The organism is Cellulosimicrobium sp. G4 BAM 1002, from assembly GCF_057126935.1.
Window position 1 is genome coordinate 337,165 of sequence record NZ_CP182109.1, and the last position, 229,988, is coordinate 567,152.

Below are 229,988 nucleotides of genomic sequence, written 5' to 3' on the forward strand. Positions count from 1 at the left end.
CTGCTCGCCGCGGCGTACGGGCTGCGTGACGCGTTCGTCCGCAACGAGCACGTCATCGGGCTGCTGCCTCCCGACGCGGAGCGCGTGATGGTGGACGCGTACCGCGGGGCGGACGCCGGCGGCGCGGACCAGGTCTCCCGCGACGCGGCGACGGCGTGGGTGCGCGAGGCGTACTTCCGCGGTCTCCCGCTGGCTGCCGAGGCCGCCGCCCGCGTGGACCGGCTCGCCGAGGACGACCCCGACGGGAGCGCCCACGTGCTGCGCGGGTGGATGCGCTACAACGGGTACGGGTTCGCGCAGGACCCTGCGGCCGCCGTCGCCGACCACGAGGAGGCGGCGCGGCGCGGGAACGCCGACGCGCTCTTCGAGCTCTCGGTGCTCACCGCGACGGGGCAGGGCACGCCGGTCGACGAGGCCCTCTCGCGCGAGCTCCTCGAGCGCGCGGCCGACGCCGGGCACCCTCGTGCGCTGTACAACCTCGCGGCCGAGCACGCGACCGGTCGGGGGCGCCCGCGGGATGCGGCGCGCGCGCTCGAGCTCTACCTCCGGGCAGCGGAGCAGGGCAACGGACGCGCCGCCTTCACGGCGGGCGTCATGATCCTCACGGGCGACGGCGCGGCGCCCGACCCGGCGCGCGCGGCACGCGCCCTCCAGGACGCCGAGCACCTCGGTCTCGACGTGCGCGAGGCGGCGGCCCAGCTCCCGCCGCAGCTCGCGGAGGTGGTCGTGAGCCTGCTCGGCGGCGCATGATCGCACCGCTGCGGGAACTTCGCACGCCGTGGCGTTACGGAGACGGCTCTCGGCGTCGTAGGGTCGGCGCGTGAACGTCTACGTGGTGCTCTCCCGCAGTCGTACGGTCCTGTCCCGCACGATCGCGCTCGCGACGCGCGACGAGTTCACGCACTCCGCCCTGGCGCTGGACCCGGGGCTGGACCTCATGTTCAGCTTCGGGCGCCGGCGCGCGGGCAACCCGTTCGTCGGGTGCTTCCGGCGCGAGCGGTTCGACGACGGCCTGTACCGCGGCATGGACGTCGTCCCCGGGGTCGTCCTGGAGGTTCCGGTGACGCCCGAGCAGCACGAGGCGATCCGGGTGCGCATCACCGAGTTCCTGCTGGACTCGCACGCCTTCTCCTACAACGTGCGCGGCCTCGTGGGCGCCCGGTTCGGCCGGGGGCACGAGGTGGAGGACCGGTTCTTCTGCTCGGAGTTCGTCTACCACGTGCTGCACGGGGCCGGCGTCTGCGACCTCGGGATCGAGCGGTGGCAGGTGCGTCCGCAGACCCTGCTCGACCTCCCCGGGCGGGTCGTCTTCCGCGGCGACCTCAAGGACTACGTCGCCGCGCACGGGTCGCTCGGCACGATGCCGTCGCTGACGATCGACCGCCCGCGGGAACGCGTGCTGGGCTGAGTCCCCGACGGCGCCGGCCCGTCACCCGACCCGCAGCGCCGCGACGATGTCCTCGACCCGCTGCTTCGCGTCCCCGAACAGCATCCCCGTGTTCTCGCGGAAGAACAGCGGGTTCTGCACCCCGGCGTACCCGGCGGCCATCGACCGCTTGAAGACGACGACCCGGTCCGCCTCCCAGACGCGCAGCACAGGCATGCCCGCGATGGGCGACCCGGGGTCGTCGAGCGCGGCGGGGTTGACGGTGTCGTTCGCGCCGATGACGAGCACGACGTCGGTCTTCGCCAGGTCGTCGTTGATCTCGTCCATCTCGAGGACGATGTCGTAGGGGACGCGCGCCTCGGCGAGCAGGACGTTCATGTGCCCCGGGAGGCGGCCCGCGACCGGGTGCACGCCGAACCGGACGTCCGCGCCGCCGTCGCGCAGGATCTCCACGAGCTCGGCCACCGGGTACTGGGCCTTGGCCACGGCCATGCCGTAGCCCGGGGTGATGACGACGCTGCGTGCGTCGCGCAGGAGGGCCGCGACGTCGTCGGCACCCACCTCGTGGTGCTCGCCGTGCTCGGACGTCCCGGCGCCGGGCGCAGAGCCCTCCTCGGTGCCGAACCCGCCGAGGATCACGGAGACGAACGAGCGGTTCATGGCCCGGCACATGATGTAGGAGAGGATCGCACCGGACGACCCGACGAGCGCGCCGGTGACGATGAGCAGGTCGTTGCCGAGCATGAACCCCGCGGCGGCGGCGGCCCAGCCCGAGTACGAGTTGAGCATCGACACGACGACGGGCATGTCGCCCCCGCCGATCGACGCGACGAGGTGCCAGCCGAGCGCGAGCGAGACCACGGTGAGCAGGAGCAGCGGCCAGACCGACGGCACGACGACGAACCACGCCACGAGCACCACGCTCACCAGGAGCATCGCGAGGTTGAGCAGGTTGCGGCCCGGGAGCTGCAGGGGCGCCGAGCGCGCGCGGCCGGACAGCTTGAGGAACGCGACGACCGAGCCCGTGAACGTCACGGCGCCCACGAGCACGCCGAGCGAGACCTCGACGAGGTGCGCGACGTCGTCGGCCCCGGCGGCATGGGCCGTGAGGTACGAGTTGAAGCCCACGAGCACGGCCGCGGCGCCGACGAAGCTGTGCAGGATCGCGATGAGCTCGGGCATCTGCGTCATCTCGACGCGCCGCGCGCGCCACGTCCCGACCGCCGCACCGACGAGGAGCACGAGCGCGACGAGGATCGCCGTGACGAGCACCGGCCGGGCGCTCGTGTCGAGCGCGAGCACGATCGTCGCGGCGAGCGCGAGGGCCATGCCGACCATGCCGAGCACGTTGCCGCGGCGCGCGGACTCCTGCTTCGACAGCCCCGCCAGGCTGAGGACGAACAGCACGGCCGCGAGGACGTAGACCGCCTGCGCGACGGACGTGGCGGTCATCGGGCCACCCCCTGCACGGGGCGGGCCGGCACGTCCTTCCGGAACATGCGGATCATGCGGTTGGCGACGAGGAAGCCGCCGAAGACGTTGATGCTCGCCACCGTCGCGGCGAGCACCGCGAGCGTGGTGACGACCCAGTCGTCGGAGCCGATCTGCAGCAGCGCGCCGACGAGGATGATCCCGGAGATCGCGTTCGTCTGGGCCATGAGCGGTGTGTGCAGCGAGTGCGTGACGTGCGAGATGACGTAGTACCCGACGATCACCGCGAGCGCGAACACCGTGACGTGCCCGACGAGCGACGGCGGCGCGAACGACAGCCCGAGCGTCACGAGCACCGCGGCGAGGGCGGCGCCCACGGTGCGACGGCGACGCCGCAGCGCGGCGGCGTCCGCCTCGGCGGCGAGCGCCCGCTGCCGGTCGGCGGCCTCCTGCACGGGGTCCGACGGCGGTGGCGCACCTGATCCTGCGCCCGGCGGTGGCGCGGCGCTCACGGCGACGGGCGGCGGTGGCCACAGGACCTCGCCGTCGCGCGCGACGGTCATGCCGCGCTGCACGGGGTCGTCGAGGTCGAGCACGACCTGGCCGTCCTTGCCTGGCGTGAGCAGCTCGAGCAGGTGCACGACGTTCGTCCCGAGGAGCTGCGACGTGTGCTGCGGCAGGCGTCCGGCGAGGTCGGTCCAGCCGACGACGACGACCCCGCCCGGCGTGACGACCCGCTCGCCCGGCACGGTGAGCTCGCAGTTCCCACCACCCGACGCCGCGAGGTCCACCACCACGGCGCCCGGGTGCATCCCCGCGACCGCCGCGGCGGTGAGGGTGCGCGGCGCGCGGCCGCGCACGAGCGCCGTCGTGATGACGACGTCCGCCTCGGCGGCCTCGCGCGCGTACACCGCGAGCGCGGCACGCTCCTGCTCGGGCGTGAGCGGCTTCGCGTACCCGTCGGCGGACATACCCTGCTGCGCCTCCGGGGCGCGGACGGCCGTGCCGCCCATGGACTCGATCTGCTCGGCGGCCTCGGTGCGCACGTCGAACGCGCGCACCTGCGCCCCGAGGCTCGCCGCCGCGCCGACCGCGGCGAGGCCCGCGACCCCGCCGCCGATGACGAAGACCTTCGCGGGCGGCGTCTTGCCCGCGGCCGTGACCTGACCGGCGAACATGCCGCCGTACTCGGCCGCCGCCTCGACGACGGCGCGGTACCCGGCGACGTTCGACAGCGTGCTCAGCACGTCGAGCGCCTGGGCGCGCGAGATGCGCGGGACGGCGTCGAGCGCGAGGGCGGTCACACCGCGCTCTGCGAGGTGCTGGACGAGCGCAGGGTCGTTCGCGGGGCCGAGCATCGCGACGAGCGTCGCGCCGGGACGCAGCAGCGCGACCTGGGCGTCCGTCGGCGCGTTCACCGCGGTCACGACGTCGGCGCCCCACACGGTCGCGGCGTCCGCGACGGCCGCGCCCGCGGCCTCGTACGCGTCGTCCGCGAACGTCGCCGCCGCCCCGGCGTCGTGCTCGACCACGACCTCGAACCCGAGCGCACGCAGGCGCTCCACCGTGCGCGGGGTCGCGGCCACGAGCCGCTCCCCGTCCCTCACCTCGCGGGGGACTCCGATCCTCACGTGCGGGCTCCTCACGTCGTCCAGCATCACGGGCCGCCCGAACGGCGTCATCGCCGACGGGTGCGCGGCGAGCCTATCGGTGGCCGCCCCCGCCCGTCCCGGGCCGAACGTCCCCGCGGCGGGCCGGGGAGTTCTCACCATCGTGCGAGGTGGCGCCCGCAGCCCGCGGTCCGCCAGGATCGGGCGGACATCCGACCCAGACCCAGGGGGAACCATGCACCGCTCCACCGTCCGCTCGATCGCCCTCGTCCCCGCCGCCGCGCTGGTGGTCGTCGCGCTCACCGCGTGCAGCGTGAACGCCAACCTCACCGTGCCGGCCTCCAAGATCGCCCAGGACGCCGAGGGTGCGCTCGCCGAGATCGGCGAGGCGGACGTCGACTGCGGGGAGGAGTCCGTCGACCTCGTGGACGGCGAGGTCGTCGAGTGCGAGCTCACCGACCCGGCTTCGGGCAACGTGTACGACACGACCGTCACGCTGTCGGAGGTCGACGGGACCGACTACCACGTGGACGTCAAGGTCGCCGAGACGCCGAAGGGCTGACGCCCGGCGCTAGAGGTCGCCCTTCTTCTGCAGGTGGCGCATCGCGACCCAGCCGATCGGGATGCGGGCCCAGTAGGTGGCGACGCGGAACAGGAGCGTCGCGGAGGTCGCGAGGGCGACCGGCACGCCCGCGGCGGTGAGCCCACCGGTCAGCGCGAGCTCGATGGTGCCGAGGCCACCCGGGGTGGGGACGGCCGCGCCGGCCGCGTTGCCGATGAGGTAGATGACGGCGACGTCGATGAGGGAGAGCTCCTGGCCGAACGCCGCGAGCGCGGCGTCGAACGCGAGGACGTACCCGAGCGTCATGACGATGTTGCCGCCGAACCCGATCGCGAGCCGTCCGGGCTGCCCGAGCATCGCGGACAGGCGCGGCCACACCTGCTGGACCGTGGGCCGGATCTTCGCCATGACCCAGTTCCGCACCGCAGGGACGAGGAGCGTCGCGAGCACGGCGAGCGCGACGCCACCGATGGCGAGGAGCACCGTCGTGGAGGGAAGCTCCACGAGGCCGCCGTCGCCGGTGAAGACCGACAGCAGCACCAGGATGAGGATCGTCACGAGGAACTGCGACACCTGCACGAGCGCGACGGTCGCGACGGCCATCGGGGTCGACACGCCGCGCTTCGTGAGCAGGCGCAGGTTGAGCGCGGCCGGCCCGATGCCGGCCGGGGCGGCGAGGGCGACGTACGACCCGGCGGCCTGCGTCAGGGTGACGCGCCAGAAGGGCAGCCTGGTGGGGGAGAACGCGGCGAGCGTGAGGGCCGCGCCGACCCACGTGAGGATGCCGAGCGCGAAGGACAGGACCGCCCACCAGGGGTTCGCCTCGGTGACCGCCTCGGCGATCTGCTCGAAGTTGAACGACGTGACGAGCGCCGTCACGGCGGCGATGACGAGGACGAGGGTCAGGATCGTGCGCGCCCCGAAGCGGGTGATGCGCTGCGGCTCGACGTCGGCCTCGGGCAGGCGGTCGACGAGGGCCGCGCGCAGCTCCTTGAGCAGCTCCTTGTCCTGCCGCATCTCGTCGCGCGTGCTCGGCGGCAGGGCGACCGACTGCAGCAGGGGCCCGATCGCGGCGATGTCCTCGTCGGGCAGGACGCTCACCGCGGACTCGACCGCCCGACGTGCGCCGACGCGCAGCGCGAGGAGCGCGACCATCTGGGCGAGGTCGAGCCGGCGCGCGAGCTCGGACGACGCGATGTCGCCCTGCTCCCAGCCCGTGAGCCAGACCTCGGGCGCCCCGGTCGCGCGCTCGCGCGACACGAGCATGACGTCCGACGTGAGCGCGCGGTGCGCGATCCCGGCCGAGTGCGCGAGCCGGAGCTGGCGCCACGCCTCGTTGAGCACGGAGTCGGTGAGGTCCTCGACCGGCAGGTCGCGCAGCGACACGGCGCCCGCGGCGTGCTCCTGGACGAGGATCATCGAGTCCGCCGCCTCGCCGACGCCGAGGAGCCGCGGGGTGCGCACGCCCGCGGCGCGCGCGGCGTAGGAGAGCAGGGCAGTGCGCTCGGCGGCCGCGCGCAGGGAGATCGCGGCACGCCCTTCGGTCCCGCGCAGACGCAGCGAGCGCCAGAACCGGGTGAGGAAGCCGACGACCTGCCGGTCGCCGTCGAGCGCGACGACGTCCCGGCGCACCCCGTCCTCGGCGAGCATCGCGTAGACGCGGTTGTCGCCCGCGCGGGTGAGCGCGATGGCCGCGGGGTCCGACGGCGCGTCCTGCGCCGGGGTGGGGGACCCGTTCGCCGCGCCCGCGGGCTCGGGGTCGCTCGTCGGGCCGGCGCCCCCCAGGTGCTGGTGCGCGAGGGCCGCGTCCGCCGTGAGGACGGTGCCGGCGTCGTGCTCCGCGCCCGGCGCGTGCAGGACGCCGACGTGGACCTCGGCCGTGATGTGCCCCTCGGCGTCGACCTCGGTGATGGGGTCGTCGGCGGCCTCGGCGAGCTCCTCGTCGTCCGTGACGTCGCGCACGCGCACGAGCGCGGTCGGGGAGAAGCCGGCGCGTCGTACGCCCTCGACGAGGTCGGGACCGTACGCGCGCTCGCTGCGGACGCCCGAGACGTACCGGACCGCCATGCCGGCGATCCGCCCCAGCAGGAGCGTGATGACGATCCCGGGCAGGGAGACCTGTCCGGTGATCAGCACCACGCCGATCGCCACGAACAGGAGGTTCCAGGACCAGGCGACCGTGCGTCGCCGCGTGCGCGTCCCCGCGGCGGTGAGCAGACCCGCGATGGCGGCGACGTAGAGGTAGTCGGGGATGGTGAGCTGCCACGACCCGTCGACGAAGACGGACAGGCCGCGGACGAGCTCGTCGGAGCCCCAGGCGCTGATGGCGAGGGAGACCAGCACCCCGAGCAGGAGGCCCAGGCACGCGGCGACGATCGCCTCCACGACCTGGCGTCCGAGCCGGCGGACACCGAGCTCGATGAGGACCGCCGTCGGCACGAAGAGCGTCACGAGCCCCTCGAGCACGGCCACGGGGAACACGAGGATTCGCGCGAGCAGGTCCGAGAAGCCCTGGACGTCCTCCGCGACGCCCTCGGTCGTGCCGTGCGCGAAGACCGCCATGAGCATGACGACCGCGACACCGACCGCGCACAGCACGAGGTTGACGAGGTCGCTGGGGTGGCGCACCCGCTGCTCGGCGGTGTCGACGACGCGGACCGTGCCGGCGCCGCCCCGACCCGGCCGGGTCAGCAGCGCCTCCAGCGCACCGGTCTGCGGACGCGGCTCGACCCCCGTGGGCCCCGCGAGGCTGCCGACCTCGACCACGGAACCCGCCGTGCGCGCGGGGCGCGCGGGCGGCTCGGTCGCGGAGGCTGACATGCCAGCGAGTCTAGGCGGGAGGGTCCGGCGAGGCGCGGGATTTGGCCGATTCCTCCGGGTGATTCGCCCGCTTCCTCCCCGCACGGCGTGGTGCTGGGCATCCCATGAGTGCTGGATATTTGTCGCTCCAAAAGGTCTTTGGGTGCAAATGTCCAGCACTCAGCGGTGGTCGGCTGGTGCGGTGCGTGCGGGTGTCGGCGGGCGAGTGTGACGTCGCTCTCCCTAGCATGAGAGGAGCGACGGACCGGGAGGTCGGCATGGCGGGGGAGACGACGGCGCACGACGGGCCGGGCAGGGCGGCCGGGTCTGCGGAAGCGGCCGAGGAGCGGAACCCGTTCCGCAAGGTGTGGTGGTTGCCCGTCGTCCGGGGCGTCCTCCTCGTGGTGCTCGGTCTGCTGCTCATGATCGAGCCGCTCGAGGAGCTCGGCACGCTGCGTCTCGTGCTCGGTGCGTTCCTCGTGGCCGACGGCGTGCTGGTCGCCGTGCAGGGGTTCGTGCACCGGCGGCAGGTCGGGTCCGCGTGGTGGCTCGCCCAGGCGGGGGTCAACGTCGTGTTCGGTGCCGTGGTGGCGCTGTGGCCGGACCTGACCCCGACCGCCCTCTACTACGTGCTGGCCGTGTGGGTGCTGGTCCTCGGCATCACGACGATCGCCGGTGCGGCCGCGCTCGCGCGCAACCGGGACCTCGGGTGGGCGTGGATGCTCGCGTTCGGGATCGTCTCGGTGCTGTTCGGCATCCTGCTCGTCACCCGGCCGCTCGACGCGTTCGACGTGCTCCGGCTCGTCACGGTCGTGTTCGCCCTGTACGCGTTCGTCTCGGGGTCGATCCACGTCGTGTCCGGGTTCGCCGTCCGCGCCGTGGCCGGAGAGCTCGCGGAGCTGCGGGCGCAGGCCGTCGCGGCGGGCGTCGTCGTGACGGGAGGCTCCGTGCTCGGGGCCGCAGCGGCGAGGCCGGACGTCGCGCCGCCGACGGCTCAGCCCGGGGCCAGCCGGACCCCGGACGAGCCGCGGCGCGACGACGACGACGCCTCGCCCGCCTCGTCGTCGGTGCCGGGTGGGGAGGAGCCGGGGACGGCCTCCACGCCGGAGTCGCCGACCCCCTGAGGGGGGCGGAACTGTACACCCGGTGCCGCACGGGCGCGGGTGTGTCTCAGGTCACGATCGTTGCCCAGGGCTCAGTGTTACGACCGGGTAACAACGCTGCCGATTTCAACGGCTTTGCGCCGTTCCTGACCCATGCTCGACACATCGGCGTGCTAGAAATCACGCACTCCGACGACAGGCCGGGGTCCTGGTGCGTGCAGCGTCGCGCGACCGGTGTCTCGTACCCCGAGAACTCCGAGAAAGAGGTAGATCCATGACAGCGGTGTCCAGGAAGCGGCTCCTCGCCGTGGCTGCCGGCATCACGGCGGTGACGCTGACCCTCACGGCGTGCGGTGGCGGTTCGAACGACGGCGACGAGGGTGACGGCGGCGGCGGCGCGGCGGGCGGCTCGCTCTTCATCGGCACGACCGACAAGGTCACCGTGCTCGACCCGGCGGGCTCGTACGACAACGGGTCCTTCGCCGTGATGAACCAGGTGTTCCCGTTCCTCATGAACACCCCGTACGGCAGCCCCGACGTCGAGCCGGACATCGCCGAGTCGGCCGAGTTCACCGCGCCCACCGAGTACACCGTGAAGCTCAAGCCGGGTCTCAAGTGGGCCAACGGCAACGACCTCACGTCGTCCGACGTGAAGTTCACGTTCGACCGCCAGGTCGCGATCAACGACCCCAACGGCCCGGCGTCGCTCCTGTACAACCTCGAGAGCGTCGAGGCGCCCGACGACACGACGGTCGTCTTCCACCTCAAGAGCGAGAACGACCAGGTCTTCCCGCAGATCCTGTCGAGCCCCGTCGGGCCGATCGTCGACGAGGACGTCTTCGCGGCGGACGCGGTGACGCCCGACCAGGAGATCGTCGACGGCAACGCGTTCGCCGGCCAGTACACGATCACCAGCTACGACTTCAACAACCTCGTCACGTACGAGGCGTACGACGGCTACCAGGGCCTGCTCGGCGCGGCGAAGACCGACGAGGTCGCGGTCTCGTACTACGCCGACGCGTCGAACCTCAAGCTCGCCATCCAGGAGGGCGAGATCGACGTGGCCTGGCGCAGCCTGTCCGCCACGGACATCGAGGACCTGCGCGGCAACGACGACGTCAAGGTCGTCGACGGCCCCGGCGGCGAGATCCGCTACATCACGTTCAACTTCGACACGCAGCCGTTCGGCGCCAAGACGCCCGAGGCCGACCCGGCGAAGGCGCTCGCCGTGCGCCAGGCCGCCGCGTCGCTCATCGACCGCGACGAGCTGTCGGAGCAGGTCTACAAGGGCACGTACACCCCGCTCTACTCGTACGTCCCCGCCGGGCTGACCGGTGCCATCGAGCCGCTCAAGGAGATGTACGGCGACGGTGCGGGTGCTCCGGACGCCGCGGCGGCCGAGAAGCTCCTCACCGACGCCGGCGTGCAGACGCCCGTCACGCTCAACCTGCAGTACTCGAACGACCACTACGGCCCGTCGTCGGCCGACGAGTACGCGCTCATCAAGGACCAGCTGGAGAAGGACGGCCTCTTCACCGTCAACCTCCAGACCACCGAGTGGGTCACGTACGCCGAGGAGCGCACGAGCGACGTCTACCCGGCCTACCAGCTCGGCTGGTTCCCGGACTACTCCGACGCGGACAACTACCTCACGCCGTTCTTCCTCACGGAGAACTTCCTGGTGAACCACTACGCCAACCAGGAGGTCAACGACCTCATCCTCCAGCAGGCCGTGACGACCGACCACGACGAGCGCACCGCGCTCATCGAGGAGATCCAGACGAAGGTCGCGGGCGACCTGTCGACCCTGCCGTACCTCCAGGGTGCGCAGGTCGCGGTCGTCGGGGCCGACGTCGAGGGCACCGAGGACACGCTCGACCCGTCCTTCAAGTTCCGGTACGCGGCTCTGTCCAAGGGCTGAACGCCCGCGCCCGGCCCTGCCGCCACCGCGCGGCAGGGCCGGGCGCCCGTACGTCCCGAGCGACCCGCCCCGGACTCCTGACGAAGAGACGACATGACGACCACCACCTCGGAACCCCAGGTCGACGAGGGCCGCGCGGCCACACCGCGCACCGCCCGGCGTCGCACCGGCGGGGGCGGCCTCGGGAGCTACATCCTGGTCCGCGCCCTGCTCATCATCCCGACCGTCTTCATCCTCGTGACCACCGTCTTCGTGGTCATGCGCGCGACGGGCGACCCCATCACCGCGGCGCTCGGCGGCCGTCTCACGCCCGACCAGCTCGCCGAGCGCATCCACGAGGCCGGCTACGACCGGCCGGTCGTCGTGCAGTACCTCGAGTACCTCGGCGGGATCCTGCGCGGCGACTTCGGCACGACCATCAGCGACAACCGGCCCGTGACCGAGGTGCTCGCGACCTACGGCGCGGCGACGCTCGAGCTCGCGACGTACGCGCTCCTCGTCGCGTTCGTGCTCGGCATCCCGTTCGGCATGCTCGCCGGGTACTTCCGCGACCGCGTGCCCGACGCCGTGCTGCGGATCCTCGCGATCCTCGCCTACGCGACGCCCGTCTTCTTCGCCGGCCTCATGCTCAAGCTGATCTTCTCCGTGGGCCTCGGCTGGCTCCCGGTCTCCGGCCGCGCGTCGACCCGGGCGGAGATCCAGATGCAGATGCTCGACGATCCGTCGGGCTTCTACCTGATCGACGCGTTCCGCACGGGCGACCCCGACGTCGTCGTCGACGTGCTCCAGCACGCCGTCCTGCCCGCCGTCGCGCTCGGCCTGCTCACCGCGGGCGTGTTCCTGCGGCTCGTCCGGACCAACGTCATCGGGACGCTCAGCACGGACTACGTCGTCGCCGCCCGGTCGCGCGGCGTGCGGGAGTCGCGCCTCGTGCGCACCCACGCGTGGCGTCCCGCGCTCATCCCGATCATCACCGTCATCGGTCTGCAGGTCGCGATGCTCCTCGCGGGCGCCGTCCTCACCGAGACGACGTTCGAGTGGAAGGGGCTCGGGTTCCAGCTCGCCGAGTACCTGCAGGCGCGCGACTTCGTCGCCGTGCAGGGGATCGTCGTGCTCATGGCCGTCATCGTCGCCGTGACGAACTTCCTCGTCGACGTGATCGCCGCGCTGATCGACCCGAGGGTGAGGTACTGAGATGGTCGCCGAGAGCACCCTGACACCCGGGACGAGCGTCCTGCCGCCCGCGGCGCTCCCGTCCCGCGGCAGCCGTTGGAAGCGGCTGCCCGTCGTGCACCAGCTCCGCCAGAGCGTCGGGCTGCAGCGCGGGATGCTGGTGGGCGGGCTCGTCATCACCGCGCTCTTCATCCTGACAGCCGCGCTCGCGCCGTGGCTCGCGCCCTACGGGTACAGCCAGCTCCGTACCGCCGACGGCGCGTTCGGCGCCCAGCAGCCGCCGTCGGCCGAGCACCTGCTCGGCACGACCGTCGGCGGGTACGACGTGCTGTCGCGCGTCATCTGGGGCGCGCAGACCGCGCTCCTCGTCATCGTCGTCGCGATCCTCGCGTCGATCGTCCTCGGCGTGCTGCTCGGCCTCGTGTCGGGCTACTTCGGCGGGTGGCTCGACCGGCTCCTCGTCGTGCTCGCCGACGCGATCTACGCGTTCCCCTCGCTCCTGCTCGCCATCCTCATGGCGATCGTCATCTCGGGCGGCCAGTCGAGCATGTGGGGCGGCATCCTCGCCGCCGCGCTGTCGATCACCGTGGTGTTCGTGCCGCAGTACTTCCGCGTCACGCGCGCCGAGGTCGTGCGGATCAAGGGCGAGGCGTTCGTCGACTCCGCCCGTGTGCTCGGCACGCCGCACCGGCGCATCATGTTCCGCCACGTGCTGCGCAACGCGACCCGCACGCTCCCGCTCATCGTCACGCTCAACGCGTCCGAGGCGATCCTCACGCTCGCCGGGCTCGGCTTCCTCGGGTTCGGCATCGAGCCGACCAAGGCCGCCGAGTGGGGCTACGACCTCAACAAGGCCGTGTCCGACGTGACCAGCGGCATCTGGTGGACCGCGCTGTTCCCCGGGATCGCGATCGTGCTCGTCGTCCTCGGCATCACGCTCGTGGGGGAGAGCCTCAACGACCTCGCCGACCCGCGCCTGCGCTCGCGCCGCGCGGCCGCCGAGGTGTCCGGCGACGTCGCAGAGACCTCGGTCGTCCCGGGCGGCACGCTCGTCGCCGGGCCCGGTGGGGTCGAGGGGATCGAGGGCGGTTCCGTCCGCTCGGACGTGCTCTCCGACGAACCAGCGGCGTCCGACCCCGACGCGCTCGTGTGGGACGGCGAGCCCGGTGCCGGACCGGGCGGCCCACCCGGCGACAGCACCCCGGACGGGCGCGGCGACGCGCCCACGGACGAGACGGAGGACCGGCGATGAGCGCCGTGACGGACGAGACGACTGCCCGCGCCGTGGACGCGGCACCGCGCCCGGTCGTGACCATCCGCGACCTCGCGGTGTCGTTCGCGACCGACGCCGGGTCCGTGCGCGCGGTCGACGGTGTCGACCTCGAGGTCGCGCCGGGGGAGGTGCTCGCCGTCGTCGGCGAGTCCGGCTCCGGCAAGACCGTGACCGCCAAGACGATCCTCGGCCTGCTGCCGTCGACCGCGACCGCGCGCGGCGCCGTCGTGCTGACGAGCAAGGACGGCACGGCCGAGCACGACGTCGTCGCGCTCGGCCGCGACCGGCTGCGCCAGGTGCGCGGCACCGACGTGGCGATGGTCTTCCAGGAGCCGTCCGCGGCGCTCAACCCCGTGTTCACGGTGGGGTGGCAGATCGCGGAAGGCATCCGGGCGCACGGGAAGGTCGGCAAGCGCGAGGCGCGGCGGCGCGCGATCGACGTCCTTCGCCGCGTCGGCATCCCCGACGCCGAGAAGCGCGTCGACCACTACCCGCACCAGTTCTCGGGCGGCCAGAAGCAACGCATCATCATCGCGATGGCGCTCGTGCTCGACCCCGGCCTCATCGTCGCGGACGAGCCGACGACCGCGCTCGACGTGACGGTCCAGGCGGAGATCCTCGACCTGCTGCGCCGCTGCCGCGACGAGTTCGGCACGGCGATCGTCCTCATCACGCACAACATGGGTGTCGTCGCCGACCTCGCGGACCGCGTCGCCGTGATGTACCAGGGCAAGGTCGTCGAGCAGGCGCCCGCCCGCGAGCTGTTCGCGTCGCCCCGTGCGGAGTACACGCGCAAGCTGCTCGAGGCCGTCCCGCGCGTCGGCGAGGGCACCGCCCGGGCGCAGGCCCGGGCGTCGGCCCGCGACGCGGGCTGGCAGGCCGGCGAGCCCGTGGTCACGGCGCAGGGCCTGACGATCACCTACCCGGGACGCTTCCGCACCCCCGGCTTCACCGCCGTCGACGACGTCTCGCTCACCATCCGCCCCGGCGAGGTGCTCGGGCTCGTGGGCGAGTCCGGCTCGGGCAAGACGACGTTCGCCCGGGCGGTCGCGGGCCTCACCCCCGTCACGGGCGGCTCGCTGCGCGTGCTCGGCGTCGAGATGAACGGCGTACGCCAGCGCGAGCTCCTGCCGGTGCGCCCGCGCATCGGATTCGTGTTCCAGGACCCGGCGACGAGCTTCAACCCCCTCCTCACGATCGCGGACTGCGTCGCGGAACCGCTCGTCGTCCACGGGCGCGCCCCGTCGCCCGAGGCCGCGCGCGGCCGCGTCGACGAGCTGCTCGAGGCCGTCCAGCTCCCGCGCTCGTACGGCGACCGGTTCCCGCACGAGCTGTCCGGCGGCCAACGTCAGCGCGCCTCGCTGGCACGGGCGCTCGCGCTCGACCCGGAGCTGCTCGTCGCGGACGAGCCGACGTCCGCGCTCGACGTCTCCGTCCAGGCCCGCGTGCTCGAGCTCTTCGCCGAGCTCCAGCGCGAGCTCGGCTTCGCGAGCCTCTTCGTGTCGCACGACCTCGCGGTCGTCGACCTGCTCTCGGACCGCATCGCGGTGCTCTACCGCGGGCGGCTCGTCGAGGAGGGCACGGGCGCCGAGGTGCTGGGCAACCCGCGCGAGGAGTACACGAAGCGCCTGCTCGCGTCACTCCCCGTCCCCGACCCGGTCGCCCAGGCCGAACGCCGCGAGGAGCTCCGCACCCTCCGCGGCGCCTGACGCCGCGGGAGGGACCGGTCGGCCGAGGTAGAACCGTGGTCGCGCGAGGTAGAACCCTGGTCGCGCGACATAGAACCGTGGTCGCGGTGCACGACGGCGGTCGGGTCGGCTTGGGTGTCGGGGTGGGTGGGGGCGCCGCGTCTACCATCCGCGCCGCTCGTTCCTCGCGGCGCTCCCGCCAGGCCCGACCACGACGCGGCGCCCCCACCCACCCCTCCGGCGTCGTCCCACCTTGGTCCGTGGTGACCCGGGCGCTACCGCCCGGGTGCTCGGCCGAGCGGTCGGCTCGCCCTCGCTCGATCGACGGAGCTTGCCCGAGCAGTCCATCCGGCTCGTCCAGCGCAGGCGGCCGCCGAGGCGCCGCTGCGCGGGGCGCGACAGCGGCCCACACGACTGGCCCGGGCCCGGGGCGAGCCATGCACCCTCGCGCCGCCGCCGGCCGCCGTCGTCGTTCCCCTGCCCTCGTCGGACCACGGTTCTACCTCGCGCGACCACGGTTCTACCTCGTGCGACCAGGGTTCTACCTCGCCCCGCACGCGGACCCGACCACACGCTGCCCGACCCAGCCCGAGCACCGACGCCGCGCCCGCTGATCAGGCGAGTCCGAGGGACTGCTTCCACTCGAGGGGGAGGAGCGCGTACCCGACGAACGCGACGACGTCGAGGAGGGTGTGCGCGATCACCAGAGGCATGACGCGGTGCCTGCCCCACCGGCTCGTGTAGAACCACGAGAAGACGACGCCCATGACGACGTTGCCGACGAACGGTCCGAACCCCTGGTACAGGTGGTACGAGCCGCGCAGCAGCGAGCTCCAGACGACGAACTTTACGCGGCCCCAGCCGAGGTCGCGCGTGCGCTCGAACAGGTAGCCGACTGCGATGACCTCCTCGAGCAGCCCGTTCTGCAGGGCGGCGAGGACGAGGACCGGAACCGTCCACCACGCGGCGTTGAGGGCGGAGGCCTGGACCTCGACGGTGATGCCGAGGACGCGGCCGAGCCCGTAGAACGCGAGCCCCGGGATGCCGATCGCGGCGGCGAGGGCGAACCCCCAGCCGACGTCCTTGAGGGGGCGCGAGCCGTCGAGCCCGATCGCGCGCACGGCGGACCGGCCGCGCGCGCTGAGCAGGTACAGCGCGAGCGCGACCGGGAGCACGGCGAAGAAGATCCCGACGAGCTGGTACGTGAGGTCGAGGTACGGGCGCGCCGACTGGCTGACGTTGAGGCTCGCGGACTGGTCGCGCAGGGGAGTGTCGGCGGTGAGCCGCGCGACGATGTTGATGATCGCGTAGACCGCGGACTTGCCGAGGCTCAGGCCGAGGACGATCCAGATCTCCGCGCCGATCCGGCGCCGGGTGGCCCGGTCCGGGCGCGCAGGGGCGACGGACGTCGCGGCGGGCGCGGCCGTCGTCGGCCCCGGCTCGGGAGCGGTCGCGGGGCTGGACGCGGTCAGGTCGGGCACCGTCCGGTTATAGCACCGGTCGCGGGGACCGGCCTCGACGTCGCCTGGACGATCGCTGTCCGACCGTCTCAGGGGTCCCGAGGTGGGCGGCCCGGTCGGCGCGGGGGGCGGACGTCGCGCGGGAGCCGGCCCGCGTCGTCGAGCGCGCGCCGCAGGAGCATCTCGATCTGCGCGTTGACGCTGCGCAGGTCGTCGCCGGCCCAGCGTGCGAGGGCGTCGTGCACGGCGGGGTCGAGCCGCAGGAGCACGGACTTGCGCTGGGGTCGCTCTGCCCGTCGCGAGGCCGGAGGTCCGGCGTCCTCGGGCGTGCCGGGGCCCGACGACGGCTGCTCGCCGTCGCCGGGCACGCCCGGGGTTCGAGGGGTCACTGGTAGAGCGACCCCGTGTTGACGACCGGCGTGACGCGGCTGTCGCCGCACAGCACCACGAGGAGGTTGGAGACCATCGTGGCGCGGCGCTCGTCGTCGAGAGTGACGATGTCGTCGGCCTCGAGACGCGACAGCGCGTCCTCGACCATCGAGACCGCACCCTCGACGATGCGGGAGCGGGCCGCGATGATCGCGCCGGCCTGCTGGCGCTGCAGCATCGCCTGGGCGATCTCGGGCGCGTAGGCCAGGTTGGAGATGCGCGCCTCGATGACCTCGACGCCCGCGACGACGACGCGCGCGGCGACCTCTGCCGCGATCTCCGCCGACACGACCTCGGTGGCCCCGCGCAGCGACTGCTCGCCCGCCTCCGCGTCGTCGTACGGGTGCGACATCGCGACGTGGCGCAGCGCCGACTCCGCCTGGACGCGGACGAAGTCGGTGTAGTCCTCGACGGCGAAGCTCGCCTTGGCGGTGTCGGCGACCTGCCACACGACGATGGCGGCGATGTTGATCGGGTTGCCGTCCGCGTCGTTGACCTTGAGCTCGCTCGTCTCGAAGTTGCGCACGCGGACCGACACGCGCTTGCGCGTCGAGAACGGCACGGTGGCGACGAGCCCGGTGCGCCGGATGGTCCCGAGGTACCGGCCGAAGAACTGGACGACGAGCGTTTGCCCCGGGTTGATGACCTTGACCATCGTGAGCAGGAAGAGGCCGAGCAGGAGCGCGACCACGCCGAGCACGGCCCCGACCGGGGTGCCGGTCGCGAACAGCGGGACCGACCCGCCGAGCAGTGCGAGGACGAGCAGGATCACCAGGCCGCCCCCGCCCGCGCCGAGCGACCACGCGGGCTGCTCGGTGACGTCGACGCGCGTGCCGTCGTGACCGACGGGGCGCCCGACCGGCTCTCCGCCGACGGACTCCTGCGGGGGTGCTGCGCTCTCGGTCACGGGGGCCGTCCTCTCCTGCGGCGTCTGCCGCGTCATGAGATGTATAGCAAAGTGATATCACATTAACGACCTCCTGGCCAAAGGGTTGTGCGCCCCGGCTGCTGTGTGTCATCCTACAAACCGGTTTGCACTACAAACCGGTTTGTCATTCACGCACCTGGACCCGCCAGCGAGGAGACTCATGACCAGCGACCACCGCGACGGTCCCACCGGGGCCGAGCGCGACGTCCCGGAGGAGGGTGAGGCCGAGCGCGGCGACGTCGCGCTCGACGCCGCGGAGTCGTTGCGGCTCATCCGCGAGCAGCAGGAGCGTGCCCGCGAGGCGACCGAGCCGGACGCACGACTCCTCTACCTCGCCTGGGGCACCGCGTGGCTCGTGGGCTACCTGTGCCTGTGGACGAGCGCGCTGCGCACCGCGGACCACCCCGCGTCCGCACCTCTGACGACCGGTCGCTCCCCGGTGGTGGGCGGTCAGCCCGAGCCGTGGGCGTTCTGGATCTTCTTCAGCCTCATCGCGGCGGCGGTCGCCTTCACGATCGTCCACAGCGTCACGCGCACCGCCGGGACGCGCGGGGTCAGCGCACGCGCCGGCGCGATGTACGGGTGGTCGTGGATGCTCGGCTTCACGACCTACGGGTTCGTGCTCGGGGGTCTCGCCAGGGCAGGGGCTTCCGAGGAGGTCCTGGCCCTCGCGAGCAACGCGTTCGCGTGCGTCGTGGTGGGCCTGCTCTACCTCGGCGGGGCGGCGGCGTTCGCCGACCGCGGGCTTTTCGTCCTCGGCCTGTGGATCCTCCTCGTGGCGGCCGTCGCCACGTTCGCGGGGCTCCCGCTCACCTATCTCGTCATGGCGCTGCTCGGCGGCGGCGGGTTCCTCGTCATGGCCCTCGTCGCTCACCTCCTCCTCGTCCGACGGCGGCGCAGCGGGCTCGCCGGGCCGTCTCCCCGGCCCCGCGGGGAGGTGGGCGATGCCTGAGGACACCGAGCTCGACGCGGTCATCCACGCCCCGGCGCGGCTGCGCGTCGTCGCGACGCTGGCCGCCCTGCCCGAGGGGGACGAGCTGTCGTTCCCCAAGCTCCGCAAGCTGCTCGACATGACCGCGGGCAACCTCTCGACCCACCTGCGCAAGCTCGAGGACGCGGGCTACGTCCGCGTCACCAAGACCCACGAGGGCCGCACCCCGGCCACCTACCTCGCCCTCACGGCCCGCGGCCGGATGGCGTTCGAGGACTACACGACCGCCCTGAACACCCTCCTGAAGGGAGCCGGAGCATGAGCACCGAGCACATGCAGCACGCGGGGCACGCCCCGACCGCCCGACCCGACCACGCGTCGTCGGGCACCCGCCTCCACCCGCCGGTGGTCGCCGTCGACCACGTGACGCGGCGGTTCGGCGAGGTCGTCGCGCTCGACGACGTGTCCCTCACCGTCGGCGCGGGCGAGCTCGTCGGGCTGCTCGGCCCCAACGGCGCGGGCAAGTCGACGTTGCTCTCGCTGATCAGCGGGCAGCGCAGGCCCGACGCCGGGACCGTCCGCCTGTTCGGCGGCGACCCGCGCGACGCGCACAGCCGAGTCGCCCTCGGTCTGACCCCGCAGGAGACGGGACTGCCGGCGACGCTCAAGGTGCGGGAGGTCGTCGACTTCGTCGGCGGGCACTACCCCGACCCCGTCCCGACGGCGGAGCTGCTCGAGCAGTTCGGCCTCGCCGAGCTCGCCGGCCGCCAGACGGGCGCGATGTCCGGCGGGCAGAAGCGTCGCCTCGCGGTGGCGCTGTCGCTCGTCGGCCGGCCGCGCGTCGTCCTGCTCGACGAGCCGACGACCGGCCTGGACGTCGGCGCGCGCCAGGCGCTGTGGGACGCGATCCGTCGGTACCACGCGGAAGGCGGGACGGTCCTGCTGACCAGCCACTACCTCGAGGAGGTGCAGGCGCTCGCGGAGCGCGTCGTCGTCATCGACCAGGGCGTCGTCAAGGCCGACGACTCGCTCGACGCGATCCTGCGGAGGGTCGCGCTGCGGCGCGTCGTCGTCGGGTCCGCGACAGACCTCGCCGGGTGGCCGGGCGTCGTGCGGGCCGAGCGCGCGGGCGACGGCCGGCAGGAGCTCTACACGGCCGACGGCGACGCGCTCGTGCGCGAGCTCGTCACCTCGGGCGTCGAGTTCCACGACCTCGAGATCCGCGGGGCGAGCCTCGAGGAGGCGTTCGAGGAGATGGTCGCGCGCGACGTGAGACCCGCGGAGGACGACGCGACCGCCCACCGCTCGACCACCACCGGCACGACGGGAGACGCACGATGAGCACCACGACCACCCGGGGCGGCGTCCCCGCACGCACGCCGGCCGCGCCCGGCCCGGTGCGCCTGACCTGGCTGCACCTCAAGTACCAGTTCCTCGAGACGGTCCGCGTGCCGATCGCGGTGCTCGGCAACCTGCTCTTCCCGGCGCTCGCGATGTTCTTCTTCGTCGTGCCGCAGAAGGAGGTCGCGGAGAACCCCGTCGCGGCGACGATGTCCGTCGCGTCGCTGGGCCTGTTCGCGATCTGCTCGGCGAGCCTGTTCACCTACGGGCTCGGCGTCGCCGAGGACCGGCAGCTCCCGTTCGACCCGTTCGTGCGATCGCTGCCCGCCGGGCCCGCGCCGCGGATGGTCGCCCGCATCCTCAACGGCGGGATCTTCTCGCTGTTCGGGGTCGTGCCGCTCATCCTCATCGCGTGGCTGTTCACCGACGCGTCGGTGACGTTCAGCCAGCTCGTCGCGGGGGTGGGGACCGTGCTCCTCGTCTCGGTGCCGTTCGTCCTGCTCGGCATGGCGATCGGGTACTCGATGTCCGCGAAGGCCGCGCTGCCGGTGGTCCAGGTGATCCTCTTCCCGCTCGCGTTCGCGGGCGGGCTGTTCCTCCCGCCGTTCCTCTTCCCCGACTGGCTCGACGCGATCTCGAAGGCCACGCCCACGCGAGCGGGCCGTGACCTGCTCGTCCAGGCGCTGACCGGCGAGCCGGCGTACGGGCTCGCGTGGCCGGTGCTCATCGGCTGGACGGTGCTGTTCGCCGCCCTGGCCGTCGGCGCCTACCGCCGCGACGAGGGCCGCCGCTTCCGCTGACCGCCCCCGCGCCGAGCACGACGTTGCTGTCGTTGTCCACCGGATGACGACAGCAACGTCGTGCTCGACGGCGCGTGGCGTCGTGCTCGGCGGGGCTCGTCAGACGGCGCGGCGCACGCGGTCTCCGGTGCGAGCCTCCGTCGTCGGCTCCGGCGAGGACGGGAACCGGTCGGCGAGGAACTCCTCCCAGGTCCCGTGCCCGACGGCGCGGCCCTGAGCGAGGTTCGCTCCCGCCCGGTACGCCGCACCTGCGGCGCCGGGGACGGGGACCTGGACGACGGGCCGACGGCGGCCGGTCGCCCGCAGGTAGTCGCGGACGACGTCGGTCATCGGGTAGGTGCGCGGGCCGGCGAGGTCGGGGACCCGGCCGGCGGGAGCGCCCAGGGCGAGCTCGACGAGCCGGTCGGCGACGTCGTCGGCCGCGACGGGCTGGAAGCGCACGCCCTTGAAGACGGGGACGACGGGCAGCTTCGCGAGCGGCTCGACGAGCGCGAGCACGAAGTCGTGGAACTGCGTCGCGCGCAGCGTCGTCCACGGCAGCCCGGAGCCCTCGATCACGCGCTCCGCACCGAGCTTGGCCGCGAAGTACCCGAACATCGCGCGGTCGACCCGGCTCACGACCGGCACGCGGTCCGCCCCGACGACGGAGACGTACACGACGTGCGCGCGCGTGCCCGCCCGGTGCACCGCCTCGACGAGGGTGCGGGCCTTGTCCTCGTCACCGGTCGTCGACCCTGCGCAGTGCACGATCGTCGCCACGCCGGCCACCGCGGCGTCGACCCCCTCGCCCGTCGAGAGGTCGGCGGCGACGTGCTCGACGCCCGGGTCGAACGACGGGTCGCCCCCAGCCGCGGCGCTCGGGGCCTGACGGCTGAGCACGCGGACGGGGTACCCGGCGTCGCGCAGACGGGCGACGACTCGACGTCCGAGCGTCCCGGTACCGCCGGTCACCAGCAGGGGAGCGGTCATGATGGTCTCCTTCTCGTCATCGTCGGCAGGGCGGGGACGGATCCCCGGGACCCTCCCGGTCACGTCCGCGGTTCTTCGCGGGTCTACCGGAGTGACACCGACGACGAGAGGATCGTGACCGTGGACGACGAGACCTGGCTCACAGAGCGTTTCGAGGAGCAGCGCCCGCGCCTGCGCGGCGTGGCCTACCGCATGCTCGGCTCGGCGAGCGAGGCCGACGACGCCGTGCAGGAGGCGTGGCTGCGCCTGCACCGCAGCGGCGCCGACGACGTCGAGAACCTCCAGGCGTGGCTCACGACGGTCGTCGCGCGCGTGTGCCTGAACATGTTGCGCTCGCGCGACCGGCGGCGCGAGGCACCGCTCGACGACGCACCCGAGGCTCCGCGCGGTGGCGGCGACCCGTTGCTCGCGCCCACGGAGGGCATCGACCCGGAGCGCGAGGCCGTGCTCGCGGACTCCGTCGGGCTCGCGCTCCTCGTCGTGCTCGACACGCTGGCCCCGGCCGAGCGCCTCGCGTTCGTCCTGCACGACATGTTCGACCTGCCGTTCGAGGAGATCGCGCCCGTCGTGGGCCGGACGACGGAGGCGACGCGCCAGCTCGCGAGCCGCGCGCGCCGCAGGGTCCGGGGGAGCGAGCCGCCCGCCGACGCCGGGCTGTCGCGGCGGCGCCGTGTCGTCGAGGCGTACCTCGCGGCCACCCGCTCGGGCGACTTCGAGGGCCTCGTCGCGCTGCTCGCGCCGGAGGTCGTGCTCCGCGCCGACGCCGGCGCGCTGCCCTCCGGGCGGCCCGTCCAGGTCAGCGGTGCGCACGACGTCGCGCTCGGCGCTCTCGCCTCCGCGGAGCGCGCACGGCTCACGGAGATCGCCCTCGTCGACGGCGAGCCCGGCCTCGTCATGCTGCGGGACGGTCGCCTGGCCGTCGCGCTGCGCCTCACGGTCGTCGACGGCCTCGTCACCGAGATCGACGTCGTCGGCGACCCGGACCGCCTCGACCGCCTCGACGTCGCGCTCCTCGACGCCTGACCGGCCGACCCGCGGAGGCGAGACGGAAGCGGTCTGCCCGGGTCAAGCAGGGTCGGTCAGGTTCAGCCAGCGCGGCGCAGCCGCAGCGAGTTCCCGACGACGAGCACCGAGCTCGCTGCCATCGCCGCTCCCGCGATCATCGGGTTGAGCAGCCCGGCTGCGGCGAGCGGGATCGCCGCGACGTTGTACGCGAACGCCCAGAAGAGGTTCTGCTGGATGATCCGCAGGGTCCGGCGCGAGAGCCGGATCGCGGTCGCGGCGCTGCGCAGGTCGCCGCGCACGAGCGTGAGGTCGCTCGCCTCGATCGCGACGTCCGTCCCGGTGCCCATCGCGAGCCCGAGGTCTGCGGTCGCGAGCGCGGCGGCGTCGTTCACGCCGTCGCCGACCATCGCGACGACGCGACCCTCGCGCTGGAGCCGGGCCACGACGTCGACCTTCTGGTCCGGGAGCACGCGCGCGATCACGTCGGTCTCCGCGATCCCGACGGCGCGTGCGGCCTCGCGGGCCGCGCCCTCGCCGTCGCCGGTGAGGAGGTACGGGCGCAGGCCGAGCTCCTTGAGCTCCCGCACCGCCTCGGCGGACGTCGGCTTCACGGGGTCGCGCAGCACGAGCACCGCGCGCGCCTTGCCGTCCCACGCGACGACGACGGCGCTCGCCCCGGTCGTCTCGGCGTCGGCGAACGCGGCGTCGAGCACGGGGTCGCTCACGACGCCCTCGCGCGCGAGCCACGACGGCTGCCCGACGAGCACGCGCCGCGCGTTGAGCGACGAGGTGGCGGCCGACGGTGCGAGGGCTGGCGTCGCGGCGGGTGAGCCAGCACCCGAGCCGAGCGAGAGGCCGGAGTGCGCGGTGCGGACCACGGCCTCGACCCCGCCGCCGGGAGCGCTGCGGAAGTCGAACGCCTGCAGCGAACCGATCGCGACGCCGTCGGCCCCGACACGTGCGTCAGCACGAGAGTCCACCGAGGCATCCCGCGGTGCTGACAGGTCGCGTGCGGCGGTCGTGATCGCCCGGGCGATCGGGTGCTCGCTCAGCGCCTCGACAGCGCCCGCGTGGCGCAGGGCGTCGCGCGCGTCGGCGTCGGCTGCGAGGTCGTCCAGCCCGGCGCGGCCGGACGGCGTCACGACGGCCTCGAGCGCCATGGCGCCCTGGGTCACGGTGCCGGTCTTGTCGAGCACCACGGTGTCGACGCGGCGCGTCGACTCGAGGACCTCCGGGCCCTTGATGAGCACGCCGAGCTGCGCGCCGCGACCGGTCCCGACGAGCAGGGCCGTGGGCGTCGCGAGCCCCAGGGCGCACGGGCACGCGATGATGAGCACCGCGACCGCGGCCGTGAACGCGAACTGCGTGCCCGCGCCCGCTACCAGCCAGGCCGCGAGGGTCGCGACCGCCAGCACCAGCACGATCGGCACGAACACCGCAGAGATGCGGTCCGCGAGCCGCTGCACCGGCGCCTTGCCGGTCTGCGCCTGCGTGACGAGCCGCCCGATCTGCGCGAGCGTCGTCTCCTCGCCCACACGCGTCGCGCGGACGAGCAGCGCACCCGACGCGTTGACCGTCGCGCCCGTCACGTCGTCCCCGGGACCGACGTCGACCGGCACCGGCTCGCCCGTGAGCAGCGACGTGTCGACGGCGCTCGAGCCCTCGAGCACGACGCCGTCCGTCGCGACCTTCTCGCCCGGCCGCACGACGAACACGTCCCCGACGGCCAGGTCGGCGACAGCGACGCGCTCGGTGACCCGCGCGCCGTCGGGTCCGGTGAGCGGCGACCCGTCCTCCGCGAGGCGCACGCGCTCCGCGTCCTTCGCGCCGAGCTCCAGCAGCGAGCGCAGCGCGTCGCCCGCGCGGCGCTTCGACCGGTGCTCGGCGTACCGGCCAGCGAGGAGGAACGTCGTGACGACCGCTGCCACCTCGAAGTACAGCTCGGGCGGGCCCATGTGGTCGCGGGACGGGATGAGCGTCGGCTGCATCCGCATGCCGATCTCGCCCGCCCCGCCCAGCAGGAGCGCCCACAGCGACCAGAGGGTCGCCGCGATCACGCCGAGCGAGACGAGGGTGTCCATCGTCGACGCACCGTGCCGCGCGGCACGGAACGCTGCCGTGTGGAACGGCCACGCCGCCCACGTGACGACCGGCAGCGCGAGCGCGGCGACGACCCACTGCCAGGCGGGGAACTGCAGCGCCGGGATCATCGAGACCGCGACGACCGGGACCGTGAGCACCGCCGCGACGCGGAGTCGGCGCAGCAGGTCGGTACCGCGGTCGCGCCGGCTCGGCTCGGCGTGGGTGCTGGGGGTCCGGCGGGAGTCGGGTCCGGCGGTGGGGGCGGCGTCGGTGCTCGGGCTGGCCGCGCCGTCGCCTTCGTCTTCCGGCCGGCGGTTCTCGAGCGCGGCCTCGACGCCCTTCGCATCCGACGCCGCCCCCACCGCCTCTGCCGTCGTCTCACCATCGCGCACGACCAGCGTTCTACCCCGCGAGGTAGAACCGGGGTCCGCCGAGGTAGAACCGTGGTCTCGCGAGGTAGAACCGTGGTCCGGCCTGGGGGGTGTGGTGCGGCGCGTGGTGACGCGGGCGGTGTAGCCGGCCTTCTCGACGGCGGCGACGAGGTCGGCGTCGGTGACGTCCGACGCGAGGGTGACGTGCGCGGTCTCGAGGGGGAGGTTGACGGTGGCGGTGACGCCCTCGACGCGGTTGAGCCGCTTCTCGACGCGCGCGACGCACGAGGCGCACGTCATGCCCTCGATCGCGAGGTCGACCTCGGCGAACGGTCGACCGTCGACGAGGCCGCCGGGCGAGGCGGTCGGGGTCGGGGTGGGCGTGGACTGGGCGGTCATCAGGGTGACTCCTCGACGGGTTCTCGGCTGGAGGTCACCGGCGGCGGTCCGGGGTGGCGGACGACGCGGCGAGGGGCGCAGATCGCGCGGCGCGGAGGGCCCGGGTCGCGGTGGCGACGGTCGGCGGGCGGTCCGCGGGGGTGGTGCCCGACGGCGGAGGCGACCTCGTGCGGGCGAGGCGCGCTCCGCCGTCGAGCGACAGGGCGGCCGGTCAGGCGCGGGGCGGGACCTGGAGCTCGTAGGTCTTCGCGGCGGGCGCGTCGTCGGCGCTCGCGGTGCCGCAGCCGCACGCGCAGTCGTGGGCCTTCTGCTTCTCGGCCGACTGCTCGGCGTACTGGGCGGCCAGAGCGTCCTCCTGGACCTCGAGCGACTCGACGGCGTACCCGGCCTCGTCCACGGCCTCGCGCAGCGCGGCCTCGTCGAGCGGGTCGTCGGAGAAGACCGTGACCTCGGACGCCCCGCCGACGCGCAGCTCGACGCTGACGTTCTCGACGCCGGCGACGGCCTCGAGGTCCTTGGTGACGTGCGCGACGCAGTTGCCGCAGGTCATGCCGGTGACGCCCAGGGTGGTGACGGTGCTCATGGTGCTCCTCGGGTGATGGGGGGTGGGTCAGCTGCGGACGAGGCGGGCGATGGCGTCGGCGGCCTCCTTGACCTTGGCCGCACCCTCCTCCTCGGACTGGCGGGCCGCGTCCACGACGCAGTGGCCCAGGTGGTCCTCGACGAGCCCGATGCTCACGGCCTGGAGCGCCTTGGTCACCGCGGACACCTGCGTGAGGATGTCGATGCAGTAGACGTCCTCGTCGATCATCCGGGCGATGCCGCGGACCTGGCCCTCGATGCGGCGCATGCGCTTGAGGTAGGCGTCCTTGTCGGACGCGTAGCCGTGCGGGCCGCTGTGGGCGGCGTGCACGTCGCCCGTGGCCAGGGTCTCGGTCGTCTCGGTCATGGCTCCACCATACCCCCTGAGGGTATGTCCGCGTCAAGGGACCGAGGCCGCGCGGCCCGGCCGGCAGCCGTCGTGAGACGTGTCATGCCCGCGGCGTGACGGACGCACCTGCGCCGATGACGGCGCGCACTGCCCGGCGCGCGGATCGCGCGAGACGGTGGTCGTACCACCAACGAGAGGCTCGTCATGAACGACGTCGTCACCGCCCTGCAGGACTTCACGATCGGACTCCCACCGCTGCTCCGGTGGGTCGGCGTGCTGCTCGCCGGCGCGATCCCCTACGTCGAGGCCGAGGGTGCGGCGGTGCTCGGCATCGTCGCAGGCATCAACCCGCTCGTCGCGATCCCGGTCGCGATCATCGGCAACGCGATCGCGCTCGCGGTCGTGGTCTGGCTCATCGGGGCGGCGCGGTCCGGCGTCACGCGGAGGCGCGGCGCCGGGCAGGGCAAGGCCGTGGACCCCAAGCGGCAGCGCATGCGGCGCGTGTTCGACCGCTACGGCGTGCCGGGCGTCAGCCTCCTCGGGCCGCTGCTCCTGCCCAGCCACGTGACCGCCGCGGCCATGGTCGGCTTCGGGGCGCCGAAGGTCCGCGTGTTCGTCTGGGGCGTGATCGCCGTCGGGCTGTGGGCGGTCGTGCTCGGGGTGCTCGCGTACCTCGCGGTGCAGGCGGCGGTCGCCTGACCACCCCCTCGGCCGCGGGCCTGTCACGAGGGCATCACGATTCCCCGCGGGGCGCGCGCTCGGCGAGCACGGCCTCGAGCGCCACCCTAAGGTCCCAGACATGGGCAGGGTGGCCGGGGCACGACGGGCGGTGCGTGCGGCGGCAGCCGCGCTCGCGATCGCGGGCGGGGTCGTCGTCGCGGCGCCGCCCGCCGGTGCGTGCGCGTGCGGGGGCCTCGTCGACGCCCCCGCCTACGACACGTCGGTCTCCCAGGAGACCGCGGTCCTCCAGTGGGACGGCGCCACCGAGACGATGCTCCTCGAGCTCGAGACTCTGTCCACCGCACCGGAGGTCGGCCTCATCCTGCCGACCCCCGCGCCCGCCGGGGTCGCGCTCGCCGACCCCGAGGTCTTCCGCGAGCTCGACGAGATCACCCGGCCGCGCGCCGTCGTCTCCGAGCACCAGTGGTGGCCCGACCTCGGGTTCGGGGCGTCAGGAGGCGACGGCGCGGGCGCGGCCCCCGGGGTCGAGGTGCTCAGCGAGGTGCGCCTCGGTCCCCTCGACGTCACGACGCTCGCCGCGACCGACACCGGCGCCCTCGACGCGTGGCTCGTCGCACGCGGCTTCCAGCTCCCGCCGTCGACCGCGACGGCGCTCTCGCCGTACGTCGCCGAGGGGTGGTCGTTCGTCGCGGCGCGGATGGCGCCGGAGGAGGCGGCCGCGTTCAGCGGCACGCTCCAGCCGCTGCGTGTGACGTTCCCGAGCGGCTCGCTCGTCTACCCGATGCGGATGTCCGTCGTCGCGGAGGACGCGCAGAGCACGCGCACGTACGTGCTCGCCGACCACCGCGTCGACCGGGTGGACGCGACGGCAGAGCTCGACGAGCCGACCCTCCGGTTCGCCGGGCGCGTCGACCCCGGGTCGGTCGACTCCGACGAGCTCGCCGCGCTCCTCGCCGCGGGCGGGTTCGTCACGGCGCACGAGCAGGAGTTCGACGAGCCGGCGACCCAGATCGTCTCCGACTTCGCCTTCGCGCCCGCCGCGTCGGACACGGCTTACGCGGCCACGTACGCCGTCGTCGCAGAGAAGCGCATCGGGCCGTTCTTCGCCGGCCCGGTCCTCGCGTTCGCCGGGATGATCGCGCTCGCGGGGCTCGTCGTCTGGCGTGCGCGACGGCGGCGCGCACCGGCGCCCGCCGTCGCCGCCCGGCCCGTCCGTGCGTGAGAGGCGCAGGAGAGCGGGCGAAACGCGCGCTTCGCCGCGACACGCGCAATTCCTGGGTGTTTCATGAGGAAAGAAGCGGGATTCGACGCCGACGGGGCGCCGGCCGCCGCGTCGTGGCCGTCCGGACGAGGGAGAGACCGATGGTGAACCAGGACCCGATACTTGCCGCCTTCTCGAGCACCGCCAAGCAGGTCTGGTACTGGCCCGTCCTGCGCGGCGTCCTCGCCATCGTCCTCGGCATCGTCGCGATCGCGTGGCCCGACATCACGGCCGCGGCGATCATCTGGGTGATCGGGATCTTCGCCGTCGTCGACGGCATCGTCGAGATCGTCGAGGGCATCCGCCGCCGCGGTACGGGCAACGGCACGGCCGTCCTCGTGACCATGGGCGTGCTGAGCCTCGCCGTCGGCATCGTCCTGCTCGTCTGGCCCGGCAAGACCGCGATCGTCCTCACGTGGATCGTCGGGCTCTGGGCCGTGGTCTACGGCCTGTTCCAGACGGTCGCGAGCCTCGAGCTGCGCAAGGTGCCCGGGAGCGGGTGGGGCTGGGGCGTGCTCGCAGGCCTCCTCGGGCTCGCCTTCGGTCTCCTCGTGCTGTTCAACGTGAACGCCGGGCTCGTCTCGATCGTCTGGATCCTCGCGGTCTTCGCGATCCTCTGGGGCGTCATGCTCATCGCGTTCGGCATCCAGATCCGCTCGCTGGGCAGGCGGGCAGGCCAGGCCGCGGCGTCCGGCACGACCTACTGACGCACTCGCCGTCGAGAACGCGATCCCGCGGGGTCGAACACGAGGTTGGTGTCGTTATCCGTCGGATAACGACACCAACCTCGTGTTCGGCGCCCTGCGGGACAGGTGGGGGTCAGGCGGGGTCAGGCGGGGTCAGGCGGGGTCAGGCGGGGATTGCCTCGGCTGCGGCGCGGGCCGCAGCCGGGAAGGCGTCGAGGATGCGGGAGACGGCCGCGTCGTCGTGCGCCGCGGACACGAACCACGCCTCGAACACCGACGGCGGCAGGTTGACCCCCGCATCGAGCATCGCGTGGAAGAACGCGCGGTAGCGGAACGTCTCCTGCGCCTGGGCCTGCGCGTAGTCGCGCACCCCGACGCTCGCGGCGAGCTCGCCGAAGAAGACGGAGAACAGCGACCCGGCGCGCTGCACGCGGTGCGCGACCCCTGCCGCGTCGAGCGCGGAGCCGACGGCGGACGACAGCACCCCGGCGACCTCGTCCACGCGCGCGTACACGGCCTCGTCGGCGAGGCGCAGCGTCGCGAGGCCCGCCGCGACCGCGACCGGGTTCCCCGACAGCGTCCCCGCCTGGTACACGGGACCGAGCGGCGCGAGCTGGTCCATGACCGTCGCCGGGCCACCGACCGCGGCCACCGGCATCCCGCCGCCCACGACCTTGCCGAACGTGAAGAGGTCCGGCGTGTACCCGTCGGCGCCCTGGCCCCGCAGCACCGCGTTCTCCAGACCCCACCAGCCGCTCGGCCCGACGCGGAAGCCCGTGAGCACCTCGTCGAGGACCAGCAGCGCGCCGTGCGCCGCCGTGATGCGGCGCAGGCCTTCGTTGAAGCCCTCCGCGGGCGGCACGACGCCCATGTTCGCGGGGCTCGCCTCGGTGATGACGGCCGCGATCTCCGAGCCGCGCTCCGCGAACGCGGCCTCGACCGCGGCGAGGTCGTTGTACGGCAGCACGAGCGTCTCGGCCGCGCTCGCCTCGGTCACGCCCGCCGACCCGGGCAGGGCGAGCGTCGCGACGCCGGAGCCCGCCTCTGCGAGCAGCGCGTCGACGTGCCCGTGGTAGCAGCCTGCGAACTTCACGATCAGGTCGCGGCCGGTGACTCCGCGCGCGAGGCGGATCGCCGTCATCGTCGCCTCGGTGCCCGTCGACACGAGCCGCACGCGCTCCGCGGCCGGGACCCGACGGCGGATCTCCTCCCCGAGCTCGACCTCGCCGAGCGTCGGCGCGCCGAACGAGAGCCCGCGGGCCGCGGCCTCCTGGACCGCGGCGACGACGTCGGGGTGCGCGTGCCCGAGCAGCGCCGGGCCCCACGAGCACACGAGGTCGACGTACTCGCGCCCCGCGACGTCGGTCACGTACGGGCCGCGCGCGCTCGCGAGGAACCGCGGGTCGCCGCCCACGGACCCGTAGGCGCGGACCGGCGAGCTCACGCCGCCCGGCAGCACCCCCTGCGCGCGCACGAACGCGACGTGGTTGTCCGTGCCCCCCAGGCCGGGTGCCCCGAACAGCGCCGCGTTCTCCGCCTGCACGGCCTCCGCCGTCCCGAAACCGCCGGTGTCCGTCATGCTCGTGCCCTTCCGTCGTTCTCGTCCAACCAGCCCGCGAGCTCGAGCGCCCAGTACGTGAGGATGACGTCCGCGCCCGCGCGCTTGATGCCCAGCACCGACTCGGTGATCGCCGCGCGCCGGTCGATCCAGCCGTTCGCCGCGGCGGCCTCGACCATCGCGTACTCGCCCGACACCTGGTACGCCGCGACCGGCACCGGCGACATCGCGGCGACCGCGGCCAGCACGTCGAGGTACGACCCCGCGGGCTTGACCATGACCATGTCCGCGCCCTCGGCGAGGTCGAGGTCCGCCTCGCGCAGTCCCTCGCGCGCGTTGCCCGCGTCCATCTGGTACGTCCGCCGGTCGCCCTGCAGCGCCGAGTCCACGGCCTCGCGGAAGGGCCCGTAGAACGCGCTCGCGTACTTCGCGGAGTAGGCGAGGATGCCGACGTCGTCGAACCCGGCGGCGTCGAGCGCCTCCCGGATCACGCCGACCTGGCCGTCCATCATGCCCGACGGCGCGACGACGTCCGCGCCCGCCCGCGCCTGCGCGACGGCCATGGAGGCGTACCGGTCGAGCGTCGCGTCGTTGTCCACGACGACGGACCCGTCGCGCCCCGTGGTGAGGACCCCGCAGTGCCCGTGGTCGGTGAACTCGTCGAGGCACGTGTCGGCCATGACGACCGGACCTCCGCCGGGGTGCTCCCCCCGGGCGGCCTCGACCGCGATCCGGATGCCACGCTGCAGGATCCCGTCCTCGGCGTCCCCCTGCGACCCGGTCGCGTCGCGCTCGGCCGGGATGCCGAACAGCATGATGCCGCCGATCCCCGCGCGCGCGGCGTCACGCACCGCCTCGGCGAGCGTCGCCTCCGTGTGCTGCACGACGCCCGGCATCGACGAGATCGGCCGCGGCTCCGTGAGTCCTTCCTTGACGAACAGCGGCAGCACGAGGTCCGACGCGTGCACGCGCGTCTCCGCGACGAGCCGTCGCACGCGCGGGCTCGTCCGCAGGCGCCGGGGCCGGTGGTGACCGGCAGGGAGCTGGTGGGTCACGAGAGGTCTCCTTCGTCGCTCGGGTCGGTGGCCCCGGTCGGGGGCACGTGACCGTCCGACAGGACGGTGGTCAGGGCCGCGCTCACCGCGACGGCGAGCGCGGCGTCGGTGGGTCGCTCCGCCACGGCGTCGAGCCGCAGCCCGACGGCGCGCGCCGCCCGCGCGGTCGGGTCGCCGATCGCGACGCCCGCCACGTCGTCGCGCGGGCCGAGCTGCCGCGCGACCTCGCGCGCGACGCTGCCCGACGTGAGCACGACGGCGTCGACCTCGCCCGCGCGCCACGCGGCGACGACCTCCGGGTCGAGGACGTGCGTGACGGTGCGGTACACGGTGACGACGTGCGGCGTGAACCCGAGGTCGCGCAGCCCGTCCTGCATCGTCGGTGCCGCGAGGTCTCCTTGCGGGAGGAGCACGTTCTGGCTGGGGCCGGGTCCGGCGGCGGGGGCGTCGCGGGGGAGGGTCGCGAAGGCGGCGACGAGGCCTCGGGCGGAGTTCTCCGCCGGTTCGAGGGCGACCGGGACGCCGACGGCTTCGAGGCCTCGCCTCGTGGCGGGGCCGACGGCGGCCCAGCGGGCTCGGCGGGCCGCGGCGGCCAGGTCGAGGCCCTGGCGGGCGGCGCTCGCCACGAGCTCGTCGATGGCGTTGACGCTCGTCACCACGACCCACGCGAAGCCGCCGTCCGCGAGGCGGGCGACGGCGTCGTCCACCGGCGCGGTGTCCTCGACCGGGGCGCGCTCGATCGCGGGACTGACGAGGACTCGCGCACCCGCGCCGCGGAGCGTCCCGGCGAGGCCCGCGGCCCGTTCGGGGCTGCGGGGGACCAGCACCGTCCGGCCGGCGAGCGGGCGCCCGGGGCCGGGCGGTGGCGGCGGCACCACGGGCGCGGGGCCGCGCGACGGGTCGCGCAGGGGTCCTGGGGTCATTCCGCCTCGCCGCGGTAGCCGCCGTCGCGGAGCTGCTCGCGCGCCGTCTCGATGGCACGGTCCGGGTCTGCCGGGCCGCTCGTCGCGCCCGCGCCGGGCACGGGCGACCCGATCCCCGTGGCGGCCGGTCCCACGGTGCCCGTGGCGCGCAGGGGCGCGAGGCGGTCGGCGCCGTCGGCCAGCAGTGCGTCGGCGACGCGGGCGCCGAGGGCGCGGGCGGCGGCGTCCCGCTCCTCCTGCGTGGCCCTCGCGCCGACGGGGAGCGCGGCGCGCGCGGTGTGGCTGAGCTGCTCGGTGCCGTCGACGCGCGCGACGACGGCCAGCAGGGCGATCTCGTCCTCCTCGACGACGGCGTGCGCGCCCACGGGCGCGGCGCAGCCGGCCTCGAGCCGGGCGAGCAGCGAGCGCTCGGCGAGCACGGCGAGGCGCGTCGCCTCGTGGTCCAGGTCGTGCAGGGCGCGGGCGAGCACCGGGTCGTCGAGCGACGACGTCCGCACCTCGACCGCGAGCGCGCCCTGCCCGGCGGCGGGCGCCATGGTCGCCGTGTCGACCACCTCGGACACCGTGTCGAGCCGACCGAGGCGCGCGAGGCCCGCGTAGGCGAGGACGACGGCGTCGAGGTCGGCGTCCGGGCCGAGCGCGCGGTTCAGCCGCGTGTCGACGTTCCCGCGGATGTCGACGACGTCGAGGTCCGGGCGGACCGCGCGCAGCTGCGCGGCACGGCGCGGGGACCCGGTGCCGACGCGCGCGCCGCGCGGCAGGGTCGTGATGGTGCGCCCGTCGCGCGCGCAGAGCACGTCGCGCGGGTTCTCGCGCTCCGGGGTCACGACGGTCAGGCCGGGCGCGGGCTCGGTCGGGAGGTCCTTGAGGGAGTGCACGGCGACGTCGCACCGTCCGTCGAGGAGCGCCTCGCGCAGCGCGGTGACGAACACGCCCGTCCCGCCCATCTGCGCGAGCGACCCGGTGAGCACGTCGCCGTCGGTGCGGATGCGCACGGTCTCGACGGGGCGTCCGGTCAGCTCCTCGAGGCGTCGGGCGACGTGGCCGGTCTGGGTCGTCGCGAGGGCGCTGCCGCGCGTGCCCACGCGGAGGGGCGTCGTACCTGCAGAGCTCACGAGCCCAGTCTCTCCCCTGATCCGTGATCGACGAAAATGCGCAGGTCGGAGCACAGGAATTGCCCGGGAGAGTGACGTGGTCCTGACGGGCGGTCAGGAACTTCCGGACGAGCTGTCAGGTCAATTCCCCGACAATTTCTCCCGCGCATTCCTGGGCGTTTCCGGCTCAGGTTTGCCTTACTCGATCGATGCCAGCCCGCGCGCACATTCCTGCGCGTGCCCCACGATCGACGCGAGGCCCGTCCCGGCGATCCAGCCGCCCGTGACCGCGAGCCCGGGGACGGTGTCGACGCGTCCGACGAACGCCGCCACCTCGCGCCGGTAGGCGGGGGTCGGCGGAGGCAGCGCGCCGTTCCAGCGCGTCACGACGTGGCCGAGCACGCGGCCGTGCAGGTCGACGCCGAACAGGCGCGACGCGTCCGCGACGACGCGGTCGAGGTCGGGCTCCGACGTCGCGCCGATCCGGCCGTAGCTCAGCCGCACCACGTGGTGGCCCGGCCCGACGACGGCGCGCACGCGCTCACGCAGCCACGGCCACTTCGCGGTCGACTGGGTGAGGGCCTTGGCCTCGACGTCCGACGGCGGTGCGGCACGTCCCGCGTCGCGGTGCGGCGGCGCGACGAGCATGCCCGTTCCGCGCGGCGCGTCGTCGAGCTCGGGGGCGCGCAGCAGGAGCGTGACGAGGCGGACGTCTGCGCCCGGCTCGGGGTCGGGCAGGAGGTCGGCGGGTCCGCCGACGAGCGGACCGAGCTGGTCGACGAGCGTGGGCGTGGTGACGACGAGGCGGGGCGCGGCGAGCACGACCGGCCCGACGGGGGACTGCGCGCGCACGACCCAGTCGCCGGGAACCGAGCCGTCGGCACCCTCCGCGCGAGCTCCGGGGCGGGCGTCTCGGCGGGTGAGCTCCGTGACCTCGTGCTGCAGCCGGACGTCGACGCCGTGCGTGAGCTCCTCCACGAGCCGGTGCAGGCCGCCGTCGATCCCCCGCACGGCCGATCCCGCGGGCGCGAGCGCGCGCAGCGACGCGACGGCACGCGCGAGCGACCCCTCGCGCTCGAACGCCTCGAGCAGCCCGGGTGCCACCGCCGCCACGTCGAGCCGGTCGAGCGGTGCCGAGTGCACGCCCGCGGCGACGGGCGCGACGAGCCGCTCCGTGACGCGCGTCCCCATGCGCGACCGCGCGAACGTCTCGAGGGTGCGCGGGTCGGCGAACCGGCGCGGGAGCACCCGGTCGAGGCTCGCGCGCAGCGCCCCGCCGAGGCCGACGGCGCGGCGCACGTCGCGCGACCACGGGTGGGCGGGGATGCCGAGCACCCCGGCGCGCGGCAGCGGGTAGGCGCGTCCGGCGGCGTAGCCCCAGGCGCCCGCGCCCGAGGGCTCCACGACGTCGAGGCCGAGGTCGCGCACGAGCTCCCCGACGGCGGTGCCGCGAGACGCGTAGGACTCCGCGCCGAGGTCGACAGGGACGCCCTCGAGGCCGGGCAGGTCGCCGCCCCGGACGGGCCCGCCGGCCACCTCCGCCGCCTCCAGCACGACGACGCGCAGCCCCCGCGCGCGCAGCGTGCGGGCCGCGGTGAGCCCTGCGACGCCCGCGCCGACGACGACCGCGTCCGCGCGCTCCGGCCTCTCCTCGGGGGAGGGGCCGGGCTCCGGCGTGCGGGGTGTCGTCGGCATGTCGCTCATGGTCGGGTCGCCTCGTCCCGCTGGTCGGTGGCCGTGTGGGTGTCCCCGGCGAGCGAGTGGACGAGCCCGACGACGCGCGTCAGGACGTCCGGGTCGGTGTCCGGCGGGACGCCGTGCCCGAGGTTCACCACGTGCCCGGGGGCAGCGGCACCGCGTCGCACGACGTCGCGCACGTGCGCCTCGAGCACGTCCCACGGCGCGGCGAGCAGCGCGGGGTCGATGTTGCCCTGGACCGGGACGGGTGCGTGCCCGTCCGCGAGGAGCCGCGCCGCGTCGTCGAGCGGGGTGCGGTAGTCCACGCCGACGGCGACGTCCCGCACCCCGGCGGCCGTGACGGCGTCGCGCATGGCGGGCAGGAGGTGGCCCGTCCCGGTGCCGAAGTGGACCACCGGCACGCCGAGGTCCGCGACGTGCCCGAGCGCGCGCGTGCTCGCCGGTGCGGCGCCCGCCGCGTAGTCGGCGAGCGAGAGCGAGCCGGCCCACGAGTCGAAGAGCTGGGCGGCGCTCGCCCCGGCGGTCACCTGGGCGCGCAGGAACGTGCCCGTGAGGTCGGCGGCCCAGTCGACGAGGCGCTGCCAGGTCTCGGGGTCGCCGCGCAGCAGGGCACGCGCCGCGAGGTGGTCGCGCGACGGACGGCCCTCGACGAGGTACGCGGCGAGCGTGAACGGCGCGCCCGCGAACCCGATGAGCGGGGTCTCGCCCAGCGCGTCGACCGTGAGCGCGACGGCCTCCGTGATGGGGGCGAGCGCCTCCTCGGTGAGCTCGGTCTCCACGAGGCGCGCGACGTCGTCGGGCGTGCGGTACGCCTGGCCCATGACGGGGCCGACGCCCGGCGCGATGTCCACCTCGACCCCCGCGAGCCGCAGCGGCACGACGATGTCCGAGAAGAAGATCCCAGCGTCCACGGCGTGGCGGCGGACGGGCTGGAGCGTGATCTCCGACGCGAGGTCGGGGCGCAGGCACGAGTCGAGCATGCTCACGCCCTCGCGCGCGGCGCGGTACTCGGGCAGCGACCGGCCCGCCTGGCGCATGAACCACACCGGTGTGATTTCCGGCCGGATTCCCGTGGTGCCCGCACGCAGGGCCTGCACGAGCGGGGAACGGTCGGTACGACCGTCGGTCAGGGGATGGCCCGCGGAAAGGGCGACAGGAATCACAGCTACCGATTCTGCCTCTCTCTCGGTGGAATGATTAAATCGGAGGCACTGTGGCTCTTCTCTCCCTCACGGCCAGCCACCACGAGCTCGACCTCGACGCCCTGGAACGACTCTCCACCGGGGCGCACTCGATCGGCGGCTCCGCGGTCGCGGCCTGCGACGTGATCACCGGTGCCGTCGTCCTCGCGACGTGCAACCGGTTCGAGCTGTACCTCGACGTCGACGCCCCCCTCGACGGGCCGGGCGTGCGCCACGCGACCGAGCACGTCGCGCGCATGGTGGCCGACGCCTCCGGGGTCGACGTCGCCGAGGCGAGCGCCGCCTTCACCACCCGCGCCGGGACCGAGGTCGCCGAGCACCTGTTCTCCGTCGCGTCGGGGCTGGACTCGATGGTCGTCGGCGAGCGTGAGATCGCGGGCCAGGTGAAGCGCGCGCTGGAGACGGCGCACGCCGACGGCGTGACGTCGTCGGCGCTCGAGCTCCTGTTCCAGACGGCGTCGCGCACCTCGAAGAAGGTCAGCACGTCGACGACGCTCGGCGGGGCCGGGCGGTCGGTCGTCGCCCTCGGTCTCGACCTCGCCGCGGCCGAGCTCCCGCCGTGGCCCCAGGTCCGGGCCGTCCTCATCGGCACCGGCTCGTACGCGGGCGCGAGCCTCGCCGCGCTCCGCGCGCTCGGGTGCGACGACGTCCGCGTGTACTCGCAGTCCGGGCGCGCCGCGGAGTTCGCCGCCGCGCGCGGGGTCGAGGCCGTGACCGACCTCGTCGCCGCGCTGGAGGACGCCGACCTCGTCGTGTCGTGCAGCGGTGCCCGGGGCCGGGCGGTGGCAGAGGCCCGGCACGAGCAGGTCATCGAGCACGTGCTCGACGCCGCAGCGGTCGTGCGGGCGCGCGAGCGCGCCGCGGTCCGGGCGGGCGAGGAGCCCGAGGCGCGTCCGACGGTCGTGCTCGACCTCGCGCTGCACCGCGACGTCGACCCGCGCGTCGCCGACGTCGAGGGCGTGCTGCTCTACGACCTCGCGACGCTCGCGGCCCACTCGCCGGCGATCTCGTCGCAGCTCGTGGCGGAGGCGCGCGCGATCGTCGACGACGCCACGCGGGCGTTCGAGGAGACACGTCTCGGGCGCGCCGCGGACGCGGCCGTCGTCGCGCTGCTCCAGGACGCCGAGCGACGCATCGCGCTCGAGGTGGCCGACGTCGTCGCGCTGCGCGAGGCGGACGGCGACCCGGTCGAGCCCGACGAGGCCGAGGAGATCGCGCGCAGGGTGCGCCGTCGCGTCCACGCCGACCTGCACCGCGCGATCGTCGCGGCTCGGGCCGAGGCCGTCGCGGCGGCTCAGGCAGAGGAGCGAGCCGTCGTCGCGGACGCGCAGGCGCTGGCCGACGGCGCAGCGACGGACGACGAGGTCGCCGCTACGCTCGGCGCGTGAGTCCCACCACGCGCCTCGGTGTCCTCGACATCGGCTCCAACACCGTGCACCTCGCCGTCGTCGACGCCGCCTACGCGGCGCGGCCCGTCCAGGCGGCCGGAGCGCGCACCGTCGTGCGGATCATGCGCTACCTGCAGCCCGACGGGTCGCTCTCGGCGGAGGGCGTCGAGGCGATGCTCGGCGCCGTCGACGACGCGATGCGGCTCGCGCGCGAGTCCGCCGTCGACGAGATGCTGCCGATGGCGACGTCGGCCCTGCGTGACGCGACCAACGGCCCGGAGGTGCTCGCGGCCATCGGCGAGCGGGTCGGCCAGCCGGTCCGCGTGCTGTCCGGCGAGGACGAGTCGCGGCTGACGTTCCTCGCCGCGCGCCGCTGGCACGGCTGGGCCGCGGGGCGGCTGCTCGTCCTCGACATCGGCGGCGGCTCCCTCGAGATCGCGTCGGGCGTCGACGAGGAGCCCGACCTCGCGGTGTCGGTCCCGCTCGGCGCCGGCCGCATGACGATGGCGTTCCTCCCCGGAGACCCGCCCACGCCCGAGGACGTGGAGGCGCTGCGCGCGCACGTGCGAGCGACGCTCGCCCCCGCCGTCGCGGCGTTCAAGGACCTCCCCGCCCCCGACCACGTCGTCGCCACGTCCAAGACCTTCCGGTCCCTCGCGCGGCTGGCAGGGATGCAGACCGAGTCCGTCGGCCCCGACGACCGGTGGCGGATGCGGCGCTCGCAGCTCGCAGACTGGGTGCCGCGGCTCGCGCGCATCACGGCCGAGGGCCGCACCGCGCTGCCCGGGATCACGCCGGAGCGCACCTTCCAGATCGTCGCGGGCGGCGTCGTCGCGGTCGAGACCATGCGGGCGCTGGGCGTCGACGAGGTCGAGATCTGCCCCTGGGCGCTGCGCGAGGGCGCGATCCTGCGCAGGCTCGACCACATCTGAGGCCGTGAGGTCGGCGACCCGGCGCGGCTCGCTCTCATGCGGTCTGGGTGATGTGAGGCCTGGCCGACGTCCCTAGCGTCGGGAGGGTTCCGTCTGACCAGACCAGTGGAGGACCCATGCGCCCCGACCGGCACGCCCGCGCGATGCTCCCGATCCCTGACCGCCCGCCGGTCGGCCTGACGACGTACGACGCGAAGGACCCGGACACGGCGTACCCGCCGATCGAGCCGCTGCTCCCGCCCGACGGCGCGCCCAACGTGCTCGTGATCCTGCTCGACGACGTCGGCTTCGGTGCGTCGAGCGCGTTCGGCGGGCCGTGCGCCACCCCTACGGCGGAGCGTCTCGCCGCGAGCGGGCTCCGGCTCAACCGCTTCCACACCACGGCGCTGTGCGCGCCCACGCGCCAGGCCCTGCTCACGGGGCGCAACCACCACTCGGTCGGTATGGGCAGCATCACCGAGACCGCGACGTCGGCCCCCGGGAACAGCTCGCTGCGGCCCAACACCAAGGCACCCCTCGCGCTGACGCTGCGCCTCAACGGCTACTCGACGGCGCAGTTCGGCAAGTGCCACGAGGTCCCGGTCTGGCAGACGTCGCCCATGGGCCCGTTCGACGCGTGGCCGACGGGCGGCGGCGGGTTCGAGACGTTCTACGGGTTCATCGGCGGCGAGAACAACCAGTACGACCCCGCGCTGTACGAGGGCACGACCCCGGTGGAGCCGCCCGCGACGGACGAGGAGGGATACCACCTCACGGAGGACCTCGTGGACCACGCCACGGCGTGGGTGCGGCAGCAGAAGGCGCTGATGCCCGAGAAGCCGTTCTTCGTCTACCTCGCGCCGGGGGCGACGCACGCACCGCACCACGTGCCGGCGGAGTGGATCGAGAAGTACCGCGGAGCGTTCGACGACGGGTGGGACGTCCAGCGCGAGCGCACCTTCGCGCGGCAGAAGGAGCTGGGCGTCGTCCCGCAGGACGCCGAGCTCACGGTGCGCCACGACGAGATCCCCGCGTGGGACGACATGCCCGACGACCTCAAGCCCGTGCTCGCCCGCCAGATGGAGGTCTACGCGGGGTTCCTCGAGCACACCGACCACCACGTGGGCCGGCTGATCGACACGCTCGAGGAGCTGGGCGTCCTCGACGACACCCTCGTGTACTACATCGTCGGCGACAACGGCGCGTCGGCCGAGGGGACGGTGAACGGCGCGTTCAACGAGATGGCGAACTTCAACGGCATGGCCGCGCTCGAGACCCCGGAGTTCATGCGCTCGAAGATGGACGAGCTCGGCTCGCCCAGCTCGTACAACCACTACGCCGTCGGCTGGGCGTGGGCGATGGACACGCCGTTCCAGTGGACCAAGCAGGTCGCGTCGCACTGGGGCGGGACCCGCAACGGGACCATCGTGCACTGGCCGAGCCGCATCGCCGAGAAGGGCGGCCTGCGCTCGCAGTTCACCCACGTCGTCGACATCGCGCCGACCATCCTCGAGGCGGCCGGGCTGCCCGAGCCGACGGTGGTCAACGGCGTGCAGCAGTCGCCGATGGAGGGGACGAGCATGCTCTACGCGCTCGAGGACGCCGACGCCCCGGAGCGCCACGACCTGCAGTACTTCGAGATGTTCGCCAACCGTGGGATCTACCACCGCGGCTGGAGCGCCGTCACCAAGCACCGCACACCGTGGGTGATGGTCGGCGGCGAGCTGCCCGCGTTCGACGACGACGTGTGGGAGCTCTACGACGGCTCACGCGACTTCAGCCAGGCGCACGACCTCGCCGGCGAGCACCCGGACGTCCTGGCGAGGCTCCAGCGCCTGTGGCTCATCGAGGCCACGAAGTACAACGTGCTCCCGATGGACGACCGGACGTCGGAGCGGCTGGAGCCGTCGATGGCCGGCCGCCCGACGCTCATCCGGGGCACGTCGCAGGTCTTCTACCCGGGCATGGGGCGCCTGTCGGAGAACAGTGTCGTGAGCATGAAGAACCGGTCGTTCTCGGTCTCCGCGGACGTCGAGGTGCCGAGCACCGGCGCCGAGGGCGTGATCATCGCCCAGGGCGGCCGGTTCGGCGGGTGGAGCCTGTACGTGCACGAGGGCCGGCTCACCTTCACCTACAACGTCCTCGGCATCCACCTGTTCACCGCCGTCGCGGACGAGCCGGTCCCTGCCGGGAGCCACGTCGTCCGCATGGAGTTCGCGTACGACGGCGGAGGGCTCGCCAAGGGCGGCGACGTCACCCTCTTCCACGACGACGCCCCGGTGGGCCGGGGCCGGGTCGAGGCGACCCAGCCCCTGGTGTTCTCGGCCGACGAGACCACGGACGTCGGCCACGAGTCCGGGACCTGCGTCTCCCCGGACTACACGACGCGCACGAGCCGCTTCACCGGGCGCCTGCACCGCGTCGTGCTCGACGTCGGCACGGACAGCCACGACCACGTCGTGAGTCCGGAGGAGCGGATGCGCATCGCGATGGCCAAGCAGTAGCCCGGTCAGCGGGGCGGAGAGGCGGGGCGCTCCGTGAGGCTGAACCAGTTGCCCGAGTCGTCGACGAACACGGCCTCGATCCCGTAGGGGCGGTGGGTCGGCGGCTGGCGGAACGTCACGCCCCGGGCGCTGAGCTCGCGGTACGCCCCCTCGCAGTCGTCGGTCTCCATGACGCCTGCGCCCAGCGAGCCCTTCGCGACGAGCGAGCGTAGCTGCTCGGCGGACTCCGGATCGCGGCCCATCGCGCAGTCGGACAGGACGATCGTGCGGCTCGGGTCGCCCTCCGGGCCGACGGTGAGCCACCGGAACCCCGCGCCGGCGCCCTCGAACTCCGCGCCCATGGACACGTCGTCGCGCAGCTCGAAGCCGAGGACGTTCGTGTAGAACTCCTTCGCGGAGTCCTGGTCGAGCACGAACACGGTGGTGTGGGACAGCGTGAGCATCGGGTCTCCTTCGTCCGGCCGTGGCCGGGTCGTCGGTCGCGGCCGTGCGGCCGCCTCGTCCTCGAGGCTAGGACCCGCCGGTGACGGTGGGCTTCTCCGATCGTGCGGAGCCGTCGGGCTGCGGCTGGCCCCAGGCGAGGGCGAAGCAACCGGGGACCGGCGGTGGTCCACCGCGGCGCACGTGCTCGTCGCGGTACGCGGTCGGCGACACCCCGACGACCGCCCGGAACCGTGCCGAGAACGAGCCGAGGCTCGAGAAGCCCACGGCGTGGCAGATCTCCGTGACGGTGAGGTTCGCCGAGCGCAGCAGGTCCTTGGCACGCTCGACGCGTCGCGTCGCGAGGTAGGCCACCGGGCTCGTCCCGAACGCGCGCGCGAACTCGCGCGCGAAGTGGAACGGCGAGTAGCCGGCGACGGACGCGACCGCCGCGAGCGTCAACGGTTCCGTGAAGTGCGCGTCCATGTGGTCGCGCGCCCGCCGCAGCGGCACCGCGACGTCGGCCGCCACAGACGTCACGAGACCCACCGCGGTGCGTCGGTGCCCCACGCGTGCGCGGGCGCCGGGTAGTCGTCGACCGGTGTCCCGGCGATCCGGTCGAGCGCCGGCCGGGCGGTGGACGCCTCGATCTCGCGGCCGTCCAGGCGTACCCGGTGCCCGACGACGCAGCGCGCCCCCGGCGTGCGGGGCGTCCCGTGGGCGGGGTCGCGGCCCGGAGCGGCCAGCAGGGCATGGGCGGTGCGGGCGAGCGCGCCGTCGACGTCGCGGCCCCGGCCGTCCACGGCACGCTCGGAGAGCGCGTCGACGACCGCGGCGGCGACGAGGTATCCCGTCGCGTGGTCGAGCGCCTGGGCGGGGAGCGCGCCGGGGGGTGCGTCGTCGGGCGGCCCCGTGGTCCCGTCGCGCGTGCCCTCCACGAGCGCGATGCCGCTCGCGGCCTGCACGATCGAGTCGAAGCCCGGCCGCCCGGACCACGGACCGTCGTCGCCCCACGCGGTGACGCGCGCGTGCACGGCGCCCGGAGGCGGCCGCAGGCCGAGGGCCTCGATCGAGCCCGGCCGGTAGCCGGTGACGAGCACGTCCGCCGCGCCGAGCAGCTCCTGGGCGCGCGCGAGGCCGTCGGGCGTCGCGAGGTCGAGGAGCGCCGACCGCTTGCCCTGACCGGTGTCGAGGTGCTGGACCTGGATCTCCGGCAGCCGGGGCGGGTCGAGCCGCAGCACGTCCGCGCCGAGCAGCGCGAGCGTCCGCGTCGCGACCGGCCCGGCGACGACCCGGGTGAGGTCCAGCACGCGCACCCCGGCGAGCGGCTCGGGCCCGGGCGTCAGCACCACGCGCCGGGCGACGTCGTCACGGACCAGCGTGCGGACCGGCGGCCCCGACGCCGCGGCCCGGCCGGGCGCGGACGCGCGCCACTCGCTCTCGGCGCGCACACGCGCGGCGATCGCCCCGACCTCGGCGGCGCGGTCCTCGACCTCCTGGGCCGGGCGGCCCACGAGCCGGGCGGCGAGGTCGTCGCGGGTCGCGTCGTCGGGCAGGCCGACGAGGGCCAGCAGTCGTGCGCGGTGGTGCGGGTAGTTGGCGTGCGTGCGGACCCACCCGTCCGACGTGCGGAAGAAGCCGGACAGCGGCGCGAAGCCCTCCACGGGCGAACTGTCGAGGCGGAGCAGACGGTCGCTGGTGAACGCCGCGGCGACGCGCTCGGGGTCGGGCGGCGCCCCGGCGTCGAACCCGCCCGCGCGCGCCGCGGCGTCGCGCACGGCGACGACCGACGCGACCGCGAGGTCCAGGACGGGCAGCGTCGCAGCGAGGAAGGTCTCGCTCGCAGCGTTCACGGGACGACGCTACGACCGGCGCGCCCGCGGCACCAGGGCGCCGCCCTACGGCGCCCCACGACGTCAGCCGGCCGGCGTGACCGTGCCGGGGAAGCGTGCGGCCGAGCGGTCGGTGATCGAGCCGTCGCCCGCGGCGTTGATGTCGGAGATCATCATGACGAGCTCGAGGTCGGAGTCCGCCGAGCGCGCAAGGCTGGTGGCGAGCTGGTACGGGTCCGTGACCGCGTTCCCGTCGTAGTCCGTCACGACCGCGCGCAGGTTCATGCCGAGGTTGTCGTTCTCCACGGCCGTGCGCACGCTCTCGGCGAGCCGGCCCATCTGCGACTCGGTGAGCGTCATCGTCACCTGCTGCCCGGGCGCCACCTCGCCCGGGACGGAGAAGCCCGAGAACTCGCGGGTGTTGAAGTACTGGGACGACATGTCGTCGGCCGTGACGTCGAACGAGTACGTGCGCGCCGAGGCGTCCTCGGTCCCGGAGGCGTCGAAGGCCTGTGACATGCGGAAGTCGCCGCGCTCGCCGTACGTCGCCGTGAGGAGCTGCTCGGTGCTGCCGTCGGGATTGGTCGTCGAGACGAGCGACCCGGTGTTCTGGCCGATCTCCCACTCGGCGCCCCCGACGGGGGTGTCGAAGCCGACCGTCGAGGTCGAGTCGTACTCGACGCGCTCGATCCTCGTGGTGCCCGAGATGCCGGTCGACGGGTCGGCGGGGATCTCGCCCGTGACGAGATAGCGGTCGTAGGCGGCCTGGCCCTCCGCCGTCGACAGGTCGAACTCGGCGCTGCGCAGCGACGCGCCGTCGAGCGACGTCGTGTTCCCGAGCATGACCTTGACGGCATCGAAGTCCACGCCGAGGCCGGCGTGGTTGGCGATCGCCTCGGTCGGGCCGGCGGTCACGCGCACCGTGTCCTCGCCGGTGCGCTCCACGACGCTGCTCACGCCCTCGGACTCCTTGACGGACGACTCGAGGGCGATGTGCCGGAACGCGGCGTTGAGCTCCGTCTCCCCGTAGCTGCCGCCGTCCATCGTCACGGACGAGCCCACCGGCATGCTGCGCGGGTCGAACGGGTTGATGGAGCCGGGGTCGGTGACCCCGGCGCCGTCGGGCACCTTGACCGTGTACTCGGAGGTGACGCCGGTCGTGTACCCGCCGCTGACGCCCGTGCCCCCCTTGTCGATGCCGCCCTCGATGCCGATCGAGACGTCGGACTTGTTCGTGTACGTCGTGAAGCCGTCCTCGGACTTCTCCCCGACCGTGTACTCGGCGCCGCCGTTGACGCCGAACGAGATCTTCGAGCCGTCCGTGGTCTTCATCCAGTCCGAGAGCGAGCCGGCGCCCGAGACCGTCGTCTCACCGCTCTCCGGGTCGTGCGAGAGACCGAAGCCGACCTTCGAGTCGGTGCCCTCCGTCGCCGGGCTCCCGGGCAAGCCGTTGTCGGTGCTCGTCGTGTCGGAACCCTTGACGGTGACGTCCGGACCGCCGGGAGCGTCGTCGGACCCCGAGCCGTCGCCCGCGTCACCGCCGCCCGAGCCGCCGGGCCCGCCCCCGGAGCCTCCGCCCGGTCCGCCCGGTCCGCCCGGAGCTCCCGGTCCGCCGCCCGTGCCGTCAGTGCTCGTGGACTCCTGCTGGTCGGCGTTCGTGCGGACCTTGTCCGCCGCGTCGCGCAAGGTCGCCGCCGCGGCGACGAGCGCCGGTCCGAGCTCCGCCGACCAGCGGCCACGGAGCTCCTCGCCGTCGGGACCGACCCAGCGGACCCCGGTCACCGCCGTGTCGAGGGACCGGCGCGCGGTCTCGAGCGAATCCGCACCCGTCGTGAGGCGCTGCGCGAGCGCGCGCAGCTCGCCGATGTCGGCTCCGTAGAACCCCATGGTCGTCCCCTCTCGCGCCGCGGCTCGTGCCCAGGGAGCGTATCTCCGTGTCGCCGGTGCGGCCGCCCGCGCCGATGGGGCGAGGTCCCCATCGGGTCACGGCGTCCAGACCGCGCGGGACGGTCGTCAGACGGCGGTCAGGACGCCCGCGAGCCGGTCGAGGACGATCTTCCCGGCGGGCGGGACGCGATCTGCCTCGGCGGGCGTGATCCACGCGAGCTCGGCGATCTCCGCGCTCGGGGCGGGCGCCGGAGAGCCGGGGAGCGGCTCGGCGTACAGGCAGTGCATGCGCACGAGGCGCCCGCCCAGCCCGTGACCGGGCGCCTCGGCGACGAACCCCGGCCGGACCGACGTCGGGTCGAGCCGCACGCCCAGCTCCTCACGGATCTCGCGGACCAGGGCCTCCGCGTCCGACTCGCCCGGCTCGACCTTGCCGCCCGGCATGAAGAAGCGGTCCTTGCCGCTCGTGCGGACGGTGAGGAGGCGGCCGTCGCGCACGTTCACCCAGCCCACGGTGCGTAGCGGGGGTTCCGTGGGGGCGGGCGCCGACGGCGCCTGGGTCGTGGTGGTGGCAGGGGCGGCTGGGGGTGCGGTGCGGTCGTCCGTGGTCACGTCACCACCCTGCCATCCCGCGCCCGCGTCCACGCGCACGCCGTCGGGCGGGGACTCCCGACGGCGCGTGGCGCACCCAGCGAGCCACGCGCCGTCGGGCCTGCCCCTCGCGCGGCCCCAGTTCCGGCGAAGGGCGATCGTGCCGGGTCACGGACCCGGCACGACGATCGTCACACCGACCAGCGGACCTGGCTCGGTGCGGACTCGTTCCAGACCCGGTCGAGCGCGGTCACCACGTACGTGTAGCGGCGTCCGCGCACGGCGGTCGGGTCGAGGAAGTCCTGCAGCACCCGGCCCTCCGCGCGCTGCGTCGCGACGAGGTTCGCCGGGTCCTCGGTGTCCACGTGCTTCACCCACCCGTCGGCACGGTAGACCGCGAACGACGTCGCCGCGAACCGCCGGCCGCCGGCGTCCGTCCAGTGGACACGGACGCCGTCGTCGCGCCACCCCGCCCACGCGACGACCGGGGTGCGGACCTTCGTGGCCGGCAGGTGCGGCATCGCGGGGACGATGGCCGGGTAGCGGTAGTGGTCGTCGCGCACGCGGGTCATCGAGCCCTGCGGGTCCGCCGGGACGTGCTTCGCCGAGAAGTACACGTTGCCGTGCACTGGGTGCACCTGCTCCTGGCAGTACGTCAGATGGTTCGAGAGCTCGGCCGGGTCGGTGAAGACGCCCGACGTCACCTTGTACAGCGCCTCGCCGATGTACAGCTGCGTGCCGGACTGCGCGGCGACGTCGGCCCACCACGGGACGAGCTGCGCGTAGTCCGCGACGGCGAGGCCGAGCTGCCAGTAGATCTGCGGGTTGATGTAGTCGAGCCAGCCCTCGAGGACCCACTTGCGCGTGTCGGCGAACTGCATGTCGTAGGACTGCGAGCCGCCGGTCTGGGAGCCGCGGGGGTCGGTCGAGGCGTTGCGCCAGATGCCGAACGGGCTGATGCCGAACTTGACCCACGGCTTGGTCTGCTTGATGCGCTGCGAGATGGACTCGACGAACGTGTCGACGTTGTGGCGCCGCCAGTCCTCGATGCGGTCGAAGCCCGCTCCGTGGGTCGCGAAGGTCTGCTGGTCCGGGATCGTCTGACCGGCGACGGCGTACGGGTAGAAGTAGTCGTCGAAATGCACTCCGTCGAGGTCGTAGTGCTCGACGCTGTGCAGGATCGCGGTCTTGATGTGCTCCTGGGCCTCGGGCAGGCCGGGGTCGAAGTAGAGCTTGCCGCCGTACGCCCACACCCACTCGGGGTGCTGGCGCGCGGGGTGCTCGGGCACGAGCTTCGACGGGTCTGCCTGCATCGACACCCGGTAGGGGTTGTACCAGGCGTGGATCTCGAGGTTGCGCCGGTGGCACTCCTCGACGACGAACCCGAGCGGGTCGTAGCCGGGGTCCTGGCCCTGCGTGCCCGTGAGGTACTGCGACCAGGGCTCGTGCGGGCTCGGCCAGAACGCGTCCGCGGTCGGGCGAACCTGGACGAACACGGCGTTGAGGCGGAAGTCGCGCGCGACGTCGAGCCAGTGCAGGAACTCGGCCCTCTGCTGGTCGGCGGACAGGCCGGACGCGGACGGCCAGTCGATGTTCACGACGCTCGAGATCCACATCGCGCGCAGCTCGCGCTTGCGTGGCGCCGGGGTGGCGGACGCCGCCGCGCGGGTCGCGTCGCCAGGTGCCGTGAGCGCGGCGGCCGGCGTGAGCGAGCCGATGGTCACTGTGAGCGTGCTCGCCGCGACCCCGGCCGTGGCGAGCGTGAGGAAGTGCCGTCGGCCGAGGCCCGCCGCGCGGTCGCGGGCAGCCTCGTCGGGGACGACGGGGGACGTGGGGGAGCCGTCGAGCGTCATTGCTGATCCTCCGGGTCGTGGAGCCGTGTGGAAGATACTTTCACACTGCGACCAGTCTGTGAAGGTTTACGCCCTCGTCCCGCCCCCCTGAGACGCCGAACACGACATTGCTGCCGTTATCCGGGCGACAACGGCAGCAATGTCGTGTTCGGCCGCGAGCAGGATCGTGCTCGACGGCGGGGCGTCACCAGGAGGCGTTGCGCGCGAGCTCGAGCGCGACGTCCTGCCACCACTGGCCGGCGGGCGGCCCGCCGTTGCACGACCCGTCGCTCTCGCCCGGCAGCTTGACCCACAGGAGCGCGTCGAGGTGGGTGCCGTCGTCGACGGCACCCGGCCGGTCGCCGAGCGCACGGCCCCGCGGGTTGCACCACTCGCCGTTGCTGCCGTTGCCGTTGCGCGACGTGTCGACGACGAACGGCGCGCCCCCGAGCAGCGCGGACACCTGCTCGCCGTACGCGCGGGACTCGGCCGTCGTGCGGTAGTTCGACGTGTTGAGCGCGAAGCCCACCGCGTGGTCGAGGCCCACCTGCTGGATCCGGGCCGCCGCCACCGACGGGCTCAGCCACGCGGAGTGGCCCGCGTCGAGGTAGACCCGCGCACCGGCGTCGGTGAGGATCCGCGCGGCGTCACGCAGCATGCCCACGCGGTCACCCTGGCCCGAGCAGTCACCGAGCTGGGCGAGCGCGTCGGGCTCGAGGACGACCCACGGCTCGCCGGCGATCCCGGACGCGACCGTCTCGACCCAGCTCCGGTACGCCGCCTCGGCGGTGCCGCCGCCGGAGTGCGAGCCGCAGTCGCGTCCGGGGATCGCGTAGATCGTGAGCAGCGGCGTCGCGCCCTCCGCCGCGGCGGCGCCCGTGTACGCGGCGACCTTCGCACGCGAGACCTGCGCGTCGGGGTCGGTGATCCACGTCGACTGCGGCGTGAGCGCGATCTTGGCCAGCAGGTCGCGGTCGCTGCCCGACGCCGCCTGCCACGCCTCCCAGGCCTGGTTCGTCTCGTCCACGTGGAACGTGACGTCGCCCGGCGTCGGGTCGGTCGGGTCTGTGGGATCCGTTGGGTCGGGCGGCGTGCTGTCGTCCCCGCACGCGACGCCGTCGAGCGTGAAGCTCGTGGGCACGACCGGGGTCGACACGGCCGTGCCCACGAAGCCGAAGGACGCGCTGCCGCCCGTGGCGAGCGACGCGTTCCAGCCGACGTCACCCACGGTGACCCGGCCGCCGTCGCGCACGAGCGTGCCGTTCCACAGCTGGCTGACGCTCTCCCCGGCCGGGACGCCCCAGCCGAGGTCCCAGCCGGACCGCGGGGCCCCGAGGTTCGTGACCGTCACGTCGGCCTGGAAGCCGCCGTTCCACGAGCTCGTGACGCGATAGTCCACGGCGCACGTCGCGGCCGACGCCGCAGCGGACGTCGCGACGGTCGTCCCGATCGCGGCCGCCGCCGCGAGGGTGACGACGGTCGCGAGCGCGGCGGCGCGCGTGCTGCCGGTCGAGGAGCGCGGTCGGGCGGTGCTCAGGGCGGGTCTCATGGTCGGGGCTCCGTCGCCTCGGGGTCAGGACCGGCCCACCGTAGGCGGGCGCTCCGGCCGGGAGGCAGGGCGCGAAACGTTTCGCACCGCCGCGGTCTGGCCGATACCATGGTGACGAGGGTATCTTCGACGACATGGCATCGAGACCGCTCCAGGAACCCGCGTTCCTCATCCTGTCCGCGCTCGCCGCGGGCCCGCTCCATGGGTACGGCGTCGCGCAGGACGTCGAGTCCAGCTCCGAGGGGCGCGTCACCCTGCGTGCCGGCACGCTGTACGGCGCGATCGACCGCCTCGTCGCGGCGGGCCTCGTCGAGGTCGACCACGAGGAGGTCGTCGACTCCCGGCTGCGCCGCTACTACCGGCTCACCACCGACGGCGGCACCCGCCTCGCCGCGGAGGCCGAACGCGCGGAGGCACAGGCTCGCCGCGCGCTCGACCGTCTGGGCGCGCATCGGCGCACGAGAGGCACGGCGGGCCAGGCCGCCCGCGCACCGCGGCGGGGTGTCGTCCACGCGCCGGGCGCCGGTCTCGCCGACGGCGGGGCGGTGCCGGCATGAGCGGCTTCGACGACGTCGCCGCTGCGACCGGCGCGGCACCTCTCGGCGCCGGCGGTCCCGCCAGCACCCCGACGGCGGAGCGCGCCGAGGCGCTGCCCGTCGCCCCGGTCCTCGTCCAGGACTACCGGCGCCTGGTGCGCCTCTTCCCGTACACGTACCGCCGCGCGCACGAGGCCGAGATGCTCGGGCACCTGCTCGACGGCGCACAGCCGGGACAGTCGCGACCGACCCGGGCCGAGCGGTGGGACCTGCTCCGCGCCGCGTCGCGCGAGTGGCTGCTCGCGCCGCTGGGGTCGTTGCCCGCGCAGCGGCGGGCTGCGACGGGCGTGCTGTTCACGCTGCTGCCGGCGGTTCTGGTCCTCATGGCAGCAAGAGTCGTCGCGTTCACCCTGGCGCTGGTCCCCGTGCTGCTGCGCCCGGACGACCGTCCACCGCTGTTCCCGACCCTGTCGACGGCGCCGATGTGGGCGATCTGGCTGGTGTCGGTCGTCGTGACGCTGATGGGGTGGCGTCGCGGCGGGCTCGTGCTCGGACTGGTCGCGGCCGCGACGGGCGTCCTCACGCTGGGTGCGCTCGTCGTGACCGGGTACGAGTACGCCGTCTACCTCGAGGCGCCCTGGGTGGTCGGTCTCGTCGCCTACGCGGGGGTCCTCGCCGGACGGTCGACCTGCCGCGTGGGCCGGGAGTCCCGACGTCTCCGGGGCGCCACCCTGGGCGCGATGGTCCTGGCGCTCGGCGCGTACGTCGCGGCGGCGTACTCCGACAGCCTCCACCTCGGGGTGCCGTGGTGGTCGAGGGTCGCCCTGAACTCGTGGACGCTCCCGGCGCTCGCCGTGCCGGTTCTCGCGCTGCTCGGTGCCGCGGTCCTCTGGGATCGGTCACGGCAGGCCGTGCCGGTGCTCGCCGGCCTCGCGGTCGCGCTGCTGCTCAGCCGCTCGGCGTTCTTCTGGTCGGGGAGCGTCGACGTCCAGACGGCGGACCTCGGCAATGTCCTCGGGCTGGTCGCGTTCGCCGGCGGGGCGGCCGTCGCAGCCCGGTGGGTCGTCAACCGGCTCGACGAGCTGTCCGAGGCGCGGGCATCGCACCGCGCACTGCTCACCGCTGCGGGTGGTCTCCCGGCTCAGGCAAAGCCCGTGCCGACGCCGGCGCGGCCGGGTGACCCGACTGCCGTCTGACATCCGCGCCGTCGAGCACGACCCTGCGCGCGCACGAGAACGGGGTTGCTGTCGTTATCGCGGGGATAACGACAGCAACCCCGTGTTCGGCGGGAGGCCGGGTCAGTCCAGGTGGTCCGTCACCAGGCGAGAGGCGAGGCCGGTGTACGACGCCGGGGTGAGGTCCGCGAGGCGCTGCGCGACGTCGTCGGGCAGGCCGAGGCCGGCGACGAACTCGCGGAGGCGCGCCGCGTCGACGCGCTGGCCGCGCGTGAGGTCCTTGAGGCGCTCGTACGGGTTCTCCATGCCGGGCACGCCCGCGACCGACGCCGCGCGCATCGCCGACTGGATGGGCTCGCCGAGCACCTCCCAGTTCTCGTCGAGGTCACGCGCCATGAGGTCGGCGTTGGCGGCCAGCGCCTTGAGGCCACGGCGCACGTTGTCGATCGCGAGGAGCGAGTGGCCGAACGCCGGGCCGATGTTGCGCTGCGTCGTCGAGTCGGTGAGGTCGCGCTGGAGGCGCGAGGTGACGAGCGTGGCGCCGAGCGTGTCGAGCAGCGCGGACGAGATCTCGAGGTTGGCCTCGGCGTTCTCGAACCGGATGGGGTTGACCTTGTGGGGCATGGTCGACGAGCCCGTCGCGCCCGGGACCGGGATCTGCGTGAAGAACCCGAGCGAGATGTACGTCCACACGTCGGTCGCGAGGTTGTGGAGGATGCGGTTGAAGCGCGCGACGTCGGCGTAGAGCTCGGCCTGCCAGTCGTGCGACTCGATCTGCGTCGTCAGCGGGTTCCACGTGAGCCCGAGGCCCTCGACGAAGTGCTCCGAGACCGCCGGCCAGTCCGCGCCCGGGACGGCGACGGTGTGGGCGCCGTACGTGCCCGTCGCGCCGTTGAGCTTGCCGAGGTACTCGGCCGCGCCGATGCGGCGGAGCTGGCGGCGCAGGCGGTGCGCCAGGACGGCGAGCTCCTTGCCGAGCGTCGTCGGGGTCGCGGGCTGGCCGTGCGTGCGCGAGAGCATCGGCACGTCGGCGAGCTCGCGCGCCATATCCGCGAGCTGGTCGGCGAGCGCCGTCGCGGCGGGCAGCCACACGTGCTGGACGGCGCCGCGCACCATGAGCGCGTAGGACAGGTTGTTGACGTCCTCGCTCGTGCACGCGAAGTGCACGAGCTCGCCGACGCCGGGCAGCACGGTGTCCGCACCCAGGGTCTCGGGGGCGGCGGCCAGGCGGCGCTTGACGAAGTACTCGACCGCCTTGACGTCGTGCACGGTCTCGCGCTCGATCGCGGCGAGCTCGGCGATCTCGTCCGCGCCGAAGGTTGCGGGGACCTGGCGCAGGTACGCGACCTCGGCGTCGGACAGCGCGGGTGCGCCCGGGACGACCGGTCCGTCGGTGACACCCGGGACGCCGTTGCACAGCGTGATCAGCCACTCGACCTCGACGTGGACGCGCTCGCGGTTGAGCGCGGCCTCGCTGAGGTGGTCGACGAGGGGCGCGACGGCCGCGCGGTAGCGACCGTCGAGCGGGCCGAGCGCGATCGGCGGGGTCACCTCGGCGAGGGACACGCGGGCAGGGCTGTCTGCGGCAGGGTTCTCGGGCACGCCCCTGATTCTCCCACGCGTGCCCGACGGCGGCCCGCGCCTCCCGCAGTCCGGTCACCCGCGCCGTCGTGCGGCTCCTGGGCGTCCCCAGGCCCGACCTCCGAGGAGCCTGTCCACACCTGCGGCGCGGGCCGGGCGACGAGGCCGGGGCGCTCCCTACGGTCGCCCCATGTCCTCCCCGTCCCCACCGCAGTGCACCGCCGCGCCCTTCGGGATCGCTCTCGCCCGGACCCGTCTCCTGACGGCCCTCGACGACGTCGCGCGGGCGGGTACCGCGCTCGTCGTGCCCGACCTCCCGTGGGCGGGTCACGCGCGGCGTGCCTACGAGGACACGGTCGAGCGGCGGCGCAGCGGCCTCCTCCGCCTCGAGAGCGCGCTCGAGACCTGTCTCGCGCGGCTGGACGCGGTCACGGTGCTCGCGGAGGACGAGCTCGCCCGGATGGACGCCGCGATCGCCGCAGGAGAGACGCCGTGAGCACCCCCGCGCCGCCGCTGAGCGTCGTCGTGCGCGGCGGCACGGAGCCCGCCGCGATCGAGACCGCAGCCGTCGTCGCGCAGGCCGTCGTCGTCGGCACCCGGGCCGACGCGCTCGGGACCACGGTCGCGGCACTGACCGACGGACGGCACTCCGTCGACGTCACGACCGCGACGCCGACGTCGTACGGGGGGCGCCTCGCGGCGCGGCCACCGTCGCAGGCGCCCTCGGGGTGGAGCGTCCACGCGATGCCGACGTGGTCCACGGAGGTGCGCGCGGCCCGTCGGGCGGCGCTCGACGCGTTCGACGCCGCGATCGCCCTCGCCGAGCACGAGGAGCATGAGCTCCGCGGCCTCGCGCGCCGCCTGCACCAGGCGGTCCGCGTGTACGACGACGCGGACGCCGCCGCGGCGGCGACGTGGCAGGATCTCGGGCTCCTCGCGGTCGGTGGCCTGAGCCCGCTCGGCGCCGCCACTTCCGGGATCAACGCCGTCCTGACCCTGGGGACCATGGGGTTCGCCAACTCGCTCCTGCAGGGCCGTCCGTCCTGGCACCGACTCATCACCTCGAGCGAGCCGCTGCACCCCGCCACGATCCGTGCGCTGAGCCGGGCGATCGGCCTGTTCGACGTCGACCGAGCGTGGTACCAGATGCCGACCGTCGGGAACGGGGCGTCGGTGCTCCGCGGGCTCGTGCACCCCCTCCGGAGCAGGTTCCTGCCCGACCCCGACGTCCGGCTCGTCGACGCGCCCCGCGACCTGCCGACGCCCACGGACCTGCGCTCCGCTCTCGGCGCCGTGGAAGCGCTGGAGACGGACTCGACGCTCAGCGTGCAGAGAATCCTCAAGGCCGACGGCACGCCGACGTGGGTCGTCGCGATCCCCGGCACCCAGCCGGGCAATCTTCGGTCCGTGTTCAACATGACGTCCAACTACCAGCTCATGGACGCCGACCCCGCGGTGCGGGCGCAGGCGGACAGCGCGCGCGCCGTGCTCGACGCGATGCGGCAGGCGGGGATCGGCGCGGACGACGACGTCGTGCTCGTGGGCCACAGTCAGGGCGGCATGGTTGCGTCGGCGGTCGCGGCAGCGACGGTCGGGACGTACAGCGTGCGCCACGTCGTGACGGCGGGGTCGCCCGTCGCCGACCACCGCCTCCCCTCGGGGGTCAAGGGCACGCATGTCGAGAACACGAACGAAGGAGTCTCCGCCTTCGACGGCGCCGAGAACCGTGCGACGGCGGACAGCGTCACGGTGACGGGGACGTACTCGGCGCCGGGCGGTGGGCCGCCGCTCGAGGTCCCGCACGGCTTGCGGTTCCACCAGGAGCTGCTGGACGCCGCCGTCGAGGTCGGCGACCGCGGGCTGGAGGAGCACCTGACAGACGTCGAGCGGCTGCTCGACGGGACGGCCCAGGAGCCGCAGCTCTACGAGGCGCGCCTCGTCCCGGACCCGGACACCGCGTTCTGCATCGGGGACGTCGCTCTCCCCAAACCGTCCGCGCCCCCGTGGTCGCCGGGTACGCCGTTCCCGGGGGCGCCCGGGGTCCCGTTCCCGCGAGCGCCCGGGATTCCGCTGCCCGGCGGGCCCGGGGGCAGCGACGTCACCGCACCCGGCGTGGACGGCGGGGGAGGCGACGACGGTGCCCGGTAGCCGGGGGACGTCGCGTCAGCGGTCCTTCGACTTCGGCACGACGGCGGAGATCGCGAAGTTGATCAGCCCGATGATGAGCGCCGCGAGCAGCGCCCACCAGAACCCGCCGATGATCCGGATGCCCCAGTCGGTCTGCTCGGTGATCCACGCGGTGAGCATGAGCATGAGCGCGTTGACCACGAGCGAGAACAGACCGAGCGTCAGGATGTAGAGCGGGATCGAGATGATCTGCACGATCGGCTTGATGATCGCGTTCACCAGCGAGTACAGCAGAGCCACCACGAGGATGATGACGAGCCTGCCGCCGGCGCTGTCGGAGCCGACGATCTGGAAGTGGTCGTCGATGAAAAGGCTCGTGAGCCAGATCGCGAGACCGGTGGCGAGGACGCGGAGGACAAAGCTCATGCGCCCATCGTGGCATCAACCGCCGACGGGGACCGTGGGGACACCCCGGTCCCACGACCTTCCCGTGCACCGCGATGGGTTCGACTTTCGCTGACAACACATCAAAACCTGCCGACCGGTCGACATGTGCCTCGGGCGTCCCTAGGCTGCTGACGACCCGACGGCGCGGTCGGGCCCCGACGAAGGAGTCGTCCATGCCTGCACGCCTCGTCCGCCGTCCGTTCGCCCTCGCCGCGACAGGAGCGTTGCTCCTGACCGGCCTGGCGCTGCCCGCCGGTGCCGCGGACGCCGGGCCTGATCCCGAGGTGGTCGGCCCGATCCGGACGACGTCGGCGCCGGGCGACCCGGCCCACGGCTACCCGTTCCTCGCCACCGACTACGACCTCGCCGGGCACGGCTACGTGGAGGAGGAGTTCTTCCTCGAGGGCGAGGCGACGCGGTACCAGGCGGACGGGCTCACCGTCGCGACGGTGCTCAGCACGGGGCACGACTACCGCACCCGCATCGTGGTCCGCCGCCCTGCGGACCCGGACGCGTTCAACGGCACCGTGATCGCCGAGTGGTACAACGTCTCGAACCAGTGGGACCAGGAGGTCGACTGGTTCCAGACGCACGAGCACCTCGTCCGAGGGGGCTATGCATGGGTGGGTGTCTCCGCCCAGCGCGCGGGCGTCCACTCCGCGACCGGTCTGCGCACCTGGAGTCCCGCGCGATACGGCACGCTCGACCTCACCGACGGCGGCACCGTCACGGACGACACCCTCTCGTGGGACGTCTTCAGCCAGGCGGTCCAGGCGGTGCGCGACCCCGCCGGCACCGCGCCGCTCGGACCGCTCGACGCCGAGCGTGTCGTCGCGACGGGCCACTCGCAGTCGGCGGGGCGCCTGTGGTCCTACGTCAACTCGGTCGACCCGCTCGCCGGCGTGGTGGACGCGGTCGTCCTCCACGGCGGGGGTGGCGTGGTCAGGGACGACCTCGAGACGCCGGTGTTCAAGCTGAACAGCGAGACCGACGTCGCGATCGACCTCCTCGGTGCCGCGCAGCGCCAGCCCGACACCGACCTGCTCCGCACGTGGGAGGTCGCCGGTGCGTCGCACGGCGACTGGAAGCTCATCACGGACTACGGGCGCCTGCGCATGCGCGACGTCGGCTCCGCGCCCGGCGGCTACCCCGGCACGCCGCAGACCTGCGAGCAGCCCTCGGGGTCGCGCGTCCCGCAGCACATGGTCCAGGGCACCGTGTACGACCACGTGAGCGCCTGGGTGGCCGAAGGCACCGCACCGCCGTCGGCGGAGCCGATCGAGCTGACCGACGACCCGCGGACGGTCGTGCGTGACGAGCTCGGTCTCGGCCTTGGCGGCATCCGTCTCGCCCAGCAGGACGTCCCGACGCGGATCAACTCCGGCCTCAACGCCGGCCCGGGCTTCTGCTTCCTCGACGGTGGGTCCACGCCGGTCGACGACGCCACGCTCGCGGCCTGGTACCCGGACCCGCAGGGGTACGCCGACGCCGTGGTCGCGTCCACGCGTGCCGCCGTCGAGGCCGGCTACGTGCCCGCGGAGGTCGCGGCCGACCCGGCCTGGTACACCGACGTCGTCGAGCTCGTGGGCGACCGCGTCGCCGCCGGAACGGTCGACGCGGCGGTCGGTGAGCTGATCCAGGACCGGATGCGCCGGGCGCTCGACGCCGCGGACGACGGCGACTGGGCGGTGGCCGACGGCTTCGTGCAGGAGGCGCACGACCTCGGCGGCACGGAGGTGGACGACGACGCCGCGTCGGCGAGCGTCGTGCGCGCCACCCTCGCCGTGCGCGGCGTCCTCGGGCTCACGGCGGCGCACGAGGACCTGGCCGTCTCGACGCAGGTCCAGGCGCGCTGCCTGGCGGGTACGGCGTACATCGCGGTCCGGGCGACGAACGACGACGCGGCACCGGTCGACATCACGTTGACGACGCCGTTCGGGAGCAGGACCGTGACGGGCGTCGAGCCGGGCAGGTCCGCGTACCAGTCGTTCGCGGTGCGGTCGGAGTCCGTCGGCGCAGGCGGCGCCCAGGTGCTGGCGTCGGGTGGCGGACGGACGTTCGCCGTCGACCTCGCGTACGACGCCCTCGCCTGCGACTGACTTCGCGACGGCGCGTCGGTGACCGGGGTGCTCATCCGTCGCACTGGACGCGGGTGGCATGATCGAGGACCGTGGCCCACGAACCCCGCGTCCCCCTGCGTCCCGCCGTCGCCGCGCTGCCGGCCTACGTCCCCGGGGCGCGCGTCGCCCCGGGCGCGGCGGCGTTCAAGCTCTCGTCGAACGAGAACCCCTACCCGCCGCTGCCGTCCGTCGTCGCGGCGATCGCCGACGCCGCGGCGGACGTGAACCGCTACCCGGACATGTACGCGACGGAGCTCACGGAGGCGCTCGCGGCGGACCTCGGGGTGAGCGCGGCGGAGGTCGTCGTGGGCAACGGCTCGGTCGCGGTGCTCGCGCACGTGCTCCAGACGGTCGTGGAGCCCGGGGACGAGGTCGTGTACCCGTGGCGCTCGTTCGAGGCCTACCCGATCGCGGTCGCGGTCGCGGGCGGCGCATCGGTCCAGGTCCCGGTGCAGACGGGCGAGAACCTCGGCCGGCTCGACCTCGCGGCGATGGCCGCGGCGGTCACGGAGCGCACGCGCGTCGTGCTGGTGTGCTCGCCCAACAACCCGACGGGCCCGGCGGTGCACCGCGACGAGCTCGACGCGTTCCTCGCGGCCGTCCCGTCCGACGTCCTCGTCGTGCTGGACGAGGCATACCTGGAGTTCGTGCGGGACCCGCAGGCGCCCGACGGCCTGGCCGTCTACGCGCAGCACCCGAACGTCGTGCTGCTGCGCACGTTCTCCAAGGCGTACGGGCTCGCCGGGCTGCGCGTCGGGTACGCCGTCGCGCGGCCGCGCCTCGCGGCAGGGATCCGGGCGGTGTCGACGCCGTTCGGCGTCTCCCACGTCGCGCAGCGTGCGGCGCTCGCGTCGCTCGCCGCGCGCGACGAGATGCTCCAGCGCGTCGATCACCTCGTGGCGGACCGCGCACGGCTCGTCGAGGGTCTGCGCGACCAGGGCTGGGTCCTGCCGGAGTCGCAGGCGAACTTCGTGTGGTTCGACCTCGGCGAACGCACGATGCAGCGCGCGGAGGAGGCGCGTGCCGCCGGGGCGATCGTGCGCCCCTTCGCGAGCGAGGGCCTGCGGGTGAGCGTCGGCGAGCCGGAGGCGACGGACCTGTTCCTGCGCGTCAGCGCGACCTGGCTGTAGGTCGCGGCGCTCCGGTTGCCGGAGCCGCGGGGCGCGAGAACACTCGCGAGCATGGACAACGTGGACTACGACCAGCTCGTCGACGAGTACGGCTGGCTCTTCGGCGGCGCAGCGGTCGTCGTCTATGTCGCGGTGGCGGTGCTCTTCTTCATCGCGTACATCCGGATCATCCAGAAGGCCGGCTACTCGGGCTGGTGGGTCCTCGTCGGCCTCGTGCCGATCCTCAACGTCGTGATGTTCCTCGTGTTCGCGTTCTCGCGCTGGCCGGTGCTCCGCGAGCGTGACGCGCTGCGGTCGGGCGGCGCCTACCCGCGGTAGGCGAGCCCTCGCGGCACAGACGGGGGAGTCGGCCGGGTTTGGAGGTTCCCTACAGCCGGTCGCGGCAGATGTTGGGCGACACGTCGGCAGCCCAACCTACGGTGTCGTAGCCTACGCTTGCGTAGGCTACGGAGACGTAGGTTCCGACGGTGCCCCACCGGGCGCCTCCTGCCCCCGAGCGGACCGACCACGCGGCCGGGTCGCACCGAAGGAGAATCGCGTGACGGATCACGACGCGAGGAACGCCAGCACGCCCCCCGACCTGCCGGACATGGCGGGCGGGCCCGACGACGCGCCCCTGCTCCAGCTGGTGACGCCGGCGGGCGCGCGGGTCACCACGCCCGAGACGGACGGCTACCGCGAACGCGTCGCGCACCTGGACGCGGAGGCGCTGCGCGGCCTGTACCGCGACATGGTGCTGACGCGCCGCTTCGACGACGAGGCGACGTCGCTCCAGCGCCAGGGCGAGCTCGGCCTCTACGCCCAGGCGAAGGGCCAGGAGGGCGCCCAGATCGGCTCCGGTCGTGCGCTCGCCCCGCAGGACTACGTCTTCCCCTCCTACCGCGAGCACGGCGTCTCGCACGTGCGCGGCATCGACCCGACGGCGCGCCTGCGGCTCTTCCGCGGCGTCGACCACGGCGGGTGGGACCCGACGGAGCACAACGTGCACCTGTACACGCTCGTCATCGGGTCGCACGCGCTGCACGCGACCGGGTACGCGATGGGCGTCCAGCGCGACGGCCTCGTCGGGTCGGGCGACCCGGAGCGCGACACGGCCGTCGTCGCGTACTTCGGCGACGGCGCGACGTCGCAGGGCGACGTGAGCGAGGCCCTCGTGTTCGCGGCCGTGAACAACGCGCCCGTCGTGTTCTTCTGCCAGAACAACCAGTGGGCGATCTCCGAGCCCACGTCGAAGCAGACGCGGGTCCCGCTCTACCGTCGCGGCGGTGGCTTCGGCATCCCGAGCGTGCGCGTCGACGGCAACGACGTCCTCGCGTGCTACGCCGTGACGGCCGAGGCGCTCGAGCGGGCGCGCACGGGCGGCGGTCCGACGTTCGTCGAGGCGTTCACCTACCGCATGGGCGCGCACACGACGTCGGACGACCCGACGAAGTACCGCTCGCGGGCGCAGGAGGAGTACTGGCGCCGGCGCGACCCGATCGATCGGCTCGAGAACCTGATGCGCGCCGAGGGCTCGTGGGACGACGCGTTCGCCGTCGCGGTCGCGGCAGAGGCCGACGCGCTCGGCGAGCGCCTGCGCACCGAGACCCGCGCGCTGGCCGCGCCCGCGCCGTCGAGCATGTTCGAGCACGTGTACGCGACACCGAACGCGGTCGTCGAGCGCGAGAAGGCGTGGTTCGCCGAGTACGAGCAGTCGTTCGCCGAGGAGGGCGCCCGATGAGCGAGACGACCAAGACGTTGACCCTGGCGCGCGCGATCAACGAGGGCCTGCGCCGGTCGCTCGAGGCGGACCAGAAGGTCCTTCTCATGGGCGAGGACATCGGTGCCCTGGGTGGCGTGTTCCGCGTCACCGACGGGCTGCAGAAGGACTTCGGCGAGGACCGCGTCGTCGACACCCCGCTCGCCGAGTCCGGCATCCTCGGCACGGCGATCGGCCTGGCGCTGCGCGGCTACCGGCCGGTGTGCGAGATCCAGTTCGACGGGTTCATCTTCCCGGCCTACGACCAGATCACGACGCAGCTCGCCAAGATGGGCTACCGCTCCGGCGGGAAGCTGCAGGTGCCCGTCGTCATCCGCGTGCCGTACGGCGGCGGGATCGGCGCCGTCGAGCACCACAGCGAGAGCCCCGAGGCGCTGTTCGCGCACACGGCCGGGCTGCGCGTCGTGTCGCCGTCGACGCCCCAGGACGCGTACACGATGATCCAGGAGGCCATCGCCTCGCCGGACCCCGTGCTGTTCTTCGAGCCGAAGGGCCGCTACTGGGAGAAGGGTCCCGTCGAGGTCGCGGGCCGCGGCGAGGGCGCGACCGTGCTCGACCGCGCGCGGGTCGTGCGCCCGGGCACGGACCTCACGCTCGTCGCCTACGGCCCGACCGTCGCGACCGCGCTGCGCGTCGCCGCGGCGGCCGAGCAGGAGGGGCGGAGCATCGAGGTCGTCGACCTGCGGTCGATCTCCCCGCTCGACACCGCGACCGTGGTGGAGTCGGTGCGCCGCACCGGGCGCTGCGTCGTCGTCCACGAGGCCCCGACCTACCTGGGCTCCGGGGCCGAGGTCGCGGCGCGCGTGACCGAGGAGTGCTTCTACTCGCTCGAGGCGCCCGTGCTGCGCGTCGGCGGGTTCCACACGCCCTACCCCGTCGCCAAGATCGAGCACGACTACCTGCCGAGCCTCGACCGCGTGCTCGACGCCGTCGACCGCGCGTTCGCGTTCTGACGCCGCGCGTCGACGCCGAGCGGGACGACCGGGACCACCAGGAGGACCACGCAGTGCCCACCTTCGAGAAGTTCAACCTCCCCGACGCGGGCGAGGGCCTCACCGAGGCCGAGATCGTGCACTGGCACGTCGCGGTCGGCGACGCCGTGACGGTCAACCAGACGATCGTCGAGATCGAGACGGCCAAGTCGCTCGTCGAGCTCCCCTCGCCATACACCGGCGTCGTCACCGAGATCCTCACGCCCGAGGGCACGACGGTCGAGGTCGGCGTGCCGATCATCGTGGTGGACACCGACCCCTCGGGTTCGGCACCGGCGGCGCCCGAGGCGCCGGCAGGCGTCGTGCCCGACGGCGTCGCTGCGGCCGAGGCGTCCGCCGGACCTCCTGCGTCGACGGAGTCGGGCGGCTCCGGCTCGGTGCTCGTCGGGTACGGCACCGTCGAGCCGGGCACGACCCGCCGCCGTCGCCACGCCGCGACGCCGGCTCCCGCCGCCTCGGCTCCTGCGGCCCCGCCGGCACCGGCAGCTGCGCCCCCGGTGAGCGCGCCCGCGGCGGCGAGCCCCGCCGTCGGGCACGTGCACCTGCCGGTGCTCGCGAAGCCGCCGGTGCGCAAGCTCGCCAAGGACCTCGGCGTGGACCTCGCGAGCGTCGCGGGGACAGGGCCGGGCGGGATCGTCACGCGCGAGGACGTCCAGGCGCACCACGAGCAGGCGCAGGCGAAGCCGCTCGCGACGTACGCCGACGACGACCAGCCGTGGCTCGCGCCCGGCGGCGTGACGGCGGACGGCCGCCAGACCCGCGTACCCGTGAAGTCCGTGCGCAAGCGCACCGCAGAGGCGATGGTCGCGAGCGCCTTCACCGCACCGCACGTCACGGTGTTCCAGACCGTCGACGTCACGCGCACCATGAAGCTCGTGCGGACGCTCCGCGAGGACCGCGAGTTCGCCGACGTGCGCGTCACCCCGCTGCTCGTCACGGCCAAGGCGCTGCTCCTCGCGGTGCGCCGCCACCCGGAGATCAACGCGAGCTGGGACGAGGCCGCGCAGGAGATCGTCTACAAGCACTACGTGAACCTCGGGATCGCCGCGGCGACGCCGCGCGGGCTCGTCGTGCCGAACATCAAGGACGCGCACCGCCTCGACCTGCACGGCCTCGCGGGCGAGATCGCCGACCTCACGGCGACCGCGCGCGCCGGCCGCACGACTCCGAAGGCCATGAGCGACGGGACCATCACTATCACCAACGTCGGCGTGTTCGGCACCGACACCGGCACCCCGATCCTCAACCCCGGCGAGGCCGCGATCCTCGCGTTCGGCGCGATTCGCGAGCAGCCGTGGGTCCACAAGGGCAAGATCAGGAAGCGCTGGATCACGCAGCTCGCCCTGAGCATCGACCACCGCCTCGTCGACGGCGAGCTCGGCGCACGGTTCCTCGCCGACGTCGCGAAGGTCCTCGAGGACCCGGCCCACGGCCTGGTCTGGGGCTGACGCCGGACGTCGGGTCGTCCGGGCCGCGTCACGGGACGCCGGGCGAGGGGAAGCTCTCGACGTAGACCGGTCGCCCGGCCCTCGACGGCTCCGCCGGGTCTCCGACGCCGTCGACGACGTGGTCGATCGTGCCTGCCCCGAGGCTGACCGTCGCGACGTGGTGCAGCCGCACCCCGGGGGTCTGCGGCACCTCGAAGCCGTTCTCCGTGTGGATCGAGGGCTCGTTGAGGTTGGCGGCGTACACGCCGCCGCCGTGCAGCACGTGGCGGCGGACGTCGTCGCCGACCGCGTAGCCGGCCCAGCCCTCGACGTCGCCGTCCATCCAGGCGCCCTGGTCCGGCGGGTCGTAGGGCAGCTCGTTCTGGTAGAAGACCGTCGTGCCGTCCTCGCCGTCCCAGACGGTGTTGTGCTCCTGGAAGTGCTCGACGAACAAGCCGGTCGCGGTGACGTGGTCCCCGTGCACGACGACTCCCCGGAGCCCGACGTTGGTGGCCCACCGACCGTCGTCGTCGAACCCCTCCGTGCCGTGGTCGGCGCGCCACACCCAGGCGTGGTCGACGAGTACGTGGTCAGCGTTGATCTCCAGCGCCACGTCGGTGCTCCCGGGGTGCGGGCCGCCCACGCGGAGGTAGACGTCGCTCAGCGTGGTGGGGTTCTCGGGGTCGCCGACCCTCGCGGCGTCCTCCGCGGCCGAGCCGACCCGGAGCAGGACGGGCGACGGGACCTCGCCCGCGTCGACCGTGAGGCCGGCCAGCACGACCCCGGGGACGTCCGCCACGACCAGGGGTGTGGACCCCTCGACGGCCGTGAGCGTCGGGTGCCCGATCCCGAGGACGACCGTGTCGGGCCGTTCGACGGAGAGGCTCTCCGCGACGTCGTACACGCCGGGCGTGAGGAGGAGGTGCCGACCCTGGGAGAGCGCCTCGTTCATCGTGGCGACGGAGTCGGTGGGCCGGGCGACGAAGAAGTCGGTGATCGGGATCGTCCGGCCAGGGGTCGGGCCGTCGGCCCAGGAGACGCCCGACGAGTTTCGCTGCGCCGCGGGGACGCGCACCTGGTAGCGGCCCTCGGCGTCGACGAAGAGGTACGGCTTCTCGCGACTGACGGGCGTCCGGTCGAGCGTCGTGTACGCGGGGTCGGGGTAGCCGGAGTCGTCGGGTGCTCCTTCGACCCCGGCGAAGACCTGGTTCCAGACGGCGTTGCTCCAGCTCCCCACGACGCTGTTCCGCGTGAACCACTGCTGCTGCGCCCCGTTGACGACCTCGCCCGCCCTCGAGTCGGCGATGAAGCCGCCGCTCCCGTACTGCGGACCGGCGGTGCAGGTGTCCGTGAGGGCCAGCGGTGGCCGGCCGTCGCCGCTCAGGACGTCGACGCGTCGGATCGAGACCGCCTGCGAGACCGCCCAGGTGTTGGCCGACCGTCGGCACTCGTCCTGGCCCGTGCCGTCGACGTCGAGCGTGAGGTTGGCGAGCGTGCGCCAGAAGTTCACGAGCGCGATGCAGTTCGACGTCCCCTCGTCCGCCAGGCAGCGGTTGAACACCTCGATCTTGCCGTCGACCACGACGTCCCCGGGGGACGCGCCGAGCCCCGCGATCTCGGTGTAGTAGCCGACCGTGAGCTGCAGCGGAACGCCGTCGGCGCCGTACGTGCCGGGCTCGAGGAGGACGGCGTACCGTCCGGTGCCCATCTCGTCGTCCGTCTGCCGAGCGGTGATGCCGTCGACCAGGGCGTGGATCTCGGGCACCGTCATCGACGGCGACAGGACCACCACGCCGGGCCCGAGGTCCGGGTGGGTGGGGCTCACCTCGCGGAGCGGCGCCGTGACCTCGGCCGCGGGTGCCCCGCCGGGGGAGGGCCGGTCCACGACCAGCACCGTGCCGACCACGCCCACGACGACCCCGACGGCGAACCCTGCCGAGGCGCCGACGAGGAGCCGTCGTCGCGCGGTGTCGACCCTGTCCACGACCCTCCCTCCGGTGACCGCGCTGCCCCCCGGGCCGTCGGGCCCGGGGGGCAGCACGGGACGGCATCAGCGCCGGACGCGTACCGCCCCGGCGAGCTCGACGTCCACGGCCGAGCGACCGACGTACACGGGCACCTGGCCGGTGGGGGTGACCCACTCGTCCGCCTCGGCGTCCCAGTACGAGAAGTCGCGCCGGTCCAGCTCGACGCGGACCTGCTCCCGACGGCCCGCCTCCAGCTCGACCTTGGCGTAGCCCGCGAGCTTGAGCTCGGGGGAGTCGACCCCGGGCAGCGGTCCGAGGTAGACCTGGACGACCTCGGTGCCGGTCCGGTCACCGACGTTCCGCAGGCGTGCCCGCACGTCGACGGTGTCGTTGCCGCCGGTCGCCCGGATGTTGTTGCCGACCCGCAGCCGGTCCAGGCTGAACTCCGTGTAGGACAGGCCGTGGCCGAAGGCCCACATCGGCTCGACGTTCGCCGCGAGGTAGCCGCGGTAGCCGATGTTCACGCCCTCGGAGAACTCCACGTCCGGGTCGTCGAGCCAGGGGTTCTGGACGGCGAGCGGCAGCTCCTCCTCGCTGCGGGGGTAGGAGACGGGCAGGTGGCCGGACGGGTCCTCGTCGCCGAACAGGATCGAGGCGAGCGCGTTGCCCTCCTCCTGACCGCCGTAGAAGTTCTGCAGCACCGCCGGGACCGCGTCCGCCCACGGCATGGTCACGCCGGACCCCGACGCCACCACGACGACCGTCCGCGGGTTCGCGGCCGCGACCTGGCGGACGAGCTGTTCGGCGTTCTGCGGCAGCTTGAGCGAGACCATGTCCCGCTCCTCCGTCTCGTAGGTGCGCACGTAGACGACCGCCACGTCGGACGCCGCGGCGGCCTCGGCCGCCTCGACGACGGACGGCGGCAGGGCGTCGTCGGGCGTCGACCACTGCAGCAGGAACGTGCCGGGCTGCAGCCCGACGAGCGGCCGGGTCTGGGAGTAGTCGACCCGCAGGTCGTAGGCCTGTCCCGCCTCGAGCGCCAGGGCCGCGGAGCGGACGTCCCGACGACCGTCGGCACCCGTCATGTCGATGACGAGCTCGCCGTCCAGCCAGACCCGGGCGTCGCCCCACCCGGTGGCGCCGAGCACGTACTCGCCGGTGCTGGGCGCCACGAGCTCGCCCGTCCAGCGGACCGACTGCTCCCCGTTCTGCGCCGGCTCCAGCCCGGCGAGGGTCGGGGTCGCCGGCACCTGCGACCCGTACAGGGACGCGAAGGCCGGACCGCCCCCGGTGAACCCGACGTCGTACGAGGCCTGCGCCTCGGTGCGGGTCAGCCCGACGGCGCCCGACCAGGTCGCGTTCGCGAAGTACCGGGCGGTGAGGCCGTCGCCGATCCCGCGCTCCGGCCGCAGGACCGACGACGGTACGGCCGTCATGTCCGCGGTCTCGATCATGTTCGCCGCGCTGACCGGGTCGTTGCCCTGCGCGTAGCGCACCTCCGCACCGGTCTCCCGTGCCCGGTCGCGCATCGCGTCGAGCAGCGAGACCTCGTAGGTCGCCTGGACGTACGCCGAACCGCCCAGGGCGGACGGGATGGTGGCGTCCGCGCCGACGACGGCGACGGAACCGACCGCCGCGGGGTCCAGGGGGAGCGCACCGTCGTTCTTGAGCAGGGTGATCGCGTCCTCCTGCACCTCGCGAGCGACGGCACCGTGCTCCTCGACGGGGATCGCCGTCGGGGTGTAGTCGTTGTCGAAGATGCCGATCGCGAACATCGTGCGCAGGATCCGCAGCACGGCGCGGTCGACGAGCACCTCAGGGACCTGGCCCTCGTTGACGGCGGCGAGCAGCGCGTCGCCGTAGAACGACCGCGTCCCGGTCTCCATGTCGGTGCCCGCGACGATCGAGGGCACCGTCGAGTGGATCGCCCCGAAGTCGGTGAGGACGAACCCCGTGAACCCGATCTGCTCGCGCAGGATCTCGTTCAGGGCGAGCTCGCTCTCACAGGCGTAGACGCCGTTGATCTTGTTGAACGAGCACATGACCGAGCCCAGGTCGGCGTCGCGGACCGCAGCCTCGTACGGGGCCGTGTGGACCTCGCGGAGCGTGCGCTCGTCCACGACGACGTTCTGCAGACCGCCGCGGAAGGTCTCCTGGGTGTACGCGGTGTAGTGCTTGAGGTTGGCGATGACGTTGCGCGCCTGGATCTCCTGCACGTACGGCACGACGATGGAGGAGCTGAGCTCCGGGTCCTCGCCCGTCGACTCGGCCTGGCGCCCCCAGAAGGGGTTGCGCGTCGGGTCGGCGTTGGGGCCGAGCAGCACCTCGTGCCCGGTCTGTCTCGACTCGTCGCCCACGACGCCCGCGTAGTCCCGGGCCCGTTCAGGGTCCCAGGTCGCGGCAAGGGCGAGCGTGGCCGGCATGGCTGTCGCCCGGTCTCCCGTCTCCGGGAGCACCCAGCCCCTGGAGGCGATGCCCGCGGTGGCGTCGGCCATGCTCAGCTCGGGGATGCCCAGCCGCTCGATGGGAGCGTTGTAGAACGCTGCCGGCGCGGCGCCCTGGTCCCCGGACATCAGCTCGACCTTCTCCTCGAGCGTCATCGCCTCCAGGAGCAGGACCGCGCGCTGGTCGGGTGACAGCGCGGTGTTCATCCACGGCGGGTCCGCCGTCGCGGCCTGCGCCGGCCCGGCCAGCGGGACGACGAGCGCTGCGGCCGCGAGCGCCACGACGGCACCGGCCCCACGCCGACGAGCACGATCCTTGTTCAGCACACCCATGACGAGCCCTCCCCTTCGAGGACGGGTCCCGTGGCCGCGAGGTCGCCGTCGACCTTCGCAGGTTCTCCACGGACCCAACACCTGCCACGACACCCGGGCGCCGGGCGTGCGGCAAGCCCTCCCGGGGGTACCAAGTTGTGACCCCCGGTTGCCCTCGGGCGAGCGGCCGAGGGCTGGCTAGCATCGAGAAGATGCGCAACGAGGAGCTGCGCGAGTTCCTGACGTCGCGTCGGGCCCGCGTCACGCCGGCTCGGGCAGGCCTCCCGGAGACGGGCGGCGCCCGACGGGTCGCCGGGCTGCGCCGCGGCGAGGTGGCCGACCTCGCGGGCATCAGCACCGGCTACTACCGACGCCTGGAACGCGGGACCGTGCCGTCGGTGTCCTCGTCCGTCATGGCGGGCGTCGGGCGTGCCCTCCAGCTGGACGGCGCGGAGCGCGCGCACCTGGCCGACCTGCTCCGGTGGTCGCGCAGCGGGACGGTCGGGGAGCGGCCGACGACGGCGCCCGCCGCGGTCCCGCCGTTCGTCCGACGACTCCTCGACGCCACGACGCTGCCGTGCTGCGTGCTCGACGACAGGCTCGACATGCTCGCCGCCAACGCCTTGGGACGGGCGCTGTACCTGCCGCTCTACGCCGGGCCCGGGGCTCCCGTGAACCTCGCGCGCTTCATCTTCCTCGACGACGGCGCGCGGGAGTTCTGGGGGGACTGGCCGACGGTCGCGGACCTCGCGGCCTCGCTCCTGCGGAACGGCCGGGGCCGCAACCCGCACGACGTCACCCTCGGCACCCTCGTCAGAGAGCTGGCGTCGCGCAGCCCCGAGTTCCGCACCCGGTGGGCCGCCCACGAGGTCGTCGGGGACGCCTCGGGGACACGGGAGATCCGCCATCCTGTCGTCGGACACCTCACGCTCGACGTGAACTCGCTCTCCGTCCCGGACGATCCGGGGCAGCACGTCGTGGTCCACTCCGCGACCCACGGGTCGGCGTCGGAGCGGCGGCTCGAGGCGCTCGCGGAGCGGACGGGCGGGCCCGGCGGGTCCGCTGCGGGGTGACGGGGCCCTCACACGGCAGTGACCACCCCTGTGCGGAAGACCTCACACGGGCTTAACGACCGTCGCGCGCCGGTGAAACACGGTGTTCCTAGCGTCCTCGGTACCGACCGGGACCTGCTGAAGGAGCCGCCATGTCCGCGCCCACGAGCCCCACCACCCACGAGGGTGAGCAGTCCGCGCAGCACCCGTCCGGCGCCGCGACCGTCGTCGCGCCCACCACGACGACGACCGCCCCGCACCACCGCTCCGGGCGGTGGATCGACCGCTGGGACCCGGAGGACCCGACGTTCTGGCGCGACGGCGGCCGCAAGGTCGCGTCCCGCAACCTGTGGATCTCGGTGTTCGCGGAGTTCCTCGGGTTCGCCGTCTGGGCGCTGTGGTCGATCGTCGTGCCGCAGCTCCCGGCCGCCGGGTTCGCTCTGACGGTGGACCAGCAGTTCTGGCTCATCGCGGTGCCGAGCCTCGTCGGCGCGACGCTGCGCATCCCGTACACGTTCGCGGTGCCGATCTTCGGCGGACGCAATTGGACCGTCGTGTCCGCGCTGCTGCTCCTGCTGCCCACGACCGCGCTGGCGGTCGTCGTGCAGAACCCGGAGACGCCGTTCGGGCTCATGCTCGGCGCGGCGGCGCTCGCGGGCTTCGGCGGCGGCAACTTCGCGTCGTCGATGGCGAACATCTCCTTCTTCTACCCGGAGAAGGAGAAGGGCAAGGCGCTCGGCCTCAACGCCGCGGGCGGCAACCTCGGCACGGCGGCGGTCCAGCTCGCGGTGCCGCTCGTCATCGTCGCCGGCGCGGGCATCGCGCTCGAGCGCGCGGGCCTCATGATGATCCCGTTCATCGTGCTCGCGGCGTTCCTCGCGTGGCGCTTCATGGACAACCTGTCGACGGCGAAGGCCGACCCGCGCTCGTTCGCCGCGGCGACGCGCAACAAGCACACGTGGATCATCTCGTTCCTCTACATCGGCACGTTCGGGTCGTTCATCGGCTACGCCGGGGCGTTCCCGATGCTGCTCAAGGGCCAGTTCCCCGAGATGACGCTCTCGATCGCGTTCCTCGGCGCCCTCGTCGGCTCGGTCACGCGCCCCCTCGGCGGCGTGATCGCCGACCGCGTCGGCGGCACCCGGGTCACGATCGCCTCGTACGGGGTCATGGCGCTGGGCGCGTTCGGCGCGATCCAGGCGCTCCAGTCGCACAGCTTCGGCCTGTTCTTCGGGTCGTTCCTCGTCCTGTTCGTCGCGACCGGCATCGGCAACGGGTCCACCTACCGCATGATCCCGGCCGTCTTCCAGGCGAGCGCCGTCCCGGGCGGCACGCTCGACGGCACGACGGCGGTCGACGCCACCGCGCTCGACGAGGCCCGCGCGGCGGCTCGCAAGGCAGCGGCCGGCTGCATCGGCATCGCCGGTGCGATCGGGGCCTTCGGCGGGTTCCTCATCCCGCGCGGATTTGCCGCGTCGACGAGCCTCGCCGGGTCGCTCGTGCCCGCGCTGTGGACGTTCATCGGCGTGTACCTCGTCATGGCGGTCGTCGCGTGGGCCGTGTACCTGCGCAAGGGCTCGGCGCTCGCCGCCGCCCGGATCTGACGGACGGCCGAGGACACAGCATGGCGACCGCCACCACGACTGCCGCGCCGGGGACCTCTGAGGCCCCCGGCGCGGCACCCGCCCGCACCCACTGCCCCTACTGCGCGCTCCAGTGCGGCATGTCGCTCGCGCCGCGCGACCCCGCGTCGGCGGTTCCCGTCGAGGTCTCGCCGCGCGACTTCCCGACCAACAAGGGCGGTCTGTGCCAGAAGGGGTGGACGAGCGCCACGGTCCTGCGCGCGACCGACCGGATCACGACGCCCCTGCTGCGCGGGCCCGACGGCGAGCTGCAGCCAGCCTCGTGGGACGCGGCGCTGGAGGTCGTCGCCTCGGGGATCGCCCGCACCCAGGCCGAGCACGGGCGTGACGCTGTCGCGGTGTTCGGCGGCGGCGGGCTGACGAACGAGAAGGCGTACGCCCTCGGCAAGTTCGCGCGGACGGTGCTGCGCACGGCGAACATCGACTACAACGGGCGCTTCTGCATGGCGTCGGCCGCCGCGGGGGCGAACCGCGCGTTCGGCGCGGACCGGGGGCTCCCGTTCCCGCTCGCCGACCTCGGCGGGGCCGACGCCGTGCTCCTGCTCGGCTCCAACCTCGCCGAGACGATGCCGCCGTCGGTCCAGCACCTCGCGGGCGTGCGCTCGCGCGGCGGGCTCGTCGTCGTGGACCCGCGCCGCAGTGCGACCGCGGCGCTCACGGGAGACCCCGAGGACGGCGGCGAGGGCCTGCACCTGCAGCCCGTTCCCGGGACGGACCTCGTGGTGCTGCTTGCGCTGCTGCACGTCGTCGTCGTCGAAGGGCTGGTCGACGAGGAGTACGTCGCGGCGCGGACCACCGGGTTCGACGACGTCCGGCGCTCCGTCATGGCGTGGTGGCCAGAGCGGGCCGAGACCGTGTGCGGCGTCCCGGCCGAGCGGCTGCGGCACGTGGCGCGACTGCTCGCCGCGGCGTCGCCGTCCCGCGGGGGTGCGGGCGCGTACCTGCTCACGGGGCGCGGCGTCGAGCAGTCGTCACAGGGCACGGCGACCGTCACGGCGACCATCAACCTCGCGCTCGCGCTCGGCCTGCCGGGCCGCGTCGGGTCGGGGTACGGCGCGATCACGGGCCAGGGCAACGGGCAGGGGGGTCGCGAGCACGGGCAGAAGGCCGACCAGCTCCCGGGCTACCGCAAGATCGACGACCCGGCGGCGCGCGCGCACGTCGCGGCCGTGTGGGGCGTGGACGCGGGATCGATCCCCGGGCCGGGGATGCCCGCGGTGAAGCTGCTGCGGTCGCTCGGCACCGCGGCGTCGCCCGGCGGTACCGGGGACGGGCCGCGCGCACTGCTCGTGCACGGCTCGAACGTCGTCGTGAGCGCGCCCAACGCGGACCGCGTCGTGGACGGCCTGCGGGCGCTCGACCTGCTTGTCGTGTGCGACCTCGTGCCGTCCGAGACGGCGCTCCTCGCGGACGTCGTGCTGCCCGTGACGCAGTGGGCGGAGGAGGAGGGCACGATGACGTCGCTCGAGGGCCGCGTCATCCGCCGCCGTCGTGCGCTCGACCCGCCGGGCGAGGCGCGCTCCGAGCTGTGGATCCTCGCCGAGCTGGCACGCCGGCTCGGCTCGGACGTCCCGTTCCCGACCGACCCCGCCGTCGTGTTCGACGAGCTCGCGCGGGCGTCGGCCGGCGGCGTCGCGGACTACTCGGGGCTCAGCCACGCGCGGCTCGACGCGGACGAGGACGACGGCGGCCCGGGCCTGTTCTGGCCCGTCCCCGCGGTCGTGCCGGCACCTCAGGACATCGACGCGGCACCTCGCCCTGACAGGGTCGGGCTCCACCCCGGGACGCCTCGGATGTTCCTCGACACCTTCCCGACACCCGACGGTCGCGCGCGCATGGTGGCCGTCGACCACGTCGGACCGAGCGACGACGTCCGCCCCGACGCGCCGGTCTACCTCGTGACCGGCCGCGTCCTGCAGCACTACCAGTCGGGCGCGCAGACGCGTCGGGTGCCCGAGCTGGACCGTCTCGTGCCCGCGCCGTTCGTCGAGATGCACCCGGTCCTCGGGTTCCGCCTCGGGATCGCCGACGGCGACCTGGTCCGCCTCACGTCCGCCCGCGGTGAGATGGAGGCGGCCGCGCGCTGGACCGACCGGATCCGGCCCGACACCGTCTTCGTCCCGTTCCACTGGAGCGGTGCCGGGAGCGTCAACCGCGTCACGACCGACGCGACCGACCCGATCTCCGGCATGCCGGAGTTCAAGGTGTGCGCGGTGGACGTGCGCCCCGCGACCGAGAGTGCTCCACGACAGGAGGTGCTCGTATGAGCACGACCACAGCCGGGACGCGTGTCGTCGTCGTCGGCAACGGCATGGTCGGCGCCCGGTTCGCGCAGGACCTGCTCGCGCACGTCGGCACGGGCGACGACGCGCGGGACCTCGACGTGACCGTGCTCGGCGCCGAGGAGTACGAGTCGTACAACCGCGTGCTGCTCAGCGAGGTCGTCGCCGGGAAGGTCGACGTCGCCGCGATCGGCCTGCCCGGTGCCGACGACCCGCGCGTGACGGTGCGGCGAGGCACGGAGGCCATCGCGATCGACCGCGCCGCGCGCCGTGTCGTGACGGCCGACGGCGCCTACCCGTACGACGTCGTCGTCCTCGCGACCGGAGCCGCGGCGCGCGTCCCGGGGGTCCCGGGGCTCACCGACCGAGCCGAGCTGCCTCGCGGCGTGCACGCCCTGCGCACGCTCGACGACGCGCGCGAGATCGTCGCCGCGTCGGTCAACGCGCGGCACGCCGTCGTCGTGGGCGCGGGCGTCCTCGGCCTGGAGGTCGCGTGCGGTCTCGCCCGGCGTGGCGTCGCGGTGAGCGTCGTGCACGGCGGCGAGAGCCTCATGGACCGCCAGCTCGACGCGGCGGCGGGGGGTGTGGTGGCCCGGTCCCTCGCGGGTCTGGGGGTCCGCACCTGGACGAACGCCCGCACGGAGGGCGTGGCCGTCCAGGGCGGCCACGTGCGCGGCGTGGCCCTCCGGGTGCCGGGCGACGACGGCGCGACCCGCCTCGTGGACGTCGAGACGGACCTCGTGGTCCTCGCGTGCGGCACGGTGCCCGAGACCGGGCTCGCTCGCAGCGCGGCGCTCACGGTCGACCGGGGCGTCGTCGTCGGCGACGACCTCGCGAGCCCCGACGACCCCCGCGTCTTCGCGATCGGCGACTGCGCGCAGCCGCCCGAGGGCGGCACCGGGCTGATCGCGCAGGGCTGGGACCAGTCGCGTCGGCTCGCCGAGGCGCTCGCCCGGTCGTTCGCCGCGATCATCGGGCGCCCCGGCGCGGTCGCCGTGGAGTCGAGCCCGGTGCCGGAGCGGGTGCCGGGCCGACCGCACGTCCGGCTCGGCGTCGACCCCGACCGTCCGAGCATGGCGCTCCGCCTGGCCATGAACGTCGTGGCGCGCCCGCTCGTGCCAGAACCTCGGGTCACCCGGGCCTCGGGTGCTGACGGCCCGGCTGCTGACGGGCCGCGGCCCGCGGCGGCCGGGACCGACGTCGTGCGCGTCAAGGCCGCAGGGCTCGAGATCGTGACGATGGGCGTGTGCGGCGCGCGGAGGGCGACCGACCCGGGCCACCGCTCCGTGACCCTCAGCGACCCGGTCTCCGGCCGCCACGTCGAGGTCGTCGTCGCGGACGGGCTGCTGGTCGGCGCGACGTGCGTCGGCGCACCGGACGTCGGTGCCGACCTCACCGCGACCTACACGCGGCGCGTCCCCGTCCCGGCGGACCCGGCCCATCTCCTGCTGCGGCCCGTCGCGCAGGCCCCGGCCCCGGCGTCGTCCCCGACGCACATGCCCGACCGCACGACGGTGTGCACGTGCAACGGCGTGACGAAGGGCGACGTCGTGGGCTGCTGGCACGACGGCGCCCGCAGCGTCGACGACGTCGCGCGGGCCACGCGCGCGACGACCGGGTGCGGCGGCTGCAAGGACGTCGTGTGCGGGCTCGTCGACTGGCTCGCCAAGGCGGACCCGGAGCAGGCGGTCGACGCCACCCAGGGCGTCAGCGCCTCCTGAGCGGCGTGTTCTCACACGGCGCGCGGCGCCCGGGTGAGGAGACCGTTACGGCCGGGCAACGGACGGGGCACGGTCGCGAAACGGCCCGTCCGTAGCGTCGATCGTGCCTTCTCCGCCAGGCGTCCCCGGCACCGTCCGGGCACCTGCCGGAAGGGTGGCTTCCCGCCCCCGATCGACCCCAGGAGCCCGACGTGACCGGACCTCAGACCGATCCCGCCCGCGAGCAGAGCGCGTCCGCCGTGCCCGCTGTGCCGTCAGCACCCCGGCACCTCGTCGTCGTCGGCGGCGGCATGGTCGCGCAGCGCCTCGTCGAGGCCCTGCGCGCCCGCGACACCGACGGCACGTGGCGCGTCTCGCTCTTCGCGGAGGAGCCGCGCAAGCCGTACGACCGCGTCGCGCTGACGAGCTACTTCTCCGCGCGCGACGCCGAGGAGCTCACGCTCGGCGACCCGGCCCTGTGGGACGACCCGCTGGTCACGCTGCACCGCGACTGCGCGGTGACGTCGATCGACCGCGAGGCGAAGACGGTGACGGACCGGCTGGGCCGCGTGCACGCGTACGACGAGCTCGTCCTCGCGACCGGCTCCAACGCGGCGATGCCGCCCATCCCAGGCAACGACCTGCCGGGTGTGTTCGTCTACCGCACGATCGACGACGTCGCGGCGCTGCGCGGCTGGGTCGAGGAGAAGCGGCGCAACGCGACCACCGAGGGCGGCTGGGAGCGCCCGGTGCGCGGCGCCGTCATCGGTGGCGGCCTGCTCGGCCTCGAGGCGGCGGGCGCGCTCAAGGCGCTCGGCGCGCAGGCCACGGTCATCCAGTTCGGCACGCACATGATGGACGCGCAGATCGACCTGGGCGGCGGCGAGGCGCTCAAGCGGCTCATCAACGGCATGGGCATCGCGGTGCGTTGCAACACGGGCACCAAGGAGATGAAGGTCTCGCGCAAGACCGGCCACGTGGGCCGGCTCGACTTCGCGGACGGCGGGCGGCTCGACGTCGACGTCGTCGTCGTCGCGACGGGCGTGCGGCCGCGCGACGAGCTCGCGCGGGCGGCCGGCCTGGAGGTCGGGGAGCGCGGCGGCGCCGTCGTCGACCTCGCGTGCCGCACGGCCGACGAGCACGTGTGGGCCGTGGGCGAGGTCGCGTGCATCGAGGGCCGCTGCATCGGCCTCGTCGCGCCGGGCTACGCGATGGCGGAGGTCGTCGCGGACCGGCTGCTCGGCGGCGAGGCGACGTTCCCCGGCGCGGACACCGCGACGAAGCTCAAGCTGCAGGGCGTCGACGTCGCGAGCTTCGGCGACGCGTTCGGCCGCACCGAGGGCGCGATGGAGCTCGTCTGGGCCGACCCGGTCGCGGGCGTCTACAAGAAGCTCGTGCTCTCCGACGACGCACGCACGCTGCTCGGCGGCGTGTTCGTCGGCGACGCGACGCCGTACGCGTCGCTGCGCCCGATGCTCGGGGCGGAGCTGCCCGGTGACCCGGGTCTGTTCCTCCTCCCGGAGGGGGCCGGCGCGCAGGGGGCGCCGGCGCTCGAGCTGCCCGACGACGCGACGGTCTGCTCGTGCAACAACGTCAGCGCGGGCACGATCCGCGCCGCCGTCACCGAGCACGAGTGCACCGACCTCGCGGGGGTCAAGGCGTGCACGCGCGCCGGGACGTCGTGCGGCTCGTGCCTCCCGCTCGTCAAGAAGATCACGACGACCGAGCTCGCCCGGGCGGGCGTCGAGGTCTCGAACGCGCTGTGCGAGCACTTCGAGCTGTCCCGAGCCCAGCTCTTCGACGCCGTGCGCGTCGCGGACCTGCACACGTTCAGCGAGATCATCGGGCGGTTCGGCCGCGTGCCCGAGCCTGTGACCGACACCCAGGGCGCGGTCCTGGTGCGCGACGCCGGGCGCGGCTGCGACATCTGCAAGCCCACGGTCGCGTCGATCCTCGCGTCGCTCGGCAACGGCCACATCCTCACGGGCGAGCAGGCGACGCTCCAGGACACGAACGACCACGTCATGGCGAACATGCAGAAGGACGGCACGTACTCCGTCGTCCCGCGCATCCCCGGCGGCGAGATCACGCCCGACGGCCTGCTCGTCATCGGCCAGGTCGCCAAGGACTTCGGGCTGTACACGAAGATCACGGGCGGCCAGCGCATCGACATGTTCGGTGCGCGCATCGAGCAGCTCCCGCACATCTGGCGCCGGCTCGTCGAGCACGGGTTCGAGTCCGGGCACGCGTACGGCAAGTCGCTGCGCACCGTGAAGTCGTGCGTCGGGTCGACGTGGTGCCGCTACGGCGTGCAGGACTCGGTCGGCATGGCCGTCGAGCTCGAGCTGCGCTACCGCGGCCTGCGCTCGCCGCACAAGATCAAGCTCGGCGTCTCGGGCTGCGCACGCGAGTGCGCGGAGGCGCGCGGCAAGGACGTCGGCGTCATCGCGACGGACAAGGGCTGGAACGTGTACGTCGGCGGCAACGGCGGGTTCACGCCCCGCCACGCGCAGCTGCTCGCGGAGGACCTGGACGACGAGGCGATGATCCGCACGATCGACCGCTTCCTCATGTACTACATCCGCACCGCCGACCGCCTGCAGCGCACCGCCGCATGGGTCGAGGACTACGAGGGCGGGCTCGACGCGATCCGCGAGGTGATCGTCGAGGACTCGCTCGGGATCGGCGCCGACCTGGACGCCGCGATGTCCCGCCACGTCGGCGACTACGAGGACGAGTGGCGCGCGGTCCTCGAGGACCCCGAGAAGCTGCGCCGGTTCGGCTCGTTCGTCAACGCGCCGGCGGAGCCCGACCCCGACCTCGCGTACGTCACCGAGCGCGGCCAGATCCGGCCCGCGACGGCGGACGAGCGCGCCGCCCTGGAGGAGGCCCGCGCCGCGGGTCTCGCCACCGTCCCCGCCGGCCCCGTCGTCATCGCCGGCACCACCCTGGAGGTCCGTCGATGAGCGTCGCGTCAGCAGAGCAGGCCCTGGTGTCGTCCGGTCCGGACGGGGTCGAGTGGGAGCGCGTGTGCCTGGTGCGCGACCTGCTCGTGGAGCGCGGGGCCGCCGCGCTGGTCGGCGGGGTCCAGGTGGCGCTGTTCCGGCTCCCCGACGACACGGTGCGCGTCGTGCAGCAGCGCGACCCGTACTCCGGCGCGAACGTCATGTCGCGCGGGATCGTCGGGACCCGCGGGGGAGTGCCGACCGTCGCCGGACCCATGTACAAGCAGGTCTTCGACCTCGCGACGGGCCGGTGCCTCGAGGCCGCGGGGTACGTGCCCGTGCAGGGCCTGGCCCCGGACCTGGCGACGTGGCCCGTCGAGGTGCGCGACGGCGTCGTGCACGTAGCGACGCGGCCGACGGCTCCGGCGGACGGGCCTCGGGAGGCGTCGTGACGACGCTCCTCGGCCTCGACCTTGCGGGGCGCACCGTGCTCGTCGCCGGCGGCGGTCCCGTCGCCGCGCGCCGTGCGCGGGCCATGGCCGACGACGGCGCGCACGTCCGCGTCGTCGCTCCCCAGGTCTGCGAGGACCTGCGCGACCTCGTCGCCGCGTCGCTGCACGCGCCGCTGCTCTCGGCCGCGCCGCCCGACGGCGCCGCGCCCCTGAGCGGGCACGTCACCTGGGCGCCGCGCGAGGTCCGCGAGTCCGACGTCGAGGACGCCTGGCTCGTCCTCGCCGCCACGGACGACTCCGGCATCAACCGCGACGTCGCCGCGTGGGCCGCCGCGCGCCGCACGTGGTGCGTCAACGCCGGTGCCGCGCACGAGGGGACCGCCCGCACGCCCGCCACCACGCACAGCGGCGACGTGCTCGTCGGCGTCGTCACCGACGTCCCCGCGACGGCCGGTGGCGCCGACCCGCGCCGCGCCCGCGCCGTGCGCGACGCGATCGCCGAGCACCTGCGCTCGGGCGGCGCTGACCAGCGTCGCCACCGCCCGGTCGTCGGCGGGCTCGGCCGCGTGACCCTCGTGGGCGGCGGGCCGGGCGCGGTCGACCTGCTCACGGTCCGGGGACGCCGCGCGCTCGCGGAGGCGGACGTCGTCGTCGCGGACCGGCTCGGCCCGGTCGACGTGCTCGACGAGCTCGCCCCCGGCGTCGAGGTGATCGACGTCGGCAAGACGCCCGGGAACCACCCCGTGCCGCAGCACGAGATCAACGCGATCCTCGTCGAGCAGGCGCAGCGCGGGCGACACGTCGTGCGACTCAAGGGCGGCGACCCGTTCGTCTACGGCCGCGGCGGCGAGGAGGTCATCGCGTGCCGCGTGGCGGGCGTGCCGGTCGACGTCGTGCCGGGCGTGTCGAGCGCCCTGAGCGTCCCGGCGCTCGCGGGCATCCCGCTCACGCACCGCGGGACGGTCGCGGCGTTCCACGTCATCAGCGGCCACGAGGGCCTCGACGACGCCGCGCTCGCCGGGGTGCGCGACCGCACGGCTACGCTGGTGGTCCTCATGGGTGTCTCGCAGCTCTCCCGCATCACGGCCCAGGCGCTCGCCGCCGGGGCCGACCCCGCGCTGCCCGTCGCTATCGTGGAGAGCGGCTCCACGCCGCGCCAGCGCGTGACGCGCGCGCCGCTCGGGGAGATCGTGGAGCGCGCCGCCCAGGTCGGGGTCCGGGCCCCGGCGATCATCGTGGTCGGGGACGTCGCCGCGGAGGGGCGGCTCGACCCGGCGACGGTCGCGTGAGCAGCACCGACGCGAGCGGGGTCGACCTCGCGACGGGCGGGGTCGGCGACCGACCGGCCCTCGGTCAGGTCATGGCGGGCTGCACCGTCCTCGTCACGGCCGACCGCCGCAAGAGCGAGCTCGCGTCCGCGCTCCAGCGCCGCGGGGCAGCGGTCCGGCACGCGCCCGCGCTGAGCATGATCCCGCACGCCGACGACGAACAGCTCCTCACCGGGACGCGGGACCTGATCGAGCGCCCGCCGGACGTCGTCGTCGTCACGACGGGCATCGGGTTCCGGTCGTGGATCGAGGCCGCCGACGCGCACGGCCTCGCCGACCGTCTGCTCGAGGTGCTCGCCGACGCACGGATCGTCGCGCGTGGGCCCAAGGCGCGCGGAGCGATCCAGGCAGCCGGGCTCACGGCCGACTGGGTCGCGGAGTCCGAGACGTCCGCGGAGATCGCCGACGTGCTGCTCGGCGAGGGCGTCGCAGGCCTGCGCATCGCGGTCCAGCACCACGGCGCCGGCGCCGACGGCCTCGACGTCGTGTTCGCCGAGGCGGGCGCGGAGGTCGCGAGCCTCGTCGTCTACCGCTGGGGCCCGCCGCCGGACCCCGAGGCGCTGCGCGCATCGGTCGAGGCCGCCGCCGTCGGGGAGATCGACGCCGTCGTGTTCACGTCCGCGCCCGGCGCGGAGGCGTGGCTGAGCGCGGCCGAGGAGCACGGCGTCGGGCGCCTGGTCGTCTCGCGGTTCCGGGACGGGTCCATGGTCGCGGCCGCCGTCGGGCCGATCACCGCGAAGCCGCTCGAGCACCGCGGCATCACGCCTCTGCAGCCGGAGCGCGGTCGCCTCGGTGCGCTCGTGCGCACCCTCGTCGCGCACTACGAGCAGGCCGAGACCCTCGCGCTGACGACCGTCGCGGGCGTCCTGCAGATCCGTTCCCGCGTCGCCGTCCTCGACGGGGAGGTGCTGCCGCTGTCGCCGAGCAGCCTCGAGGTGCTGCGGCTCCTCGCCGCGCGGCGCGGGGAGGTCGTCACGCGCGACGACGTGCTCGACGTCCTGCCCGGCGACTCCCGCGACCCGCACGCCGCCGAGGTCGCCGTCGCTCGCCTGCGTGACGCGACGGGTCGCCGCGACCTCGTGAAGACCGTCGTCAAGCGCGGATACCGATTGGAGCTCGCATGAGCACGGAGATCCTGGCCTTCCCCTCCGGGGCGTCCGACGCGGAGACGGGCGCCGACGTGCCCGCGCGCGTACCGCCCGTGCTCGTCGGCTGCTCGCACGGCACGAACGACCTCACCGGCCGTGAGGTGATCCGCGCGCTGCTCGACGACGTCCGCGCCGCCCGCCCGGACCTCGACGTGCGCGAGGCGTTCGTCGACGTGCAGCAGCCCGAGGTCGCGGACGTCGTGACGTCGGTGGTCGCGCCCGACGCGGTCCCGGACGTCGTGACGGGCGGTGCGGGTGAGCCCGGTGGCCCCGAGGCCGAGCCGGTGGTTGGTCCGCGCGACGCGGTGGTGGTTCCGCTGCTGCTGTCCGGTGGCTTCCACGTGAGCGTCGACGTCGCGGAGTCGGTCGCGGACCGCCGCCCCGGGTCGGGGAACGCCGCCGCCGCGACGCCCCTCGGCCCGGACCCCCGTCTCGTCGACCTGCTCGCCGGCCGCCTCGCGGAGGCCGGCGTGCGTCCGGACGACGCCGTCGTGATCGCTGCCGCGGGATCGAGCCGCCCGGGCGCGGCGCGCGACGTCGAGGAGCTCGCCGCCGGCCTCCGCGAGCGGCACCCCGGTCCGGTGAGCGTCGGCTACGGCGCCATGGCGAAGCCGTCCGTCCCCGATGCCGTCGCCGCGGCGCGCACTGCCCTCGCCCCGGGCGCGCGTGTCGTCGTCGCGGCCTACCTCCTCGCGCCGGGCTTCTTCTACGACCGCGTCCTGGAAGCCGGCGCCGACGTCGTGACGGCGCCCCTCGCCCCGGACGCGCGCCTCACCGAGATCGTCCTCGACCGCTACGCGACCGCCGTCGCCACCCTCCCGACCCCCCGGAGCTAGAACCCCGGCCTGCCGAAATAGAACTCTGGTCCGCCGAGGTAGAACCCTGGTCCGCCGAAGTAGAACTCTGGTCGCGGGCCTGCGGCCGGTCCGCGGCAGGGGCGGCCTCGGTGCTCGGGCTGCCGCGCCGTCACCTCGCGCGTTCGGGCGTCAGTTCACGAGCGCGGCTGGACGCCCTTCGCATCCGACGCCACCCCCACCGCTCGGTGGTCGTCTCACCCGGAAAGCGTCAACCCGACCGGCGAGGACCTCTCTTCGCCGAAGTAGAACCCCGGTCTGCCGAAGTAGAACCCTGGTCGCGTGAGGCAGAACCGTGGTCCGGCGTGGTCCGGCGTGGCGAGGCACAGGTGACCCGCCCGTCGTGGGTCGAGACCAGGGTGAGACGGCGTCGGGAGGGGTGGGTGGTGGTGCCGCGTCGTGGACGGGCCTGGCGGGAGCCGCGAGGAACGAGCGGCGGATGGTAGACGCGGCACCACCACCCACCCCGACCACCCGAGCCAGCCACACGCCGTCGGGCATGACCACGGTTCTACCTCGGCGGACCAGCGTTCTACTTCGGCAGACCAGGGTTCTACCTCGGTGGGCCGGGGTTCTACCTCGCGAGGGTGGGGCGGGTTCGTGGGGCGAGGAGGGCGACGCCGGCGGCGAGGAGCACCGTGACGCCGAAGCACACGACGTACGACGCGAGCCCGAGGGTCGGGTGCAGGGCCCACAGGAGCGAGCCGGTGACGGCGAGCGCGGTGGCGGCGGCGACGGCGTCGGACACCTGGAGGGCCGACGAGTTCGCGCCCTGCTCCGCGACGGGCGACAGCTCGAGCGTGAGCACCGACAGGGTCGGGTGGGTCATGCCCATGCCCAGGCCCGCGAACGTCCACGCGACCATCCCGACGACGGGCGGCACGGCCGTCCAGGCCAGCAGCGCCGCACCGGCGATGCCGAGGGCGACGAACGTCCCGCCGAGCCGGACGTACCCGGCGTGCGCGAGCCCCCAGGTCGCGCGACCGCGCAGCCACGACCCCGTCGACCAGCCGACGGCACCGAACGTGAGGATCGCCCCGGCGAGCGACGGCGCGAGGCCGCGCTCGTGCGACAGCAGGAGCGGCAGCAGCACCTCGGCACCCGTGAACGCGGCGGCGACGAGCCCGCGGATGGCGATGACGCTCGGCAGGCCGCGCGCGGCGCGCGTCGTCCCCGGCGGGAGCAGACGCGGGACGGCGAGCGCGACCGCGGCGAGGGCCGCGACGAGCAGCACGGCCAGACCGACGCCGCGGAGCTGGCCCGCGTAGTTGAGCGCCCCGATCCCGACGGCGGCCACGACCGCCCAGGCGAGCGACGCCTGGCGCGCGGTCCGGTCGAGCGGCGGCTCGGCGCCGTCGTCCTCGCTGTCCGACTCGTCCGAGGACGAGTCGCGGGCGGCGCGCATGCCGGGCCGCATGAGGATCAGCGCCGGGACGGCGAGGACCGGCACCGCGAGGAAGACCCAGCGCCAGCCGACGTGCTCGACGACGAGCCCGGCGATCGCGGGCCCGACGATGGACGGGATCACCCAGGCCGCGGCGAACGCGGCGAAGACCTTCGGGCGGCGGTCGGTGGGGAAGACGCGTGCGACGAGCACGTAGAGCGCCACGATGTAGAGGCCGGTCCCGACGCCCTGGAGCACGCGCCCGGCGACGAGGACGAGCATGTCCTGCGCGAAGCCCGCGACGAGCAGGCCGGCGAGGAAGAGCCCGATGCCCGTCCACAGGGGCGTCGTCGGGCCGGCGCGGTCGCTCCAGCGGCCGGACGCCACCATGCCGACGACGCTCGACGCGAGCGACGCGGCGAACGCGAGCGTGTACAGGGTGAGCCCGTCGAGCTCGACGGCGACCGTCGGCATGGCGGTGGCGACGGCGAGCGCCTCGAACGCGCCGAGGAACACGAACGCGACCATGCCGAAGAGCACGGTGCGCTGCGTGCCGGGGGAGAGCGCGCCCGCAGCGGGGTCGTCGGGGGTGCCGTGCGCCGCGGCGTCGACGTCCGTGCGAGGGTCCGCCGTCATACGAGAACGACCTTTCCGGTGGTGGCGCGCGCTTCGAGCTCGCGGTGGGCGCGCGCTGCCTCCGCGAGGGGTACCTGGTGCGTGACGACGTGCCACGTCCCGTCCGCCGCGAGCGCGAGCGCGCGCTCCTGCAGGTCGAACAGGTCTCCCCAGGGTCGGGCCTGGGGTCCCACCGCCCACCGTACGTCGCGCGGTGCCGCTCCCGCCCCCGAATTCCTGGCGCCGTGGTCGACGTCACCCGCGCGGTTCGGCTCGCCCGAGGACCAGCCGAAGAGCACGAGGCGTCCGTCGGGCGCGAGGAGCGAGGCGGCCGCTGTCCCCGGCTCGCCGCCCACGCCGTCGAGCAGGACGGTCGCGCCTGCCGGGGCGTGCTGCCCGACGGCGGCGCGCGCCTCGTCGAGCCAGCCGTCGGTCCGGTAGTCGAGGGCCGACAGCCGGTCGGCGCTGGCCTCACCGGCGAGCGAGCGGACGAGCGCGACCTTCTCCGGGCCGCCCGCGAGCGCGACCACGCGCGCCCCGGCCGCGAGGGCGCTCTGCACGAGGAGCGTGCCGAGGCCGCCCGCCGCGGCGGTGACCACGACCGTGTCGGCGGAGGTGAGCTCGGCGAGGTCGAGGATCCCGACGGCGGTGCGGCCGGTCCCGATCATCGCGATCGCGTCGGGTGCGGTGACGTGGTCGGGTACGCGGTGCAGCGCCTCGACCGGGACGACCGCCAGCCGGGCGTACCCGCCGCCGTCGGGGGTGGCGCCGAGGTGGGCGGCGACGCGCCGACCGCGCCACGCGGCGTCGACGCCGGGCCCGACGGCGTCCACGACCCCGGCGACCTCGCGCCCCGGGATCGTGGGCAGCTCGGGGAGCGGGAGCGGGCCGCCCGCCGCCTCGCCGCGGCGCAGGGTCGTGTCGAGCAGGTGCACGCCGTGCGCGCGCACGGCCACGCGGACCTGTCCGGGGCCGGGGACGGGGTCGGGGACCTGGTCGAGGACGAGGTTCTCGGGCGGTCCGAACGCGTGCAGGCGGATGGCGTCCACGGGGGGCTCCTCGGTGATGGCTGGGCCGGGGTACGGCGACGGGCGGGCGGCCCGGGCCGGGCGCGCCCTGCTAGTGTCGAACCTCAACAAATGTTGAGGTCAAGTGCCCGTGACGCACCGGCGTCGCGGGCGGTCCGGCGAGGAGCCCGCGTGCCCGACGACGACCCGTCCCCGAGCGACGAGCTCACGGTCGGGCAGCTCGCCGCGCGCAGCGGCGTCGCGGTCTCGGCGCTGCACTTCTACGAGCGCGAGGGGCTCATCACGAGCCGCCGGACCCGCGGCAACCAGCGGCGCTTCGCGCGCGAGACGCTGCGCCGGGTCGCGTTCGTGCGCGCGTCGCAGCGCGTCGGCATCCCGCTCGCCCGCATCCGCGACGCGCTCGCGACGCTCCCGGGCGACCGCACCCCGACGGCCAAGGACTGGCACCGGCTCTCGGCCGGGTGGCACGCCGACCTCGACGCGCGCATCGAGCAGCTCACGCGACTGCGCGACCACCTCACGGACTGCATCGGCTGCGGGTGCCTGTCGCTGCGCAGGTGCGTCCTCGTCAACCCGCACGACGCGCTCGCCGACGAGGGCCCCGGCCCCCGCACGCTGCTCGTGGAGGGGATCGAGGACTGAGGCCGGCGCCCCCGGGCACCTCGCCCGGTCAGGACGGTGCGAGCAGCGTCCCGAAGCTCGTGCGGCGGCGCAGCACGAACCCGAGCCGCTCGTACACGCCGATCGCGCCCACGTTCCCGGCGGCCGCGTGGAGGAACGCGCGGTCGCCCCGCTCGTGCACGTGGAACGCGACGTCGCGGACGAGACGCGACGCGAGGCCGCGCCCGCGGTGCTCGGCGTCGGTCGCGACGGCGCTGATCTCCGTCCAGCCCACGGGGCGCAGGCGCTCGCCCGCCATCGCGACGAGCCGGCCGGCGTCGTCCCGGAACCCGACGTAGCGCCCGAGCAGGTGGGTGCGCGCCTCGAACGGCCCGGGGCGGCTGCGCTCGACGAGCGCGATCATGTCCGGCACGTCCGCCTCGCCGAGCACGACCGCGTCCGGGTCGGGCCGGGTGACCAGACGCTCGGTCTCGACGAGCTGGACCCCCTCGACGCGGGCCTCGAGCGCCCAGCCCTTCGGCGGGTCGACCCCCACGGGCGGCGCGGAGAAGCGCCCGCCCGGCCCGACGAGCCCCGCGATCGCGTCCCATACCGCGGGCTCGTCCCACGAGCGCACGCCCGTGATCGGCGAGACGTCCGCCGGGTAGCGCCGCGCGAGGTCGTCGCCCTCCGCGAGGTGCGCGTGGGCCCCGGTGAGGGCGCTCCACGACGGGTTGTCCAGGACGGCGTCGCCGACGCCGGTGACGTCCGGCTGCGTGCTCGTCGCGGTCATGCGGTTCCTCCTCGCCCGGTCGCCCGGGTGCCGTGCCGTCCGCAGGGCCGTCCGGCCGTGCGTGTCCTCCAGGGCGAACGCGCGCGGGTGCGCGGCGCTTCCCGGGTCAGCCCTGCCAGCGCTCCCGGTGCACGACCTCCGCCAGCGGACGTCGACGCGGCTGCGACCAGCGACCGCGCGTCGGGTACCCGAGCGGGACCAGACCCATCGTCAGCGCGTCGTCGGGCAGCCCGAGCAGGGCGGCGACGTCGCGCTCGCGGACGGTGTGGAAGGTCGTGAGCGTCGTGCCCAGCCCGTAGGCCCGCGCGGCGAGCGCGAGGTTCTGCACCGCGCCGTAGATCGATGCGCCGAGCCGAGGGTCGGTCGACCCGGCCGCGTCCCGGAGCACGGGGACGATCCACACCGGCGCCTCCTCGAGGTGCAGGGCCAGGTGCTCCACGGCGCGGAAGCCCGCCTCGCTCACGCCCGCGTCGTCGGTCGCGGCACCGAGGACGGCGTCGCGGCGGTCCCCGTACGCGGCCCGCCAGCCCTCCCGGTACCACTCGGCGACCTGCGCCTTGGTCGCCGGGTCCGTCACCACGACCCACGCCCACTGCTGGCGGTTGCCGCCGCTGGGCCCACGGACCGCGGCGTCGAGGACGGCGTCGAGCACGTCGTCCGGGACCGGGTCGGGCGAGAGGTAGCGGCGGGACGGGGTCGAGTGGAGTGCTCGAAGGATGGACAGATCCTCAGGAGTGGTCACGGTCGTCGACGGTAAGGGCGACCGCCCCGTGCGTTCGCGGGTCCTGCTCGTCGTCTCGCAGGCTGGGCACACCGCGTGCCTGCGCCGCCGCGCCGGTCACCAGTTCTTGGTGCCGCCCCCGCTGCCGTCGCCCGGGTCGGTGCCGCTGCCGGGCTCGTCGCCGTAGAGGTCGCGGTACTCCTGCTCGAGGCGCTCCTGCTCGTCGCGCGCCTCCGAGCCCTGCTCCCCGAGACGCTCCTGGCGCTGCTGCTCCTCGCGCTCTGCCTGGCTCTGCTGGTCCTCGCCTCCGGAGCCTTCACCGCCCTCGCCGCCCGACGCCTCGGACTGCTCGTCGCCCTCGGAGCCCTCACCCTCCTGGGTGTCGCCGCCGCCCTGGTTCTCGGGCTGGGAGTCCTCCGCCTGCTGCTGCTTGTCCTGCAGGCGCTGCTCGGCGGCCTCGTTCTGCTCCTCCTGCTCGGGCGTCTGCTCCGACTCGCCGCAGTCGGGCCAGCCCCGGATCTGCTCGGCCGTCGCGTACTCCTGCTCCGCGTACTCGTACCAGTCCTGGACGTCCTGACGCAGGGTGTCGGGGTCGACCTCGGTGCCGTCGCCGTACGGGTCGAGCACCGTCTCGTCGTAGGGGAGCCCGGCGTCGCGCGCGGCGATCGCCTCCTCGACGAGCGCGAGCTCGGCAGCCTTGCCGTCCGCGTAGGCCATGTCCTGGTCGCCCGTGAGCTCGTAGGCGAGCGAGAGGTTGGTCTGGATCATGCACCGTTCCTCGGGCGTCTCGTGCTCCGCGAGGTCGTAGGCGCGGTCGAGCGACGTGATCGCGTCGTACAGGGCCCACGACTCGTCGGACCGGGCGAGCGCCGTCCCGTGGTCGTAGTGCGCCTTCCACGGCTCGACGATGTTGAGGGTGCGCAGCATCCCGTAGTAGTCGGCCGCGGCCGTGGCCTGCCCGCCGTCGTAGCGGTCCTTGGCCGTCGCCGTGATCGGCGCGAGGGACACGAGCTTGAACCCCAGGACGAGGAGCGCGAGCACCACGGGTGCCGTCCCGACGAGCCACCACGTCCGACGGCGCAGGCGTGCGGCGCGCAGCGCGGCCGCCCCCGTGGGCCGCGGCTTCCGCGCACCCGGCGGCGGGGTCGGGGGAGGAGCCCAGCTCATCGGCGCACCTCCACCCGGTCGCCGGTCCGCGTGCCCGACGGCGGCCCGTCGCCGCCGCGCGACCCGAGCCCCTCGCGGGACGCGGACGGATGCACGAGCGAGCGGCTGGCCGACCGCGACCAGAACCATGCCTCGAGGCCGAGCAGCGCCACGAGCGCGAGCGCGAACGGCCAGACGACGGGACGGTAGGCGGTGACGTCGCGGCGACCGTCCGCGGCGACCTGCTGCGGGTCGACCCCGGCGACGAGCGAGGCGGTCTCCGTCGGTGCGGTGCGGTGCACGTACGGCACGCCGAGCTGGTCCGCGAGCGCGGTGAGCGTCTCCTCGTCGAGCACGGACAGCGCCTCGACCGGCTCGCCGTCGTCGCTCTGCTGCGACCAGTCGATGATGTACTCCGCGTCCTCGGGCGCCACGTCGGGGTCGTACTCCTTCATCCGGCCACCCTCCGTGGTGCCGTAGCCGAGCACGGCGCCGCCGTCGACCAGGGGCGCGAGCTCGGCGAAGGAGCGTGGCTCGCCCTCCGCCGTCTGCTCTCCGTCGGTGAGGAAGAAGACGAGGCGCACGTTGGCGGGGTGCTGCTGGGCCGAGCCTTCGAGCGCGGTGCGCAGCTCGTCGAGCGGGCGGTCCGTGAGCGACCCCTGCGAGTAGCGCGTGATCTCGCGGTGGAACGTCTCCGCCCACGACGTGATCGCGCGCGCGTCGGTGGTCAGCGGGAGCTGGCGCGACGCCTGCGAGTCGAACGAGATGATCGAGTACCGCGCCCCGGGGATGGCCTCGGTGAGGCTCGCGATGTCGTGCCGGACGCCGTCGAGGCGCTCCTGGCCCCCCTCCGGCCCGAAGTCCTCGGCCGCCATCGACCCCGTGCGGTCGACGACGAAGAACATGTCGACGTTCGCGACCGACGTGTCGCGGTCGGTCGACGGGATCGACGGGCCGAGGCCGATCACGGCGAGCAGGACGACCGCGCCCGAGCGTCGCACCCAGGCCGCGCGGGGTGCTCCGGGGCGGGCGACGCCGTCGGGTCCGGGCCGCCCGGCGACGACCGCCTGCCACACGGCAAGCCCGAGCAGGGGCAGGATCAGGAGCGCGAGCGCCCACACGGGCACGAGCGGTTGGAGCGTCAGGTTCATGGGCGCATCACTCCTTCACCCGCCACGCGACGACGAGCAGCAGCGCGACGCCCAGCACGGCGACGAGGAACCAGCCCGCGGGCCGGTCCGTGACGATCACCTCGGGCGACGCGTCGAGCTCGACCGCCTGCTGCGCGACGACGTCGTCCACCATCCCCTGCACGGCGCCCGGGTCGTCGGCGAGGAAGTACAGCCCGCCGCCGGACTCGACGACCTCGCGGTACTCGCTCTCCTCGGGCGTGCCCTCGTAGCGCTGGGACCCACCGAAGATGCCGTGCAGCGTGATGTCGCGCGACGCCACGAGGTCCGCCGCCTGGGGAAGGGTGTAGATGGGCTCGCCGGACACGTAGTTGTCGGTCGCGAGGATGATCGAGCGCGAACGCTCCGTCGCCTCCTCGTCGAACTGCAGGGCACAGCTCGCGAGCCCGTCGCCGATGAGGCTCGCGCCCGCGAGGTTGGCGGTCGTGCCCGCGGTGAACTGGGCGAACTCCAAGATCTCCGCGTCGTCCGAGCCGCCCGTGTAGTCGAACGTCGAGGGATCCTTGTCGAGCGCGTCGATCCCGGCCTGGAGCTCGTCCTGGACGAGCGTGTAGTCGTCGGTGAGCGGGAAGACCGTGCGCGAGGAGGAGTTGAAGATCGACAGCGCGATGCGCTCGCCCTCGAAGTTGTCCACGAGCTCCTGGAAGACCTTGAGCACCGCGCCGTCGTACTCGATCATCGATCCCGAGACGTCGAGGCAGAGCACGATGTCGCGGGTCCCGAGCCGGTCGACGACGACGTCGGTCTCCACGGGCCGCGCCGCCACCGCCCCGGCGCCGACGACCGCGACGAGCAGCCCGGCCGCCGTCAGCCCCTGGAGCACCCGGTACCGGCGCACCCAGGAGGTGAAGGCCGGCACGCGCGCGAGGTACTCGGTGTTCGCGACCCACAGGACGTCGCGGTCCGCGTCCCGCGCCCGACGGCGCCGCGCGAGCCACCAGGCGAGGCCCGCCACGGCGAGCATCGCGACGACGAGCGCCGCCCACAGCCACGGCCACAGGATCGACGCGCCCTGGGGCCCGGGCAGGACCGCGGCCCCCAGCGTCCCGCCCGTCGACGCCACCCCGGTCACCATCCGCGCACCACCGATCGGGCGCGGTCGATCGAGTCCTCGGCGTCCGTGGAGCGGGCTGCGGGGTCGTTGTCGTGGTCCGCGAACGACGGCCGGTAGTACCGCGTGATGAGCTGCGTGAGGCGACCGGCCTCGCTGAGCTGCTGGATCTCCGAGAGCGTCATCGACGACGCGTCCTGGCCGAGGCGGCCGGTCGCGAAGCCGCGCATCTCGGCGGACAGCGCCAGGTGCAGCGCGCGCTCGTCGAGCTCGCCGGCTCGGAAGCGCTCGGCGACGACGTCCAGGCGTTGCTCGTACTCGGCGCGCAGCGCGGCGTACGGGTCGTACGGGCCGGTGGGCAGCAGCGGGGCGGGCTGTTGTGCCGCGAGGGCCTTCTCCTCCGTGCGGGCGCGCGTCAGCCAGAGCACCAGGAACACGACGGCCGCCGCTGCGAGGAGCAGGGCGATCCCCAGTGCGGTCCACCACCCCGAGTAGCCCACGGGGTCGACGAGCTCATCGACGGGCACGCTTCTGCCTCCCCAGGAGCTCGACGAAACGCTGCACCACGTCGTCCGAACCCTCGACGAGCACGCCCTCCACCTGCAGCGTGCGCAGCCGTTCCGCGACCTCGGCGCGACGCGCCGAGGCGGCCTGCGCCGCGGGCTGCGCGAGCGCGACCCGGCCGCGCAGGAAGGGCGGGAGGCGCAGCGTCCCGTCGACGTCGGCGACCTCGTCCGTCGCGTGGGGCCCGACGCCGGCGGCCACGGGCGAGAGGTCCGCGACCTGCACGACCATGACCTCGTGGCGCACGCGCAGCGAGCGCAGGAGCTGCTCGTGCTCGGCGCCGGGGCGCGCCTCGTCGGTCACGACGACCACGAGCGAGCGGCGCCGGAAGGCCGTGAGCGCGCGGTCGAGCGGACGCGCGAGGTCGTTCGCGGGTGCGTCCGGTCGCCACAGGTCCTCGACCGTGCGCAGCAGCACCTCCAGGTCCTGCGTGCTCGCGCGGGGCGGGAGCTGCACGAGGCGTTCGGCGTCACCCGCGACCAGGGCCACGCGGTCGCCGCGGTCGCGCGCGAGGTAGGCGACGAGCGCGCAGCAGAAGCTCGCGACCTCCGCCTTGGTCTCGCCGCTCGGCGCGGTCGCGCCCATCGTGCGGCCGGAGTCGACGACGAGCACGAGGTTGAGGTTCGACTCGCGCACGAAGCGCCGGACGACGGGGATGCCCGCGCGGGCCGACGACTTCCAGTCGATGTCGCCGACGTCCTCGCCCGGCGCGTACAGGTGCAGGTCGTCGAAGTCCTGCCCGTGCCCCTTGAACACCGACCGGTGCCGTCCCTCGAGCAGGCCCGACGCCCGGCGCGCGACCGGGAGGTCGAGCCGGGCCCGGACCTGGGCGAGACGGGAGACGTCGGGCACGTGCTGCTCTCTGCTGGTGGTGGGTGGATCGGTGCCGGTCAGGGGCCGGTCAGGTGCCGGTCAGGGCGTCGGGACGGCGTCGAACACCGCGTCCACGAGCTGCTCCGGCGGGACGTTGTTCGCGAGCGCGTCGAACGTGCGCACGAGCCGGTGGCGCAGCACCGAGTACCGCACGGCCTTGATGTCGTCCGGGATGACGAACGCGCGCCCCGCGAGGATCGCGAGCGCCTGCCCGACGCGCATGAGGGCGATGCCGCCGCGCGGCGAGGCGCCGACGCGCACGTGCCGGTCGAACCCGGGGATCGGGCGCGGGCCGGAGAAGCGCGTCGTGTTGATGAGGTCGACGACGTACCGCTTGATCGAGTCGTCCACGTAGACGTCGTCGACGAGGCCGCGCAGGAAGCGCACGTCGTCGAGGGAGACCGGCTGCGCGGTGATGGGCTGCGTCATCTGCCCGGTCGCGACGCGCTGGAGGATCTCGAGCTCCTGCTGCGGCGTCGGGTAGGTGAGCACCTCCTTCATGAGGAAGCGGTCCATCTGGGCCTCGGGCAGGACGTACGTGCCCTCCTCCTCGATGGGGTTCTGCGTCGCGAGCACCATGAACGGGTCGGGCAGCGGGTAGTTCTCGCCGCCGATCGACGTCTGCTTCTCCTGCATCGCCTCGAGCATCGCCGACTGCGTCTTGGCCGAGGAGCGGTTGATCTCGTCGAGCAGCACGACGTTCGCGTGCACGGGGCCGAGCTGCGTCGCGAACTCGCCTGTCGCGTAGTTGTAGATCTGCGTGCCGACGATGTCGTTCGGCATGAGGTCCGGGGTGCACTGGATGCGGTGGAACGAGCCGTCGATCGCGGCCGCGAGCGTCTGCGCGGCGGTCGTCTTGGCGAGGCCCGGGACGGACTCGAGGAGGATATGACCGCCCGCGAGGAGCGAGCTCACGAGGGCCGTGCGCAGCGCGTCCTGGCCCACGACCCGCTGGTCGAAGACCTGCCCGACGCGCTTGAGCAGATGGCTCGCGCGGTCGAGGTCCTGCGTGGAGATGCTGCCGTGCCCTGCGGCCATGGATCGTCCTCCGGGTCGTGCGGGTCTGTTCGGCGTGCGCGGCCGGGAGGGCGGACGGTGCGTCGCGAGCCCCCGGCGAACCCGGCCCAGTATGCCAGCGCGCCCCGGTCGCGCCCGGCCCGTCCACAGCCTCGGGGGTGGGGAGCGGTCCCCATGCCGAGCCGCGCCGTCGTGCCCGGGTCGAGGCGGCCTGCCGGGAATGTCTGCCCGGCGCCGCGGGGTTGGCCTGGCATGAGCACCGACGCCCGCGCGCAGCGCGACCTCGACCAGACCACCGCCCGCGACGCGGACCCCGCGCTCCTCGACCTGATCGCCGCGCGCCACCAGGGCGTGCTCGCGACGGTCAAGCGCGACGGCCGACCGCAGCTGTCCAACGTCCTCTACGCGTGGGACGCCGAGGAGCTCGTGGCTCGGGTCTCCGTCACCGCGGACCGTGCGAAGACCCGCAACGCGGCGCGCGACCCGCGCGTCTCCCTCCAGGTGAGCGCCGACGACTTCTGGAGCTACGCCGTCGTCGAGGGCGACGCAGAGCTGAGCGCGGTCGCGGCCGACCCGCACGACGCCGCCGCCGACGAGCTCGTCGCGACCTTCCGCGCCGCGGCCGGCCAGGAGCATCCCGACTGGGAGGAGTTCCGGCGCTCGATGGTCGCCGAACGGCGGCAGGTGCTGCGCGTGCGCGCGACGAAGGTCTACGGGATGGCCCGGCTGCCCCGGCCCTGACCGCTGACGGGAAGCGTGCCCGCGGTCGATACCCTGGACCGGTGACCTCGACAGCCCTGCGCCCCGCGCCGTCGGACGCCCGACCCGCGAACCCGTGGTGGCTCGTCCTCGCCGGACCGGTCGCCGTCGTCGTCGCGGTCGCCGCGGTGCTGGCCGCGGGCGCGTTCTCGGACGCGTTCACCGTCCCGGCGGGCTTCCCCGACCCGGGCGCCCTCGCGCGCCTCGGCGCCCCCGTGGTCACCGTGCTCACCGAGCTGTCCGTCGCCCTGACGTTCGGCTCGCTCGTGCTCGCCGCGTGCGTCCTGCCCGCGGGCACGTCGGTGCGCAAGGCGCTCGGCGTCGCGGGCGCGGCGTCGGCGACGTGGGCGGTCCTCACGGTCGTGCAGGTCGTCCTGCGGTACTCCTCGATCTCGAGCACGCCGATCACCGGCCCGACGTTCGGGGACCAGCTCGGCCTCTTCGTCTCCCAGGTGAGCCTCGGGCGCAACTACCTGGCGATCGTCCTCGTCGCCGCGGCGACCTCGGCGTTCGCGCTCGCCGTGCGCACGCCGGCCGCGGCGATGTGGACGGCAGCGCTCGCGCTCGTCGCGATCGCGCTGCAGGCCAACACGGGGCACGCCGCCGGCGCCGTGAGCCACGAGCTCGCCGTCTCGTCGATGTTCCTCCACCTCGGCGGTGCCGCGCTGTGGGTGGGCGGGCTGGGGACGCTCGCCGTCGTGCGGGCGCGCGGGGGTCTGGGTCGTGGCGAGCTCGCGAGCTCCGTCGCGCGGTACTCCGCGATCGCGCTGTGGTGCTACGTCGCCGTCGGGGTGTCGGGGATCGCCAACGCGTCGATCCGCGTCGACAGCTTCGCGGCGTTGACCACCGACTACGGGATCCTCCTGCTCACCAAGATCGCCCTCCTGGTCGTCCTCGGCGCGGTCGGGTTCGCGCACCGCGAGCTCGTCGTGCGCCGTCTGGCCGGCCCGACGGCGGCCGGTCGCCCGGGAGGGGACCGTGCCTCGGTGAGCGGTCCCGGCAAGGCCGGGGCGTCGTCGTCCACGGGCAGCACGGGCGGCGCCGCCGAGGGCACGCGCTGGCTCTTCTGGCGCCTCGTCGCCGTCGAGCTCGCGATCATGGGCGCGGTGTCCGGGGTCGCGGTCGCGCTCGGGTCGACGGCGCCGCCGGTGCCGCAGGAGGAGCCGGTCGACACGTCTGCGGCGTACCAGGTCACCGGTCACGCGCTGCCGCCCGAGCCGACGCTCGCGCGGTGGTTCACCGAGTGGCGCTGGGACCTGCTGCCCGCGTTCGCGTGCGTCGCGGCGCTCGTCGTCTACCTCGGCTGGGTGCGACGCCTCGCCCGGCGCGGTGACCGCTGGCCTGTGGGCCGCACGATCTCGTGGTGCGTGGGGATCGTCGTCCTGTTCTGGGTGACGTCCGGCGGGCCCGCGATGTACGGGCACGTGCTGTTCAGCGCGCACATGGTCCAGCACATGATCCTCGCGATGGTCGTGCCGATCTTCCTCGTGCTCGCCGCGCCCGTGACGCTGCTGCTCCGCGCGGTCCCGGCGCGCAAGGACGGGTCGCGCGGGCCGCGCGAGTGGGTGCTCGCCGTCGTGACGTCGCGCGTGGGCCAGTTCTTCGCCAACCCGATCGTCGCCGCGGTGAACTTCGCCGGGTCGATGATCGTCTTCTACTACACGCCCGCGTTCGAGTACGCCCTGACGACCTACGCCGGGCACCTCGCGATGCTGGCGCACTTCACGCTCGCGGGGTACCTCTTCGCGAACGCGCTCGTCGGGATCGACCCCGGCCCGCACCGGCCCCCGTACCCGCAGCGGCTCATCCTGCTCTTCGCGACGATGGCGTTCCACGCGTTCTTCGGCGTCGCGCTGACGACGGGCGAGATCCTGTTCGTGCCCGAGTGGTTCGGGCTGCTGGGCCGCGAGTGGGGGCCGAGCGCGATCGTCGACCAGCAGCGCGGCGGCGGGGTCGCGTGGGGCATCGGCGAGCTGCCGACCCTGATACTCGCGATCGTCGTCGCGGTCATGTGGACGAAGTCCGACGAGCGCGAGGCCAAGCGCCGCGACCGCCAGGCCGACCGCGACGGCGACGCCGAGCTCCAGGAGTACAACGCGATGCTCGCGAAGATGTCAGAGCGCGACGACCGCTGACCCGCCTCCCGCCGAACACGGGGTTGCTGTCGTTATCGGCTGGATAACGCGAGCAACCCCGTGCTCGACGGGGCGGAGGCTCGTGCTCGGGTGAGGTGGCGACGCAGTGCCGTCGTCATGCGACCCGGTCGGCTCGTCCCCGGCTGCATCAGGTCCCGGCCGGTGAAGCGGAGGACCTCCACCCCGCCGTGCGTCACCAGCGCGTTCTGACGCGAGCGGTCCCTCAGGAGCGCGTCGGGCTAGCTGTGGACGTCCGCCCCGTCCATCTCGCCGATCAGCCACCGTCCACGCGGCAGCCGCCAACCGAGATCTCCGCGTGCGACGAACGTGCCGTCGTCGAACACCTCGACCTGGAGGTCGTCCGGTGCCAGTCCGGCGTCCCCGCACTCCAGGCGCGCGAACGTCTCCAGCGGCGACTCGGCCCGCGCGTCCGACTCGGCCCACCAGGCGTGCGTCCGCGCGACGCCGCGCCGTCCCCGAGCGAGGTCGTGGGCACGGGCCAGACCGTCGGCGTCGAGCAGACCGAGGTGCCCCGCGCTGTCCATCGTGGCCACGGCACGTCGTCGTCTCATCTCCGGGACCGCCTGCGCGAGTGCCCAGTCAGGGGTTGCGACGTACCGGCCGTCGACCTGGACCACGGTCATCCCGTCGTCGAACTGGCGTAGGTGGATCCCGTCCCGCGGCAGCGCGCCACGGGCACCGGGGAGCGTCGCCTGCGGGACGACGTCCGGGCCGACTCCCTGGACACCGAGCAGGACGAGTGCGCACGGGCCGACGGCGATCGCCTCGGGCCCGTAGGCGAGGAGGGCGAGCCAGGCGGCGCGTCGCCGGCGACGCTCGAACGCGTGGAGGGCCGGCGGCGCGGGAAGGACCTGCGCCGTCTCGAACACGCCTCGTGTCGGTCGGCCCCAGCGCCCTTGGTCGACGAGCCGCGACCGGCGGCTCGCGTTCACACCGTGCGCGTCGCACTGCGCGGCGGCCACGAGGCCGGCCTGGCGTTCGGCGACGTCGAGGAGCTCGGTCGGGACGGCGGTCAGGGTGCGCACCTGCGGATCCGACCAGAGTCGGGTCCAGCGGTGCACCTGGCGAGCGTCCGGGCTGTGGACGGGGAGCACGACGTCGGGCCTGTGGACGACCCCTGTACGGCACGCCACCGAGGCGATCAGCAGGCCGACGCCGCGGGTGCGTCCGCCGAACACGACGTTGCACCGCGTCGACCACGAGGTTGCTGTCGTTCTCCGGTCGATAACGACGGCAACCTCGTTCTCGGCGGGGGTGGGGTGGGGTGGCGGGCAGGGATCGCGTACGTGATAAGACGTACGGGTGAGTAACGACGCCGCAGCGACCGGCACCTCCGTCCCGTCCGACTCCCGCGTTGCCGCCGGCTCCGGCGACACCCCGTTCCACGACCTCGACCGCTACCTGGCGATACCGCGCGTCGGGGGACTCTCGCTCTCGCCCGACGGGACGCGCCTCGTCACGACCGTCCAGACCCTCGACGACAAGCGCACCGGGTACCGCACGGCGCTGTGGGAGGTCGACCCGGCGGGCGAGGCGCCCGCACGCCGGCTCACGCGCAGCGCGAAGGGCGAGTCCAGCGCGACCTTCACGGCCGCGGGCGACGTCCTCTTCACGTCCGCGCGCCCCGACCCGGACGCCTCGCCCGACGACGACGCGAAGGCGGCGCTGTGGCTGCTGCCCGCGACGGGCGGCGAGGCGCGCGTCGTCGCGACGGCGCCCGCGGGCGTGAGCGGCCCGCTCGCCGCGAGCGGCGCGCCGGTGGTGTCGGTCGCGGCGAAGGTGCTCCCGAGCGCGCGCGACCTCGCGCACGACGCCGAGCTCCGGACCGCGCGCAAGGACGCCAAGGTGGCGGCGATCCTCCACACGGCCTACCCGGTGCGGCAGTGGGACCACGACCGCGGCCCGGACGAGGACCACCGGTTCGTCGGCGACCTCACGACGCTCGTCGACGAGCCCGCACGCCCGCTCCCGAGCGCGGACGCCGCCGCGGCCGGAGCGCCCGAGGGCGGAGCGACGGCCGCGACGACCGACGGCGCGGAACGGGCCACCGCACCCGAGCCCGCCCACGACCCCCGGCTCCTGGACCTGCGCGACGTGAGCCGCGCCGTCGGGCACGGTCCCACCGCCCCCGGCCGGGCGCTGCACGAGCACTCCGCCGACCTGTCCGCCGACGGCACGACCCTCGTCACGACGTGGCAGGTCGCAGGACCGGGGCCGTCGGTGCGCAACACGCTCGTGGCGATCGACACCGCGACCGGCGCGCGCCGCACGCTCGTCGACGACACGGGCGCCGAGGCCCACCAGCCGCGCATCTCGCCCGACGGCGCGTGGGTCGCGTTCGTGCGGGAGACCGTCTCGACGCCGCACGAGGCGCCCGAGGAGAGCATCGCCGTCGTGCCGCTGCACGCCCCGGACGGCCCGGCGGGCGCGGCCGCCACCCACGACGACTCGCCGACCACGCGCGCGGAGAACCACGCGACGCCGCGCACGCTCGCGCCGCGCTGGGACCGTTGGCCCACGTCGCTGCGCTGGCTCCCGGACGGCTCGGGCCTCCTCGTCACGGCCGACGACGACGGCCGGGGCCCGGTCTTCCTCGTCGCCTTCGCGCCGTCCGGGCCCGGCCGCGGCACGGCGGAGAACGGCACGGCCGAGCGCGTGACGAGCGACGACGCGGTCTTCACGGACGTGCAGGTCGCGCCCGACGGCCGCACGGCGTACGCGCTGCGCACGAGCTACCTCGAGCCGTCGCACCCGGTGCGCATCGACCTCGGCGCATTCCTCGACGGGGGCGAGCCGGGCGAGCGCACGCCCGTGCCCGCGACGACGCTGCGCGGTCCCGTCGCGACCCCGGACCTGCCGGGCACCCTCGTCGACGTCGAGACCGCGGCGTCGGACGACGTCCGGGTCCGCGGCTGGCTCGCGCTGCCGCACGGCGCCTCCGCCGAGAACCCGGCGCCGCTGCTGCTGTGGATCCACGGCGGGCCGCTCGGGTCGTGGAACGCGTGGAGCTGGCGCTGGAACCCGTGGCTGATGGTCGCGCGCGGGTACGCGGTGCTCCTGCCGGACCCGGCGCTGTCGACCGGGTACGGGCAGGACTTCGTGCAGCGCGGCTGGGGCGCGTGGGGCCGGGCGCCGTACACGGACCTGCTCGCGATCACCGACCACGTCGAGACGCTGCCCGAGGTCGACGCGTCGCGCACGGCGGCGATGGGCGGGTCGTTCGGCGGGTACATGGCGAACTGGGTCGCCGGGCACACCGACCGCTTCCGCGCGATCGTCACGCATGCGAGCCTGTGGGCGCTCGACCAGTTCGGCCCGACGACCGACCACGCGTACTACTGGCAGCGCGAGATGACGCCGGAGATGGCGCTCGAGAACAGCCCGCACCGGTTCGTGGGCGACATCGTCACGCCGATGCTCGTGATCCACGGCGACAAGGACTACCGCGTGCCGATCGGCGAGGGTCTGCGGCTCTGGTACGAGCTGCTCGCGTCGTCCGGCCTGCCGGCCGGGCCCGACGGCGACACCGTGCACCGGTTCCTGTTCTACCCGGACGAGAACCACTGGATCCTGCAGCCGCAGCACGCGAAGGTCTGGTACGAGGTCGTGCTCGCGTTCCTCGCGGAGAACGTGCTGGGCGCCGCGCCGGGGGAGGGTGACGCCCAGGTGCCGACGACGCTCGGCTGAGCCCCGGGGTTCTCGGCGGGTCAGGGGCGGCGGAGCTGGGCGAGGCCGCGCCGCGCGTGGCTCTTCACCGTGCCGAGGGGCAGGCCCGTCTCGGCCGCGACCTGGACGTGGGTCCGGTCGTGCCCGTACACGAGGCGCACCACGCGGCGGCGCTCCGGTGCCAGACGGCGGAGCTCGTCCTCGAGGTCGACACGTGCGGCGACGTCGTCGGCCGGGTCGGGGACCGCCGTCGGGAGGCGGCGGCGCGAGGCGGCCTCGCGTCGTCGGGCCTCGCGCTCGCGTGCCGCGAGCACGTCCGCGGTGACGTGGCGGGTGATGCCGAGCAGCCAGACCGGCAGGTCGCCGCGACGGGGGTCGAACCGGTCGCGCGCCCGCCACGCGGCGAGGAACACGAGCTGGGTCGCGTCCTCGACGTCGAGCCGGTCACCCAGGCGCCGGGACACCACCGCGCGGACGAGCGGCGCCCAGCGGTCGTAGACGGCCCGGAGGTCGAAGGTGTCGGGCGCGCGCTCGCCCGCCTCCGCACCCGGGGCGTCCGAGCCCTGCGCGGTGCGGGGGACATGTCCCACGGCCTCGGCCATCGCGTCACCGGTCCCCGTCCTCCTCCAGTGTCCGACGCCGGGGCGCGGACCGCGAGGGCGCGGCGCCCGGGGCGTGTGCCGGGAGGGCGAGGAGGCCGCGGTGACGCGACCTGGTCGAGGGCGGTCAGGGACTCATCAGCGGTGGACCGGGCGGCGCTGGCGGACGTGCCGGTCGTGGACGGCCTTGCCGAGCTCGAAGATCGAGCCGACGATGATCCCGGCGATGATGAGCCCGCCGAAGATCAGGAACCACTCCGACATGCCGTTGCTGAGCCCTTGAACCCCGATGTTCCCGCCCGAGCCGGCGAGGATCGACGCGACCATGGCGACCTCCTCCCGAGGGACCGCGTGGTCCTCTCACCCAGGGATTCGGCCGCGGGCGCCCGGACGGATGCACCCACCGGGCCGTGCAGGGTCAGGCGACGGTCGAGGGCGTCGGCGCGATCGCTGCGTGCCAGCGCCGCACGAGGCGACGGTCGGCCGCCCCGCGCGCGGCGTCCCAGGCGCACCGCTGGGTCGACTCTCGGTGCTCGAGCAGGGCGGCCCGGTCGTTCTCGAGCGCCCACAGCAGGGCGGCTCGTACCTCGCAGCGGGCGGGGGCGGAGGGCAGTGTGTCGTGCATGGTCCGTCTCGTCGTCGGCGGGCTTCCGGCGGCCTGGTGACCGCTTCCACCCGACAAGACGGCACAAGTCGCCATCTGTGACGCGGGTTGTGTGACTTTCTTCCGGAGAGGGTGTGACGACGGCCCCGGACCGGTCAGGCGACGGCGGTGACGATCGCCTCCGCGAGCTCGCGCGGGCGGGAGAACATGGGCCAGTGCCCGGTCGGGACGTCGACGTACGTGAGGTCGGCGATGTCCCCCAGCTCGGTGTGCAGCGGCGGCCCGGGGTGCGCGAGCTCGGCGAGCACCGCGGAGGGGATCGACGAGCAGACCACCGTCGCGGGGATGCGCAGCCGGTCGGCGTTCGAGACGCGCACCCGACCGCGGGCGACCGCGGCCGGCGTCGGTGCGGCGCGCTCGCGGAACCGTGCGAGTGCCGCGTCGTCGAGCCCGTCGAGGCTGGAGCCCTCGGCACCGAGCTCCTCCCACGACGGGAGCGGGAGCTCCACGGCGTCGGCCGGGAGGTCGGGGGCGAGCGCAGCGCCGTCGACCAGAGGGCCCGTGTCGACGTAGACGAGGCGCTCGATCCGGGCGGGGTTCCGGTCGGCGGCCTGCTGCACCACCGGTCCGCCGCCGCTGTGACCGACGAGGACGACCTGCCCGTCGAGCCCGTCGACGAGCCGCACGACGGCGTCGACGTGGTCGTCGCGCGTGACGCCGGCGCGGTCCTCCGCCGTCGAGCCGGGCTCCAGCCCGGGGAGGGTCACCGCGTGGGGGACGAGGCCGGCGGCCTCGAGGTGGGGGACGACGTCGTCCCAGGCCCAGCCGCCCAGCCAGAAGCCGGGGACGAGGACGACGTGGGTGGGGCGCGAGGGCCGCTCGGTGCTCTGGTTCGTGGTCATGCCACCACCCTCCCAGGGTGTTGGTGACACCGGTCTGTCACCATTGTCGGGTGAACAGGACCGAGCGGCTCTACGCGGTCGCGGAGGAGCTGCGCCGCGCCGGTCGTACGGGCACGACGGGGCCGCGGCTCGCCGCCGCGCTCGAGGTGAGCGAGCGGACGATCAAGCGCGACGTCGCCGCGCTCCAGCAGGCCGGGCTGACGATCTGGGCGCAGGCGGGCCCGGGCGGCGGGTACGTCCTCGACCCGAGCGCGTCGCTCCCGCCGGTCAACTTCACGCCCGGGCAGGCGGTCGCCGTCGCGGTCGCCCTGGCGACGCTCCCGCCGGGCAGCCCGTTCGCCGTCGACGCGCTCGCGGCGCGGGGCAAGGTCTGGGACGCGCTCGGCGCCGGGGACCGCACGCGCGCCGAGGCGCTCGCCGCGCGGGTCTGGGTCCGCCACGACCCGCCCGAGGCGCCGCCCGACGGCGCGACCTCCGCACGAGACGACGGCGCCGGGGGACGCCCCGCGCGAGGGGGAGGCGACGCCGGGGCTGCCGGCGGGGACGTCGTCGGGCGGGCGCGCACCCACCTGGGGGTGCTGCGCGCCGTCGAGCAGTCCCTCACGGGCTCGCGCGTGCTCGCGATCCGGTACCGCGACGGGCGCGGCGAGCGGTCGGCGCGCCGGGTCGAGCCGGTCCTGCTCGCCCACACCGACGGCCGGTGGTACCTCGTGGCCTGGTGCCGTACGCGCGAGGCGATCCGCTGGTTCCGGCTCTCGCGCGTCGAGCGCGCCGACCTCACCGCCGAGACGTACGCGCCGCGGCCGGTCGAGGACGTCGGTGACCCGCCGCCCGGTGCCGCGGCCGTGTACGGGCCGGGCGCTGTGCCCGTGGTCTGAGGTCAGCCGCCCGACGCCGGTCGCGCGAGGTCGAGGACCGCCTGCGCGAACGCCGCGGGCGCCTCGGCCGGGAGGTCGTGGCCGGCGTGGGGGACCTGGCGGTGCTCGCGCGGCCCGCCGAAGTGTCGCGCCGAGGCCGTGCCGTCCGTCGCGGGGAAGTTGCCGTCCGCGAGCCCGTCGAGCGTGATCGTCGGGACGTCGATCCGCGGGAGGGCCGCCAGCCGGCGTTCGACGTCCTCGTACACCGGGTCGCCCGGCGCGAGCCCGAGCCGGTGGCGGTAGGAGTGGATCACGACGTCGACGTAGTCGGGGTTCTCGAACGCCGCGGCGGTCCGTGCGAGCTCGTCGTCCGTGAAGGCGCGCTCGGGCGAGTTCCGGCTCCAGATCACCCGGGCGATCTCGGCCCGGTTCTCCGTGAGTCCGCGCCGGCCTCGTTCCGTCGAGAAGTACCAGAAGTACCAGAACCCGGCCTCGAGGTCCGGCCGGATCGGTGCCTGCGACGCCGCGACGTCCTGCACGAGGTAGCCGTTGACGGACACGAGACCACGGACCCGGTCCGGCCAGAGCGCAGCGACGACGCACGCCGCGCGCCCTCCCCAGTCGTAGCCCGCGAGCACCGCGGGGCCGAGGTCGAGCGCGTCGAGGAGCGCCAGCAGGTCGGAGCCCAGCGCGCCCTGCTGCCCCGAGCGGACGGCGCCCGGGTCGCGGAACGTCGTCGGCCCGTGGCCGCGCAGGTACGGGACGACGACCCGCAGCCCCTCGGCGGCGAGCAGCGGGACCACGTCGACGTAGCTGTGCACGTCGTACGGGAACCCGTGGAGCAGGACCACGGGCGGGCCGTCCGGGTCGCCGGCCTCGACGTAGGCGACGGTCAGCGGGCCGGCGTCCACGGTCGAGACCGGGCCGAAGGGGGTGGTGGAGGTGCTCATGGCGGTCAGCCCGTCCACGTCAGGCGGCGACGGGCCGGGTCGCGGCGACGGCGTCGAGCACGGTCCGGGCGACGCGGTCGGGCTGGGACATCGCGATCGCATGGGACGCGCCCGCGATCTCGTGCGTGGCCCGCGCCCCGGCGCGCTCCGCCATCCAGCGGTGCGCGGCCGCGGGGATCGTGCGGTCCTCCGAGCCGAACACGAACCACGACGGCACGGCCTTCCACGCCGGCGTGCCCGCGAGCAGCGTCTGCTGGACCGCGACGTCGGTGATCGGGCGCTGCGTGCGGGCGGCGACGTACGCGGCGTCCTCGGGGACGTCGGCGGCGAACTGCGCGGGGAAGGCGTCCGGGCGGATCCAGAGGTCGTCGACGTCGTCGACGAGGGACGTGCTCATGAGCGTCTCGGCGAGGGTGCTGCCCGGGAACCTGCCCGCGAGGTCGGACGCGCTCTCGCCGGTGTCGGGCGCGAACGCCGCGACGTACACGAGGCCCACGACGTCCCCCAGGCCTTCGGCGGCCGCCTCGGTCACGACCATGCCGCCGTAGGAGTGGCTCACGAGGACGAGCGGGCGCCCCGAGTCGCCGACGGCGTCGCGCACGTACTGCGCGTCCGTCACGACGCTGCGCAGGGGGTTCGCGAGGGCGAGCGTGTCGACGCCCTGCGCGCCGAGCCGGGCGATCACGCCCGACCAGCTCGCGGACTCGGCGAAAGCGCCGTGCAGGAGCACGACGAGCGGCTTCTCGGGCATGGTTTCTCTCCTCCGTCGGGACCGGAGGACGCACCGCGACGTCGAGCGTCGTGCGTCCCTGCCCGTTCGACCGAGGAGAGGACCACGACGTGACACGCCGCGAGGCCGAGACCCCTGACGCGCGCTCGTCAGTCTCCGCGCAGGACGCAGAACTCGTTGCCCTCGACGTCCGCCAGCACGACGAACGTGTCGTGCTCGGACTGCCCGACGTCGACCCGGCGGGCGCCGAGCGTCTCGAGCCGGGCGACGTCGTCGTCCTGGTCCGACGACGAGAAGTCGAGATGGACGCGGTTCTTCACCGCCTTGCCCTCCGGGACCTGCTGGAAGACGAGGCTCGGCGGGCCGAGCGTCGTCTCGCCGTCGCGCGGGAAGAGGACGGCCTCGCCGTGCGGGCCGGTCTCGCGCCCGGTCCAGCCGAGGGCGGACTGCCAGAAGTCGGCGACGACCGCAGGGTCGGCGCAGTCGAACACGGGGCCGCTGAAGGTGAGAGTCATGGCGTCACTGTGACGTACGCCACTGACACGCACGTGCCGGGTCGTCGTGCCGTGACGACCCCGGCGTGGTGTCGTGCGGGCGTGGGTGGCTGCCGTCAGACTCTCTCCGCAGGACGCGGGCGGTGGACGGCCGCCCGTCGGGCGAGGGGACGGTGCACCGATGGACCAGCAGAAGGCGCGGGAGATCAAGTCGCAGCTCGCGGACTACGCGCGCGAGCTCGCGGAGCGGTCCGGTGCGGCGCTCGAGCCGCAGGACGTCCCGGACGCGGCCGAGGTCGTGCGTGCGCCCACCCTCGCGATCGGGCTCGCCCCGCGCGACGACGGCGGGTACGCCATCGCGGTCCGGTACCGGTTGGGCGTGCCGGCGGCGCGCAGCATCGCGCGCAAGGTCGCGTCCGAGGCCGGCGACACCGTCGACGTGCGGCGCACGGGACGGATCCGGCCGCTCGCCGCGTCGGGAGCCGACGACGCGAGGTCCGGTTCGCCCGACCGCCCGGGCGTCCGGCCGCCGGTCGTCACGGCCTACGCCACCGGCGAGACGGGGCGGGTCCGCCCCCTGCGCCCCGGGGTATCGATCGCGCACGTCGACGTGACCGCCGGGACGCTCGGCGCCTTCGTCCGCGTCGCGGAGCCGCCCGTCGACGGTGCCGACGAGGGATCGGTGTACGCGCTCTCGAACTGGCACGTGCTCGCGGGCTCGCCGTCCGCCCAGGTGGGCGACGTCGTCGTGCAGCCCGGCCCGGCCGACGGCGGTGGGGCGCCCGACGACCGCGTCGGCACCCTCGCGGCGCTCGTGCCGCTCGAAGCCGGGGTCACGCAGGTCGCGGACGCGGCCCTCGCCCTCCTCGACGACCCGACCGTCGACGCGGAGTACCCCGTCGGTCGCATCACGCAGACGGCGGTCGCCGTCGGCGGCGAGGCGGTCGGCAAGTCCGGCCGCACCACGGGCGTCACGGCCGGTCGCGTCACGGCGATCGAGCTCGACGACGTCGTCGTCGGGTACGGGGGAGGCCTCGGCGCGCTGCGGTTCGACGACCAGATCGAGGTCGAGTCCACCGGCGACGGCCCGTTCTCCCGCGGCGGCGACTCGGGCTCGCTCGTCTACCGCGAGGACGGCGTCGCGCTCGCGCTGCTGTTCGCGGGCTCCGAGACCGGTGGCTCGAACGGGAGCGGGCTCACGTACTGCAACCCCATCGGCACGGTGCTGGAACGGCTCGGCGCGACCCTCCTCGGCTGACGGGGCGGAGGTGTAGCACCTCCGCCCCTGACACGCGCGGCCGTCCGGGCGCACAATGGGTGCGGGAGGTGGTTCGCCGTGGCGACCCTCGAACGAGCACGCGAGGCCAAGGCCATGCTTCGTGACGACCTGGCCGGCCTCGACGGCGTGACCGGTGTCGGGATCACGCGCGCCGACCTGACCGGTGCGCCGGAGCGTGACGGACGGCCGCAGGACGTGGCGGACGACTGGCTGGTCCGCGTCAACGTGACCTCGGACGACGTCGAGGTCCCGGAGAACGTCGACGGTGTGGACGTCGAGGTCCGCGTCGTGGGAGCGGTGACCGCGTCACCCCGCTGACCGACGTCACACGTCCACGCGCGTAGCCCCCTGTCGCGCCGCGTGACAATGGAGCGCGTGACCACCGAACGACTGCCCCGCGTCCGCGCGTCCGAGCTCGTCGGGCGCGGCTGGCTGAACACCGGGGGCAAGAACGTCACCCTCGCCGACCTGCGCGGCAAGGTCGTCGTCCTCGACTTCTGGACCTTCTGCTGCCTCAACTGCCTGCACGTCCTCGACGAGCTGCGCGAGCTCGAGGAGGCTCATCGCGACGTACTCGTGATCGTCGGCGTGCACTCGCCGAAGTTCGAGCACGAGGCCGACCCGGCGGCGCTCGCGGCGGCCGTCGAGCGGTACGAGGTGCACCACCCCGTCCTCGACGACCCCGAACTGGTCACCTGGTCCGCGTACACCGCGCGCGCCTGGCCGACGCTGGTCGTGATCGACCCCGAGGGGTACGTCGTCGCGCAGATGGCAGGAGAGGGGCACGCGTCCGCCATCGCCGCGATCGTCGAGGAGCTCGTCGCCGAGCACGAGGCGAAGGGCACGCTCCACCGCGGCGACGGGCCGTACGTCCCGCCCGCGCCGTCGTCGGGCACGCTGCGCTTCCCTGCGAAGGCGATCGAGCTGCCGGGCGGCAACCTGCTCGTCGCCGACGCCGGGCACCACTCGCTCGCCGAGCTCCTGCCCGACGGCGAGACGCTCGTCCGGCGCATCGGCTCCGGCGAGCGCGGGCTCGTCGACGGCAGTGCCGTCGTCGCACGGTTCAGCGAGCCGAACGGGCTGTGCCTCGTCCCGGTGGAGCTGCGGCCGTGGCTGGGGTACGACGTGCTCGTCGCCGACACGGTGAACCACGCGCTGCGCGGCGTGCGCCTCGCTGACGGTGCCGTGACGACGGTCGCGGGGAACGGGCAGCAGTACATGGTGGGGGCGGTCGACAACGTGTTGGCCGAGTCAGGGTCGGCGTCCGTGGCCGGGTCGGCCGGGGGCGGTGGCGGCGGCGGGTCTACCATCCGGTCGCTCGTCCCTCGCGACCTCCCGCCAGACCCACCACGACCCGCCGCCACCACCGCCCCCGACCTTCGTGAGGAGCCTCGCCCTGGTCGGTCCGACGCGTTCGCGTCCGTGCTCTCCTACTCGTTCGGCAACGACGCGCCCGTCCCGGCGACGGAGGTGTCGGCTGCGCGTCGCCAGAAGCTGTCGTCGCCGTGGGGCGTCGTGTGGTCACCGCAGCTTGCGGCGTTCGTCGTGGCGATGGCCGGCAACCACACGCTGTGGGCGTTCGACGGCGAGCAGGGGTCGATCGCGCTGCTCGCGGGGACGATGAACGAAGGGCTCGAGGACGGGCCGGGGGAGTCGGCGTGGTTCGCGCAGCCGTCCGGGCTGGCCGTCGCGGACGACGGTGCCGTCTGGCTCGCGGACTCCGAGACGTCGGCGCTCAGGCGCGTGACGCCGGTGAGCGGCGTGGGGGTCGAGGTGCGGACCGCCGTCGGGCAGGGGTTGTTCGACTTCGGGCACCGGGACGGGTCGGCCGAGCAGGCGCTGATGCAGCACCCGCTCGGGGTCGCGACGCTGCCCGACGGGAGCGTCGTCGTCGCGGACACGTACGACGGCGCGCTGCGGCGCTTCGTCCCGGCGGCGGGGGCGGACGACGAAGCTGCCGGAGCGGCTGGGGACGTCGGGGACGACGTGGCCGGTGTCGGCGGCGCGACGCGGGTCGCGGGTGAGATGGCGACCCTGGCGACCGGGCTCGCGGAGCCGAGCGACGTCGTCGTGCAGGTGGTCGAGGGACCGGACGGCCAGGCGCAGGTGCACCTGCTCGTCGTAGAGTCCGCGGCGCACCGGCTCACGCGCGTCGCGCTGCCCGCGACGCTCGCGGGCGAGGTGCTCGACGGCGGCGCGCACCGCACGCAGCGGCCCGTCACCGACCTGGTGGCCGGCCCGCTGCGGCTCGAGGTCCCGTTCGTCCCGGCGCCGGGGCAGAAGCTCGACGACCGGTTCGGACCGTCGACGGAGCTGCGCGTGAGCGCGACGCCGCCCGAGCTGCTGCTGTCCGGGGACGGGACCGGCGTCGACCTCGGGCGCGACCTCCTGATCAACCCCGAGGTGCGCGAGGGCGTGCTGCACGTGACTGCGCGCGCGGCGTCGTGCGACGTCGTCCCGCTCGGCCCCGACGGCGAGCCCGACCCGGACATGTTCCCCGCGTGCCACCTGGCGCAGCAGGACTGGGGCGTGCCGGTGCGCGTCGTCGACCGCGGCGAGCCGGGCGACGTCCCTGAGCTCACGCTCCCGCTGCGCGGCTGACGGCCGTTTGCCGCCAGCGTGCCAACCCGGGGTTACGGGTCACCGGCCGGCGCCGAACCCGGGGCTACAGGGCAGACACGGCCTCGGGTGACGCACAACCCCGGGTTCGGCACCTGGCGGACGGCCGACGGCGGGGCTCAGCCCCAGGTGAGCAGCTCCTGGCCGCGTGACGCCCAGGTGCCGGTCTCGGCGAGGGGCGTGACGGCGTCGGGCGCGGCCTCGAGCGCGACGACGGGGCACACGGCCGACCGGCCGCCCGCGCGCACGGCCTTCGGGTCCCACGACACGAGCACGGTGCCGCGCTCGACGTGGTCGCCCTGCGCGACGTGCGTCGTGAAGCCGTCGCCGCCGAGCTGGACGGTGTTGATGCCGAGATGGACGAGGACGGCGCGGCCGTCGTCATGCTGCACGACGAACGCGTGCGGGTGCAGCTTGACGACCGTGCCCGTGATGGGCGCGACGGCCTCCCCGCCCTGCGCGTCGTCGGGCTCGACCGCGAGGCCGGGGCCGACGAGACCGGCGGAGAACACGGGGTCGTCGACCTCGCTGACGTCGACGACCGTGCCCGTCACCGGCACGAGCACCGTGAGCGGCGCGGCCATCAGCGCAGGTCCTCGATGTCGGAGGCGATGTTGTCGGCGTCCGGGCCGACGATGACCTGGATCGCGGCGCCGGACCGCACGACGGCGATCGCCCCGGCCGCGGTCAGGGCGGCGTCGTCGACGAGCGCGGGGTCCTCGACCTCGACGCGCAGGCGCGTGATGCACGCCTCCAGGTCGACGACGTTGTCGTCGCCGCCGAGGCCTCGGAGGATCTGCTCTGCCTTGCTCACGGGATGCTCCTCGTGGTCGGGGTCCGGCGGTGGCCGGTCAGGTGTCCCGGCCGGCGGCCGTGCCGGTCGGGTGCGCTGGCGCGCGGGTGCGGGCCGCCGTCGTGCGGCGTGACGGCCCGGTGGTCACATCAGGTCGGCGAGGTCGGACGCGATCGTGTCGACCTGCGGGCCGACGACGACCTGGACGACCCGGCCGTTGACCATGACCCCGAACGCGCCGGCGCGGCGCAGGAGCGCAGCGTCGACGAGGGCGGGGTCCTTCACGAGAGACCGCAGCCGCGTGGTGCACGGGTCGATCTCGTCGATGTTCTCCACCCCGCCGAGCCCGGCGAGGATCGTCGCGGCGCGCTCGGCGTCGGACTGTGTCATCGGTCGTTCCCTCCGTCTGCCCGCGCCGGCACTGGCACGGGGTCGAGCTGGGGCGCGCCGTCGTCCGACGACGCGGGTCGGGTGCGAGGCACGAGCGTGGGCCGTGCCTCGCGCAGCGGCACGAAGACGCTGTAGCGGTCCCCGCGGTAGCTCGAGCGCGAGTACATGAGCGGGGCGTCGCCGGCGAAGGTGCGGCGGACGGTGCGCATCACGGCGCGCGAGGCGCGCAGCTCGAGGAGCTTCTGCTCCTGGACCGTGGCGTCGGACGCGGTGATGGTGTCCTCGCCCCACGTGGGGGCGAGCCCGCGCTCCCGGAGGGCGCCGTACAGGCTCTCGGGCACGCCGTCGTCGAGCAGGTCGGGCGCGAGGTCCACGGGGATCCACGCCTCCTCGACGCTCATGGGCGACCTGTCGGCGGTCCGGAGCCGCACGACGTGGTGCATGGGGTCGCCGGTCTCGCGGCCGAGCGCCTCGGCGACGGAGGCCGGTGCCTGGGCGACGCCGGCCTCGAGGACGTCGGCCCCGGGCTCCATGCCGCGCCGTCGTGCCTCCTCGCCGAACGTCGTCAGGCGCATCTCGAAGTCCGCGCGCGGCGGGGCGACGAACGTCCCGCGGCCCTGGGCGCGCTCGAGCACGCCCTCGGTCACGAGCGCGTCGATCGCCTGGCGCACGGTCATGCGCGAGACGCCGAACTTCTCCGTGAGGCTGCGCTCGGACGGGACGGCGTCACCGACGCCGAGCTCGCTCGCCACGAGGTCGGCGAGGTAGGCGCGCACCGTGAGGTACTTGTGCTCGCTCGCCTGCGATCGTGACCTGCTCATCGTCGTGCCGCGTCCCATCCCTGTCGTCGGTCCTCGTCCGTGCCCTGACCCTGGTCCCGGTCCTGCCGGACCGTCCTGCCCCGGTGACTCGATCTCCACGTCTGCATTGTCGCCGTCCGACGGTCGTCCGACCTGCGACGACGCCGGTCGTGGACCAGGCCGTGTGTCCCGGGTCACCTCCGGGGGTTGACACATCATGAGGTCTAGACCACTCTTCCTGCAAGTGGTCCAGACAACCTGGACCGGGGATCCGGCAGGACGAGCCCAGGACCTACCCCAGTGGTCCTCGTGATGCCCGGAGACCGGCAACGACGCCCGTACGACGTCGCGCCACCGCCGCCGCTCGACGCACCCGGCCTGCGCGCCAGGCCCACCCAGAGGAGAACGACACATGACCACCGTCGCCGAACCGACGAGGACGAAGAAGGGGGTGCCCGGCTTCGCGCAGCTCCAGCGCGTCGGGCGCTCGCTCATGCTGCCCATCGCGTCGCTGCCTGCCGCCGCCCTGCTCCTGCGCCTCGGCCAGGCGGACTTCCTCGGGGCGGACGGCCTCGCCGGTACCTGGCCGTGGATGCAGTACGTCGCCGACGTCTTCGCGTCCGCCGGCAACGCGCTGTTCGCGAACCTCCCTCTGCTCTTCGCGGTCGGCGTCGCGGTCGGCTACGCGAAGAAGGCCGACGGCTCGACGGCCCTCGCCGCCGTCATCGGCTACCTCGTCTTCAAGGGTGTCAGCGACGCGCTCTCGCCCGCGGTGCTGGGCACCGCCCCGGAGGGCGAGGAGCAGGAGCTCATCAACTACGGCGTGCTCGGCGGCATCGTCATCGGCCTCACGGCCGCGCTGCTGTTCCAGAAGTACTACCGCATCAAGCTCCCGCAGTACCTCGCGTTCTTCGGCGGCCGTCGCTTCGTGCCGATCGTCACCGCCGGTGCAGCCGTGCTCATCGCGGTCGCCGGCGCGCTCATCTACCCCGCCTTCGACACGGGCTTCACGGCCGTCGGCGACTGGGTCACCGGATCGACGGTCCTCGGCGCGTTCGTCTACGGCACGGTCAACCGCCTGCTCCTGCCCGTCGGCCTGCACCACCTGCTCAACTCGCTCCCGTGGTTCCAGTTCGGCGAGTACACGGACGCCAACGGCGAGGTCTGGAACGGCGACATCGCGCGCTTCCTCCACGGCGACCCGACCGCCGGGACGTTCATGACCGGCTTCTTCCCGATCTTCATGTTCGCGCTGCCCGCGGCGGCGCTCGCGATCGTCCACACGTCGAAGGCGAAGAACCGCAAGGTCGTCGCCGGAATCATGGGATCGGCCGCGCTCGTCGCGTTCGTCACGGGCGTCACCGAGCCGCTCGAGTTCGCGTTCGTCTACGTCGCGTACCCGCTCTACGCGATCCACGCCGTCCTCACGGGCACGTCGCTCGCGCTCGTCAACGCGCTCGGCATCCGCGACGGCTTCGGCTTCTCCGCCGGGGCGATCGACTACCTCCTGAACTTCCGCATCGCCGAGATGCCGCTGCTCCTCATCCTCATCGGCCTCGGGTACGCGGTGATCTACTACTTCCTCTTCCGGTTCGTCATCACGCGCTGGAACCTCAAGACCCCCGGCCGCGAGGACGACGAGCCGGGCGCCGAGAGCACGTCGGACGAGGCGCAGGAGGTCGCGACCACGACGGCGCCCGCGCCCGACCAAGGTGACGCGGACGTCCGGAGGGACCGTGCCGCGAGCAGCGGCGCGTCGGCGAGCGCTGCATCCGGCGTGTCCGGCGGCGGTGGCGGGGGCACGGCGTGACCGTCGCCGACACGCAGCGTCCCTCGTCGGGGGCACCCTTCCCGGGGCTGACCGGAGTACCGGTCAGCCCCGGGATGGGGGCGGGGCCGGTCGTGCGGATGCCCGACCGGGTCCGCGAGCCCGACGCGACCCCGCTCGCGGCCGACAGCTCCGACGCCGACCTCGACCTCGCCGTGACGCAGGTCCTCGCGGCGGTCACGACCGTCCAGGAGGACCTGACGGCCCGGGCCGCGCGAGCCGAGGGCACCGCGGCCGAGGTGCTCGGCGTGACCGCCGCGATGGCGGCGGACCCGGCACTGGCGCGCGACGCCGTCGGGCGCGTGCGCGAGCGCCGAGCGACGCCGGCGCGCGCCGTGTGGGACGCGGCCGGCGTGGTCGTGGACCAGCTCGAGGCGCTCGGCGGCCTGATGGCCGAGCGGGCGCGCGACGTGCGCGACGTCCGCGACCGGATCGTCGCGACGCTGCTCGGCCTGCCGGCGCCCGGCGTGCCCGACCCCGGGCACCCGTTCGTCCTCGTCGCCGACGACCTCGCGCCCGCCGACACCGCCCAGCTCGACCCCGAGCGCGTGCTCGCGGTCGTCACGCGCGGGGGCGGGCCGACGTCGCACACCGCGATCCTCGCGCGTGCGCTCGGGATCCCGGCGGTCGTGGCGGTCGAGGACGCGCTGACGCTGCGTGCCGGGGAGACGGTGCTCGTCGACGGTGGGCTCGGCACGGTCGAGCGGGACCCGGCGCCGGAGGTCGTGGCCGCCGTCGTGGCCCGTGGCGCGCGCGGCGAGCGCCGCACCTTCGACGGGACGGGGCGGACGGCGGACGGTCGCCGCGTCGAGCTCCTCGCCAACGTGGCGAACGGGTCCGACGCGCGGGCCGCGGCGGATGCGGGCGCGGAGGGCGTCGGGCTGTTCCGGACCGAGGTGTGCTTCCTCGGACGGGCCGTCGAGCCGACGGTCGACGAGCAGGTCGCGGCCTACCGCGAGGTGCTCGCGGCGTTCCCCGGCCGCAAGGTCGTCGTCCGCACGCTCGACGCGGGCGCCGACAAGCCGCTCCCGTTCGTCACGCCCGACGCCGAGCCCAACCCGGCGCTCGGCGTGCGCGGGCTGCGGACCGCGCGTCGGCACCCCGAGGTGCTGGACCGGCAGCTCACCGCGATCGCGCGGGCCGCCGACGCCGAGTCTGCCGACGTGTGGGTCATGGCGCCCATGATCGCGACGCCGGACGAGGCGGAGGCGTTCGTCGCGCTGTGCGCCGACCACGGGCTCGCCCGGGCCGGCGTGATGATCGAGGTGCCCGCGGCGGCGCTCGGGGCGCGGTGGGTGCTCGCGAAGGCGTCGTTCGCGAGCATCGGCACGAACGACCTCACGCAGTACACGATGGCCGCCGACCGCGAGGTGTCCGACCTCGCGCGGCTCTCGACGGCGTGGCAGCCGACGGTCCTCGCGCTCGTCGGCGCGACGGGTTCGGGCGCCGCCCTCAACGGCCGACCGCTCGGCGTCTGCGGCGAGGCCGCGGCGGACCCGGTGCTCGCGCCGGTGCTCGTGGGGCTCGGGGTGACGTCGTTGTCCATGACGCCGCGCGCCCTCGCGGACGTCGCGGCGGTGCTGGCCGCGACGACGTCGGACCAGTGCGAGGAGCTCGCTTTCCTCGCGCTGCAGCAACCGACGCCCGACGCCGCCCGCGCGGCCGTCCGCGCCCACCTCCCGGTCCTCGACGAGCTCGGGCTGTAGCGGGTCGACGCACCGAGTGCGGCGCCCAGCCGAGGTGCCGAACCCCGGGTTACGGGTCACTTCTTGCCGAAGGTGACCTCTAGCCCGGGGTTCGGCGAGGACGGGTGACCCGCAACCCCGGGTTCGGGTCGCGGGCGGCGGTGGTCAGGCGACCTCGGCCTGCTCCAGGAAGGCAGCGAGCGCGTCGATCGAGGTGCTCGCGTCGTCGCCGTCGGCGTCGGTCGAGAGCACGACCTCGTCCCCGGCGGACACCCCGAGCGTCATGACGCCGAGGATGCTCGCCGCCTCGACGGGGTCACCGCCGGGCTTGGCGATGCGCACGGGCGCGGGCTGCGAGGCCGCGGCCTTGACGAACAGGGCGGCGGGGCGGGCGTGGAGCCCTTCGGTGATCGCGACGACGACGGCACGGTCCATGGTGGTTCCTCCGGCAGACAGGTGGTCTGGACCAGTGCATCCTAGGGGATCGCCCGAGGAAAGGGGAGGGGCCGAGGTGGTTCACGCGCCGCGCGCCGTGCGGTCCCGCTCCCGGTGGTCGAGCGCCGACCGCGCCGCCGCCAGCCGTGCGATCGGCACGCGGTACGGCGAGCACGACACGTAGTCGAGCCCGATCTCGTCGAACAGCGCGACCGACGCTGGGTCGCCGCCGTGCTCGCCGCACACGCCCGTCGCGATGCCGGGCCGCGTCCGACGGCCGCGCTCGGCCCCTGTACGCACGAGCTCCCCCACCCCGTCGGCGTCGACGGTCGCGAACGGGTTCGCGCCGACGACCCCGGCGTCGAGGTACGCCGTGAGGAACGACCCCTCCGCGTCGTCGCGCGAGATGCCGAGCGTCGTCTGCGTGAGGTCGTTGGTGCCGAACGAGAAGAACTCGGCGTGCTCGGCGAGACGGTCCGCGACGAGCGCCGCGCGCGGCAGCTCGATCATCGTCCCGACGGCGTACGCCAGGGGGTCGGCTGCTGCGGCCCGCTCCTCCGCCATCGTCGCGTCGACCACCTCGCGCATCCGCCGCAGCTCCTCCGCGAACCCGACGAGCGGCACCATGATCTCGACGTGCGGGTCGTAGCCCGCGGCCCGGACGGCGAGCGCCGCGCGCGCGATCGCCCGCACCTGCATCGCGGCGATCTCGGGGTGCAGCAGCGCGAGCCGGACGCCGCGCGTGCCGAGCATCGGGTTCGCCTCGCTCAGCCTCCGCACCTGCGCGAGGAGGCGACGCGCACGGGCGAGCCGCGCCGTCGTCTCGCCGCCGCCCGCCGCGGCCGCGAAGCCCTCGGCGACGGCGTCCGTCCCGTGCCCCGCGGCGGAGGGGTCCCCGACCTCGTCCTCGAGCCGCTGCACGAGGAGCGACTGCTCCACGAGGTCGGGCAGGAACTCGTGCAGCGGCGGGTCGAGGAGCCGGATCGTCACAGGCAGCCCGGACATCGCCGTGAAGATCTCCTCGAAGTCCCCCTGCTGCATGGGCAGCAGGCGGTCGAGCGCGGCGGCGCGGTCGGCGTCGGTCTCGGCGAGGATCATCTCGCGCACCACGGGCAGGCGGTCGGGCGCCATGAACATGTGCTCGGTGCGGCACAGGCCGATGCCCTCGGCGCCGAGCTCGCGCGCCTTCGCGGCGTCCTCGCCCGTGTCCGCGTTCGCGCGCACGCCGAGGCGCCGCACGTCGTCGGCCCAGCCGAGCACGGTGCGGAAGTCGTCGGTGACCTGCGGCGGGACGAGCGGGAGCGCGCCCGCGTAGACCTCGCCGGTCGTGCCGTCGAGCGTGACGGTGTCGTCCTCGGTCAGCACGTGGTCCCCGACCTGGACGCGACGCGCGTCCGCGTCGATCCGCAGCTCGCCCGCCCCGACGACGCACGGCTTGCCCATCCCGCGCGCCACGACGGCCGCGTGCGAGGTCATGCCGCCGTGCGCGGTGAGCACGCCCTGCGCGGCGATGACGCCCGCGATGTCGTCGGGCGTCGTCTCCCACCGCACGAGCACGACGGCGTCGCCCGCCTTTGCGCGCTCGACCGCGGTCTCGGCGTCGAGCACCAGGTGCCCGACGGCGGCGCCCGGCGACGCGTTGAGCCCGCGCGTGAGCGGCGACGCGCCGTGGCCGGGGTCGAGCGCCGGGTGCAGGAGCTGGTCGAGCTGCGCGGGGTCGAGCCGGCGCAGCGCGGCCTCGCGGTCGATGACGCCCTCGTCGACGAGCTCGCGCGCCACGCGCAGGGCCGCTTGCGCGGTCCGCTTGCCCGTGCGCGTCTGCAGGAGGTAGAGCATGCCCTCGTCGACGGTGAACTCGATGTCCTGCATGTCGCCGTAGTGCTGCTCGAGGCGGTCCATCGTCGCGCGCAGCTCGCGGAACGCGTCGGGCAGGACGCTCTCCATCTCGGCGAGCGGGCGGGGTGTCCGGGTGCCGGCGACGACGTCCTCGCCCTGCGCGTCCACGAGGAACTCGCCGTAGAGCTCCTTCGCGCCCGTGGCGGGGTTGCGCGTGAAGCACACGCCCGTCGCGGACGTGGGTCCCTTGTTGCCGAACACCATCCGCATGACGTTCACCGCCGTGCCGAGGTCGTCGGGGATCCCGTTCGCCTTCCGGTAGACCGCGGCGCGCGGGTTGCCCCACGAGGCGAACACGGCGTCGACGGAGCGCCGGAGCTGCTCGCGCGGGTCGGTCGGCAGGTCCTCGCCGGTGTGCTGCCGCGCGACCGCGCGGAACGTCGTGACGAGCCCGCGGAGGTCGTCCGCGTCGAGGTCGGTGTCCTGCCTGACGCCGCGGCGTGCCTTGAGCGCGTCGAGCTCGTCGGCGAACGCGTGGGCGGGCACGCCCTCGACGACCTCGCCGTACATCTGGACGAACCGCCGGTACGAGTCCCACGCGAAGCGCGCGTTGCCCGACTCGGCGGCGAGACCCTCGACCGACTCGTCCGAGATCCCCAGGTTGAGGATCGTGTCCATCATCCCGGGCATCGAGACCACCGCGCCGGACCGGACCGACACGAGCAGCGGCCGCTCGCGCGCCCCGAGGCGCCGGCCCGTGCGCTGCTCGAGCGTCTCCAGGTGCACGAGCACCTCCCCCCACAGCCCGTCCGGCCACGACCCGCCGCGCTCCGTGGCAGCGACGCACGCCGCTGTCGTCACGGTGAACCCGTCCGGGACGGGCACGCCGATGCGGCGCATCTCCGCGACGCCGGCCCCCTTGCCGCCGAGCAGGGAGCGCATGTCGGCACGGCCCTCGGCGAGGTCGTAGACGTATCGGCCGGTGCCGGTGCCGGTGCCGGTGCCGGTGTCGGGGGTCGGGGCGGGCTGGCTGGTCATGGCTCCTCCGTGGTCCGGGCGGGCGCGAGCGTGCGACGGCGTGCGGTGACGAGCTCGACGACGCGCCCGGCCGCCTCCTCGAGCGCGAGCGCCGTGGTGTCGAGGACGGGGCAGCCGAGCCTGCGCTGCACCTGCGCGACCTCGTCGAGCTCGGCGTGGATGTGCGCGAGGTCGGCGTACCCGCCGAGGCCCCGTGCGCCGTCGGGCGTGCCCGAGGCGGCGGCGCCCATCGCGTGCACCCGGCGCCGCCGGATCTCCAGCAGGCGCTCGGGGTCGATCGTCAGGCCGACGATCTTCCACCGCTCCGCCTCGAACAGCTCGCGCGGCGGCGCGACCCCGGGCACGAGCGGGACGTTCGCCGTGCGGTAACCGAGGTAGCCGAGGTACATCGACAGCGGGGTCTTGCCGGTGCGCGACGCCCCGACGAGCACCACCTGAGCCTCGTCGAGGCCGTCGGCGAGATGGCCGTCGTCGTTCGCGACCGCGAACTCCATGGCGTGGATGCGGTCGAAGTAGTCCGCGGCGAGGCCGACCGGCTGCACGACGCGCGCCGGCTGCGCGCCGGTCCGCGCGGTGAACGCGTCGATCGCCGGCGCGAGCAGGTCCGCGCACGGCACGTCGAGCGCCGCGCACGCGTCGAGGACGCGCGCTCGCAGAGCCTCGTCGACGACCGTGCAGAACACCACGGCCCGGGCGGCGTCCGTGCGGACCTGCGCGACGACGTCGTCCACGCCCTGCGGGGTGTGCAACCGGGGATGCCGCACGACGCGGACCTCGTGACCCGGGAACTGCGCCTGCGTGGCGCGCGCGACGCGGGTCCCGGTGTCTCCCGTGGAGTCCGCGACCACATGGATCTCGATGACGCGCGCCGTCGCCGCCATGACCTCAGGCTAGGCAGGCCGTGCGCCGGGCACCACCAGCACCGGCGCGGCGGGCCCGCTCCGTGTACCGTCTGTCGCCGACAGGACACGTCACGACGATCGACCAGGGGGGTCGGGATGTCCTCGGACGGCAGGGGGCCGCGCGCGTGTGCGGGCACAGCGATATCGATCAGCATCGACGACGGCGAGGGAGCTCGCCGCGTCGTGGGGGCCTCGGTCGACGCTCCCATGGGCAGGACCCTGCACTTCCACGGCTGCACCGGCGGTTGCTGTCCGCCACCGGACCTCCGCGTCGAGGGCGTCGCGGGATCGGTCGTGGCGGACCGTGACGGGTGGCGACTGTCGAACCGGAGCTCGGTCGTGCCTCTGCGCGTCTGGAACCTCGAGGACTCCCGGGACCGGCTGCGGCTGCTGCCCGGGTGCTCCACCGTCCCGCCGTTCGATCTTGCCGGCGTCGCGGGGGCGAGCGGTCATGTCGTCACGGTCTTCGGCCCGGAGCAAGGCACCCTCGCCGACACCTGGTGCGTCGGTCAGGTCCGCGAGTCCTGGGGCCTCGACCCGGGGAGCCGGCGCCACGCGGTCATGGCCGCGCTCGTCGCGGACAGGATGCGCGGCAACAGCACCGTCCCGCTACCCACGGCCCGGGAGATCGGCGACCGGCTGGGCATCTCGCACCGGACCGTCCAGGAGCACCTCGTGCAGCTCGCCGAGCAGCTGGGCGTACCCGAACCGGGGCACCGGCGCGCAGGCTGGATCCAGGAGGCGCTCGTCGACTTCGCCCTCCTGCACCCGTACGTCCCCGTCTCAGGATCCCGGGCCCCCTGGTAGCAGCGGTGGTCGGGCCGCGGAGCCCGTGCCGTACGGGTTGGGCGGACGGCGTGTCGCGGGCACGCTGGACGACGTTGCGGCGCCGCGACACTGTCCAGCACTGTCGAGCAAGGGGAGACATGATGTTCGGAAAGTTCCGGAAGCCCGCGGTCGCGGTCGCGCTGGCCGCGGCCGTCGTCGCCGGAGGTGCGACGGCCGCCTACGCCACCGTCGAGTACGTGGGCGGCGGCACGTGGAGCTACGGCACGGGCGGTGGCGAGGTCTGGTCCGACTACTACCACGCCTCCCGGTGCCACGGGTCGTCCGTGCAGGGGACCTACTACGAGAAGGACTACGCCAGCGCCGGCTACTGGTCGCGCGCCGACGCACCCGACCGCTGGTACGCCGTCGACAAGTCCTGGTACGACACCACGTGCTGACCTGAGCAGGTGGGGCGTGGCCCTCCGTGGCCACGCTCCACCTCCCGTGCCCCCGATCGCCCTCCCGGAACGAGCCCATGCTGCCCCGAGTCGTCCGTCTCGCCTACGTGCTCGGCGTGCTCCTGCCGACCGTCCTCGCGTTGCAGGTGTTCGTCGTCTTCGACGGGGCCGACGGGGCCGGTGCGGAGTACCAGGTCGTGGTGCAGGAGATCGCCACCGACGGGCGGGTGTCGGCCGCGGACCTCGCACCGGTGCTCGAGGAGACGGCTCGCTCGACCGGTGCCGACATCGGGATGATCTCGCTCGACCTCGCCGACCCCGCGCACCGCAAGCACCTCTTCGCGGTCGTCGGGCGCGAGGACGGCGAGGTGGCACGACGGATCGCCGAGGGGTACCGCCACTTCTCGCCGCAGGTCGAGGCCGACTACCGGCCGTTCGCCGACGTGGGCGACGTCGACCCGCGTGGCTACTACCTCGTGTGGGGCGACCGCGCGGACGCGGTGGCGTTCCTGACGGCGATGGGGCACGCGGGGCTCACCGGCGAGGTCGCTCCGTACCCGGGGCGTGCCGGCGACCTCGCGACCGACCCGGACGTCTTCCTGGACCCGGTCATCGGGACCGCCGCCGCCGTGTCCGTCCTGGCGCTCGTCGTCATGGTCGGCGGTGGTGTGGTGATGAGCGCGCAGTCCTACGGGGTGCAGAGACTCCAGGGACGGTCGCTCGGCGGCGCGGTCCGGCGGGACCTGGTCGAGGTGGGCCGGCTGCTCGCGTGGACCCTGTGCACGCTGGTCGTGGTCGGGGGAGCGGCGCTGTGGTTCTACAACCGCTGGGCACGTGCCGGTGAGCTCCTCGGCGTCGTCCTGGTCGTCGTCGCAGTCTTCCTCGGCGTGGTCGTCGTGACGCACGTCGCCGCGGCCGGTCTGGCGTTCCGGGTGCCGATCCTGGCAGCGGTGAAGGGCCAGTTCTCGGCCGGGTGGGCGCTCGCGGGCATCCTCGGTGTGCGGGTCGTCGGCGTCCTCCTCGCCGCGAGCGTCGCCTTCGCGACGGTGCAGGCGGCGCTCCAGGTGGCCGACCGGTCGGCGGCGGAGGAACGGTGGGCGTCGGACCCCGACGCGGTCTACGTCCAGATCTCCGGTCAGATGGGCGGCGACGACCTGGAGGTGGAGGCCCGCTACGCGGCGATGGCGCACGCGGCCGTGGACAGCGGCGACGCGGTACTGGTCGACGACATGACGCAGGACGCGACCGCGGTCGACCCGGCGACGGGAGTGCCGCAGCGGGGAGTGTCCGCGCCGTGCCCGGTGCTGCTGGTGAGCGACTCGTACCTCGAACGCCAGCAGGTGCTGGACGGCACCGGAGCGCCCGTCCCCGAGGTGGCCGGCGACGCCGTGACGATCCTCGCGCCGCCCGCGTGCCGGGAGTTCGCGCGTGCGGACCTGCCGAGCGCCGTCCCGGGCGGCGCGGACGCCGCGGGTCCCCCCGAGCTCGTCCACCAGGAGATCGCCGCCGGCCAGGACCAGTTCACCTACGGCACCGTGCGCAAGGTGCGGGACGCGGCGATGCTGCACGACGCCGTGCTGGTCGTCGTCCCACCGGCGGTGGACGTGCTGCCCGAGCCGTTCTACGGCGCGCTCCTCACGCAGGGGAACGTCGTCTTCCAGGACGCGACGACGGCCGAGCGGTACGTCGCGGAGTTCGGTGTCGACGCGATCGTCAACGGCATCTGGTCCGCCCGGCAGTACGCCGCGGCGCAGTACGCCGAGGTGGTGTCGAACCTGCGGATCTCGCTGCTCAGCCTGGTCGTGTCCCTCCTCGTCCTGGTCGTGACGGCGGTGAGCGTGAGCGCCGTCCACGTCCGCCGGTCCGCGCAGCTCGTCTACGTGCGGCACATCTCCGGCTGGCCGGCCTGGTTCTCGCACCGTCTGGTGCTCCTCGTCGAGCTGGTCCTGGCGGCGGTGGTGATCGGGGCGGGAGCGGCGGCGGCGGCGGCGCCGCAGGCCGTCAGGTTCCAGGCCGCCGTCTTCGAGGGACAGACGGCGCAGTGGCGCGTCGGGATCGCCGTCGCCGTCGCCGTCCTCGCCGTCGGCTCCGTGCTCCTCGCTCTGCGGTGGGCGACCGCCCGCCTCATCGCCACCCGATCCGCCGACTCCTGACGCCGACCCGAGAAGTCCTACGAGAAGAGGAATCCGCCATGTCGTCCGTCGTCGTCGAGGGCGTCGCCAAGTCGTTCGGCAGCCGTGTGCTGTTCGAGGACCGGTCCTTCGTGGTCGAGCCCGGTCGGATGACCGCGCTCACCGGACCGTCGGGGTCGGGGAAGTCGACCCTGCTCAACTGTGTGGGCCTGCTCGAGAAGCTCTCGGCGGGGTCGATCACCGTGGACGGCCGGGACATCACCCGGCTCCGGTCCGGCGCGGCCCGACGCTTCCGCCGGGACACGCTCGGCTACCTCTTCCAGAACTACGCCCTCGTGGAGAACGCCTCCGTGCGTGCCAACCTCGAGATCGCCCGCGCGCCGGGCCGCAAGGGCGACGCGGGTCTCGGGATCGACGACGCGCTGAAGCGGGTCGGCCTCGACGGCATGGAGCGGTCACCCGTCTTCCAGCTCTCCGGCGGCGAGCAGCAGCGGGTCGCTCTGGCCCGTCTGCTCGTCAAGGCGCCGACGGTGGTCCTCGCGGACGAACCGACCGGCGCGCTCGACCAGGACAACGCGGACATGGTGCTGGAGTCGCTGCGCGACCTCGCCGCCGACGGCGCTGCGGTCCTGATCGCGACCCACTCCCGCCATGTCGTCGAGGCCTGCTCGGACGAGATCCGCATCGGCTGAGGGCAGAGAACCAGGTCGACGGGTGCGGGGTGCGGCTCGCTGGGTGTGCGGCACAGCGGACGGGTCTAGGGTGACCGGCATGTCCGACGCGACGACGACGCGCGCGGCCTCCACGGAGCCGCCGCGCATCCAGGTGACGCTCTCCACGGCGAGCGTCTACCCCCGCAAGGCGCCCTACGCGTTCGAGGCGGCGGCCGACCTCGGGTACGACGGCGTCGAGGTCATGGTGTGGTCCGACGAGATCACGCAGGACGCCGAGGCGCTCCGCAAGCTGTCCGCCGACCACGGGATGCCGATCCGCAGCGTCCACGCGCCGACGCTCCTCGTGAGCCAGCGCGTGTGGGGCCGGGCGCCGGGGCCCAAGCTCCGGCGCACCGTGGAGCTCGCGCAGGAGGTCGGGGCGAGCACCGTCGTCGTGCACCCGCCGTTCCGCTGGCAGTACCGGTACGCGCGAGAGTTCGAGGACCTCGTCGGCGAGCTCGACGAGACCGAGGGCGTGACGATCGCCGTCGAGAACATGTACCCGTGGCGTGGGCGCAAGCGCGAGATGCAGGCCTACCTGCCCGGCTGGGACCCGTCCGAGCACGGCTACGAGCACGTGACGCTCGACCTGTCGCACGCCGCCGTCGCGCAGCAGGACGCGCTCGCGCTGCTCGACGTGTTCGACGGTCGGCTCGCGCACGTGCACCTCGCCGACGGGTCGTCCTCGATCACCGACGAGCACCTCGTGCCCGGACGCGGCGACCAGCCGTGCGACAAGGTGCTCGCGGAGCTCGTGCGGCGCGGCTGGGAGGGCGACGTCGTCGTCGAGATCTCGACGCGCCGGGCGCGGACCGCGGCCGAGCGGCGCGAGGACCTCGCCGCGTCGCTGTTCTTCGCGCGCACCTACCTCACGCCCGGGCCGCACCCCGACTACGAGCCCCCGCCGGGGCACCACCACCGGCACGCCGACGCGTGGGGCGAGGCCGGAGCGGGCGACGTGGACGACGCCGCACCCTGAGGTCGACCCGGAACGGCCCTGACCGCCCCGCTCCTGCCCGGGCGGGCGCGCGGCGTCGGCTGACGTAGGCTCGGCGACCGTGGCTCGAGTCAACGGTCTCCTCGCGGACACGACGCCGCTGCGCACCTCCCCGGCGTTCCGCCGCCTGTGGTGGGGGCTGGGGATCTCCAACCTCGGCTCGCAGCTCACGGTCGTCGCCGTCGGGCTCCAGGTCTACGCGCTCACCGGCTCGTCGCTCGCCGTCGGGGTGCTCGGCATCTGCGCGCTCGTGCCGCTCGTCGTCCTCGGGCTGTACGGCGGCGCGCTCGTCGACGCGTACGACCGGCGCAAGGTCGCGCTCGCCGCCTCGACCGCGCTGTGGGTGATCACCGCGCTCATCGCGCTCCAGGCGTGGCTCCACCTCGACTCGGTGGGGGTGCTCTACGGGCTCGTCGCGCTGCAGTCCGCGGCGTTCGCGATCAACAACCCGGCCCGCTCGGCGATCATCCCGCGGCTCGTCGAGCCCCGGCTCCTGCCTGCCGCGAACGCGCTGCAGACCCTCGCGTGGAACGTCGCGCTCACCGTCGGCCCGCTCGGCGGCGCGTTCCTCGTCGCGGTGTGGGGCTACCAGGTCGCGTACACGATCGACGCGGTGCTGTTCGCCGCAGCGCTGTGGGCGGTGTGGCGCCTGCCCGACATCCCGCCCTTGTCGGCACCACGAGACACCGAAGCGGTACCCGGTGCTGACACGTCGGTCGGCGCGGCCGCTCCCGCCGGACGGCGGTGGAGGGTCGTGGGCTGGCGGTCCGTCGTCGACGGGCTGCGCTACCTCACGACGCAGCCGAACGTGCGCACGACGTTCCTCGTCGACCTCGCCGCGATGGTCCTCGCGTCGCCGCGCGTGCTCCTACCCGCGGCGGGCGTCGTGTTCTTGGGCGGCGGCGAGGCGACGACGGGTGTCCTCACGGCGGCGTTCGCCATCGGCGCCGTTCTCGCCGGCCTGTTCTCCGGCGGGCTCTCGCGCGTGCGGTGGCAGGGCCGCGTCATCGTGTGGGCGATCACGGCCTACGGGGTCTCGATCGTGCTGTTCGGTCTCGTGCTCGTCGGCGTCGGCGCGACCAGCCCGACGACCGTGCTCGTGGGCGGCGTCGTCGCGGCGAGCGTCGCGCTGGCGCTCGCGGGCGCGTCCGACGCCGTGAGCAGCGTCTTCCGCCAGACGATCCTGCAGACCGCGACGCCGGACGACATGCGCGGGCGGCTGCAGGGCGTGTTCATCGTCGTCGTGGCGGGTGGTCCGCGGCTCGGCGAGCTCGTGCTCGGCGCGCAGGCGACGTGGGTGGGCGAGGCGTGGGCCGCGGTCGCCGGGGGCGTCGCGTGCGTCGTCGTGCTCTGGCTGGTGGTGCGGGGGCAGCGCAAGTTCTGGCGCTACGACGCCCTGCACCCCGAGCCCTGACGCGCGGCTGAGCTCAGGCGACGGCGTCCGCGCCGAGCCGGGCGATGCGGCCGCGCCCCCAGTCGCCGAGCGACTCGAGCGCCGCGTTGAGCGTGCTGCCGTGCTCGGTGAGCGAGTACTCGACGCGCGGCGGCACCTCGGGGAACACCTCGCGCACGAGGAGCCCGTCGGCCTCCATCTCGCGCAGCTGCTGCGCCAGGACCTTGTCGCTCACGCCCGGCAGGCCGCGCTTGAGCTCGGCGTACCGGCGCACGCCGTGGTCCTCGAGCTCCCAGAGGATCAGCGACTTCCACTTGCCGCTCACGACGTCCATCGCGGCGTCGAGGCCGCACACGTAGGGGCCGCGGCGCGGGGTGGCGCCGGGCACGAGCGCGCCCTGCCGGGTCCCGTCGAGGGGAGGGGCCGTCGTCGTCATCGTTCGCTCCTTCGTCGCTGACCTGCACGCTCACCTGGAGGTGAGAACCCCACCTCGAAGTGCGTTCTTCCCGCGCGACCGTACGACGGCGAAGGTGGACGACGAGGGCACGCCGCGCCGCCGGCGACGCCCGAGCACCACGACCCGAACCGGAGGAACGATGCCCGACCAGCCAGAAGTACCCGTCACCGTGCTCGGTCTCGGCGCGATGGGCAGCGCCCTCGCCGCCGCCACCGTCGCGGCAGGCCACCCCACCGTCGTCTGGAACCGCACACCGGGCCGCGCCGGTGCACTCGTCGCCGCCGGCGCTCGCGAGGCGACGTCGGTGCGCGACGCCGTCCTCGCGTCGCCGCTGGTCGTGGCCGTCCTGCTCGACCGCGCGTCGGTGCACGAGACGCTCGACCCCGTCCTGGACGCGCTCGCCGGCCGGACGCTCGTCAACCTCGTCACGACCACGCCCGAGGAGTCGCGCGAGCTCGGCGCCTGGGCGACGTCCCACGGCATCGACTACCTCGACGGCGGGATCATGGCCGTCCCGGCGATGGTCGGCGGACCCGGCTCCGAGGTCCTGTACAGCGGGTCGCGCGCCGCGTTCGACGCCGCGCGGCCCGTGCTCGACACGTGGGGCGGGAGCACGTGGTTCGGCGAGGACCCCGGCCTCGCGCCGCTCTACGACCTCGCGCTCCTCGCGGGCATGTACGCGATGTTCGCGGGCTTCTTCCACGGCGCCGCGATGGTCGGGACGGCCGGCGTGAGCGCGACGGACTTCGCGCGGCGCGCGGCGCCCTGGCTCGCCGCGATGACGTCCGGGCTCGCGGAGTACGCGGACGTCGTCGACCGCCGCGACTACGGCGGTCCCGGGCAGCAGAGCCTCGAGTTCTCGGACCCGTCGGACATCATCGCGGCGAGCGAGGAGGCCGGGCTCGCGACCGACGTCGTCTCGGCCGTGCAGGCGCTGATCCGCCGCCAGGTCGACGCCGGGCACGGCGCCGACGGGTTCGCGCGCGTCGTCGAGAGCATCCGGAACCCCATCCGCACCGTCACCGCAGGAGGAACCCGATGAGCACGCCCACCCCCGTCACCCTGATCGGCCTCGGCCCGATGGGCCAGGCCATGACCCGCGCGCTGCTCGCCGCGGGCCACCCCGTCACGCTGTGGAACCGCACGTCGTCCCGAGCCGACGCGCTCGTCGCCGGGGGCGCGGTCCTCGCCGGGTCACCGGCCGAGGCCGTGGCGGCGAGCGACGTCGTCCTGCTGAGCCTCACCGACTACGCGGCGATGTACGACGTCCTGGGCCCGGTGTCGGACGCGCTGCGCGGACGGACGATCGTCAACCTCAGCTCCGACACCCCGGAGGCGACGCGCGTCGCCGCCCGGTGGGCCGCCGACCACGGTGCGACGCTCGTGACCGGTGGCGTCATGGCGCCGCCGCCGATGCTCGGGACCGCCGAGGCCTACGTCTACTACTCCGGACCGGAGTCGGCGTTCCGCGCTCAGGAGAGCACGCTCGCGCTGCTCGGTGCACCCCGCTACCTCGGTGCGGACCCCGGGCTCGCGCAGCTCATGTACCAGGCGCAGCTCGACGTGTTCCTCACCGCGCTGTCCGGCGTCGCGCACGCGGCGGCGCTGGCCGAGGCTGCGGGCGTGCCGCCGACGCAGTTCGTCCCCGAGGCGCTGCAGACGCTCGTCACCACGCCGGCGATGCTCGGTGGCGACGGCGCGGGCGTCGAGTTCGAGACCGGCGTCCACCCGGGACACCTCAGCACCGCGACGATGATGGGCGCGACCGCCGCGCACGTCGTCGGGGCCAGCGAAGAGCTGGGGGTCGACGCCGCGCTCCCGCGCGCGGTCCTGTCGCACTACGAGCGCGCGCTCGCGGCGGGGCACGGGCGGGACAACTGGACGGCGATCTTCGAGGTCATCAGGGCGCCGCGAGCGGCCGTCTCCGAGACAGCCCCGGTCGAGTGACGCACTTCCGTCCGAGTGATGCACTCCGGAGTGCATCACTCGGACGGAAGCGCATCGCTCGCCGTCGGTGCCGCGCCCTAGGCTCGGGGCGTGCCACCGAAGAAGCCGACGACCGAGCCCCCGGCGATCGACCCCGTCGTTCTCGACGACCTGCAGCGCGGCGACGCCTACGACCTGGAGCCCGAGGCCGATCTCGAGGGGTTCGAGCTCCTCGACCTCCGGCTCGCCACCCTCGACCTGCACGGTGCGACCGTGTTCTCGTCGCGGTTCGACGAGGTCCGTGCCGACGAGGCGGACCTCGGGGCCGTCACCCTCACCGAGGTGCGGCTCGAACGGCTCGACGTCCCGGTGCTCCGGGGGACCCGCGGCCGGTGGCGCGACGTCGAGGTGCACGGCGCCCGCATCGGGTCCGCCGAGCTCTACGAGTCGACGTGGAGCGGGGTCCGGTTCGTCGGCTGCAAGCTCGGCTTCGTCAACCTCCGCGGGGCGACGCTCCGCGACGTGGCGTTCGTCGACTGCACGATCGACGAGCTCGACCTGGTCTCCGCGGAGGCGCTGCGCGTCGCGTTCGAGGACACCCGTGTCCGTCGCCTCGACGTGCAGTCGTCGCGGCTGCAGCACGTCGACCTGCGCGGTGCGGACCTGCACGAGCTGAGCGGCATCGAGTCGCTGCGCGGCACGACGATCGACTCGTCGCAGCTCGGTCGGGTCGCCGGGATGCTCGCCGAGAGCCTCGGCATCACGGTGACCGACTGATGGGCACCGGGACGGAGGTCCTCGTCTCCGGGCCGGCGTCGTGGAACCTGCTCGTGCAGCTCGACGAGCTGCCCGCGCCGACGCCGCACACCGTGTTCGCGCGCTCGCACCGCGACACCGTGGGCGGGACGTCGGCCGGCAAGGCGCTCAACCTGGCCCGGCTCGGCCGGTCCGTCACGCTGCGGACGGTCCTGGGGTCCGACGACGACGGCGCGCGCGTGCGGTCCGTGCTCGAGGCAGCGGGCGTGCGCGTGCTGGCCGAGCGGTCTACGGACGGCCGCACGGAGAGCCACCTCAACCTCATGGACGACGACGGCGGACGCGTCTCGGTCTACCTCCGCGCCCCGGGCGAGGTCCCGGCGTCGGGGCCGTCGTGGGACGCGACGGTGACCGCGCTCGACGAGGCCGCCGCCGTCGTCGTCGACCTCGCGGTGCCCTCGCTCCCGGTGCTCGACCTCGCGGTCGCGCGCGGGCGGGACGTCTGGGTCGACCTCCACGACTACGACGGGGAGTCGGACTTCCACCGGCCGTGGGTCGAGGCGGGGACGCACGTGTTCCTCAGCGGCGACCGTCTGGACGACTGGCGTGGCTTCATGACGGCGCGGGTCGACGCAGGCGCGCGGCTCGTCGTGTGCACGCACGGTTCGCGCGGCGCCGTCGCGCTCACGCCCGAGGGCGGGTTCGTCGAGGTCGCTGCCCAGCGCGTGCCGCACGTCGTCGACACCAACGGTGCCGGCGACGGCTTCTTCGCCGGGTTCCTCGACGCCCACCTGCGCGGTGCGGGCGTCGAGGAGGCGATGCGGGCCGGCACGCGGCACGCGGCGCTCGTCGTGCAGAGCCCGGACCTCGTGCCGGCCTGACCGTCTTCCGTCGCGTCGCGCGCGGTCAGCGCGCGGCGACGACCGGCTGTGCGACCGGGACGTCGTCGTCCGCCTCGCGGAGGGCGGCGACGGTCGCGGCGCCGCGGTCGCGGAAGTGGCCGACGAGCGACAGCACCAGTCCGAGGACGGCCCACCCGGTGAGCACGAGCCACGGGAAGGCGGTGTCGGCGGCCGGGAAGTAGGACAGGTCGCGCAGGAGCGTCGCGGACGCGCCCGGCGGGAACCACTGCCCGACGGCGCCCCACGGGCTGAGGAGGAACTCGACCGGGACCGCGGCCGCCGAGAGCGGGTTCGCGACCAGGAGGAACAGCACCGGCCCGACGGCGATCCCGGGCCGGCCGAGCACCGCGACGGCCCCGACGATCGTCCCGCCGATGGCGAGCAGGGTCAGGCCGACGGCGGCGGAGTCGACGAGGTAGGCGCCGTGGAGTCCACCGAGCCAGTGCAGGATCCCGGCGATCGCCAGTCCGCCGACCACGGCGTAGACACCGAGAGCCGCGACCCGGCGCCACACGCCGACGACGGCGAGCGAGATCGCGATGCCGCCGACCATCCCGCCGAGCACGAGGGGGAAGGAGGCGGCCGCGAGGGTGCTGCCGCGCGCGTCGTCGGCGGAGAGCGGGACGACGTCGGTCACGGCGACGGTCGGTACCGCCTCGGGCGGCGCGCCCTGGGCGGCCGCCGCCGCGTCGACCTGTGCCTGGAGCGCGGGCTGCAGGCCGCCGAGCAGCTGCGCGACGGCGGGGCTCGCGGCCGAGGCGGTGAGCACCTCGGGCTCCTGGCCCAGGACGACCGCGCCGTACGCGTCGCGTGACTCGACGAGGTCGACGGCTGCGTCGCGGTCCGCGACCGGCACGAGCTCGAGCGTCCCGGGCGCCCGCTCGTCGAGCGCGGTCTGGACCTGGGCGACGACCGCCGCGTCTCCGGCCGCTGCGACGGGGAGGTCGCGCGGCTCGGCGGTGACCGACGGCCAGAGGAACGCGAGGACGACGACGCTCACGACGGCGACGAGCCCGACCCCGAGCGCGACGACGCGCGGCCAGTGCGTGTGCGGGGTCGCGCGGGGGACAGAGTGCTGGGCGTTCATGACGGGCCTCTCTAAAAACGAATGTTCGTTCTCTAAGCGTCGACCTCGCTGAGGCTCCTGTCAAGAACGAACGTTCGGTTTAGGATGGCTGCCATGCCCAGGGTGAGCGAGGAGTACCGCGCGGAGCGGCGCGACGAGATCGCGGCTGCGGCGCTGCGAGCCTTCCGCCGCAAGGGCTTCACCGCGACGTCGATGGCCGACATCATCGCCGAGTCCGGCGTGTCCGCCGGTGCGATCTACGGCTACTACGAGTCCAAGACGGCGATCGTCCACGACGTCGCCGGACGGATCGTCGGCGGACGGATCGCGGACGTCGAGCACCTCGCCGAACGCGACCCCCTGCCCCCGCCGTCCGAACTCGTCGGCGTCCTCCTGCGAGGGATGCTCCGCGAGGTCGGGAGCACCGGGATCCTCCTGCAGATGTGGGGAGAGGCCGTCACCGACCCGCGCATCCTCGACTTCGCGTCAGAGGTCGTCGCGCGCCTGCAAGGGGTGTTCGCCCGCTACGTCGCGACGTGGCACGAACGCACCCACGGGCTGGACCCCGCCGCAGCCGCGGCGCTCGGCGTCGAGCAGGCGCCGCTGTTCCTCGCCGCCTGCCAGGGCTTCATCGTCCAGAGCGCGCTGCTCGACGACTTCGACGTCGACACCTATCTCGACCGCGTCACACGCCACCTCCCGCGCTGACGACCTCGCCCACGGGAGCCACCTGACCCTGGTGCCGAGGTAGAACCCTGGTCGGCCGAAGTAGAACCGTGGTTGCGCGAGGTAGAACTGTGGTTGCACGAGGTAGAACTGTGGTTGCGCGAGGTAGAACCGTGGTCACGCGAGGTAGAACCGTGGTTGTGTCCGACGGCGGTGGTCGCCCTGGGTGTCGGGGTGGGTGGGGGCGCCGCGTCTACCATCCGCGCCGCTCGTTCCTCGCGGCGCTCCCGCCAGGCCCGACCACGACGCGGCGCCCCCACCCACCCCTCCGGCGTCGTCTCGCCTTGGTCGGCGCTCACCTCGAGCGGGTCCTCTTCGCGGACGGAGTCCTCAGGCGCGTCCAGGGTTCTACTTCGTGCGACCAGGGTTCTACTTCGTGCGACCGGGGTTCTATCTCGCGTGACCGGGGTTCTACCTCGGCGGAGCGCGGTGCTGTTTCGCGGGTCCTGTCGGGCCCGTCGGGCCTGTCGGGTGTTCGGTGGGTCAGGCCAGGCCGGTGTCGCGGGCGACGATCGCGGCCTGCATGCGGGACGCGACGCCGAGCTTGGCGAGGACGCGGGACACGTGGGTCTTCGCCGTCGCCTCGGTGATGAACAGGTCCGACGCGATGCCCTGGTTGGACAGGCCGCGACCCAGCGCCGCGAGGACGTCCACCTCGCGCGGGGTCAGCTCGGCGAGGCGCGGGTCGCCGGGTGACGGTCGGAGAGCGCGGTCGGACGCCTCGTCCGGGTGCGGTGCCCGCTCGGGGTGGGGGGCGTCGTCGGGCTCGGGGCGGTGCGCGAAGGCGGCGAGCAGGCGCCGCGTGACCTCGGGCGCGAGCACGCCGTCGCCGTCCGCGACGCGGCGCACGGCGTCGAGGAGCGCCGACGGTTCGGCGGTCTTGAGCAGGAAGCCGGCAGCGCCCGCCCGCAGGGCGCCGTCGACGTACTCGTCGAGGTCGAAGGTCGTGAGGACGAGCACCTCGGCGAGGCCCTCGGCGGTGATGGCGCGGGTCGCCTCGATCCCGTCCATCCCGGGCATGCGCAGGTCCATGAGCACGACGTCGGGCCGCAGCGCCCGCGCGTTGGTCACGGCGGCCGTGCCGTCCGCGGCCTCGCCGACGACCTCGACGTCGTCGGCCGCGTCGAGGAGAAGGCGCAGCCCGGCACGGATAGCGGCGTGGTCGTCGGCGAGGAGCACGCGGATCCGCCGGTCGGTCGTCACGACGCCTGCCCCGTGGTCGTCGGGACCGCGGCGGGGACCGTCGCACGGACGACCCACCGGCCTCCCGCCGTCGGTCCGGCCGCGAACGACCCGCCGAGTCCGTCGGCCCGCTCGCGCATCGTCAGGAGGCCGGTCCCGGCACTCAACGCGGCCTCCGCACGGGGAGCGGGCGTCGGGAGGAGGTCGTTGGCGAGCACCAGCTCGACGTCCTCGTCCGCGCGGCGCAGCCGCAGCTCGACGGGACGGCCCGGGGCGTGCTTCAGAGCGTTCGTCAGGGCCTCCTGGGTGATGCGGAACAGCGCCTGGTCGGCGGCGGCCGGCAGGTTCGACATGGCGACACCGTCGGGGTCGTCGACGACGACGCTCGTCCCGCCCGCGCGGGCGGCACCGAGCAGCTCGTCGAGCCGTGCGAGCCGACCTGGTGCAGCGACGGCGTCGCCCGGCGCTGGTCGCGCGCCGTCGGGCACCTCGGCAGTGCCGGAATGGCCGTCGTCGTCGCGACGCCCCTCGGTGCGCAGGAGCAGGATCATCGACCGCATCTCGTCGAGCGACGCGACCGCGCTGGCCCGCACCTGCTCGAGCGCCGCGCGGTCCTTCGCGGCGTCGGGCGGGAGCGAGAGCGCGGCACCGGAGTGGATCGCGATCGTCGAGAGGTGGGACGCGATGACGTCGTGCAGGTCGCGGGCCATGGCGGCCCGTTCGGCACGGACCGCCTCGTGCCGGTCGAGCTCGGCGATGCGTTCGAGGTCGCTCGCTCGCTGCCGCTCGAGGTCCGCGGTCCGGGCGGCGGCCTCGGCCTCGCGTGCGGCCAGGTCGGCACGCTCGCCCGCGAGCTCCGCGAGCTCGCTCTTGGTGCGCACGTTCGTCGCCCACCACAGCGGCATGAGGAGCACGGCCCCGAGCTGCAGCCCCATGTACACGAACTCGCGGACGTCGCGCGACGCCTCACCCGCCGCGACGGACCCGAGGACCGCCACCGAGACCGCGACACCCCACAGCCACGCGCGCGCCCGCGGGCTGGACCACAGAGCGGCCGCGTAGAGGAGGTCCCACAGGACGAGCGTGATCGCGAGGCTGCCGCCCCACGCGATGTCGACGACCGTCACCACGACGCCGCCGCCGAGGGCGAGCATCGGGTGCGCGCGCTTGACGAGGATGAGCAGGCACCCGACCGCGAGGAGCACGAGCCGCCACCAGGGCTCGGGAGGCTCGACGACGAACGGCGCCCGGACGATCCCGACGAGACCGACCTCGATCAGCACCCAGCCGCCGACGAAGGTCAGCACCGCGGAGAACGCGTCGTTGCGCCGGTCCTCGATCCGCCAGACCTGCGCGAACGAGCCAGCAGCGGCCCGCAGCTGCCCGGGCGTGCGCGAGCGCGCGTCGTCGGGGTCGCGTGGTGCAGTCACGCCCCCATCCCAGCACAACGACCCGCCACGCGGATCGGTCGAACGGTGTAGCGGGGCGACCACGCCGGCGCACCGAGGGCGCGAGAATCGGCCGTTCGCCCGACGACGCGCGGGCCCCCGCACGCCAGGATCGACGGCATGGACATCCCCTTCGACCTCGACGCCGTCGGCGGAGCCGGGCTCGGTCTGGCCGCGACGGCGGGTGTGCTCGTGGTGCTCGCGCTGATCGACTCGACGAGCTTCGGCACCCTGCTCATCCCCGTGTGGCTCCTGCTCGCGCCGGGCCGGCTGCGGGCCGGGCGGGTGCTCGTGTACCTCGCGACCGTCGCGGCTCTCTACCTCGCCGTCGGGATCGTCGTGATGCTCGGGGCGGGGGCGTTCCTCGACAGGTTCGGCGACGCGCTCGACACCCGCGCCGCGGCGATCGTGCAGCTCCTGCTCGGCATCGGGCTGTTCGCGCTGAGCTTCCGCTTCAGCAACAAGCGCGCGGCCCGCGCGGCGGAGCGGGCCGCGGCGGACGGCGTCGCGCCGGCACCTGGCCGCATGTCGCGGTGGCGCGAGCGCGCTCTCGGGATCGAGGCGGGGGCTGCCGGGTCGGGCGCCGTGCGCACCCGCGCGTCCGTGCTGCCGCTCATGGGTCTCGCGCTGGGCGCCGTCGCGATCGAGGTCGGCTCGATGCTGCCCTACCTCGCCGCCATCGGGATCATCACGACGTCCGACGTCGGGTGGCCCGCGTCCGCCGGCGTGCTCGCCGCGTACTGCGTCGTCATGGTCGCGCCGGCGCTCCTGCTCCTGCTCGGTCGGCTCGTCGCGGCGCGGGCGGTCGACCCGCTGCTCCACCGCCTCGACCGCTGGCTCACGAAGAACGCCGCGGAGATGACGGGCTGGGTGCTCGGGATCCTCGGCGTGCTGCTCGCGCTGAACGCGATGGGCCGCCTCGGCTGGACGGGTTGAGCGCGCGGACGCGTCCGCCGACGCCTGTGGCCCGCCCGGACGTCCGGACGGGCCACAGGTGTACGAGAGACGAGGTCAGTGCGACGTGCCGTTCGACGACGTCGTCTCGCTCGCACCCGTGAGCTGCGTGCCCGCGAGGTTCGCGATGAGCTGGTTGATGTCGACGCCCGTGAGCTGCTTGATGACGCCCTGGCCCTCGCCGAGGACCGAGGCGACGTTCTTCGTGATGGCGGACGCGCCATCGGTCGAGACGACGGTCATGCCCTGGATCTTGCCGATCGGCTCCGCGGCCGCGCGGACGATCTCGGGCAGGCGCTCGATGAGCTCCTGGACCAGCGCCGCCTCGCCGTACTTCTTGAGCGCCTCGGCCTTGGCGTCGGTCGTGACCGCCTCGGCGCGACCCTCGGCCTCGATGGCGTACGCGCGCGCCTCACCCTCGGCCTTGATACCGGCGGCGAGGGCGACCTGACGGTCGCGCTCGGCCTCACCGGCACGGCGCACGGCGGCCGCGGACGCCTCGGCGTCCTGGATCGCCGCCGTCTTGTTCGCCTCGGCGATGACGGTGCGCTTGTAGGCGTCGGCCTCGGTCGCCGCGTTCGCGGCGTCACGACGCGCGTTCGCCTCCTGGACCTCGGCGTACGCCTTGGCCTCGGCGGGCTTGCGGATCTCGATGTCGAGCCGCTCCTGCGTCACGCGCGCCTGCTCGGCGAGCGCCTCACGCTCCTGCTGCGCGACGAGGCGGTCCTGCTCGGCGCGGGCGAGCTGACCCGCCGCCTCGGCCTCGGCGTTCGCGCGGTCGGTGTCCGCCTTGATGATCGCTCGCTTGATGTCGAGGGCCTTCTGGCGCTCGGCGATCTGCTCGGCCGCCTCGATGACCGCGAACTCCGACGCGCGCTGCGCCTCGGCCTCGGAGACCTCGGCGACCTGGCGGGCGCGCGCCGACTCGGCACGGCCGAGGTTCGCGAGGTAGTCGGAGCCGGGGGTCGAGATGTCGGAGATGTTGAGCAGGTCGACCTGCAGACCCTGCTCCGACAGGTCGGCCTTGGTGGACTCGACGACGCGGTCGGACAGGCCCTTGCGGTCCGAGATGATCTGCTCGATCGTCATGTCACCGACGATGGAGCGCAGCGATCCCTCGAGGGACTCCTTGATGATCTCGGTGAGCGTGCCCTGCTGGGAGAGGAAGCGCTGTGCCGCGCGCCGCACGCCCTCCTCGTCACCCCGGACCTTGAAGTTGATCGACGCCTTGATGGCGATCTTGATGCGGTTCTTGTCCACGCCCTCGACGGTGATGCCGATCTGGCGCTGCTCGAGCGAGATCGGGAAGCCCTGCTGGAGGATCGGCCAGACGAACGTACGGCCGCCGACGATGACCTTCTGCCCGCTGCCCGTCGCCTCCTTGCGGCCCGCGCCACGGCCGACGATGACCAGGGCCTCGTTCGGCGGGACGCGGCGGATGCGCTTGCTGATGAAGATGACCACCGCGAAGAACGCGATGACCAGGGCGACGATCGCCAGGGTCGTGATGAGGTTCGTGTCGTCGAACATGGTGCGCGCCGGGGCGCGGCTCCTTCCGTGGGTGCGTGCAGGTCAGGCCGTGCGGCAGTGCTCCGGGACCGTCCGTCCGGGTCGTGCCCGTCCGGTGCGGCCCGTCGTGCGGTGGTGGGTCGTCGAGGGCGCTCAGTCGTTCGGGTAGTGCCGCTGGACGCGCACGCGGCTCCCCGACTGCTCGAGCACGACGACGCGCGCGCCCTCCGGGATGGGCTCGTCCGACCACGCGAGGCGGCGCTCGAGCTCGTGCACGGCGTCGAGGGAGACCTCGCCGCGCGCGGTGTCGATCGTCGTCGTCGCGGTGCCCTGCACGCCGACGAGGGACGCGGGGACGCCGTCCTCGGACGACCGCAGGTGCTTGACGAGAGCCTGGACGAGCACCATGACGACGAGCGCCACGACGAGCGAGCCGACGTAGGCGAGCCACGTGGGCAGGTCGTTGGCGGACACGATCGCGCCGACCGCACCGAAGACCACACCGCCGACGCCGAGCGAGGTCCCGGACACGGCCCCGTCACCGAGGTCGATGATCTCGCCCACCAGCAGGGAGAGGAGCAGGAGAGCGAGCCCCGCGATGCCGATGACGATGAACGCGATCATGCAGTGTCCCCTTGCGTGCCTCGGTGCCGCAGGGTTCAGCGCACTCCGACGGTGCGTTCCCTTGTGCGGCGTGTGGAGTTGTCGTGAACGTGCCCACACCTTATCGTGACCCGCTGCCGCCCCGGGCCTTCCTCGGGCCGACGGGCATGGGGAGGACTCCCCAGGGGCGTGCCGGGTGATCGCCCGCCCCGCGGCCGGTCAGGCGCCGAGCTCGCCGAGCATGCGGTCGAGGTTCGACCGTGCGGTCGCCCGGTACCCGGCGACCCAGTCGCCCTCGTAGCCGCGCGGCACGACCTCCACCGCGAGCACGCACGCGAGGTACACCCGGTACAGGCGCAGCCGCACCCAGGCGTCGGGGTCGCCGTCGTCGGGCGTGCCGTCGCCCACCGCGAGGTCGCCCCCGGCCTCGCGGTACCCGGCGAGGAGGTCGGGGTCGACGGCGCCCACGCCGAGCTGGTCGGCTCCCACGAGCTCGAACAACGGGTCGCCCCACAGGGCGCGCTCGGCGTCGAGCACGCCGGCGAGGCGGTGCGACGCCGGGTCGAGCAGCACGTTCCCGGGCCAGAGGTCCGCGTGCACCAGCCGGGGGACGTCGACCCGGGCGAGGGACGCGCGGTGGCGCCTGACGGCGTCGTGCACGCGGGCGACCGGCAAGTCCACGCCCCACCGTCCGGCGTCGGCGAGCACCGCCGCGAGCATCCGGTCGAACGCATCGGGCCACGTGGGGGCCGCGAGGCCGGACTCCGGCGCGGGGTACCCGAAGGCCTGCCCGGTGACCGCGTGCAGACCGGCCATGAACCCGCCGAGCTCGCGGCGCACGGCCGCGACGCGATCGGGCGCGAGGTCGAACGCGCTCCACAGCGTCCCGTCGACGTGCGACACGACCAGCGCGTCTCCGTCGAGGTGCTCGCGCGTGAAGTCCGTGAGCAGCACACGGGGCACGGGCAGGCCCGCGGCGTGCGCGGCGCCGTACACGGCGGCCTCGGTCCCGAGGATCCCGTGCTCGTAGGTCAGGAGCCGCGACGTGTCGGCGCCGGTCACCTTGACGACGACGCGGCGAGGCCCGGCGTCCGTCCCGGCGACGTCTGGCGGCGCAGCGAGGTCGACCGCGACGACGTGCGCGAACATGCCGCCGCTCAGCGGCTCCACGCGGACCGCATCGCCCAGCGGCCGGACGACCGCGGCGACCTGGTCGTCCGTGACGGACGTCTTCGTGAGCACGCGGCGATGCTACCGGCCGAGCCCGGCCGGTCAGGGCGGGGTGAGCAGGCCCTGGTCCACGACGGCGTCGAGGCTGAGCGTCCGGTACCCGTGGGTCTCGAAGAGGACGGTCACCCGGTCGTCGCCCTCGTACCCCATGACCGTCCCCTCGCCGAACTCCGGGTGCCGCACCGTGGTGCCGGTCGGCCAGGGTGCGGCGCGGTCGTCGACCGACCGCTCGGCGGCGGTGCCGGCCCAGCAGGTGTCGCAGCGGCCGCACGGCTCGGGCAGGTCCTCCCCGAGGTAGGCGAGCAGGAACTGGCGCCGGCACTGCGTCGTCTCGGCGTACGCGCGCATCATCTGCAGGCGCGAGTCGTCGACCCGGCGCCGGGCCTCCGCGAGCTCGTGCGCCGCGTCGGCGACCGCGGCGGGGCGTGCGTCCTCGCCGGCGAGGGCCTGCGCGTCCTCGACGAGGGTCCGTAGCCGGGCGAGACGCCGGGGGAGCCGCGCGCGGCTCGGACGCGAGGAACGCGCCGTGCTCACGGCTCCCGTCGCGCCGCGCGATACGTCCGAACCCCCTGACGCGAGGGCACGCGCGACCTCGCGGAGGTCGTCGCGACCGGGCACGCCGACCGCGAAGTAGCGCTGGAGGCCCAGGTCCTCCGGCCTGTAGAAGAGCACCGCGACGGCGGGCTCGCCATCGCGACCCGCCCGGCCGACCTCCTGGTAGTAGCTGTCCGGGGAGCCGGGCACGTTCGCGTGCACGACGAACCGCACGTCCGGCTTGTCGATGCCCATGCCGAACGCGGACGTCGCGACGACGACGTCGACCTCGTCGTCGGTGAAGCGTCGCTGGGCGTCGTCGCGCTCGGCCCGCCGCAGCCCGCCGTGGTAGGCCGCGGTACGCAGCCCGGCGGCGGCGAGCGCCTCCGCGAGATCGGCCGTGCGGCGGCGTGTGCCGACGTAGACGATCCCGACGCCGTGCTCCGCCTCGGCGCGCACGCGCTCGACGACGGCGCGGTCCTTGTCCGACGCCTCGACGGCGCGCACGACCTCGAGCGCGATCCCCGGGCGTGCGAAACCACGGACGATCACCGCGGCGTCGCGCAGGTGCAGGCGCTCGGCCACGTCCTCACGCACGGGCGGGGATGCCGTGGCCGTGAGCGCGAGCACGCGCGGACGGGGGTCGAGCGTGTCCAGGCGCTCGCCGACGCGCAGGTACTCGGGCCGGAAGTCGTGCCCCCAGGTCGAGACGCAGTGGGCCTCGTCGACCGCGACGAGGCTCGGCCGGGCCGTGCGGACGGCGTCGAGGACCTCGTCGTTGGCGAGCTGCTCGGGCGACAGGAAGAGGAACTCGAGCTCACCCGCCGCGGCGGCCTCCAGCGCGGCGCGGCGCTCTGCCGCGGGCACGGCGGAGCTCACGGCGGCGGCCCGGGCGTCGTCGTCGCCGAGCTCGAGCAGGGAGCGCACCTGGTCCTGCTGGAGCGCGATGAGCGGCGAGACGACGAGCGTCGGCCCGGGCAGCTCCAGGCCTGGCAGCTGGTAGGCCGCCGACTTGCCGGCTCCCGTCGGCAGGACGAGCAGGACGTCCCGGCCGTCGAGGAGCGCGGCGATCGCCTCGCGCTGCCCGGGGCGCAGGTCGCGGTAGCCGAAGACCTCCCGGGCGGTGTCGCGGACGTCGGCGAGGGTCGGCTGGTCCGTCACGGGCGCGGGACGTTGCGCAGGTTCGCCCGCGCCATCGACACGACCTCACCCATGCCGCCCCCGAGGACCTCCTTGCTCATCGCGACGGCGAACCCGCGCACCTGGCCCGCCGTGATGTTCGGCGGGATGGAGAGCGCGCGCGGGTCTGTGACGACGTCGACGAGCGCGGGCCCGGGCCGGTGGAGGGCGTCCTCGAGCGCGCGGCGCAGGTCCTTGGGCTTCTCGACGCGCACGGCCGGGATGCCGATCGCGTTCGCCACCGCCGCGTAGTCGACGTGCGGCGACTCGGTGCCGAACATCGGCAGCCCGTCGACGAGCATCTCGAGGCGCACCATGCCGAGGCTCGCGTTGTCGAAGAGCACGATCTTGACAGGAAGGTCGTAGTGCCGGAGCGTGACGAGCTCGCCGAGGAGCATCGAGAGGCCGCCGTCGCCGGACATCGCGACGACCTGTCGCCCGGGTTGCGACGCGGCGACCCCGATCGCGTGGGGCAGGGCGTTCGCCATGGACCCGTGGATGAACGACCCGATGACGCGCCGCTTCCCGTTGGGCGTGATGTACCGGGCGGCCCACACGTTGCACATGCCGGTGTCCACGGTGAACACGGCGTCGTCGGCGGCGACCTGGTCGAGAGTGTCCGCCACGTACTCCGGGTGGATGGGGGTCGTGCGCTCGACCTTCTTCGTGTACGCGCCGACGACGCCGGTCATCGCCTTCTGGTGCTTGGCGACCATGGAGTCGAGGAACTTGCGCGAGCGCGCCTTCTTCACGAGGGGAAGCAGCGCGCGCACCGTCTCGCCGACGTCGCCGACGACGGCGAGGTCGAGCCGGGTGCGCCGGCCGAGGTGGGTCGGGTCGATGTCGACCTGGGCGGTGCGGACCGACTCCGGCAGGAACTGGTCGTACGGGAAGTCGGTACCGAGCAGGAGCAGCAGGTCGCAGTCGTGCATCGCGTCGAACGCGGCGCCGTAGCCGAGCAGGCCGGACATGCCGACGTCGAACGGGTTGTCGTACTGGATGACCTCCTTGCCGCGCAGCGAGTGCCCCACGGGCGCGGCGATCTTGTCGGCGAGGGCCAGCACCTCGTCGTGCGCGCCCCGGACGCCCACGCCGGCGAAGATCGTCACCTTCTTCGCAGCGTCGATCGCCGCGGCGAGCTCTTGCACGGCGGCGAGGTCCGGGACGACGCGCGGCGGGACGGGCCGGCACGCGACGTCGGGCACGGCGGGGGGTGCGTCGAGGTCGGCCACGTCGCCCGGGAGCGTGAGGACGGAGACGCCGCGCGCGCCGTAGGCGTGGTGGATCGCGGAGTTGATGACGCGCGGCGCCTGGTCGGCGCTCGAGATCATCTCGGAGTACACCGAGCACTCGGTGAACAGCCGGTCGGGGTGGGTCTCCTGGAAGAACCCGGTGCCGATCTGCTTGCTCGGGATGTGGCTCGCGATCGCGAGCACGGGCACGCGCGACCGGTTGGCGTCGTACAGGCCGTTGATGAGGTGGAGGTTGCCCGGCCCGCACGACCCGGCGCAGACCGCGAGCGAGCCCGTCACCTCCGCCTCGGCCGCCGCCGCGAACGCCGCCGCCTCCTCGTGGCGCACGTGCACCCACTCGATGCCCTTGCCCGCGTTCTCGCCCGTGTTCGAGCGGTGCACGGCGTCGACCACGGGGTTGAGGCTGTCGCCGACGATGCCGTAGATCCGCCGCACCCCCGCCTCGATGAGCTGGGCGACCAGCAGGTCCGCGACCGTGCGGTTGCGCATGTCCTGCGGGGAGCGACCGATTCCGAACGGCATGACGTACCTCCACTGATGGGCTCGGGTCGTCTCCCATCGTGCGCCGGGGCCGCGCGGGCCGCAGCGTGAGGCGGCGTCTCGTGCGTCACGGCGGCATCCCCTCCCACTGCCGAACCCGGGGTTGCGGGTCACCTTCGCCGCCAGGTGACCTGCAACCCCGGGTTCGGCGCGCCGCGGTGACGCGAAACCCCGGGCTCGGGGTCAGGCCCGGGCAGCCACGGACGGGGTGCGGCGCTGCGCGACGGCCGCCGCGGCGTCGGACACCGCGAGCTCGCCGTGGATGCCGGCGCCGGCCATGACGCCGGCCGCGGCGGACGCCCCGACCTGCGCCATGAGGTCGCTCGAGTTGCCCGCTGCCCAGACTCCGGGGACGGCGGTCTGGCCGCGCGGGTCGGCGGGCACGAACCGGCCCGCCGGGTGCTCCTCGAGCGTGCCGCCGAGCTCCTCGAACAGCTCGCCGCGCGCGACGAACCGCGGCCCGACGACGACGGCGTCCACCGCGAACGACGTCCCGTCCGCGAGCACGACCGACCGCACCGACCGGCCGTCGACGTCGAGCCGCTCGACCTCGCCCTCGACCACGCGCACGCCGAGCGCCGAGAGCTGCTCCCACGTGGCGTCGTCGAGCTCCGCGACGGTGTGCTGGAACAGCGTGACGTGCGGGGTGAGCTGGCGGAAGAGCAGCACCTGGTGCGCCGCGGCGGGGCCGGTCGCGAGGACGGCGATGCGCTGCCCGCGCACCTCCCAGCCGTGGCAGAACGGACAGTGCAGCACGGTCGAGCCCCAGCCCTCGCGCACGCCGGGGACGTCGGGCAGCTCGTCGACGAGGCCGGTCGCCAGGAGGACGCGGCGGGCGCGGACGACACCACCGTCGTCGAGGGTGAGGGTGAAGCCCGCCTCGGCGTCGCCGGACGCGTGGGCGACGCGCGCGTCGCGGACCTCGGCGCCGTAGCCCTCGGCCTCCGTGCGGCCCGCCGCCAGGAGCTCGCGCGGCGGTACACCCTCGCGCCCGAGCAGGTTGTGGGCGCCCTCGGCGGGCGCGTTGCGCGGCTCGCCGGCGTCGAGCACGACGACGGAGCGCAGCGATCGCGCAAGAGTCACCGCGGCGCTCAGCCCGGCGGGGCCGCCGCCGACGATCGCGACGTCGTAGGGGGTGGGGGGCGTGGTGGTCATGGTTCTCCTCAGCAGCGGGTCGATGGTCACTCAGCGCGGGGGGCGGCGGGCCGCCCAGACGATGCGGCCGCCGTGCGCACCGATGGTGTGCTCGGCGGGCTCGCCCGACGGCTCCGTGGGGTCCGCCGGGGCGGTCGCGGCGAGCACGGCGTCGAGCGCGGCGAGGCCGCCGGGGTCGAGGTGCTCCGCGAGGTGCTCGCGCTGGCGGGACGCGGTCGCTCGCGCCCAGCGCGTCACCTCGGGTCCGGGCTGCACGACGGCGGCCGGCTCGCGGCGCTCGACGAGGTCCAGCCCGGCGTCGGTCAGGTACGACGACCAGTCGGGGTAGCGGTTCCAGCCGGCCTGGGCCAGGGCACGCTCGAGGTGGGCGGCGAGATCGGGGTGCGCGACGTCGTCGGGCAGGACGGGCGAGGTGGCCGTCATCTCGACGACGACCAGCAGGCCGCCCGGCACGAGCGCGTCGCGGACGTCGCGCAGGACGCTGGCCGGGTCGGCGACGTGGTGCAGCGACGCCGACGCCCACACGACGTCGGCAGCGCCGACCGCCGGCCACCCGGCGTCGAGGTCGGCCTCGACGGTGTGCACGCGGCTCTCCATGCCGGTCCCGGGGAGACCGGAACGCAGGCGCCCGAGCATCGTGGCGTCCGCGTCGACCGCGACGACCTTCGCCTCCGGGAACGCGCGCGCGAGCGCCCGGGTCCCCGTGCCGGTCCCGGCACCGAGGTCAACGACGGTCAGCGTCGGGTCCGGTGCGTGCGCGACGGCGACCGCGACGGCCTCGTCGAGGAGCTCGTCGAAAACGGACGCGTCGAGCTCGAGCAGCTCGGCCAGCCCGCCCGCGTCGTGCCCGTGCGCGTGGTCATGGCCATGACCGGTCGCGCCGTGGGCGGAGGGACCGGCGTCGTGAACGCCGGTCGGGGCGCGGTGAGCGGGTGATTCCATGCGCCCACCGTAGGACGCTTGTGCGCACTGAGCATAGGATCTTGCTCATGACGCAAGAAGTCGATCTCGACGCGGTGGTCCGCCAGCGCATCCGGGGGCTGCGCCTGGCGCGCGGCTGGACGCTCGACGCGCTCGCGGCGCGGTGCTTCCTCAGCCCGTCGACGCTCAGCCGGATCGAGACCGGGCACCGGCGCATCGCGCTCGACCAGCTCGTGCCGATCGCCCGCGCGCTCGGCACGACGCTCGACCAGCTCGTCGAGCCCGTCGACGACGAGGACGTCGTCATCCGGCCGGAGCCCCAGCGCCGACCGGGCGAGACCACGTGGCTGCTCTCGCGCGACCGCCCCGGGACGATGGTCGCGAAGATGCGCCTCACACCCGAGCGCGCCGTGGGCCCCGAGCACCAGCGCGTCCACCCGGGGCACGAGTGGTTCACGGTCCTCTCGGGGACGGCCGTCGTGTATCTCGCGGACCGCCGGATCCTCGTGCAGGAGGGGCAGGCGGCGGAGTTCTCGACGATGGTGCCGCACTCGTTCGGCGCGCACGAGGGCCCCGTCGAGATCCTCACGATCTTCGACCAGGAGGGCGAGCGCGCCCACCGCTCGGGTAGCGACCCCGCCTGACCGTCGTCGTGGTCAGGTCGGCACCCCGCCGAACCCGGGGTCGCGCGTCACCGGAGCCGTCCGGTGACACCCAACCCCGGGTTCGGCCGACGTGGCGCGCGCGTCAGCGGGCCGGGGCGATGTCCTCGCGACCCGCGCTGCGGCGCAGCGAGCGCAGCGCCACCAGCACGAGCACGACGGCGAGCGCCGCCGCTGCGACGACGACCTCGAACCCGGCGTGGGCGCCGCCCGCGTCGATGCGGGACCCGGCGACGGACGACCCGATGGACACCCCGACGCCGAGCGACGTGCCGACCCACGCGAGGCCCTCGGTGAGCTGGTTCGGCGCGACGAGGTTCTGCACGAGGTTGTTGCCGTTGATGAGGGTCGGGGCGATGGCGAACCCCGTCACGAACATCACCGCGGCGAGCACGGGCAGCGACGTGACGAAGAAGAACAGGGAGACGCCCGCGGCGAGCGCGACGATCCCGATGACGAACCGGCGCCACAGCGGCGACACCCAGTGCCGCGCGCCGTACACGAGCCCGGAGATGAGCGAGCCCAGCGCGAAGACGGCGAGGATCAGCCCCGCCGCGCCCTTCTGGTCCTGCTCCTCGGCGAACGCGATCGTGGAGACGTCGGTCGCGCCGAACACGATGCCCATCGCGACGAAGATCACCGCGAGGACGATCATCCCGGTCGACCGCATCGCGGACCGCTGCTTCACCCCCGCCTCGGGCACGACGACCGGCGGCTCCGTCGCGCGCTGCGACAGGAACCACAGCCCGCCGACGACCGCCGCGACGAGCGGCACGAGCAGCCCGGCCGAGGGCGACACGCTCGTCGCGAGGACGGTCGCGAGCACGGGCCCGACGACGAACACGAGCTCGTCGAGCGCGGACTCGAGGGAGTAGGCGGTGTGCAGGCGCCGCGCGTCGGGCACGACGTGCGACCACCGCGCGCGCACCATCGACCCGTACGACCCCTGCGTCGCGCCGGCGACCGCGGCGAACACGTAGAGCGTCCACTCGGGTGCACGCAGGACCGCGCACAGGATGAGGCCGCCGAGGCCGAGCGCCGCCGCCGCGAGCATGGGCAGCATGACGACGCGCTGACCGGTCCGGTCGACCAGCCGCGCGATCTGCGGCGACACGACCGCCTGCGCGACGACGAGCGCGGCCGCGACCCGCCCCGCGAGCGCGTACTCGCCGTAGATGCCCTGGATCATGAGGATCGTGCCGATGCCGACCATCGACATCGGCAGCCGCGCCACGAGCGCCGCGGCGGAGAACCGCCACGCGCCGGGCAGCGTGAGGACGTCGCGGTAGGGGTTGCGCGACGCGGGGGCGGTGTCCTCGGTCGGGGTTCGGGACGTCGTCCCGTCGGTCGTCAGGTCGTCCCGCCGGTGCTCGGGGTTCTCGGGGTCGTCGGCGCGCGACGGGGAATCCTGGACCACCGTCTCAGTGTCGCACCCGGAAGCCGTCCGGCCGGTAGCGAATTCGTGCGCCGCCGCTCGACGTGACAGCCGTCTCACCGGCGTCGTCCGCGGTTGTCCGCGCGGTCCATGACGACGACGATGGGCGCCATGACCGACACCCCCGCACCGAGCACCACGACCGTCACCGTCACCGACGAGGGCGACCGCTTCGAGGCCCGTACCGACGACGGCGCCGTCGCCGGGTTCGCCGCCTACGTCCGCGAGCCCGGCACGGTGATCTTCACCCACACCGAGGTCGACCCGGCGTTCGAGGGCCAGGGCGTCGGGTCCGCGCTCGCCGCGGGCGCGCTCGACCAGGTGCGCGCCTCGGGCGAGCGGGTCGTCCCCCTGTGCCCGTTCATCCGGGCGTACATCCAGCGTCACCCGGAGTACGAGGACCTCACCCAGCGCTGAACGGCCGAGAGCCCTGGTCCGGACGGACCAGGGCTCTCGTGTGCGGCCGCGCCGCGGGTCAGGAGATGGTGCCCGTGCCCTCGCCCTCGATGCGCTCGTCGTGCAGCAGCTCGCCCTGGGCGTCGACCGGGACGATGGTGCCGTCGAACGTGATCTCGGTCCCCGGCTGGTAGAGGAAGTTCGTCCCGTACGAGTACGACTGGTCCGTGCCGAACGTGTAGACGGTCGGCTCGCGGTAGGCACCCGGCGCCATGCCGTCGTCGTTCACGCCCTGCGCGGCGTACAGCTCGTCGTCGACGATCGTGTCCATGCCGCCGAGGTACGGCCAGTCCACGTAGCGCTCGTCGATGCTCACGAGGCTCGAGCCGAGGTCGATCGGCTCACCCTCGTTCGTGATGACGTAGTTGATGAAGACGATGTCGGCGCCCTGGGCGATGATCGGCTCGTTGGTGTCGGGGTTGGCGAACAGCCCGTCCTTCGTCGCCTGGGCAGTACCCACCTGGTAGACGTCGACCCGCACGTCGCCGATGGTGAACGTCGAGATCTGCTCGCCGGGGGTCGTGACGGGGTTCGCCCAGTCGGGGAGTGCGCCCTCGCTGGCTCCGGTTCCCTCGGCGGCCTCCGCGTCGACCTCCTCCGCGTCGTCCACCTCGGGAGACTCCTCCGCGGCCGTCGTCTCCTCCGGAGCAGGCGTCTCCGGCGTCCCGCCGCCCACGTTGATGGTGCACGCCGACAGTCCGACGGCGAGCACGGCCGCGACGGTGAGGCTGGAGAGGGTACGGACGGGACGCATGTGAGCTCCGGGAGTTCGTGGGAAGTGGTGCCGCACGGACCCTACCCGGCGGTCGGGATCGCGATCGATGGGGACCACTCCCCTCCCGAGGCGCACGAGCGGGACCTTCGCCTGTTGCGCACACGGGCGCGCGCGGGGAGCCTTCCCCTATGTCCCGTTCCGCCACCACGTCGGGCTCTCCCGCACCCCGTCCCCGCGTGACGTCCACCTCGCGGGGGCGCCGATGAGCACGCTGCGCGTCGAGCACGCGGACGTCGTCGTCGTCGGGGGCGGTGCAGCCGGGCTCAGCGCGGCGCTCGCGGTCGCGGAGGCGGCGGTGCACGACGACGGCCGCGCGCCCGTCGTCGCCGTGGTCTCGAAGGTCTACCCCATGCGCTCCCACACGGTCGCGGCGGAGGGCGGGGCGGCCGGGGTCGTGGGTGACGACGACTCGCTCGAGCAGCACGTCGCCGACACCCTCGCCGGGGGAGCAGGGCTGTGCGAGGACGACGCGGTCCGGTTCGTCGTCGAGCGGGCGGCCGGCGAGCTGTACCGGCTCGAGCGCTGGGGGCTGCCGTGGTCGCGCACGGACGACGGCGACGTCGCGGTCCGGAGGTTCGGCGGCATGAGCCGTGCGCGCACGTGGTTCGCCGCAGACAAGACCGGCTTCCACCTGCTGCACACGCTGTTCCAGACGTCGCTGCGGTACTCCGGTGCCGACGGCCCGGTCCGCCGGTATGACGAGCACCACGTGCTCGACCTCGTGCTCGACGGCGAGGGCGGGCCGGACGCGCGGGTGCGGGGCGTCGTCGTGCACGACCAGCACCGCGGCGAGCCGCTGCTGATCGCGGCTCCCGCGGTGGTGCTCGCGACGGGCGGGTCCGCGCGCGCGTGGGGGACCAGCACCAACGCCGGCATCTGCACGGGCGACGGGACGGCGATGGCCCTGCGCGCCGGCGTGCCGCTGCGCGACGCGGAGTTCCTCCAGTTCCACCCGACCGGCCTGCCCGGCAGCGGCATCCTGCTCACCGAGGCCGCGCGCGGGGAGGGTGGCGTGCTGCTCGACGCCGACGGGCGCCGCTACCTCGCCGACTACGGGCTGGGCCCGGAGACGCCGGTCGGGTCGCCCGTACCGCGGACGATGGAGCTCGGCCCACGGGACAAGCTGTCGCAAGCGTTCTGGCACGCCGAACGCGACGGGCGGACCATCCCCACGCCCGACGGCGGCGTCGTGCTCCTCGACCTGCGCCACCTCGGGCGCACGCGGCTGTCCGAGCGGCTCCCGCTCGTGTCGAGCCTCGCGAAGCAGTTCGCGGGCGTCGACCCCGCGACCGAGCCCGTGCCCGTCCGCCCGACGGCGCACTACACGATGGGCGGCATCCGCACCGACGCGCGGGGTGCGACGGACGTCTCCGGGCTGTTCGCCGCGGGGGAGTGCGCGTCCACCGGCCTGCACGGGGCGAACCGCCTCGGGTCGAACTCGCTCGTCGAGACGCTCGTCGTCGGGCGGGCGGCGGGGGAGGCGGCGCTCGCGTGGGCGCGTGCTGCGGCGTCAGAGGACGGGGCGGTCGTGGACCGCGCCGCCGAGATCGCCGACGGCTGTCTCGCGATGCGCGGCCGCGGCACCGAGCCGCCCGCCGCGATCCGGGCCGAGCTGGGCCGCGTGCTCGATGCCGACGCCGGCATCTACCGCGACGCCGACAGCCTGCGCCGGGCGCTCGCGGCGGTCGAGGACCTGCGCGCCCGGTACGCGGACGTGCGCGTCGCCGACACGAGCGCCGTGCTCAACACCGACTGGGCCACGACCGTCGAGCTCGGCGCGACGCTGGTCGTCGCGCACGCGGCCGTCGCGGCCGCGCTCGCGCGCGAGGAGTCGCGCGGCGCGCACCAGCGCCTGGACTTCCCGGACGCCGACGACGTCCCGCGCCACTCCGAGGTCCGGCTCGGCGCGGGCGGCGCGCTGGAGGTCACCCACGTCCCGGTCGGTGCCCGGCATGGTGTCGAGCACGAGGTTGCTGTCGGCAAGACGGCCATGACGACAGCAACGTCGTTCTCGGCGGGGAAGGGTGGGGACGCGTGAGCGACGCGGCACGGTCGACAGCAGCACAGGCGGCGGAGCAGACGGTGCGGTTGGAGGTCGCGCGCACGTCACCCCGCGGCGCGGACACCGGGCGGCGCGACGTGTTCGACGTCCCCTACGACGACCGCACGTCCGTCCTCGACGCGCTGCAGTGGGTCAAGGACCACGCCGACCCGACGCTGACGTTCCGGTGGTCGTGCAAGATGGCGGTCTGCGGGAGCTGCGGCGTCATGGTCAACGGCCGGCCCGTGCTCGGCTGCGAGACGTTCGTGCGCGGCTACCGCACGTCCGGCCTGGTCGTGGAGCCGCTCGCGCACGCCGAGGTGCTGCGCGACCTCGTCGTCGACACCGACACGTTCCTCGGCAAGCTGGCCGCCGTGCAGCCCTGGCTCGTGCCCGACGGCGCGACGCGACTCCCGCTCGTCGACGCGCCCGAGCCCGCGCCGGCCGAGGGCGAGGACGTCCTGCGCGCGCACGGCCCGTCGTCGGGCAACCTCCAGACACCGGGCGAGCTCGCCGCGTTCAAGGGCTTCGCGGAGTGCATCGACTGCATGCTCTGCTACGCGGCGTGCCCGCAGCTCGACGTCGCGCCGGACTTCCTCGGGCCGGCCGTCGTCGCGACGGCGCGTCGCTGGGACGAGGACTCGCGCGACGCGGGCGAGCTCGACCGCGCGGACGTCCTCGACACCGAGCTCGGTGCGTGGCCGTGCATCCAGGTCGGCGCGTGCACCCAGGTCTGCCCCAAGGGCGTCGACCCGGCCCGCGCGCTCCGCGACGCCCAGCGCGTCGCGACGGACACGTGGGACGAGCGCGAACGCCGTCGCGCCGGCCCGCCGAGGTAGAACCCTGGTCATGACCAGGGTTCTACCTCGCGGCGCCGGGGTACCGCCCCGGCGAGAGGGTCAGCTGCCGAGCGCGGCGGAGACGACGTCCTTCGCCTCGGCCTGGACCTGGGTCAGGTGCTCGGCGGAGACGAACGACTCGGCGTAGATCTTGTAGACGTTCTCCGTGCCCGACGGCCGCGCCGCGAACCACGCGTTCTCGGTCGTGACCTTGAGCCCGCCGATCGCCGCGTCGTTGCCGGGAGCGTTCGTGAGCTTCGCGGTGATCTGCTCGCCCGCGAGCTCGGTCGCGCTCACCTGGTCGGGCGACAGCTTGCCGAGCGTCGCCTTCTCCTCGAGCGTCGCGGGCGCGTCGACCCGCGCGTACCAGGACTCCCCGTACTTCTCGACGAGGTCGCGGTGGTGCTCGGACGGCGTGCGGCCCGTCGTCGCGATGATCTCCGACGCGAGCAGCGCGAGCAGCAGGCCGTCCTTGTCGGTCGACCAGACGCGTCCGTCCTTGCGCAGGAACGACGCCCCGGCGGACTCCTCGCCGCCGAACCCGACGGTCCCGTCGAGCAGCCCCGGCACGAACCACTTGAACCCGACGGGCACCTCGACCAGCCGGCGCCCGAGGCCGCCCGCGACCCGGTCGATCAGCGCCGAGGAGACGAGCGTCTTGCCGATCGCCGCGTCGTCGCGCCAGCCCTCGCGCGCGCCCCCGTAGAGGTACTGGATCGCGACGGCGAGGTAGTGGTTGGGGTTCATGAGCCCGGCGTCGGGCGTGACGATCCCGTGGCGGTCGGAGTCGGCGTCGTTCCCGGTCGCGACGTCGAACGGCGCGCCGCCCTCGGCGTTCCCGGACTCCCCGGTCATGCCCGAGACGAGGGACGCCATCGCGTACGGCGACGAGCAGTCCATGCGGATCTTGCCGTCCCAGTCGAGCGTCATGAACGCCCAGCGCGGGTCGACCTGCGGGTTCACGACCGTCAGGTCGAGCCCGTAGCGCTCCCCGATCTCGCCCCAGTACTCGACCGACGCGCCGCCGAGCGGGTCGGCGCCGATGCGCACGCCCGACTCGCGGATGGCCTCGAGGTCGAGCACGTTCACCAGGTCGTCGACATAGGTCGTGAGGAAGTCGTGCTTGTGGACGTGCTCCGACGCGAGCGCCTCGGTGAGCGGTACGCGCCGCACGCTCGCGACGCCGTCGCGCAGGATCTCGTTGGCCCGGTCCGCGATCCAGCCGGTCGCCTCGGACCCCGCCGGGCCGCCGTGCGGCGGGTTGTACTTGAAGCCCCCGTCGCGCGGGGGGTTGTGCGACGGCGTGACCACGATCCCGTCCGCGAGCCCTGGCCCGGAGGTGCGGACACCCTGCGTGGTCGTGGCCTCGTTGTGGAGGAGGATCGACTGCGAGACGGCAGGCGTCGGCGTGAACGAGTCGCGGGCGTCGACGTACGTCTCGACACCTGCGGCGACGAGCACCTCGAGGGCGGTCTGCCACGCCGGGAGCGACAGAGCGTGCGTGTCTCGCCCGATGAACAGCGGGCCGTCGGTGCCCTGCGAGCGCCGGTACTCGACGATCGCCGCGGTGATCGCGACGATGTGCGCCTCGTTGAACGCGTGGTCCAGGCTCGACCCCCGGTGGCCCGACGTGCCGAACACGACCTTCTGGGCCGGGTCTTCGACGTCGGGGGCGAGGTCGTAGTAGGCGCCGACCACGGCGTCGACGTCGATCAGGTCGCTGGGCTGGGCGGGCGTGCCGGCGCGGGGGTCCATGGGGACGATCCTGCCAGGGGTCGCGCTCGCGCGTCAGCCGCTACCGGTCTCCTCGACCGTCCGGGCCGCGTTCGCGCGGTCGATCGCCATCTCGACGGCGTCGAGGAGCCGGTCGAGGCTCGCGTCGAAGGGACCCTGCGGGGCGTCGAAGCCGCCCGCGACGTAGATGCGCGTCATGACGGGGTAGCGCTCGACGTCGAACCAGTCCTCCCAGAAGCTGCCGAGCGTCGTCCAGTACTCGTCGTTGCCGACGCCCGTCGCGTCGCGCTCCCTCGTCTCCGCGATCGTGGCCCGCGCGAGGCCCTGGACGTAGTTGTCGACGAGCGCCAGGGTGTCGACCACCTGCAGCTCGGAGAGCCCCGTGTCGACGATGGTCCGGAGCCCTGCCTCCTGCGCGTCGAGCACGTGCGGCGCGAGGGGTGCGCGGTACATGTTGGTCTGGAGGATCCAGGGGTGGCGCAGGTAGAGGTTCCACGTCTCGTGCGCGTACTGCGCGAGCGCGGACCGCCAGGCGGCGCCGGCGACGGGCAGGTCGAGCTCGCCGTAGGCGCGGTCGATCATGAGGTCGACGAGCTCGGTGCGGCCGGGCACGTAGGTGTAGAGCGACATGGCTCCGACGCCGAGCTCCGTCGCGACGCGCCGCATGGACAGCGCGTCGAGCCCGCCCTCCTGGGCCACGCCGATGCCGGCGCGCACCACGTCGTCGAGCGTCAGGCGTGGCTTGCGGCCCCGGGTCGCGGGGGTCGGCGGGTCCCACAGGAGTGCGAGCCGGCGCGTGATCTCCGGCGTGCGGACGACCTCCGTGAACTGGGCCCGCACGTGCTCGGCCGCCTGCACGGCCGAGGCGACCCCGGCGTCGGCGGCGGCGACGACCCCGCGCGGACGCCCGTCCTCGGGCTCCCGCGCCGTCGCCTCGGGAGCCGCAGGGCTGGGGGGTTCGGGCGTGCCCGACGGCGCGCGGTCGCCCGCGCGCTCGTCGGTGCGGTCGTCGGTCGTCACGTGCGTATCCTCCCGGACTTCCCTCGCGGTGCCTCATCGGCCCGTCGTGCGCCTCTCGAGAAACCGCCCACCGCAGCGGCGGCAGGAAGGCTTGCCTATTCCCGTACACCGTATGCTAGCGTGGATCGCTCATTCCGGTACGGCGTACGAAAGGGTGGCTCCGGTGATCCGAGCCCGTGGCCTGACCAAGACCTTCCACCGCAAGAAAGAGACCGTCGAGGCCGTCAAGGGCATCGACGTCGACGTCCGCGAGGGTGAGCTCGTCGCCTTCCTCGGCCCCAACGGGGCAGGCAAGTCCACGACCCTGAGGATGCTCACGAGCCTCCTCGAACCGACCGCCGGGACCGCGGAGGTCGCCGGCTACGACGTCTCGAAGCACCCCGCGCACGTGCGCTCGCGCATCGGCTTCATCGGGCAGGGCAACGGCGGCGGCTACTCCTACCGCGTGCTCGACGAGCTGCACAACCAGGGCCGCTTCTACGGCCTGCCGCCGTCCGAGTACTCCCGCCGCGCGGCCGACCTGCTCGAGGCCCTGGACCTCGGCAGCCTCGAGAAGCGCACGGTCCAGTCGCTGTCCGGCGGGCAGCGACGACGGCTCGACGTCGCGCTCGGCCTCATGAACCACCCGCCGCTGCTCTTCCTCGACGAGCCGACGACGGGCCTCGACCCGCACGCGCGGGCGAACCTCTGGGAGCACATCGCCGCGATGCGCGAGCGCTACGGCATGACGATCGTCCTCACGACCCATTACCTCGACGAGGCCGACAGCATGGCCGAGCGCGTCGTCGTCATCGACGACGGCGAGATCATCGCGGACGCCACGCCGGCCGCGCTCAAGCGCGACCACGCGGACGACGTCATCACGCTCGCCGTGACCCCCGCCCCGGGCGGGGCCGCCGGGCCGGGCGAGGCCGCGCCGTCGGACACGGGCTCGATCGGGGTGCCCGACGTCGTGGGGCGGGTCCGCGCGACCCTCGCCCCGGACGTGGGGGAGGTGGAGACGACGAGCGGCACCGACGGCGTCGTGACCGTCAGGATCTCGACGACGCACGGTGCCGACCGGCTGCCCGAGGCGATCGAGGCGCTGCGCGTCGGTGGGCTCGCGGTCCGGTCCGCCGAGCTCAAGCAGGCGAGCCTCGACGACGTCTTCCTCAACCTCACCGGGCGCAGCCTGCGCGAGGAGGCGGCATGAGCACGCGGACCGACCTGAGCCAGACCCGCCCCGCCGCTGCGGACCGCGGCACGGACACGATGCTCCGCACCGGCGTCGCCAAGTTCGTCGCCGACACGTGGGCGGTGTTCACGCGCGAGATCCTGCTCGTGCTGCGCGACCCGTTCACGCTGATCTTCTCGCTGCTGCAGCCGCTGATCTTCCTCGGGCTCTTCGGGCCGCTGCTCACGGGCGCCGTCGGCGGGTTCGGCGGCGGCGCTCCCGGCGGCGGGGGATCGACCGCCGAGACCCTCCAGTGGTTCGTGCCGGGCGTCATCGTGATGATCTCGCTCTTCGGGACCTCGATGAGCGGGTCGAACCTGCTCTACGAGATGATGACCGGCTCCTACGAGCGCGTCCTCGCGACGCCGCTCGACCGCTCCGCGATCCTCGTGGGCCGCTCGCTCAAGGAGTTCGCGCCGCTGGTCGTGCAGGGCCTGCTCATCGCGCTCGTCTGCGTGCCGTTCGGGTTCACGCTCTACCCGCTGCACCTGCTCGTGGGGCTGCTGCTGCTCGGGCTCTTCGGGATCGGCGTCGGCGCGCTGTCCATCGCGCTCGCGCTCGCCGCGAAGAACCGCGAGTGGCTGTTCTGGGGCGTGCAGCAGTCGCTGCTGTTCCCGCTGCTCATCCTGTCCGGGATGATGCTGCCGCTCGAGGCGGGGCCGGCGTGGATGCGCACGGCGGCGCTGTTCAACCCGCTGACGTACATCGTCGACGCCGAGCGCGCGCTGCTCGCCGGGTCGTTCGCGGACACCGACGTGCTGTGGGGCTTCGTGGCCGCGGCGGTGACCTGCGCCGTCGGGCTGTGGGTCGGCATCCGCCGCACCCGCAAGACCGTCTGAGCGACGCGCCGTCCGCTGTGGGCGGGAGACGGGCTCGGTTCTCACTGCAGAACCGGGCCCATCTCGTGCCCACGACCTGGCAGGGTCCAGGGGACGGCGCGGCCCGTCGCGAGGGACGCGCGCGCGTCGAGCACGCGCTGGTTGGTGCTGCCGCGGAACGCGAGCGTGAGGTCGCGGCGCGCGAGCTCGAAGCGGCCGTCGACGAGCACGTCGACCTCGGCGAGCAGCGCGCGCTGGTCCGCGGTGCCCTCCTGCAGCTCCTCGATCGTGTAGCCCGTCCAGCACCACACGTCCTTGCGGTCACCGTGCTCGGCACGCAGCCGGCGCGCGAGGCGCAGGCACACGCCGGTGCTGAGGAACGGCTCCCCGCCGAGCAGGGACAGGCCCTGCACGGCGGGGTGCGCGAGGTCGGCGAGGACCTGCTCCTCCAGCGCGTCGTCGTACGGGCGCCCGTAGCGGAAGCTCCACGCCGCCTCGTTGAAGCAGCCCTCGCACGCGAACAGGCAGCCGCTCACGTACAGCGCGCAGCGCACGCCCTCGCCGTCGACCATGACGAACGGCTTGTAGTCCGCGACGTACCCCTGGCTGACGCGGTCGGAGCGCCAGCCGGGGCCGGGGGTGCGTGCCACCGCGCTACCTACGCCGCGCCGTCGGGCAGGTGCTTCACGCGCGCGGAGATCTCCGCGTGGCGTCCGTGCACCATGGGGCGCTGCTGCGGGTTCCCGAGGTACCCGCACGTGCGCTTGACGACGTCGCACGTGCGCGGGTCGGCGTTCCCGCACGACGGGCACGCGAAGCCGCGCGCCGTCGGGTCGAAGTCGCCCGTGAACCCGCACGCGTAGCACCGGTCGATCGGGGTGTTCGTGCCGAGGTAGCCCACACGGTCGTAGGCGTAGTCCCACACGGCCTCGAGCGCCCGGGGGTTCGGCCGGAGCACCGGGTACTCGCAGTAGTGGATGAACCCGCCCGACGTCCACCGCGCGTACTCGGCCTCGAAGTCGAGCTTCTCGAACGGCGTCGGGCTCTTGCGGACGTCGTAGTGGAAGCTGTTCGTGTAGTAGTCCTTGTCCGTGATGTCGGGCACCGCGCCGAACCGCTCCCGGTCGAGGCGGCAGAACCGGTCCGTGAGGCTCTCGCTCGGCGTCGCGTAGACGCTGATCCGGTAGCCGAGCCGCGCCGTCCACCCGGCGGCGTGCGCGTGCAGGGACCGCAGCACGTCCAGCGTCAGCTCCTTGGCCTGCGGGTCGTGCTCCCAGGCGCCGCCGAAGAACGCGGCGGCCACCTCGTACAGCCCGATGTACCCGAGCGAGACCGTGGCGCGGCCGTCGCGGAAGAGGCGGTCGACGTCGTCGCCCGGCGCGAGGCGCTCCCCGAACGCCCCGTGCACGTAGAGGATCGGCGCGTTGCCCGGAGTCGCCTCCTTGCAGCGCTCGATCCGGAAGACGAGCGCGTCGTGGACGGTCTCCAGGCGCTCGTCGAGCAGACGCCAGAACGTGTCGAGGTCGCCGTCCGCCTCGAGCGCGATGCGCGGCAGGTTGAGCGTCACGACGCCGAGGTTCATGCGACCCTCGGAGACGTCCTGGCCGTGCTCGTCCTGCCAGCCCTGGAGGAACGACCGACAGCCCATGGGGACCTTGAAGGAGCCCGTGAGCTCGACGATCTTGTCGTACGACAGCACGTCGGGGTACATCCGCTTCGTCGCGCACTCGACGGCGAGCTGCTTGAGGTCGTGGTTGGGGTCGCCGGGGTCGAGGTTCACCCCGCGGCGCAGCGTGAAGATGAGCTTGGGGAAGATCGCGGTGCGGCCCTCGCTGCCGAGCCCGCGGATGCGGATCTGGAGGATCGCGCGCTGGATCTCGCGCTCCAGCCAGCCCGTGCCGAGACCGAACCCGACCGACGTGAACGGCGTCTGCCCGTTCGACGTGAACAGGGTGTTGATCTCGTACTCCAGCGACTGCATCGCGTCGTCGATGTCCTTGCGCGTCTTCTCGCGCGCGTACTCCTCGTGGGCGGACTCGTCGGCGATCCAGCGGCGTGCGTCCGCGAGGTGCTTCGCCAGGTTCCGCTCGGCGTAGGGGGCGAGCAGCTCGTCGATGCGGTTGACCGAGCACCCGCCGTACTGGCTGGAGGACACGTTCGCGATGATCTGGCTGATCTGCGCCGTCGCGGTCTGGATCGAGCGCGGCGGCTCCACCTGGGCGTTCCCGATCCGGAACCCGTGCTCCAGCATCGAGCGGAAGTCGATGAGGCAGCAGTTCGTCATGGGCGCGTAGGGGTGGTAGTCGAGGTCGTGGTAGTGCAGGTCGCCCTTCTGGTGGGCGTTCGCGACGTGCGGCGGCAGCATCCGCAGCCCGATCGCCTTTCCCACGGTCCCGGCCGTGAGGTCGCGCTGGGTGTTGAAGACCTCGCTGTCCTTGTTGGCGTTCTCGTTGACGACCGTGGAGTCCTTGTCGAGCAGCCGCACGATCGAGTGGTTGAGGTCCGTCGCGCGGCTGCGCGCGAAGTCGCGCTGCACGCGGTAGTCGATGTAGGCGCGAGCGACGTCGTACTCGTGCGACTCGAGCAGCACGTGCTCGACGACGCCCTGGATCTCGTAGATCTTGACCGCCCCGACGAACCGCGCGGCGATCTCCGCGTCGACGCGGCCCACGACCTCGTCGACGCGGCTCCGGTGCGTCGCGGTGAGGTCGCCATGGACCTCCGCGAAGGCCTTCGTCACGGCGGCGCGGATGCGGCCGTCGTCGAACGGCCGCCGACGGCCGTCGCGCTTGAGGACCTCCAGCGTGGTGGTGGCCTCGGTCGGTGCTGCCTGGTCGAGCTCGATGGTGCTCATCGTTCCCGTTCCCCTCTGCCCACCGAGTTCTCGTCTGCGTCCCGCAGGGGTTGCGGGACGGACCGCACCCCAACATGTGGGGTCTGGATCACGGCTGCGCCACCATATCTAGTCCAGGGGCCGCGTGTGACGCCGATCCTCGGCGTGGCGGCGACCGCGGGACAGGTCGGGACGTTGGTCCCGTCGGGCAGGGCCCTGCGCCCCGGCGGGGCAGGGATTTCTCGCGGTCGGGACCGCGCGACGCGACGCTAGCCTCGGGGCGTGTCCCGACGTCCCCCCGGCTGGGTGCCGAACCAGCACGGCGCGTGGCCGATGCTGCTCCTGCCGTTCGTCGTCGGGACGGTCCGGGGGATCCAGGACGCCGGGTTCCGGCCGGTGACCGTTGCGCTCGGTGCGCTGTGGCTCGTCGGCTACCTCGCCTACTTCCTCGCGGCGACGACCGCGCGCTCCTGGGCGCTCGCCGGTCGTCCGCTGAGCCCGCGGACCGTCGGCCTCCGCGAGATCGTCGCGACCCTCACGCTGCTGGCGGTGGCGCTCGTCCTGGAGTAGACCGTCGGTCCGCCCGAACCGGGTGGTTCACTGAGCCGATGGACGACGACGCGCCGCTCGACCTCGACGACCTCACCGATCGCGTCGACGCGATCTCCGCGCTGTACGCGCGCAAGTTCGGCATCGAGCGCGACCCGGACTGGTTCATGCTCAAGCTCACCGAGGAGGTCGGCGAGCTCACGCAGGCGTTCCTCGCCGCGACGGGCCGCACCCGCCCACGCGAGGTGGCCTCCCCGGCGTCGGGCTCGCCCGGCGTGCCCGACGGCGGTCCGTCGGCGCTCGCGGACGAGGTCGCCGACGTCCTCGCGCACCTCCTCCTGCTCGCGCGCTCCCAGGGCGTCGACGTCGAGGCGGCCGTGCGCCGCAAGTGGCTCGCGTGGGAGTCGGCGCTCCCTCGCCCCTGACGAGACCCGGGGGTCGACGCCACTAGGGTGGCGCGGTGACCGACCAGCGCATCGACCCGCCCTCCACGGCCGACGAGGTAACCACGTTGCGTGGCTACCTCGACTTCCACCGCGACACGTTGCGCTGGAAGACCTCCGGCCTCGATGCGACCGAGCTCGCGCAGTCCCTGCCGCCATCGACGATGTCGCTCGGTGGCCTGATCAAGCACGTCGCGCTCGTCGAGTCGCACTGGTTCTCCGCGATGTTCCTCGGCGAGCCCCTGATCCCGCCGTTCGACACCGCCGACTGGGACGCGGACGAGGACTGGGACTGGAACAGCGCCACGCAGGACAGCCCGGAGGAGCTGCGCGTGCTGCTGGACCGGGCGATCGCCGCGTCCGACGCGATCCTCGAGGCGGCACTCGCCGACGGCGGGCTCGACCGTGTGTCCGCGGTGACGAGCAAGCGCACCGGCGAGCCGTGGAACCTCCGCTGGATCGTGGTGCACATGATCGAGGAGTACGCCCGCCACAACGGCCACGCCGACCTCATCCGTGAGTCGATCGACGGGACGGTGGGGGAGTAACCACGGGACGACGGTTGCCCCCGGCCGCCCGGCCCGGGACGATGGCCGTCGTGACCGCCACCGACCGACCTCAGCCCGCCCCGCGCCCGCGCCGGGTGAGCGTCACGACCGTCGTCCTCGCCGCGCTCGTGCTGCTCGGCGTCGCCCTCCTGCTCGCCGCGGCCTGGCTCGCCGGTCGACCGACGTCGTCCGGGTGGTTCGCGTACGCACCGCTGTCCGACACCACGTTCGTGCCGTCCGGCGCGTTCCCGGTGGGCAGTACGGCGCTGCTCGCGGCTGCAGGGGCGTTGCTGGTCGGCGGAGCCGTCGGGTTCGTCGTCGGTCGCCGCAGCGGTCCGACCGCGGCCGTCGGCGACACGTCGTCAGACGCGTGACCGCACGGTACGAGCTCGTCCTGCTGGACCTCGACGGCACGCTCACCGACTCGGCGCCCGGCATCCTCGCGTCGGTGCGGCACGGGTACGGCGCTCTGGGGCTCCCGGTCCCGGCGGCGCCCGTGCTCCGCGGGTTCGTCGGCCCGCCCCTCGCGGAGTCGTTCCTGACGCACGGCGTCCCGGCGGGTCTCGTGGACCAGGCCGTCGCCGCGTACCGCGAGGTCTACGCGGCCGGCAACCTCCTCGACAACGCCGTCTACCCCGACATCCCCGAATGCCTGACGGCGCTGCGCGAGACCGGCGTGCGCCTCGCCGTCGCGACGTCCAAGCCGGAGCCGATGGCGCGGCGCATCGTCGAGCACTTCGGGCTGGACGCGTTCCTCGACCGCGGGCTGGACGACGTCTTCGGAGCGACGCTCGACGGCACCCGCACGTCGAAGGGCGACGTCATCGCGCACACCCTCGCGTCGCTCGACGCCGCCGGGCTGGACGCGACCGCGCTCGCCCGCGCCGGTGGCGTCGTCATGGTCGGCGACCGCGAGCACGACGTGCACGGCGCCGCCGCGCACGGCATCGCGTGCGTCGGTGTCGCCTGGGGCTACGCGCACCCGGGGGAGCTCGAGGCGGCGGGGGCGAGCGCCGTCGTCGCGACTCCTGCCGATCTCGTCGAGGCTCTCGTCTCCACGGTCCCGACCGCCTGACCGTGCGCCCGACCCGCCGGCCCGGCGCGCTCGTCAGGCGCGAGCCAGCACGACAACCGGCGCCAGGAGCCCAGCCCGGGTCGCGGCCAGGTTGTTGCCGAGGCGCGTCGCGAACTCCTCGCCGAACACGACGACGAGCCCGTCCTGGGGCGGCCCACCCGGTGCCGCGAGCGCCGCGCGCCGGTCCTCGACCCGCAGCACGTCGAACCCCGCTGTCATCAGCGCCTCCTCGTACGCGGACGGCGTCTCGACGAACGAGGTCTCGGCGTCGACCGCCCAGGGCATCGGGTAGGGCAGGTCGCCCGGCCCGACGCGCATCTGCTCGAACACCCCGAACAGCCCACCAGGACGCAGGACGCGTCGGACGTCCGTGAAAAGCGCTGCCTTGTCGGGCACGTTCATGCCGACGTGGACCAGCATCGCCCGGTCGTGCGACGCGTCGGCGCAGGGCAGCCCGTCCCCGTCCCCGACCTCGAACGCCACGAGGTGGGAGAGCCCGGCACGGGCACTGAGCTCTCCGGCCGCGGCGACGAAGTCCGGGCTGAGGTCTACGCCCGTGACGCGGCACCCGTGACGGGCGGCGGCGAGCCGCGCCGGCCCGCCCAGGCCGCAGCCGACGTCCAGGAGCGTCGTCCGGGCGTCGAGGTCCAGCACGTCGAGCAGGGCCGTGGTCGCGAGCGCGCCGCCGGCGTGCAGCTGGTCGTACGGCGCGAGCGCATCGGCGGTCACTGGACCGTCACCCGCACCGGCCGTCGCGAGGATGCGGCCTGCGAGGTCCTCGCCCCCGTAGTGCCGTCGAACCTGCTCCGTGATGGCCATCGCGGGCCTCCGTGGTCGTCGTGCGCCCGAGGTGGGTGCGACGCGTCCTCCCGACGGTACGCCTCCCCGCGACGGTGCGGGGGCGGGTGCCGTGTGCGACCGCTTGACCTTGACGTAGCGTCAACTTCTAGCGTGGTCCTCGTTGCCGCACCACGCATCGGATCGGAGGAACGAGATGCTCCCGAGCGCCACGACCGGGCGAACGGCCGACTGGTCCATCCAGGAGGTCGCGCGCCTCGCGGGCACGACGAGCCGCACGCTGCGTCACTACGACGACATCGGGCTGCTCGCACCGTCCCGTGTCGCGTCCAACGGCTACCGCCACTACGACGCCGACGCGCTCGTCCGCCTCCAGCGGATCCTGCTCCTGCGCGACCTCGGTCTCGGGCTCCCCGCGATCAAGGACGCTCTCGACGGGCCGTCCGCCGTCGAGGGCGAGCGGCCGCCGTCGGGCGCGGACCCGCAGAGCGCCCAGGTGCGTGCGCTGCGCGGCCACCTCGAGTGGCTGCAGGCGGAGCGGCAGCGGCTGGCGCGGCAGATCGCGTCGGTCGAACGCACGATCACCACGATGGAAGGAGGTGGGGAGCTCATGGCGGACGACATGTTCGACGGGTTCGACCACACGCAGTACAAGGAGGAGGTCGAGGACCGCTGGGGCAAGGACGCGTACGCGCGCGGGCACTCCTGGTGGACCGGCCTCTCGGAGGCCGAGAAGACCGCGTTCAAGGAGCGCGTCGAGCGCCTCAACGCGGACTGGACGGCGGCGGCGCAGGCCGGCGTCGACCCCGGGTCCGACGACGCGCAGGCGCTCGCGCGGCGCCACGTCGAGTGGCTGCAGACCGTGCCCGCGAACCCGGCGCACGAGCCGGGGCCGCTGCGGGGCTACCTGCTGGGGCTCGGCGAGATGTACGTCGAGGACCCGCGGTTCGCACTCAACTACGGCGGGGTCGAGGGCGCGACGTTGGTGCGCGACGCCCTGCGCGTGTACGTCGAGCGCAACCTCTGACGCCCGGGCGCGGGGGAGGACCGCAGGTTCTCTCCCGCGCGGCGGGGCGGGAACGCCGCGACGTCACTAGCCTGGTGCCAGGGCACACCGCGTCCGCCAGGAGGCAAGCCATGAGCACGCCGACGTCCTCAGGCCCGGCCACGACCCGCAACGTCGCCCTCGTGGGGCACAGCGGGTCCGGCAAGACCACGCTCGCGGAGGCCTTCCTGCATCGCGCGGGCGCGATCCCGCGGGCCGGGTCCGTCGCCGAGGGAACGACCGTCTGCGACCACGAGCCGGAGGAGGTGGCGCGCGGCATCTCGGTCAGCCTGGGCGTTGCGCACCTCGACTGGCGCGCACCCGACGGCACCACCTACCAGGTCACGCTCCTCGACGCCCCCGGCTCGCCCGACTTCGCCGGGTCGGTCGACGCCGCGCTCGCGGTGGCCGACGTCGCGCTCGTGGTGGTGAGCGCCGTCGACGGAGTGCAGTCGGGGACGCTGGAGGTCTGGCGGCGGTGCGACGAGGCGGGAATACCCCGCCTCGTCGTCGTCTCCCAGGAGGATCGTGCGCGGGCGAGCTTCCGGACGGTCCTCGCCGAGCTGCGCGGTGCGTTCGACGCGCCGTTCGTGCCGTTGGAGCTGCCGCTCGGCGAGGAGCAGTCGCTGCACGGGCTCGCAGACGTCCTCACCGAGCGCGCCCGGGAGTACGACGGGGCCGGGCCGGCCGCGTGGCACGGCCGCGACGACGACGTCCCCGCCGACGTGCGGGACGAGGAGCATGCGCTGCACGACGAGGTCGTCGAGGAGATCGTCACGCACGACGACGAGCAGCTCGAGGCCTACCTCTCCGGCGACGAGCCCGCCGCCGCCGACCTCGAGCGCACGCTCGCGCACGAGGTGCTCACGGGTGAGGCCGTGCCGGTCCTGCTCGCGTCCGCGGTGACGGGCGTCGGCGTCGACCGGGTGCTCGACCTCGTGTGCGAGCTCGGGCCGTCGCCCGCCGACCGGCCGGGCGTCGTCGCGCTGCCCGCCGGCACGGGGGCCACCGGCACAGGGGCCACCGGCACAGGGGCCGACGGCACCGACGGCGGGGCGTCGTCCGAGGTCGAGGCCGATCCCCGCGGCGACGCGCTCGTGCACGTCTTCCGCACCGTCGTCGACCCGTTCGTCGGACAGGTGTCGGTGTTCAAGGTGCTCTCCGGGACGGTCGCGACCGGCGACCGCCTCGTGAGCACGACGACCGGCGCGGAGGACCGCGTGCACGGGTTGTTCCGCCTGCGCGGCCGCGAGCACGTCGCGGTGGACCGTGTCGTGGCGGGCGACGTCGCGGCCGTCGCGAAGCTGTCCGCCGCGGCGACCGGGACGCTCCTCGCCGGGCGCCGCATGCCCGTGCGGGCGAGAGACCTCCCGGCACGGCCACCGGTGTACGCCCAGGCGCTGCGGCCCGTGTCGCAGTCGGACGACGACAAGCTCTCCGCCGCGCTCGCGAGGCTGTGCGTCGAGGACCCGACGCTGCACGTCGACCTCACCGGGTCGCAGGCCGTCCTCGGCGGGCTCGGCGACACGCACCTCGCCGTCGCGATCGAACGCCTCGAGCGCACGTTCGGCGTACGCGTCACCACGGAGCCCGTCCAGGTTCCCTATCGCGAGACCATCGCGCGCACGGTCGAGGTCGAGGGCAAGGTCAAGAAGCAGTCGGGCGGGCACGGGCAGTTCGCCGTCGTGCAGCTGCGCGTCGCCCCGCTGCCCCGCGGCGGGGGCCTCGAGTTCGTCAGCTCCGTCGTCGGCGGATCCGTGCCGCGCCAGTACCTGCCCGCCGTGGAGCGCGGCGCACGCGAGGCCATGGAGAGCGGCGGGCCCCACGGCTACCCCGTGGTCGACCTCCGCGTCGAGGTCCTCGACGGCAAGGCGCACTCGGTCGACTCGTCCGACATGGCGTTCCGCACCGCCGGCGGCGTCGGCGTGCGCGAGGCCCTCGCCACGGCGGGGACCGTCGTCCTCGAACCCGTGTCCGCGGTCACCGTGACCGTCCCACCCGATGCGCAGGGCGACGTCATGGGCGACCTCTCGTCGCGCCGTGGCCACATCACCGCGACCGACTCGCTCCCGGACGGCCGCGTGCGCGTCGACGCCCTCGTGCCCGAGGCCGAGCTGACCCGGTACGTCCTCGACCTGCGCTCCCTGACCGGAGGCCGCGGGTCGTTCACGGCCGTGCCCGACCGCTACGAGGTCCTCCCGGGAGGCGTCCCTAGCCCGGCGAGGTAGAACCCCTGGTCGGCCGAGGTAGAACCGTGGTCGCGCGGGGTAGAACCGTGGTCGTGTCCGACGGCGCGTGGTCGCCTGGGGTGTCGGGGTGGGTGGGGGCGCCGCGTCTACCATCCGCCGCTCGTTCCTCGCGGCTCCCGCCAGGCCCGACCACGACGCGGCGCCCCCACCCACCCCTCCGGCGTCGTCCCACCCCGGTCTGTGCTCACCCGGGCCGACGGCCCGCAGGGCCGGTCTTGCGCCGTCTCGCCGTCTCGCCGTCTCGCCGTCTCGCCGTCTCGCCGTCTCGCCGTCTCGCCGTCTCGCCGTCTCGCCGTCTCGCCGTGTCGCCGTGTCGCCGTGTCGCCGTCTCGCCGTCTCGCCGTCTCGCCGTCTCGCCGTGTCGCCGTCTCGCCGTGTCGCCGTGTCGCCGTGTCGCCGTGTCGCCGTCTCGCCGTCTCGCCGTGTCGCCGTCTCGCCGTGTCGCCGTGTCGCCGTCTCGCCGTGTCGCCGTCTCGCCGTGTCGCCGTGTCGCCGTCTCGCCGTGTCGCCGTCTCGCCGTGTCGCCGTCTCGCCGTGTCGCCGTCTCGCCGTCTCGCCGTCTCGCCGTGTCGCCGTGTCGCCGTCTCGCCGTCTCGCCGTCTCGCCGTGTCGCCGTCTCGCCGTCTCGCCGTCTCGCCGTGCGGCCGACGCCCGAGCCCTGCCCCGTCGTCGAGAACGACGTGGCTCGCGGTCGAACACGACCTTGGTGTCGCCACGGCCTGGATAACGACACTGATGTCGTGTTCGGCGCGTGACCACGCCCTGACCGGGCCGACCACAGTTCTACCTCGCGCGACCACGGTTCTACCTCGCGCGACCAGGGTTCTACTTCGGCGGACCAAGGTTCTACTTCGTCAGGGCCTGGCCGCGTGCTGCACGAGGTGCGGTGGTGGCTGAGCGGGTGGGGCGGCGTCGGATGCGAAGGGCGTCAAGGCCGCGCTCCCAAAGCCCATACCCGACAGACCACGGTGACGGCGCGGACAGCCCGAGCACCGACGCCGCCCCGCACGCGGACCCGACCACGAACCACGGTTCTACTTCGGCCGACCACGGTTCTACTTCGCGCGACCACGGTTCTACCTTGGCGGACCACAGTTCTACCTCGCGCGACTAGCGTTCTCCTTCGCGCGACGCGAGGTCTACGCCGGCGGCGCGGGGATGTGTCCCGGGGTCAGCAGTGGACGGCGCCGAGGTCGGCGAAGACGTCGCTGTTGAGGCGGAACGCGCGCCGTGCCTCTGCCACCGTCTCGTCGACCTGCGCGGGGGTGAGGGCGAGGCCGTCGAGGCGTTCGCGGTAGACGTCCTTGAACGGCTTGGACTTGGGGATCTCCACGAACGTGTAGAACGCGAGCCCGTCGTCGACGAGCCCGTAGTGCCGCTCGAGCATGCGCTTGATGATCTGGCCGCCGGAGAGGTCGCCGAGGTAGCGCGTGTACGCGTGGGCGGCGTAGGCGGGGAGAGACGTCCCGACCTCGCGCAGGCGGGCGACGTAGCGCTCGGTCGCGGGGCGGATCGTGATGCGCTCGGCCCAGTCGGTCCCGACGAGGAACGCGAGGTCCTTCTCGGTCTCCGGCGTGCGAGCCAGCTCGTCGAACACCAGCGTCGCGCCCTGCACGTCGTCGCGGATCGCAGCGCTCGCGTCCTCGAGCGCGCCGTAGATCGCCCACTGCTGCGCGGCGAGGTCGGCGTACGCCGCGACGTCGAGCTGTCCGGACATGAGCTTCTCGACGAAGCCGGAGCTCTCGGCCTGCTCGTGCTCGGGCCGGGTGCCCTCACGGAGGCGCAGGGAGAGCGGCGCGGGCCGGTCGGTGGGGGCGAGGTCGTGCGTCAGTGCGGTCACGCGGGCTCCTGCGAGGGTCGGATCGCTGGCGGACTCATCCTGACGTGCCGTCATGACGATGTGTCAGGAACTGTAACGTACGAAGGTGACCCTTACCTAGCTCCCAGGTCCACGTCTTCGGGGTTCGGCAGACCGGCGACGAACCGGTAGCCGACGAGCGCCACGACGACGCCGAGGCCTCCGCCCACGACGAGCGGCGTCGTCAGGTCGACGCGGGCGAGCAGGCCTCCGAGGAACGACCCGAGCGGCATGACGCCCCACAGGAGCGTGCGCCACGTCCCGTGCACCCGCCCGAGCAAGCGGCCGGGGATCATCGCCTGGCGCAGCGACATGATGAGCACGTTCCACACCGTGACCCCGCCGAAGCCCACGGCGAGCAGGACCGCCGCGACCCCGACGGCGCCCCGCGGCAGCAGCGGGACGACACCCAGGAGCACGAGGGTCACGGGCGTGACCACGTTCGCGAGGGCGATCGTCCGTCCCGTGCCGAAGCGTTGCTTGGCGGGGTTCGCGACGGCCGCGGCGACGAGCGCCCCGACCGCGCCGACGAGCATGAAGGTCCCGTACCAGGCCTCGGGGACGCCGAGCACGTCGAGCACGTAGAGCACGATGGTCGCCGTCGCGGCGGAGAAGCAGAGCCCGACGAGGATCGACAGGATCCACAGCGGGCGCAGCGTCGGGTGCGCCCACAGGAACCGGAAGCCGTCGCCGAGCTGGCGGTACCAGGCGGGCGTCGGCTCCCCGGCGCCGTCGGCGGAAGGTGTCCGATGGTCGCCGGCCGCCGCGGCAGGCAGGAAGAACGCCAGGACGAACGCCACCGCGTACGTCAGCGCCCCCACGCCGAGCGGTGCGACGACGGCCACGGCGAACAGCGCCGAGGTGAGCGGTGCCGCGAGGAAGTTCTGCACCGTGATCTCGCCGGCCTCGATGCGCGAGTTCGCGCGTGGGAGGTCGACGGGACGCACGATCGACGGGAGCACCGCTCGGATCGCCCCGTCGTAGACGGTCTCGAACGCGCCGTAGAGGAACACGACGGCGTAGAGCCACCAGATCGTCAGTGCCTCCGTGGCGGCGAGGACGACGAGGCCGAGGGCGAGCACGGTCCGCGCGCCGTTGGCGAGCGCGAGCGCGTGGCGCCGGTCGATGCGGTCCAGGAGGATGCCGGCCGGGATGGCGAAGAAGAGCCACGGGAGCAGCGAGACGGCGGCGATGCCCGAGACGAGCAGGGGGTCGTCGGAGAGCCGTGCTGCCAGCAGCGGGGCGGCGACCCGTGCGATGCCGTCGCCGAGGCTCGAGCTGAGGTTGGCCGTGAAGACGTTGCGGAACGCCGGGCCCAGGCCGGCGACCGCGGGCGCGTCGGCGAGGATACGGCGTCGGGCGGGCATGCTCCGAGGCTAGGTGACGGGTGCCTCGGTCACCGACCGGATTCCCCGTGGTTCTGCCACCGGGAGAAGGCCAGGTCTAGCGCGCGGCGAGGGCGGGAGAGTCGACGTCGGCGCCGACGGCACGCAGGACGAACGCCTCGGTCGCCGCGATGGCCTGCTCCCGCGCCTCGGGGTCGTCGGGGACGAAACGTCCGGAGAGGCATGCGTTGACGAGCTGGACGGTGGTGTCGATGTCCTGCTCGGGGAACTCGCCGGCGTCGATGCCGGACTGCACGATGCGTCGCAGGATGGCCTCGACGAGCTCCGCGTGCTCGCGCAGGCGCTGGCGTGTCGTGCGCGAGAGCACGGTGCGCAGGTCGGGGCCCGGCGCGAGGTGGAAGATGCGCTTGAGCTGGGCCTGCTGCCGGATGTAGGTGCGCAGCTGCTCGACCGGGTCGTCCACGTCCTCGAGCGCACGCTCGAGCGTGCCGACGTACTGCTCCGTCTCGTGCGTGATGAACCCGAGGAGCAGGGCCTCCTTGTCGGGGAAGTGGTTGTACACCGCAGTGCGGCCGACGCTCGCGGCCGCGGCGATGTCGGCGAGCGAGATCGCGTCGAAGCCGCGGTCCATCATGAGGGTCGAGAGCGCCGCGAAGAGCTTCTGCCGGGTCTGGGCGCGGTGCTCGTGGAGGGACCCTCCGATGATCTTGGGCATGCTGACATCATAGGGACCGCGTGTCAGAACGCTAATCGCCGTCGTCTGGCACACTGCCGCCCATGGACACGACCGCCTCGCCCGAGGGCGTTGCCGCCCAGCCCGCCGACCCGGCGTTCCCGCCCGTCCCCGGCGACTCCAAGGACTGGACGTGGGTGATGGAGCGCCCATGCCAGGAGTGCGGGTTCGTCTCCTCCGACGTGACGCCGGACGACGTCGCGCCCACGGTGCGCGCCGCCATCCCTCGCTACGTGGGGGCCCTCCGGCGCGACGACGTCCGTGACCGCCCCGACGCGACGACCTGGTCGGTCCTCGAGTACGCCGCGCACGTGCGCGACGTCTTCTCGATCTTCGACGTGCGCCTGCAGTCGATGGTCGAGGGTGACGACCCGCAGTTCGCGAACTGGGACCAGGACGCGACCGCGGTCGAGCAGGACTACGCCCACCAGGACCCGGCCGTGGTGGCGCGCGAGCTCGAGATCGCGGGGGACCGGGTGGCGGGCCGCTTCGACGCGGTCGTGCCGGACCAGTGGGAGCGCCCGGGGCGCCGGTCGAACGGCTCGGTGTTCACGGTCCGCACCCTCGGGCAGTACTTCCTGCACGACGTCGTCCACCACCTGCACGACGTGCGGGCCTGACCCGCGGGCGGCCGAGGGGCCGACGCGTCGTCGTGACCTGTTCGTAACATCCCGGCATTCCGGACCAACTACGCTCCGGGCATGGACGCCAAGGTCGCCGGTCTCGTGCCCGAGGCGCACTCCGGTGCTCATCTCCTCGCCGTGCCACGCTCGCGCGGTACGGCGCGCACGCCGGTCGACGCGCTCGCCCGGGCGTGGTTCCCGGACGCGGCGTGGGTGGCCCCGCCCGGCGGCGGGGCGGCCCGGCCCATGGTCGGGGCACGCTTCCGTGGCGTGGTGCGCGACGACGTCGTGCCGCCCGGGGAGCTGCGGCTCACCGAGGGAGCGCGGGCCGTCGGGCCGTTCGCCCTGACGGCGTCCCAGACCCAGGCGCTCGACCTCGCGAGCGCCGCCGCCGAGGCCTTCGCGCTGCACGTCGACGACCCGGAGCCGCGCGGCGGACCCGTCGTGGTCCCCGACGACCGGGACGGGCTCACGAGGGCCTTCCCCGCCGGGCTGCCGCAGGGGACCGAGCTCCAGGTCCTGGGTTGGGCCGTCGCGGCGGCGCGGCGCGTGGGCGGCGCACTCGTCGTGGACGGGCGCGTCCTGACCCCCGACCCGGCGAGCGGCGTGGACCTCGACCTCTACAGCGCGCAGGTCCTCACGCCCGACGACGCGCTCGGGGTCCTGCGGACGGTCGTCCCCGGAGCGCGCGTCGAGGCGGTCGGCCCGCGGGAGGGCGGTCCGGCGGACTTCTCCCTCGCCGGAGACACCTCTTACGACGGCGGCGTGCGGCTCGGGATGCGCCGGGTGCCGGAGGTGCCGCTCGCGCTGGGCGCCCTGGACTGGCGCGAGTACGGCCCGTACGCCTACCACGTGTCGTGGTTGCCGCCCGACCCCTACGAGCTCACGGTCGAACGGCCGTCGGGCCTGCACCTCATCGCGCGCTCGCGCGTGCGCGTCCTCGTCGCGCGCCTCGCGGCCATGCTGCAGGGTCGGCTCGGCGGGACGCTCGTCGACGACGGCGGGTTCGTCGTCCGAGACCTCGACCTCGACGAGCGCCTGACCCCGACGGCGACGCCGACGACGCAGTTCTGGGTCTGACCCGCGTGCGCACTCGGCGCGCGGCGACGCTGAACGGTGGGTGTCGGGCGTGCGGACTGTCCACAGAATTGATCCACAGGGCTGTGGGTCCCGAGGGAATCCCGCGGGGGCGCCTGTGGATGAACCTGTGGCCTTCGGTGCGGGTCAAATGACATGCGTCGGAACCCTTGCAGACCCCTGTGACGAGGACTACAAACGTGCGTAACGGCCCGGACGGGCGCACACGGACGACGGAGTTCCGAAACGCAGCACAGGGGTCCACGGGCCCCCACCCGGAGCGCACGTCGCGCCGCTGGGCGCACGCGAGGGCACGGCTGACCGGAGAACGGTGGACGACCCGCGACCCCTGTCGCGGGCTGCGCGCGACGGCGCAGGTTCCGACCGGACCCGGAAGGCCGACCGCGATCGGCGCCACCGCCCGGCAACCCGGAGGACACCCTCCCGACGGCCGGCCGCGGCGACGTCGGGCCGCCACGTCGCGAGCGGCGCCCCGACGGGCCACCCGGCCCGACCGCCCCGGGGTCGCGGACACGGCGAGGCCCCTCGGAATCCTGCTCCGAGGGGCCTCGCTGCCATTGTCCCGCGGCGCCCGCGGCTGGACGAGAGCCACGCGGGCCCTGCGCGCCTACGCTCGTCCCATGAGCAACCTCGAGACCCGGCCCGAGGAGCGCGTCTGCTCGGCGGGCGCCCCTGACGGTGACCCGGCCACGGCTCCTGCCGGGCCGTCGGTCGAGATCCTCGAGCACCGCGACGTGCCGCTCGGTGGCACGCGCGCGATGCGCGTCCGCCGCACCATCCCGCAGCGGGCGCGCTCGCTCGTGGGCGCGTGGTGCTTCCTCGACCACTACGGCCCCGACCCGCTGCCGGCGATCGGTGACGGGACCGACGGCATGCAGGTCCCGCCCCACCCGCACACGGGCCTGCAGACGGTCACGTGGCTCTTCGCGGGGGAGATCCTGCACCGCGACTCGGTCGGCTCGCTGCAGACCGTCCGGCCGGGAGAGCTCAACCTCATGACGGCCGGGCGCGGCATCTCGCACTCCGAGGAGTCGCCGCGGGGGGAGCGTCCGCCCGTGCTGCACGGTGTCCAGCTCTGGGTCGCGCTCCCGGGCGACCGCCTCGCCGACCCGCCTGCGTTCGAGCACCACGCCGACCTCCCCGTCGTGACCGCCGACGGCGCGCGCGTGCAGGTATTCCTCGGCGCGCTGCGCGTGGGCGGAGCGGAGCTCCGGTCGTCCGCGACCACGTTCTCGCCGATCGTCGGCGCGCAGCTCGACCTCGAGCCCGGGGCGCGCGTGACGCTCGACGTGGACCCGGCGTTCGAGCACGGGCTGCTGGTGGACGACGGCGTGGTGCGCCTCGAGGGCGAGGACGTGCCGCCGTCGTCCCTCGGGTACGTCGCGCCGGGCCGAGCGACGCTCACGGTCGAGGCCGGCACGGACGGACCCGCGCGGGTCGTGCTGGTGGGCGGCGAGCCGTTCGGCGAGGACATCGTCATGTGGTGGAACTTCGTCGGCCGCTCGCACGACGACGTCGCGCGGGCCCGCGAGGAGTGGCAGGCGCAGCTCGTGGTCACGGGGGGCGACGGCCCGAACCACGGCGGCACGCGCTACGTCGAGGGCGCCCACGAGCGTCGCTACGGCGAGGTGGTCGGGTACGACGGCGGCCCGCTCCCCGCCCCGGCCCTCCCCGACGTCCGCCTCCGCCCCCGCACCCGCCCGACCCGGCCGAGGGAGCACCCCGGCCCGCCGAGGTAGAACCCTGGTCTGCCGACGTAGAACCGTGGTCTGCCGGAGTAGAACCGTGGTTCGCCGACGGCGGTCGGGTCGCCAGTAGACTGCCGCGCATGGCCAAGAACTCCACGCCCGACTTCGTGCTGCGCCCGTTCGAGGGGCTGCCCGGCGAGACCGACTGGGTCGCGATGCGCGAGGTCGTCCCCTCGGCCAGCGCGACCGCCCGCACGACGGCGGAGCACGGCGCGCGCGACGTCCTCGTGGTCACGGTCCTGCCCGCCGGTTGGGCAGCGCTGCACCGCCAGGACGGCACGATCCTCCTCGCCGTCCAGACCCTCGCCGGCTCGGGGGACACGAGCCGCGACCTCGCCGCGGCGCTGCTCGAGGCGATCGACGCGGAGCCCGGCACGTCGATCGAGACGAGCGCGCTGCCCGACGCCGGCCCGCGCCTGCAGGACGTGCTCGACCCGTCGGTCCCGTTCGAGGTCACGGTCCACGAGGACTTCACGTTCTGGCTCGACCCGTCCGCGGAGATGACGCCCGACCTGCGCGCGTCGCTCGACCAGGCCGCCGAGTCGATGGTCCCGACCGTCAAGCTCGACGCCGTGCCTTCGGCGTACTGGTGCCGCATGTCGCGCGAGTTCGTGCGCTGGGCGCGGCCCGAGCCGGAGGACGTGCTCATCGACGCGATCTCGCGCCTGCACGCGCGTCGCGAGTCCGGCCTCGCGGGCGGCAAGTTCGTCGGCGCGTTCCGCTCGAGCGGTCTGCTGGTCCCGGTCTGGGAGCTGCCGCGCGGCACGGAGGCCGACGAGCTCGAGGGACCGATCGCCGAGCTCGACGCCAAGCTCACCGAGGCGCTCGCCGTCACCGAGCCGCTCGACGCGAACGAGCGTCGCGCCCGCGCCGGCATCATCTCGCGCCAGGTCACGCTCCGCTGACAGCGGGCCTGTCGACGGGCGTCGTGGTCGAGTAGGATCCGGACGACCTGGGAACGCAGCCCGGTCGTCCTGCGAAGATCCCGAGCGGATCTGCTGGTGGAACAACGGCAAATCTGCGGCCAACTCTTTGCACTACTAGGCTGGGCGGCGTGAACGCGGACCATCGGTCGACTGAGACTGGGAACAACCCTGGGCGGGCGGCGAGCGCGCCGTCACCGACGTACCTCTCGGCGTCCGGGACGCGCGCCAGGACGCCGCGACCCGTCGCCGGCGACGGTCGGACCGGGCGGGCCGTGCGCCAGCGCGTCGCCGTGATCATCCCTGCGAAGGACGAGTCGCGCCGCATCGCCGCGACCGTGCGCGCCGCGAAGGCCATCCCGCACGTCGACCTCGTGCTCGTCGTCGACGACGGCAGCGAGGACGACACCCAGCACGTCGCGCGCGAGGCGGGCGCCGTCGTCGTGCGGCACTCGCACAACCGCGGCAAGGCCGCCGCCATGGAGACGGGCGCCGCCGTTGTGGCGATGCGCGACGCGCCGGACCGCCCGCCGCGCCTCCTGCTCTTCATCGACGGCGACCTCGGCGAGACCGCGGTGAACACCGCCCCCCTCGTCCTCCCCGTCCTCGACGGCCAGGCGGACGTCGCCATCGCGCTCCTGCCGCCCCAGCCCGGCGCCGGCGGCCGCGGCATCGTCGTCGGGGCCGCGCGCCGCGCCATCCAGTCGCTCACCGGGTGGACTCCTACCCAGCCGCTGTCCGGCATGCGCTGCCTCACGCGCGAGGCCTTCGAGGCGGCGACGCCGCTCGCGCGCGGGTGGGGAGTCGAGACCGGCATGACGATCGACCTGCTGCGCAAGGGCTACGTCGCCGTCGAGGTGCCGTGCGACCTGCGCCACCGCGCGTCGAGCAACGACCTCAAGGGCCAGCTCCACCGTGCGGCGCAGTACCGCGACGTGCTGCTCGCGGTGAACGCGCGCAAGGTGCGCTCCGCCGTCGACCGGGTGCGGACTCCCGCCAAGTAGTCGGTCGGGTCGGCTGCGTCGGGTCGCCCCGCCCGCTCGTCCCGGACGTCGGCTCCCGGACCGTTCGGCCCTACGTCGCCTTCGCGGTCGAGCGTGTCTTTCGACGTCGCGGCGGGGCTGGCGGCAGACTCTCGGCCGTAGGTCGTACTCATCGGATGTCGACGTCGGGAGCGTGCAGGTGCGAGGGAAACGATGGGCGGTGTTCTCGGCCGCGGTGCTGGGTGCCGTGGTGATCGGTGGGTGCAGCACCAACAACGGTGAGGATCGTGGAGGCCAGGTCGAGCCGTCGCAGGTCAGTGGTGCGACCCAGCAGCCGTCCGCAGCCGCGTCGCCGGAGGTCGACGCACTGGACGACACCGCCATCTGCAGTGCCTACGGTGACGTTCTGACGATCGTGGAGAATGCCGACATCGCCCTCGCAGAGGGGCGCATGGAGGCGCAGGAGCATCACGGCTGGTACGAGCTGGCGACCCGCGTGCTCGATCGGCTGCCCTCCGGTGGGGACAGCGCCGTGCAGACGGCGATCGGTGAGCTCAAGGAGGTCGCGCCGGCCGTCGCACCCGGGGCGTTCGCTGAGTCGACCGCGGTCGGTTCCCCCGAGTGGGACGAGGTGGACGCCCTCCTCGGCGACGCGTGCGACGACGTCGGCGCTCCGCTGACGATCAGCATGTTCACCGGCGGATGACACGACGAGCGGCCTCGGGTCAGGTGCGGGTGACCGTGGCCTTCTCGGCTTCGGTCCCGACCCCCGGCTCGGCCGCTGGCTCGCGCTCGAGGTCGGGGTCGGGGGGGCCGTCACCGGCGGCGTGGAGCGCGGCGACGGTGAGGAGCGGGATGGCCGGGATGAGCGCGATCATCGCGATGCGGACGCCGAAGTCGTTGACGAGCGAGCCGGCGACGCACACGATCCACAGGGCGAGGAGCGCCGGGCGGACGAGCGGCCAGGCCGCCTCGGTGCGCGCGAACCAGCGCGGGGTGAAGCGGCGGGGCCAGAAGAGGAGAAGCGCTGCCGCGACGAGCACGAGGATCGTCAGCCACACGGGGACGCCGCCGAGCACGGACCGCAGCGCGTAGCCGGCCTTGCGGAACAGGGTGTCCCAGGCCGATCCGTCGACGACCTGCCCGACGAACCGGCCCAGGTGCGAGCGCTGGTCCGCGGGCCTGAGCCAGTCGAGGATGCCCACCGCGGCGACGAGCGCGACCCCCGCCGCCGCCACGAGTGCGAACCGCCTCCAGGTGACGCGTGCGCCGGAGGCGGCGAGTCCCAGGACCGCGAACGCCGGGACGACGACGAGCCCGCCCCCGAGGTCGGCGCCGAGCGTCGGCCACACGTCGACGACCATGGTGACGAGCCCGATCGCGGCGACGACAGAAGCGGCGACGAACCGCCGGCCGCGCACGACGAGCCACTGCGCGAGCGCCGCGGCGAGAACGAGGGCGGCGACGGCGTACACGGAGAACGTGGGGTTGCCGAACCCGTAGAAGCGGGCGCCGAACGTCGGTGCGGAGCCGAGCGGGCTCGCGCGGTTGAGCGGCGTCCCGACGAGCGCGTCGAGCGTGAGCACAGCGAACGTGAGGCCGGCGACGATGCCCGGGCCGAGCCACACGGGCCGTCGCGGTGCGAGCGCGCCGAGCCCCGCGACGGCGGCCGTCATGAGGACCGTCGACAGGACGATCGCGAGGGTCTGGCTGCCGAACCGCCACCAGCCGGTGAGGGAGACGAGGAAGGCCGCGGCCGGGACGGCGGCGACGACGAGCGCCGCGCCCCGCGCCCAGTGGGTGGCGCGCGCCCAGCGCACGCGGGCGCGATCGTCGGTGGCGCGCGCCGCCCGTGGTGCGAGGAGCAGGCACAGGCCCGCTACCGCGAGGCCGGCGTAGAACGGCACGTCGACGAAGTAGGTGTACACGGCACGACGCACGTGGTCGCGCGTCGTGAGGTCCGCGAGCGCGTCGGCGGTCGACGTGGCGTCCGGCGGGCGGGGCGAGCCCCACGCGAGCGGCGTGTCCTGGATGCGTGCGGGCATCGCGGAGCCGGTCACCCCGGCCGCGTCCAGGACCGTCGCGGGCACGTCGAGGACCCGCGCGACGCCGTCGGTCCGCGTGGCCGCGCTCGTCACGTACCGGGCCTGGTCAGGCCCGTCGGAGGACGGCCGGACGAGCGTCGCACCGAGCGCGGGCCGCGTGCCGGGCGTGCCGGCGACGTCGACGACGAGCACGGTCGTGCCCGTCGGGGCGGCGTCGAGCACCGCGCCGACCGTGGCGTCGACCGCGGCGAGGCGGCCGGTGCGCTGCGCGTCACGCACGGTGGTGCCCTCCCCTGCGGGCAGCTCCGGGTCGAGGGCGGGGGCGGTCGCGTCGCCCGCGTCGACGACGGTCACGGGGCAGGCGAACGCGTCGCCGCCGCGCGTGGTCGCCGCGGAGAGGTCGCGGTACCGGTCGACGTGCCCTTCGGGGTCCGCGAGGGCGATCCCCGCTCGTGGCCCGACGGCGGTCGCGCACACCGCGCCACCCCCCGCCCCGGACCCGGTCGCCCCGGCCGTCGCGAGCGCCTCGCCCAGCACGCCGAGCCGCGCCTGGTAGCCGGAGCCTCGCTGCAGCGCGACGAGGTCGTCCCAGCCGTCGACGGTGGCGCCGTCCTGAGCGACGACGACCCGCGTCGTCGGGCAGACCCACGTCCCGTCCGGGGCGCGCTCGGTAGCGACCTCCGCGAGCTGGCCCGCGGAGAGGGCGAGCCAGCCGCCGACGGTGCACCGGCTCGCGGCTCCGGTCGGCTGCGCGGCGCCCGCGGCGCCCGCGCCGTCGGTGAGCAGGGCGTGCAGCGTGGGGGTCTGCGACGCGGTGACGTCGGCCCACGTCACCCCGGTGGTGCCGACGACGACGAGCGGCCGGTCGGTCGCGATCGCGTCGGAGCGCGTGACGGTCGCCTCGCCGCCCGCCCGGGCGGCCGCGGACGCCGGCCGCGCGCTGCCCGACCCGACGACCGTCGAGGCGAGCAGCACCACGAGGAGGAGACCGCCACCGACGGTGACGAGCATCGTCGGCATGCGCCGGACCCCGGGCTCGGGCAGCGCGGCGCCCACCGTGGGCGGAGCGGTCAGGAACCCGGGCACGATCGTCGAGGCCGCGACGATCACGACCATGGCGCCGATGATCACGCCGGAGTCGTTGAGCACCGAACCGACGCCGGCCGCGACGACGAGCGCGACGACGAGCGGGCGCAGCAGTGGCCAGCGCTCGTACGCGCGCGCGACCTCCGGCAGCCGGAAGCGCTCCGGCCGCAGCGTGGCGAGCGCGGCGAGCACGACGAGCAGCGCCGCGAGCGCGCCCACCGGGTTCGCGATGGTCGCCCACGCACCGAGCGCCTTGCGGCCGACCACCTCGAGGGCGGCACCGTCGACGACGGTCTGCACGAAGCCGCCGAGGTGGGAGCTCCCGCCGGGGACCAGCCAGTCGACGACCGCGACGACCGCGACGACGAGCACCGTGAGGGCAGCGACGACGAGCACGCGCAGCCAGGTGATCCGCACCTGCCCGACGAGCAGCGCGAGCACCGCGAACGCGGGGACGAGCGCGAGGATCCCGCCGAAGTCCGCGCCGAACGCGGGCCAGCCGTCGACGACGACGGTCACGGCGCCGACGGCGACGACCAGCCACGCGCCGAGCCTCTGCCGACCCCGGGCGAGTGCAGCGCTCGCGAGCCCGCCGGCGAGCACGAGCCCCGCCACCGCGTAGACCGCGAAGGTCACGTTGTTGAAGCCGTAGAAGCGGGTGAAACCGACGACGGCCGACGTGCCGAGCAGGGACGCCTGCTGGAGCGTGGTGCCGGTGGCGCCGTCGACCGTGAGGACGAGCCACGTGACGCCCGCGAGGGCGGTCGGCAGGGCCCACGGACGGTCGGGCAGGAGCCGCGAGACGCACCACGCGACGAGCGCCACGACGACGGCGCTGAGCGCGAGCGCCAGGGTGAGCGCGGGTGCCGGGGCGCTCCAGACCCACCAGCGCGACAGGCTCGCGAGCGAGGCGGCGACGGGTGCGGCGGCCGCGACCGTGAGCACCGCGGAGAGGACGCGTCGGCCAGCGGGGCCGGGGCGCGACGGCAGGCCGCGGCGCGCGGCCGACCGCCGCATCCACAGGGCGCCCCCCAGGGCGACGACGAGCGTGGCGACGAGCAGCCCGACGAGCACGGGGTACAGCGTCGGGATGGTGCTCGTGAGGACGTTGAGGTACTGCCGGTTCTCGACCGTCCGGGCGACGTCCATGCGTCGCACCTCGCCGAGCGTCAGCGGGTTGCCGTCGAACCCCTCGGTGCTGCCCCCGGCCGACTCGACGACGGTCGCGGAGAGGTCGACGAGCTGCACGATGCCGTCCTGCTGCGTGCTGGGGGAGTGCAGCCACCGGCTCGTCGGCTCACCTTTGCGCCAGTCGACGACGACAGGCAGCCCCGGCTCGCCGACCGGTCCGGCCGGCACGCCGGCGACGAGGACCCGCGTACCCCGGTCGACCTCGTCCATGACGCGCGCGAGCGCTTCGTCGAGCGCGTCGAGGCTCTGCCCGCGGCCGTTGGCGGAGTCCACGATCTCGCCCTGGTCGACGACGGTCACGTCGCACGCGGTCAGGCCGCCGTCAGGGAGGGCGGACAGCGCGGGGGCGTAGCGCGCGAGTCGGCCGTTCGCGTCCGCGAGCATGACCGCTGCCCCGGGGCCGACGGCGGTCGTGCACACGTCCGTCTCGGCGAGCCGGGCGGCGACCGTCCCGGGTGCGTGGCGCGTCGTCGAGGGGGTGGCGGCCGCGTCCTCCTCCTCGGTCGGCGCCGTGAGCGTCGTCCAGCCGGGCACGTCGGCAGGCAGGGCCTCGGGCGTCGTCGCGCCGTCTGCCTGGACGCTCGGCACGGGGAGCGGGGGGCAGCTCGGCGCGGGCGGCTCGGTGCCGACGACGGGCGGTTCCACGGGCGTCTCGGCCGCGGCACGGTCCTGGGAGACCATCCGCCCCGCGGAGAGCGTGAGCCACGCGTCCGTCGTGCAGGTCGTGCGCCCGACGCTCAGCGAGGCGACGGAGCCCGTCCGGATCATCGACCACAGCGTCGGCGTCGCGGTGGGGGAGACGTCGCTCCAGTACAACCCCGCCACGGCCACGAGCACCACCGGCTCCGGTTCGACCGCCTCCTCCGCGGCCTGCGCCGCCGCCGGTCCGGCCGTCACCGCCCCGAGCAACGAGAGCAGCCCGACCGCGAGGGCCACCGCGAGCGCCGTAGCCCGCGCACCGACCCCACGCCCCGGACGTGCGGGAACGCGGCGGACGGGGAGGTGCTCGGAGGCCGGGAACGTCACGCGACCAGCCTACGGGGGCGTCCCACGCCGCCCCGGGGCCGGCGAGCGCCGTCGTCGCAGGTCCGCCCCGGACGCTCACCCCGCCTCCACGCCGCTCGCGCGAGTCGACCACGCCGCTCTCGCCGGGAGCCACGCGCGACGGTGACGCGACACCAGGTCGGGACGGGAGGGGGCCGCCCCCTCGCGCCCCGTCCACCTGGCCGACACCGCGGGTCTGTCGAACGGGCGTCAGGCCGTCCGCACCACGAGCGCCCCCGGATCGACGCGCGACTCGAGCTCGAGGGCGAGCCCCAGCACGTCGCCGTCGACCTGCGCCTGCTCGCCGTCCTCCACGCTCACCCGCACGCGGCGCGCCCGCGCGTGGTCGATGCGGCCGATCTTCGCGGGCAGGTCGTTGCGGACGCCCAGCCCTTGCATGACGACCTCGCCGAAGAGCTGCGCCCACCCCATGACGCCGCCGCGGGTGTCGACGGCGGCGACGTCGAGGACGCCGTCGTCGATGACGGCGTCGGGCAGGAGGGTGATGCCGCCGGGGAGGCGACCGCAGTTGCCGATCATGAGGGAGCGCAGGCGGGCGTCGACGGGCGGGGTGTCGTCGAGCTGGATGCGCGCACGCATGCGGCGGCCGTGCAGGTGCCGGATGCCGGCGACGAAGTACGCGACCCAGCCGACCTTGGCCTTGAGCTCGTCGTCGGCGTCGGCGACCATGGCGGCGTCGAACCCGAGGCCGGCGATGACGAGGAAGATGTGCTCCTTCGAGCGGTGCGGGCTGCCCGGTGCGGTGACGGGCGGGATGCGGCCCTCGTCGCCGGGGACCTCGCCGTCGTCCTCGGCCCACCGCAGCACGCGGACCCAGCCGACGTCGACGGGCCGGTCGGACCCGGCGATGACGACCGCGAGCGCGGCGCGCGCGTCCCCGACGGGCAGGTCGAGGTTGCGGGCGAGGAGGTTGCCCGTGCCGACGGGCAGGAGCCCCATGGTGCGGCCGCTGCCCACCATGGCCTCCGCGACGGCGCGGACCGTGCCGTCCCCGCCGACGGCGACGACGACGTCGGCCCCGCGCGCGAGGGCGGCGCGGGTCTGCCCGACGCCCGGGTCCTCGACGGTCGTCTCGTACCAGAGAGGGGCGGGCAGGGCCGCGTCGGCGAACGCGCCGCGCACGACGGCCTCGAGCCCGGCGACGTCGGGCTTCGACGGGTTGGCGACGAACGCGACGAGCTCGCGCGGGTCGTCGTCGGGCGGCGCGTCGTCGGCCGGGACCGCATCACCCTCGGCGCGGCGCATGCGCTGCTGCTGCGCGCGCAGGCCGAGCGCGACGGCGAGCGCGACGACGGCGACGGCGAGCGCCGCGATCGCGAGCCACAGGGTCCATGCCATGGTCGACACCGTAGCGGGGTGGGTCGGCGCCGGTGGCGCTCGGGTGTTCGTTAGGCTGCTGGCGTGATCGACCTCCGCCTCCTGCGCGACAACCCCGACCTCGTCCGTACCAGCCAGGTCACCCGTGGTGACGACCCGGCACTGGTGGACGCCGCCCTCGACGCCGACGCGCGCCACCGGTTCGCGCTGAGCGAGTTCGAGAACCTGCGTGCGGAGCAGAAGTCGCTCGGCAAGAAGGTCGCGCAGGCGCAGGGCGAGGAGAAGCAGGAGCTCCTGGCGCACACCAAGCAGCTCGCCGCGGACGTCAAGGCGCGCCAGGCCGACGCGGACGGCGCGGCGGAGGAGCTGCGCGGGCTGCTCTACCGCATCTCGAACGTCGTCGCGGGCGCGCCCGCGGGCGGCGAGGACGACTACGTCGTGCTGCGCGAGGAGGGCACGATCCGCGACTTCGCCGCGGAGGGCTTCACCCCGCGCGACCACCTGGACCTCGGCGAGGGCCTGCGCGCGATCGACACCGAGCGCGGCGCCAAGGTGTCGGGCGCGCGGTTCTACTACCTGACCGGCGTCGGCGCGCGGCTCGAGCTCGCGCTGCTCAACGCGGCGATGGACACCGCGCTCGCAGCGGGCTTCACGCCCGTCATCACGCCGACGCTGGTGCGTCCCGAGGTCATGCAGGGCACCGGGTTCCTCGGCGCCCACGCGGACGAGATCTACCGGCTCGAGAAGGACGACCTCTACCTCGTCGGGACGAGCGAGGTGGCGCTCGCGGGCTACCACGCGAACGAGATCGTCGACCTCTCGGACGGCCCGCTGCGCTACGCCGGGTGGAGCGCGTGCTACCGCCGCGAGGCCGGCTCGCACGGCAAGGACGTGCGGGGCATCATCCGCGTGCACCAGTTCCACAAGGTCGAGATGTTCAGCTACTGCGACCCGGCCGACGCCGAGGCGGAGCACCAGCGCCTGCTCGGCTGGGAGGAGCAGATGCTGCGCCTCGTCGACCTGCCGTACCGCGTCATCGACACCGCGGCCGGCGACCTGGGGTCGAGCGCCGCGCGCAAGTTCGACTGCGAGGCGTGGCTGCCCACGCAGCAGCGCTACCTCGAGCTGACGTCGACGTCGAACTGCACGACGTTCCAGGCGCGCCGCCTCAACGTGCGCGAGCGCGTCGAGGTCGACGGGAAGAGCGAGACCCGGACCGTCGCGACGCTCAACGGGACGCTCGGGACGACGCGCTGGATCGTCGCGATCCTCGAGAACCACCAGCAGGCCGACGGGTCGGTCCGCGTGCCCGAGGGGCTGCGCCCGTACCTCGGCGGGCTCGAGGTCCTCGAGCCGGTGCGCGCGTGACGGGTGCGGCGGAGCCGATGCTCGTCGCGCTCGACATCGACGGCACGCTCCTGTCCTACGACCAGGAGCTGTCGGAGGACGTGCGCGACGCCGTCGCGGACCTGCGTGCGGCGGGGCACCACGTCGTGCTGGCGTCGGGGAGGTCGCTCATCGCGATGACGCCGGTCGCGGAGATCCTCGGGATCGACCGCGGGTGGGTCGTCGCGTCCAACGGCGCCGTGACGGCGCGCCTCGACCCGGAGGAGCCCGAGGGCTACGCGCTCGAGGACGTCGTGACGTTCGACCCCGGCCCCGCGCTGCGGCTGCTGCGCGAGCACCTGCCCCAGGCGCGGTACGCCGTCGAGGACGTCGGCGTCGGGTTCCGCATGAACGAGCTCTTCCCCGAGGGGGAGCTCGACGGCGTGCACCGCGTCGTGGACTTCGACGAGCTGTGGTCCGGGGAGGTCACGCGAGTCATCGTGCGGGCCCCGGAGTCGACGAGCGAGCAGTTCCACGAGCTCGTCGAGCACCTCGGTCTCGACGACGTGACGTATGCCGTCGGCTGGACCGCGTGGATGGACCTCGCGCCGCTGGGGGTGACGAAGGCGACCGGGCTCGAGCAGGTGCGCCGGGCGCTGCACGTCCAGCCGCACCGGACCGTCGCGGTCGGCGACGGCCGCAACGACGTCGAGATGCTGCAGTGGGCGGCCCGCGGCGTCGCGATGGGCCACGCGGACGAGGTCGTCCAGGCCGCGGCGGACGAGGTGACGGGCACGATCGCCGACGACGGCGCGGTCACGGTCCTGCGCAGCCTCCTGCCCTGAGGCCACGGCCCCGTGACGTGCCGGGGCTGGTTCGGGCGTGCCGTGCTCGGGTCCGCGGCAGTGCTCGACCGGGTCGCGCGGTTCGTGGTCGGTTCCGCGGGTGGGGCGGCGTCGGTGCTCGGGCCGTCGGACACCACGGTTCTACCTCGCGCAACCACGGTTCTACCTCGGCAGAGCACGGTTCTCCCTCGCCCGTTGGGGTGACGGGCCGAGGGTCGAGTCACGGGCGGAAGACGTCCTCGATGCGGCAGCCGAACACCTCGGCGATGCGGAACGCGAGCGGGAGGGACGGGTCGAAGCGGCCGCGCTCGATGGAGATCACCGTCTGCCGTGACACCCCGAGACGGGTGGCGAGCTCGGCCTGCGACCAACCCCGCTCTGCGCGGCGCGCAGCCATGTCGTTGTCCACGGGTGCCCTACGACTCGCGTCGCGAGACGACGGCGTGCCGGACGAAGAAGTCGACCATCGCGACCAGCACGACCACCGCGAGGGCGAAGGAGACGCTCAGCTGGAGCCCGGTGAGACTGACGGCGGCGAGCGTGAGCCCTGCGACGATCAGCACGTCCCAGAACGCGCCCGCCGCGGCGCGTTCCGTCCACCGCCGCTCGACGTTCTCCTCCGCGTGCGGCTCGGGTGCGTTCGTGCGCGGCAGGACGACCAGGTACCAGCCGAGCATGAACGCGGGCGGCAGGACGCACACCGTGAAGACGGCAGCGACGAGCCAGAAGTCCTCGCGCCGGAACAGACCCGCGGCGACGCCGACGGAAGCAGCGACGAGGAGAGCGACGAGAGCGGCTCCCGCCCAGGCCCACCAGGGCGCTCGTCGCTCGCCGTCCGCCAGGGTCCAGGGGTCGGGGGCCTCGGGGGCCTCGCCGTCGCGGGACGGAACGGTGGGGTGGGACACAGGACTCTCTCCTCCTTGGTCAAGGGTGCTTGACACAGGGGAGTCAACAGCGCGCCCGGGCGCATGTCAAGCGTGCTTGACCATGCGTGCCGGGGCGAGGGTCGGCCCGTGCCGTCAGGATGGCGGCGGGCGCGAAGGTCGCGGACTCAGTCGCGCGGCTCGCGCGCAGTGAGGACGACGGGGCCGTCCGGGGTGATCGCGATGGTGTGCTCGCTGTGCGCGCCGCGCGACCCGTCGGCCGAGCGCAGGGTCCAGCCGTCGGGGTCGGTGAAGATCTCGTCGGTCGTCTCGAGGAACCAGGGCTCGATCGCGATGACGAGGCCCGGCTTGAGCGGGAAGCCGCGCTTGCGGCGGCCGTCGTTGGGGATGTGCGGCTCGCCGTGCATGGTGCGGCCCACGCCGTGCCCGCCGAAGTCGGTGTTCACCGTGTAGCCGGCCGCGTGCGCGACGTCGGCGATCGCCGCGGAGATGTCGCCCACCTTCTTGCCGGGCTGCGCGGCGGCGATCCCCGCCTCGAGCGCGCGCTCCGTCGTCTGGATGAGCCTGGCGTCCGCCTCGCCGAGCGCGCCCGCGCGCGGCGTCCCGACGACGAACGACAGCGCCGAGTCCGCCACCCAGCCGTCGACCGACGCCGCGAAGTCGATGCTCAGGAGGTCGCCGTCGCGCAGCGCGTAGTCGTGCGGCAGGCCGTGCAGCACCGCGTCGTTGACCGACGTGCAGATGACCTTGCCGAACGGGCTCGCGCCGAACGACGGGTGGTAGTCGATGTAGCACGACTCGGCGCCCCGCTCACGGATCATCTTGTGCGCGACCTCGTCGAGCTCGAGCAGGTTCGTCCCGACCTTCGTGGCGGCGCGCACGGTGGTGAGGACGTCGGCGACGAACCGTCCCGCGGGCCGCATCTGGTCGATCTCCCGCGGCGTCCTCAGCTCGATCATCGTGGTCCTTCCGGTTCGGGGTCGTGCCCGACGGCGCGGTGCCGACGGGCGCGGTGCCGGCACACGGGTGTCGTGCGGGCGTCCCCACGATATCGGTCACCGCGCCGCCACGGCGCGAGCGCACGGCGGAGCTCGTTGGGAGGGCAAGCGCTTGCATCGATCTGCTCACGATGTGGCACGGCACCTCGCCAGGCCCTGTCAGGCGTGGCAGCATCACCCGTCGTGGCAGGTATCGACGACGTCGCCCAGGCCGCCGGGGTGTCCACGGCGACCGTCTCGCGCGCCCTGCGCGGCCTGCCGAACGTCTCCGAGGTCACCCGGCTGCGGGTCCTCGCCGAGGCGGCGCGCCTCGGGTACGTGCCCACGCCGTCGGCGTCGTCGCTGGCGACCGGCCGCACGCGGACCATCGGCGTGCTCACGCCGTGGGTCAACCGGTGGTTCTTCGCCAACGTCATCGAGGGGGCCGAGCGTGCCCTGCGCGACGTCGGTTACGACGTCCTGCTCTACACGTTCGACGTCCGCCGCACCGCTGCCCGCCGGCGCGTCGACCCGAGCGTCCTGCGGCACCGCGTCGACGGCACGCTCGTCGTGGGGCTGCCGCTCGACGACGACGAGGTGCGCTCGCTCGTCGGGCTCGCGCGCCCGTTGGCGTTCGTCGGGTCGGGTCCGGCGGACCAGGTGACGGTGCGGCTCGACGACGTCGCGACCGGGCACGCCGCGACCCAGCACCTGATCGACCTCGGCCACCGCGTGATCGGTCACGTGACGGGAGCGCCCGACCTCGTGTCGTCGTGGTCGCCCCCGGCCGGCCGGTCGACCGGCTACGAGCGCGCGCTCGAGGAGGCGGGGATCGTCGTCGAGCGCGAGCTCGAGGTGAACGGCGACTTCGACGTCGCGGGGGGACGCGGGTCGACCGCTGAGTTGCTGCGCCGCCGCCCCGACGTGACGGCCGTGTTCGCGGCGTCGGACGAGATGGCGATGGGAGCGATCCTCGCCGCGCGCGACCTCGGGCTGGGTGTGCCCGGCGACCTGTCCGTCGTCGGCGTGGACGGTCACGACCTCGGCGAGCTCGTCGGGCTCACGACCATCGCCCAGGACGCCTACCAGCAGGGCTTCGACGCCTCCATGCTCCTGCTGGAGATGATCAACGGAGCGCCCGTCCCGGAGAGCCTCACCTACCCGACCGAGCTCGTCCGCCGGGGCTCGACCGGCCCGCCGCGCGGCTCGTCGTAGCTCCGGGCGTGTGCCCGGAACCTTGTCGCGCGCTGGCGCGCGCCCGTGGGAGCGTGGCCATCGTGGCGCGGGCGAGAGAGCGCGGTCTCGGCGCACGTGACGCAATCGTTACGCAAACTCACCTCTTCTGTGCTTGCGGCTCGGGGATGCAACCGCTTGCATGGTGCTCAGGGCGGGAGCGCACCAGCGCTCGCGACGCGCGTGCGCCCGGTCTCACCGGACCGGGCCGACGGCGTCCGTACCCACGACGAGGTGGAGGCTGACATGACCAGGACCACGAGGACCAGCGCGGGACGTCGCCGCACGCTGGCCGTCGCCGCCGGCGGCGCGAGCCTCGCGCTCGTGCTCGCCGCGTGCGGTGGCGGCGGGGACGGGGGCGACGGCGGGGACGGCGGCGGAGACGCCGCGACCCCCGAGATCGACTGTGCTCCCTACGAGGAGTTCGGCGACCTCGAGGGCACCGAGGTGTCCGTCTACACGTCGATCGTCGAGCCGGAGCAGGAGACGCAGGAGGCCTCGTACGACCCGTTCGAGGAGTGCACCGGCGTCACCGTCAACTACGAGGGGTCGCGCGAGTTCGAGGCCCAGCTCCTCGTGCGCATCCAGGCCGGCAACGCGCCCGACATCGCGTACCTGCCGCAGCCCGGGCTGCTGAACACGATCGTCACGGACTTCCCGGACGAGATCGTCCCCGCACCCGAGCAGACGGTCGCAAACGTCGACGAGTTCTTCAGCGAGTCCTGGAAGAACTACGGCACGGTCGACGGCACGTTCTACGCCGCGCCGCTCGGCTCGAACGTCAAGTCGTACGTCTGGTACTCGCCGACCATGTTCGAGGACGCCGGCTACGAGGTGCCGACCACGTGGACCGAGATGATGGACCTCTCCGATCAGATCGTCGAGGACGGCGCGATGCCGTGGTGCGCGGGCGTCGAGTCCGGTGACGCGACCGGGTGGCCGGCGACCGACTGGATCGAGGACGTCGTGCTCCGGACCGCCGGTCCGGAGGTCTACGACCAGTGGTACACCCACGAGATCCCGTTCAACGACCCGCAGATCGTCGAGGCGTTCGACACGGCCGGTGAGATCCTCAAGAACCCCGAGATGGTGAACGCCGGTCTCGGTGGCGTCGACTCGATCGCCACGACGACGTGGACCGACGCGGGCTACCCGATCCTCGACGGCACATGCTGGCTGCACCGCGCCGCGAACTTCTACCAGACGCAGTGGCCGGAGGGTACCGAGGTCGCCGAGGACGGCGACGTCTACGCGTTCTACCTGCCGACGGACCAGACCGACATCAAGCCGGTCCTCGGCGGCGGCGAGTTCGTCGCGGCGTTCGACGACCGCCCCGAGGTGCAGGCGTTCCAGACCTACCTGTCGAGCGCGGACTGGGCGAACACGAAGGCCATGACCACGCCGCAGGGCGGCTGGGTCAGCGCCAACAACGGTCTCGACCCGGAGAACCTGGCGACGTCGTTCGACCAGCTCTCCGCCGAGATCCTCGCCGACCCCGACGCCGTGATCCGCTTCGACGCGTCCGACCTCATGCCTGGTGAGGTCGGGGCCGGGACCTTCTGGACCGGGATGGTGAACTGGTTCACGGGCGCCGACACGCAGGAGGTCGTCGACACGATCGAGGCGTCCTGGCCGGCCTCGTCGTGACCCCGCCGGACGGGGCCGTGTCCCGTCCGCGCAGCGTATGACCGGAGGGGGGTCCGCCCACTGTGGCGGACCCCCCGCTCCGGGTCCAGGATGTAGACCAGCTCGCCCCCGACGCCGCGGGCGATCAGACCGGAGGCCACCATGGACTGGTTGACCGAACCGAGCTCTCCCGTGGAGAAGTTCGGCCTGATGTTCCTCGCGATCCTGCTCTTCGTGGTCGTCATGGGGGCGATCCTGCTCGCGGTGGACAGGCCCAAGCGCATCCCGCGCTGGGTCGTGGTGCTCGCGTTCGTCGGCCCGGCGGTCGTCGGCCTGGCCTGGGGGCTCGTCCGCCCCGCGCTCATCACGATCTGGAACTCGCTCTTCGACCGCCGCGGCAACGAGTTCGTCGGGTTCGACAACTACGTCACGGCGTTCACGACCGACCAGTTCCAGCTCGTGCTGCGCAACACCGCGATCTGGGTGGTCGTCGTGCCGCTGCTCTCGACGTTCATCGGCGTCGTCTACGCCGTGCTCGTCGACCGCACGCGCTTCGAGAAGTTCGCGAAGGCGCTCGTCTTCCTGCCCATGGCGATCTCCATGGTCGGCGCGTCCATCATCTGGGGCTTCGTCTACGAGTTCCGGCCCGACCAGCCCGGCGTCAAGCAGATCGGCTTGCTCAACCAGGTGATCGTCTGGCTCGGCGGCGAGCCGCAGCAGTTCCTCATCGGGCAACCCTGGAACACGTTCTTCCTCATCGTGGTCATGATCTGGATCCAGACCGGGTTCGCCATGACCATCCTCTCGGCCGCGATCAAGGCCATCCCTGACGACATCGTCGAGGCGGCCCGGCTCGACGGCCTCAAGGGCTGGGGGATGTTCCGGTACATCACCGTCCCCAGCGTCCGCCCGGCGCTCGTCGTCGTCCTCACGACCATCGCGATGGCGACGCTCAAGATCTTCGACATCGTCCGGACGATGACGGGCGGCCAGTTCGGCACGCAGGTCGTCGCGAACGAGTTCTACACGCAGGCGTTCCGGCAGAACAACCAGGGCCTCAGCTCCGCGCTCGCGGTCATCCTCTTCATCCTGGTCATCCCGATCATCGTCTACAACGTCCGTCAGATGCGGCTCGCGGAGGAGATCCGATGACCAGCACCCCGATCCCGCCGGTCGTCCCCGACACCGACCTCACCACCGAGGCCGAGCTCGAGGGGCCACGCGCCCCCCGCAAGCTCTCCCGGCTCGAGAAGCGCGCGATCGCCGCCAAGGGGAAGCTCAGCTCGCCGTGGGCGTCATTCCTGGCGATCATCATCGCGCTGCTGTGGACGATCCCGTCGGTCGGGCTCCTCGTCACCTCGTTCCGCCCCGAGCTGGACATCCGCCGCAGCGGCTGGTGGACCGTCATCCCGGGCATCTTCACCGGCGAGGCCGAGTTCACGCTCGACAACTACGACCAGGCGCTGTACGGCAGCGGGAACAACCTCGCGACGTACTTCGTCAACTCCTTCGTCATCACGCTCCCCGCCGTCGTCATCCCGATCACGCTCGCGCTGCTCGCCGCCTACGCGTTCGCGTGGATCGACTTCCGCGGGCGCGACATCCTCTTCGTCGGCATCTTCGCGCTCCAGGTCGTGCCGCTGCAGGTCGCGCTCGTCCCGCTCCTGCGCGACTACGTCAACGTCGGCCTCAACGGCACCTTCTGGACCGTCTGGCTGTCGCACTCGATCTTCGCGCTGCCGCTCGCGATCTTCCTCCTGCACAACTTCATGAAGGACATCCCGCGGTCGCTCGTCGAGGCGGCGCGCGTCGACGGCGCAGGGCACGTCAAGATCTTCTTCCAGGTGCTCCTTCCGCTGCTCGTCCCCGCCATCGCGTCGTTCGCGATCTTCCAGTTCCTCTGGGTGTGGAACGACCTGCTCGTCGGCCTGACGTTCGCCGACACCTCGTCGTACCCGCTGACGGTGCGCGTGGCAGAGATGGCGGGATCGCGCGGCGGTGACTGGCACATCCTCACGGCCGGCGCGTTCATCTCGATCATCGTGCCGCTCGTCGTGTTCATCGCGCTCCAGCGGTACTTCGTGCGCGGTCTGCTCGCGGGGTCCGTCAAGGGCTGAGGTCACGGTCACCGCGACGTGTCACCGCCGCGGTGGTTCGCGTCCCGTCCACCACCGCTCGTCCTCACGTCTCGCCCCGGCGTCGCGGCCGTGACCAGTCGTCGGTGGCGTGCCCGGCGGCGGTGGGTCGGTCTGGTCGTAGAGTCGTGCGGTGCCCGTCCGTCCTGCCGCCGCCCTCGGGCGGGTGCCCGTGCCGGCGCTGTTCGTCGTCTCCGGGCTCACGCAGTACCTGGGGGCGGCGATCGCGGTCGGGCTGTTCGCGGTCGCCGGGGCTGTCGAGATCGGGTGGCTGCGGATCGCGGCATCCGCGGTCTTCCTGCTGGTGTGGCGTCGCCCGTGGCGGCGGTCGTGGACCCGGCACGACCTCGGGTGGATCGTGGTGTTCGGTGTCGCGCTCGCGGCGATGAACCTCGCGTTCTACGTCGCGATCGACCACCTGCCGCTCGGGACCGCCGTCGCGATCGAGTTCCTCGGGCCGGTCGCCGTGGCGGCTGTCACGGGGCGCGGGTGGCGCGAGCGGGGCGGGATCGCCGTCGCCGCAGCCGGCGTCGTGCTCCTCGCCGGCGTGACGATCGAGTCGGACCTTCCGCGCGAGGACGCGATCCTCGGGCTCGCCGCGATCGCCGTCGCCGCGTCGTGCTGGGCTGCGTACATCGTGCTCGGGCGCCGTGTCGCGGTCGCCGGTTCCGGCGTCACGTCGCTCGCGGTGGCGATGACGGTCGGGGCGCTCGTCTTCGCGCCGTTCCTCGCGCCGTCGGCGGTCCCGGTGCTGGGGGACTGGCGGTACGTCGTCGCGGTCGCCGGGATCGCGGTGTTCTCGTCCGTCGTCCCGTACGCGCTCGAGCAGGTCATCCTGCGGCGGGTCAGCGCCGCGACGTTCTCCGTGCTCCTCGCTCTGCTCCCCGCGACCGCCGCGGTGGTCGGCGCGGTCGTGCTCCGGCAGGTGCCCACGGTCCCCGAGCTGCTCGGGCTCGTCCTCGTCTCGGGCGCGATCGCCATGACGGCGCGCCGGGGCGGGCCCGGAGACACGACGTCGTCGGCCACCGTCGGGCCGGTGGACCCGCCGCCCGCCTGACCTACAGGTACTGACCTGGCGAGGGACGACCGTCGTGCTCGTCCGGCCGCCCGCCCGGCTGGCCCGGCTGGCCGGGGATGCCGCCAGGACCGCCCGGTCCCATCGGCAACGATCCGGGGGGCAGCGCGCGCCGCATCTGCGAGAGCTGTGCCTGCGCGGCCATCTGCTGGGCGACGAGGGCCGTCTGGATCCCGTGGAAGAGGCCCTCGAGCCACCCGACGAGCTGGGCCTGCGCGACGCGCAGCTCGGCGTCGGTCGGCACCGCGTCGTCGGAGAACGGCAGAGTGATCCGGTGCAGCTCCTCGACGAGGTCGGGGGAGAGGCCGTCCTCCAGCTCGCTGAGCGAGCGCTCGTGGATCTCCGCGAGCCGGGAGCGTGCCGCCTCGTCGAGCGGGGCGTCGCGCACCTCGTCGAGCAGCTTCTTGATCATGCCGCCGATGCGCATGACCTTCGCCGGCTCCTCGATCACGGTGGTGGGGTTGCGGTCGGGGTCCGTGGAGTCGTCGCTCTCCACGACGCTCACTCCCGTGCCGTCGGGCATGACGACCGTCGTCCGCTCGGGCGCCTCGTCCTCCCGTCCGGTGTCGGTGCCCTCGGGCTCGGTGGGGCGGGGGTCGCTCGGTGCGTCAGCCATGGGGACAGTCTTGCGCCTGGCGCCCACGCACGCACGGACCGGCGTCGTCCGGACGCGGTGCGAACTGGCGAGCGGTCGTCAGGGGACGAGCAGCACCTTCCCGAACGCCTCGCCCGACTCCAGCATCTCGTGGGCCCGGGCGGCCTCGTCGAACGGCACGCGCGCGTGCACGACGGGCCGGACCCGCCCGTCCTCGACCATCGGCCAGACGTGGGTCAGCACCTCGTGCACGATCCGCGCCTTCTCGTGCGAGGGGCGGGAGCGCAGCAGGCTGCCCGTGACGACCGCCCGCTTGGCGAGCACCCTGCCCAGGTCGAGCTCCGCGCGTCGGCCCTTCTGCATCCCGACGACGACGAGCCGCCCGCCCGTGGCGAGCACCTCGACGTTGCGCTCGAGGTACGCGGCACCGATCACGTCGAGCACGACGTCCGCACCGCGCCCGCCCGACGCGTCGCGCACCGCCGCGACGAAGTCCTCGGTGCGGTGGTCGACGCCGAGGCTCGCCCCGAGCGCCACGCAGCGGTCGGCGCGCTCGCGGCCGCCCGCGGTGACCGCGACGTGCGCCCCGAGGGCTGCCCCGACCTGCACCGCGATCGTGCCGACCCCGCCCGAGCCGCCGTGGACGAGCAGCCACTCGTCCGCGACGAGCCGGCCCGCGTCGACCACGTTGCTCCACACCGTGCACGCGGCCTCGGGGAGCGCGGCAGCATCCACGAGGTCGACGCCGTCGGGCACCGGCAGCACCTGCGTCGCACGGACACGGACCTGCTCCGCGTAACCCCCGCCCTCGAGCAGCGCGACCGCCCGGTCGCCCACGGACCAGCCCGTCACAGAGTCCCCGACGAGCGCGACGGTGCCCGACACCTCGAGGCCCGGCCACTCCGGGGCCCCCGGGGGCGGAGGGTAGTTTCCGGCGCGTTGTAGCAGGTCAGCACGGTTCACGCCAGCGGAGGCGACGTGCAGGACCAGCTCGTCGGGGCCGGGGGTCTGGTCAGGGAGCTCGGAAACCGTTAGTTTCGCAGGGCCACCGGGGGCCGCTATCGTGACGCCTCGCACATCGCCGAGACTACGCGGCGGGCCCGGAAGGTGCCGGGCCGCCGTCGGGGCACCGTTGGAGTCGCGCGCGTGGTCGCGCTTCCCCACGGATTAGGCGTCCGGAGGATGTGCACCGATAGTTAGTACGCACGACCGGGGAGTCGGGCTGTTCGAGACGCGCCGAAGCGTGCGCCGACCGCCGCCGAACCGGGTGGACCAGGGTGATGGAGGCAGGTTCGTATGCTCCGCAGGTTGAGCGTTCGCGGGAAGATCCTTGCGGCCCTCGCCGTGCCCGTCCTCGTCCTCTTCCTCGCCGCGGCGGTCATCTCCGGGCAGGCGATCACGTCGGCGCGGAACGCGAGCCAGGCGAGCGCGCTCGTGGACGCGCTGGCCGCGCAGGACGCGGCCGGGACCGAGATCGCGGCCGAGCGCACCTACGCGATCCTGGACTCCTACGGTACCGAGGGTGCCACCGAGCAGATGATGGCGCAGCGCGAGAAGACGGACCGCGCTCTCGACATTCGTGACCGGCGCTACGAGGCGCTCAACACCTCCGCGCTCGACCCGCGGGTGCGCGCGGCGCTCGCCGAGACGATCGCCGACCGGCAGGACCTCGTCAACCTGCGCCGGGGCATCGACCGCTCCGACATCGGCGAGATCTCGCGGACGGACCAGTACACGGACCTCATCGACCGGGCGCTCGAGGTGCCCCGCACGCTCGCGGACACGACGCCCGACCGCGACCTCGCGCAGTACCTCGACACGTACGTGCTGCTCGACGAGCTGCTCGCCCAGCAGGCCCTCGAGCAGCCGGTCGCCGCCGCGGTGCTGAACCTGGCGCAGGAGCAGGGGGACGTCCCCACGAGCGTGGCCCAGCCGGCGGCAGTCCTCATCACCGCCGGCGACACTCTCGCGGGTGAGGCACGCGCCGCGGTGCGGGACCTGCCCGGCGAGCTGACGCTCCCTCCCCCCGGTGCGACCTACACCCAGCTCCGCGGGAACCTGTCCGGCTCCCGTCCCGAGTCGGCGCCCGCGACGCAGGCCCGTCAGTGGTCGGACCTCTCGCAGGAGGACCGCGACCTCGCGAGCCCGGTGCGCGACGAGGTCCGCACGGACACGGCCGAGAAGGCCTCCGACCTGGCGGGCGCGGCCACGACGCAGGCGGTCATCACGATCGCCGCGACCCTGGCGGCGATCGTCCTGTCGATCTTCGTCGCCGGCCTCATCGCCCGCGCGATCGTCAATCCGCTGCGCCGCCTGACCGACGCGGCCGAGGACGTGCGTGACCAGCTCCCGCGCCTCGTCGAGCAGGTCGCCGTCCCGGGCCAGGGCCCCGGGATCGACCTCGCGCCGATCTCGGTCGAGTCCACGGACGAGGTCGGTCAGCTCGCGACCGCGTTCAACGACGTGAACTCCACGACCATCAAGGTCGCGCGCGAGCAGGCCGCGCTGCGTGGCTCGATCGCCGAGATGTTCGTCAACGTCGCGCGTCGCGACCAGGTGCTCCTCAACCGCCAGCTCGCGTTCCTCGACGACCTCGAGCGCTCCGAGGAGGACCCGGGGACGCTGTCGAACCTGTTCCGACTCGACCACCTCGCGACCCGTATGCGCCGCAACGCGGAGTCGCTCCTCGTCCTCGCGGGCATCGACTCCGGCCGCCGCGTACGCCAGCCGATGCCGGCCTCGGACGTCATCCGTACGGCGTCGTCCGAGATCGAGCTGTACGACCGCGTCCGGCTCAACCTCGTCGTCGACCCGCTCATGCTCGGGCACAACGCGCTGAACGCCGCGCACCTGCTCGCCGAGCTCCTCGAGAACGCGACGATGTTCTCCGAGCCGCACACCCCGGTCGAGGTCACGACCGGTCGGGACGAGCAGTTCGTCCGCGTCACGATCCGCGACCACGGCCTCGGCATGACGCCCGAGGAGATCACCGACGCCAACCGGAAGGTCGCGACGCACGCGGCGTCCGACGTCGTGGGCGCCCAGCGCCTCGGCCTGTACGTCGTCGGCCGCCTCGCCGACCGCCTCGGTGCGCGCGTGCACTTCGGTGCGGGCTCGGACGGCAAGGGCACCGAGGTCACGGTGTCGTTCCCCGGCGTCCTCTTCGTCCCGGACTCGAACGTCCCGCTCCCGCAGCCCACCGACCCGCTCGAGACGGGCACGCAGGCGGCGGCGCAGCAGCTCAGCGGCACGGACTCGTACCCGGCCCTGCCGCCCGCCGACGTCGCGCCGGCGGCCCCGCAGGCCCCGGCACCTGTCGCGCAGCCGGCACCGACGTCGTCGTTCCCGGCCGTCGAGCCGGAGGCGCCGCTCGCGGTGCCGGTCGACCTCGACGCGCTCACCGACGGGACGACGCAGACGGGCATGCCCCGGCGTCGCTCGCGGACCGTCGACCCGGCCGCGGCAGCGCCGAGCGCCTCCTTCTCGTCCGGGCCGCAGACCGGCGCGATCGTCCTCCCGCCGCTCGCGAGCCCGACGCTGCCCGACCAGCTCCCGGCGTCCGACGACGCGTGGACCCCGCCCGCCGAGGTCGCCGACGTGGGCAGGACGCTGCCGAGCCGTTCTCGTCCCGCCGTCGCGCCGGTCGAGCCGGTGTCGGCCGAGATCCCCGTGATCGACGTCAGCACCCGCAGCGCGCTGTTCTCGAGCTTCCGTCCGGTCGGTGAGCGGCCTGCCGCCGACAACCCGGTCGAGCTCGCACCAGCTCCCGACGTCACGGCCACCGACATCCCGCTCGTCACCGAGGTGCCCGTCGACCCGGCGCCGGTCCTCCAGGACGTGTGGACCCCCCAGGAGAGCTTCCAGGAGCCGGTCCAGCAGGCCACCCAGGAGCAGACCGCCTCGTGGGCGCCCCAGCCCGCCGCCCACGAGCCCGGCACCGTGCAGCCCGCCGCGGCGTGGGCGCCGGAGCCCTCGCCAGAGCAGGACCGGGCGCCCGAGCAGACGTGGGCCGCCGAGCAGCCGGCCCAGCAGACGTGGTCCGTCGCGCCGCACGCCGGTGACGACGCTACCCGCGTGGTCCCGGCCGTTCCCGCGGAGGACCTCGTGGCGCCGGCCCCCGCCGTCGCGGAGCAGGTGCCGACCGCGTCCGACGTCCCGCTCGTCGCCGAGGGCGGCGAGACGCGCGAGGCGGACGACGAGATCCCCGCCGAGCTGACCTTCGAGGCGCTGCCCCGCTTCGAGGAGCTCATGGCGGACCTGCCGACGCGGCGCTCCCTGCGGGAGAGCCAGGCGCGCAAGCGGGGGATCTTCGGACGGCGCCCACGGACGACCGCGACGCCGCAGGCGACGGTCGCCACCGGCCCGTCGCCCGATGCGCTCGCCTCGCGTCCGGTCGTGACGTCGGCCCCGGCCCCGGCCTCGGCGCCGATCACGCTCGCCCCGGCCCCGGCCCCGGCCCCGGCCCCGGCTCCGGCCCCGGCGCCGGAGCCCGTTGCTCGCGCCTCCGCGTTCGGCGCGCGCGCCGAACAGCCCGTCGCCGCGCAGCCTGCGTTCGCGCCCGAGCAGACCGCCGCGGAGTCGTCCTCGTTCGCCCCGGCGTCCACCTACGAGACGAGCTTCCTGCCCCCGGTCCAGGACGACGCGCCGGTGGCGCACCGCCCTGTACCGGTCGAGGCGCCGGTCGCGGTGCCCGTCGAGCCGACCTACGCCCCGGCGGAGCCGGTCGCGCCGGCGAGCGCCGCGTGGGCGCAGCCTGCCGAGCAGGCCGCGCCGGCGGCGCCGGCCGTGGGCGGCTACGGGCCGCCCGCCCCGCTCGTGCGTCGCCCGGTCCCCGACTCGCTCGAGCCGCTCGACGCCGGCTACATCAGCGACTCGGTCGAGGCGCGGTCCGACTGGATGGCGTCGGCGGTGCTGTACGAGGAGATGTCCACCCTGCTGCAGGGCAGCACCGACTTCCAGGAAGCGACGTTGGCGGACCCGAACGACGGCACCTACCAGCCCCTCAAGGTCGACTCCGCGCCCGTGGCGGGCCTGACCCGACGCTCTCGTGGTGACCAGCGCGAAGGCTACGTGGACCGCTTCACGGCGCGCATCGACCGTGACCCGGAACAGCTGCGAGCACGCTTGTCGGCGTTCCAGTCGGCCACGGCCCGCGGCCGCGTGGAGGGCACCGACGAGACCGGTTCGACGTGGACCCCTCAGACCATGGATTATGTCCCTGATTCAGCGCCGCAGGCGCGGTGACGACATGCCGTCTGCGGCAACTGACGAGGAGGAAGTGTGAACGCGCTCAGCACCGAGGCCACGAATTTCGGGTGGCTGCTCGACAACTTCGTGCGTACGGTCCCGGGGAGCCGGCACACGCTCGTGGTGTCGGCGGACGGCCTGCTCATGGCCATGTCCGACCAGCTCGACCGGACCAGCGGTGACCAGCTCGCCGCGATCGTCTCGGGGATGTCGAGCCTGACCCGCGGCGCGGCTCGCCAGCTCAACGGCGGGAACGTCCGCCAGGCGATCATCGAGATGGACAACGGCTTCTTGTTCCTCATGAACGTCTCGAACGGGTCGGTGCTCGGCGTCGTGGCGGAGGCCAACTGCGACATCGGCCTCATCGGCTACGAGATGGCGCTGCTCGTGTCGCGCACCGAGGCGACCCTGACCCCGCAGCTGATCTCGGAGATGCGGGGCAGCCTCCCCGTTGACGGTGCAACGCGAGCCCCGGTGGGATGAGGTCTGATCGATGACGAACGTACCTTTCGGCAGCACGAGGGCCCACGACGGCTACGAGGCGGCGACGGTTCGTCCGTACGCGGTCACGGGCGGCCGCGTGCGGTCGGCCACCTCCGACCTTCCGCTCGAGGCCCTCGTCGAGGTCATGCCCGGCGCGGTGAACAGCTACGGCCTCCCGCCCGAGAAGCGTTCGATCCTCCAGCACGCCGCGCACACCTACGTGTCGATCGCCGAGCTGTCCGCGCTGCTGCGGCTCCCGCTCGGTGTGACGAAGGTGCTCGTGGCGGACCTGCAGGAGGACAACTACATCACCGTCCACACGTCGACCCCGCTCAACGTCCACACGGGTCACGGCAGCAACCACTCGGGCCTGTCCCTGAGCGTCTTGGAGAGTGTTCTCAATGGCATTTCCACCCTCTGACGGCTCGGGGAGCGCGCCGCAGCCAGGGCAGCCGTCCGGGGTGATCGGAGGCGTGCCGACGGGTCAGCCCGCAGCGGCCCGTGCGACGGCGTGGTCACCGGTCAACGCGCCGGCCGGGGTCCAGAGCCAGCAGGCACCGTCCGCCCAGCCCGCGGCGGTCGCGACGGTTCAGGCCGTGCCCGCGCAGCCGGCGACCACCGTGTCGCCCGCCCCGGCGCAGGCCGCTCCGGCGCCCACCGCCGCCCCCGCGGCGTCCGCGCAGCCGCCCGCCGGGCACCCGGCGCCGACGGGGCAGCAGCAGGCAGGTCCGGCGCAGTCGGCGTACTCGCCGACCGCTCCCGCGCAGGCACCGGCCGCAGCCCCGGTCGCGGCCCAGCCCCGCACGGCTCCGCAGCCCATGGCCTCGGCAGCAGCGCAGGCTCCGGCGCAGGGCGGAGCCCCGGCGGCCGCGCGCACGGCCCCTACGGTCGTCAAGATCGTCGTCGCCGGCGGGTTCGCGGTCGGCAAGACGACCTTCATCGGCTCGATCTCCGACGTGGAGCCCCTCAACACCGAGGCCGCCATGACGGAGCACTCGGTGGGCGTGGACGACGCCGGCGGCGTGACGGACCGCAAGACGACGACCACGGTCGCCATGGACTTCGGCCGCGTCTCCCTGCCGGGGAACCTGTGGCTCTACCTGTTCGGCACGCCGGGCCAGGACCGCTTCCTCTTCATGTGGGACGACCTGGTGCGCGGTGCGATCGGCGCCGTCGTGCTCGTCGACACCGACCGCCTCGAGCAGTGCTTCCCGGCGATCGACTACTTCGAGTCGCGCAACATCCCGTTCGTCGTCGGTGTGAACTGCTTCGACGGCGTGGCCAAGCACAAGCTCGAGGACGTGCGCGAGGCGCTGCAGATCCCCGCGCACGTGCCGATGCTCTACACGGACGCCCGCTCGCGCGCGGCGACCAAGCAGACGCTCATCGCGCTCGTCCAGCTCGCGATGCGCCAGCTCCGTGGGGCGGCCTGACCGCTCCCGCACCCTGTACCACCGCACGACGGCGGGCCGCCTCCACGGGGCGGTCCGCCGTCGTCGTGCACGGGCCGGGCGTGCCACAATGGCTCGCCGGGAGGGCTGACAGAGCGGCCTAATGTGACGGTCTTGAAAACCGTTGTGCGGCAACGCACCGGGGGTTCGAATCCCTCGCCCTCCGCAACGGTCGGGCCGGGTCGGGGCGAGTGCTCCGTCCCGGCCCGACGTCCGCGTCGGCCGGGTCCCGGCCAACACCCGTGACGTACGGGACCTTCGGCGAGTGCCGGGCGCGATCGCGTACGGGATCATGGCCCCGTGACGTCTGAGCCTTCCGCGGCCGACGAGGCCGGCCTCGAGCCCGTCGACCTCATCCGCCGGTCAGGAACCGTGCTGCGGATCGGCCGGCTCGCGCTGTCCGCGGGGACCGGCAGCTACCGCGTGAAGTCGCACATGAGCCGTGCCGCGCACGCGCTGGGCCTCGACCGGGTCGCGGCCCACGTGACGCTCACGGAGATCACGGCGACGTCGTACCGCGGCCCGATCTTCCGGACCGAGCTCACGGAAGTCCGGTCGGTCGGCATCAACGCGGACCGGCTCGCGCAGCTCGAGCGGTTCTCGGCCGCGCTGCCGGTGGGGGCCGACCTCGACGAGGTCGACGCGGAGCTCGACCGGATCGCGCGCAGGCCGCCGCTGTACGGCGCGCTGCTCAACGCGCTGTGGGCCGGGATCGCGTGCGCCGCGTTCGCGTTCCTCAACAACGGCGGGGTGGTCGAGTGCGGCGCCGTGCTCGTCGCGGCGGCACTCGGGCAGGGCGTGCGCCGCGCGATGCTGCACCGGGGGATCAACCAGTTCGGGGTGACGATGCTTGCGGCGGCCGTCGCGAGCATCGCCTACCTCGTCCTCGTCCTGGCGTTGTCGGCGACCGCCGGCGTGGCGGGCAGCCACGAGGCGGGGTACGTCTCCGCGGTGCTGTTCCTCGTGCCGGGTTTCGCGCTCGTCACCGGGGCGCTCGACCTCGCGAAGCTCGACTTCTCCGCCGGTGTCGCGCGCCTGACGTACGCGCTCATGATCCTCGCGTCGGCAGCCCTGGCCGTGTGGGGGGTCTCCGCGGCGGCCGGCCTGGCCCCCGACCCGGTTCCGCCGCAGGGGCTCACCGAACCGCTGCTGCTCGGGCTGCGCGCGCTCGCGAGCTTCCTCGGCGTGCTCGGGTTCGCGCTCATGTTCAACAGCCCGTGGGCGATGGCGGTCGGGGCCGCGTCGATCGGCATGGTCGCGAACGTCGGGCGCATCCTGCTCGTCGACGGAGGGGTCGTCCCGCAGGCGGCCGCCGCGGCTGCAGCGCTGTTCGTCGGGCTGCTCGCCGCGACCGTGGCACCCGCGCTGCGCGTGCCGCGCATCACGGTGTCCGTGCCGGCGGTCGTCATCATGGTGCCCGGGGTGACGGCGTACCGCGCCGTCTACGAGTTCAACACCGGTGAGACGGCCCGGGCGCTCGCCTACGCCGTCGAGGCCGGGCTCGTCATCGTCGCGCTGGCGATCGGGCTTGCCGTCGCACGCATGCTCACCGACCGGGAGTGGACGTTCGAGCGCTAGCTCCTCGCGTGCCCGGACGCGGCCTGGTCCCGAGCCGCCGGCCCCGACGCCGGGCTCAGGGGACGCCGAGGAAGAAGGCGCGGAGGTCGTCCGCGAGCAGCGTCGGCTCCTCCATCGCGGGGAAGTGACCTCCCTCGGCGAACTCGCTCCAGTGGCCGACCGCGGTCCCCGGGTCCATCGTGCGCCGCACGAGCGGGTGCGCGTCGAACACCGCCCATCCGGACGGCACCCCGGCGGCCATGGACAGGGCCAGCCCGGAGTGCTCCGCCTCGTAGTAGAGCTGCGCGCTCGACGCACCGCTGCGGGTGAACCAGTAGAGGCTGACGTTCGTGAGGAGCTGGTCGCGGTCGACGACGGGCGCCCGGTAGCCGCCGTCGGCCCTGGTCTTGAACTTCTCGGCGACCCACGCGAGCAGACCGACGGGCGAGTCCGTGAGCGCCGGGCCGATCGTGTCGGGCCGGTGGTTGTGCATCTCGAGATACCCGCGTTCCGCCGCGCGCTCGGCACGCAGCGCCGAGAGCTGGGCGATCTCGTCCTCGGACAGACCGTCGGGGAGGGGGAACTTGTCGCCGACCAGCCCGAGCACGGCACGGTCTGCGCCGAGGTGCATGCCGATGACGCGCTCGGGGTGGACGGCGGCGAGGCGGCCGGCGACACCGGAACCGATGTCGGTGCCGTGGACCGCGAACCTCTCGTAGCCGAGACCCGTCATGATCCGGGCGTAGGCCTCCGTGGTCCGCGCCAGCTCCCAGCCGGTGGACGACAGCGGGGTGGAGAACCCGAAGCCGGGCAGCGACGGGACGACCACGTGGAAGTCGTCGGTCAGCAGGGGGAGGAGCCGCTGGTACTCGACGAACGAGCCGGGCCAGCCGTGGTTCAGCAGCAGCGGGACGGCGTCGGGGTTCGCCGACCGGGCGTGGACGACGTGGAACGTCTGGCCGTCGACGACCGTCGTGAGCTGTGCGTGCTCGTCGAGCCGTGCCTCCTGCGCACGCCAGTCGAAGCCGTCGCGCCAGTACCCGGCGAGCTCCTGGAGGTACGCCAGAGGGATGCCGCGGCTGAAGTCGTCGCGGGCGTCCCGGCCTGGCACGAGGATCGGCCAGCGCGTGCGCGCCAGCCGGGCCCGCAGGTCGTCGACGTCGGCCTGCGGGACGTCGATGCGGAACGGTGTGAGCGTCGTGGTCTCGGTCATGACGTCGACGTTCCCAGGCGATGCGGCAGGCTTGCTTCCGCAATCGCTGGGATGATCGAGGACATGTTGGCGACCTCCGCCCGTCTGCTCGAGCTGCTGTCGTTGCTCCAGCTCAGGCGCGGCTGGACGAGCTCCGAGCTCGCCGGCCGGCTCGGGGTGAGCACGAGGACCGTGCGCGCCGACGTCGGCAAGCTGCGGTCGCTCGGCTACCCCGTGGACGGGCGGCCCGGTGTCGCGGGCGGGTACCGGCTCGCTGCCGGGACGGCGATGCCTCCGCTCCTGCTCGACGACGACGAGGCGGTCGCCGTCGCGGTCGGGCTGGGTGCCGTCGCCACCCGGGGGCTCGGCGTCGAGGAGACGTCGCTCACCGCGCTCGCGAAGCTGGAGCAGGTGCTCCCGTCGCGGCTGCGTCGGCGGGTCGAGGCGGTGCGCGAGGCGACGAGCAGCGTCCCGGAGCGCGAACCGCCGCTCGACCTCTCGGTCCTCGGTGCGGCGGCGGCGGCGATCCGCGGCCACGAGCGGCTCCGGTTCGGGTACACCAAGCCCGGGGGACCCGAGGAGGCGCGCCACGCCGAACCGCAGCGGCTGGTGACCTGGGGATCGTTCTGGTACCTGCTCGCGTGGGATCTCGACCGGGACGACTGGCGGGTCTTCCGTGTCGACCGCATGGTTCCGCGCGCACCGACGGGCGCGGGGTTCCGGCCGCGCGTCGACCCGGAGGACGACGTCGTCGGGTACGTCGTCGCGCGCATCAGCACGGGGTCGTGGAAGTACCGTGCCCGGGTGCTCGTGCACGCCCCCGCAGCCGAGGTCACGGCGAGAATCCCCATCCCGCTCGACCTCGAGGCGGTCGACGCGTCGACGTGCCGCGTCGAGCTGGGTGCCGACGACCCGGACCGGCTCGCGCTGTGGCTGGCACAGCTCGACGTCGACGTCGAGGTGATCGACGGCGACGAGCTCGCCCTGGCGTTCGACCGCCTCGCGACGAGGTTCGGCCGCGCGGCACGTGGTGAGCGCCCGAGAACGGAGCGGCCCTGACCGGCACCTGACCGGTACCTGGCCGGTACAGCGCCGAGCGCCTGGCGAACCGGGGAACGGGGCGACGCCGTCGGGCGGGGCGGGTTTGGTCTCGCGCCGGTGCCCTTGTACCCTGGGCGACGCAGGCTCTTCGACGAGCGTGCGAGGAGACGTCGCATAGTCAGGTCTAGTGCGCCACCCTGCTAAGGTGGTAACGGAGCAATCCGTTCGAGGGTTCAAATCCCTCCGTCTCCGCTCAGGAAGGTCCCGGCTGCCGAGCGCCCGGGGCCTTTTCTGTCGCCCGGAGGCGGCGGCCTCCCGAGAAGCTGTCAGCACCCCACGAGCCCTCGGTGGGACGGGGTGCCGACAGCTTCCGGGGCGGGGCTACGCCGTCCCCGTCGTCGCGAGCGCCGACCGCACGACGAACCGGGACGCCCCGGCACCCGCGAGCACGAGCGCCGACGCCGCGACGACACACACCAGGAACTGCAGCACGACCTCGGCGTTCGAGAATGCGTTCAGCCCGATGACGGGGACCATGAACAGCAGAGCAGCCACGGTCGACACCCCGACGCTGACGACGAGCGGCACGAGCGTCTCGCGGAACCGTGCCTGGTCGAGCGTTCGCAGGTCCGTCCCGGAGAGCACGAGGGTGCGGTACTCGCTGCGCTGGTCGATGACGCGACCGGCCTGCATGACGCCCGTCGACACCGCCGCGAGGATGCCCGCGATGGCCAGCGTGAGGAACCCGCCCGTCTTGAGGTCCGTCATGAGCTGGACCTCGCCCGCGTCCGCACCGGTGCCCGGGTCGACCAGCGCGAAGACGCTCGTGAGCCCCGCGATGAACGTCGCGAGCGCGACGCCGCCGACGGAGCGCCACGCCGTCTTCGGGTTGTCGACGATCCGCCGGCCCGCGAGCAGGGTCGGGACGCGGCGGGCGCCGCCGGCCGTCATCCGCCCGACGACCCAGATGACGAACGGTCCCACGACGTTCACCGTGGCGAAGCCGACGAGCAGGATGACGGTGAGGACGGTGATCACGACGGCGACCGACCCGAAGGACAGGTTCGTCGCGATGATCAGGGCCAGGAACGCCACTCCCATCGACAGCAGCCGGACGGCCTTGAGCCCCGGCGGGGTGACGCGCGCCGCGACCCCGAGCGGCGTGATCGCGACGCGGCGCAGGCTCACGAGGGCCGACGCGAGGGCGACGAGGACCACGAGCACGACGGCACCGAGCAGCGCCGGGACGCCGACCCACAGCTCGCCGATCTCGAACGTCCGGCCCTGGAAGCGCAGCTGCGCGACGAGCGGCAGGAGCAGCCCGTAGCCGACGAGCCCGGCGAGGGCCCCGACGACGGCCTGCGCGGCGGCGTCGAGCGCGGTGAGCGTCGTGACCTGACCCGTCGTGGCGCCCGCGAGGCGCAGGGCTGCCAGGCGCGCGTCGCGGCGCGCCACGGCGAGCCGTGCAGCCGCCGCACCGAGCGTGACGAGCGGGATGAGCAGCAGGAGCGAGGCGATCCCGGCGAAGAAGGGGTACTGGGTGTCGTAGGGCGTCACGCCGGCTGCGGTGCCGTCGCGGAGCCCCTCCATCCCGCCCGCGCGACCGAAGAACGCGTGGAACCCGCCCATGACGACGAGCAGGATCGCGGTGGTGACGGCGAACGCGATGATGGCGAGCACGTTGGTCAGGGCCTGTGGGTCGCGGTCGTCCGCGCTGCGCCGCCGCAGGAGCCACCAGAGGTCGACGGTCCTCATCGCGTGCTCTCCTGGCTCGGCGTGGCCTGCTCCGCCTGGGCGCCCGGGGCGAAGAACTCGCCCGAGATGCGCCCGTCACGCATGGTGACGGTGCGCGAGCAGTGCCGTGCGACGCCCGCGTCGTGCGTGACGATGACGAGCGCCGCGCCCGAGTCGCGCGTCGCGCGGGTGAGGACGTCGAGGACCTCTGCGCCGGTCGACTGGTCGAGCGCGCCGGTGGGCTCGTCGGCGAACACGACGCCGGGCGACCCGACGAGGGCGCGCGCGATCGCGACGCGCTGCGCCTGGCCGCCCGAGAGCTCGCCGGGGCGGCGCTGCTCCATCCCGGCGAGGCCGAGATGCGCGAGCCAGCGCGCGGCGACGGCGGTCGCCTCGGTGCGCGCGGTCCCGGCGAGCATGAGCGGGAGCGCGGCGTTCTCGACGGCGGGCAGCTCGGGCAGGAGCTGGCCGGACTGGAACACGAAGCCGAAGTCCTGGCGGCGAAGGATCGTGCGCCGCGCCTCCGACAGGGTCGTGACGTCCTCGCCGCGCCACGCCACGGATCCCGACGTCGGGGTGATGATGCCCGCGAGGCAGTGCAGGAGGGTCGTCTTGCCTGAGCCGGACGGCCCCATGATGGCGACCGACTCGCCCGGGTGGACGGTGAGGCTCACGCCGGCGAGGGCGTGCGTCGTGGCCTGGGCGGAGCCGTAGACCTTGGTGAGCGCGCTCGCGACGAGGGGCGAGCCGCCGGGGGTTGAGGCGGGGCTGGTGAACGTCATGGGTCGATCGTCCGTCGTCGGGCGGGGCGGCCGCGTCGGGCTGCGGGCGGGACGTCGTCGGGGCCGGGTCCGACCACGGGTGGACCGCACGGTCCGGGGGATGCGGCGCGAGGGGGACGGCGTGGCGTCGGTCACCTCTTGCTTCAGGGAGCGCATCCGGTTTGGGTTCGCGGCGTCGACACGGTAGTCTTCTGGACGGCCGGTGAGCGATCAACGGCTGTGGAAACACCGCAGGACCGGCGCCCGTAGCTCAACGGATAGAGCATCTGACTACGGATCAGAAGGTTGGGGGTTCGAATCCCTTCGGGCGCACACACGGATGAACGGCCTCACCCAGCAGGGTGGGGCCGTTCGTCGTTCTTCCCCCGCGCCGTAGACTGCGCCGGTGCGACGCTCCGACCGTGACGTGCGGGTGTGCTTCGTCGGCGACTCCTTCGTCGCCGGCGTCGGTGACGAGACGGCTCTCGGCTGGGTGGGGCGCATCGTCGCCGCGTCGGCGAGCCGGGGCCTTCCGCTCACGGCCTACAACCTCGGGGTCCGGCGCGACACCTCGGAGCAGGTCGTCGAGCGGTTGGCACGCGAGGTCGGGCCGCGCCTCGCGCCCGCGGGCGAGCCGCGCGTCGTCGTCTCCTTCGGGGTGAACGACGGGTCGCTCGACGACGGCGCTCCCCGGCTCGAGGTCGCGCGCTCGGTCGCGGCGCTGCGCCGCGTGCCGGAGGTGCTCGGGCGGGTTCCCGTGCTGGTCGTCGGCCCCGTGGCCGTGGACGACGACGACCACAACGCACGCAGCACCGTCCTCGACGCCGCGTTCCGCGCCGAGGCGACGCGCGTGGGTGTCCCGTACGTGAGCGTGCTCGACCGGACCGTGCACGACGAGGTGTGGCGGCGCGAGGTGCGCGCGGGGGACGGGGCCCACCCCGGGGCGGAGGGCTACGAGGCCATGGCGAGGATGCTCGTCGAGCCGGTCCTCGACTGGATCGCGTGAGGCGACCTGGTCCGCTCGGAACCCTTCCCAGTTTCCGCACGACCGTGCTACGGTCGCGACCATGACCAAGGGCGACGAGACGCGGCAGGTGATCCTGCACCGTGGCGTGGAGGCCGCGTACCGCGTCGGGCTGTCCGGACTCACCATCGGTGAGCTCGCGCGTGCCACGGACCTGTCGAAGAGCGGCCTGTACGCGCACTTCCGGTCCAAGGAGTCGCTCCAGCTCGCGGTCCTCGGCCAGGCGCGCGCGGAGTTCGTCGACTCGGTGATCGCCCCCGCGCTGCGCACACCGCGCGGCGAGCCCAGGCTGCGGGCGCTGTTCGAGGGATGGCTCGCGTGCGACCTGCGGCAGGACCCCGGAGGGTGCCTGTTCGTCAAGGCCGCGACCGAGCTCTCGGCCCAGCAGGGCGCGGTGCGCGACCAGCTCGTCCGCGACCACCGAGATCTCTACGACGTCGTCGCGCAGGTCTACCGCACGTGCGTCGCAGAGGGCGGCTTCCGTGCCGACGTCGACCCCGAGCAGTTCGCGTCCGACCTCTACGGCGTCATGCTCGGGGTCAACCACGCGCACGTCTTCATGGCCGACCCTCGCGCCGAGGAACGCGCCCGCAGCGCCTTCGAGTCGCTGCTCGACGGCGCCCGCGCACCGGCGCCCACCCCCGTTCGCTGAGCACCGCCCACACGCTGCACCCGAGCACCATCGACCGAGAGGAACCTCCCGTGACCGCATCAGAGCTACAGAAAAGCACGATCGTTCGTGCTGGTACTCGTCCTGCCGAGCGCGGTCGTGCCGCACGCCGCCGGCGCGCCGCCGCCCAGCTCGCCGTCGTGCGCGCGCGCCTCGCCGTGCTGCAGCGCGTCGCTCCCCGGCGCGCGGCGCGGCTCGCGCTCGCCCTGTGGTGCACGCCGCCGTCTGGTGGAGCACGGCACGACAACAGGAGCGCGCCCGGCGTGGTCACCACCGTGACGGCCCAGTCCGGAGCGTCCGTCGTCGTCGAGACGTGGGCACCCGCGTCCGGAACCGGGCCCGAGGTCGGCGTCGTCTACCTCGTCCACGGCTGGGGCGGGTGGCGCGGCCAGCTCGGCGCGTTCGTCGAGCCGCTGCGGGCGCAGGGGTACCGCGTCGTGTCGTTCGACGCCCCGAGCCACGGCGACTCGGGGCACGGCACCCTCGGGCGCCACCGCAGCACCATGCCGGAGATGGCCGACGCGCTGGCCGCCGTCGTGCGCACCCACGGGGACGCGACGGCGGTCGTCGCCCACTCGCTCGCGACCGCGACCACGGTGCTCGCCGTGCGTGACGGGCTCCCGACCGCACGCCTCGTCCTGGTCGCCGCGATCGACGACGTGCTGGGCGAGATCGACACGTTCGGGGACGCGCTCGGACTCACGCCGCGGACGCGCGACCTCCTGCGCGGGCTCGTCGCCGACGTCGCCGCCCGACCGCTCGCCGATCTCGACGTCCGCGACACCCTCCGCACGCACGCGGTGCCGCCGGCGCTCGTCGTCCACGACCGCGCTGACCCGAGGCTGCCGTTCGCCGTCGGTGCGGCCCTCGCCGCGGACTGGCCGGAGGGCGAGCTCCTCGCGACGGACGGTCTCGGGCACCACCGCATCCTGCGGGACCCGGACGTCGTGCGGGCCGTGGTCGACTACGTCGCACCCGTGGCGGCGCAGCCGCGGCCGTGACCCGAGCGCCTCACGCGGGCGGGCCGTACCCCGCAGCCCTCATGACGGCGCGCGCCCGGCTCGACCGGGACAGCATCACGCACCCCGGGACGAACGCGCCGAGGAGCAGCGGTCCCCCGAAGAGCATGAGAGCCCACACCACCAGCGCGAGGTAGCCGGCGGCGGCGTTGTCCGTGTCGCTGTCCGCGTACGCGAGCAGCGCGACGCTCAGCAGCGCCGCACCGACCATCAGCCCGACCGGCACCCAGATCAGCCACCACGCGGTGCGGCGGTACCTGCTCGTGAACGCTGCGGGCGGCAGCGGCGCCGGCGCCGCCCCGCCCGGCGGCGGGTAGCCGGGCGGACCCTGGCCGTACGGTGAGAACCTCTGCTGGGGACCGGCGGGCGGGTGGTCGGGCTGGGGGTGTCCCTGGGGGTACCCGTGCTGCGGGTACGACGGCGGTGTCTGTCCGGGCGGTTCGGTCACGTGCTGTGGATAGCAGCCGCGCGTCCGGAGCGCGAGCCGCGTCCACCGTCGCCGAGCACGACCGTTCGGCGGTAGCGTCCAGGGGCATGGCAACGGACAAGGTCGACCTCAAGGTCCTGCACCGTGAGCTCTACGCGCCGCCGCGGGGGCGGTTCGTCGAGGTGGACGTGCCCGCTCTCGTGTACCTCGCCGTCGACGGCGAGGGCGACCCGAACAAGGCGCCGGCGTACGCGGAGGCGGTCGAGGCGCTCTTCTCGCTCTCCTACGCGGTGAAGTTCGCGAGCAAGCGCGAGGGGCGCGACTACGTCGTCGGACCGCTCGAGGGGCTGTGGACGGCGGACGACCCCGGGACGTTCGTGCGGCGCGAGAAGGACGCCTGGCGCTGGACGCTGCTGATCCTCCAGCCCGACTGGGTGGACGAGGACCTCGTCGTCGCGGCGACGGCGACCGTCCGGGCGAAGAAGGGGCCGCCGGCGGCGCTCGACCTCGTGCGGCGCACGTCGATCACCGAGGGCCGGTCCGTCCAGACCCTGCACGTCGGCCCGTACGACGACGAGGGCCCGGTGCTCGCCGAGCTGCACGACACCTACCTGCCCGAGCACGGCCTGACCTTCGCCGGGCCGCACCACGAGATCTACCTGAGCGACGTGCGGCGCACCGACCCGGCGAAGCTGCGGACGGTCCTCCGTCAACCGGTGCGGCCGACCTGAGGCGGCGCGGCTCCCGTGGCTACCGGTCGTCGCGCACGAGGAACGGGTCGAGCAGGCCGGGTGCCGCGCGGACGGCGAACGCGAGCGCCTCGTCGGACGCGACGTCCGGCGCCTCGTAGACGCCCCAGCCCGCCGCCGTCATCGTCGAGACGGTCTTCAGGCCGAGCCGCCGCTGCAGGACCGACTCGCGCAGCGCGATCGTGCTCACCGCGTCGCGCCGCAGGACCGTGGTCGCGCGGCTCAGGAGCCCCGAGCGGACGACGAGGTGGTCGCCGGCGATCGCGTGGCCGAGCTCGCGCCACGCGACGACGGCGCCGGCGAGCGCCAGCACCCACAGCGCCGCACCCCACCAGATCGCCCGGGGCGGGACCGCGCCGTTCGTCGCGAGCCACCACAGCGCCGCCGTCACCGCGCCGGACGTCGCGGTCGCCCACCAGAGCCGACGCCGCAGCGCGCCACCGGGATGACGCGCGAGCGGGGCGGACAGCGGGTCCGGGTCCGCGCCGAGGACCGCTCGCGCGACCGGTCGGGCGACCGAGACAGGACCGCGCGGCAGGATCGTCGAGGGCTGCGACGTCGACCAGACCGAGAGCCCGGTCGTGATGACCTGCGTGTCCGCCATGCCCGTCCAGCGCCACAGGAGCGGCTCGCCGAGCTGCACGCCGCGCAGGCGCCGGTCGTCGCGGTTGACCTCGCGCGTCGTGAAGAGGCCCTGGCGCGTGCGGAGCTGGGTGCCCTTCTCGCCGGGGACACGGGCGAGCTCGAAGCCCCAGTGCGTGGTGAAGAAGCTCACCGCCATCCCGACGGCGCCGACGGCCCCCGTGACGAGCAGGCTGATCGCGATCGTCGCCGGCAGGCCGAGCGCGTCCCAGTCGGCCAGCCCCCGGACCCAGGCGACGAGGTCGATGCCGAACGTGGCGCCCAGCCAGTAGGCGCCCCACAGCAGGCCCGCGGCCGTGAAGAATCCCCAGACGCTGAAGACGTTGTAGACCACCCACCACGGCCGGAACCGCGCGAGCACCCGGTCGTCCGCGACGTCGCCGACCGGCCGACGGACCGGCCACCTGACCGACGGTCGCACCGCACCGGGGGCCGCGTCCGGTTCCTCCTGCGACGCGAGCAGCTCGCGGCGCAGCGCCTCGGCGTCCGCCCGCACGACGGCGTCGAGCGACAGCGCCGACTCCCCGACGGCGAGCTGCTGACCCGCGCCGATCAGCACGACGCGCAGGCCGGCGACCCGGTGCCGCAGCCGCGCGGTCATGTCGACGCTGCGGATGCGGTCGCGGCGCACCGAGCGGTACCGGCGCACGAGGATGCCCGTGCGGCGCTCGACGTAGTCCTCCGTGATGCGGTACCGCGTGAAGATCCAGCGCAGCACGTTCCGTACCGCCCCCAGCACGCCGAACGCGCCGACCAGGACGAGCGGCCACAGCGAGTCCCAGCTCGCATCGATGCCGAACACCCACACCGCGAGCGCCGTCGGCGTGAGGGACAGGAGCGTCTGCGCGAGATCCACCCAGATCATGCGCTGGCTCAGCCGGAGCCAGGGCGCGTCGGCGGCGTCGTCGGCCGGGGCGTCGGACTCGCGGACGGTGTCGTCCGAGGGCGCGGGCCCGACGGCGGGCGGGTGCGCTCCGGGGCGGTGCGCACCGGGGTCGGTCAGCTCGACGCTCATGTCGCGTCCCCCGGGGTGCGCTCGGTGACGACCGTGAGCCGCTCGGCGAGCTCGGCGGCCACGTCCTTGTCGAGCCCGACGACGTCGATCGCCCCGCTCGACGACGCCGTCGTGACGCGCAGCGTGGCCAGACCGAGCAGCTGCTCGAGCGGCCCGCGCACGGCGTCGACGGTCTGGACGCGCGAGAGCGGTGCGACGCGCCACTCGCGCACGAGCCAGCCCGTGAGCCCGTAGACGGCCTGGTCCGTCGTCTCCCACCGGTGGACCGCGTACCGCCAGCGCGGTTCGACGAGCACACGGACCACCGTCCAGAGCGCGGCGAGCACGACGGGCGCGGCCAGCCACGGGCGCCCGGGGACCCAGAGCCAGGCGACGACGGCGAGCACCACGAGCACGAGGCCGGCCGAGCACAGCCCGCGGAGCATCCACCACCGCACGGCGCGCGCATCGACCCGGTGCACGGGCGGTCGTAGCCGCAGGGGGCTCGGTGCGGCGGCAAGGGTCGAGTCCATGCGCACACCCTGCCGCGCCCGGGGCCCCGTGGTGGAGTGCCGGACGTCATGTCCGGGGCAGACGTGCCGAACCCGGGGTTGCGCGTCACGGACAGGTCCAGGTGACGCGAGACCCCGGGTTCGGCGGGGGCGGGTCAGCCGCAGACGGGCTCGCCCGGCTCCGGGGTGGCGACCGTCTCGCGCTCGTCGGCGACGTCCGACGCCCGCGCCGTCACGGTCACGACGTCGACCGCCGGGTCGGTGCCGCTCGACCCGCCGCGGACGGCGAACGCCTGGTACGCGTTCTTGCCGGGCGCGACGGACGGGAACGTCTTCGTGCCCCACGGGGTGGCGACCTCGACGTCGAGCCGCGCGTCGTCGTCGTTCACGACCCGCACCGCGACGTGCGGCTTGCCCGCGAGGCACCGGACCTCGGCGGTCGCCGTGACCGCGACCCCGGCCGGTGTCCCGGGGTCGGCGGCCCCGGGCGCGAGCACCCGGAGCGCCGTGAGCGACGGGTCGCCGTCGCGCCACGAGGTGCTCAGCGCGACGTACCGGGCCGTGCGGTCGACGGCGAGCGTGCCGCGCACGTCCCCGCCACCGATCGTGCCGACGTCGGTGAACGTCAGCCCGTCGTCGCTCACGGAGACGACCGACTCCGGCGCCCCGCCGCGCTCCCACGCGGCGACGACGGTCCCGATCTCGCGCGGCGCGCCGAGGTCCGTGACCATGCGGCCGTCCGGACCGGGGACCCACGCGGTCGTGGCGTCGCCGTCGACGGCGAGCGAGGGGGAGGTCATACCCTCGGGCAGCACCGACGCGGGGAACGTGAGCGTGCTCAGCGCGCGGTCCGCGACCGGGAACGGCGTCGCGTCCCGGAACGTGACGCGCGTGCCCGACGGCGTCGCGCCCACGGTGCGCGTCGCGCCCGTCTGGGCGTGGTGCAGCTCGACGGGCGCCCCCTCACCGCTGACGCGGAACGAGCGGGCGTCGGCGACGGCGACCGTGACCCCGGCCGCGGTGCCCCCGCCCGGGGCGGCGACCGTCGCGCGCGGCGCGAGGACGACCGCATCGCCCGCGGGGACCGTGACGGCGAGCGTCGAGGCGTCCGCGCCGACGGTCTGCGTGCCCTGGTACACCGGGACGGCGCCGCCGTCGTGGGGGACGGTGAGCGTCGTCGCGACCTCCGCGCCCGTGAGGTTGAACGCCACGACGTAGCCGTCGACGGCGCTCACCAGCACCGCCGGGTCCTCGGCCGTCGGCACGTGTGCCCCGGCCTGCGCGGCGGTCACCGCGGCGTCGCCCGGGACCATCTCGACGAGCCGGGGTCCGGTAGCGCCGTCCGTGAGGCGCACGACGTGCCGCGTGTCGCTCGCGCGCGACACGGTGACCGGCGCATCCGAGCCGCGCACGACGAACCCGGCCTCGCCCTCGACGTTGAGCCAGTCGCCGTCGCTGCTCAGCACCTGGTCGCCCGTGTACCGGAAGGACGCGGCGTCGTGCCACGTCTGCCCGTCGAGCGACGTCTGCACGCGGTACTCCTGACCCGCGGCGACCTCCCAGCCGAGCTGGACCTGGCTCACCGCCGTGGGGGCGCCGAGGTCGACCTGGACCCACGAGTCGGGGCGGGTGCGGTCCGCGACCGAGACCGCCCAGCGGGTCGTGGCAGAGCCGTCGGTGACGGCGCTCGCGGGGTTCGAGCCGTTGGCGCTCGACGCCGTGGCGGGCTTGCCCACGGCGACGTCCGCCCCCGTCGGGGAGAACGCGCGCAGGTGGTAGAGCGAGTAGCCGTAGGCCGCGTCGCCGCGCACGCCCTGCATGCGGACGTAGCGCGTGGTGACCGGGCCGGGCTGGTCCGCGCCCTCGGGGGTGAGGTCGACGGTGTCGAGGCGCGCGACGTTCACGTCCGCCGGGGCCTTGCCGTAGGCGGTCGCCGTGGTCCAGGTCTGGCCGTCGGTCGACGTCTGGACGAGGTAGCGCGCGCCCGCGCTCGCCTCCCACGCGAACCGCACGCCGCCCACGGTGGTCTCCTCGCCGAGGTCCACCTGGATCCAGGAGTCGGGGCGCGTGCGCTCCGAGACGGCGACGGCCCAGCGCGTGGACGGGTTGCCGTCGGTGACGCGCGCCGCCTGGCGGCCGTTCGCGGAGTCCTCGCTCGACGCCGTCGCGACCTTGCCGGCCGCGAGGTCGGTCGCCGAGCCCTCGTCCGCACCGTACGCGTGGAACGCGAACATCGAGTATCCGTACTGCGGGTGGCCCTGCTGGCCGAGGAGCCGCACGTAGCGCGCGGTGACGGGCGCGAACGTGAGGTCGTCGACGCGCGCGGCCTTGGCGTCCGCGGGGTCGGTGGGGCGGGTCACAGGGAGCGACGCGGTGGTCTCGCCCTCCGCCGTCGTGTAGGTGCGCGACCCGTCGAGCCCCGAGTAGCCGTTCATGGCGAGGTTGCGGACGGACAGGCTCGCGTCCTCGGTGCCCGCACCGGTCGACGCGTAGACGGCGGCCCCGGTCGGGAGCGTGACCTGGCCCGCGTAGCCGGTGCCGACGCGGAACACCGACGACGTGCCCTCGAAGCCGTCGCGCGGCTCGGTGTACGTCGTCACGTGCCGCTCGTCGACGGTCGCGCCGGTGGTGGGGTAGAGGTAGGGAGTCGAGCCCGAGACGTGGAAGAGCCACGAGTCGTGCGACGGGACCCACGGGAACTTCACGAAGCCCTTGCGGCTCGACGCCGCGGCCCAGGCGTCCGCGGACTGCTGGACCGTCAGGCCCGGCCCGGGGCCGAAGTCGCGCACCCCGGCGAGGCGCTCGAAGAACTCGTCCTGCGGCGTCGGCTCGACCGGGCCCTCGGGGGAATCGGCGACCTCGACGTGCAGCAGGTAGGAGATGGCGATCTCGGCGCGTGCCTCCGGCTCGTACTTGGGCTCGCCCGAGAACTTCGCGAGCCGGTAGACCGGCTCGTACGACTGGTAGTCCTCGAGCGCGGCGGCGAGGTTCGCCTCGGCGCGTGCGGCGTCGGGGTCGCGCAGCACCTGGCCGAGGAACGCCATGGGTATCGCGTCGCGGCCGTAGAGGAACTCGCGGTCGGCGACCATCGGCATGAACGGCTCGCCCGCGTCGGACATGACGAGCTTGATCGACTCCCACAGCTCGGCCGAGTTCGGCTGGTGGGTGAGGATCTCCGGCAGCGGCTCGTCGCGGAGCAGGAAGTGGATCGCGTTGCGACCGCCGGAACGCCAGATGTCGGACTGGTAGTGCGGCCCGAACGACCCGTGGTTCTCCACGAGGTACGTGTCGTGGATCGTCTGCATGGTGTTCGTCGAGACCGGCTTGCCCGCGACGACGGCGGGGTTGTTGCGGTCCGCCGTCGGCTGCCCGGCCGCGTTGCGGCCCCAGTCGCCGAGCTGCTCGGCCCAGCGTGCGGCGTCGGGGTCCTCGGGCGCCCACGCGAGCCCCGGCGCGAGCGCCTGCGTGTAGACGCCGACCTCCTCCTGCGCGGTGTCGCCCTGGTACTTGCCCGTGGGCCAGTCGGCGGTCCACGAGCCCGAGAGCGGGTCCTTGCCGAAGTCGAGGTCGGCGGTGTACTTCGACTGGCCCGTGGCGATGGTCGTGAGGTTCGCCTGCGTCGTCGCGTCGAGCTCGTCCCACAGCAGGGTCCCCGCGGCGAGGAAGTACGACTGGAACGTCGAGTCCCAGAACAGCTTCTTGCCCCACGTGCCCGCCGGGTCCACGAACCGGTTGGTCGCCGCGTAGTGCCGGATCGTCGCGAGCGTGTGCGCGCGGAGCGTCTCCTCGGAGACCCCGGCGAGCTCGGCGTCGTACTCGCCGTGCGTGAGCAGCACGGCGTTGCCCAGCACGACGGCGAAGTTCATGTCCTTGAGCTGGTACACGCCGGCCGACGAGTCCCACACGGTCTCGACCCACCGTGTGTGCCGCAGCAGCGCGCCGTAGTAGTCGGCGGCGGTCGCGTCGGGGGCACCGAACGCGGGAGCAGCGTCGAGCCCCGCGGTCGCCGACGCGGTGCCGGACGCCGTGGCCGACGACGGCGCACCCTGCGCGGTCGCGGGGGCGAGCAGGAGGGCTCCGGCGGTCGCGAGAGCGACGGCGGCGGTGGCACGGCGTCGCGCGCGCCGCCGGGGCGGTGGGGCGGGTGGTCGGGTCATGGGGGCCTCCGGGCGTCGTCGAGCGGCAACGGTGCTGGTGCTCGGGCGGGGTGGTGCGGCGTGCGAGGTGGTGCGGGGTGCGCGCGCGGGGAGCGCCGGTCCAGGGTCGGACGACCGGCGCCCCCGCGCGGGTCTGGGGTTTGTTCAGGCAGGGCAGGGGGTGGTCACGCGGTGCGTTCCTCTCGGGTGGTGCGACGTCGCACACGGTGGCGCCAGGCACCTGACAGCGCTGTCGACAGGAGTATAGGTGGCGTTCTCCCGGGAGTGAAGGGAGAGCCCCGGACTTCGCCCGGTCGGCCGTCGTGACGACCGACCGGGCGGTCCGCTCAGCCGCAGTCGACGGCGGGCACGTCGACGGAGACCTGCGCGTCCACGGGTTCTCCGCCGAGCTCGCCGTGCGCGACGACGACCGCGGTCGTCGCCTCGACGGCCCGCGCCCGCGTCGCGAACGACTGGTAGCCGGACGCGCCGGGCGCGACGTCGGAGACGGTTCGCTCCCCGAACGCGGTCGTCAGGGTGAGCGCGAGGCCGACGGGGACGTCCTCGTCGTTGAGCGCGCGCAGGGCGACGTAGGCCTTGCCGGCCAGGCACCGCGGCTGCACCTCGACACGCACCTCCGCGGCGGCGCCGCCGGACGACCCGACGACGACCCCACGGTCGGGCACGAGCCGCACGTGGTCGACGTTCACGTTGCCCGTGTCGCCGCGGTCGTACCGCAGGCCGACGCGCGTCGTGCCCTCGCCGACGGTGACACGCACCGGCTCCGTGAAGCCCCAGCGACGCCAGCGCTCGGCATCCTGACCGAGGTTCGGGAACAGGACCGGTCCGGCCGAGACGCCGTCGACCGTGAGCGCGAGCTGGCGGTCGAGCGGCGCGACGACCATCCCGTTGGCGTAGCGGAAGCTCACCTCGTAGGTCGTCCCGGGCGCGACGCCCGTGACGTCCACGGCGAAGGCCGCGCCCTCGCGGCTGAGGGTCCGCACGAACCCGGTGCCCGTGTAGCCGGGGTGCTCGGTAGTCGTGATCGCGCCCCCGCTCAGCGTCCCGGCCTCGGCCTCGAGCACGAGCTCCTCGCGCTGGGCCGCGACAAGCCCGGCCAGGGACTCGACGGCGGCGCCGGCGGGCAGGTCGGCGAGCGCGGTGCCGGCCCGGTCGAGCGTCCTGCCCACGGCGGTGTCGTCGTCGCGCACCGCGGCGCGGACCGCGGCGGCGAGCGGTGCGCGCACCGTCGAGGCGTCCGTCGCCGTCAGGTCGCCTGCCTCCTCGGCCGCGTGCAGCTCCGCGAGAACCCGCGGCAGCCCGACCCGCTCGCCGAGCCACGGCTCGACCGCGGCGTCAAGCGTCGCGAGCGCGGAGGCCCCGACCTGCGCGGGCGAGCGCGTGAGCAGGACCGTCCGCACGCTCTGGGCCGCGACCTGGGCCGCGCCCAGGTCGGCGTCTGCCGCCGCCGCGACGAGCGCGCCGACGCGCGTCGACAGCAGCGCCGCCGTCGCGGTGTCCAGGTCGCCGTCCGCACGAGCAGCGGCTACCAGGGCGTCCAGCGCGGCGCCGTCCGGGAACGGCAGGAGCGCGGCCCGGGCCGGCTCGCCCGACGTGCCGTCCGCCCCGGCGACGGCGAGCTCGTTGCGCTCCGCGTAGGAGACGTCGGACGCGTCGAGCGTGAACGCGAGCTCCCGCGTCCGGCCGCCGCCGACCCGCGCGGTCGTGCCCGCGACGGTCTCCCCGTCGAGGACGAGGTGCGCCTCCGCGACCGTGGTGCCGGTGTTGGCGACCTCGGCCGAGACGCGCACGGTGCCAGTGGCCGGGTCGAACGTGGCCTCCGGCGCGCCGGAGAGGTCGAGGCGGGCGCGCTCGTACGGCGCGAGCTCGGCGAGGTCCTGCGCGGTGGCGGGCCGGAGCCGGACCGCCTGCCCGCCCGCCCCGACGAGCGACGCGCTGAGGACGTCGTCCGCGGTCACGAGGGACCGCGTGACCTCGACCGCGGTGGGGTTGCCCTTCCAGCTCGCGTCCTGGGCGTCGGCCCAGACCTCCGCGACGTAGGTGACACCGTCGTCGAGCATGTCCAGCGGGACGTCGAGCGTGCGGTCGACCTCGTCGGTGACGACGCCCACGTACCAGGCGTCGCCGCTGCGACGGGCGGTCGTGACGTGGTCGCCGATCTGCGCGTCCACACGCGAGTCGTCCCACGTCGCCGGCATCCCGCGCAGGTACTCGAACGCCTCGGCGTGCTTCGCGTAGTTCTCCGGCGTGTCCGCGAGCATCTGGAGCGGGCTGTAGAAGGTCGTGTAGAGCGCGAGCTGGGTGGCCGTGGTCGTCTGCACGCGCGTGCCGAGCTTCGCCGGGTCCCAGAGCACGTCGAGGACGCCCGGCGTGTAGTCGGCCGGGCCGCCGATCCAGCGCGTGAACGGCAGGATGGTGGCCTGCTCCGGCGGGTTGCCGTTCGAGCCCATGTAGTTCTGCTGCTCCATGCCCGCGACGCCCTCGCCCGTCATCATGTTCGGATAGGTGCGCTCCTTGCCGGTGGGCTTGATCGCCTCGTGCGCGTTGATCGAGATCTTGTGCCGCGCCGCGGCGTCGATGACCCGCTGGAAGTGCTTGACCGCCTCCTGGTCGAAGGTGCTGCGGTTCACGCCGCCGAGCTCGAACCGGGTCGCGTAGCCCGTCTTGATCGCGTGGACGCCCCACTCCTCGTACTGGCTGAAGATCTCCTCCATGTGCGTGTCGTAGTAGTCGACGTAGCCGCGCGTCTCGTTGTGGGCGATGAACCCGACGCCCTTCGACTCCGCGTAGGCCAGCACCTCGTCGATGTCGACGTCGGCCTGCGGGGTGACGAAGTCCTGGTTGGTCCACGACCCGCCCGCGTTGGTGTTCCATCCCTCGGCGAGCACGTACCTCGCCCCCGCGTCGGCCGCGAGGTCGACGTAGTCCTTGATGCGCTGGGTCGTCGCACCGTGCCTGGGACCGGAGGTCCAGGTCGTGTCGCGACGCTGCAGCTCCCACCACACGCCCGTGTACGTGGCGGGGTCGATCCAGTCCGTCGTGTCGTCGACGCCGTCGCGGTCGGAGTCGACGTCGCAGATCGCGCACGGGTCGTTGAGGTTCTGGATCAGGTGCGACTCGGCGAGGTCGCCCGCCTCGCGGCCGATCTGCACGGTCCGCCACGGCGTCGCGAAGTCGTCCGAGGTCGTGTCCAGGACCGCCTTGGTCCCGTCCGGAAGGGAGTTCAGCTCGCTCACGAACGTGCCGGGCTTCCCGCTGACGCGCTTGAGGCTCATGCTCGCGTAGTCCGTCAGGTCCGCCTCGTGCACCGCGAGGAACAGATCCCCGCCGCGCGAGAACGTGATCGGGGTCTGGGCGGTCGCGACGTCACCGATCGGCGCGGTCCTGTAGTGCTTCTCGTCCGCGCGCCAGTCCCTGCCGGCCTCGAGGTAGTACGCCGTGAGGTCGTCGGGGAGTGCGAGCTCGGTGGACTCGGACAGGACGACGAACGGCCCGTCGAGCGCCGGCTGCTGCGGGAAGACGTAGCGGAACCCGACGCCGTCGTCGAAGACGCGCGCGACGACGTCGACCGCGAGGCCGGACTCGTGGCGCGCGTGCACCGTGAGCTCGTTCGCGTGGTTGCGGACGGAGGACTGCGTCCCCCAGGCGGGGGTCCAGGTCTCGTCGACCTCGGCGCGCTCGACCGACTCGATCGTCATGCCGGTGGTGAGGTCGACGTCCGGGCCGCGCAGGGCGAGACCGAGCCCGGAGGCACCGACGACCGTCGTCGTGCCGTCCCGGACGACGTCGTAGGTGAGGCGCCCGTCGACGACGCCGACGGTGAGGTCGAGGCTGCCGTCGGGCGACGAGACCTCGTGCCCGTCGATCCGGGCGAGCGCCGACGAGGCAGCCGGGGCGTCCGGCACGGCGAGTGCGGGGGCCGCGGCACCGACGGGCGCGAGGAGGGCCAGCGCGAGAGCGGTGCCGACGAGCACCCGGCCCGGGCGTCGTCGTGCGGTGGGCGGGGGAGGGGCAGGGCGGTGCGAGATGCGGTACACGGGGCTCCTTGAGACGTCGTCGTCCTGGGGTGCCGACGGCAGTCCGTCGTGGTGGTCGGGTGCCGCGCGGCGCGGCGGTCGCAGGGTGCGCGGCCGCCGTCGTGCGGTGGGTGGTGGTACGACGGAGGGGCCGGCCGGACCTGGTACGACCAGGTCCGGCCCGCCCCCCGGCGGGCTCGGCTTCGACCGGAGGTCAGCCCTTGACGGATCCGGACATCAGGCCGCCGACGAAGTACTTGCCGAGCACGATGTACACGAGCAGCGTGGGCAGCGACGCGAAGAGCGCACCCGCCATGGACACGCCGTAGTTCTGCAGCAGCGCGCCGTTCGCGAGGTTGTTCAGCGCGAGCGTGACCGGGCCGTTCTGGCTGGAGGAGAAGAACACGGCGAAGAGGAAGTCGTTCCACGCCGACGTGAACTGCCAGATGAGCACGACGACGAACGCCGGGATCGAGATCGGCAGCACGATGGACCAGTAGGTCCGCAGCATCCCCGCCCCGTCGACGCGCGCGGCCTCGATGAGCTCGTGCGGCACGGTGATGTAGTAGTTGCGGAAGATGAGCGTCGTGATGGGGATGCCGTAGACGACGTGCAGCAGGATCAGCGACGGCACGCCGCTCGGGATGCCCATGCCGAGGACGAGCTGGTTGAGCGGGATCATCACGGCCTGGTAGGGGATGAACATCCCGAACAGGATGAGCGTGAAGACGACGTTCGCGCCCTTGAACGACCAGCGCGCGAGCACGAACCCGTTGAGCGAGCCGAGGAAGGCCGCGATGATCGCGGACGGCACGACCATCTGCACGGTGCGCCAGAGCGCGGGCGACAGCGCGGTCCACGCGGTCTGCCAGTTCTCCAGGGTCCACACCTGCGGCAGCGACCAGGCGCGCGCGGGCGACGCGTCGCCCGCGCCCTTGAAGCTCGTCACGAACAGCACGTAGACGGGGATCAGCACGATGAGCAGGAAGACGATCAGCGCCACGTACTTGAGCGTGCGGCCGACGGAGAAGCGCTCGCGCGGCTTCGCGCGCTGGGTCTCCCGCGGGGTCCCGAGGACGTCGGGAGTGGGGACGGCCGGTGTCGAGGTGGTCGTCATCGCTTCTCCTGACGGTTGGTGCGGATCAGGTAGGGCACGATGACGACGGCCACGATGATCAGCAGGATCGAGCCGACGGCCGCCGCGTTGGCGTAGTCGAAGCTCGACTTGAAGACGTACATGTCGACGGCCGGCACCTTGGTCTGGTAGTTCGCCGGCTTGGAGATCGACATGATGAGGTCGAACGCCTTGAGCGACATGTGGCCGATGATGATGAGCGCGGAGAGCGCGATGGGGGACAGCTGCGGGAAGAGCACGTGGCGGTAGAGCTTCCACTCGCTCGCGCCGTCCATGCGGGCGGCCTCGCGCAGCTCGTCGGGGATGCCGCGGAACCCGGCGAGGAACAGCGCCATGACGTAGCCGGAGAGCTGCCAGATCGCGGGGATCGCGATGGCGGTGATGCCCCAGGTGACGTTGTTCCACCAGTTGTTCTGCAGGAAGTCGAGGCCGACGATCTGGAACAGCCGGTTGAGGCCGCTCGCCTGCTCGCCCTGGTTGGAGTTGAGCAGCCAGCGCCACACGACGCCCGACGCCACGAACGACACGGCCATGGGGAAGAGGTAGACCGACCGGAAGAGCCCCTCGCCCTTGACGGGCTTGTCCAGCATCCACGCCCAGAGGAAGCCCATGACGAGCGTGCCGACGAGGAACACGACGGTGTACAGGACGAGGTTCTTCAGCGAGTGCTGGAACGCCTCGCTGCCGAGCAGGTCGGTGTAGTTCTGGAACCACACGACGATCGACGGCTTCTGGCCCGTGGCCTGCGCGGCGGTGTGGTTGTCCGTGATCGACGTCTGGAAGTTCGCGCCGATCAGTCCGTAGACGAACACGCCGACGAGGATCAGCGAGGGCGCGAGCATGAGCAGCGCGGGGCCGGCACGTCGCAGTGACTTGAGCATGGTGGGGTTCTTCCCGGTCGAGGAGGAGGGGCCGCGCCGTGGGACGCGTCCCGGGACGGGTGGCCGGTCACGCGGCCGGCCGCGCGCCGTCGGGGAGTTGCCCGACGGCGCGCGGCGGCGGTGAGGACCGGCCTCAGCCCTCCGTGGCGGAGACGAGCTCGGACTGGAAGGTCGCGAGGTCGGAGCCGCCGGACGTGAACTTGCTCGTCGCGTCGGAGACGGCGTTGAGCGTCGCGACGGGCGCGGCGGCACCGTGCGCGAGCGAGGACACGATGGTGTCCTGGCCGAACGACTCGATCGCGGTCTGCTGGTACTCGGAGAACTCGGCCGGGTCGGCGTCGGTGCGGGCCGGGATGGAGCCCTTGGCCTTGTTGAACGCGACCTGGCCCTCGAGCGAGCCGACCGTCTCGAGCCACGCCTTGGCGCCGTCGGGGTGCGGCGCACCCACCGGGAGGGTGAACGAGTCGGCGAGGAAGTCGAACACGCCGTCGGTGCCCGGGACGGGTGCCGCGGTGAAGTCGGTGCCGAGCGTCTTGCCCTGCTCCTCGAACGCGGCGACGGCCCAGTCGCCCATGACGTTGAACGCGGCGTTGCCGTCGATCACCATCTGGGTCGCCTCGGGCCAGTCGAGCCCGTCACGGTCGGTGTTGGTGTAGCCCATGAGCTTCTCGAAGTCCTCGAGCGCGGCCGTGACCTCGGAGCCGGACCAGTCGGTCGAGCCGTCCCACAGGCCGTTGTACGCCTCGGCGCCGAGGTCGGCGAGGAGGACCGTCTCGAGCAGGTGGACCTGGGTCCACGTGGTCGCGACCGACAGCGGCGTGACGCCCGCGGCCTGGAGCTTGTCGAGGTCCGCCATCCAGGCGTCGAGGTCGGCGTACTGCGCCGCCGGGTCGATGCCGTTGGCCTCGAGCACCGTCGGGTTGGCCCACACGACGTTCGCGCGGTGGATGTTCGACGGGATCGAGTAGATCGCGCCGTCCTCGGCCGTGACGCGGTCGACGAGGTCGGCCGGGAAGACGTCGGTGAGGCCGAACTCGTCGTAGAGGTCGGAGACGTCCTCGATCTGCGCGGCGTCGATGTAGTCCTGGAGCTCGGCGCCGGCGTGCGCCTGGAACGTGTCCGGCGGGTCCTGCGCCTGGAGACGGGACTGGAGGAGGTCCTTCGCCGCGGAGCCGGCGCCGCCGGCGACGGCGCCGTTGATGAACTCGACGTCCGGGTGCTGCTCGCCGAACACGCCGACGAGCGCGTCGAGGCCGGCCTTCTCGGAGCCGGCGGCCCACCAGGTGAAGACCTCGACCTCGTTGCCACCGCCCGACGCGCCGTCGCCGTCGCCGTCGCCCCCGTCACCGGAACCACCGCCGCCGCACGCGGCGAGTGCGAGACCCACGAGGGCGGCCGCAGCCACCGTCGCGCTCGTCCTGCGATCGATTCGCATCGTGATATCCCTACGCCTTCTTCGGTCGTGGGGGACCGGCTGGACGACCACGTCGCGCGCCGGCCGGGCGCATCGGTGCGCCCTCGAACCCGCTGCCCATACAACGGCGTACACCGTGTTGGTGTCAAGAAATGAACGCAAGCGACGCGCAATCGTGATGTTCACGTCACAACCTGCACGCAACGTGCCCATACACCTGGCGACCCGTCCGCTGACAGCGCTGTCCGATCCGGGCGCGCGCCGTGCGTCCCGCCAGGTCGTAGCGCTCCGGCGGTATCCTGACCGTCGTGCGCGCTGACCGGGTGACCCCGGGCTCGCAGACTTCACTGCGTGAGGCCAACCGAGCCAGGATCGTGAGCGCCGTCCAGCAGCGTGGCTCCCTCACGCAGATCGAGCTGGCCGGCGTCACCGGGCTGTCCCCGGCCACCGTCTCCAACATCGTCAAGGAGCTCACCGGAGCGGGTGTGCTGCACACCTCGCCGTCGACCCGCAGCGGACGACGCGCGCTCCAGGTGACCCTCGCGCGCAACCTCGGCCTCGTCGCCGGCGTGCACTTCGGCACCCGGTCGATGCGCGTCGCGCTCGCCGACGCCTCCATGCGCGTCCTCGCCGACCAGCGCATGCCGCTCGCGCCCGACCACCGCGCCGACACCGGCCTGCAGCGCGCGGCGCTCCTCGTCGAGGAGATGATCGCCTCGGTCGACGCAGCGCCCGACGAGCTGCTCGCCGTGGGCGTCGGGGTGCCCGCGCCCGTCGACGTGCGGGCGGGCCGGATCGCGACGGTCGGGATGCTGCGCGGCTGGGACGGCGTCGTCGTCCCCGAGATCCTCGAGGCCGAGCTCGGCGCGCCCGTGACGGTCGACAACGACGCCAACCTCGGCGCGCTCGCCGAGACCCGGTTCGGCGCGGCCGTCGGGCACGACGCCGTCGCGTACCTTCGCGTCTCGCACGGCGTCGGCGGTGGCCTCGTCCTCGGCGGGCGGATCGTGCACGGCCGCGCGGGCGTCGCGGGCGAGATCGGGCACGTGACGATCGACGAGAACGGGCCCGTGTGCCGGTGCGGCAACCGCGGGTGCCTCGAGATGTTCGTCGGCGCGGGGGTGCTGCTCGGGATGCTCTCCGAGAGCCGTGGCCACCTCACGCTGCGCGACGTCATCGCGCGGGCGCAGGAGGGCGACCCCGGCTGCCGCCGCGTCCTGTTCGACGCCGGGCAGCACCTCGGTGTCGCCGCGGCCAACCTGTGCAACCTCGTCGACCCGGAGATCGTCGTCGTCGGCGGGCAGCTCGCCGAGGCGGGCGAGATCCTGCTGGGCCCGCTGCGCACGGCGCTCGAGCAGCGCACCGTCCCGAGCACCGCCGGCCCCGTGCGGGTCGTCGCCTCGGAGCTCGGCTCGGCGGCCGAGGTCCGCGGGGCGCTCGCCGTCGCGCTCGACACCGCGCGCGTCGGCGGGGCGCTGGGGGTGACCGCATGACCGGGCGGGCGTCCCGTGCGGGCGCGTCCCGCCGTCGGGCCGCGACGACGGTCCTCGCCGCCGCGAGCGCACTGCTGCTCGCGCTCGCGGGCTGCGCGACCGCCCAGGAGCCGGACGCCGGTCCGTCGGAGGGCACGATCGGCCTGCTCCTGCCCGAGGCGAAGACGGCGCGCTACGAGACGACGGACCGACCGACGTTCGTCGGCGTCGTCGAGCGGCGCTGCCCGACGTGCGAGGTGCTCTACGCCAACGCCGCCCAGGACGCCGCGAACCAGCAGCTCCAGGCCGAGTCGATGCTCGCGCGCGGTGCCGACGTGCTCGTGCTCGACGCCGTCGACTCGGTCGCGGCCGTGAGCATCGTCGCCGAGGCGCAGCGGCTCGGGGTGCCCGTCATCGCCTACGATCGCTTCGTCGACGACGCGAACTACTACGTCTCGTTCGACAACGAGCTCATCGGGTACCTGCAGGGGGAGGCGCTCGTCGCCGCGGTCCTCGCGGACGCGGAGCAGGACCCACCGGCCGACGGCGGTCGACCGGGCGTGCTCTTCGTCCACGGCTCGCCGACCGACCCGAACGCCGCGGAGTACGCGGCGGGAGCCCACCGCGCCTTCGACGGAGAGGACATCGACGTGCTCGCCGAGTACGACACCCCCGACTGGAGCCCCGACAAGGCGACCGAGTGGGTCGAGGGCCAGCTCACCCAGTACTCGGGCCGCGTCGACGGCGTGCTGGCCGCGAGCGACGGCATCGCGGGCGGCGCGATCGCCGCGATGAAGGCCGCCGGCCTGGACCCCGTCCCTCCGACGACGGGCCAGGACGGCGAGCTCGCCGCGATCCAGCGCATCGTCTCGGGCGACCAGTACATGACGGTCTACAAGGCGACCGCGCAGCAGGCCCGCACGGCGGCGGAGCTCGCCGTCCGCGTCCTGCGCGGCGAGGACCCGCGCGCGACGGCGATGATCGACGGCGTGCCGAGCCTCCTGCTCGCGCCCCGCGCCGTCGCCGTCGACGACGTCCAGCGCGTGATCGTCGACGGCGGCGTGCACTCCGTGGACGAGATCTGCACGCCGTACTACGTCGACGCGTGCGTCGACGCCGGGCTGCTGGAGGCCGCGCCGTGACCGCCGCGGGGGAGCGGCGCCCCGTGCTGTCGCTGCGCGGGGTCTCGAAGAACTTCGGCGGCGTCCGGGCCCTCGTCGACGTGGACGTCGACGTGCACGAGCACGAGGTCCTCGCCGTCGTCGGCGACAACGGCGCCGGCAAGTCGACGCTCGCGGGAGTCGTCGCCGGCGCGTTCCGGCCCGACGCCGGGCAGGTCCTGCTCGACGGCGAGCCCGTCGTCCTCGCCTCGCCCGCGACGGCGCGCGCGCACGGGATCGCGGCCGTCTTCCAGCAGCTCGCGCTCGTCGACGACCTCGACGTCGTCGAGAACGTGTACCTCGGCCAGGAGACGCTGCACGGGCCGTTCCTCGACGAGATCGCGATGGAGCGCGAGACGTGGGCGCTGCTCGACCAGCTCGCCGCGACCGTGCCCTCCGTGCGCCAGCCGGTGCGCACCCTGTCCGGCGGGCAGCGGCAGGTCGTCGCGGTCGCGCGCGCGCTGCTCGGCGCGCCGCGGGTGCTCGTCCTCGACGAGCCGACGGCGGCCCTCGGCATCCGCCAGACCGCGGAGGTCCTCAACCTCATCGAGAAGCTGCGCGAGCGCGGGCACGCCGTCGTCCTCATCAGCCACCAGGCGGGCGAGCTCCAGGCGGTCGCCGACCGCATCGTCGTGCTGCGCCTCGGGCGCGTGCACGGCGAGTTCTCCGGCGACACGTCGTACGAGGACCTGCTCGCCGCGATGACGGGCGCCGTCCGGCCCGCGCGGCCCGCCGCGCCCGGCCGGGAGCGCGGCGTCCGGCGGCCCGACGGGACCGGGGCGGTGCAGCGATGAGCGTCCCCGGCCGCACCTCCGGCGCGACCCTCGACCGGCAGGGCGCGCTCTCGGGCAGCGTCGTGCAGCGCGTGCGCGGCGCGCACCTCGGCATGCTGCCCATCGTCGGGGCGCTCGTCCTCATCTGGGTCGTCCTCGGCGCGATCAACCCGGCGTTCCTGTCCGCCGAGAACCTCGTCAACCTCACGCTCCAGAGCGCACCCACGGGCATCATCGCGCTCGGCGTCGTGCTCGTGCTGCTCGTGGGCCAGATCGACCTGTCGGTCGGTGCGGTGAGCGGCCTCGCCGCGGCGGTGCTCGCGGTCGGGACGGTCGGCCTCGGCTGGCCGGTGGCGTTCGCGATCGTGGCCGCGCTCGCCGTGGGGGTCGTCGTCGGCCTCGGGTACGGCGCGCTCTCGACGCGGCTCGGGCTGCCGTCGTTCGTCTTCACGCTCGCCGGCCTGCTGATCTTCACCGGCGTCCAGCTCCGCGTCCTGGGCCCGAACGGCTCCATCAACATCCCGTTCGAGTCGTGGCTCGTGCGCACGGTCCAGCAGGGGTTCCTCGCCCCGGCGGTCGCGTGGGGCCTCGTCGTCGCCGTCGTCCTCGGGTACGCCGCGCTGCGCGTCCTCGACCACGTGCGCCGCGTGCGTGCGGAGCTGCCGAGCCCCGGGCTCGTGCGCATCGCCGTCCGCACCGGGATCCTCGCGGTCGTCCTCGCCGGGACGGTGGCCTACCTCGGCACCGCGCGCGGCATCGGGTACACGGTCGTGCTGTTCCTCGCGCTCATCGTCGTCGTCGACGTCCTGCTGCGCCGCACGCGCTGGGGACGCTCGGTGCGGGCCGTCGGCGGCAACCGGCGCTCCGCGCTGCTCGCCGGCGTCGCCGTGCGCCGCACCGTCGTGTCGTGCTTCGTCGCGTGCTCGACCTTCGCCGCGCTCGGCGGCATCCTCGCCGCCGGCCGCCTCGCCGCCGCGAACCAGGGCACGGGCGGGGCCGACACGTACCTGACGGCGATCGCCGCCGCCGTCATCGGCGGCACGAGCCTGTTCGGCGGGCGCGGCAGCGCCTGGTCCGCGCTCCTCGGGGTGCTCGTCATCCAGTCGATCGCCAACGGGCTCACGCTGCTCAACCTCGACACGGCGACGCGCTACATCGTGACGGGAGCGGTGCTGCTGCTCGCTATCGTCGTCGACATGCTCATCCGTGGTCGTCGGGAGGTCTGAGAATGGTCCAGCAGGGGGAATCCAGCGGGTCGGTGCCGCCGGGCGGGTCCACGACGTCGCTCGCCGACGGGAGCCCGTCGCGCCCGCACGCCGGGCGCGGGGGCCGTCGGCCCACGCTCGCCGCCGTCGCAGAGGCTGCGGGCGTGAGCCTCAAGACGGCGTCGCGCGTCCTCAACGAGGAGCCCAACGTCGCGCCGCCCACCCGCGCGAAGGTGCAGGAGGCGGCGCAGCGGCTCGGGTTCCGGCGCAACGCCGTCGCGGCCGACCTCGCGCGCGGCGGGTCGTCGCGCCTCGTCGGGTTCGTCACCGGTGACCTCGCCAACCCGTTCTACTCGGCGCTCGCGAGCGGCATCGAGCGCGAGCTGCGCCACCACGGCCTCCAGCTCATCACGACGAGCTCCGACGAGGAGCCCGAGCGCGAGCACTCGCTCACCGAGGCGCTCGTCGAGCGCCGCGTGGGCGCGCTCGTGGTGACGCCCACGTCGACCGACCACTCGTCGTTGCAGCGCGAGCTCGACGACGGGCTCCCCGTCGTCTTCGTCGACCGGCCCGCGCGCGGGATCGAGGCCGACACGGTCGTCATCGACAACCGCGGCGGCGTGCGCGACGCCGTCACGCACCTGCTCGCGCACGGCCACCGGCGCATCGCCCTCGTCGGCGACGTCTCGCGCCTGTGGACCTTCCAGGAACGTCGCGACGAGTTCGTCGCGACGCTGCGCGGCGCGGGGATCGAGGACCCGTCCCGGTACGTGCGCGAAGGCGCCCACGACGCCGAGCTCGCGCACGCGTTCGTCGCCGAACTGCTCGCCCTGCCCGAGCCCCCGACGGCGTTCGTCACGGCGAACAACAAGATCACGGTCGGCGCGCTGCACGCGCTCCGGGACCGCTCCGCCCGCGGCGGTGCGCCCGAGGTGGCGCTCGTCGGCTTCGACGACTTCGAGCTCGCCGACCTGCTGGACGTGACGGTCGTGGGCTACGACGTCGTCGAGATGGGCCGGCAGGCGGCGGCGCTCGCGGTCTCCCGCGCCGAGAACCCGACCCTCGCGCCGCGGCTGGTCGTCGTCCCGACCCGGCTGGTCGTGCGGGGCACCGGCGAGGTCAAGGGGCCGGCGGTCTGATGCGTCCGGGGCTCCGGCCGGACCGGCGTCGGGACCCTCTCCGGGCGGTCTCCGGACGCCTGCCGGGCGCGTCGCGCGGCGTTGACAAGAGGCCGTCCGCGACATAGGTTCAGAGCCGCCCCTGACAGCGCTTCCCCCCTGCGCGCTGTCAGGGGCACCCCTGCAGCCTGACAGCGCTGTCAGACGATCGAAGGAGATCGCGTCCATGACCAGACCCACTCCGACCGCCCGCGCGCGGACCGCGCGCTCCGGCAGCGGCAGGGCACGCCCCCTGGCTGTCGTGCTCGCGGCGGCCCTCGCCGTCCCCCTCTCCGTCCCCGTCGGCGTCCTCACCGCGCTCCCCGCGGCGGCCGCCGAGCCGGGCGACTTCTCGTCGTCGTTCGAGTCAGGTGACCCGGCCGCGCTCCCCAGCACGGTCGCGGAGCGCGACGGCGCGCCCTGGCAGTCCAACATCGGCTCGTTCACGAGCGGCCTCCCGGGAAGCGTGCTGGGAACGCTCAAGGGCGTCACCGCGAGCGCCCAGAACCTGCCGAACGAGGGCGCGGCGAACCTCGCCGACGGCAGCTCGGGCACCAAGTGGCTCGCGTTCGCCTCGACCGGCTGGGTCCGCTACGAGTTCACGCAGCCCGTCTCGTTCGTCGCCTACTCGATGACGTCGGGCGACGACGCCGCCGGGCGCGACCCGAAGACGTGGACGGTCGAGGGCTCCAACGACGGCTCCACGTGGACCCCGCTCGACCAGCGCACCGACGAGGACTTCCCGAACCGGCAGCAGACGCGCACGTTCGAGCTCGACGAGCCCACCGAGGCGTACACGTACGTGCGCCTCAACGTCACCGCGAACTCCGGCGACAGCATCGTGCAGCTCGCCGGGTGGGACCTCTCGGCCGACCTGAGCGCCGGCCCGTCGGCGGCGCCCATGACGACCAAGGTCGGCACCGGCCCGCGGGTCAACTTCACGAACAAGGCGGGTGTCGGGTTCTCCGGCCTCGCCTCGCTGCGTTACGACGGCTCGCACCTCGCGGACGGCGAGGCCTGGGCGACGAACGTCCTCTACGACGACCTCGGCGTCGTCGTGGGCGAGGAGACGCGCCTGAGCTACACGATCTTCCCCGAGCTCCTGGACGACCTGCAGTACCCGTCGACGTACGCCGCGGTCGACGTGCTCTTCACCGACGGCACGTACCTGTCCGACCTCGGGGCGCGCGACGCCCACGAGACGGTCGCGACGGCGCAGGCGCAGGGCGAGGGCAAGATCCTCTACGCCGACCAGTGGAACTCGGTCCGGATCGACCTCGGCGACGTCGCCGCGGGCAAGACCGTCGACCAGGTGCTCCTCGGCTACGACAACCCGGCCGGCCACGCCGGGAGCAAGTTCGCCGGCTGGCTCGACGACGTCGAGATCACCGCGAACCCGGAGACGATCGACGGCTCGAGCCTCGTGAACTACGTCGAGCCGCGCCGCGGCACGCTCTCGAGCGGCAGCTTCTCGCGCGGGAACAACATCCCCGCGACGGCCGTGCCGAACGGGTTCAACTTCTGGGTGCCGATGACCAACGGGTCGTCGCAGACCTGGCACTACGAGTACCAGAAGGCGAACAACGCCAACAACAAGCCGGTGCTCCAGGGCCTGGGCATCTCGCACGAGCCGAGCCCGTGGATGGGCGACCGCAACCAGCTGTCGTTCCTGCCGGCGATCAGCCCGGCCTCGGGCGCGCCGAGCGCGACGCTGTCGACGCGCGGGCTCGAGTTCGACCACGCCGACGAGACCTCGCGCCCCGACTACTACGGGGTCTCCTTCACCAACGGCAGCGAGCTCGAGGTCACCCCGAGCGACCACGCCGCGGTGCTGCGCCTGACGTACCCGGGGAACGTGGGGCACGTGCTCGTCGACAAGGTCGACGGGACGTCGAAGCTCACGCTCGACCAGGCCACCGGCACGCTCACCGGCTGGGTCGAGAACGGCAGCGGCCTGTCCGTGGGCCGCACGCGCATGTTCGTCGCCGGCACCTTCGACCGTAGTCCGACGGCGGTCGGGACGGCGGCGGGCAACCGCACCGACGCGCGCTACGCCACGTTCGACACGTCGTCGGACAAGACCGTGGAGCTGCGCGTCGCGACGTCGTTCATCAGCCTCGACCAGGCGCGCAAGAACCTCGACCTCGAGGTGACGGGGCGCTCGTTCGACGACGTCCAGCAGGCTGCCGAGCAGCAGTGGAACGACCGGCTCGGGGTCATGGAGGTCGAGGGCGCGAGCGAGGACCAGCTCGTCACGCTGTACTCGAACCTCTACCGCCTCAACCTCTACCCGAACTCGCAGTTCGAGAACACGGGCACGGCCGAGGCGCCGGCGTACAAGTACGCGAGCCCTGTCTCACCGACCACGGGGACCGCGACCGACACGACGACGAACGCGAAGGTCGTCGACGGCAAGATCTACGTGAACAACGGGTTCTGGGACACGTACCGCACCGCCTGGCCGGCGTACTCGTTCCTCTACCCGGAGATCGCGGGCGAGCTGATCGACGGCTTCGTGCAGCAGTACCGCGACGGCGGCTGGATCGCCCGCTGGTCCTCGCCGGGCTACGCCGACCTCATGACCGGCACGAGCTCCGACGTCGCGTTCGCGGACGCGTACCTCAAGGGCTCGCTCCCGTCCGACGTCGCGCTCGAGGCGTACGACGCCGCGCTCCGCAACGCGACCGTCGCCCCGCCGAACAACGCCGTGGGCCGCAAGGGCCTGCAGACGTCGCCGTTCCTCGGGTTCACCCCGGAGTCCACGCACGAGTCCGTGTCGTGGGGCCTGGAGGGCCTGATCAACGACTTCGGCATCGGCAACATGGCCGCCGCGCTCGCGGAGGACCCGGCCACGCCGGAGGAGCGCCGTCAGGCGCTGCGGGAGGACTCGGCCTACTTCCTCGAGCGCGCGACGCACTACGTCGAGCTGTTCGACCCCGAGGTCGACTTCTTCGTGCCGCGGCACGCGGACGGCTCGTGGGCCGTCGACCCGGAGACCTACGACCCGCAGGCGTGGGGCGGCGGCTACACCGAGACGAGCGGCTGGAACTTCGCGTTCCACGCGCCGCAGGACGGCCAGGGCCTCGCGAACCTCTACGGCGGCCAGCAGGGCCTGGAGGACAAGCTCGACGAGTTCTTCTCCACCCCGGAGCAGGGCGCGGGCAACGGCGGCATCCACGAGCAGCGCGAGGCCCGGGACGTCCGCATGGGCATGTGGGGCATGAGCAACCAGGTGTCCCACCACATCCCGTGGCTGTACGACGCCGCGGGTGCGCCCTCGAAGGCCCAGGAGAAGGTCCGCGAGGTCATGCGTCGCCTGTTCGTGGGCAGCGAGATCGGCCAGGGCTACCCGGGTGACGAGGACAACGGCGAGATGTCGTCGTGGTGGCTCTTCGCCTCGCTCGGCTTCTACCCGGCACAGGTCGGCTCCGACCAGTACGCGGTCGGCTCGCCCTTGTTCGACAAGGCGACCGTGCACCTGCCGGACGGCGACCTCGTGGTCAACGCCGCGAACAACTCGGTGGACAACGTCTACGTGCAGTCCCTCGCGGTGGACGGCGAGGCCCGCACGTCGACGTCCCTCTCGCAGGCCGACCTGACGGGCGGCGCGACGCTGGACTTCGTCATGGGTCCGGAGCCGTCGGACTGGGGCACCGGCCCCGACGACGCGCCGCCGTC

Annotated in this window: 193 protein-coding genes and 3 tRNA genes (2 of these 196 only partly in view); 105 read left to right on the top strand and 91 right to left on the bottom strand. The window is 73.9% G+C overall.

Annotated elements, in window-relative coordinates:
* Positions 1-750, top strand: the final stretch of a protein-coding gene (locus ACMXGY_RS01595) for an immunity protein Imm33 domain-containing protein (protein ID WP_483775139.1). It extends 1,479 nt beyond the left edge of the window; 750 of the gene's 2,229 nt are visible here — the last part of the coding sequence; its start codon lies off the left edge, out of view; the stop codon is at positions 748-750.
* A gap of 70 nt (positions 751-820) precedes the next feature.
* Positions 821-1,408 (top strand): hypothetical protein, encoded by a 588-nt coding sequence (locus ACMXGY_RS01600; protein ID WP_483775140.1) that lies wholly within the window; start codon positions 821-823, stop codon positions 1,406-1,408.
* Positions 1,409-1,429: 21 nt separating this feature from the next.
* Here ACMXGY_RS01600 and pntB read toward each other — a convergent pair whose 3' ends face one another.
* Positions 1,430-2,839: a Re/Si-specific NAD(P)(+) transhydrogenase subunit beta gene (gene pntB / locus ACMXGY_RS01605; protein WP_483775141.1), complete on the bottom strand. Its 1,410-nt coding sequence runs from the start codon at positions 2,837-2,839 to the stop codon at positions 1,430-1,432.
* The gene (locus ACMXGY_RS01610; RefSeq protein ID WP_483775142.1) at positions 2,836-4,449 is read right to left on the bottom strand and encodes a Re/Si-specific NAD(P)(+) transhydrogenase subunit alpha; all 1,614 of its coding nucleotides are present in this window, start codon (positions 4,447-4,449) and stop codon (positions 2,836-2,838) included. Before ACMXGY_RS01610 ends, pntB begins: the two co-directional genes overlap by 4 nt.
* A 214-nt stretch (positions 4,450-4,663) precedes the next feature.
* Between ACMXGY_RS01610 and ACMXGY_RS01615 the strand changes: the two genes are divergently transcribed.
* A complete protein-coding gene (locus tag ACMXGY_RS01615; protein ID WP_483775143.1) occupies positions 4,664-4,990 on the top strand; it encodes a hypothetical protein in 327 nt (108 codons plus the stop codon).
* A 9-nt stretch (positions 4,991-4,999) separates the two neighbouring features.
* Here the strand turns inward: ACMXGY_RS01615 and ACMXGY_RS01620 are convergent, their stop codons facing one another.
* The gene (locus ACMXGY_RS01620) at positions 5,000-7,810 is read right to left on the bottom strand and encodes a flippase-like domain-containing protein (protein WP_483775144.1); all 2,811 of its coding nucleotides are present in this window, start codon (positions 7,808-7,810) and stop codon (positions 5,000-5,002) included.
* A gap of 257 nt (positions 7,811-8,067) precedes the next feature.
* Between ACMXGY_RS01620 and ACMXGY_RS01625 the strand changes: the two genes are divergently transcribed.
* From ACMXGY_RS01625 to ACMXGY_RS01645, 5 genes are all read left to right on the top strand, one after another.
* A complete protein-coding gene (locus tag ACMXGY_RS01625; protein WP_483775145.1) occupies positions 8,068-8,913 on the top strand; it encodes an HdeD family acid-resistance protein in 846 nt (281 codons plus the stop codon).
* Positions 8,914-9,166: 253 nt separating this feature from the next.
* Positions 9,167-10,813 (top strand): ABC transporter substrate-binding protein, encoded by a 1,647-nt coding sequence (locus tag ACMXGY_RS01630; protein WP_483775146.1) that lies wholly within the window; start codon positions 9,167-9,169, stop codon positions 10,811-10,813.
* A 93-nt stretch (positions 10,814-10,906) separates the two neighbouring features.
* Entirely contained in the window at positions 10,907-12,007 is a 1,101-nt protein-coding gene (locus ACMXGY_RS01635; RefSeq protein WP_483775147.1) for an ABC transporter permease, read from the top strand.
* A 1-nt stretch (position 12,008) separates the two neighbouring features.
* Positions 12,009-13,238 (top strand): ABC transporter permease, encoded by a 1,230-nt coding sequence (locus ACMXGY_RS01640; RefSeq protein ID WP_483775148.1) that lies wholly within the window; start codon positions 12,009-12,011, stop codon positions 13,236-13,238.
* Positions 13,235-14,968, top strand: coding sequence for a dipeptide ABC transporter ATP-binding protein (locus ACMXGY_RS01645; RefSeq protein WP_483775149.1), 1,734 nt, complete (start codon positions 13,235-13,237; stop codon positions 14,966-14,968). Before ACMXGY_RS01640 ends, ACMXGY_RS01645 begins: the two co-directional genes overlap by 4 nt.
* A 593-nt stretch (positions 14,969-15,561) precedes the next feature.
* Here ACMXGY_RS01645 and ACMXGY_RS01650 read toward each other — a convergent pair.
* The 3 genes from ACMXGY_RS01650 to ACMXGY_RS01660 all read right to left on the bottom strand — a co-directional run bounded on the left by ACMXGY_RS01650 (position 15,562) and on the right by ACMXGY_RS01660 (position 17,743).
* A complete protein-coding gene (locus ACMXGY_RS01650) occupies positions 15,562-16,428 on the bottom strand; it encodes a CPBP family intramembrane glutamic endopeptidase (protein ID WP_483775150.1) in 867 nt (288 codons plus the stop codon).
* 68 nt (positions 16,429-16,496) lie between these two features.
* Positions 16,497-16,796 carry a type II toxin-antitoxin system antitoxin gene (locus tag ACMXGY_RS01655; protein WP_483775151.1) on the bottom strand — a complete coding sequence of 100 codons (300 nt, stop codon included), beginning with the start codon at positions 16,794-16,796 and terminating at the stop codon, positions 16,497-16,499.
* Positions 16,793-17,743 carry an SPFH domain-containing protein gene (locus ACMXGY_RS01660; protein ID WP_483775152.1) on the bottom strand — a complete coding sequence of 317 codons (951 nt, stop codon included), beginning with the start codon at positions 17,741-17,743 and terminating at the stop codon, positions 16,793-16,795. Before ACMXGY_RS01660 ends, ACMXGY_RS01655 begins: the two co-directional genes overlap by 4 nt.
* 181 nt (positions 17,744-17,924) lie before the next feature.
* Here ACMXGY_RS01660 and ACMXGY_RS01665 point away from each other — a divergent pair, with 181 nt between their 5' ends.
* From ACMXGY_RS01665 to ACMXGY_RS01680, 4 genes are read left to right on the top strand one after another with little or no spacing between them, the layout of a single operon-like run.
* A complete protein-coding gene (locus ACMXGY_RS01665; RefSeq protein ID WP_483775153.1) occupies positions 17,925-18,716 on the top strand; it encodes a hypothetical protein in 792 nt (263 codons plus the stop codon).
* Positions 18,709-19,017: a transcriptional regulator gene (locus ACMXGY_RS01670; protein ID WP_483775154.1), complete on the top strand. Its 309-nt coding sequence runs from the start codon at positions 18,709-18,711 to the stop codon at positions 19,015-19,017. The genes ACMXGY_RS01665 and ACMXGY_RS01670 overlap by 8 nt, the downstream gene beginning before the upstream one ends.
* Positions 19,014-20,036 carry an ABC transporter ATP-binding protein gene (locus ACMXGY_RS01675; protein ID WP_483775155.1) on the top strand — a complete coding sequence of 341 codons (1,023 nt, stop codon included), beginning with the start codon at positions 19,014-19,016 and terminating at the stop codon, positions 20,034-20,036. The genes ACMXGY_RS01670 and ACMXGY_RS01675 overlap by 4 nt, the downstream gene beginning before the upstream one ends.
* Complete coding sequence (locus ACMXGY_RS01680) at positions 20,033-20,836, top strand: ABC transporter permease (protein WP_483775156.1); 804 nt, start codon at positions 20,033-20,035, stop codon at positions 20,834-20,836. Before ACMXGY_RS01675 ends, ACMXGY_RS01680 begins: the two co-directional genes overlap by 4 nt.
* Before the next feature lie 99 nt (positions 20,837-20,935).
* Here ACMXGY_RS01680 and ACMXGY_RS01685 read toward each other — a convergent pair whose 3' ends face one another.
* A complete protein-coding gene (locus tag ACMXGY_RS01685; RefSeq protein WP_483775157.1) occupies positions 20,936-21,805 on the bottom strand; it encodes an SDR family oxidoreductase in 870 nt (289 codons plus the stop codon).
* Positions 21,806-21,925: 120 nt separating this feature from the next.
* Here ACMXGY_RS01685 and ACMXGY_RS01690 point away from each other — a divergent pair, with 120 nt between their 5' ends.
* Entirely contained in the window at positions 21,926-22,828 is a 903-nt protein-coding gene (locus tag ACMXGY_RS01690) for a sigma-70 family RNA polymerase sigma factor (protein ID WP_483775158.1), read from the top strand.
* 62 nt (positions 22,829-22,890) lie between these two features.
* Here ACMXGY_RS01690 and ACMXGY_RS01695 read toward each other — a convergent pair whose 3' ends face one another.
* The 3 genes from ACMXGY_RS01695 to ACMXGY_RS01705 form a co-directional block, all read right to left on the bottom strand.
* A complete protein-coding gene (locus ACMXGY_RS01695; RefSeq protein WP_483775159.1) occupies positions 22,891-25,662 on the bottom strand; it encodes a heavy metal translocating P-type ATPase in 2,772 nt (923 codons plus the stop codon).
* A 211-nt stretch (positions 25,663-25,873) separates the two neighbouring features.
* Complete coding sequence (locus ACMXGY_RS01700) at positions 25,874-26,245, bottom strand: heavy-metal-associated domain-containing protein (protein ID WP_483775160.1); 372 nt, start codon at positions 26,243-26,245, stop codon at positions 25,874-25,876.
* A gap of 27 nt (positions 26,246-26,272) precedes the next feature.
* Positions 26,273-26,611, bottom strand: coding sequence for a metal-sensitive transcriptional regulator (locus ACMXGY_RS01705; protein ID WP_483775161.1), 339 nt, complete (start codon positions 26,609-26,611; stop codon positions 26,273-26,275).
* Between the two features lie 186 nt (positions 26,612-26,797).
* Here ACMXGY_RS01705 and ACMXGY_RS01710 point away from each other — a divergent pair, with 186 nt between their 5' ends.
* The 3 genes from ACMXGY_RS01710 (at position 26,798) to ACMXGY_RS01720 (ending at position 29,242) form a co-directional block, all read left to right on the top strand.
* Positions 26,798-27,292 carry a hypothetical protein gene (locus ACMXGY_RS01710; RefSeq protein WP_483775162.1) on the top strand — a complete coding sequence of 165 codons (495 nt, stop codon included), beginning with the start codon at positions 26,798-26,800 and terminating at the stop codon, positions 27,290-27,292.
* Between the two features lie 100 nt (positions 27,293-27,392).
* A complete protein-coding gene (locus ACMXGY_RS01715) occupies positions 27,393-28,496 on the top strand; it encodes a DUF2330 domain-containing protein (RefSeq protein WP_483775163.1) in 1,104 nt (367 codons plus the stop codon).
* Between the two features lie 140 nt (positions 28,497-28,636).
* On the top strand, positions 28,637-29,242 hold the full coding sequence (locus tag ACMXGY_RS01720; protein WP_483775164.1) for an HdeD family acid-resistance protein: 606 nt from the start codon (positions 28,637-28,639) through the stop codon (positions 29,240-29,242).
* 142 nt (positions 29,243-29,384) lie between these two features.
* Here the strand turns inward: ACMXGY_RS01720 and hemL are convergent, their stop codons facing one another.
* From hemL to hemE, 6 genes are all read right to left on the bottom strand, one after another.
* The gene (gene hemL, locus ACMXGY_RS01725) at positions 29,385-30,800 is read right to left on the bottom strand and encodes a glutamate-1-semialdehyde 2,1-aminomutase (protein WP_483775165.1); all 1,416 of its coding nucleotides are present in this window, start codon (positions 30,798-30,800) and stop codon (positions 29,385-29,387) included.
* Complete coding sequence (hemB, locus tag ACMXGY_RS01730) at positions 30,797-31,834, bottom strand: porphobilinogen synthase (protein WP_483775166.1); 1,038 nt, start codon at positions 31,832-31,834, stop codon at positions 30,797-30,799. Before hemB ends, hemL begins: the two co-directional genes overlap by 4 nt.
* Positions 31,831-32,757 carry a uroporphyrinogen-III synthase gene (locus ACMXGY_RS01735; RefSeq protein ID WP_483775167.1) on the bottom strand — a complete coding sequence of 309 codons (927 nt, stop codon included), beginning with the start codon at positions 32,755-32,757 and terminating at the stop codon, positions 31,831-31,833. Before ACMXGY_RS01735 ends, hemB begins: the two co-directional genes overlap by 4 nt.
* A complete protein-coding gene (gene hemC, locus ACMXGY_RS01740; RefSeq protein WP_483775168.1) occupies positions 32,754-33,872 on the bottom strand; it encodes a hydroxymethylbilane synthase in 1,119 nt (372 codons plus the stop codon). Before hemC ends, ACMXGY_RS01735 begins: the two co-directional genes overlap by 4 nt.
* 177 nt (positions 33,873-34,049) lie before the next feature.
* Complete coding sequence (locus ACMXGY_RS01745) at positions 34,050-35,546, bottom strand: protoporphyrinogen/coproporphyrinogen oxidase (RefSeq protein ID WP_483775169.1); 1,497 nt, start codon at positions 35,544-35,546, stop codon at positions 34,050-34,052.
* A 5-nt stretch (positions 35,547-35,551) separates the two neighbouring features.
* On the bottom strand, positions 35,552-36,712 hold the full coding sequence (hemE, locus tag ACMXGY_RS01750; RefSeq protein WP_483775170.1) for a uroporphyrinogen decarboxylase: 1,161 nt from the start codon (positions 36,710-36,712) through the stop codon (positions 35,552-35,554).
* 50 nt (positions 36,713-36,762) lie between these two features.
* Here hemE and ACMXGY_RS01755 point away from each other — a divergent pair, with 50 nt between their 5' ends.
* The 3 genes from ACMXGY_RS01755 (at position 36,763) to ACMXGY_RS01765 (ending at position 41,554) form a co-directional block, all read left to right on the top strand.
* Positions 36,763-38,139 (top strand): glutamyl-tRNA reductase, encoded by a 1,377-nt coding sequence (locus tag ACMXGY_RS01755; RefSeq protein ID WP_483775171.1) that lies wholly within the window; start codon positions 36,763-36,765, stop codon positions 38,137-38,139.
* Positions 38,136-39,071 (top strand): Ppx/GppA phosphatase family protein, encoded by a 936-nt coding sequence (locus tag ACMXGY_RS01760; protein WP_483775172.1) that lies wholly within the window; start codon positions 38,136-38,138, stop codon positions 39,069-39,071. The genes ACMXGY_RS01755 and ACMXGY_RS01760 overlap by 4 nt, the downstream gene beginning before the upstream one ends.
* Before the next feature lie 116 nt (positions 39,072-39,187).
* On the top strand, positions 39,188-41,554 hold the full coding sequence (locus ACMXGY_RS01765) for a sulfatase-like hydrolase/transferase (RefSeq protein WP_483775173.1): 2,367 nt from the start codon (positions 39,188-39,190) through the stop codon (positions 41,552-41,554).
* A 5-nt stretch (positions 41,555-41,559) separates the two neighbouring features.
* On the opposite strand, the gene ACMXGY_RS01770 is transcribed toward ACMXGY_RS01765, so the two are convergent.
* From ACMXGY_RS01770 to ACMXGY_RS01800, 7 genes are all read right to left on the bottom strand, one after another.
* Complete coding sequence (locus tag ACMXGY_RS01770) at positions 41,560-41,997, bottom strand: VOC family protein (protein ID WP_483775174.1); 438 nt, start codon at positions 41,995-41,997, stop codon at positions 41,560-41,562.
* Positions 41,998-42,064: 67 nt separating this feature from the next.
* The gene (locus ACMXGY_RS01775) at positions 42,065-42,514 is read right to left on the bottom strand and encodes a helix-turn-helix transcriptional regulator (RefSeq protein ID WP_483775175.1); all 450 of its coding nucleotides are present in this window, start codon (positions 42,512-42,514) and stop codon (positions 42,065-42,067) included.
* Positions 42,511-43,827: a CoA transferase gene (locus ACMXGY_RS01780; RefSeq protein WP_483775176.1), complete on the bottom strand. Its 1,317-nt coding sequence runs from the start codon at positions 43,825-43,827 to the stop codon at positions 42,511-42,513. Before ACMXGY_RS01780 ends, ACMXGY_RS01775 begins: the two co-directional genes overlap by 4 nt.
* Before the next feature lie 63 nt (positions 43,828-43,890).
* The gene (locus ACMXGY_RS01785; RefSeq protein WP_483775177.1) at positions 43,891-45,693 is read right to left on the bottom strand and encodes a hypothetical protein; all 1,803 of its coding nucleotides are present in this window, start codon (positions 45,691-45,693) and stop codon (positions 43,891-43,893) included.
* Between the two features lie 126 nt (positions 45,694-45,819).
* Positions 45,820-46,305 (bottom strand): NUDIX hydrolase, encoded by a 486-nt coding sequence (locus ACMXGY_RS01790; protein WP_483775178.1) that lies wholly within the window; start codon positions 46,303-46,305, stop codon positions 45,820-45,822.
* 170 nt (positions 46,306-46,475) lie between these two features.
* Entirely contained in the window at positions 46,476-48,137 is a 1,662-nt protein-coding gene (locus ACMXGY_RS01795; protein ID WP_483775179.1) for a glycoside hydrolase family 10-like protein, read from the bottom strand.
* Between the two features lie 184 nt (positions 48,138-48,321).
* Entirely contained in the window at positions 48,322-49,665 is a 1,344-nt protein-coding gene (locus tag ACMXGY_RS01800; protein ID WP_483775180.1) for a glycoside hydrolase family 6 protein, read from the bottom strand.
* Between the two features lie 134 nt (positions 49,666-49,799).
* Here ACMXGY_RS01800 and ACMXGY_RS01805 point away from each other — a divergent pair, with 134 nt between their 5' ends.
* Both ACMXGY_RS01805 and ACMXGY_RS01810 read left to right on the top strand, forming a co-directional pair.
* Positions 49,800-50,222, top strand: a complete 423-nt coding sequence (locus tag ACMXGY_RS01805) for a PadR family transcriptional regulator (protein ID WP_483775181.1) — start codon at positions 49,800-49,802, stop codon at positions 50,220-50,222.
* Entirely contained in the window at positions 50,219-51,397 is a 1,179-nt protein-coding gene (locus tag ACMXGY_RS01810; protein ID WP_483775182.1) for a hypothetical protein, read from the top strand. Before ACMXGY_RS01805 ends, ACMXGY_RS01810 begins: the two co-directional genes overlap by 4 nt.
* Before the next feature lie 102 nt (positions 51,398-51,499).
* Here ACMXGY_RS01810 and purB read toward each other — a convergent pair whose 3' ends face one another.
* On the bottom strand, positions 51,500-52,978 hold the full coding sequence (purB, locus tag ACMXGY_RS01815) for an adenylosuccinate lyase (protein WP_483775183.1): 1,479 nt from the start codon (positions 52,976-52,978) through the stop codon (positions 51,500-51,502).
* A gap of 169 nt (positions 52,979-53,147) precedes the next feature.
* Here purB and ACMXGY_RS01820 point away from each other — a divergent pair, with 169 nt between their 5' ends.
* Both ACMXGY_RS01820 and ACMXGY_RS01825 read left to right on the top strand, forming a co-directional pair.
* Complete coding sequence (locus tag ACMXGY_RS01820; protein ID WP_483775184.1) at positions 53,148-53,453, top strand: hypothetical protein; 306 nt, start codon at positions 53,148-53,150, stop codon at positions 53,451-53,453.
* Positions 53,450-55,105, top strand: coding sequence for a PGAP1-like alpha/beta domain-containing protein (locus ACMXGY_RS01825; protein WP_483775185.1), 1,656 nt, complete (start codon positions 53,450-53,452; stop codon positions 55,103-55,105). The genes ACMXGY_RS01820 and ACMXGY_RS01825 overlap by 4 nt, the downstream gene beginning before the upstream one ends.
* Positions 55,106-55,120: 15 nt before the next feature.
* Here ACMXGY_RS01825 and ACMXGY_RS01830 read toward each other — a convergent pair whose 3' ends face one another.
* The gene (locus ACMXGY_RS01830; RefSeq protein ID WP_483775186.1) at positions 55,121-55,510 is read right to left on the bottom strand and encodes a phage holin family protein; all 390 of its coding nucleotides are present in this window, start codon (positions 55,508-55,510) and stop codon (positions 55,121-55,123) included.
* 194 nt (positions 55,511-55,704) lie between these two features.
* On the opposite strand from ACMXGY_RS01830, the gene ACMXGY_RS01835 reads away from it, so the two are divergent.
* The 6 genes from ACMXGY_RS01835 to ACMXGY_RS01860 all read left to right on the top strand — a co-directional run bounded on the left by ACMXGY_RS01835 (position 55,705) and on the right by ACMXGY_RS01860 (position 62,980).
* A complete protein-coding gene (locus ACMXGY_RS01835) occupies positions 55,705-57,630 on the top strand; it encodes an alpha/beta hydrolase domain-containing protein (RefSeq protein WP_483775187.1) in 1,926 nt (641 codons plus the stop codon).
* A 71-nt stretch (positions 57,631-57,701) separates the two neighbouring features.
* Positions 57,702-58,781, top strand: a complete 1,080-nt coding sequence (gene hisC, locus ACMXGY_RS01840) for a histidinol-phosphate transaminase (RefSeq protein ID WP_483775188.1) — start codon at positions 57,702-57,704, stop codon at positions 58,779-58,781.
* Between the two features lie 51 nt (positions 58,782-58,832).
* Positions 58,833-59,099 (top strand): DUF805 domain-containing protein, encoded by a 267-nt coding sequence (locus ACMXGY_RS01845; protein ID WP_483775189.1) that lies wholly within the window; start codon positions 58,833-58,835, stop codon positions 59,097-59,099.
* A gap of 271 nt (positions 59,100-59,370) precedes the next feature.
* Positions 59,371-60,501: a pyruvate dehydrogenase (acetyl-transferring) E1 component subunit alpha gene (gene pdhA / locus ACMXGY_RS01850; RefSeq protein ID WP_483776763.1), complete on the top strand. Its 1,131-nt coding sequence runs from the start codon at positions 59,371-59,373 to the stop codon at positions 60,499-60,501.
* On the top strand, positions 60,498-61,493 hold the full coding sequence (locus ACMXGY_RS01855; RefSeq protein WP_483775190.1) for an alpha-ketoacid dehydrogenase subunit beta: 996 nt from the start codon (positions 60,498-60,500) through the stop codon (positions 61,491-61,493). Before pdhA ends, ACMXGY_RS01855 begins: the two co-directional genes overlap by 4 nt.
* Before the next feature lie 53 nt (positions 61,494-61,546).
* Positions 61,547-62,980, top strand: a complete 1,434-nt coding sequence (locus ACMXGY_RS01860) for a dihydrolipoamide acetyltransferase family protein (RefSeq protein ID WP_483775191.1) — start codon at positions 61,547-61,549, stop codon at positions 62,978-62,980.
* Between the two features lie 28 nt (positions 62,981-63,008).
* Here ACMXGY_RS01860 and ACMXGY_RS01865 read toward each other — a convergent pair whose 3' ends face one another.
* Positions 63,009-64,943 (bottom strand): adenylyl cyclase, encoded by a 1,935-nt coding sequence (locus ACMXGY_RS01865; RefSeq protein ID WP_483775192.1) that lies wholly within the window; start codon positions 64,941-64,943, stop codon positions 63,009-63,011.
* A 66-nt stretch (positions 64,944-65,009) separates the two neighbouring features.
* Positions 65,010-67,703, bottom strand: a complete 2,694-nt coding sequence (locus ACMXGY_RS01870) for a glycoside hydrolase family 3 C-terminal domain-containing protein (protein WP_483775193.1) — start codon at positions 67,701-67,703, stop codon at positions 65,010-65,012.
* A gap of 191 nt (positions 67,704-67,894) precedes the next feature.
* Between ACMXGY_RS01870 and ACMXGY_RS01875 the strand changes: the two genes are divergently transcribed.
* From ACMXGY_RS01875 to ACMXGY_RS01915, 9 genes are all read left to right on the top strand, one after another.
* Complete coding sequence (locus tag ACMXGY_RS01875; protein WP_483775194.1) at positions 67,895-68,755, top strand: helix-turn-helix transcriptional regulator; 861 nt, start codon at positions 67,895-67,897, stop codon at positions 68,753-68,755.
* 131 nt (positions 68,756-68,886) lie between these two features.
* Complete coding sequence (locus ACMXGY_RS01880) at positions 68,887-70,338, top strand: MFS transporter (protein ID WP_483775195.1); 1,452 nt, start codon at positions 68,887-68,889, stop codon at positions 70,336-70,338.
* A gap of 20 nt (positions 70,339-70,358) precedes the next feature.
* Entirely contained in the window at positions 70,359-72,644 is a 2,286-nt protein-coding gene (locus ACMXGY_RS01885) for a molybdopterin oxidoreductase family protein (protein ID WP_483775196.1), read from the top strand.
* Positions 72,641-74,380, top strand: a complete 1,740-nt coding sequence (locus ACMXGY_RS01890; RefSeq protein WP_483775197.1) for an FAD-dependent oxidoreductase — start codon at positions 72,641-72,643, stop codon at positions 74,378-74,380. Before ACMXGY_RS01885 ends, ACMXGY_RS01890 begins: the two co-directional genes overlap by 4 nt.
* Positions 74,381-74,628: 248 nt before the next feature.
* Positions 74,629-77,325 carry a nitrite reductase large subunit NirB gene (nirB, locus tag ACMXGY_RS01895; RefSeq protein WP_483776764.1) on the top strand — a complete coding sequence of 899 codons (2,697 nt, stop codon included), beginning with the start codon at positions 74,629-74,631 and terminating at the stop codon, positions 77,323-77,325.
* Positions 77,322-77,756, top strand: a complete 435-nt coding sequence (gene nirD, locus ACMXGY_RS01900) for a nitrite reductase small subunit NirD (RefSeq protein ID WP_483775198.1) — start codon at positions 77,322-77,324, stop codon at positions 77,754-77,756. Before nirB ends, nirD begins: the two co-directional genes overlap by 4 nt.
* Positions 77,753-79,045 (top strand): uroporphyrinogen-III C-methyltransferase, encoded by a 1,293-nt coding sequence (cobA, locus tag ACMXGY_RS01905; protein ID WP_483775199.1) that lies wholly within the window; start codon positions 77,753-77,755, stop codon positions 79,043-79,045. Before nirD ends, cobA begins: the two co-directional genes overlap by 4 nt.
* A gap of 71 nt (positions 79,046-79,116) precedes the next feature.
* Positions 79,117-80,208 (top strand): uroporphyrinogen-III synthase, encoded by a 1,092-nt coding sequence (locus tag ACMXGY_RS01910; protein ID WP_483776765.1) that lies wholly within the window; start codon positions 79,117-79,119, stop codon positions 80,206-80,208.
* Positions 80,205-81,068 carry a sirohydrochlorin chelatase gene (locus ACMXGY_RS01915; protein WP_483775200.1) on the top strand — a complete coding sequence of 288 codons (864 nt, stop codon included), beginning with the start codon at positions 80,205-80,207 and terminating at the stop codon, positions 81,066-81,068. Before ACMXGY_RS01910 ends, ACMXGY_RS01915 begins: the two co-directional genes overlap by 4 nt.
* Positions 81,069-81,660: 592 nt before the next feature.
* Here ACMXGY_RS01915 and ACMXGY_RS01920 read toward each other — a convergent pair.
* Together ACMXGY_RS01920 and ACMXGY_RS01925 are read right to left on the bottom strand one after the other, a co-directional pair.
* The gene (locus ACMXGY_RS01920) at positions 81,661-83,106 is read right to left on the bottom strand and encodes an MFS transporter (protein ID WP_483775201.1); all 1,446 of its coding nucleotides are present in this window, start codon (positions 83,104-83,106) and stop codon (positions 81,661-81,663) included.
* Positions 83,103-84,134: an alcohol dehydrogenase catalytic domain-containing protein gene (locus ACMXGY_RS01925; RefSeq protein WP_483775202.1), complete on the bottom strand. Its 1,032-nt coding sequence runs from the start codon at positions 84,132-84,134 to the stop codon at positions 83,103-83,105. Before ACMXGY_RS01925 ends, ACMXGY_RS01920 begins: the two co-directional genes overlap by 4 nt.
* A gap of 150 nt (positions 84,135-84,284) precedes the next feature.
* Between ACMXGY_RS01925 and soxR the strand changes: the two genes are divergently transcribed.
* The gene (soxR, locus tag ACMXGY_RS01930; protein WP_483775203.1) at positions 84,285-84,755 is read left to right on the top strand and encodes a redox-sensitive transcriptional activator SoxR; all 471 of its coding nucleotides are present in this window, start codon (positions 84,285-84,287) and stop codon (positions 84,753-84,755) included.
* A gap of 28 nt (positions 84,756-84,783) precedes the next feature.
* On the opposite strand, the gene ACMXGY_RS01935 is transcribed toward soxR, so the two are convergent.
* From ACMXGY_RS01935 to ACMXGY_RS01970, 8 genes are all read right to left on the bottom strand, one after another.
* Positions 84,784-85,506, bottom strand: a complete 723-nt coding sequence (locus ACMXGY_RS01935; protein ID WP_483775204.1) for a GNAT family N-acetyltransferase — start codon at positions 85,504-85,506, stop codon at positions 84,784-84,786.
* Between the two features lie 106 nt (positions 85,507-85,612).
* Positions 85,613-86,248: a nitroreductase family protein gene (locus ACMXGY_RS01940; protein ID WP_483775205.1), complete on the bottom strand. Its 636-nt coding sequence runs from the start codon at positions 86,246-86,248 to the stop codon at positions 85,613-85,615.
* 96 nt (positions 86,249-86,344) lie between these two features.
* Positions 86,345-87,394 carry a hypothetical protein gene (locus ACMXGY_RS01945; protein ID WP_483775206.1) on the bottom strand — a complete coding sequence of 350 codons (1,050 nt, stop codon included), beginning with the start codon at positions 87,392-87,394 and terminating at the stop codon, positions 86,345-86,347.
* Positions 87,391-88,524, bottom strand: a complete 1,134-nt coding sequence (locus ACMXGY_RS01950; RefSeq protein WP_483775207.1) for a vWA domain-containing protein — start codon at positions 88,522-88,524, stop codon at positions 87,391-87,393. The genes ACMXGY_RS01945 and ACMXGY_RS01950 overlap by 4 nt, the downstream gene beginning before the upstream one ends.
* Positions 88,525-88,531: 7 nt before the next feature.
* Complete coding sequence (locus ACMXGY_RS01955; protein ID WP_483775208.1) at positions 88,532-89,638, bottom strand: vWA domain-containing protein; 1,107 nt, start codon at positions 89,636-89,638, stop codon at positions 88,532-88,534.
* Positions 89,632-90,141: a hypothetical protein gene (locus ACMXGY_RS01960; RefSeq protein WP_483775209.1), complete on the bottom strand. Its 510-nt coding sequence runs from the start codon at positions 90,139-90,141 to the stop codon at positions 89,632-89,634. The genes ACMXGY_RS01955 and ACMXGY_RS01960 overlap by 7 nt, the downstream gene beginning before the upstream one ends.
* On the bottom strand, positions 90,128-91,030 hold the full coding sequence (locus ACMXGY_RS01965) for a DUF58 domain-containing protein (protein WP_483775210.1): 903 nt from the start codon (positions 91,028-91,030) through the stop codon (positions 90,128-90,130). The genes ACMXGY_RS01960 and ACMXGY_RS01965 overlap by 14 nt, the downstream gene beginning before the upstream one ends.
* A 60-nt stretch (positions 91,031-91,090) precedes the next feature.
* A complete protein-coding gene (locus tag ACMXGY_RS01970) occupies positions 91,091-92,089 on the bottom strand; it encodes an AAA family ATPase (protein WP_483775211.1) in 999 nt (332 codons plus the stop codon).
* Between the two features lie 231 nt (positions 92,090-92,320).
* Here ACMXGY_RS01970 and ACMXGY_RS01975 point away from each other — a divergent pair, with 231 nt between their 5' ends.
* Together ACMXGY_RS01975 and ACMXGY_RS01980 are read left to right on the top strand one after the other, a co-directional pair.
* The gene (locus tag ACMXGY_RS01975; RefSeq protein WP_483775212.1) at positions 92,321-92,809 is read left to right on the top strand and encodes a PPOX class F420-dependent oxidoreductase; all 489 of its coding nucleotides are present in this window, start codon (positions 92,321-92,323) and stop codon (positions 92,807-92,809) included.
* 41 nt (positions 92,810-92,850) lie between these two features.
* Positions 92,851-94,962 (top strand): bifunctional copper resistance protein CopD/cytochrome c oxidase assembly protein, encoded by a 2,112-nt coding sequence (locus tag ACMXGY_RS01980; protein ID WP_483775213.1) that lies wholly within the window; start codon positions 92,851-92,853, stop codon positions 94,960-94,962.
* 239 nt (positions 94,963-95,201) lie between these two features.
* On the opposite strand, the gene ACMXGY_RS01985 is transcribed toward ACMXGY_RS01980, so the two are convergent.
* Positions 95,202-96,008 carry a type IV toxin-antitoxin system AbiEi family antitoxin domain-containing protein gene (locus ACMXGY_RS01985; protein ID WP_483775214.1) on the bottom strand — a complete coding sequence of 269 codons (807 nt, stop codon included), beginning with the start codon at positions 96,006-96,008 and terminating at the stop codon, positions 95,202-95,204.
* 277 nt (positions 96,009-96,285) lie between these two features.
* On the opposite strand from ACMXGY_RS01985, the gene ACMXGY_RS01990 reads away from it, so the two are divergent.
* Entirely contained in the window at positions 96,286-98,670 is a 2,385-nt protein-coding gene (locus ACMXGY_RS01990) for a S9 family peptidase (protein WP_483775215.1), read from the top strand.
* Between the two features lie 20 nt (positions 98,671-98,690).
* Here the strand turns inward: ACMXGY_RS01990 and ACMXGY_RS01995 are convergent, their stop codons facing one another.
* The 4 genes from ACMXGY_RS01995 to ACMXGY_RS02010 all read right to left on the bottom strand — a co-directional run bounded on the left by ACMXGY_RS01995 (position 98,691) and on the right by ACMXGY_RS02010 (position 100,754).
* Complete coding sequence (locus ACMXGY_RS01995) at positions 98,691-99,251, bottom strand: RNA polymerase sigma factor (protein ID WP_483775216.1); 561 nt, start codon at positions 99,249-99,251, stop codon at positions 98,691-98,693.
* A gap of 135 nt (positions 99,252-99,386) precedes the next feature.
* Positions 99,387-99,575: a hypothetical protein gene (locus ACMXGY_RS02000; protein WP_483775217.1), complete on the bottom strand. Its 189-nt coding sequence runs from the start codon at positions 99,573-99,575 to the stop codon at positions 99,387-99,389.
* 91 nt (positions 99,576-99,666) lie between these two features.
* The gene (locus tag ACMXGY_RS02005; protein ID WP_483775218.1) at positions 99,667-99,873 is read right to left on the bottom strand and encodes a hypothetical protein; all 207 of its coding nucleotides are present in this window, start codon (positions 99,871-99,873) and stop codon (positions 99,667-99,669) included.
* 134 nt (positions 99,874-100,007) lie between these two features.
* Entirely contained in the window at positions 100,008-100,754 is a 747-nt protein-coding gene (locus ACMXGY_RS02010) for an alpha/beta fold hydrolase (protein ID WP_483775219.1), read from the bottom strand.
* 50 nt (positions 100,755-100,804) lie between these two features.
* Between ACMXGY_RS02010 and ACMXGY_RS02015 the strand changes: the two genes are divergently transcribed.
* A complete protein-coding gene (locus tag ACMXGY_RS02015; RefSeq protein WP_483775220.1) occupies positions 100,805-101,632 on the top strand; it encodes a helix-turn-helix transcriptional regulator in 828 nt (275 codons plus the stop codon).
* A gap of 2 nt (positions 101,633-101,634) precedes the next feature.
* Here the strand turns inward: ACMXGY_RS02015 and ACMXGY_RS02020 are convergent, their stop codons facing one another.
* From ACMXGY_RS02020 to ACMXGY_RS02030, 3 genes are all read right to left on the bottom strand, one after another.
* Positions 101,635-102,561: an alpha/beta fold hydrolase gene (locus ACMXGY_RS02020; RefSeq protein WP_483775221.1), complete on the bottom strand. Its 927-nt coding sequence runs from the start codon at positions 102,559-102,561 to the stop codon at positions 101,635-101,637.
* Positions 102,562-102,580: 19 nt separating this feature from the next.
* On the bottom strand, positions 102,581-103,312 hold the full coding sequence (locus ACMXGY_RS02025; RefSeq protein WP_483775222.1) for an alpha/beta fold hydrolase: 732 nt from the start codon (positions 103,310-103,312) through the stop codon (positions 102,581-102,583).
* 128 nt (positions 103,313-103,440) lie between these two features.
* A complete protein-coding gene (locus tag ACMXGY_RS02030; protein WP_483775223.1) occupies positions 103,441-103,806 on the bottom strand; it encodes a VOC family protein in 366 nt (121 codons plus the stop codon).
* Between the two features lie 160 nt (positions 103,807-103,966).
* Here ACMXGY_RS02030 and ACMXGY_RS02035 point away from each other — a divergent pair, with 160 nt between their 5' ends.
* The 3 genes from ACMXGY_RS02035 to ACMXGY_RS02045 all read left to right on the top strand — a co-directional run bounded on the left by ACMXGY_RS02035 (position 103,967) and on the right by ACMXGY_RS02045 (position 107,665).
* Positions 103,967-105,043 (top strand): chymotrypsin family serine protease, encoded by a 1,077-nt coding sequence (locus ACMXGY_RS02035; RefSeq protein WP_483775224.1) that lies wholly within the window; start codon positions 103,967-103,969, stop codon positions 105,041-105,043.
* A gap of 78 nt (positions 105,044-105,121) precedes the next feature.
* Positions 105,122-105,382 carry a hypothetical protein gene (locus tag ACMXGY_RS02040; protein ID WP_483775225.1) on the top strand — a complete coding sequence of 87 codons (261 nt, stop codon included), beginning with the start codon at positions 105,122-105,124 and terminating at the stop codon, positions 105,380-105,382.
* Positions 105,383-105,430: 48 nt separating this feature from the next.
* Positions 105,431-107,665, top strand: a complete 2,235-nt coding sequence (locus ACMXGY_RS02045; RefSeq protein ID WP_483776766.1) for an NHL domain-containing thioredoxin family protein — start codon at positions 105,431-105,433, stop codon at positions 107,663-107,665.
* A 137-nt stretch (positions 107,666-107,802) separates the two neighbouring features.
* On the opposite strand, the gene ACMXGY_RS02050 is transcribed toward ACMXGY_RS02045, so the two are convergent.
* The 4 genes from ACMXGY_RS02050 to ACMXGY_RS02065 all read right to left on the bottom strand — a co-directional run bounded on the left by ACMXGY_RS02050 (position 107,803) and on the right by ACMXGY_RS02065 (position 109,687).
* Complete coding sequence (locus tag ACMXGY_RS02050; RefSeq protein ID WP_483775226.1) at positions 107,803-108,267, bottom strand: PTS sugar transporter subunit IIA; 465 nt, start codon at positions 108,265-108,267, stop codon at positions 107,803-107,805.
* On the bottom strand, positions 108,267-108,497 hold the full coding sequence (locus ACMXGY_RS02055; protein ID WP_483775227.1) for a PTS sugar transporter subunit IIB: 231 nt from the start codon (positions 108,495-108,497) through the stop codon (positions 108,267-108,269). Before ACMXGY_RS02055 ends, ACMXGY_RS02050 begins: the two co-directional genes overlap by 1 nt.
* 123 nt (positions 108,498-108,620) lie before the next feature.
* The gene (locus ACMXGY_RS02060; RefSeq protein WP_483775228.1) at positions 108,621-108,866 is read right to left on the bottom strand and encodes a PTS sugar transporter subunit IIB; all 246 of its coding nucleotides are present in this window, start codon (positions 108,864-108,866) and stop codon (positions 108,621-108,623) included.
* Complete coding sequence (locus tag ACMXGY_RS02065) at positions 108,863-109,687, bottom strand: GntR family transcriptional regulator (RefSeq protein ID WP_483775229.1); 825 nt, start codon at positions 109,685-109,687, stop codon at positions 108,863-108,865. Before ACMXGY_RS02065 ends, ACMXGY_RS02060 begins: the two co-directional genes overlap by 4 nt.
* A gap of 391 nt (positions 109,688-110,078) precedes the next feature.
* On the opposite strand from ACMXGY_RS02065, the gene ACMXGY_RS02070 reads away from it, so the two are divergent.
* Together ACMXGY_RS02070 and ptsP are read left to right on the top strand one after the other, a co-directional pair.
* A complete protein-coding gene (locus ACMXGY_RS02070) occupies positions 110,079-111,476 on the top strand; it encodes a PTS transporter subunit EIIC (protein WP_483775230.1) in 1,398 nt (465 codons plus the stop codon).
* Positions 111,477-111,523: 47 nt separating this feature from the next.
* Positions 111,524-113,200: a phosphoenolpyruvate--protein phosphotransferase gene (gene ptsP, locus ACMXGY_RS02075; protein WP_483776767.1), complete on the top strand. Its 1,677-nt coding sequence runs from the start codon at positions 111,524-111,526 to the stop codon at positions 113,198-113,200.
* A 144-nt stretch (positions 113,201-113,344) separates the two neighbouring features.
* Here ptsP and ACMXGY_RS02080 read toward each other — a convergent pair whose 3' ends face one another.
* The 3 genes from ACMXGY_RS02080 to ACMXGY_RS02090 form a co-directional block, all read right to left on the bottom strand.
* Entirely contained in the window at positions 113,345-113,614 is a 270-nt protein-coding gene (locus ACMXGY_RS02080) for an HPr family phosphocarrier protein (RefSeq protein ID WP_483775231.1), read from the bottom strand.
* 81 nt (positions 113,615-113,695) lie between these two features.
* Positions 113,696-116,488: a pyruvate, phosphate dikinase gene (gene ppdK / locus ACMXGY_RS02085; RefSeq protein ID WP_483775232.1), complete on the bottom strand. Its 2,793-nt coding sequence runs from the start codon at positions 116,486-116,488 to the stop codon at positions 113,696-113,698.
* Positions 116,485-117,369 carry a pyruvate, water dikinase regulatory protein gene (locus ACMXGY_RS02090; RefSeq protein WP_483775233.1) on the bottom strand — a complete coding sequence of 295 codons (885 nt, stop codon included), beginning with the start codon at positions 117,367-117,369 and terminating at the stop codon, positions 116,485-116,487. Before ACMXGY_RS02090 ends, ppdK begins: the two co-directional genes overlap by 4 nt.
* A 360-nt stretch (positions 117,370-117,729) precedes the next feature.
* On the opposite strand from ACMXGY_RS02090, the gene ACMXGY_RS02095 reads away from it, so the two are divergent.
* The 6 genes from ACMXGY_RS02095 to ACMXGY_RS02120 all read left to right on the top strand — a co-directional run bounded on the left by ACMXGY_RS02095 (position 117,730) and on the right by ACMXGY_RS02120 (position 123,872).
* The gene (locus ACMXGY_RS02095) at positions 117,730-118,197 is read left to right on the top strand and encodes a hypothetical protein (RefSeq protein ID WP_483775234.1); all 468 of its coding nucleotides are present in this window, start codon (positions 117,730-117,732) and stop codon (positions 118,195-118,197) included.
* Positions 118,198-118,319: 122 nt separating this feature from the next.
* Positions 118,320-118,616, top strand: a complete 297-nt coding sequence (locus ACMXGY_RS02100) for a lactococcin 972 family bacteriocin (protein WP_483775235.1) — start codon at positions 118,320-118,322, stop codon at positions 118,614-118,616.
* A gap of 77 nt (positions 118,617-118,693) precedes the next feature.
* Positions 118,694-120,769: a hypothetical protein gene (locus ACMXGY_RS02105; RefSeq protein WP_483775236.1), complete on the top strand. Its 2,076-nt coding sequence runs from the start codon at positions 118,694-118,696 to the stop codon at positions 120,767-120,769.
* Positions 120,770-120,807: 38 nt separating this feature from the next.
* Positions 120,808-121,440, top strand: a complete 633-nt coding sequence (locus ACMXGY_RS02110) for an ATP-binding cassette domain-containing protein (RefSeq protein ID WP_483775237.1) — start codon at positions 120,808-120,810, stop codon at positions 121,438-121,440.
* A gap of 79 nt (positions 121,441-121,519) precedes the next feature.
* Entirely contained in the window at positions 121,520-122,440 is a 921-nt protein-coding gene (locus ACMXGY_RS02115) for a sugar phosphate isomerase/epimerase family protein (protein ID WP_483775238.1), read from the top strand.
* A 79-nt stretch (positions 122,441-122,519) separates the two neighbouring features.
* Positions 122,520-123,872, top strand: a complete 1,353-nt coding sequence (locus ACMXGY_RS02120) for an MFS transporter (RefSeq protein WP_483775239.1) — start codon at positions 122,520-122,522, stop codon at positions 123,870-123,872.
* Positions 123,873-123,885: 13 nt separating this feature from the next.
* Here ACMXGY_RS02120 and ACMXGY_RS02125 read toward each other — a convergent pair whose 3' ends face one another.
* The gene (locus tag ACMXGY_RS02125; RefSeq protein ID WP_483775240.1) at positions 123,886-124,287 is read right to left on the bottom strand and encodes a winged helix-turn-helix transcriptional regulator; all 402 of its coding nucleotides are present in this window, start codon (positions 124,285-124,287) and stop codon (positions 123,886-123,888) included.
* A gap of 160 nt (positions 124,288-124,447) precedes the next feature.
* Between ACMXGY_RS02125 and ACMXGY_RS02130 the strand changes: the two genes are divergently transcribed.
* From ACMXGY_RS02130 to ACMXGY_RS02145, 4 genes are all read left to right on the top strand, one after another.
* A complete protein-coding gene (locus ACMXGY_RS02130) occupies positions 124,448-125,350 on the top strand; it encodes an NAD(P)-dependent oxidoreductase (protein ID WP_483775241.1) in 903 nt (300 codons plus the stop codon).
* Entirely contained in the window at positions 125,347-126,255 is a 909-nt protein-coding gene (locus tag ACMXGY_RS02135) for an NAD(P)-dependent oxidoreductase (RefSeq protein WP_483775242.1), read from the top strand. Before ACMXGY_RS02130 ends, ACMXGY_RS02135 begins: the two co-directional genes overlap by 4 nt.
* Positions 126,256-126,345: 90 nt before the next feature.
* Positions 126,346-127,011: a pentapeptide repeat-containing protein gene (locus tag ACMXGY_RS02140; RefSeq protein WP_483775243.1), complete on the top strand. Its 666-nt coding sequence runs from the start codon at positions 126,346-126,348 to the stop codon at positions 127,009-127,011.
* Positions 127,011-127,871: a carbohydrate kinase family protein gene (locus ACMXGY_RS02145; RefSeq protein ID WP_483775244.1), complete on the top strand. Its 861-nt coding sequence runs from the start codon at positions 127,011-127,013 to the stop codon at positions 127,869-127,871. The genes ACMXGY_RS02140 and ACMXGY_RS02145 overlap by 1 nt, the downstream gene beginning before the upstream one ends.
* A gap of 25 nt (positions 127,872-127,896) precedes the next feature.
* On the opposite strand, the gene ACMXGY_RS02150 is transcribed toward ACMXGY_RS02145, so the two are convergent.
* On the bottom strand, positions 127,897-128,979 hold the full coding sequence (locus ACMXGY_RS02150; protein WP_483775245.1) for an ABC transporter permease: 1,083 nt from the start codon (positions 128,977-128,979) through the stop codon (positions 127,897-127,899).
* A gap of 93 nt (positions 128,980-129,072) precedes the next feature.
* On the opposite strand from ACMXGY_RS02150, the gene ACMXGY_RS02155 reads away from it, so the two are divergent.
* A complete protein-coding gene (locus ACMXGY_RS02155) occupies positions 129,073-129,666 on the top strand; it encodes a TetR/AcrR family transcriptional regulator (protein ID WP_483775246.1) in 594 nt (197 codons plus the stop codon).
* Positions 129,667-130,167: 501 nt separating this feature from the next.
* On the opposite strand, the gene ACMXGY_RS02160 is transcribed toward ACMXGY_RS02155, so the two are convergent.
* Both ACMXGY_RS02160 and ACMXGY_RS02165 read right to left on the bottom strand, forming a co-directional pair.
* Positions 130,168-130,887, bottom strand: a complete 720-nt coding sequence (locus ACMXGY_RS02160; protein WP_483775247.1) for a response regulator — start codon at positions 130,885-130,887, stop codon at positions 130,168-130,170.
* Positions 130,884-132,296 (bottom strand): sensor histidine kinase, encoded by a 1,413-nt coding sequence (locus ACMXGY_RS02165; protein WP_483775248.1) that lies wholly within the window; start codon positions 132,294-132,296, stop codon positions 130,884-130,886. The genes ACMXGY_RS02160 and ACMXGY_RS02165 overlap by 4 nt, the downstream gene beginning before the upstream one ends.
* 138 nt (positions 132,297-132,434) lie before the next feature.
* On the opposite strand from ACMXGY_RS02165, the gene ACMXGY_RS02170 reads away from it, so the two are divergent.
* Positions 132,435-133,250 (top strand): GAP family protein, encoded by an 816-nt coding sequence (locus tag ACMXGY_RS02170; RefSeq protein ID WP_483775249.1) that lies wholly within the window; start codon positions 132,435-132,437, stop codon positions 133,248-133,250.
* Positions 133,251-133,325: 75 nt separating this feature from the next.
* Here ACMXGY_RS02170 and ACMXGY_RS02175 read toward each other — a convergent pair whose 3' ends face one another.
* From ACMXGY_RS02175 to ACMXGY_RS02205, 7 genes are all read right to left on the bottom strand, one after another.
* On the bottom strand, positions 133,326-134,798 hold the full coding sequence (locus ACMXGY_RS02175) for a flotillin family protein (protein WP_483775250.1): 1,473 nt from the start codon (positions 134,796-134,798) through the stop codon (positions 133,326-133,328).
* A 132-nt stretch (positions 134,799-134,930) separates the two neighbouring features.
* Positions 134,931-135,401 carry an NfeD family protein gene (locus tag ACMXGY_RS02180; protein ID WP_483775251.1) on the bottom strand — a complete coding sequence of 157 codons (471 nt, stop codon included), beginning with the start codon at positions 135,399-135,401 and terminating at the stop codon, positions 134,931-134,933.
* Positions 135,402-135,599: 198 nt separating this feature from the next.
* Positions 135,600-136,622 carry a phosphotransferase family protein gene (locus tag ACMXGY_RS02185; RefSeq protein WP_483775252.1) on the bottom strand — a complete coding sequence of 341 codons (1,023 nt, stop codon included), beginning with the start codon at positions 136,620-136,622 and terminating at the stop codon, positions 135,600-135,602.
* A 30-nt stretch (positions 136,623-136,652) separates the two neighbouring features.
* Complete coding sequence (locus tag ACMXGY_RS02190; RefSeq protein WP_483775253.1) at positions 136,653-138,305, bottom strand: RecQ family ATP-dependent DNA helicase; 1,653 nt, start codon at positions 138,303-138,305, stop codon at positions 136,653-136,655.
* Positions 138,302-140,098 (bottom strand): pyruvate dehydrogenase, encoded by a 1,797-nt coding sequence (locus ACMXGY_RS02195; RefSeq protein WP_483775254.1) that lies wholly within the window; start codon positions 140,096-140,098, stop codon positions 138,302-138,304. Before ACMXGY_RS02195 ends, ACMXGY_RS02190 begins: the two co-directional genes overlap by 4 nt.
* A gap of 201 nt (positions 140,099-140,299) precedes the next feature.
* A complete protein-coding gene (locus ACMXGY_RS02200) occupies positions 140,300-141,271 on the bottom strand; it encodes an NAD(P)/FAD-dependent oxidoreductase (RefSeq protein ID WP_483775255.1) in 972 nt (323 codons plus the stop codon).
* Positions 141,272-141,301: 30 nt separating this feature from the next.
* Entirely contained in the window at positions 141,302-142,213 is a 912-nt protein-coding gene (locus tag ACMXGY_RS02205; RefSeq protein ID WP_483775256.1) for a class I SAM-dependent methyltransferase, read from the bottom strand.
* A gap of 47 nt (positions 142,214-142,260) precedes the next feature.
* Between ACMXGY_RS02205 and ACMXGY_RS02210 the strand changes: the two genes are divergently transcribed.
* Positions 142,261-142,836, top strand: coding sequence for a helix-turn-helix domain-containing protein (locus tag ACMXGY_RS02210; protein ID WP_483775257.1), 576 nt, complete (start codon positions 142,261-142,263; stop codon positions 142,834-142,836).
* A gap of 103 nt (positions 142,837-142,939) precedes the next feature.
* On the opposite strand, the gene ACMXGY_RS02215 is transcribed toward ACMXGY_RS02210, so the two are convergent.
* The gene (locus ACMXGY_RS02215) at positions 142,940-144,124 is read right to left on the bottom strand and encodes an MFS transporter (RefSeq protein ID WP_483776768.1); all 1,185 of its coding nucleotides are present in this window, start codon (positions 144,122-144,124) and stop codon (positions 142,940-142,942) included.
* Between the two features lie 276 nt (positions 144,125-144,400).
* Between ACMXGY_RS02215 and ACMXGY_RS02220 the strand changes: the two genes are divergently transcribed.
* On the top strand, positions 144,401-144,706 hold the full coding sequence (locus ACMXGY_RS02220; protein WP_483775258.1) for a GNAT family N-acetyltransferase: 306 nt from the start codon (positions 144,401-144,403) through the stop codon (positions 144,704-144,706).
* 58 nt (positions 144,707-144,764) lie between these two features.
* On the opposite strand, the gene ACMXGY_RS02225 is transcribed toward ACMXGY_RS02220, so the two are convergent.
* Positions 144,765-145,499 (bottom strand): hypothetical protein, encoded by a 735-nt coding sequence (locus ACMXGY_RS02225; protein WP_483775259.1) that lies wholly within the window; start codon positions 145,497-145,499, stop codon positions 144,765-144,767.
* 223 nt (positions 145,500-145,722) lie between these two features.
* Between ACMXGY_RS02225 and ACMXGY_RS02230 the strand changes: the two genes are divergently transcribed.
* Together ACMXGY_RS02230 and ACMXGY_RS02235 are read left to right on the top strand one after the other, a co-directional pair.
* Positions 145,723-147,558, top strand: a complete 1,836-nt coding sequence (locus ACMXGY_RS02230; RefSeq protein WP_483775260.1) for an FAD-binding protein — start codon at positions 145,723-145,725, stop codon at positions 147,556-147,558.
* Positions 147,555-148,400, top strand: a complete 846-nt coding sequence (locus ACMXGY_RS02235) for a 2Fe-2S iron-sulfur cluster-binding protein (RefSeq protein WP_483775261.1) — start codon at positions 147,555-147,557, stop codon at positions 148,398-148,400. The genes ACMXGY_RS02230 and ACMXGY_RS02235 overlap by 4 nt, the downstream gene beginning before the upstream one ends.
* Positions 148,401-148,460: 60 nt before the next feature.
* Here the strand turns inward: ACMXGY_RS02235 and pgm are convergent, their stop codons facing one another.
* Together pgm and ACMXGY_RS02245 are read right to left on the bottom strand one after the other, a co-directional pair.
* Complete coding sequence (gene pgm / locus ACMXGY_RS02240) at positions 148,461-150,155, bottom strand: phosphoglucomutase (alpha-D-glucose-1,6-bisphosphate-dependent) (RefSeq protein WP_483775262.1); 1,695 nt, start codon at positions 150,153-150,155, stop codon at positions 148,461-148,463.
* A gap of 33 nt (positions 150,156-150,188) precedes the next feature.
* Positions 150,189-151,154: a TetR/AcrR family transcriptional regulator gene (locus ACMXGY_RS02245; RefSeq protein ID WP_483775263.1), complete on the bottom strand. Its 966-nt coding sequence runs from the start codon at positions 151,152-151,154 to the stop codon at positions 150,189-150,191.
* A gap of 163 nt (positions 151,155-151,317) precedes the next feature.
* Here ACMXGY_RS02245 and ACMXGY_RS02250 point away from each other — a divergent pair, with 163 nt between their 5' ends.
* Both ACMXGY_RS02250 and ACMXGY_RS02255 read left to right on the top strand, forming a co-directional pair.
* Positions 151,318-152,346, top strand: a complete 1,029-nt coding sequence (locus tag ACMXGY_RS02250) for an ABC transporter ATP-binding protein (protein WP_483775264.1) — start codon at positions 151,318-151,320, stop codon at positions 152,344-152,346.
* Positions 152,343-153,206: an ABC transporter permease gene (locus ACMXGY_RS02255; protein ID WP_483775265.1), complete on the top strand. Its 864-nt coding sequence runs from the start codon at positions 152,343-152,345 to the stop codon at positions 153,204-153,206. Before ACMXGY_RS02250 ends, ACMXGY_RS02255 begins: the two co-directional genes overlap by 4 nt.
* Positions 153,207-153,247: 41 nt before the next feature.
* On the opposite strand, the gene nrdG is transcribed toward ACMXGY_RS02255, so the two are convergent.
* Both nrdG and nrdD read right to left on the bottom strand, forming a co-directional pair.
* Positions 153,248-153,835 carry an anaerobic ribonucleoside-triphosphate reductase activating protein gene (nrdG, locus tag ACMXGY_RS02260; protein ID WP_483775266.1) on the bottom strand — a complete coding sequence of 196 codons (588 nt, stop codon included), beginning with the start codon at positions 153,833-153,835 and terminating at the stop codon, positions 153,248-153,250.
* 8 nt (positions 153,836-153,843) lie between these two features.
* Positions 153,844-156,039, bottom strand: coding sequence for an anaerobic ribonucleoside-triphosphate reductase (gene nrdD / locus ACMXGY_RS02265; protein ID WP_483775267.1), 2,196 nt, complete (start codon positions 156,037-156,039; stop codon positions 153,844-153,846).
* A 261-nt stretch (positions 156,040-156,300) separates the two neighbouring features.
* On the opposite strand from nrdD, the gene ACMXGY_RS02270 reads away from it, so the two are divergent.
* Genes ACMXGY_RS02270 through ACMXGY_RS02290 form a run of 5 tightly spaced genes read left to right on the top strand, consistent with a single transcriptional unit; the run spans position 156,301 to position 158,633 of the window.
* Positions 156,301-156,588, top strand: coding sequence for a YwiC-like family protein (locus ACMXGY_RS02270; RefSeq protein ID WP_483775268.1), 288 nt, complete (start codon positions 156,301-156,303; stop codon positions 156,586-156,588).
* Between the two features lie 38 nt (positions 156,589-156,626).
* Positions 156,627-156,992, top strand: coding sequence for a MazG nucleotide pyrophosphohydrolase domain-containing protein (locus ACMXGY_RS02275; protein WP_483775269.1), 366 nt, complete (start codon positions 156,627-156,629; stop codon positions 156,990-156,992).
* A gap of 35 nt (positions 156,993-157,027) precedes the next feature.
* Positions 157,028-157,558, top strand: a complete 531-nt coding sequence (locus ACMXGY_RS02280; protein WP_483775270.1) for a DinB family protein — start codon at positions 157,028-157,030, stop codon at positions 157,556-157,558.
* Between the two features lie 50 nt (positions 157,559-157,608).
* Complete coding sequence (locus ACMXGY_RS02285) at positions 157,609-157,932, top strand: hypothetical protein (RefSeq protein WP_483775271.1); 324 nt, start codon at positions 157,609-157,611, stop codon at positions 157,930-157,932.
* Positions 157,929-158,633 (top strand): HAD hydrolase-like protein, encoded by a 705-nt coding sequence (locus ACMXGY_RS02290; protein WP_483775272.1) that lies wholly within the window; start codon positions 157,929-157,931, stop codon positions 158,631-158,633. The genes ACMXGY_RS02285 and ACMXGY_RS02290 overlap by 4 nt, the downstream gene beginning before the upstream one ends.
* Positions 158,634-158,666: 33 nt before the next feature.
* On the opposite strand, the gene ACMXGY_RS02295 is transcribed toward ACMXGY_RS02290, so the two are convergent.
* Positions 158,667-159,452 (bottom strand): SAM-dependent methyltransferase, encoded by a 786-nt coding sequence (locus ACMXGY_RS02295; protein WP_483775273.1) that lies wholly within the window; start codon positions 159,450-159,452, stop codon positions 158,667-158,669.
* A 175-nt stretch (positions 159,453-159,627) separates the two neighbouring features.
* Between ACMXGY_RS02295 and ACMXGY_RS02300 the strand changes: the two genes are divergently transcribed.
* Positions 159,628-160,458 (top strand): MerR family transcriptional regulator, encoded by an 831-nt coding sequence (locus ACMXGY_RS02300; protein ID WP_483775274.1) that lies wholly within the window; start codon positions 159,628-159,630, stop codon positions 160,456-160,458.
* A 110-nt stretch (positions 160,459-160,568) separates the two neighbouring features.
* The gene (locus ACMXGY_RS02305) at positions 160,569-162,704 is read left to right on the top strand and encodes an elongation factor G (RefSeq protein ID WP_483775275.1); all 2,136 of its coding nucleotides are present in this window, start codon (positions 160,569-160,571) and stop codon (positions 162,702-162,704) included.
* Positions 162,705-163,896: 1,192 nt separating this feature from the next.
* On the opposite strand, the gene ACMXGY_RS02310 is transcribed toward ACMXGY_RS02305, so the two are convergent.
* The 3 genes from ACMXGY_RS02310 to ACMXGY_RS02320 form a co-directional block, all read right to left on the bottom strand.
* A complete protein-coding gene (locus ACMXGY_RS02310; RefSeq protein WP_483775276.1) occupies positions 163,897-164,565 on the bottom strand; it encodes a biliverdin-producing heme oxygenase in 669 nt (222 codons plus the stop codon).
* Positions 164,566-164,657: 92 nt separating this feature from the next.
* Positions 164,658-165,950 carry an MFS transporter gene (locus ACMXGY_RS02315; RefSeq protein WP_483775277.1) on the bottom strand — a complete coding sequence of 431 codons (1,293 nt, stop codon included), beginning with the start codon at positions 165,948-165,950 and terminating at the stop codon, positions 164,658-164,660.
* Between the two features lie 76 nt (positions 165,951-166,026).
* Positions 166,027-166,644: a TetR/AcrR family transcriptional regulator gene (locus tag ACMXGY_RS02320; protein ID WP_483775278.1), complete on the bottom strand. Its 618-nt coding sequence runs from the start codon at positions 166,642-166,644 to the stop codon at positions 166,027-166,029.
* A 62-nt stretch (positions 166,645-166,706) separates the two neighbouring features.
* Here ACMXGY_RS02320 and ACMXGY_RS02325 point away from each other — a divergent pair, with 62 nt between their 5' ends.
* The 6 genes from ACMXGY_RS02325 (at position 166,707) to ACMXGY_RS02350 (ending at position 172,743) form a co-directional block, all read left to right on the top strand.
* Complete coding sequence (locus tag ACMXGY_RS02325; protein ID WP_483775279.1) at positions 166,707-167,282, top strand: DinB family protein; 576 nt, start codon at positions 166,707-166,709, stop codon at positions 167,280-167,282.
* 81 nt (positions 167,283-167,363) lie between these two features.
* Entirely contained in the window at positions 167,364-168,365 is a 1,002-nt protein-coding gene (locus tag ACMXGY_RS02330) for a hypothetical protein (RefSeq protein ID WP_483775280.1), read from the top strand.
* A 638-nt stretch (positions 168,366-169,003) separates the two neighbouring features.
* Entirely contained in the window at positions 169,004-170,122 is a 1,119-nt protein-coding gene (locus ACMXGY_RS02335; RefSeq protein WP_483775281.1) for a pirin family protein, read from the top strand.
* An 89-nt stretch (positions 170,123-170,211) separates the two neighbouring features.
* Positions 170,212-171,036 (top strand): DUF5926 family protein, encoded by an 825-nt coding sequence (locus ACMXGY_RS02340; protein WP_483775282.1) that lies wholly within the window; start codon positions 170,212-170,214, stop codon positions 171,034-171,036.
* A gap of 149 nt (positions 171,037-171,185) precedes the next feature.
* A complete protein-coding gene (locus ACMXGY_RS02345; protein WP_483775283.1) occupies positions 171,186-172,058 on the top strand; it encodes a glycosyltransferase family 2 protein in 873 nt (290 codons plus the stop codon).
* A 199-nt stretch (positions 172,059-172,257) separates the two neighbouring features.
* Entirely contained in the window at positions 172,258-172,743 is a 486-nt protein-coding gene (locus ACMXGY_RS02350) for a hypothetical protein (RefSeq protein WP_483775284.1), read from the top strand.
* A 19-nt stretch (positions 172,744-172,762) separates the two neighbouring features.
* Here the strand turns inward: ACMXGY_RS02350 and ACMXGY_RS02355 are convergent, their stop codons facing one another.
* Both ACMXGY_RS02355 and ACMXGY_RS02360 read right to left on the bottom strand, forming a co-directional pair.
* Complete coding sequence (locus ACMXGY_RS02355) at positions 172,763-177,385, bottom strand: hypothetical protein (protein WP_483775285.1); 4,623 nt, start codon at positions 177,383-177,385, stop codon at positions 172,763-172,765.
* Positions 177,386-177,613: 228 nt separating this feature from the next.
* A complete protein-coding gene (locus tag ACMXGY_RS02360) occupies positions 177,614-178,762 on the bottom strand; it encodes a diacylglycerol/lipid kinase family protein (RefSeq protein WP_483775286.1) in 1,149 nt (382 codons plus the stop codon).
* Between the two features lie 63 nt (positions 178,763-178,825).
* Here ACMXGY_RS02360 and serS point away from each other — a divergent pair, with 63 nt between their 5' ends.
* Both serS and ACMXGY_RS02370 read left to right on the top strand, forming a co-directional pair.
* Positions 178,826-180,109: a serine--tRNA ligase gene (serS, locus tag ACMXGY_RS02365; RefSeq protein ID WP_483775287.1), complete on the top strand. Its 1,284-nt coding sequence runs from the start codon at positions 178,826-178,828 to the stop codon at positions 180,107-180,109.
* 17 nt (positions 180,110-180,126) lie between these two features.
* Positions 180,127-180,912 carry an HAD family hydrolase gene (locus ACMXGY_RS02370; protein WP_483776769.1) on the top strand — a complete coding sequence of 262 codons (786 nt, stop codon included), beginning with the start codon at positions 180,127-180,129 and terminating at the stop codon, positions 180,910-180,912.
* Between the two features lie 220 nt (positions 180,913-181,132).
* Here the strand turns inward: ACMXGY_RS02370 and ACMXGY_RS02375 are convergent, their stop codons facing one another.
* The 3 genes from ACMXGY_RS02375 to map form a co-directional block, all read right to left on the bottom strand.
* Positions 181,133-181,309 (bottom strand): helix-turn-helix transcriptional regulator, encoded by a 177-nt coding sequence (locus ACMXGY_RS02375; protein WP_483775288.1) that lies wholly within the window; start codon positions 181,307-181,309, stop codon positions 181,133-181,135.
* A 19-nt stretch (positions 181,310-181,328) separates the two neighbouring features.
* Complete coding sequence (locus ACMXGY_RS02380; RefSeq protein ID WP_483775289.1) at positions 181,329-181,817, bottom strand: hypothetical protein; 489 nt, start codon at positions 181,815-181,817, stop codon at positions 181,329-181,331.
* A 146-nt stretch (positions 181,818-181,963) separates the two neighbouring features.
* Positions 181,964-182,755, bottom strand: coding sequence for a type I methionyl aminopeptidase (gene map, locus ACMXGY_RS02385; protein WP_483775290.1), 792 nt, complete (start codon positions 182,753-182,755; stop codon positions 181,964-181,966).
* 222 nt (positions 182,756-182,977) lie between these two features.
* On the opposite strand from map, the gene ACMXGY_RS02390 reads away from it, so the two are divergent.
* The 5 genes from ACMXGY_RS02390 (at position 182,978) to ACMXGY_RS02410 (ending at position 188,824) form a co-directional block, all read left to right on the top strand.
* Positions 182,978-183,988 carry a LacI family DNA-binding transcriptional regulator gene (locus tag ACMXGY_RS02390; protein ID WP_483775291.1) on the top strand — a complete coding sequence of 337 codons (1,011 nt, stop codon included), beginning with the start codon at positions 182,978-182,980 and terminating at the stop codon, positions 183,986-183,988.
* 264 nt (positions 183,989-184,252) lie between these two features.
* Positions 184,253-185,653, top strand: a complete 1,401-nt coding sequence (locus tag ACMXGY_RS02395) for an ABC transporter substrate-binding protein (RefSeq protein WP_483775292.1) — start codon at positions 184,253-184,255, stop codon at positions 185,651-185,653.
* 141 nt (positions 185,654-185,794) lie between these two features.
* Positions 185,795-186,784 carry a carbohydrate ABC transporter permease gene (locus ACMXGY_RS02400; RefSeq protein WP_483775293.1) on the top strand — a complete coding sequence of 330 codons (990 nt, stop codon included), beginning with the start codon at positions 185,795-185,797 and terminating at the stop codon, positions 186,782-186,784.
* On the top strand, positions 186,781-187,749 hold the full coding sequence (locus ACMXGY_RS02405) for a carbohydrate ABC transporter permease (RefSeq protein WP_483775294.1): 969 nt from the start codon (positions 186,781-186,783) through the stop codon (positions 187,747-187,749). Before ACMXGY_RS02400 ends, ACMXGY_RS02405 begins: the two co-directional genes overlap by 4 nt.
* A gap of 184 nt (positions 187,750-187,933) precedes the next feature.
* Entirely contained in the window at positions 187,934-188,824 is an 891-nt protein-coding gene (locus tag ACMXGY_RS02410; protein WP_483776770.1) for an EamA family transporter, read from the top strand.
* 1 nt (position 188,825) lies between these two features.
* On the opposite strand, the gene ACMXGY_RS02415 is transcribed toward ACMXGY_RS02410, so the two are convergent.
* Positions 188,826-189,458 carry a bacterial proteasome activator family protein gene (locus ACMXGY_RS02415; protein ID WP_483775295.1) on the bottom strand — a complete coding sequence of 211 codons (633 nt, stop codon included), beginning with the start codon at positions 189,456-189,458 and terminating at the stop codon, positions 188,826-188,828.
* Between the two features lie 78 nt (positions 189,459-189,536).
* Positions 189,537-190,514 (bottom strand): NAD(P)H-quinone oxidoreductase, encoded by a 978-nt coding sequence (locus tag ACMXGY_RS02420; protein WP_483775296.1) that lies wholly within the window; start codon positions 190,512-190,514, stop codon positions 189,537-189,539.
* Positions 190,515-190,745: 231 nt separating this feature from the next.
* Between ACMXGY_RS02420 and ACMXGY_RS02425 the strand changes: the two genes are divergently transcribed.
* From ACMXGY_RS02425 to ACMXGY_RS02450, 6 genes are all read left to right on the top strand, one after another.
* A complete protein-coding gene (locus ACMXGY_RS02425; RefSeq protein ID WP_483775297.1) occupies positions 190,746-194,681 on the top strand; it encodes a sensor histidine kinase in 3,936 nt (1,311 codons plus the stop codon).
* 36 nt (positions 194,682-194,717) lie between these two features.
* Positions 194,718-195,167 carry a roadblock/LC7 domain-containing protein gene (locus ACMXGY_RS02430; protein ID WP_024839165.1) on the top strand — a complete coding sequence of 150 codons (450 nt, stop codon included), beginning with the start codon at positions 194,718-194,720 and terminating at the stop codon, positions 195,165-195,167.
* 10 nt (positions 195,168-195,177) lie between these two features.
* Entirely contained in the window at positions 195,178-195,588 is a 411-nt protein-coding gene (locus ACMXGY_RS02435; RefSeq protein ID WP_483775298.1) for a DUF742 domain-containing protein, read from the top strand.
* A gap of 397 nt (positions 195,589-195,985) precedes the next feature.
* Entirely contained in the window at positions 195,986-196,600 is a 615-nt protein-coding gene (locus ACMXGY_RS02440) for a GTP-binding protein (protein ID WP_483776771.1), read from the top strand.
* A gap of 99 nt (positions 196,601-196,699) precedes the next feature.
* Positions 196,700-196,784 (top strand) — tRNA-Ser (locus ACMXGY_RS02445).
* A 134-nt stretch (positions 196,785-196,918) separates the two neighbouring features.
* On the top strand, positions 196,919-198,196 hold the full coding sequence (locus ACMXGY_RS02450) for a threonine/serine exporter family protein (protein WP_483775299.1): 1,278 nt from the start codon (positions 196,919-196,921) through the stop codon (positions 198,194-198,196).
* A gap of 55 nt (positions 198,197-198,251) precedes the next feature.
* Here the strand turns inward: ACMXGY_RS02450 and ACMXGY_RS02455 are convergent, their stop codons facing one another.
* Positions 198,252-199,388, bottom strand: a complete 1,137-nt coding sequence (locus tag ACMXGY_RS02455) for an epoxide hydrolase family protein (protein WP_483775300.1) — start codon at positions 199,386-199,388, stop codon at positions 198,252-198,254.
* A gap of 63 nt (positions 199,389-199,451) precedes the next feature.
* Between ACMXGY_RS02455 and ACMXGY_RS02460 the strand changes: the two genes are divergently transcribed.
* Positions 199,452-200,426: a helix-turn-helix transcriptional regulator gene (locus ACMXGY_RS02460; RefSeq protein WP_483775301.1), complete on the top strand. Its 975-nt coding sequence runs from the start codon at positions 199,452-199,454 to the stop codon at positions 200,424-200,426.
* 145 nt (positions 200,427-200,571) lie between these two features.
* Positions 200,572-200,660 (top strand) — tRNA-Ser (locus tag ACMXGY_RS02465).
* Positions 200,661-200,789: 129 nt separating this feature from the next.
* Here the strand turns inward: ACMXGY_RS02465 and ACMXGY_RS02470 are convergent.
* Together ACMXGY_RS02470 and ACMXGY_RS02475 are read right to left on the bottom strand one after the other, a co-directional pair.
* Positions 200,790-202,163 carry an FtsX-like permease family protein gene (locus ACMXGY_RS02470; RefSeq protein WP_483775302.1) on the bottom strand — a complete coding sequence of 458 codons (1,374 nt, stop codon included), beginning with the start codon at positions 202,161-202,163 and terminating at the stop codon, positions 200,790-200,792.
* On the bottom strand, positions 202,160-202,924 hold the full coding sequence (locus tag ACMXGY_RS02475; protein ID WP_483775303.1) for an ABC transporter ATP-binding protein: 765 nt from the start codon (positions 202,922-202,924) through the stop codon (positions 202,160-202,162). The genes ACMXGY_RS02470 and ACMXGY_RS02475 overlap by 4 nt, the downstream gene beginning before the upstream one ends.
* Positions 202,925-203,163: 239 nt before the next feature.
* Here ACMXGY_RS02475 and ACMXGY_RS02480 point away from each other — a divergent pair.
* From ACMXGY_RS02480 to ACMXGY_RS02495, 4 genes are all read left to right on the top strand, one after another.
* A tRNA-Arg gene (locus ACMXGY_RS02480) sits at positions 203,164-203,236 on the top strand.
* A gap of 73 nt (positions 203,237-203,309) precedes the next feature.
* Positions 203,310-203,909, top strand: coding sequence for a GDSL-type esterase/lipase family protein (locus ACMXGY_RS02485; RefSeq protein ID WP_483775304.1), 600 nt, complete (start codon positions 203,310-203,312; stop codon positions 203,907-203,909).
* 61 nt (positions 203,910-203,970) lie between these two features.
* The gene (locus ACMXGY_RS02490) at positions 203,971-204,579 is read left to right on the top strand and encodes a TetR/AcrR family transcriptional regulator (protein WP_483775305.1); all 609 of its coding nucleotides are present in this window, start codon (positions 203,971-203,973) and stop codon (positions 204,577-204,579) included.
* Between the two features lie 50 nt (positions 204,580-204,629).
* Positions 204,630-205,598: an alpha/beta fold hydrolase gene (locus tag ACMXGY_RS02495; RefSeq protein WP_483775306.1), complete on the top strand. Its 969-nt coding sequence runs from the start codon at positions 204,630-204,632 to the stop codon at positions 205,596-205,598.
* Positions 205,599-205,608: 10 nt separating this feature from the next.
* Here ACMXGY_RS02495 and ACMXGY_RS02500 read toward each other — a convergent pair whose 3' ends face one another.
* The gene (locus ACMXGY_RS02500) at positions 205,609-206,064 is read right to left on the bottom strand and encodes a hypothetical protein (protein WP_483775307.1); all 456 of its coding nucleotides are present in this window, start codon (positions 206,062-206,064) and stop codon (positions 205,609-205,611) included.
* Between the two features lie 86 nt (positions 206,065-206,150).
* On the opposite strand from ACMXGY_RS02500, the gene ACMXGY_RS02505 reads away from it, so the two are divergent.
* Positions 206,151-206,774, top strand: coding sequence for a GyrI-like domain-containing protein (locus tag ACMXGY_RS02505; RefSeq protein ID WP_483775308.1), 624 nt, complete (start codon positions 206,151-206,153; stop codon positions 206,772-206,774).
* A gap of 19 nt (positions 206,775-206,793) precedes the next feature.
* Here ACMXGY_RS02505 and ACMXGY_RS02510 read toward each other — a convergent pair whose 3' ends face one another.
* The 7 genes from ACMXGY_RS02510 to ACMXGY_RS02540 form a co-directional block, all read right to left on the bottom strand.
* The gene (locus tag ACMXGY_RS02510) at positions 206,794-208,449 is read right to left on the bottom strand and encodes a PH domain-containing protein (RefSeq protein WP_483775309.1); all 1,656 of its coding nucleotides are present in this window, start codon (positions 208,447-208,449) and stop codon (positions 206,794-206,796) included.
* Entirely contained in the window at positions 208,446-208,961 is a 516-nt protein-coding gene (locus ACMXGY_RS02515) for a PH domain-containing protein (protein ID WP_483775310.1), read from the bottom strand. The genes ACMXGY_RS02510 and ACMXGY_RS02515 overlap by 4 nt, the downstream gene beginning before the upstream one ends.
* A 134-nt stretch (positions 208,962-209,095) precedes the next feature.
* Positions 209,096-213,097, bottom strand: coding sequence for a discoidin domain-containing protein (locus tag ACMXGY_RS02520; protein WP_483775311.1), 4,002 nt, complete (start codon positions 213,095-213,097; stop codon positions 209,096-209,098).
* Positions 213,098-213,423: 326 nt separating this feature from the next.
* Positions 213,424-217,134 (bottom strand): glycoside hydrolase family 97 N-terminal domain-containing protein, encoded by a 3,711-nt coding sequence (locus tag ACMXGY_RS02525; RefSeq protein ID WP_483775312.1) that lies wholly within the window; start codon positions 217,132-217,134, stop codon positions 213,424-213,426.
* A gap of 193 nt (positions 217,135-217,327) precedes the next feature.
* Entirely contained in the window at positions 217,328-218,230 is a 903-nt protein-coding gene (locus ACMXGY_RS02530) for a carbohydrate ABC transporter permease (protein WP_483775313.1), read from the bottom strand.
* Positions 218,227-219,129 carry a carbohydrate ABC transporter permease gene (locus ACMXGY_RS02535; protein WP_483775314.1) on the bottom strand — a complete coding sequence of 301 codons (903 nt, stop codon included), beginning with the start codon at positions 219,127-219,129 and terminating at the stop codon, positions 218,227-218,229. Before ACMXGY_RS02535 ends, ACMXGY_RS02530 begins: the two co-directional genes overlap by 4 nt.
* A 133-nt stretch (positions 219,130-219,262) precedes the next feature.
* Complete coding sequence (locus ACMXGY_RS02540; protein WP_483775315.1) at positions 219,263-220,564, bottom strand: ABC transporter substrate-binding protein; 1,302 nt, start codon at positions 220,562-220,564, stop codon at positions 219,263-219,265.
* Between the two features lie 353 nt (positions 220,565-220,917).
* Between ACMXGY_RS02540 and ACMXGY_RS02545 the strand changes: the two genes are divergently transcribed.
* The 6 genes from ACMXGY_RS02545 to ACMXGY_RS02570 form a co-directional block, all read left to right on the top strand.
* On the top strand, positions 220,918-222,036 hold the full coding sequence (locus ACMXGY_RS02545) for an ROK family transcriptional regulator (RefSeq protein WP_483775316.1): 1,119 nt from the start codon (positions 220,918-220,920) through the stop codon (positions 222,034-222,036).
* Entirely contained in the window at positions 222,033-223,157 is a 1,125-nt protein-coding gene (locus tag ACMXGY_RS02550; RefSeq protein WP_483775317.1) for a substrate-binding domain-containing protein, read from the top strand. The genes ACMXGY_RS02545 and ACMXGY_RS02550 overlap by 4 nt, the downstream gene beginning before the upstream one ends.
* Positions 223,154-223,969 carry an ATP-binding cassette domain-containing protein gene (locus tag ACMXGY_RS02555; RefSeq protein WP_483775318.1) on the top strand — a complete coding sequence of 272 codons (816 nt, stop codon included), beginning with the start codon at positions 223,154-223,156 and terminating at the stop codon, positions 223,967-223,969. The genes ACMXGY_RS02550 and ACMXGY_RS02555 overlap by 4 nt, the downstream gene beginning before the upstream one ends.
* Positions 223,966-225,174, top strand: coding sequence for a sugar ABC transporter permease (locus tag ACMXGY_RS02560; RefSeq protein ID WP_483775319.1), 1,209 nt, complete (start codon positions 223,966-223,968; stop codon positions 225,172-225,174). Before ACMXGY_RS02555 ends, ACMXGY_RS02560 begins: the two co-directional genes overlap by 4 nt.
* 2 nt (positions 225,175-225,176) lie before the next feature.
* On the top strand, positions 225,177-226,292 hold the full coding sequence (locus ACMXGY_RS02565; RefSeq protein ID WP_483775320.1) for a LacI family DNA-binding transcriptional regulator: 1,116 nt from the start codon (positions 225,177-225,179) through the stop codon (positions 226,290-226,292).
* A 205-nt stretch (positions 226,293-226,497) separates the two neighbouring features.
* Positions 226,498-229,988 carry the 5' portion of a GH92 family glycosyl hydrolase gene (locus ACMXGY_RS02570; protein WP_483775321.1) on the top strand. 1,942 nt of this gene lie beyond the right edge of the window, so 3,491 of the gene's 5,433 nt are visible here — the first part of the coding sequence; it begins with the start codon at positions 226,498-226,500; its stop codon lies off the right edge, out of view.

What these genes read in the sequence shown, in the direction of transcription:
- ACMXGY_RS02145 (WP_483775244.1), top strand. Translation starts at nt 127,011, where the DNA reads ATGGGCACCGGGACGGAGGTCCTCGTCTCCGGGCCGGCGTCGTGGAAC.
- ACMXGY_RS02070 (WP_483775230.1), top strand. Translation starts at nt 110,079, where the DNA reads ATGACCACCGTCGCCGAACCGACGAGGACGAAGAAGGGGGTGCCCGGC.
- ACMXGY_RS01685 (WP_483775157.1), bottom strand. Translation starts at nt 21,805, where the DNA reads ATGACCGCTCCCCTGCTGGTGACCGGCGGTACCGGGACGCTCGGACGT.
- ACMXGY_RS02020 (WP_483775221.1), bottom strand. Translation starts at nt 102,561, where the DNA reads ATGAGCACCTCCACCACCCCCTTCGGCCCGGTCTCGACCGTGGACGCC.
- ACMXGY_RS01805 (WP_483775181.1), top strand. Translation starts at nt 49,800, where the DNA reads ATGGCATCGAGACCGCTCCAGGAACCCGCGTTCCTCATCCTGTCCGCG.
- ACMXGY_RS02565 (WP_483775320.1), top strand. Translation starts at nt 225,177, where the DNA reads ATGGTCCAGCAGGGGGAATCCAGCGGGTCGGTGCCGCCGGGCGGGTCC.
- ACMXGY_RS01715 (WP_483775163.1), top strand. Translation starts at nt 27,393, where the DNA reads ATGGGCAGGGTGGCCGGGGCACGACGGGCGGTGCGTGCGGCGGCAGCC.
- nrdD (WP_483775267.1), bottom strand. Translation starts at nt 156,039, where the DNA reads ATGAGCACCATCGAGCTCGACCAGGCAGCACCGACCGAGGCCACCACC.
- ACMXGY_RS02400 (WP_483775293.1), top strand. Translation starts at nt 185,795, where the DNA reads ATGGACTGGTTGACCGAACCGAGCTCTCCCGTGGAGAAGTTCGGCCTG.
- ACMXGY_RS01625 (WP_483775145.1), top strand. Translation starts at nt 8,068, where the DNA reads ATGGCGGGGGAGACGACGGCGCACGACGGGCCGGGCAGGGCGGCCGGG.
- ACMXGY_RS01645 (WP_483775149.1), top strand. Translation starts at nt 13,235, where the DNA reads ATGAGCGCCGTGACGGACGAGACGACTGCCCGCGCCGTGGACGCGGCA.
- ACMXGY_RS02550 (WP_483775317.1), top strand. Translation starts at nt 222,033, where the DNA reads ATGACCGGGCGGGCGTCCCGTGCGGGCGCGTCCCGCCGTCGGGCCGCG.
- ACMXGY_RS02200 (WP_483775255.1), bottom strand. Translation starts at nt 141,271, where the DNA reads ATGACCACCACGCCCCCCACCCCCTACGACGTCGCGATCGTCGGCGGC.
- ACMXGY_RS01640 (WP_483775148.1), top strand. Translation starts at nt 12,009, where the DNA reads ATGGTCGCCGAGAGCACCCTGACACCCGGGACGAGCGTCCTGCCGCCC.
- ACMXGY_RS02315 (WP_483775277.1), bottom strand. Translation starts at nt 165,950, where the DNA reads ATGCCCGCCCGACGCCGTATCCTCGCCGACGCGCCCGCGGTCGCCGGC.
- ACMXGY_RS02180 (WP_483775251.1), bottom strand. Translation starts at nt 135,401, where the DNA reads ATGATCGCGTTCATCGTCATCGGCATCGCGGGGCTCGCTCTCCTGCTC.
- ACMXGY_RS01675 (WP_483775155.1), top strand. Translation starts at nt 19,014, where the DNA reads ATGAGCACCGAGCACATGCAGCACGCGGGGCACGCCCCGACCGCCCGA.
- ACMXGY_RS01855 (WP_483775190.1), top strand. Translation starts at nt 60,498, where the DNA reads ATGAGCGAGACGACCAAGACGTTGACCCTGGCGCGCGCGATCAACGAG.
- ACMXGY_RS02455 (WP_483775300.1), bottom strand. Translation starts at nt 199,388, where the DNA reads ATGACCGAGACCACGACGCTCACACCGTTCCGCATCGACGTCCCGCAG.
- ACMXGY_RS01820 (WP_483775184.1), top strand. Translation starts at nt 53,148, where the DNA reads ATGTCCTCCCCGTCCCCACCGCAGTGCACCGCCGCGCCCTTCGGGATC.
- ACMXGY_RS02335 (WP_483775281.1), top strand. Translation starts at nt 169,004, where the DNA reads ATGAGCAACCTCGAGACCCGGCCCGAGGAGCGCGTCTGCTCGGCGGGC.
- ACMXGY_RS02530 (WP_483775313.1), bottom strand. Translation starts at nt 218,230, where the DNA reads ATGACGACCACCTCGACACCGGCCGTCCCCACTCCCGACGTCCTCGGG.
- ACMXGY_RS01800 (WP_483775180.1), bottom strand. Translation starts at nt 49,665, where the DNA reads ATGAGACCCGCCCTGAGCACCGCCCGACCGCGCTCCTCGACCGGCAGC.
- ACMXGY_RS01950 (WP_483775207.1), bottom strand. Translation starts at nt 88,524, where the DNA reads ATGAACCTGACGCTCCAACCGCTCGTGCCCGTGTGGGCGCTCGCGCTC.
- ACMXGY_RS02125 (WP_483775240.1), bottom strand. Translation starts at nt 124,287, where the DNA reads ATGACGACGACGGCCCCTCCCCTCGACGGGACCCGGCAGGGCGCGCTC.
- ACMXGY_RS02360 (WP_483775286.1), bottom strand. Translation starts at nt 178,762, where the DNA reads ATGGCATGGACCCTGTGGCTCGCGATCGCGGCGCTCGCCGTCGCCGTC.
- ACMXGY_RS02010 (WP_483775219.1), bottom strand. Translation starts at nt 100,754, where the DNA reads ATGACCACGAACCAGAGCACCGAGCGGCCCTCGCGCCCCACCCACGTC.
- ACMXGY_RS02225 (WP_483775259.1), bottom strand. Translation starts at nt 145,499, where the DNA reads ATGCGTCCCGTCCGTACCCTCTCCAGCCTCACCGTCGCGGCCGTGCTC.
- ACMXGY_RS01710 (WP_483775162.1), top strand. Translation starts at nt 26,798, where the DNA reads ATGAACGACGTCGTCACCGCCCTGCAGGACTTCACGATCGGACTCCCA.
- ACMXGY_RS02110 (WP_483775237.1), top strand. Translation starts at nt 120,808, where the DNA reads ATGTCGTCCGTCGTCGTCGAGGGCGTCGCCAAGTCGTTCGGCAGCCGT.
- ACMXGY_RS02275 (WP_483775269.1), top strand. Translation starts at nt 156,627, where the DNA reads ATGGACGACGACGCGCCGCTCGACCTCGACGACCTCACCGATCGCGTC.
- ACMXGY_RS02340 (WP_483775282.1), top strand. Translation starts at nt 170,212, where the DNA reads ATGGCCAAGAACTCCACGCCCGACTTCGTGCTGCGCCCGTTCGAGGGG.
- ACMXGY_RS02305 (WP_483775275.1), top strand. Translation starts at nt 160,569, where the DNA reads ATGAGCACGCCGACGTCCTCAGGCCCGGCCACGACCCGCAACGTCGCC.
- ACMXGY_RS02080 (WP_483775231.1), bottom strand. Translation starts at nt 113,614, where the DNA reads ATGGACCGTGCCGTCGTCGTCGCGATCACCGAAGGGCTCCACGCCCGC.
- ACMXGY_RS02440 (WP_483776771.1), top strand. Translation starts at nt 195,986, where the DNA reads ATGGCCTCGGCAGCAGCGCAGGCTCCGGCGCAGGGCGGAGCCCCGGCG.
- ACMXGY_RS02460 (WP_483775301.1), top strand. Translation starts at nt 199,452, where the DNA reads ATGTTGGCGACCTCCGCCCGTCTGCTCGAGCTGCTGTCGTTGCTCCAG.
- ACMXGY_RS02535 (WP_483775314.1), bottom strand. Translation starts at nt 219,129, where the DNA reads ATGCTCAAGTCACTGCGACGTGCCGGCCCCGCGCTGCTCATGCTCGCG.
- ACMXGY_RS02025 (WP_483775222.1), bottom strand. Translation starts at nt 103,312, where the DNA reads ATGCCCGAGAAGCCGCTCGTCGTGCTCCTGCACGGCGCTTTCGCCGAG.
- ACMXGY_RS02395 (WP_483775292.1), top strand. Translation starts at nt 184,253, where the DNA reads ATGACCAGGACCACGAGGACCAGCGCGGGACGTCGCCGCACGCTGGCC.
- ACMXGY_RS01830 (WP_483775186.1), bottom strand. Translation starts at nt 55,510, where the DNA reads ATGAGCTTTGTCCTCCGCGTCCTCGCCACCGGTCTCGCGATCTGGCTC.
- ACMXGY_RS02130 (WP_483775241.1), top strand. Translation starts at nt 124,448, where the DNA reads ATGCCCGACCAGCCAGAAGTACCCGTCACCGTGCTCGGTCTCGGCGCG.
- ACMXGY_RS02540 (WP_483775315.1), bottom strand. Translation starts at nt 220,564, where the DNA reads ATGCGAATCGATCGCAGGACGAGCGCGACGGTGGCTGCGGCCGCCCTC.
- ACMXGY_RS02105 (WP_483775236.1), top strand. Translation starts at nt 118,694, where the DNA reads ATGCTGCCCCGAGTCGTCCGTCTCGCCTACGTGCTCGGCGTGCTCCTG.
- ACMXGY_RS02030 (WP_483775223.1), bottom strand. Translation starts at nt 103,806, where the DNA reads ATGACTCTCACCTTCAGCGGCCCCGTGTTCGACTGCGCCGACCCTGCG.
- ACMXGY_RS02100 (WP_483775235.1), top strand. Translation starts at nt 118,320, where the DNA reads ATGTTCGGAAAGTTCCGGAAGCCCGCGGTCGCGGTCGCGCTGGCCGCG.
- ACMXGY_RS01945 (WP_483775206.1), bottom strand. Translation starts at nt 87,394, where the DNA reads ATGAGCTGGGCTCCTCCCCCGACCCCGCCGCCGGGTGCGCGGAAGCCG.
- ACMXGY_RS01835 (WP_483775187.1), top strand. Translation starts at nt 55,705, where the DNA reads ATGCCTGCACGCCTCGTCCGCCGTCCGTTCGCCCTCGCCGCGACAGGA.
- ACMXGY_RS01875 (WP_483775194.1), top strand. Translation starts at nt 67,895, where the DNA reads ATGCGCAACGAGGAGCTGCGCGAGTTCCTGACGTCGCGTCGGGCCCGC.
- ACMXGY_RS02065 (WP_483775229.1), bottom strand. Translation starts at nt 109,687, where the DNA reads ATGAGCAGGTCACGATCGCAGGCGAGCGAGCACAAGTACCTCACGGTG.
- ACMXGY_RS02090 (WP_483775233.1), bottom strand. Translation starts at nt 117,369, where the DNA reads ATGGCGGCGACGGCGCGCGTCATCGAGATCCATGTGGTCGCGGACTCC.
- ACMXGY_RS01615 (WP_483775143.1), top strand. Translation starts at nt 4,664, where the DNA reads ATGCACCGCTCCACCGTCCGCTCGATCGCCCTCGTCCCCGCCGCCGCG.
- ACMXGY_RS02470 (WP_483775302.1), bottom strand. Translation starts at nt 202,163, where the DNA reads ATGAGGACCGTCGACCTCTGGTGGCTCCTGCGGCGGCGCAGCGCGGAC.
- ACMXGY_RS01700 (WP_483775160.1), bottom strand. Translation starts at nt 26,245, where the DNA reads ATGAGCACCGTCACCACCCTGGGCGTCACCGGCATGACCTGCGGCAAC.
- ACMXGY_RS01810 (WP_483775182.1), top strand. Translation starts at nt 50,219, where the DNA reads ATGAGCGGCTTCGACGACGTCGCCGCTGCGACCGGCGCGGCACCTCTC.
- ACMXGY_RS01720 (WP_483775164.1), top strand. Translation starts at nt 28,637, where the DNA reads ATGGTGAACCAGGACCCGATACTTGCCGCCTTCTCGAGCACCGCCAAG.
- ACMXGY_RS01735 (WP_483775167.1), bottom strand. Translation starts at nt 32,757, where the DNA reads ATGACCCCAGGACCCCTGCGCGACCCGTCGCGCGGCCCCGCGCCCGTG.
- ACMXGY_RS02375 (WP_483775288.1), bottom strand. Translation starts at nt 181,309, where the DNA reads ATGGCTGCGCGCCGCGCAGAGCGGGGTTGGTCGCAGGCCGAGCTCGCC.
- ACMXGY_RS02210 (WP_483775257.1), top strand. Translation starts at nt 142,261, where the DNA reads ATGACGCAAGAAGTCGATCTCGACGCGGTGGTCCGCCAGCGCATCCGG.
- ACMXGY_RS01770 (WP_483775174.1), bottom strand. Translation starts at nt 41,997, where the DNA reads ATGCTCACGCTGTCCCACACCACCGTGTTCGTGCTCGACCAGGACTCC.
- ACMXGY_RS01630 (WP_483775146.1), top strand. Translation starts at nt 9,167, where the DNA reads ATGACAGCGGTGTCCAGGAAGCGGCTCCTCGCCGTGGCTGCCGGCATC.
- pdhA (WP_483776763.1), top strand. Translation starts at nt 59,371, where the DNA reads ATGGCGGGCGGGCCCGACGACGCGCCCCTGCTCCAGCTGGTGACGCCG.
- ACMXGY_RS02475 (WP_483775303.1), bottom strand. Translation starts at nt 202,924, where the DNA reads ATGACGTTCACCAGCCCCGCCTCAACCCCCGGCGGCTCGCCCCTCGTC.
- ACMXGY_RS02230 (WP_483775260.1), top strand. Translation starts at nt 145,723, where the DNA reads ATGAGCACGCTGCGCGTCGAGCACGCGGACGTCGTCGTCGTCGGGGGC.
- ACMXGY_RS02300 (WP_483775274.1), top strand. Translation starts at nt 159,628, where the DNA reads ATGCTCCCGAGCGCCACGACCGGGCGAACGGCCGACTGGTCCATCCAG.
- ACMXGY_RS01785 (WP_483775177.1), bottom strand. Translation starts at nt 45,693, where the DNA reads ATGGGGTTCTACGGAGCCGACATCGGCGAGCTGCGCGCGCTCGCGCAG.
- ACMXGY_RS01795 (WP_483775179.1), bottom strand. Translation starts at nt 48,137, where the DNA reads ATGACGCTCGACGGCTCCCCCACGTCCCCCGTCGTCCCCGACGAGGCT.
- ACMXGY_RS01975 (WP_483775212.1), top strand. Translation starts at nt 92,321, where the DNA reads ATGAGCACCGACGCCCGCGCGCAGCGCGACCTCGACCAGACCACCGCC.
- ACMXGY_RS01705 (WP_483775161.1), bottom strand. Translation starts at nt 26,611, where the DNA reads ATGACCGAGACGACCGAGACCCTGGCCACGGGCGACGTGCACGCCGCC.
- ACMXGY_RS01680 (WP_483775156.1), top strand. Translation starts at nt 20,033, where the DNA reads ATGAGCACCACGACCACCCGGGGCGGCGTCCCCGCACGCACGCCGGCC.
- ACMXGY_RS02195 (WP_483775254.1), bottom strand. Translation starts at nt 140,098, where the DNA reads ATGCCGTTCGGAATCGGTCGCTCCCCGCAGGACATGCGCAACCGCACG.
- ACMXGY_RS02510 (WP_483775309.1), bottom strand. Translation starts at nt 208,449, where the DNA reads ATGAGCGTCGAGCTGACCGACCCCGGTGCGCACCGCCCCGGAGCGCAC.
- ACMXGY_RS02330 (WP_483775280.1), top strand. Translation starts at nt 167,364, where the DNA reads ATGGACGCCAAGGTCGCCGGTCTCGTGCCCGAGGCGCACTCCGGTGCT.
- ACMXGY_RS02520 (WP_483775311.1), bottom strand. Translation starts at nt 213,097, where the DNA reads ATGACCCGACCACCCGCCCCACCGCCCCGGCGGCGCGCGCGACGCCGT.
- ACMXGY_RS01665 (WP_483775153.1), top strand. Translation starts at nt 17,925, where the DNA reads ATGACCAGCGACCACCGCGACGGTCCCACCGGGGCCGAGCGCGACGTC.
- ACMXGY_RS02405 (WP_483775294.1), top strand. Translation starts at nt 186,781, where the DNA reads ATGACCAGCACCCCGATCCCGCCGGTCGTCCCCGACACCGACCTCACC.
- ACMXGY_RS02435 (WP_483775298.1), top strand. Translation starts at nt 195,178, where the DNA reads ATGACGAACGTACCTTTCGGCAGCACGAGGGCCCACGACGGCTACGAG.
- ACMXGY_RS02175 (WP_483775250.1), bottom strand. Translation starts at nt 134,798, where the DNA reads ATGTTCGACGACACGAACCTCATCACGACCCTGGCGATCGTCGCCCTG.
- ppdK (WP_483775232.1), bottom strand. Translation starts at nt 116,488, where the DNA reads ATGACCAGCCAGCCCGCCCCGACCCCCGACACCGGCACCGGCACCGGC.
- ACMXGY_RS02150 (WP_483775245.1), bottom strand. Translation starts at nt 128,979, where the DNA reads ATGAACGCCCAGCACTCTGTCCCCCGCGCGACCCCGCACACGCACTGG.
- pntB (WP_483775141.1), bottom strand. Translation starts at nt 2,839, where the DNA reads ATGACCGCCACGTCCGTCGCGCAGGCGGTCTACGTCCTCGCGGCCGTG.
- nirD (WP_483775198.1), top strand. Translation starts at nt 77,322, where the DNA reads ATGAGCGTCGCGTCAGCAGAGCAGGCCCTGGTGTCGTCCGGTCCGGAC.
- hemL (WP_483775165.1), bottom strand. Translation starts at nt 30,800, where the DNA reads ATGACGGACACCGGCGGTTTCGGGACGGCGGAGGCCGTGCAGGCGGAG.
- ACMXGY_RS01995 (WP_483775216.1), bottom strand. Translation starts at nt 99,251, where the DNA reads ATGGCCGAGGCCGTGGGACATGTCCCCCGCACCGCGCAGGGCTCGGAC.
- ACMXGY_RS02255 (WP_483775265.1), top strand. Translation starts at nt 152,343, where the DNA reads ATGAGCACGCGGACCGACCTGAGCCAGACCCGCCCCGCCGCTGCGGAC.
- ACMXGY_RS02045 (WP_483776766.1), top strand. Translation starts at nt 105,431, where the DNA reads ATGGAGCGCGTGACCACCGAACGACTGCCCCGCGTCCGCGCGTCCGAG.
- ACMXGY_RS01920 (WP_483775201.1), bottom strand. Translation starts at nt 83,106, where the DNA reads ATGACGGCGGACCCTCGCACGGACGTCGACGCCGCGGCGCACGGCACC.
- ACMXGY_RS01670 (WP_483775154.1), top strand. Translation starts at nt 18,709, where the DNA reads ATGCCTGAGGACACCGAGCTCGACGCGGTCATCCACGCCCCGGCGCGG.
- ACMXGY_RS01970 (WP_483775211.1), bottom strand. Translation starts at nt 92,089, where the DNA reads ATGGCCGCAGGGCACGGCAGCATCTCCACGCAGGACCTCGACCGCGCG.
- ACMXGY_RS02220 (WP_483775258.1), top strand. Translation starts at nt 144,401, where the DNA reads ATGACCGACACCCCCGCACCGAGCACCACGACCGTCACCGTCACCGAC.
- ACMXGY_RS02060 (WP_483775228.1), bottom strand. Translation starts at nt 108,866, where the DNA reads ATGACACAGTCCGACGCCGAGCGCGCCGCGACGATCCTCGCCGGGCTC.
- ACMXGY_RS02560 (WP_483775319.1), top strand. Translation starts at nt 223,966, where the DNA reads ATGAGCGTCCCCGGCCGCACCTCCGGCGCGACCCTCGACCGGCAGGGC.
- ACMXGY_RS01695 (WP_483775159.1), bottom strand. Translation starts at nt 25,662, where the DNA reads ATGACCGCCCAGTCCACGCCCACCCCGACCCCGACCGCCTCGCCCGGC.
- ACMXGY_RS02155 (WP_483775246.1), top strand. Translation starts at nt 129,073, where the DNA reads ATGCCCAGGGTGAGCGAGGAGTACCGCGCGGAGCGGCGCGACGAGATC.
- ACMXGY_RS01890 (WP_483775197.1), top strand. Translation starts at nt 72,641, where the DNA reads ATGAGCACGACCACAGCCGGGACGCGTGTCGTCGTCGTCGGCAACGGC.
- ACMXGY_RS02490 (WP_483775305.1), top strand. Translation starts at nt 203,971, where the DNA reads ATGACCAAGGGCGACGAGACGCGGCAGGTGATCCTGCACCGTGGCGTG.
- ACMXGY_RS02205 (WP_483775256.1), bottom strand. Translation starts at nt 142,213, where the DNA reads ATGGAATCACCCGCTCACCGCGCCCCGACCGGCGTTCACGACGCCGGT.
- ACMXGY_RS02415 (WP_483775295.1), bottom strand. Translation starts at nt 189,458, where the DNA reads ATGGCTGACGCACCGAGCGACCCCCGCCCCACCGAGCCCGAGGGCACC.
- ACMXGY_RS01955 (WP_483775208.1), bottom strand. Translation starts at nt 89,638, where the DNA reads ATGGTGACCGGGGTGGCGTCGACGGGCGGGACGCTGGGGGCCGCGGTC.
- ACMXGY_RS01745 (WP_483775169.1), bottom strand. Translation starts at nt 35,546, where the DNA reads ATGCCGACGACACCCCGCACGCCGGAGCCCGGCCCCTCCCCCGAGGAG.
- map (WP_483775290.1), bottom strand. Translation starts at nt 182,755, where the DNA reads ATGATCGAGCTGAGGACGCCGCGGGAGATCGACCAGATGCGGCCCGCG.
- ACMXGY_RS02320 (WP_483775278.1), bottom strand. Translation starts at nt 166,644, where the DNA reads ATGCCCAAGATCATCGGAGGGTCCCTCCACGAGCACCGCGCCCAGACC.
- ACMXGY_RS01845 (WP_483775189.1), top strand. Translation starts at nt 58,833, where the DNA reads ATGGACAACGTGGACTACGACCAGCTCGTCGACGAGTACGGCTGGCTC.
- ACMXGY_RS02370 (WP_483776769.1), top strand. Translation starts at nt 180,127, where the DNA reads ATGCTCGTCGCGCTCGACATCGACGGCACGCTCCTGTCCTACGACCAG.
- ACMXGY_RS01885 (WP_483775196.1), top strand. Translation starts at nt 70,359, where the DNA reads ATGGCGACCGCCACCACGACTGCCGCGCCGGGGACCTCTGAGGCCCCC.
- ACMXGY_RS02035 (WP_483775224.1), top strand. Translation starts at nt 103,967, where the DNA reads ATGGACCAGCAGAAGGCGCGGGAGATCAAGTCGCAGCTCGCGGACTAC.
- ACMXGY_RS02295 (WP_483775273.1), bottom strand. Translation starts at nt 159,452, where the DNA reads ATGGCCATCACGGAGCAGGTTCGACGGCACTACGGGGGCGAGGACCTC.
- ACMXGY_RS01620 (WP_483775144.1), bottom strand. Translation starts at nt 7,810, where the DNA reads ATGTCAGCCTCCGCGACCGAGCCGCCCGCGCGCCCCGCGCGCACGGCG.
- ACMXGY_RS01935 (WP_483775204.1), bottom strand. Translation starts at nt 85,506, where the DNA reads ATGACCGCGACGAGCACGCAGCCGGACGTCACCGGCGTCGGCGACGCC.
- ACMXGY_RS02115 (WP_483775238.1), top strand. Translation starts at nt 121,520, where the DNA reads ATGTCCGACGCGACGACGACGCGCGCGGCCTCCACGGAGCCGCCGCGC.
- pgm (WP_483775262.1), bottom strand. Translation starts at nt 150,155, where the DNA reads ATGGACCCCCGCGCCGGCACGCCCGCCCAGCCCAGCGACCTGATCGAC.
- ACMXGY_RS02050 (WP_483775226.1), bottom strand. Translation starts at nt 108,267, where the DNA reads ATGGCCGCGCCGCTCACGGTGCTCGTGCCGGTGACGGGCACGGTCGTC.
- ACMXGY_RS01870 (WP_483775193.1), bottom strand. Translation starts at nt 67,703, where the DNA reads ATGGGTGTGCTGAACAAGGATCGTGCTCGTCGGCGTGGGGCCGGTGCC.
- ACMXGY_RS01915 (WP_483775200.1), top strand. Translation starts at nt 80,205, where the DNA reads ATGAGCACGGAGATCCTGGCCTTCCCCTCCGGGGCGTCCGACGCGGAG.
- ACMXGY_RS01765 (WP_483775173.1), top strand. Translation starts at nt 39,188, where the DNA reads ATGCGCCCCGACCGGCACGCCCGCGCGATGCTCCCGATCCCTGACCGC.
- ACMXGY_RS02005 (WP_483775218.1), bottom strand. Translation starts at nt 99,873, where the DNA reads ATGCACGACACACTGCCCTCCGCCCCCGCCCGCTGCGAGGTACGAGCC.
- ACMXGY_RS02170 (WP_483775249.1), top strand. Translation starts at nt 132,435, where the DNA reads ATGGACATCCCCTTCGACCTCGACGCCGTCGGCGGAGCCGGGCTCGGT.
- ACMXGY_RS02515 (WP_483775310.1), bottom strand. Translation starts at nt 208,961, where the DNA reads ATGGACTCGACCCTTGCCGCCGCACCGAGCCCCCTGCGGCTACGACCG.
- ACMXGY_RS01880 (WP_483775195.1), top strand. Translation starts at nt 68,887, where the DNA reads ATGTCCGCGCCCACGAGCCCCACCACCCACGAGGGTGAGCAGTCCGCG.
- ACMXGY_RS02000 (WP_483775217.1), bottom strand. Translation starts at nt 99,575, where the DNA reads ATGGTCGCGTCGATCCTCGCCGGCTCGGGCGGGAACATCGGGGTTCAA.
- ACMXGY_RS02505 (WP_483775308.1), top strand. Translation starts at nt 206,151, where the DNA reads ATGGCAACGGACAAGGTCGACCTCAAGGTCCTGCACCGTGAGCTCTAC.
- ACMXGY_RS01910 (WP_483776765.1), top strand. Translation starts at nt 79,117, where the DNA reads ATGGCGGGCTGCACCGTCCTCGTCACGGCCGACCGCCGCAAGAGCGAG.
- ACMXGY_RS01635 (WP_483775147.1), top strand. Translation starts at nt 10,907, where the DNA reads ATGACGACCACCACCTCGGAACCCCAGGTCGACGAGGGCCGCGCGGCC.
- ACMXGY_RS02135 (WP_483775242.1), top strand. Translation starts at nt 125,347, where the DNA reads ATGAGCACGCCCACCCCCGTCACCCTGATCGGCCTCGGCCCGATGGGC.
- ACMXGY_RS02325 (WP_483775279.1), top strand. Translation starts at nt 166,707, where the DNA reads ATGGACACGACCGCCTCGCCCGAGGGCGTTGCCGCCCAGCCCGCCGAC.